This window comes from Azospirillum formosense (assembly GCF_040500525.1).
Lineage (GTDB): Bacteria > Pseudomonadota > Alphaproteobacteria > Azospirillales > Azospirillaceae > Azospirillum > Azospirillum formosense_A.
Map to the genome: position 1 here is coordinate 1 of NZ_CP159402.1, position 223543 is coordinate 223543.

Sequence of the window (223543 nt, forward strand, 5' to 3'; positions counted from 1 at the left end):
ATGTCGGTCGGCGCGTCGTTGGATCAGCAGTGGGCCCGCATCCGGGGTCGCCTCAAGGACGAGGTGGGCGAGATCGCCTTCCGCAGCTGGCTGCAGCCGCTTTCCTTCGCCGGAATCCGCGGCGGGGAGGTGCGCATCGTCGTGCCCACCCGCTTCATGCGCGACTGGGTGCTGACCCATTACGCCGACCGCATCCGCAACCTGTGGGCCGGCGAGAATCCGGACGTCCTGTCGATCGACGTCGTGGTGGCCTCCGCCAACGCCCCGTCCATGCTGACGGCCGACGAGGACGCGGGCGAGGCGCCGCGCGACTCCGATCCGGCCGACGGCGCCGGCGGCGGCCCGGTTCCCCCGGCGCCCGCCCCGCGGGCCGCTGCGCTCAGCCAATCCGCGTCCTATGGGGCCACCTCCTACATCGGGTCCTCCTATTCGGCGGGGCCGCCCTCCTTCGCGTCGGACGAGTCGCCCACGGCGGTCGCCTCGGTGCTGGAGGACCGGACCGACATCTCCGCGCCGCTGGACCCCCGCTTCACCTTCGAGAATTTCGTGGTGGGCAAGCCGAACGAGCTGGCCCACGCCGCCGCCCGGCGCGTCGCCGACGCCACCTCGGTCACCTTCAACCCGCTGTTCCTCTATGGCGGCGTCGGGCTGGGCAAGACCCACCTGATGCACGCCATCGCCTGGCAGATCCGGCGGAACGATCCGAACCGCAAGGTGATCTACCTGTCGGCGGAAAAGTTCATGTACCAGTTCATCCGGGCGCTGCGCTTCAAGGACACCATGGCCTTCAAGCAGCAGTTCCGCTCGGTGGACGTGCTGATGATCGACGACGTGCAGTTCATCAGCGGCAAGGACAGCACCCAGGAGGAGTTCTTCCACACCTTCAACGCGCTGGTGGACCAGAACCGCCAGGTCATCATCTCGGCCGACAAGAGCCCGTCCGACCTCGAAGGCATGGAGGAGCGGCTGCGCTCCCGCCTCGGCTGGGGGCTCGTCGCCGACATCCACCCGACCACCTACGAGCTGCGGCTGGGCATCCTGCAGGCCAAGGCGGACGCGCTGAACGCGGCCATCCCGCTGAAGGTGCTGGAGTTCCTCGCCCACAAGATCACGTCCAACGTGCGCGAGCTGGAAGGGGCGCTGAACCGCATCGTCGCGCACGCCGAGCTGGTCGGCCGGGCCATCTCGCTGGAATCGACGCAGGAGGTGCTGCACGACCTGCTGCGCGCCAACGACCGCCGCGTCACCATCGACGAGATCCAGAAGCGGGTGGCGGAGCATTTCAACATCCGCGTCGCCGACATGCATTCGGCCCGCCGCGCCCGCGCCGTGGCCCGCCCGCGGCAGGTCGCCATGTACCTCGCCAAGCAGCTCACCGCCCGCTCCCTGCCGGAGATCGGACGCAAGTTCGGCGGGCGCGACCACACCACCGTGATGCACGCGGTGAAGAAGGTGGAGGAGCTGCGCACCACCGACCCCGCCTTCGCCGAGGACGTGGAGCTTCTCCGCCGCATGCTGGAGAGCTGAGCCAGTCCGGCTGCCGGGTCCAGAGGACGGGCCCGGAAGACGGCGGGCGGCGGCGAATGCCCCTGCAAAAATGATGGTATTTTATACAAAACCCTTGTAAACACCCCGCGGGTGCCTGCAAGGGGTGGCTGCCATGAATTCCGGCTCAACCGCGGAGACGAACGTCCTCGTCGCCGACGATTCCTCCGTTGTCCGGAACATCCTGAAAAACCATCTTGAGGCGTACGGCTACCGGGTTCTGCTGGCCCGCGACGGGCGCGAGGCGCTGGACCTCTACCATCTCCACGACATCCATATCCTGATCACCGATCTGGAGATGCCGCGGATGGACGGGCTGGAACTGTGCTGGCTGATCCGGGCGGAGGACGACCAGCACCGGACCTTCTCCATCCTGATGACCGCCAACGACGACATCCAGCGCCGGATCGAGGCGTTCGACGCCGGCGCCGACGAGTTCCTGACCAAGCCCATCGACATGCCCATGCTGCGCGCCCGTGTGCGCGCCGGCGAACGCATCACCCGCACCCATCGGGTGATGTCGGAGATGCTGAACACCGATTATCTGACCGGCGTCCTGAACCGCCGCCGCTTCATGGAGCGGCTGGAGCAGCAGCACCGGCTGCTTCAAGGCGGAAACGGAACGGACAAGGCCGTGCCCTTCGCCGTCGCGCTGTTCGACATCGACCATTTCAAGCGCGTCAACGACACCTACGGCCACTCCAACGGCGACCTCGCGCTGACTCTGTTCGCCCAGACCTGCGCGGCCCGCGTGCCGCCCGGCGGCTTCCTCGGCCGCATGGGCGGGGAGGAGTTCTGCATGGTCCTGCCGGCCCCGCAGGTCGAGACGGCCATCGCCAAGGTGGAGGAGATCCGCGTGGCGACGGAGGCGCTGACCGCCCGGACCGCCGAGGGCGCGCTGTTCGCCTTCACCGTCAGCGTCGGCATCTGCCCGGCGGACGGGACGGAGACGGTGGCCGACCTGATCAAGCGGGCCGACGAGTCGCTCTACTTCGCGAAGAACAGCGGGCGCAACCGCACCGTGGTCTGCGGCATCGACGGTGTGGTGGTGAAGGCCCGGTTCTACGTGATGTAGCGTCCGGACGGCCCGGGGGCGTTACAGGCCGATGAAGTTTGCGCCCACGCCCGCTTGAGCCATGGACGGCGCCCGGATATCGCGGCACAGTTGCCGCTGCGGCGGAGTCCGGCCGGACCGGTCCCGCGACCGGCCCCGCGATCGGCGTGGCCGGATGATTTCGGGCCAATAAGAAAAGGGGAGAGCAGGTGCCATGACCAAGGTTCCGGAAACCACCAGCCTGGAACAGCGCTCAAGCGCCGAGACGCAGCGCGCCGCCAAGGGCTTCACCCGCCGCCTGCTGCTCCAGGGTGCGGCCGCCGTGGCGGGCGTCGCCTCGGTCGGCCCCTTCGTCCTGCGCGAGGGCCGGGCCGCGTCGGGCAGCGTCAAGATCTTCTCCTGGGCCGGCTACATCAGCCCGGACATGCTGGCCGACTTCGAGAAGAAGACCGGCATCAAGGCCAGCCTGACCGAATACGGCACCAACGACGAGCTGCTGAACCAGCTCAAGGCCACCGGCGGCGCCGGCTTCGACATCATCCATCCCACGGTGGACCGCGTGCCGAACTATGTGGAGTTCGAGCTGGTCCAGCCGCTGGACGAATCGAAGGTCAAGTGGGACGGCTGCCTGAAGTCGGCGGTCGAGGGCTCCGCCGCCATGGGCGGCGTGGTCGGCGGCAAGCGTTTCTTCGCCCCCGCCGACTGGGGGACGGAGGCCATCGCCTACGATCAGGCCAAGGCGCCTCTGACCTACGGCACCGCCAGCTACGGCGACCTGTGGAAGCCGGAGCACGCCGGCAAGGTGACGGTGCGCGGCCATTCCGGCCTGATCGGCATCGGCCTGTGGCTGGAAGGCCAGGGCAAGCTGCCCCACCCGATCCGCGAGCAGTTCAAGGACGAGGCGAAGGCGCGCGCCAACTTCGACGCGATCCTTCAGGTCGCCGCCGCCCACAAGAAGGCCATCGGCCAGTTCTGGTCGAACGAGAACGAGGCCCAGGGCGCCTTCCGCACCAACGGCTGCGTCATCGGCCAGACCTGGGATTCCTCCGCCGTCGCCCTGCGCAAGGAGGGGCTGCCGGTCCGCTTCCTGGCGCCCAAGGAAGGCGCGCTGGCCTGGATGGAGGGCTTCGCGATCCCGGCCAAGGCGGTGAACCTGGAGCAGGCCTACGCCTGGATCAACTGGTTCTACACGCCGGAGGCGGGCGCCCTCTACACCAACCATTCCGGCATCTCCAGCACGGCGGTCGGGGCGGAGGCGCATCTGTCCGACCTGAACAAGCAGTTCTTCGCCGACGCCTATCCGGGCGACGCGCTGCAGAAGCTGTGGTGGTGGCCGATCCAGGAGGCCTGGTACGTCTCCATCCGCAACGAGTACCAGGACCGCTTCCTGGCCGCGTGATAAATACCCTCTCTTGCCCCCTAGTGTCCCCTCTCCCCTCTGGGGAGAGGGTTAGGGTGAGGGGGGTGCGCCTGCTGGCGCATTCCCGTTTTCCATTCAGGTGCCTATGAGTCAGGACGTCCAGCTCGAGTCCGTCACCATGCGGTTCGGTTCCGTCACCGCCGTCCGCGACGTGTCGCTGACGGTCGGGGCGGGGGAATTCTTCAGTTTCCTCGGCCCGTCGGGCTGCGGGAAGACCACCATCCTGCGCATGGTCTCCGGCTTCATGGAGCCGACGGAGGGCGCCATCCGCATCGGCGGCCGGGACATGCGCGGCATCGGCCCGAACAAGCGCCCGACCGCGCTGATCTTCCAGAACCTCGCCCTGTTCCCGCTGATGACGGTGGCGGAGAACATCGGCTTCGGGCTGGAGGTGCGCGGCGTGCCCTCGGCGGAGCGCCAGGGGCGGGTGCGCAAGCTGCTCGACCTCGTGGCCCTGCCGGACGCCGCGGAGAAGAAGGTGACGGAGCTGTCGGGCGGCCAGCGCCAGCGCATCGCCATCGCCCGCGCGCTGGCCGTGGAGCCCGCCGTCCTGCTGCTGGACGAGCCGCTGTCGGCGCTCGACCTCAAGCTGCGCCAGCACATGCGCGCGGAGCTGCGCGACCTGCAGAAGCGGACCGGCGTGACCTTCATCTACATCACCCACGACCAGGGCGAGGCGCTGACCATGTCCGACCGGATCGGCGTGATGTCCAGGGGCGTTCTGGAGCAGGTGGGCGACGGCCGGGCCATCTACGACCATCCGGAAACCGCCTTCGTCGCCTCCTTCGTGGGGGAGAACAACCGCTTCGCCGGCACCGTCGCCGAGTCGGCGGGGGGCATGGCCGTTCTGGACACGCCCCGCGGCCGTCTGGTCGGGCGCAACCCGCGCCGCCTGTCGCCCGGCGACCGCGCCACCCTGTTCGTCCGGCCGGAGCGCATGGCGGCGGGGGCGGGAGCGGAGAACGCGCTGGAGGCGCGGGTCACCCACCGGGATTTCGAGGGCGCCTTCATCAACGCCTTCCTGGAGGGCGGCATCACCGTCCAGGTTCCGCATCTCGGCGACGAGCCGCCGCTGACCCCCGGCGAGCCCGCCCGCATCGCCTTCCGGGCGGAGGACGCCGTGGTGCTGCCGGACGCGCCGGCGTAACGCCGCTCAGCGATCCACCGGGACAACCGCGCGGAAGGGCACCTTCTCGAAGTCGCTGACCAGCGCGTCCAGCCGCACCGCCCAGGACCCGGCCACCGGCAGCGTCACCCCGTCGGCCGCGTAGACGCCGGGCGCCACCTTGGGCAGGGGGCGGGTGATGCCCTCGATCCCGGCGGCGGGCAGGGCCAGCTCCGCCGACACCTCCAACACGTCGAGCGGCGCGCCGTCCGGCCCCGTCAGGCGCATCTCGACGCGGTTCGCTCCCGGTGTGGCCGGGGTCACCGTCACGATGGCCGTGCGGCCGCGCGCCACGACCGCGGTGCTGAAGCCCGCCGGCTTCTCGGCGAAGACCGGCGGGGCCTGGGTGCGCGGCGGCGGGGTGGTGCCCAGCCCGGCGGTGAACAGGATGACCAGCCCCGCCACCACCATCTCCGTGTGGACGCTGGCGCGCAGCCGGGCCGCGGCCTGTCCGCCCATGACCTCCAGCCGCGGCGTCAGCCGCCACCGGTTGACGGCGGCCAGCGCCAGCAGGGCCAGCGCGCAGACGATCTTGCCGGTCCAGATCTGGCCGTAGGCGGTGGTCAGGATGGCGCGCGGATCGGCGAGCTGCAGCGCGCTCAGCCCCGCCCCGGCCAGCAGCAGGAGGGCCACCGCCGGAACCGCGACGGCCGAGAAGCGGCGGACCAGCCGCAGCGACTCCGCCGGCGGCTCCGTCCGCAGCAGCACGGCCAGCGGCCAGAAGCTGCCGATCCAGAAGGCCACCGCCAGTCCGTGCAAGGCGACCAGCGGCACGCTGAGCCAGCGCGGCTCCGCCGTCGCGGCGTGGCCGGTGGCGGCCAGCGCCAGCGCCGCCCCGACCGCTCCGCCCACCAGCAGGACGCGGCCCGCTGTTCCCCGCTCCTCCAGCGCCAGCCCCAGAGCGGCGGCGATCAGGCTGAGCAGGGCCAGGACGGCGCTCGGCCCCGCCGTGCTGGTCATGCCGGCGACCCAGGGCGGGGCGCTGGCCAGGGCGGACAGCGGCGCCCCTTCCAGAACCGCGCCGGCCAGCCCGGCGTTCAACACCGCCACCAGGGCGGCGCCGCCGACGCCCAGGCACAGGCCGGGGCGCAGGCGGCGGTTCAGCGGACTCCACCGTCCCGCCACCAGCACCAGGAACAGCCCGCCCCCCACCGCCGCGAGCAGGCTTCCGTAATGCAGCGCCCGGACCGCCGCCGCGGCCAGCAGCGTGGCCGGCGGCGTCGCGCCGCCCAGCTCCGCCGGTCGTTCCGGCTCCGCACCGATCCCGAACAGGAGCGACCCCGCGACCGGATGGCCGTCCGCCGAGCTGACGCGGTAGCTGAGGACATGGGTTCCCACCGCCAGCCCGCCGGGCAGGGCGACGCGCAGCGCCCCGTCCCCGGCGGCGGAAGCGGCGGGCAGGGGAAGCTCGACCCCGCCGGGGCCGATCAGCTTCACCGACACCGGCCGCACCGGTTCGTTGAAGCGCAGCATGGCCTCGGCGGGCGGGCTGTCGAGCCGCGCCCCGTCCTCCGGGGCGCTCTCGACCAGCACGGCATGCGCCAGGGCCGGCACGGACAGGGACAGCAGCATCAGGGCGGCGATCCACCCCACGACCAGCCGGCGCATGCGTTTCCCCTTCTCTTACGGCTTGGCGGTCAGGGTGACGCCGGGGGCCGGCTCCTTGTAATCGTGGTCGGTCTTGCCCGGCTCCGGGATCTCGATCCAGCGGTGCACGCCGGTCTCGCACTCCTGCACCACGGGGAAATAGACCACGGTGCCGGGGGCGGCGTCGGGCAGGCGGGCGCGGAAGACGAACTCGTCGTAATGGGCGTCGGGCAGCGAACCGCCGGTCCAGGCGATCTCGGTGACGCCCTTGCTCAGCGATTCGCCGTAGTAATCATAGGCCTTGGCGTATTGGCCTTCCTTGGTCGTCAGGGTCCAGCCGGGCTTGGGCATCGGCTTGACCGCGATGACCCCCTCCGGGATCTGCACGCGCAGGGCGACGGTGGGGGAGGCGCCGCAGCCATGGCCGACGCGCAGCACGCCCTTGTAGGTGCTGGCGGCCGGGGCCTGCTTGGTCTCCAGCGTGGTGTGGGCGAGGGCGGCGGCAACGGGCAGGCAGGTCAGGACAGCAGCAGCCAACAGGGCGCCGCGGGTGTTGCGGATCATGGGTGATCTCCGGTGTGAGCACAGGCGCCGGATTTGGCCGTAGGGCCTGGTTCCGACCGACGGCGTCTCCGTTTCCGCAGCGGCCCCACCCCAGCCCTCCCGCTCTCGGCGGACCGTAGGTCCGCCTGCCGCGTCAGCGCAAACCTTCGGTTTGCGCGAGAGCTTCGCGGGAGAGGGTGCCTTGCGCGAAGCGGGGGCAGTCCCCTCCACCTCGAAGAGGGGGAAGGTTGGGGAGTGGGCACCGTCAGCGACGACGGGAAGAGAAACGGTCGCGTGTCGGAAAAGGCCGTTCAGCCGCAGGTCCGCGCCTGTGAATGCGTGTGTGTCTGCGAGGGAACTCGGTCAGACACCCACCGGAGGCGCCCGGGCGGAGAAGGCGCGCGGGGCGCGCCCGGCGCCGGCCTCGTCGTCCGCCGGCAACGGAACGGCGGCCAGAACGATCCCGGCCGGGGGCAGCGGCGCCGGCGCCATGGCCGGACCCAGCAGTGAGCCGCCGCCCAGCGACAGGCAGATCGGGCAATAGGTGACGTGGCCCGGCGTGCCGTCGGGAACGCGGCCATGGTCGGTGTGCGGCGCGGCGGAGGCGTCGGGTGCTGCGCCGGAATGGCAGATCGAGCCGGCCATGGTGAAGGGCACCGACTCCGCCAGCATCTTGGCCAGCGGCGCCGGGACGTGGGTGGCCATGACCAGGGCGTGGAAGACCAGCACCAGCGCGGCGACCCACGCTGTTGCCTCTCTCATCACGCCGGATGTCCGCCATGCACGCATGACCCCACTATGGGCACAGTCCGGGGACCGAAAAAAGACAATAAAATTGTGGTTATTGGACGGGGCATGGCCCCGCTTGCGCTCCGGCCCGGGGTCGTGAGAGTCTTTCGATCCTGGTATATCGGCGGGTTGGGGGAGTGGTCATGGGCGGCGTGCTGCGCCGGTACGGTCCGGTTCTGACCGCGGCGATCCTGCTGGCGGTGGCCGCGTGGCTTCTGTTGCTGGTCGTGCTGCCGCAATTGCTGATGGTGGATTTCTCCTTCCGACCGTCGCTGCCGCCCAGCAAGGCCGGCGGGCCGGAGGACGTTTACACGCTGCGCAATTACGCGACGCTGTGGACCAACCAGATCCATCTGGCGATCTTCCTGAAGACGATCTGGGCGAGCAGCCTCGTCACCGCCGTCACGCTGGCCGTCTGCTACCCCGTCGCCTTCTACATGGCGCAGGTGGCGCCGCGGCGGCGTCTGCCGCTGCTCGTGTTGATGCTCGTCGTTCCCTTCTGGATCAACGAGCTGCTGCGCACCTTCGCCTGGTACATCATCCTGGCCTTCAACGGGCCGTTGAACGCGCTTCTGGTCGGGCTCGGCATTTTCTCGGAGCCGCAGCGGCTGCTCGGCGGCGACGCCGGGGTGATCATCGGGATGGTCTACGTCTACATCCTCTTCATGGTGTTCCCGATCATGAACGCCATGGAATCGCTGGACCGCAACCAGATCGAGGCGGCGCGCGACCTGGGGGCCGGCTGGCTGCGCATCCACCGCCGCATCGTCATCCCCCACGCCAAGCCGGGAATCGCGGTCGGCTGCATCATGACCTTCATGCTGGCGGCGGGCAGCTACGCCGTGCCGGCCCTGCTGGGCGGACCGCAGAGCCGCTGGTTCACCGAGGTCATCTACAACTGGTTCTTCGAGGGCGGGAACTGGAACCAGGGGGCGGCCTACGCCTTCATCCTGCTGATCCTGTGCATCGCCTTCATCCTGCTGATGATGCGGCTGTTCCGCGTCGGCCTCACGGATATTGCGAAATGATGGGGCCGAAATGACCGCCGCAACCTTCCGCCGCTGGGTCACCGGGGCCTATCTGGTCCTGTTCTTCGGCTATCTGTTCCTGCCGCTGGGGATCATGGCGGCGGCGACCTTCAACAGCAGCCGCTTCCCGACCATCACCCCCTGGATGGGCTTCACGCTGCAATGGTTCGGCGCCCTGTGGGCGGACCAGCGCATGTGGCAGGCGCTGGGCACCAGCCTGCTGGTCGGGGCGGGGGTGATCGCGGTGGCGGTGCCGCTGGGTTTGGCGGCGGCGCTGCTGCTCGACCGGCTGCACAGCCGGGCGCGGACCTTCCTCTACGCCGTGATGGTGTCGCCGCTGCTGACGCCGGGGGTGATCGTCGGCATCTCGACGCTGGTCTTCTGGCGGGAGTGGTTCGGGGTGACCGGCGGCCTGTTCCTGACCATCCTGGCCCAGTCCAGCTTCATCGCGGCCTACGCGATGCTGCTGTTCCTGGCGCGGCTGCAACGGTTCGATGCGACGCTGGAGGAGGCGGCGCTGGATCTGGGCGCCACCCACGGGCAGGTGTTCCGGCGGATCACGCTGCCCTATCTGACGCCGGCCATCCTGTCGGCGTCCTTCCTGGCCTTCCTGCAGAGCTTCGAGAACTACAACACGACGCTGTTCGTCCGCGGGCTGGACACCACGCTGACGGTCTACATCGCCTCGAAGGTGCGCACGGGCCTGACGCCCGCGGTCAACGCGCTGTCGCTGATCCTGATCGCGCTGACCATCCTGGGCGCCGTCGTCTACGAAATCCTGCGCCGGCGCGAAGCGCGCCGGCAGCCGGACCCCGCGTGACGGCGGCAGACCTTATTCTTCGCTTTCGTCCGCATCCGCTTCGATCTGGGCGGCCAGATCGCGCAGCATGTCGATGACGTCCTCGTGGCTGGTCTCGTCCACGGCGGTGTTCACGGCGGCCTCGATCATGGCGACGGCGATGTAGGGGCCGAGGACCCCGCCTTCCTTGATCGCCGCCTCGAGATGCTTCTCGGCGACCGACAGGGCCTTCTCAAAGAGGGCCTCGGCCGTCTGGTTGGTGCTGTCCTTGCTCATCTTGCGGTCCGTTGCGGGTGTTATGGTGCGACTCCTATAACACCGCCCCGCCCGGCTTGGCGCGGCAAATCGGGACGGTGCGGGGAATGACCGTCATGCCCGGGCTTGCCCCGGCCGGCCGCACCGGCCACATTCGGCCCGAACCACCATCCGACAGGCGACCATGACCGATCCGACCCGCCCCGACCTCTACCGTTTCTGGATCGCGGAGCATGTGCGCTTCGCCGACCTCGACGCGCTCGGCCACGTCAACAACAACGCCATCGGCGTGTACTTCGAGCAGCTGCGCGTGTCGCTGGTCCATGAGTGCGGCGGCTTCCGCGGCGAGTCCCCCTGGACCGTGGTGCTGGCGCGCAGCGTCATCGACTACAAGGCGGAACTTCTGTTCCCGGCGAACATCCGCGTCGGCGCGCGGGTCGCGAAGGTCGGCAACACCTCCGTCGTCCTGGGGGCGGCGATCTTCGACGGCGACCGCTGCATCGCCGTGCAGGAGGCCGTCTGCGTCATCGTCGACAAGGACAGCCACCGCCCAACCCCGGTGCCGGCCGACCTGCGCGACGCCCTGGCCCGCTACGTGTGAGGACGCCGTGCCGCCGCTTCTCCCGCTGACCCGCCGCACTCTGTTGACCGGCTCCGCCCTGCTGGCCGGTGCCGGCCTGCTGCCGCGCGCGGCCCGTGCGTCGGCGGGGGAGGGAAAAGCGGTCCGCCTGTCCGCCGGCCCGGCCCGCGTCAATCTGGCGGGGGCGGGCTTTCCCGACACGGCGGTCTGGGCCTATGACGGGCGGATTCCGGGGCCGGAACTGCGCTTCCGCCAGGGCGACACGGCGCGGATCGCCTTCGCCAACGCGCTGCCGGAGCCGACGACCATTCACTGGCACGGCCTGCGCGTCCCCAACGCCATGGACGGGGTGCCCGGCCTGTCGCAGCCGCCGGTGCCGGCGGGCGGCCGCTTCGACTACGAGTTCCCGCTGAAGGACGCCGGCACCTTCTGGTACCACCCCCACGTCAACAGCGGGGTGCAGGTGGCCCACGGCCTGACCGGCGCCTTCATCGTGGAGGAGCGCGAGCCGATCCGCGTCGACCGCGACCTGCTCTGGCTGCTCGGCGACTGGCGGCTGACCAGGGAGGCAGAGCTGGCCGGCGGCTTCGGCCATCCCATGGACGCCACCCACGCCGGGCGCATCGGCAACACCGTCACCATCAACGGCGCGGTGCGGGACAGCGTGCCGGTCCGCGCCGGGGAGCGCGTCCGCCTGCGCCTGATCAACGCGGCGAACGCCCGCGTCTTCGCGCTCGACTTCCAGGGGCACGCGCCGCGGGTGATCGCGCTCGACGGCCAGCCGGTGACTCCGCACGCCCCGCCGGATGGCAAGGTGGTGCTGGCGCCCGGCCAGCGCGCCGACCTCGTGATCGACATGGACGGCAGGCCGGGCGAGGGGTTCGACGTGGTCGACGGTTTCTACCCGCGCATGGCCTACCGGCTGACCCGGCTGACCTACAGCGCCGAGGCCCCCCTGCGCGACTCGCCGCTGGACGCCCCGGTCGCGCTGGCCGCCAACCCGCTGCCCGAACCCGACCTTGCCGGCGCCGTCCGCCAGGACGTGGTGCTGGACGGCGGGATGCACGGCGCCATGCCGCAGAATGCCGGTCCGCGCGGCCCCTTCTGGGCGCTGAACGGCGTGGCTGCGATGGGTCATCACCACCTGGAGCCGCTCATCACCGTCAAACGCGGTCAAACGCAGGTGACGGCCTTCGTCAACGAGACCGGCTGGTGGCACCCCATGCACCTGCACGGCTTTCCCTTCCGCGTCCTCTCGCGCAACGGCCGGCCGGCCGAACACCGCGAGTGGCGCGACACCGTCCTGCTCGGCCCCCGTGAGACGGCCGAGATCGCCTTCGTGGCCGAAGAGGCCGGCGACTGGATGCTCCACTGCCATGTTCTGGAGCATCAGGAGACCGGCATGATGGCCGTCCTGAGAGTGACCGCGTGAAACGACCCGCCCCCAAACACCGCCCGTCCCCCCGCAGCGGCGAACCCCGCACCGCCCCCCGTGTTGCCCCCAGGATCGCCGACGTGACCGTCACCGAGGTCGGCGCCCGCGGCGACGGCATCGCCGTCTTCGACGGCGCCAAGCTCTTCGTGCCGCTTACTGTTCCCGGCGACCGCGTGCGGGTGGCCGTGAAGGAGGCCGCCAATGCCAAAGGGGAGGGGCTGCGCGCCGACCTGCTGGAGATCCTGGAGCCCGGCCCCGGACGCGCCGCGCCGCCCTGTTCCCATTTCGGAACCTGCGGCGGCTGCACGCTCCAGCATATGGAGGACGCCGCCTACGCCGCCTGGAAAGTCGGGCTGGTGCAAGGGGCGCTGGCCCGCGTCGGGCTGGGCGACACGCCCCTGGAGCCGTTGTCGCGGACGCCGCCGGGAGCGCGCCGCCGCGCCCGCTTCGCCGCGCTGAAGCGGGGGCGCCGCGTCTGGCTCGGCTTCAACGAGCGGATGAGCCACCGGCTGACCGACCTGACGGAGTGTCCGGTGCTGCGGTCCGGCCTGTTCGCCCTGGTGGAGCCGCTGCGCGGGCTGCTGCTGTCGGTTCTGCCGGACGGCGGCGGCTGCGACGTGATCGCCACCGATCTGGAGGGCGGGATCGACCTCGTGCTGGTCGGCCCGCGCAGCCTGGACCGCGCGGCGCGGGAGCGGTTGGTGAGCTTTGGAGAGGAATTCGGAGTCGCCCGCATCTCCTGGCAGGCCGACGAGCGGCAGCCGGATGGCCGTGGCGCGCCGGAGCCCATCGCCCACCGCCGCCCGGTCGCGGTGTCCTTCGCCGGCCTGCCGGTGACTCCGCCGCCCGGCGCCTTCCTCCAGGCGAGCGCCGAGGGGGAGGCCGCCCTGGTCGCCGCCGTCCTCGCCAACATCGGGGAGCCGAAGCGGGTGGCCGACCTGTTCGCCGGGCTGGGCACCTTCGCGGTCCCGCTGGCCCAGCGGGCGGCGGTCCATGCGGTGGAGGGGGACGCCCCGGCGCTGGCCGCGCTGAACAAGGCGGCGGGCGCCCTGCGCCTGACCACGGAGCGGCGCGACCTGTTCGAGAACCCTTTGACGGTGAAGGATCTGGCGCGGTTCGACGCGGTGGTCTTCGACCCGCCGCGCGCCGGCGCCGCTGCCCAGGCGCAGGCGCTGGCCGGGTCGAAGGTGCCGCGGGTGGTGGCGGTGTCCTGCAACCCCGCGACCTTCGCCCGCGACGCCCGGACGCTGGTGGACGGCGGGTACGTGTTGAGCCGCGTTTACCCCGTGGACCAGTTCCTGTGGTCCGCCCACGTCGAGGTCGTCGGGGTGTTCAGCCGCCCGTAGCGGCCGCGAGGAGAACGGGGAACCACGAGGGCACGACGATCATCGCCATCGTCGCGCCCTCGTGGCGGTCGCCCTCAGTCCAGCTGCATCACGATGGCCTTGAGATAGGCCGACTCCGGCAGATGCGGGTGCACCGGATGGTCCGGCCCCGCCCCGGCGCTGCGCAGGATGCGCCCGGTCCGCCCGGCGTCGTGCAGGCCGCGGGCGACCTGCTCGGCGAAGGTCGGCGGGTCGACGTTGTGGCTGCACGACGCGCAGAGCAGGAAGCCGCCCGGCGCCGTGATCTTGGCGGCCAGACGGGTCATCTTGCGGTAGGCGCGGCACCCGACGGCGAGGTCCTTCTTGGACTTCACGAAGGCCGGCGGGTCGGCGATGACGACCTCGAACTTTTCGCCCTCGGCGTTCAGCCGCTCCAGCTCGTTGAAGGCGTCGGCGCGGCGCGCCTCGAAGCGGTCGGCCACCCCGTTGGCCTCCGCGGCGCGGGTGGCGTTGTCCAGCGCCCCCTGCGAGCGGTCGACCGACACCACCGACGACGCGCCCTCGACCGCGCAGAGCACGCCGAAGCCGCCGTTGTAGCTGAAGAAGTCGATGGCCCGCTTGCCCTTCGCCAGCTTGGCGATGAAGGCGCGGTTGTCGCGCTGGTCGTAGAACCAGCCGGTCTTCTGCCCGCCCAGCGGATCGGCGAAGAAGGTGGCGCCGTTCTCCTCCAGCCGGATCGGGCCGTCGATCTCGCCCTTCACCAGCCGGCTTTCCTCCGGCAGCCCCTCCAGCGCGCGCTGGGTGCTGTCGTTGCGCAGGATGACCGCGCGCGGGGCCAGCACCTCGTCGATGGCGGCCAGGATGGCGTCGATGCGCTGGTCCATGAAGACGCTGTTGGCCTGCACCGTCACCACGTCGCCGTAGCGGTCCACGATCAGCCCCGGCAGCCCGTCGGCCTCCGCGTGGACGACGCGGTAGTAGGGCCGGTCGAACAGCGCGTCGCGCATCGCCACCGCGCGCTTCAGCCGCCCGGCGAGGAAGGCGTGGTCCACCACCGTCGCCGGGTCGCTGGACAGCATCCGCGCGGCGATCAGGGTGTGCGGGTTGAAGGTGGCGATGCCCAGCGGGGTCCCGCCGGGGTCCAGCAGGCGCACCGGGCTGCCCGGCGGGATGGCCTTGGCCGCCGTGTCCATCTGGACTTCGTTGGAATAGACCCAGGGGTGGCCGTGCAGGACGCGCCGCTGGCGGCCGGCCTGCAGATGGATCGCCCGGTACTTGACGGGGGTGGTGGGGGTGTCGGTCATGATGGCGCATCCTAGCCGCTCGCGCCCGCCGAGCAAACGGTCACGTCGCCGGAGTCGTGGGAAACGGCAGACGGATTCGTTGGACGGGACGGGGCGCCCGCCCGTTCCGGCGCGGCTTACGGGATGCCGAGCGGGCTTTCCGCCTGCGACCGATGCGCGCGGTTGTCGTTGGCGCCGTCCATCGCCTTGCACAGCCGCAAGGTTTCCGTGCGGTGCCCGTCCTGGTGAAAGCAGGTCAGCAGGGACCCGCGCGACCCGGCCGCCCCGGCCAGCAATTCCGGCAGCGAGGTGTGGATCGCCGTGCATCCGTGGCTGCGCGCCAGCCGGTCCATCGCGCGCAGCAAAGTCTCCGCGGGGCCGGTCATGTCGAACAGGTCGAGCACGACGAAATTCTCCACGGCCAGAATTCGGCCATGGCACAGATGCTCCGCAATAGCGTATGAGAAAAGCCCATGGAGGTACCCCCGTGCGTTCTGCACGGTCATGATGCCCGACGGCGTCGCGGGGGTATCAACCGGCCCGATAAGTGCTGCGGCAAATGCGCGCCATTGCTCCACCGGCAAGTCCGGGAAAATGGCCCGCACCAGCGGATAGGCCTGGTCGATCTGACGCTGACCGAGAGGTTTCGCGATGAAGCTTTCGTCCATGCCCGTCCGACCGCGTGAAGGACGGTGAACGATGGCAGGCACCGGTAAGACCGGTCGTTGACGTAGATCAATGTTGCAAGGTCCACCCCTACACATATTGGGATTATTGGAGGCAGGCGCAACCGGCGTCCGCATAAGAAGTGCATCGTATGTGAACCTGCCCCCCTCCTTAACAGTACGTACCCAGCGGTGGTGCAACCTCAGAGGGAGCGGCCCGAGCCGCCCGGGGCAAACGGGAGAGATTGAATGACATCAGCGACTCTGACGCCAGGGGCCGCCCTGGGCAGCCAGCGGGTGTCGGAAAATGTGCGTTACTACGAAGACGCCGTCCGACTCTTCGTCATCGCTGCAGTGTTCTGGGGCGTCGTCGGCTTCCTGGCCGGCGTCTTCATCGCGCTGCAGCTCGCTTTTCCGGCGCTGAACCTCGGCCTTGAGTGGACGAGCTTCGGGCGCCTGCGGCCGGTCCACACGTCGGCCGTGATCTTCGCGTTCGGCGGCAACGTCCTGTTCGCCACCTCGCTCTACTCCGTGCAGCGCACCAGCCGCCAGTTCCTGTTCGGCGGTGAGGGCCTCACGAAGTTCGTCTTCTGGAACTACAACATCTTCATCGTCCTGGCGGCGCTCAGCTACGTGCTCGGCTACACCCAGGGCAAGGAGTATGCGGAGCCGGAGTGGATCCTCGACCTCTACCTGACGGTCATCTGGGTCCTCTACGCCATCCAGTTCATCGGCACGGTGATGACCCGCAAGGAGTCGCACATCTACGTCGCCAACTGGTTCTTCATGGCGTTCATCCTGACCGTCGCGATCCTCCACATCGGCAACAACGTCAACGTCCCGGTGTCGCTGACCGGGATGAAGTCCTACCCGTTCGTCTCGGGCGTGCAGAGCGCCATGGTGCAGTGGTGGTACGGCCACAACGCGGTCGGCTTCTTCCTGACCGCCGGCTTCCTCGGCATCATGTACTACTTCGTTCCGAAGCGTGCGGAGCGGCCGGTCTATTCGTACCGCCTGTCGATCGTGCACTTCTGGACGCTGATCTTCCTCTACATCTGGGCCGGCCCGCACCACCTGCACTACACGGCCCTGCCGGACTGGGCGCAGACGCTGGGCATGACCTTCTCGGTCATGCTGTGGATGCCGTCCTGGGGCGGCATGATCAACGGCATCATGACCCTGTCGGGTGCCTGGGACAAGCTGCGCACCGACCCGGTCCTGCGCTTCCTCGTGACGTCGGTGGCCTTCTACGGCATGTCGACCTTCGAGGGCCCGCTGATGTCGGTGAAGCCGGTCAACGCCCTGTCGCACTACACCGACTGGACGATCGGCCACGTGCACTCCGGTGCGCTCGGCTGGGTGGCCTTCATCTCCTTCGGCGCGATCTACTATCTGGTCCCGGTCCTGTGGAAGCGCTCGCAGCTCTACAGCCTGCGTCTGGTCAGCTACCACTTCTGGACCGCCACCATCGGCATCGTGCTCTACATCACCGCCATGTGGGTGTCGGGCATCATGCAGGGCCTGATGTGGCGCGCCTACGACAACCTCGGCTTCCTCCAGTACTCGTTCGTCGAGACGGTCGCGGCCATGCATCCCTTCTACGTGATCCGTGCTCTGGGCGGCGTCCTGTTCCTGGCTGGTGCCCTGATCATGGTCTACAACCTGTGGCGCACGGCCAAGGGTGACGTCCGCATCGAGAAGCCCTATGCCTCCGCCCCGCACAAGGCGGCGGTCGGTGCGGCCTGACGCCGGAGGAACTGAGAAAATGGCTGAGCAAAAAAAGGGCTTTAGTCACGACACGATCGAGCGGAACACGCTTCTGCTCATCGTCCTGATCCTGATCACCGTGTCGATCGGCGGCCTCGTCCAGATCGTCCCGCTGTTCACGATCGAGTCGACGATCGAGAAGGTGGATGGGGTCCGTCCCTACTCGCCGCTCGAGCTGGCTGGCCAGAACATCTACTTCCGCGAAGGCTGCTACAACTGCCACAGCCAGCAGATCCGTCCGTTCCGCGACGAGGTGGAGCGTTACGGTCACTACTCGCTGGCCGCGGAAAGCATGTACGACCATCCCTTCCAGTGGGGCTCCAAGCGCACCGGTCCGGACCTGGCCCGCGTGGGCGGCAAGTACTCCAACGACTGGCAGGTGGCCCATCTGGTTGATCCGCGCGCCGTGGTGCCGGAGTCGATCATGCCGGGCTACGCCTGGATGAAGGACCGTCCGCTGAAGTACACCGACATCCAGGATCACATGAAGACCCTGCGCATCGTCGGCGTCCCCTACACGGACGAGCAGATCGCCAGCGCCAAGGCCGACCTCGAAGCGCAGAAGAACCCGGACGCCGACACGGCCGGTCTGATGAAGCGCTACCCGAAGGCCGTCGTGGCCAACTTCACGGGCAACAAGGGCGTCACCGAAATGGACGCGCTGGTGGCCTACCTGCAGGTCCTGGGCACCATGGTGGACTTCACCAAGTACCAGTCGCCCAAGCAGCTCCAGCAGTAACCGGGAGGGATCCATGGACTTGGATTCGATCACTGTCGCCCTGCGGTCCTTCTGGACCGTCTGGCTGGCCCTGCTCTTCACCGGCATCGTGGTCTACGCCATGTGGCCAGGCAACCGGGGCAAGTTCGAAGACGCCTCCCGGATCCCGCTCAAGGAAGATGGTCAGGAGTTTTAGGCCATGGCACAGAAAGAAAAGGACGCCCTGTCCGGCGTCGAGACCACCGGCCACGAGTGGGACGGCCTGCGGGAGCTGAACAACCCCCTGCCCAAGTGGTGGCTGTACATCTTCTACGTCTGCATCGCGTGGTCCCTCGTCTACTACGTGCTCTACCCGGCGTGGCCGCTGGGCAAGAGCTACACGAAGGGCCTGCTCGGCTACTCGCAGCGCGAGGAGCTGGTGCAGAAGGTCGCCGACGGCAAGAAGGCCCAGGAAAAGTACCTGACGGCCATCGCGGCGACCTCCGTCGAGGACATCCAGAAGAACAAGGACCTCCTTGCCTTCGCGATGGCCGGCGGCCGCTCCTACTTCAACGAGAACTGCGCGGCCTGCCACGGCGCCGGCGGCCAGGGCGCCAAGGGTTTCCCGACGCTCGCCGACGACGTGTGGCTGTGGGGCGGCACCACCGCCGACATCTACAAGACCATCCAGCACGGCATCCGTGCGGATGACGGCGACACCCGCGGGACGGTCGGCATCGGCATGACCGCCTTCGGCCGGGACGGCATCCTGAACCGCGAGCAGATCGGCCAGGTCGCCGAGTATGTCCTGTCGCTGAACAAGCGCTCGACCGACGCCGCCGCGGCGGAAAAGGGCAAGACCGTCTATGACGAGAACTGCGCCGCCTGCCACGGCGACAGCGCGCAGGGCTCGGTCGCGGTCGGCATGGATGTCGGCGCTCCGCCGCTCGTCACGGCCAACTGGCTGTACGGCGGCGACAAGGCCACGCTGGTGGAGACCATCACGAACGGCCGCGCCGGCGTGATGCCCGCTTGGTCGAAGCGTCTGGACGACGCGACGATCAAGTCGCTGGCCGTCTACGTCCACAATCTGGGCGGCGGCAAGTAAGCCGTCCGGACGGGAGGGACCGGCCGGGGAGGGGGACGCCCCCCCGGCGGGTCCGCCGGACTTCGGTGCCGGGGAGGCGACTCCCCGGCATTTTTCTTGTCCGGACGGCTTGTCTTCCGAACCGCGGCGGGGCCGCGGGAAGGGCGGACGCCGCCGGGCGCCCCCCCCCGAATCCTTTGATCCAGCGCAATGCCCCTGTGACGTTCTGCCGCCATAGTCCCCTCGCCACCGCCGAACCATGTCGGCATGGCCAAGCCGCCCGAGCGGCGGACGCCAGACGAAGAAGGCGAGGTCATGAGCACGACCACCGAACAGCCGCCCCGAAGCGATGCCTCGGAACGCTTGGCCCCGGCCGCCGGGGATGCGCCCGCCGCCGCCCCCCCGAAGGCGCCGCGCCGCGCCGCGCGCTCCATGTACCAGAAGCACGCCAAGGTCTATCCCAAGGCGGTGCACGGCACCTTCCGCAGCATCAAATGGGCGGCGCTGGCGGCCCTCCTGGCGATCTACTACGTGCTGCCCTGGGTCCGCTGGGACCGCGGGCCGAACGCGCCCGACCAGGCGGTGCTGCTCGACCTCGCCAACCGCCGCTTCTACCTGTTCTTCGTCGAGCTGTGGCCGCAGCAGATCTATTACCTGACCGGCGCGCTGATCCTGGCGGCGCTGGGCCTCTTCCTGGCGACCTCGCTGGCGGGCCGCGTCTGGTGCGGCTACGCCTGCCCGCAGACGGTGTGGACCGACCTCTATGTCTGGGTCGAACGGCTGGTCGAGGGCGACCGCGGCGAGCGCATCCGCCTCGACCAGGGTCCCTGGACCGCCCGGAAGGCCGGGCGCAAGGTCCTGAAGAACCTGATCTGGCTGCTGATCGCCCTGGCGACCGGCGGCGCCTGGATCTTCTACTTCACCGACGCGCCGACGCTGCTCGGCGAGATGCTGCGCTTCGAGGTGTCCTCGACCGCGCTCGGCTTCATCGGCCTGTTCACCGCCACCACCTACCTGCTGGCCGGCTTCGCGCGGGAGCAGGTCTGCACCTACATGTGCCCGTGGCCGCGCTTCCAGTCGGCGATGATCGACGAGGACAGCCTGATCGTCACCTACCAGGACTGGCGCGGCGAGGGCCGCAGCCTGATGCGCAAGTCGCAGAGCTGGGAGGAGCGCAGGGCCGAGGGGCTGGGCGACTGCATCGACTGCTTCAACTGCGTCCAGGTCTGCCCCGCCGGCATCGACATCCGCGACGGGCTGCAGATGCAGTGCATCGGCTGCGGCCTGTGCATCGACGCCTGCGACGAGATCATGACCAAGGTCGGGCGCCCGACCGGCCTCATCAAATTCGACACCCAGACCAACCAGGTGGCCGTCGCCACCGGCGGCCGGCCGGTGCCCTTCCGTCTGCTGCGCCCGCGCACGATCCTCTATTCGCTGATGATGCTGGTCATCGCCGGCGGCATCGGCGTCGGGCTGCTGCTGAAGCCGGGTCTGGACATCAGCGTCCTGCGCGACCGCGCCCCGCTGTTCGTGGCCCTGTCGGACGGGTCGGTGCGCAACGCCTACACCTTCAAGATCTCCAACATGACCCGCGACCCGCGCGCCTACACGCTGGCGGTTTCCGGGGTGGCGGGGGCCAGCCTGTCGGTGGCCGGCGACGGCCAGGACGAGCAGGCCGGCACCCAGCGCCTGACCGCCGGTCCGGACATGGTGGCGACCTACAGAATTTTCGTGACCGCGCCGCGCACCGGTTTGCAAGGCGCCTCCCAGCCCCTTACCTTCAGGCTTACCTCGGCCGATGGTGAGGTGGCGACCTATGACTCCGTCTTCATGGGGCCGGCCAACTGATCCGGGCCGGCTCTTCGCGCTGCATTCACCAAAGGTCAAGACGACGATGACGCTGTCCACCGACGCCGGAACCCGCCGCACCCCGCCCCGCCGGACCGGCCGCCAGCCCGGCTGGTACATCCCCTGGATCTTCGTGGCCGGTTTCGCCGTCGTGATCGCGGTCAACGGCGTGATGCTGCACTTCGCCCTGTCGAGCTGGACCGGCGTCCAGACCGAGCAGCATTTCATGAAAGGCCTGAAGTACAACGAGGATCTGGCCGGCGCCCGCGCCCAGGCCGAGCGCGGCTGGAAGGTCACCACCGACTTCACCGCCACCGAGGCGCAGAAGGGCATCCTGGCGCTGACGCTGCACGACAAATACGGCAACCTGCTGAAGGACGCCGAAGTCAAGGTCGCCTTCATCCGCCCGACCAGCGAGGGCCACGACGTCCGCCTCGACCTGCCCTATCTGGGCGAGGGCCGCTTCGCCGCCCCGGTCTCGCTGCCGCTGCCCGGCCAGTGGGACCTGCGCGTGGAGATTCATCACGCCACCGGCGACTACCAGGACGAGCAGCGCCTCTTCGTCAAGTAAGCGCCCCGTCCCCAACGCAACCGCACACCAGCACACGGGTTTCGTGACATGACCGTCTGCCTCCACTGCGGGCAGGAGCATCCCGAGGGCACCGGCACCACCGCCTCCGACGGCGCCGGCCCCTTCTGCTGCACCGGCTGCGCGGCGGCCTACGACCTCGTCCGCGGGCTCGGGCTGGAACGCTATTATGAACGGCGCTGCGTCGATCCCGCCGCCCGGCCCCTGCGCCCGGACGGCGAGGCGCCGCCGCTCGACTACGCCCCCCACGCCAAGCCGGGGGCAGACGGCACCGCCTCGCTGCATCTGATGATCGACGGGCTGCAATGCGCGGCCTGCGTCTGGCTGATCGAGACGGCGCTGGCCCGCCAGCCGGGGGTGACCCACGCGCGGCTGAACATGACGACGCGCCGCCTGTCGGTGACGTGGCGCGCGGCCGAGACCGACGCCAACACGGTCGTCGACACCGTCGCCCGCATCGGCTACCGCGCCGTGCCCTTCGATCCGGAGCGGCTGGGCGACGCGCAGCTGAAGACGGAGAAGGAGCTTCTGCGTTCGCTGGCCGTCGCCGGCTTCGGCGCCAGCAACGTCATGCTGCTGTCAGTGTCGGTGTGGGCCGGCCACGCGACGGGCATGGGCTCCGCCACGCGCGACCTGATGCACTGGCTGTCGGCGCTGATCTGCATGCCGGCCATCGCCTACGCCCTGCGGCCCTTCGCGCGCTCGGCCTTCCAGGCGCTGCGGCGCGGGCGGACGAACATGGACGTGCCGATCACCATCGGCGTCCTGCTCGCCACCAGCATGAGCCTGTTCGAGACGATCAACAGCGGCCAGCACGCCTATTTTGACGGCGCGATGATGCTGCTGTTCTTCCTGCTGATCGGGCGCTATCTCGACCAGCGGGCGCGCGGCCGGGCGCGCTCGGCGGCGGAGCAGCTTCTCGGCCTGCACGCCACCTCGGTGACCGTTCTGAACGAGGACGGGCGCAGCGCCATCGTCCCGCCGGACCAGGTCAGCCCCGGCTCCACGATCCTGGTGGCGGTGGGCGAGCGGGTCGCGGTCGACGGCACGGTGGCCGACGGCGTGTCCGACCTCGACACCGCGCTGATCACCGGCGAGACGGTGCCGGGCAGCGTGCGCCCCGGCGACCGCGTGTTCGCCGGCATGCTCAACCTCACCGCCCCGCTGCGCGTGACCGTCACCGCGGTGGGGGAGGGCACGCTGCTGGCCGAGATCGTCCGGCTGATGGAGGTGGCGGAGCAGGGCCGCGCCAAATACGTCGCCATCGCCGACCGCGTGTCGCGCCATTACGCCCCGGTCGTCCATGTGGCGGCGCTGGGCACCTTCCTGGGCTGGCTGCTGCTCGGCGGGCTGCCCTGGCAGGATTCGCTGATGAACGCCGTCGCCGTGCTGATCATCACCTGCCCCTGCGCGCTGGCGCTCGCCGTGCCGGTGGTGCAGGTGATCGCCAGCGGGCGGCTGATGCGGCAGGGCATCCTGCTGAAGACCGCCACGGCGCTGGAGCGGCTGGCCGTCGTCGACACGGTGGTCTTCGACAAGACCGGCACGCTGACCGAGGGGCGGCCCGTCCCGCAGCTCGACGGCGTGGCCGAGGACGACCTGCGCCTCGCCGCGGCGCTCGCCGGGGCCAGCCGCCACCCGCTGGCCCGCGCCCTGACCCGCGCGCTGCCCAATGTTCCCGTCGCCTCCGGCGTGCGCGAGGTCCCCGGCGCCGGCCTCGCCCTGGATGGTTCTGGCGGGGAGATCCGGCTGGGCAGCCGCGCCTTCACCGGTGCGCCGGACACGGCGGAGGACGCCGCCGGGCCGGAGCTGTGGCTGGCCCGCCCCGGCGTTGCCCCGGTGCGCATCACCTTCCTCGACGCGCCGCGCGCCGACGCGGCGGCGGTGGTGCGCGGGCTGAAGGCGCGGGGCCTGGACGTCCGGCTGCTGTCCGGCGACCGCCGCGGCGCGGTGGCCGCGGTGGCCGCGCAGCTCGGCATCGAGGACTGGCGGGCCGGCCAGACGCCCGCCGACAAGACCGCCGTCCTGGACGCGCTCGCCGCCGAGGGCCGCAAGGTGCTGATGGTCGGCGACGGGCTGAACGACGCCCCGGCGCTGGCCGCGGCCAGCGTGTCGATGTCGCCCTCCACCGCGGTGGACGTCAGCCAGACCGCCGCCGACGTGGTGTTCCAGGGCCGCCGCCTGCGCCCCATCCTGGAGGCCTTCGAGGTGTCCCGCCGCTCCGGGCGGCTGGTGCGCCAGAATTTCGCCATCGCGCTGGTCTACAACCTGTTCGCGGTGCCCATCGCCATGGCGGGCATGCTGACGCCGCTGCTGGCGGCGCTGGCCATGTCCTCCTCCTCCCTGATCGTTATCGCCAACGCCCTGCGGCTCAGCCGCGGCGCGGTGACCAAGGACCTGACCGATGACCGAGCTTCTCTATCTGATCGCGATCGCGCTGAGCCTGGGGCTGATGGGCCTGGGGGCGTTCCTGTGGGCTCTCAAGTCCGGGCAGTTTGACGATCTCGACGGGGCGGCCCACCGCATCCTGTTCGACGACGAGCCGCCGCGCCCGAACGCCGAGCCGCCGAGCCCGCCGAAGGGGCGTTGATCGACGGCTCGGGGCAGCCGCTCTTAAGGCGTGGCTATGGCAATTCGGCCACGGCCCCTGCGAGCACCGTTGCGAAACAGACCGAATATGACGATTATGGGGACGTTGTACGGCTAAGGGCTGGGTCATGCCATGCCACCCTTTGACATGGGACGCGCCCGCGAAAAGGGCGCGGCGAGTGAGATGAATCCCTGTGGGGCCTGTCCCGTGCGCAGTCTGACCGTCTGCGCCGCCCTGGACCCCGAGGAACTGCGCCGTCTCGCCGACATCCTGCAGACCGCCCGCGTCGAAGCCGGACAGACCCTGTTCAGCGAAGGCGACGCGGCCGACGCGCTCTACAACGTCACCGCCGGCACCGTGAAGCTCTACAAGCTGCTCCCGGACGGGCGCCGCCAGATCACCGGATTCCTCGTCACCGGCGACTTCCTGGGGCTGGCCGTCAACGACAGCTACGCCTACACCGCGGAGACGGTCACGGCGGCGACGCTCTGCCGCTTCCCGCGCAAGAAGATCGACGCGCTGATGGACGAGTTCCCGAAGATGCAGCGCCGTCTCTTCTCCATGGCCTCGAACGAGCTGGCGGCGGCGCAGGACCAGATGCTTCTGCTCGGCCGCAAGACGGCGAAGGAGAAGATCTGCTCCTTCCTGCTGATGCTGTCCCAGCGCGCCGCCCGGCGCGGGCACAAGGAAAATCCCGTCTACGTGCCGATGAGCCGGGCCGACATCGCCGATTACCTGGGCCTGACCACCGAGACGGTCAGCCGCACCTTCACCCAGCTGAAGACCGCCGGGGTGATCTCGCTGCAGGAAGGCAACAAGGTCCTGATCAGCGACATGGACGCCATCTACGACATGGCCGAGGGCTGCTGAACCTCTTTCCGGACACGAAACGATGCCTTCGGCCGTCGCTCGTGATCTGATATGTCGTATTCCAGGAAAAATTCGCATCTTTCGTGCGATCCCGCTCTGGCGGGATGCGCCCGCGCGGGCTAACATCCGCCGCCCGACCGGCCGGAACCGAAAACAACAACGACGGCCGGCCCAAAGAAGAACGGCTGCAACAGCCTACGCTCAGGAACCGAACCCCGATGACCGAACCCGATACGAAGCGCGTCACCGACGAAGAAGCCCTTCTGCTGCACTCCTCCGGGCGTCCGGGCAAGCTGGAGATCGCGCCCACCAAGCCGCTGACGACCCAGCGCGACCTGTCGCTGGCCTATTCGCCGGGCGTGGCCGTTCCCTGCCTGCGCATCGCCGAGGACCCCAGCACGGCCTACGACTACACGGCCAAGGGCAACATCGTCGCCGTCATCTCCAACGGCACGGCGGTGCTGGGGCTGGGCGACCTCGGCGCGCTCGCCTCCAAGCCGGTGATGGAAGGCAAGGCGGTGCTCTTCAAGCGCTTCGCCGACGTGGACGGCATCGACCTGGAGGTCGACACCAGGAACGTCGACGAGTTCGTCAACTGCGTCCGCTTCCTCGGGCCGAGCTTCGGCGGCATCAACCTGGAGGACATCAAGGCGCCGGACTGCTTCATCATCGAGGAGCGCCTGCGCGAGCTGCTGGACATCCCCGTTTTCCACGACGACCAGCACGGCACCGCCATCATCGCCGCCGCCGGACTGATCAACGCCTGCGACATCACCGGGCGGAACCTCAAGGACGTGACGATGGTGGTCAACGGCGCCGGGGCGGCGGGCATCGCCTGCGCCGAGCTGTTCACGACCATGGGCGTGCCGCGCGAGAACATCATCCTGTGCGACACCAAGGGCGTCGTCTACCGCGGCCGCACCGACGGCATGAACCAGTGGAAGTCGTCCTTCGCGGTGGAGACGGACAAGCGCACGCTCCAGGAGGCGGTCGCCGGCTCCGACGTCTTCGTCGGCCTGTCGGCCAAGGGCGCCATGACGCCGGAGATGGTCAAGTCGATGGCGGCCAAGCCGATCATCTTCGCGCTGGCCAACCCCGATCCGGAGATCACCCCGGAGGAGGTGAAGGCCGTCCGCTCCGACGCCATCGTGGCGACAGGCCGGTCCGACTACCCGAACCAGGTCAACAACGTCCTGGGCTTCCCCTACCTGTTCCGCGGCGCGCTGGACGTGCGGGCGACCACCATCAACGAGGCGATGAAGGTCGCCGCCGCCAAGGCGCTGGCCGCCCTGGCCCGCGAGGACGTGCCGGACGAGGTGGACGCCGCCTATGCGGGCCGCCGCCTGCGCTACGGGCCGGAATACATCATCCCGGTGCCATTCGACCCGCGGCTGATCGTGACGGTCCCCGCCGCGGTGGCCCAGGCCGCCATGGAAACCGGCGTGGCGCGCAAGCCCATCGTCGATCTGGCGGGCTACCGGAACGCGCTGCGCACGCGGCTCAACCCGACGGCGGACAGCCTCCAGCTCATCCTGGAGAAGGTGAAGGCCAACCCGCGCCGCGTCGTCTTCGCCGAGGGCGAGGAGGAGCGGACGATCCGCGCCGCGCTCGCCTACCGCGCCGCCGGCTTCGGCACGCCCGTGCTGATCGGGCGCGAGGAGGTCATCAAGGAGCAGCTGGCGGCGATGGGCCAGTCGGGCGTCTCGCTGGAGATCCACAACGCCCGCGTCTCCGACGCCAACCGCCGCTACAGCGACTATCTGTACCGCCGGATGCAGCGCCGGGGGGCCCTGCTGCGCGACTGCCAGCGCATGGTGAACCAGGACCGCAACGTCTTCGCCGCGCTGATGGTGGCGCAGGGCGACGCCCACGCCATGGTCACCGGCCTGACCCGCACCTTCGGCGTGGCCTTCGAGGAGATCCGCCGGGTCATCGACGCCAAGGCGAACGAGCCGGTCTTCGGCCTGCACGTCTTCCTGACGCGCAACCGCACGGTGCTGATCGCCGACACCACGGTGCATGTCCGGCCGAACGGCCAGACGCTGGCCGACATCGCCATCGGCGCCGCGGCCAAGGCGCGCCAGATGGGGCACGAGCCGCGGGTGGCTCTGCTGTCCTTCTCCAACTTCGGCCAGCACCCCCACCCGAACACCGACCCGCTGCGCGAGGCCATTTCCATCCTCGACAGCCGCCGCGTCGATTTCGAGTATGACGGGGAGATGTCGGCGGACGTGGCGCTCGACCACCAGCTGATGAAGCGGGTCTACCCGTTCTGCCGGCTGTCCGGCCCGGCCAACGTCCTGATCATGCCCGGCCTGCATTCGGCCAACATCACGGCGAAGCTGCTCAACAAGATGGCCGGCGGCCAGATGATCGGCCCGCTGCTGATCGGCTTGGACAAGCCGGCGCAGATCGTCACCATGGGCGCCTCGGTCAACGATCTGGTCACCGCGGCGGCGCTGGCGGCCCACGACTCGCTGCCCTGGTGAGCGGAGGAGGCTCTTCGAACGACGCGCGGGTCGGGCATTTTCCCCGGCCCGCGCGTTAATCTTTTGTGACGCCCGCTCACCGGCTTGCGGGATGGTGTAAAAGCGGAGTTCCGTCTCCAAGACCGTCCGCATGACGCACGAGAAGCGCCCGTCCATGACTGCCAAGCCGATGCCGCCCCTCCGGTTGATCATCGCCGCCGCGCTGGTGCTGGCGCCGCTGCTGCCGGCCCTGTGGGGGCTGTGGCGGCAGGGGACGATCGGACCGCTGGTGGCGGTTCTGGGGGGCTTGGCCGGGGCTGGCGGGGTGGCGCTGATGATCCAGCTCTATGTCCGCGACCTGCGGACGGTGGCCGCCCACGCCGCGCAGCTCGCCGCCGGCCCGACGGAGGCGGTGCCCTCCCTGCCCGCCACCGCCTCCCGCCCGGTGCGCGCGGCGGCGGCGGCGGCGGTGCGGCTGCACCGGGTGATGAACGCCCGCACCGAACTGGCGCTGGCCCAGCTCGAAGCCAACGAATCCATCATCGAGGCGCTGCACGACCCGCTGGTCCTGGTCGGGGAGGAACGGCAGGTGGCGCGGGCCAACCAGGCGGCGCGCGCCCTGTTCGGCGACCGCATCCTCGACCGCGACCTCGCCGCCTCGCTGCGCAACCCGGCGGTGCTGGAGGCGGTGGACGCCGTGCTGAAGGGCGGCGCCTCGCGCATCCTGGAATTCAGCCTGCCGGTGCCGGTGGAGCGCATGTTCGAGGTGCGGGTGAAGCCCTTCCAGCGGCGCGTCCCCCGCCCGGCCCGCGACGAGGACGGGGTGCCCGCCGGAACCGTGCCGGGGCGGATGGTCATCCTGACGCTGCACGACATCACCGCGCTGCGCCGGTCGGAGCAGATGCGCGCCGACTTCATCGCCAACGCCAGCCACGAATTGCGCACCCCGCTGTCCTCCCTGCTCGGCTTCATCGAGACGCTGCGCGGTCCCGCCCGCGAGGATCTGGAGGCGCACGAGCGCTTCCTGTCGATCATGCAGGACCAGGCCAGCCGCATGGCCCGCCTCGTCAACGACCTGCTGTCGCTGTCGCGGATCGAGCTGGACGAGCACATGCCCCCCGCCGGCACGGTCGACGTGCTGGACCGGCTGGACGGGGTGATGGCGGCGCTGGAGCTGAAGGCGGCCAGCCGCCGCATCCGCCTGACGCTGGAGGCGCCGGACCGCCTGCCCGCGGTGGTCGGCGACGAGGACCAGCTCACCCAGGTCTTCCAGAACCTCGTCAGCAACGCGATCAAATACACGCGCGAGAACACCGACGTGACGGTCGCCGTGTCGCTCGCCGACGGCATGGCGGTCGGGGTGTCCGGCCCGACGGGCCGCGGCGGGCGGGGGATGCCGATGGTCGCCGTCGCCGTGCGCGACCAGGGGGAGGGCATCGCCCGCACCCACCTGCCGCGCCTGACCGAGCGCTTTTACCGCGTCGACGCCGCGCGCTCGCGGGCGATGGGCGGCACCGGGCTGGGGCTGGCCATCGTCAAGCACATCGTGAACCGCCACCGCGGCCGCCTGACCATCGAAAGCGCGGTCGGGGTGGGCAGCACCTTCACGGTCTATCTTCCCGCCGCCTCGGAGGAGTCGGGAGAGGGCCGCGCCGCGGAGCCCGTGCGGCGCCAAGCTTAAAGCTTGCGCGTACTCCATCCGGCGTGACCGAAAGCGGGCGCCGTCATGAAACTGTCATAAAACCGTAATCAGCGCGTCGCGGACCCCGACTAGTGTCCGCCCCGCAAGCCGCCCGCCCCTGGGGGAAGCGGCACGGGGTTGAACCATCGCGTTCCCCGGCAAAGGGGCAACCGGACCATCGGAGGGATACCGTGAATTCCAAGAAGCTCGCCGTCACCGCCGCCGCGGTCGTCGCCATGACCGCCGCCTTCGCGGGTGCTGCGAACGCCCAGTCGCGCGACCAGATCCGCGCCGTCGGCTCCTCGACCGTGTTCCCGTTCACCACGGCGGTTGCCGAGGCCTTCGGCAAGGGCGGCAAGTTCAAGACCCCGGTCGTCGAGTCGACCGGCACCGGTGGCGGCCTGAAGCTGTTCTGCGCGGGCGTCGGCCCGCAGCACCCGGACGTGGCGAACGCCTCGCGCCGCATCAAGAAGTCCGAGGTCGAGCAGTGCGCCGCCAACGGCGTCGCCCAGATCACCGAGCTGAAGGTCGGCTTCGACGGGATCGCTCTCGCCTATTCCAAGCAGGCCCCGCACACCGATCTGACCACCCAGATCCTGTGGAAGGCGCTGGCCAAGGAAGTCCCGGTCGACGGCAAGATGGTCGCCAACCCCTACAAGAAGTGGTCGGACATCGACCCGAAGCTCCCGAACAAGGAGATCGAGGTCCTCGGCCCGCCCCCGACGTCCGGCACCCGTGACACCTTCAACGAGCTGGTGATGCTCGAAGGCTGCAAGAAGGTCGCCGAGGTCAAGACGATCGTCGCCGACGAGAAGGCCCGCGAAAAGGCCTGCATGACCATCCGCGAGGACGGCGGCTACGTCGAGGCCGGCGAGAACGACAACCTGATCGTCCAGAAGCTGACCGCCAACCCGGACGCCTTCGGCGTGTTCGGCTACAGCTTCTACGACCAGAACCGCGACAAGCTGCAGACCGCCAAGATGGACGGCGTCGAGCTGTCGCCGGAAGCGGTCCAGGCCGGCAAGTACGAGCTGTCGCGCCCGCTGTTCATCTACATCAAGAACGCCCACGCCGGCGTCATCCCGGGCATCCGGGAGTTCATCGCCGAGTACACCTCGGAGCGCGCGATGGGCGAGGACGGCTATCTGGGCGACAAGGGCCTGATCTCCATGCCGAAGGCGGAGCGCGACGCCGCCCGCACCTCGGCGACCAACCTGACCCCGCTCCAGCTCTGACCGGCTGACGGAACCGGCGGCTCTCCTCGGAGGGCCGCCGGTTTCCCGTTTGTGCCAGGAGCCCGTTTTCAGCCCATTTCCGGCGGTTTCGCATGCAGCTCACGGTACTGCTCATCGTTCTGGCCCTGCTCACAGTGATCGGTTACCAGATGGGCCGGTCGCGTGCCGTCGCCTCCGTCGGCGGCCGCATCGTCGAGCTTCATTCGGTGCCGTCCTACCACGGCTTCTACGTCGCCCTCTGGGCGGGGCTTCCGGCCCTGCTGCTCTTCGCCTTCTGGGGAGCGTCGGAAGGCTGGCTGGTCATGCAGATGGTCCTGTCCGGCCTGCCGGACCGGCTGGTCACCGGCGACGCCCAGTCGCTCGGCCTGCTGCGCGCCGACATCCTGAACCTCGCCCACGGCGTCACCACGGGCCGGGAGCCGGATCCGGAGGTGGTCGCGGCGGCGGAGCGCTATGTGCGGCTGCACGCGCTCGGCGACTGGAGCCTGCTGGTCATCGGCTGCTGCGTCGCCATCGGCGGCCTGCTCTACGCCCGCGGCCGGATCGACCCCGACCTGCGCGCCCGCAACCGGGTGGAGCGCACGGTCAACATCGCGCTGGTGATCTGCTCGCTGGTCGCCATCCTGACCACCATCGGCATCGTGCTGTCGCTTCTGTTCGAGGCGATCCGCTTCTTCGCGGTGGTCAACCCGCTGGAGTTCCTGTTCGGGACGCACTGGAGCCCGCAGATGGCCATGCGCGCCGACCAGGTGGGCTCCAGCGGCTCCTTCGGCGCGATCCCGCTGTTCGCCGGCACGCTGCTGATCACCGGCATCGCCATGGCGGTGGCGGTTCCGGTCGGGCTGATGGCGGCCATCTTCATGTCGGAATACGCCAGCCCGGGCCTGCGCACCTGGCTGAAGCCGATCCTGGAGGTGCTGGCCGGCATCCCGACCGTGGTCTACGGCTTCTTCGCCGCCCTGACCATGGCGCCCTTCGTCCGCGACGTGGGCAACAGCCTGGGGCTGAGCGTCAGCTCGGAATCGGCGCTGGCCGCCGGCTTCGTGATGGGCGTGATGATCATCCCCTTCGTCAGCTCGCTGTCGGACGACGTCATCAACGCGGTGCCGCAATCCTTGCGCGACGGTTCCTACGGGCTGGGCGCCACCAAGTCGGAGACGATCCGGCTGGTCGTGCTGCCCGCCGCCCTGCCGGGCATCGTCGCCGCCATCATGCTGGCGGTCAGCCGCGCCATCGGCGAGACGATGATCGTCACCATGGCCGCCGGCCTCACCGCCAACCTGACCGCCAACCCGCTGGACGCCGTGACCACGGTGACGACGCAGATCGCCACGCTCCTGGTCGGCGACCAGGAGTTCGACAGCCCCAAGACGCTGTCGGCTTTCGGGCTGGGCCTCGTCCTGTTCGTCGTGACCCTCACCCTCAACATGGTCGCCCTCCGGGTGGTCCAGAAGTATCGAGAGAAATATGACTGACCTCGTGGAACAGGATACGCGGGCCATGTCGGTCGCCGTCACCAAGTCGCGCTACCAGAGCGAGGAGTTCTCCGCCCGGCTGCGCCGCCGCTACGCCGCGGAGCGCCGCTTCCGGATCGCCGGGATGGTCGCCGTGGGGATCGCCACGCTGATGCTGGTGGTTCTGCTCGGCTCCATCGTCAGCAAGGGCTACACCGCCTTCTGGCAGGCGCAGATCCGGCTGGAGGTGACGCTGGACAAGCAGCAGGTCGAGGAGCGGAACTACACCGCCCTTCTCCGGCAGGCGCTCTACGCCCAGGTCCCGGCGGCCACCGACCGCGCCACCCGCCGCTCGCTGAACGACCTGCTGTCGTCCGGCGCGCCGTACGAGCTGGAGGCGATGGTCAACGCCAACCCGTCGCTCATCGGCACCACGCAGACGGTCTGGGTCCGCGCCGACGACGAGATCGACCAGTTCATGAAGGGCTTCATCCGGCGCGACGTGCCGGAGAGCGAGCGCCGGCTGAACGACGTCAAGATCGCCGCCATCGACGCGCTGGTCGCCAACGGCTCGATCCGCAGCACCTTCAACACCACCCTGTTCACCGCCGGCGACAGCCGCGAGCCGGAGCAGGCGGGCATCCTGGGCGCCGTCGTCGGCTCCGCCCTGACGCTTGTGGTGACCATGCTGCTGTCGGTGCCCATCGGCATCGCCGCCGCGGTCTATCTGGAGGAGTTCGCGCCGAAGAACCGCTGGACCGACCTGATCGAGGTGAACATCAACAACCTCGCCGCGGTGCCGTCGATCATCTTCGGCCTGCTCGGCCTCGCGGTGTTCCTCGGCTTCTTCGGGCTGCCGCGCTCCGCGCCGCTGGTCGGCGGCCTGGTGATGGCGCTGATGACCCTGCCGGTCATCATCATCGCCTCGCGCGTCGCGCTGAAGGCGGTGCCGCCGTCGATCCGCGAGGCGGCTCTGGGCGTCGGCGCCTCGCCGCTGCAGACGGTGACGCACCATGTCCTGCCGCTGGCCCTGCCGGGCATCCTGACCGGCACCATCATCGGCATGGCCCGCGCGCTGGGCGAGACGGCGCCGCTGCTGATGATCGGCATGGTCGCCTTCATCGTCGACATCCCGAACAGCTTCACCCACAGCGCCACGGCGATCCCGGTGCAGATCTACATGTGGGCGGACAGCCCCGAGCGGGCCTTCACGGAGCGCACCTCCGCGGCGATCATGATCCTGCTCGCCTTCCTCATCCTGATGAACGGCCTGGCCGTCTTCCTGCGCAAGAAATTCGAGAGGCGTTGGTAATCCCATGAGCGTCCAGACCCACATCCCGGCCACGGCCATGGCGTCGCGTCCCGCCGCCGGCATCCACGGCACCAAGATGGTCGCCCGCGACGTCAAGGTGTTCTACGGGGCCAAGCAGGCGCTCAAGGGCATCAACCTGGAGATCCAGGAAAACCGCGTGATGGCGCTGATCGGCCCGTCCGGCTGCGGCAAGTCGACGTTCCTGCGCTGCCTGAACCGCATGAACGACACCATCGAGAACTGCCGCGTCGAGGGGCTGATCGCGCTCGACGGCGAGGACGTCTACGGCCGGAACATCGACGCCGTGCAGCTCCGCGCCCGCGTCGGCATGGTCTTCCAGAAGCCCAACCCCTTCCCGAAGTCGATCTACGACAACATCGCCTACGGCCCGCGCATCCACGGCATCGCCAGCCACCGCGACGAGATGGACGAGATCGTCCAGACCTCGCTGCAGCGCGCCGGCCTGTGGAACGAGGTGAAGGACCGCCTGCGCGAGCCGGGCACCGGCCTGTCCGGCGGCCAGCAGCAGCGCCTGTGCATCGCCCGCGCCATCGCCGTCAGCCCCGAGGTGATCCTGATGGACGAGCCCTGCTCGGCGCTCGACCCCATCGCGACCGCCCACATCGAGGAGCTGATCGACGAGCTGCGCGAGAACTACACGATCGTCATCGTCACCCACAACATGCAGCAGGCGGCCCGCGTCTCCCAGAAGACCGCCTTCTTCCATCTGGGCGACATGGTGGAGTGCGACGACACGGAGGAAATCTTCACCAACCCGCGGGACGAGCGCACCCAGGGCTACATCACCGGCCGCTACGGCTGATCGCCGTCCTCGGATCCCCGGCCTCATTCTGGGCACCGCCGCGACTCCTCCTCTGCGAAGGACGTGAAGCATGAGCAACGAACACATCGTGCGTTCCTTCGCGCACGAACTTGAACGCCTGTCCAACCTGATCACCCAGATGGGCGGCGTCGCCGAAGCGCAGGTGGACGCCGCCGTGAAGGCGGTGGCCCGCCGCGACGTCGCACTGGCCGCCCAGGTCATGCAGGCCGACCAGCGCATCGACGCCTACGAGCGCGACATCGATGCCGAGGCCGTGCGCCTGCTCGCCCTGCGCCAGCCGCTGGCCCAGGACCTGCGCGAGATCGTGTCGGCGCTGAAGATCGCCTCGGACCTGGAGCGGATCGGCGACTACGCCTCCAACATCGCCAAGCGCTCGCTGGCGCTGGCCCAGGTGCCGGTGGTGCGCCCGGCGGTGGCCATCCCGCGCATGGGGCGGCTGGTCGAGTCGATCATGAAGGACGTGCTGGACGCCTACATCGAGCGCGACGTCCAGCGCGCCATCGCCGCCTGGGAACGCGACGAGGAGCTGGACGACCTCTACACCAGCCTGTTCCGCGAGGTCCTGACCTACATGATGGAGGACCCGCGCAACATCACGCCCTGCACGCACCTGCTGTTCATGGCGAAGAACCTGGAGCGGATCGGCGACCACGCCACCAACATCGCCGAGACCATCCATTACCTGGTGGTCGGAACGACGCTGCGCGCCGCGCGCCCGAAGAACGACGGCAGCAGCTTCGCCGTGGTCGAGCCGGAAGGGCTCGCCATGGCGGCGACGGACGCGGTGGAACGGGGATTGCCGCGGGACGGCGGCCCGGATAACGATGGAGCGGGACATGCCGCGTGACGGCGAGACGCGCAGTGGGAGCGGGACAAGCATGAATTCGGCGCTGAAGCCGCTCGTTCTCATCGTCGAGGACGAAGCCGACATCGTGACGCTGCTGAAGTACAATCTGGAGAAGGAAGGCTTCCGCGTGAACGCCGCCACCGACGGCGAGGAAGCGCTTCTGCTGGCCGGGGAGCAGACGCCGAACATCGTCCTGCTCGACTGGATGCTGCCGCTGATGTCGGGGCTGGAGGTCTGCCGCCAGATGCGCCGCAACAGCAAGATGCGCGACATCCCGATCATCATGCTGACCGCCCGCGGCGAGGAGGCGGACCGCGTGCGCGGCCTGAATTCCGGCGCCGACGACTACATCACCAAGCCCTTCTCCCCGACCGAGCTGGTCGCCCGCATGCGCGCCGTGCTGCGCCGGTCGGCCCCCGGCATGACCGACGAGACGCTGCAGTTCGCCGACGTGACCATGGATCTGGCCGCCCACCGGGTGCGCCGGAATGGGCGCGACGTGCATCTGGGGCCGACCGAGTTCCGCCTGCTGCGCCATTTCATGCAGCATCCCGGCCGCGTCTTCTCGCGCGAGCAGCTTCTCGACGTGGTGTGGGGCCATGACGTCTATGTCGAGCCGCGCACCGTCGACGTGCACATCCGCCGTCTGCGCAAGGCGATGAACGAGGAGACGGAGATGGACCTGATCCGCACCGTCCGCTCGGCCGGCTACGCGCTGGACAGCAAGTCCATCTGAGCGAAATGCGCCAAGCGCCGGCCTTGCCCCCTCCCTAACCCTCCCCCGCTTCGCAGGGGAGGGGACTGATTGTCCCTCTCCTGCGAAGCGGGGGAGGGAAGGGGCTCACGCGCAAGCGTGGGAAGGGTGGGGGCCAGGTGTGCGTTGCGAAAGCTACCCCTCCAGCAGCCCCACCGCCTCGCGCAAAATCGCCACCTTCGGGCCGAAGCGCTTCGCCGGGTCGCTGTCCTCGATGAAGCCGATCATCACGCGCAGGGCGTGCGCCACCCGCGGGGCGAGATCGGGATGCGCCGTGACATGCTGCGCCAGATGGGCCAGCGCGTCCCGGTAGGGCCGGCCCTCGAAGCCCTCCGCGGCGATCGCCTCGAAGCGGTTCGCGTGCTCGATCACCAGGCTGTGGTCCGCCGGGCCGTGGTCCACCGGGCTGTGGTCGTCGGTCATCGCGCTCACACGAACAGGATCGCGCCGGTCTTCGGCGCGTCGTTCAGGAAGGTGACGACGCCGCCGGTCTTCACCGGCACGTCCGGGCGCAGCGGGGTGCCGGCGGGCAGGCCGAGCGCGCGCAGCCCCATCTCGCAGGCCATGACCGTGACCTTGAGCATCACGCAGGCCTCCAGCAGTTCCTCGAAGCCGGCCAGCCCGTTGGCGGTGAAGGCGGCGTCGCGTTCCGCCGGGCGGCTGCCGTCGTCGGCGGGGTCCAGCCGGTGCCAGCCCGGCACACCGTCGGCATCCGCGGCCAACAGCGTGTTGAGCGCGCGGCCGGTGAAGAACAGCGTGACCTTGCGGTTGGTCGCCGCCGCCGCGCTGGCCATCACCAGGGCGTAGTGAACCCGGTCGAAGCCGCCCGCGAACAGGACGATGGACAGGCTTTCAGGACCTTCCATGGGTCAGGACTCTCCCAAGCGCCGCTCAGTGGGCGGACAGGTCGTGGATGGTCGGGTGGGTGCCGCACAAGGGGCAGTCCGGATCGCGGCGCACCGTGATGCGCTGGAAGGAGGCGTGCAGCGTGTCCAGCATCATCAGGCTGCCCGAGAGGCCCTCGCCGATGCCCATGATCTCCTTCAGAACCTCCGTCGTCTGGAGCGAGCCGACGAAGCCGGCCAGCGCTCCCAGAACGCCGCCCTCGGAGCAGGACGGCACCAGACCGCGCGGCGGCGGTTCCGGGAACAGGCAGCGGTAGCAGGGGTGCGGGTCGCCGAGATGCGCCTTGAAGGTCGAGACCTGCCCGTCGAAGCGCAGGATCGCCGCCGACACCAGCGTCTTCTTCGCAAAGAAGCAGGCGTCGTTCAGCAGGAAGCGCGTGGCGAAATTGTCCGACCCGTCGGCCACGATGTCGTAGCGCCCGATCAGGTCCAGCGCGTTGTCCTTCGTCAGCCGGGTCTTGTGAACCTCCACCGCCACGTCGGGGTTCAGCGCGCGGATGCGGGCGGCGGCGCTCTCCACCTTCGGAACGCCGAGCGACGACTCGTCGTGGATGATCTGCCGTTGCAGGTTGGACAGGTCCACCGTGTCGTCGTCGATGACGCCGATGGTGCCCACCCCCGCCGCGGCGAGGTAGAGCAGCAGCGGCGCGCCCAGCCCGCCGGCCCCGACGACCAGGACGCGGGCGCGCAGCAGCGCCTCCTGCCCGACGCCGCCGACCTCCGGCAGGATGATGTGGCGGGAATAGCGGTGAAGCTGGGTGTCGGTGAAATCCATGGTGCCGCAGAATAGCGCGGAACGCCCCATGCCGCGCAAGTCCCCTCGCTCAGGGCCTCGCCTCCGGCGGCGTCAGGCGAGCAGGCTCATCTTGTAGGGGGTGCTCTTCGAGGTGCTGGACGCCTTGTTCGCGTCCTCCGCCGCCCACTGCTTCAGCCGCGCCTCGCGCTCCCGCATGATCTTGTCGAACGGGCGTTCCTCGGTCGACTCGGGCGTCTTGGCGACCTTCTGGATGAAGTTCAGCTGATAAGGGATCTCGCCGACCACGTTCTTCGGCGGGACGATCACGAGCTCGTACTGGCCGGGGTCGATCTTGAAGCTGGGCTTCTTCAGCATGTCCTCGCCCGATTTCGTCGGGTCCATCGTGTCGCCGGAGGCCACGACCTTGCCCTCCTTGCTCATGAGGGCCCAGCGCGTGTAGGGCAGGGACATGTTGCCGACGAACTCGCCGCCCTGGGCGACGGTCAGCGTGTGCTTCTGGACGCCGCTGTCGTTGCCGACGACGGCGCGGGCGATGCCCTTCATCTGGGCACCGGTCCCCACCATCATGATGTTCTGGCGTTCGGTGATGTCGAGCGTGTATTCGCGCTCGTTCACCCCGCGGACGGCCTGCGAGATCACCGCGGTGTAGGTGCCGGGGCCGAGCTTCGCGCTGGTTTCCGCCGCCTCGTTCTTCGCCTTCGCCTCGGCGACGACCTTGTTGTTCTGGTCGACGATCTTGATGTTGGTGTTGATGTCGGCGATCTTGAAATTGAATTCGCCGGTTTTCGACACCGTGAACTGGCGGTAGTCGGTGGACGCGAGGTTGGAGTCCAATTCGTTGGTGATGCCGCGGAACTGGAACCAGTTCATCGTCGAGGCATTCGGAATCGCGACGCCCATGGTGGCCTCCCCCCCGCTGGTCCTGTGCCGTCAGCTCCGCCTCGTCGGGCGGCCCTGCCGCAAGCCGGACCGTCGCCCGCAACGGCGGAGCCGCGCCGGCCGAAACTCCCGGCGCCGACAGGCTAGATTAATAAAATCCAATCTTTTTGTCAAACCGCCGCCCGATTCCAGGGGCGGGCACAAAGACCGGATGCATTCCACTCCACAGCGGCCCACTCTACAACAGGATGCGCGACGATGCAATATTCGCCGCCCGGTTGCGCAGGACGGAGCAACGGGAGGCGGAGCATCGGAGAGCCCTCCCACGCCCGTGAGCGGGCGCAGGAGGAGGCGACCCGGCTTACTCCAGCCCTTCGAACAGGGCGGTGGAGAGATAGCGCTCGGCGAAGGACGGCAGGATCACGACGATCAGCTTGCCCTCGTTCTCCGGGCGGGAACCGATCTCCAGCGCCGCGGCCAGCGCCGCGCCCGAGGAGATGCCGACCGGGATGCCTTCCAGCTTCGCCACCTTGCGGGCCGTCTCGAAGGCGCGCTGGTTGGAGATGCGGACGACCTCGTCGATCAGGTCCTTCTTCAGGACGTCCGGCACGAAACCGGCGCCGATGCCCTGGATCTTGTGCGGGCCGGGCATGCCGCCGGACAGGACGGGGCTGTCCTCCGGCTCCACCGCGATGGTGCGGAAGCCGGGCTTGCGAGCCTTCAGGACCTCCGACACGCCGGTCAGCGTGCCGCCGGTGCCGACGCCGGAAATCAGGAAGTCGGCCTTGCCGTCGGTGTCCTTCCAGATCTCCTCCGCCGTGGTGTTGCGGTGGATCTCCGGGTTGGCGCCGTTCTTGAACTGCTGGAGCATGTAGGCGTTCGGGTCGGTGGCGACGATCTCGTCGGCCCGGCGGATGGCGCCCTTCATGCCCTCCGCCGCCGGGGTCAGCACCAGTTCGGCGCCCAGCAGCTTCAGCATCTTGCGCCGCTCGACCGACATGCTCTCCGGCATGGTCAGGATCAGGCGGTAGCCCTTGGCCGCGGCGACGAAGGCCAGCGCGATGCCGGTGTTGCCCGAGGTCGGCTCGACCAGGGTGGTGCGGCCCGGCTCGATGGCGCCGGCGCGCTCCGCCGCGTCGATCATGGCGAAGCCGATGCGGTCCTTCACGCTGGCCAGCGGGTTGAAGAACTCCAGCTTGCCGACGATCTGGGCCTTGACCCCGGCCTCCTCGGCCAGCCGCTTGACCCGCACCAGCGGCGTGGCGCCGACGGTGTCGAGAATGCTGTCGTAGATCTTACCGCGAAACTCGGAACCCGGCATTTTTCACTCCTCCGGTGTGTGGTATTTTCCCACTTTCTACAGCATGTGTAGAATTTAACCGTTTTCCGGGTGGGATCAAATCGTAAAATCGATGCGGTCTTCGGTCTCGCTCTCGACGCCGGCGGTGCGGGCGCGCAGGCAGAGATCCTCGATGGTGATGTCGTCGAGCTTCTTCATGCATTCCTCCTGAAGCTCGTTCCACAGCGGGCGCACCACCTTGTGCCCCAGGATGGAGCCGGCCGGCTCCTCGATGGGGTCGGTCGCGGTCTCCATGGAGCGGACGACCTTCACGATCTCGCCCAGCGTGATCCGCCGGCGCTCGCGGGCCAGCCGGTAGCCGCCGCGCGGCCCGCGCACGCCGGCCAGGACGCCGTCGCGGACGAGCTGCTGGAGAACCTGCTCCAGATAGCGCTTGGGAATGCCCTGGCGGCGGGTGATCTCGCCGGACTGCACGGGTTCGGTGCCAGCGTTGTAGGCGATGTCCAGCACCGCCTCGATCGCGAACATCAGCTTCTTGGAAATGCGGAGCATCAGTGCGACTCCTGCGCGGGAGAGGGCGGGGCGAACTGGCCGGTGGAGCCGAAGCCCCCGGTGCCGCGGGCGCTGTCGGGCAGCGCCGCCGACTCGGCCCAGGCGGCGCGCTCGTAGCGGGCGATCACGAGCTGGGCGATGCGCTGGCCGCGCTCCACCGTGAAGGGCTGGTCGCCGTGGTTGATCAGGATCACCCCGACCTCGCCGCGGTAGTCGGCGTCGATGGTGCCCGGGCTGTTCAGCACCGTGACCCCGTGCTTCAGCGCCAGGCCGGAGCGCGGGCGCACCTGCGCCTCGTAGCCGTCGGGCAGGGCGAAGGCGACGCCCGTGGGGATCAGCGCGCGGCGGCCCGGCTCCAGGACGACCGGCTCCGCCAGCGCGGCCAGCAGGTCCATGCCGGCCGCGTGTTCGGTCGCGTAGGCCGGCAGGTCCAGCCCCGCGGCGTGGGCGAGCCGGACGATGGGAACGGGAATGGCGGATGCCGTTGCGCTCACGGAATGGTCTCCTGGGGGGCGGGGGTGGAAGGCGGGTTGAAATGCCGGGCGATGGCCTCGGCCAGACGGGCGGCCACGGCGTCCTTGCCCATGGTGGGCCAGTCCTCGGCGCCGTCGGCGCGGATCAGATGGACGGTGTTGTCGGCCCCGCCGAAGGTGGTGGTGCCCGGCGACACGTCGTTGGCGACGATCCAGTCGCAGCCCTTGCGGGCGCGCTTGGCGGTCGCGTAGTCCACCACGTTGCCGGTCTCCGCGGCGAAGCCGACGACCAGCGCCGGACGGCGCGGCCCGGCCTGGGACAGGGTCGCCAGGATGTCGGGATTCTCGGTCAGGGTCAGGCTCGGCGGGCCGCCGCCGTCCTTCTTCAGCTTGCGGTCCGATTCGCCGGCCACGCGCCAGTCGGCGACGGCGGCGGCGCAGACCGCGATGTCCGCGGGCAGGGCCGCCTCGCAGGCCGCCAGCATCTCCCGCGCCGTCTCGATGGGGCGCACGGTGCAGCCGGGCGGGTCGGGCAGGCGGGTGGGGCCGGTGACCAGAGTCACCTCCGCCCCCAGCCGGCGCAGCGCCTCGGCGATGGCGTGGCCCTGCTTGCCGGAGGAGCGGTTGGCGATGTAGCGCACCGGGTCGATGGGCTCCACCGTCGGGCCGCTGGTGACCAAGGCGCGCTTGCCGGCCAGCGGCTTGGGCGCGTCCAGCTCCTCGAAATGGGCGGCGATGGCCTGGACGATCTCCATCGGCTCGGCCATGCGCCCGAACCCGTACTCGCCGCAGGCCATCTCGCCCTTGTTCGGGCCGACCCGGCGCACGCCGCGCTTTTCCAGGAGCGCCAGATTGTCGCGGGTCGCCGGATGCTCCCACATGCGGACGTTCATCGCCGGGGCGACGAGCACCGGCTTGTCGGTGGCCAGCAACACGGTGGCGGCCAGATCGTCGGCCATGCCGGCGGCCATGCGGGACAGCAGGTTGGCGGTGGCCGGGGCGACGACCAGAAGGTCGGCGTCGCGCGACAGCTGGATGTGCCCCATCTCCGATTCGTCGGTCAGGGACCACAGGTCCTGGTAGACGGTGTCCTCGGTCAGCGCCTGCACCGACAGGGGCGTGACGAACTGCGCCCCGGCCCGGGTCAGGACCGCGCGCACGCGCACGCCCCGCTCCTTCAGGCGGCGGATCAGCTCCAGGCTCTTGTAGGCCGCGATGCCGCCCGCGATGACGAGCAGGATGCGCTTGCCGGACAGCACGGATGTTTCGGCCACGGGGGTCCGCCGCTCCTTGCTATGGATTTTGTAGAATTCAGATATTCCATCATGGCGCCCGGTACAAGCGTCCTTCGCTCGTCCTCACAGCAAAACCGGTGTGAAATGCACATCCATGACCGGAATGTGAAACCACGAACGGGATATTTCGTTGCGCGACCGCATTCCAGGTCTTTCGTGCGAAGGCCGTCATCGCGTAGAGTGCATTTTTAAGGATTTGCTGATAACCAAGCAGTCCGAATGCACGTTTTCCGCACTTTCCATTTGAATTCAAACGGTCCATGCCCGTCCGCGCAACGCCGATCCTTCTCGTGGAAGACACGCCGTCGCTGGCCCGCGTCTATGCGGAGTTCCTGAAGAAGGACTGCACCGCCGTCACGACGGTGGAGACGGGGGCCGCGGCGCTGGAGCAGCTGGCCGACGGCGTGCCGCGGATCGTGCTGCTGGACCTCCAGCTTCCCGACATGCACGGCATGGACGTGCTGAAGCGGATCAGCGCCCAGGCGCTGCCCTGCGCGGTCATCATCATCACCGCCCACGGGTCGGTCGGGGTGGCGGTGGAGGCGATGCGCTACGGCGCCTATGATTTCCTGGTGAAGCCCTTCTCGGCGGAGCGGCTGACCGTCACCGTGCGCAACGCCATGGAGCGGCTGCGCCTCGCCCAGCTGGTCGACAGCTTCGAGAAGGACCTGGGGCGCAGCCGCTACCACGGCTTCCTCGGCTCCTCGCTGGCGATGCAGGCGGTCTACCGGATCATCGACAGCGCCGCCTCCTCGCGCGCGACGGTCTTCATCACCGGCGAGTCGGGGACCGGCAAGGAGGTCTGCGCCGAGGCCATCCACCGGCAGAGCCCGCGGGCCGACCGGCCCTTCATCGCCATCAACTGCGGGGCCATTCCCAAGGACCTGATGGAGAGCGAGATCTTCGGCCACATGAAGGGCTCCTTCACCGGGGCGGTGGCCGACCGCGAGGGCGCGGCGGCGCGGGCCAACGGCGGCACCCTGTTCCTCGACGAGATCTGCGAGCTGGCGCCCGACCTGCAGACCAAGCTGCTGCGCTTCATCCAGACCGGCACCTTCACGCCGGTCGGCGGCAGCCGGCTGGAGAAGGTCGACCTGCGCATCATCTGCGCGACCAACCGCGACCCCCTGCGCGAGGTCGAGGAGGGGCGCTTCCGCGAGGATCTCTATTACCGCCTGCACGTCATCCCCATCCACCTGCCGCCGCTGCGCGAGCGCGAGGATGACGTGCTGGAGATCTGCCGCCAGTTCCTGGCCGACTACACCCGGGAGGAGGGCAAGGGCTTCGTCCGCTTCTCCCCGGCGGCGGAGCAGGCGCTGCGCACCTACCACTGGCCGGGCAACGTCCGGCAGGTGCAGAACGTGGTGCGCAACATCGTGGTGCTGCACGACGGCGACACGGTGACGCCGGCCATGCTGCCGGCCCCGCTCGGCACCCCGGCGGGGACCGCGGCGCCGCTTTCCGCGAACGGGGGAAACGGTCATGGCGGCGGCCATTCCCATGCCCATTCCCATGCCCAAGCCCATCCGTCCGCGGCCCAGGCGCCGTCGCCGAAGACGGTGAAGCCGCTGTGGGAGGTGGAGCGCGACGCCATCGAGGAAGCCATCGCCGCCTGCGACGGCAACATCCCGCGCGCCGCGGCCCTGCTGGAGATCAGCGCCTCGACGATCTACCGCAAGCGCCTCGCCTGGCAGGCCGAGGGAAAACTCTGACTTCCGTCCGTTCCGGGACTCCCACGCCTCGTGTACCGGCCCCGCGCCGCTGGTCCTGACGAAGCATAGGCTTCGTGTGCGTTCCATTCACGCAAGACCATCGAAAGTCTTGCCGTGCCGGGACCTGCCGCCATCGGCTTATTTCCAAATGACCATTCTGGCCACATTGGGCATATGCCGTGAAGCCGCCTTGCCGGTTCCGGTGCCATCCGGCTAGCCTCCCCTCGCGTTGCTTTGCTTGCGCTTCCGCGTGGCGCCACACCGGTCCGCTGCACCGGATCGCCGCACATGACCGCCGCACAGCCCATCGTCCTTCGCCGGCCCCTTGCGTCCCGCGGCGCGGACCGGCGGCGGACCCCGACCGAGGAGCAGGAGTTCGCCTTATGACCACCGGCACCGTCAAATGGTTCAACACCACCAAGGGATATGGCTTCATCGCGCCGGAGGCCGGCGCCAAGGACGTGTTCGTGCACATCACGGCCGTGCAGAAGTCGGGTCTTCACGCCTTGTCGGAGGGCCAGCGCGTCCAGTTCGAGGTCGCGCGCGGCAACAACGGCAAGGACGCCGCGGTCAACATCAGCGTCATGGAGTGAAGCGACGTCATGACGTGACGTAGCCGCGGAGCCGGTAGGCCTCCACGGCTTCCCGGGTCAGGCGGGGGATGTCGCGGCACAGCGACGTCACCTCGCTCACCGCGTTGCTCCGGCAGGCCAACTCCAGCGCCCGGGCGGCCGCCGACAGGTCGCGGGCGCCGAATGTCCCCGCGGTGCTCTTCAGCGTGTGGGCCTCCTTCGCCAGCCCGGCGAGATGGGCCGGGCTCCCGTCCGCCGCCGCCGCACCGCCGCTGGCGATGCGTTCAGCCCGTTCCAGCGTCTCCTCCACGAACTGCCGGATGACGTCGGCCAGAAGCTCCGCGTCGAGATCCTGGGCGAGCTGCTGCAGCACCTCCATGTCCAGGACGCCTTTCCCGGTTGCCTCCTCCATCGTTGGGGCGGCGTCCAGCCAGCGGGCCACCGTCTCCAGCAGATGCGGACGGTCGATGGGCTTGGCGACATGGCCGTTCATCCCGGCGGCCAGACAGCGGTCGCGGTCGCTGTCCATGGCGTCGGCGGTCATGGCGATGATCGGGACGCTGCCGGCCGGCGGCGGCAGGGCGCGCAACCGGCGGGTGGCGGTCAGCCCGTCCATCTCGGGCATGGCGAGGTCCATCAGGACCAGGGCGTAGGGCGAGGGACCGGCCGCCGCGGCCTCCACCGCCTCCACCGCCTCCCGCCCGTTGTTGGCGATGTCGACCCGATGGCCGGCGCCGCGCAGCAGCAGGGCGGCGACCATCTGGTTGGTCGGGCTGTCCTCCACCAGGAGGATGCGCCGGCCCGGCCCGGCGGCAGACGGTCCGGCGGCGGATGGTGCGGCCGCGCCGTGCGGGCGCGGCTCCGCGGCGGGCGGCGCCTCGGCAACGCTCCGCCCGGTCACGGCGGCGAGCAGGCGGGAGGGCCGGGCCGGCTTCGTCACCGTGGCGTCGGCACCGTTGCCGTCCCCACCGACGGTGCGGTGCGGCAGGGCGAGCCGGACGATCCGCCCGACGCCCCGCGCGCGCAGCCGGCCGGGCAGCGAGCCGGCGACCGGGGTCTCCACGCTGCCGATCACCGCAATGCCGGCGGCGGGCAGGGTGCCGGCGTCCAGCCCGGCGACCATCGCCGCCACGTCCGGCGCGCTCACCGTCGCCCCCCAGGAGCGGATCTGCTCGGCCAGCGCCCGCCGGGCGACGGGATTGGATTCCAGAAGCAGCACGGTCTGCCCGGCCAGCGGCGGCTCCGCGCCGGCGCGCGCCGTCTCCGGTTCCAGCGGCAGGGTGAACCAGAAGCGGCTGCCCTGGCCGGCGGTGCTGTCGAAGCCGATGCTTCCCCCCATCATCTCGACCAGCCGCTTGGAGATGGCCAGCCCCAGCCCGGCGCCGTCGTGGCGGCGCGACAGGCGGGGATGCACCTGGGAGAACTCCGTGAACAGCTCGGCCTGCGCCTCCTGCGGAATGCCGATGCCGGTGTCGGCCACCTCGAAGCGCAGGAGCGGCGGCGCCTGGCCGTCGCCGTCCTGTTCCGACAGGGTGACGGCGACGCCGCCCTGGTCGGTGAACTTCACGGCGTTGCCGACGAGGTTCAGCAGGACCTGCCGCACCCGGCCCGAGTCGCCGCGCAGCGTCGCCGGCAGGCCGCCGGGGATGCAGACGGCCAGTTCGATCCCCTTGGCGAAGGCGCGGGCGGCCTGCAGCTCGGCCACGCTCTCCACCATCTCGGCGGGGGAGAAGCGGTCCGACTCCAGGGTCAGTTTCCCGGCCTCCATCTTGGAGATGTCCAGGATGTCGTTCAGCATGGACAGCAGCGCCTCCGCCGACTCGCGGGCGGTGTGGGCGTAGGCGCGCTGCTCCTCCCCCAGCGGGCCGTCCAGCAGCAGGCCGAGCATGCCCAGGACGCCGTTCATCGGGGTGCGGATCTCGTGGCTGATGGTGCGCAGGAACTCCGACTTGGCGCGGCTCGCCAGCTCGGCCTGCTCCTTGGCGAGGCGGAGCTGCGCCTCGGTGCGGCGGTGGGCGGTGATGTCGCGGAAGGACACCATCGCCATGGTTCGCCCGCGGTAGGGAACATAGCGGGTCTCGCCCTGCACCGTCAGCCGCTCGCCGTTGCGGCGCAGGCAGACGGTCTCGAAGGGAGTCTCGTCGCAGGCGCGGATGCGTTGCCAGGTGAGGTCGCGGTCCTCCGGCGCCATCAGCGCGGTGATCGACTGCCCGGTCAGCTCGTCCGGCGCGTAGCCCAGGATGGCGGCGGCGGCCCGGTTGGCGTCGGCGATCACCCCCTGCTCGTGCACCAGAATGCCGTCCATGGCGGCGTCCGACAGCTTGCGGAAACGGTCCTCGCTCTCGCGCAGCGCCTGCTCCGCCCGGCGGTGGTCGGTGATGTCGGTGTAGGTCATCAGGACCGAACGGTCGGGCAGGAAGCCGGCGGTGATCTCCAGCACCCGGCCGTCGGGGCGCGTGCGTTCGATGCGGCTGAGGCCCTCGGGGCGCAGGTTGGTCAGGTGGCGGGCGACGATCTCCGCCGTATCGCCGGGACCGAACTCGCCGCGCTCGGCCATGAAGCGCAGGAAGCCGGCCATGCTGAGGCCGGGGTGGAGGGCGTCGTCCGGCAGGTCGAGCATCTCCCGCAGGCGCCGGTTGCAGGTCAGGAAATGGCCGTCCGCGCTCCACACCACGAGGCCCTGCGACATGGCGCTGAAGGTGGCCTCCAGAAGGTCGGACTTGTGGGCCAGCTCCTGCTCGCGCCGTTTCAGCTCGCTGATGTCGGTGCGCAGCCCGACATAGCCGCCGTCGCTGGTCCGCCGCTCCTCGATCTTGAACCAGCGCCCGTCGCCGATCCGCAGCACTTGCGGCCCCTGCGGGTTGCGGTGGCGCTCCATCTCCCGCCCGACCCAGCGGTCGATGTCGCCGGGGCCGCAGTCGGGGTAATGGCCGGCGGCGGCGGCGCGGCGGATCAGCGATTCGAAGGGAATGCCGGGCTCCAGAGGCCCCAGCAGGGCGTAGATTTCGCGGAAACGGGCGTTGCACTGAACCAGCCGGTCGTCGGCGTCGAACAGGGCGAAGCCCTCGTTGACGACCTCGATGGCTTCGGAGAGGCGGCGGTGGGCGTCGGCCGCCCGGCCGTCGGCGGCGCGGGCCTCCGCCTCGGCGCGCCGGGTGGCCTCCCGCTCGCGCAGCACCGCCAGGGCCATCACCGCGCCGGCCAGCCCGATTCCGAAAAAGGGCCAGATCAGCTCGTCGGTCCCATGTTCCAGAAGATGCTGCAGCGTGTGCAGCGCGCTCGCCATCAGAAGGAGGAGCGCGACCAGGGTGAGCCAGCTCCAGCGGCGCAGCCGGCGGTGGGGGAACGGCATTCGGCGCTCCGCATGGGACGAGGCGAAAACGTTACGGCTTTTGCGCCTCCGGAGCAACGAATCTGGGGGCGGCGCGCAGCCGGCCGACGGCGCGGCGCCGGCCCAGCAGGCCGTGGCGCGGCCCGAACAGGACGGCCAGCGCCAGGATCAGGCCGGACGCCACCGCGATCATCCCCGCCGCGTTCAGCGAGTGGGAGACCCCGAGCAGCATCGGCCCGAAGGCCGCGGCGCCGTAGCCCACCAGCGCCGCCAGCACCCCCAGCGCGACGCTGAGCAGGATCTGCGCGGCCAGCCGGTCGGTCAGCAGGCGGGCGGCGGCGGGCGGGGCGATCAGCATGGCGATGACCAGGATGGAGCCCACCGCCTCGAAGGCGGCGATCGCCGTGGCGGCGACCAGAAGCACCACCCCGTAATGGAACAGCCCCGCCGGGATGCCCAGCGTGGAGGCCAGCGCCGGGTCGAAGGTGGTGATCTTCAGCTCCTTGTAGAACAGGCCGACCAGGGCGACGCAGAGCGCGAAGACGGCGGCGAGCGTCAGCACCTCCCGCGGCAGGGCGGCCCACACCGCCGGGTCGGCCAGAGACGCCCAGCCCTTGGGGGCCAGCCACAGGATGGTCTCCAGCTGGCCGTAGAGCACGCAGTCGGCGTCGAGGTCGACGCCGGCGGCCGACGCCTGCTCGATCATCACCACCCCGGCGGCGAACATCACCGTGAAGACCACGCCCATGGCGGCGCCGGACTCCAGCCGGCCCAGCCGCCGCACCACCTCGATCAGCAGGCCGGCCAGCGCCGCAGCGGCCAGCGCGCCGAGCATCATCGGCAGCGTCTCCCGCGTGCCGGCGACCAGGAAGCCGCCGACGATGCCGGGCAGGATGGCGTGGCTGACCGCGTCGCCCATCATCCCCTGGCGCCGCAGCACCAGGAAATTGCCGACCAGCGCGCAGGCGGCGCAGGCCAGAACCGCGGCGAGCAGGGCGGGGGCGTCGATCTGCAGGAATTCCTGGACGTCGGGCATCATGACGGGGCGCTCCGCTCCTCCAGCAGCCGGACCATGTCGCCGGGCAGCACCGAGTCGATGGGGTCCACGCCCCAGTTGGCGTGGGCGGGCAGCAGGGCCGGGTAATCGGCCAGGAACCGCTCCCACAGGCGGCGGTCGCGCGCCGCCGCGCGGGCGGCGGCCTGCCCGGCGGGGGTCAGGGCGCCGTCGCGGGTGTGGCCGCGCAGGCGCAACCAGAGCGCCGGGGCGCCTTCCACCGGCCGACCGTCCAGAAGCTCGGTCAGGGCGCGCCGCTCCGCGAAGCTCAGGCGCAGCCGCCCCTGGCGCAGCGCGGCGGCGACCAGCCCGCGCGCCGGGGCGAAGAGGAAGCTGAGGAGGAAGAAGCCCCCGGCGACCAGGACGATCACCGCCCCGGCCGGCAGCTTGGGCAGCAGGGCGGACAGGGTGGCGCCCAGCCAGCCGGACAGCGCGCCGATCACCGCCGCGATCAACGTCAGGGCGGGCAGGCGGTCGGTCCAGAAGCGCGCCGCGGCGGGCGGGATGATGAGAAGCGCCACCACCAGGATCAGACCCACCGTCTGGAGCCCGATCACCGTCACCAGAGTCGCCAGCCCCATCAGCACGAGGTCGAGCGCCCCCACCGGCCAGCCCTGCACGGCGGCGAAGCCGGGATCGAAGGCCAGCACCCGCAATTCCTTGAACAGCAGGGCGACGGCCAGCGCCGCCCCGGCGGCCAGCAGCCCGATGGCGATGGCCTCGCCCTGCGCCATGGCGGCGGTCTGGCCCAGGATGAAGGTCTTCAGCCCGGCCTGCCCGCCCAGCTCCAGATTCTGGATGACGCTGAGCAGCACGACGCCCAGCCCGAAGAAGACCGACAGCACCGCGCCGATCGCCGAATCCTCGGTCAGACGGGTGAAGCGGGACAGGACCTGCACGGTCAGCAGCCCGACCACCCCGCTGGCCACCGCCCCGGCCAGCAGCAGCGGCAGCGAGCGTTCCGGCAGGCCGAGCGCCGCCCCGACCAGGAAGGCGACGGCGATGCCGGGCAGAGTGGCGTGGCTCAGCGCGTCGCTGACCAGGGCGCGGCGGCGCAGCAGCAGGAAGGTGCCGACCGTCCCGCCGGCCAGCCCCAGCGCGGCGGTCCCGGCGACCACCACGGCGCTGTTGAAGCCGGACTGGAAGGTCAGGATGCGCAGGGCCTCGTCCATCATGACGCCTCCGCCCCCAATGCCGCCGGGGCCGGCATGGGCCGCCCACCGTAGGTGCGGGACAGCAGGTCGGGCGTCATCACCCGCGCGACCGGCCCCTGGGCGACCACCCGTGTGTTGAGCAGCAGGGCGTGGTCGAAATAGTCGCTGACCGTCTGCAGGTCGTGGTGCACGCAGATCACCGTCCGCCCGGCGGCGTCGAGGTCGCGCAGCACCTGGAGCACCGCGCGCTCCGTCGCCGCGTCCACCCCGGCGAAGGGCTCGTCCATGAAATAGAGCTGCGCCTCCTGGGCGAGCGCGCGGGCCAGGAAGACGCGCTGCTGCTGGCCGCCCGACAGCTGGCCGATCTGGCGCTTGGCGAAGTCGGCCATGCCCACCCGCTCCAGTGCGTGCAGAGCCGCCTCCTTGTGGGCACGGGTGACCGGGCGGAACCAGCCGATCTTCCCGTAGCGGCCCATCGCCACCACGTCGAGCGCCGAGACGGGGAAGTCCCAGTCCACGCTCTCCCGCTGCGGCACATAGCCGATCAGGCGGCGCTGCTTGGCGATCGGGCGTCCGAACACCTCGACCGTGCCCGACACCCGCGGGACCAGCCCCAGGCACGCCTTGATGAGGGTCGACTTGCCCGCCCCGTTCGGCCCGACCACGGCGATCAGCCCGCCGGAGGGCGCGGCGTAGTCGACGTTCCACAGCACCGGCCGGCGGTGGTAGGCGACGGTCAGGCCGCGGATCTCCAGGGGCGACGGCCCGATGGGCGAGGCCTCCTCGGGGGCGGTGCGGCTGCCGGGGGTGCGCCAGAGATACTGCATGGTCCGTTCCTCCTCCGCCGCGTCAGCGCTGCGCCAGGGCGAGCTTGCCCTGGAAGCCGTCGGCCGGCGCCTCGCCGCCCAGCGCGCGGGCGATGGTCGTCACATTGTGGTCGATCATGCCGATGTAGGTGCCTTCGTAGCTGCCCGGCGCGCCCATGGCGTCGGAGAACAGGGCGCCGCCCAGCGTCACGCGGTGGCCGCGCGCGCCCGCCCCCTCGACCAGGGCGCGGACGTTGCGGTCCGACACGCTGGTTTCCGGAAAGACCGCCGGCACGCCGCGATCCGCCAGCAACGCGGCCAGTTCCTCGATGATCCGCAGGCCGGCTTCCGATTCCGTGCTGATCCCCTGGATGCCGCGCACCTCGATCCCGTAGGCGCGGCCCAGATAGTTGAACGCGTCGTGGGCGGTGACCAGCACGCGGGCCTTGCCGGGGATCGAGGACAGGATGCGCCGGGCGTACGCGTCGAGCCGCGCCAGTTCCGCCCCGTACGCGTCGGCATTGCGGGCGTACGCCTCCGCCCCCGCCGGGTCGAGCCGGGCCAGCCCGTCGCGGATGGACGGCAGGGTGCTCGCCCAGATTCCCACATCCATCCAGATGTGCGGGTCGTGGGCGCCCTCGAACTCCGGCGGGCTGAGCAGCCGCTCCCTGGGCACCGCTTCGCCCAGCGCCACCACCGGCTTGCCGGACTCGCGCAGCCGGTCGAAGGCGGCGGTCATCTTGCCCTCCAGATGCAGGCCGCTGATGAACACCGCGTCGGCCCGCAGCAGCTTCACCGTGTCGGAGCGGGTGGGCTTGAACAGGTGGGGATCGACGCCTTCGCCCATCAGCGCCTCCACCTCCGCCCGGTCGCCGGCCACCGCCCGCACGAGGTCGGCGACCATCCCGGTGGTGGCGACGATCTTCGGGTGCTCGCCCTGCGGCCGTTCGCCCTCGGCCCGCGCCGCTCCCGGCAGCAGCAAGGCGGCGGCCAAGCCCATGACGGCGATAAACTTCGTCAGGCTCTTCGTCGCGACGGTATTTGAACATATGTTCATATTCACTGCTCTCGACAAAGATCGGCAATGTTAGGGCGGTCGGACCAAGTAAACGGGGCGGAATGCATTTGCGTTCCACGAATATATGAACCGCCTCTCCGGCCTTGCAAGGCGGCTCGTGACGATCCGTGTCTTACCGAATGGGGTGGAGTGCGCTACAGTGGAGGAATGATCGTGCTCTTTACGGATTTCGGGCTGTCCGGTCCCTACACCGGGCAGATGAAGGCGGTGCTGGCGCGGATGGCGCCTGGCCTGCCGGTCATCGACCTGTTCGCCGACGCGCCCGCCTTCGACCCGCAGCTGTCGGCCTATCTGCTGGCCGCCTACGCTCCGGAATTCCCGGCGGACAGCGTCTTTCTCTGCGTGGTGGACCCCGGAGTCGGGACCGACCGCCGCCCGCTGGTGGTGGAGGCCGACGGGCGCCGCTTCGTCGGGCCGGACAACGGCCTGTTCGAGCTGCTGCGGCGCCGCGCCGGGTCGGTGCGCGCCTGGAGCATCGGCTGGCGGCCCGAGCGGCTGTCGGCCAGCTTCCACGGGCGGGACCTGTTCGCCCCGGTGGCGGCCAGCCTCGCCATGGGGAACCCGGTCGCGCTGGAGCCCGTCGATCCGGCCGGCCTCGCGCGGCCCGACTGGCCGGACGACTTGGCGCGGATCGTCTATGTGGATGTCTACGGCAACGCCATGACCGGCCTGCGCGCCGACCGGCTGCCGGAGAACGCGGTGCTGCGGGCCGGCGGGCGCACGGTGCGCCGCGGCCGGACCTTCGCCGACGTCCCGGTGGGGGAGGCGTTGTGGTACGCGAACTCCAGCGGTCTGGCGGAGATCGCCGTCAACCAGGGCCGCGCCGACCGCGATGCCGGACGCGGCTTGGGCGGGCTTGCCGTGGGGATGCCGGTGGAGGTCGTCCTATAGCCCGTCCAGGCAGCGGTCGAGCAGCGCCAGATCCACGGGGCGGGCCAGCACGGTGACCGGGCTGTTGCCCGGCTGGGCGTCCAATTCGGCGTCCGGCGCGCCGGCGGTCAGGATGATCCGGGTGTGCGGGTAGAGCATGCAGGCCAGCGCCGCGGCCCGGTCCCCCTCGTCCTCCGGCCGGCGGCGGTGAAGCAGGGCGACGGCGGGACCCTCCGCCCCGATCAGGCCCAGCGCCTCGAAGCCGCCGGACACCGTGAACACCGCGAAGCCGCGCTCGGCCAGATGGCGGGCCAGCGCGTCCCGCTGGCCGGGATCGTCGTCGGCGATGACGGCGCGGCGGCCCCCCTCGCCGGGCGGGCGGATGTCGGCGTCGATGGAAAAGCCGGTCGTCATGGGGAATCACCACGGGCTTCCCTGAATCTCAGGGGGCTTTCTACGCCACGCGGAAGTCGGTTGCAAATCCCCGTGGGCGGCACGCGTCGTCCGATCATCGGATATCGGCGCCAGTGTATCCTGGCGTCAGCGGATCTTGACCACGGTGGGGCGGTCGACGATCGACAGCATGGGCAGGTCGCTGGGCCGGTTGCCGTAACCCCAGGTCTCCCCGAAGGGGCCGTTGGCGGCGATCCAGCCGCGCACCCGCTCCAGCTTGTCGAGCCGCACGCAATTGCCGGTGCACAGCCGCCCGGTCAGGGCGCCGTCCTCCACCTCCATCCCGGTGGCGAGCAGATCGTCGACCCCGAGTCCGCGCAGCAGGGCGGGCATGTAGATGTCGAGCGCCCCGGTGGCGACGACCACCCGGCGCCCCTCGCGCCGGTGCATCTTCAGGGTTTCGACCAGCGGGGCGTGCCAGCGGATGCGGTGGACCAGCCGTTCCGCGGCGGCCAGCGCGTCGGCCACCGGAACGCCGCGCAGCGTCCGGCGCAGCAGGATGGTCTTGACCGACCCCGGAAAATCCACCCCCGGCCCGCGCCCGCGCGCGTGGCGGTGCAGGCCGGAGCGCAGGGCGTCCAGGAAGGCCAGACGGGCGCGGTTGCGCCCGATGACCTCGCCGATGAACATCAGCAGGCTGTCGCCGTGGATCAGCGTCCCGTCGAAGTCGAAGAAGGCCACCCCCGGCGCGATGGACGCGAGAGGGCCGGGGCCGCCGGTGGAGAGGCCGGTGGCGAGGGCGTCGGGAAGAGGGGTGGCGATGGTCTGCATGCGCCCTTATCCGGCGGAACGCGCCGCGTCACAAGCCAAATGCGTTCCGCGGAGCCCTTGGCGGCAACTGGCTGCGAGCGCTCCCGGCGGATGCCATCCCCATCCGCCGGGAGCCGGCGGGTGAGGCGGTGTGCATCGAAGCGAACGGCGGTTCGCCTCAATGCAGCGACGGGCTGGGGGAATCGTCCGGGTCCTCCGCCTCGATCAGCAGCTCGCCCGCGGCGATCTCTCCGGCGCATTCCTCCAGCCCGGCCTTGACGGCGATCAGGAGGTTGATGATCTCGCCGTTGTCCTGCTCCAGGATGCGCAGGCGCTCCTCCAGCTTGTCCAGACGGCGGGTGACGCTGTCGGTCAGCCGGTCGAGGCGGGCGAGAACCGGGTCGTTGTTCGTGTCGTCCATGGCGGCGGTTGGTCCGTCGATGATTTGTGTGCGTTCCTGAAGCTAGGACCACGCACCGCCTCTGGACAGACCCGCGCCCGGCGCAACCCGCAATTGATGGGATTATCGTCCGGATGGTGCCCGGCGAGTCCCAAAGGACTCACGAACGGGCACGCCCGGGCGTTACTCCTCCTCCGATGTGGTGGTGCGGCGGCTCAGCGGAACACCATACAATTCGAGCCTATGGCCGAGCAGTTCATAGCCCAATTCGCGGGCTATGACTTCCTTCAGCCGTTCGAGATCTTCATTCTGGAACTCCACCACCTTTCCGGATTCGAGGTCGATCAGGTGGTGATGGTGTTCCGACCCGGCTTCCTCGTAGCGGGCGCGGCCGTCGCCGAAGTCCAGCCGGTCGATGACGTTGGCGTCCTCGAACAGGCGCATCGTCCGGTAGACGGTGGCGATGGAGATGCGCGGGTCGATGGTGGACGCCCGGCGGTGCACCTCCTCCACATCGGGATGGTCGGCGGCCTCCGACAGCACGCGCGAGATCACGCGGCGCTGGTCGGTCATCTTCAGCCCTTTCTCGATGCAGAGCTGTTCGAGGCGCGAAGGCATGGAAGTCCCCTTGTTGTCGTCTCATTGGCGCGCGCGGTTCAGCCCTGTACGGCTTGGCACCTGTGGCCCTGGCCGCGCGTTGGCCGCCGTCCCTCCCCGGCACGGCCACCCAAAAGCCCGAGCACCATACTGTGATTCGGAACCATTCACAAACGCCGACGTTTGGTGTCGGCTTACGGAAAGGGCGCGCGCCATGATGACCCTGGACATCCACCACACCACCACCTACCGCTACGCCAACCCGGTGACCTTCGGCGACCATCGCCTGATGTTCCGGCCCCGCGACAGCCACGATCTGCGGTTGATCGAGACGGGTCTGGTGATCAGCCCGCCGCCGGCCTCCGTGCGCTGGCTCCACGATGTCTTCGGCAACTCCATCGCGGTGGCGAGCTTCGACCAGCCGGCGACGGAGCTGCGCTTCGAAAGCCACATCCGGGTCGATCACTACCCGATGGGCGAGCTGGAATTTCCCATCGAGGACTACGCGCGCTCCTATCCCTTCAGCTACTCCGCGGAGGAGGTGCCGGATCTGGCGCTGACCACCCAGCGGCACTACCCGGACCCCGACCATCTGGTGGACGAATGGGCGCGGCAATTCGTGACGCTGGGCGAGGGCGGGCCGCCCGACACGCAGGACATGCTGGTGTCGATGACCCGCGCCATCAAGGACACCTTCACCTATCAGGCCCGGGATCTGGAAGGCACCCAGAGCCCGGTCGACACCCTGACGCTGAAGAGCGGCTCCTGCCGCGACTTCGCGCTCCTGATGATGGAGGCGGTGCGCTCGCTGGGCTTCGCGGCGCGCTTCGTGTCGGGCTACCTCTACGATCCCGCGCGGGATGGGCAGGAGGGGGCGATGACCGGCGGCGGGGCGACCCACGCCTGGGTGGAAATCTATTTGCCGGGCTGCGGCTGGGTGGAGTTCGACCCGACCAACGGCATCATCGGCGGCAAGAACCTGATCCGCGTCGCCGTCGCCCGCGACCCCTCGCAGGCGGTGCCGCTCGGCGGCTCCTGGACCGGGGCGCCGGCCGATTTCCTCGGCATGACGGTGGACGTCCAGGTCACGGCGACCGGTGGAACGGGGGCCGGTGGAACGGGTGCCGGCGGCGCCCCGCAAAATCCGGCGCCGGTGGCCGGGACCGTTTGACGCGGCAACCAATTGCAAACGAACGTCTGACAGAATGGAGGGTCCGGGGCCGTTTCCGTTCCGGACCGACCGTCCCATCCGACAGACGAGGCTGTATCACCCCGTGCTCGATCCCGATCCGACCAGTCCCGCCTCCAGCGGCACGCCGGAAACGGAGGCCGCGCCTGTCCTGGTCGCGGGCCTGCTGGCCGTCCGTGAGCCGTCCGTCGGGCCGGACACGCCCTGCCGCACCCTGCGGGACCGGCTGGCCGCCCAACCCGGTCTGCCGGCGCTCGCCGTGACGGCGGAGGACGGGCGCGTTCTGGGGCTGGTGGACCGCTTGGCGCTGGCGGGGCTGGCCGACCCGGAGGCGCCGGCGCGGACGGCCATGGACCCGGCGCCGCTGCTGGTCGAGGCGGACCTTCCGCTCTGCGAGGTCGCGCGGGGCATCATCCAGGGCAGCCCCGGCGCGCTGGCCTCCGGCTTCGTCGTGCTGGAGAAGGGGCGTTACCTCGGCATCGGATCGGGGGTGGCCCTGCTGGCGCGGACGGACGAGCAGATCATCCAGCGGACCCGCCAGCTCGACGAGGCCCGCCGCGCCGCGGAGCGCGCCAACCGGGCCAAGACCGCCTTCTTCGCCTGCATGAGCCATGAGATCCGCACCCCGCTGAACGCCATGATGGGCTTCGCTGAGCTGCTGGAACAGGAGGTCCTGGGGCCGATCGCCAACCCGCTCTACCGCGACTACGCCCGCGACATCGCGGAAAGCGGCCGTCACCTGATGGATCTCATCAACGACCTGCTCGACCTGTCGAAGGCCGAGGCCGGGCGGCTGGAATTGGCCGAATCCCTGGTGGACGTGCCGCGCGTCGCCATGGGCAGCGCCCGCCTGCTGTCCGACCGCGCCGGTCGGGCCGGGGTCGGCATCGACACGGAGCTGCCGGCCGACCTGCCGCCGCTGCGCGCCGACGAGCGCAAGCTGCGGCAGATGCTGCTGAACCTGCTGTCCAACGCGGTGAAGTTCACGCCGCCCGACGGTGTGGTCACCCTGAACGGGCGCGTGGCGGCGGACGGGACGCTGTGCCTGTCGGTGCACGACACCGGCATCGGCATGACCGCCGACGAGCTGGAAAAGGCGCTGGAGCCCTGGGGCCAAATCGACAGCGCGCTGGGCCGCAACCACATCGGCACCGGCCTCGGCCTGCCCCTGACCAAGCGGCTGGTGGAGCTTCACGGGGGAAGGCTGGACATCGACACCGCCCCCGACCGCGGCACCACCATGACGCTGGTCTTCCCGGCGGAGCGGGTGGGCGGGTAGCGTTGCCCCCACCCCGGCCCTCCCCCGCTTCGCAGGGGAGGGAGAAAAGTCCCCTCCCCTGCGCTAGCGGGGGAGGGTTAGGGAGGGGGCAACGGGGCCTTACGCCAGCCCCTTCTCCATCGCGCTCGCGAGACGGCGGGCGAAGGCGGCGGGGTCGGGCAGGGCTTCGCCTTCCACGATGCGCGCCTGGTCGAGCAGCAGCCACGCCGCGTCGTCCAGCGAGGTCGCCGCGCCGCTCGCCTTGGCGCGCTCGGCGAGGCGCTTGATCAGCGGGTGGGCGGGGTTGACCTCCAGGATGCGCTTGGCCGCCGGGGCGTCCATGCCGAGCTGCTTGTGCTGCTTCAGCAGGCGCTCCAGATGCATGTCCATGTCGTTCTCGTCGGCGACGAGGCAGACGGCGCTGTCGGTCAGGCGCTCCGACGGGCGGACGTCCTTGACGGCGTCCTGGAGCGTCAGCTTCAGCAGGGCCAGCAGGTCGGTCAGCTCGCCTTCGGAGGCCTTCTCCTCGGCGGGCTTCTCCTCGCCGCCCTGGATCTTGCCGAGGTCGGCGCCGCCGCGGGTCACCGACTTGAAGGGCTTATCCTGGAAGCTGCCGACCGACGGCACCCAGAACTCGTCCACCGGGTCGGTCAGCAGAAGCACCTCCACGCCCTTGGCCTTGAAGCCTTCGAGCTGCGGGCTGCGCTTCAGCGTCTCGATGTCGTCGCCGCTGATGGTGAAGATGGCCTCCTGGCCCTCCTTCATGCGACCCAGATACTCCTCCAGCGAGACCAGACCGTCACCGGCGGTGCTGCGGAAGCGCATCAGCTTCAGCAGATCGTCCCGGTGCTCGTAGTCGTCGTAGAGGCCTTCCTTGAGGACGGCGCCGAAATTCTCCCAGAAGGCCGCGTATTCCTCCGCCTTCTCGGTGTCGCGGGCCTTCTTGCCCAGCTCCGACAGGACGCGGCGGGTGATGCCGGCGCGGATCTTGGCCAGCATCGGGTTGTGCTGGAGCATCTCGCGGCTGATGTTCAGCGGCAGGTCCTCGCTGTCCACCACGCCGCGCAGGAAGCGCAGGTAGGGCGGCAGCAGCCCTTCCGCCGAATCGGTGATGAAGACGCGCTTGACGTACAGCTTCACCCGGTGGGCGCGCTTGGGGTCGAACAGGTCGAACGGCTTGGAGGACGGCACGAACAGCAGGTTCGTGTATTCGATGGCGCCCTCGGCCCGCCAGTGCAGGGTCAGCCACGGATCGTCGAAGGCGTGCCCGACATGGTGGTAGAACTCCGTGTACTGCTCCGCCGTGATCTCGTTCTTGGAGCGCATCCACAGGGCCGACGCGCTGTTCAGCGACTTGGCGTCCTCGCCCTCCCCGAAGAGGATCGGGATGGCGATGTGGTCGGAGTATTTGCGGACGATGGCGGAGAGGCGGTGCTCCTCCAGATACTCGTCGTCGCCCTCGCGCAGGTGCAGCCGGATCTGCGTGCCGCGCGGCAGGTCGGCCACGTCGGAGATGGTGAACTCGCCCTTGCCGTCCGACAGCCAGCGCCAGCCCTGAGTCTCGCCCGCTTTGCGGGTCAGCACCTCCACCCGGTCGGCGACCATGAAGGCGGAGTAGAAGCCGACGCCGAACTGGCCGATCAGGTTGACGTCCTTCTTGGCGTCGCCCTCCTTGGCCCCGTCCTTGGCGTTCTCCTTCAGGTTGCGCATGAAGGCGGCGGTGCCGGAGCGCGCGATGGTGCCGAGGTTCTCGACCAGATCCTCGCGGTTCATGCCGATGCCGTTGTCGGCCACGGTGAGGGTCCGCGCCTCCTTGTCCACGATCAGCCGGACCTTCAGGTTCGGGTCGTCGGCGGACAGTTCGGGCTGCGTCAGCGCGGCGTAGCGCAGCCGGTCGCAGGCGTCGGAGGCGTTGGAGACCAGCTCGCGCAGGAAGACTTCCTTCTCGCTGTAGAGCGAGTGCGCGACGATGTCGAGCAGGCGGCTGACCTCGGCCTGGAAGCTGAGCCGTTCCTCGGTCATGGTGTCATCCTTGATCGTTCTTGTTGGTGATGGGCTTGCCGATGGGTCCGAAGGACGGCGCAGATATGTGCGAGCGCGCCGCTCCATGCAAGAGCGATGGGCTGGCGTCGTGCGGGAGTTTCGCAACCGGAGTGGTGGGTTTGGGGGAGTATTGCCCCCTCCCTGACCCTCCCCCGCTAACGCAGGGGAGGGGATGAACTCCCTCTCCTGCGCAGCGGGGGAGGGAAGGGGCCCGCGAAGCGGGAAGGGTGGGGGCAACCCGCCCCCAAAGCCTCAGCGCTTCTTGCCCAGGGTCGGTTCCGGCTCCGGCTCCAGCGCCGGCTGGCCCATGCCCATCAGCGCGCTCATGTCCGCCCCGTTCAGCAGGAACTGGCCGGTGTCGGTCACGTCGATCTTGTAGCTGCGCACGTCGTTGCCGGCGTCGTCCTTGGACGCCTGCCCGAAGGCCTGGAGCATGGCGATCACGCCCAGCGCGTTCTGGGTGCTCTCGTCGGCCTTCTTGCCCGGCTTGGGCTGCATCGCCTTGGTCGCCGCGTCCAGCCCGCGCAGCAGCACGGTGCTGCTGCCCACCGCGCCGAAGGCGGAGTTGGCGGCCATGCGCATGGCGCCCGTCATGGTGCCGGAGGCCGCCGGGGTGTTGACGACGAAGCGGTCGATGCGCAGCTCCGTCCCGACCTCGGCCATGGCGCCCATCAGCCGGTTGCCGATGGCGGCCACCGCCGCCTCGTCGGTCCCGTCGTCGGCCCCTTCGTCCGGCAGGGCGGCTTCCTCCTCGCCCTCACCCTCTTCCTTATCCTCCTCACCGGCGGCGGCCTGGGATTCGGCGAGCGTGGCGAGGTCGGCGAAGGCCCGCCACAGCGAGGCGGTCGGCAGCTTCGCGGTGCTGATCTGGATGTCCAGCTTGTCCGGCATGAAGGCCTTCGGGGCCACCTCCGGCTCCAGCGTCAGGCCGCTGGACTCGATCCCGAAGGTGGTGGAGGCCATCGGCTTGTCCAGGTCCTCGGCGCTGCCGCGCAGGACGAGCTGGCCGAGGGCGAGGCGGGTGCCGTCCTCCGGGTTCAGGGCGGTCAGTCCGGACAGGCGGACGCGCCCGCTGGCGCCGCCCATCAGGTTCTGCATCAGCGGGATCAGCTCCGCCGCCGGCGGCTGGGTGCCGGCCAGGGCGTGGGTCTGGGTCAGCCGCTGCATGGCGTCGGCGCGGGCGAGGTCGACGCGGGTGTAGGTGCCTTCCATCGTCAGGCCGCCGAGGTTCAGCACCTCTTTCTTCGTCTCGTCGAGGAAGCGCAGGTTGCTGACGGACAGGGCGCCCGGGCCGCTCCACAGCGGGGTGCCGGCGGCGGCGGTGCCGTCCGGTTTCAGCTCCCCGGCGACGGTGATGGCGCCGACGGTCAGGGCGCTCTCGTCCTTCTTGCCCTTCTTGCCCTTGCGGTCGCTGGTGACCGACAGGTCGCCAAGCTCCGCGTCCATGGACAGCGCCGTCTCGTAGGCGCCGGACCACAGGGCGCTGATGCGCTGGCGGCCCAGCTTGACGGTGGCCGACGGCTTGCCGTTGTCGAGGATGGCGACGCGGTCGGGCAAGGTGGCGGTGACGGCGTGGGTGTTGCCGTCCTGGGGTTTCACCGTCAGGTGGATGGTGCCGATGTCGGCGGTGGTGCCGTCGTCCGACACCGCAGTCAGGGCGGGAAGCGCCACCTTGTAATGGTCGCCGGCCGGGGTCGCCACCGGCTCGCCGGTCCAGCGCAGCTCGGTCGCGTCCTCCCCGCTCTTGGGGAACCAGCGGGCCAGCCCGTCCTTCAGCGCGGCGGCGAGCGCCCTGGCCCCATCCTCGGTCACCGGGGGCGCTTCCGCGCGGGCGGCGGCGGGCGGCAGCGCCAGGGTTGCGAGCATCAGCGCGGCGGCGAGCGGACGGGCGGGAAGACGGCGCATGAGGAATCCCTTAGGGTGGAGCGCGCCAGGGTAGACGGGATAACCGGCGCCCGTCCATCGGCCCGAGGTTTTATACCGTTTCCGAAAGAGTTCGGTCCCGGATGGGCGTTGCGGCACGGCACGGCCGCCCTGACGCTTGCATTGCCGGTCCCCAGGCCCAAAACTTACGCTTATGACCTCTGTCCTTTCTTCGTCCGGGGGCGGTCTGGGTGCGGGTGGCCGGGTGGTCGCCGTGCTGGGGCCGACCAACACCGGGAAAACCCATCTCGCCATCGAGCGCATGCTCGGCCACCGGACGGGGATGATCGGCTTTCCGCTGCGCCTGCTGGCCCGCGAGAACTACGACCGCATCGTGTCGATCAAGGGCAGGAACGCCGTCGCCCTGGTGACGGGGGAGGAAAAGATCCTGCCGCCCAGCCCGTCCTACTGGGTGTGCACGGTGGAATCCATGCCGCTCGACCGGGCGGTGGACTTCCTGGCGGTGGACGAGGTGCAGCTCTGCGCCGATCCGGAGCGCGGGCACATCTTCACCGACCGGCTGCTCAACGCGCGCGGGCTGGTCGAGACGATGTTCCTCGGCTCCGACACGGTGCAGCCGCTGATCCGCCGGCTGGTGCCGCGCGCCGAGTTCATCAGTCGGCCGCGCTTCTCGCAGCTGACCTACGCCGGCTACCGCAAGCTGACGCGCCTGCCGCCGCGCTCCTGCGTCGTCGCCTTCTCGGCGACCGACGTCTACGCGCTGGCCGAGATGATCCGGCGCCAGCGCGGCGGCACAGCGGTGGTGCTGGGCGCGCTGTCCCCGCGCACCCGCAACGCCCAGGTCGGGCTCTACCAGGCGGGGGAGGTCGACTATCTGGTGGCGACCGACGCCATCGGCATGGGGCTGAACATGGACGTCGACCATGTCGCCTTCGCCCGCATCGTGAAGTTCGACGGCTTCGCCCCGCGCCGCCTGCGCGCGCCGGAGGTGGCGCAGATCGCCGGGCGCGCCGGGCGGCACATGCGCGACGGCACCTTCGGCACCACCGACGAGGTGGGGGAGCTGGAGGCCGATGTGGTCGACCGCGTCGAGAACCACCAGTTCGAGACGATCAAGACGCTGATGTGGCGCAACAGCAAGCTGCGCTTCGACACGCCGGGCTTCCTGCTGAAGTCGCTGGAGGAGCGCCCGCCGATCCCCGAGCTGCTGCGCGCCCGCGACGCCGACGACCATCTGGCGCTCCAGGCGCTGGTCCGCGACCATGAGGTGATGGATCTCGCCAAGGGCCGCGACAACGTGCGCCTGCTCTGGGAGGTCTGCCAAGTCCCCGACTTCCGCAAGGTGCTGTCGGACGCCCACACCCGGCTGCTCGGGCAGATCTTCCGGCAGCTGCGCACCGGCATCGGGCGGCTGGACGAGGATTGGGCGGCCAAGCAGATCGCCCGGCTCGACCGCACCGAGGGCGACATCGACGCGCTGGTCGCCCGCATCGCCCACATCCGCACCTGGACCTACATCTCCAACCGTCCCTCCTGGCTGACCGACCCGGTGCACTGGCAGGCGCGCACCCGCGCCATCGAGGACAAGCTGTCCGACGCCCTGCACGAGCGGCTGACGCAGCGCTTCATCGACCGCCGCTCGGCCACGCTGGTCCGCACGCTGAAGGACGGGCGGGACCTGATCGGCGGCGTGCGCGCCGACGGCGAGGTGGTGGTGGAGGGCCACCCGGTGGGCCGGCTGGAGGGCTTCCGCTTCGTCCCCGACGCCCCGGAGCGCTCGGAGGAGGCCAAGTCCCTGCTGACCGCCGCCCGCCGCGCGCTGCGCGAGGAGGTGGCGTCCCGCCTGCGCGCTTTCGAGCAGGAGCCGGACGACGTGTTCGCCCTGGGACCGGACGGGGTGCTGACGGCCGACGGGCTGCCGGTGGCCCGGCTCGGCCCCGGCCCGTCGGTGCTGACCCCGGCGGTTCTGCCCTTCGACGAGGGGCTGCTCGACCAGGGTCAACTCGACCGCGTGCGCGTCCGCTTGGAGCGCTGGCTGAAGGACCGCGTCGCCGCCCGGCTGCGCCCCCTGCTGGCGCTGCGCGATGCGACCGATCTGACGGGAACGGCGCGTGGTCTGGCCTTCCAGCTCGTCGAGAACATGGGGGCGATGCCCCGCGCGCCGGTCGCCCCGCTCGTGGATGGGCTGGAGAAGGCCGACCGCAAGGCGCTGTCCCGCCACGGTGTGCGGCTTGGCGTGTCGCATCTCTACCTGACCGCGCTCGCCAAGCCGGGGGCGGTGGAACTGCGCGGGCTGCTGTGGGCGGTGAAGAACCGGCTGACCCTGCCGGTGCCGATCCCGCCGCCGGGCCGCGTCTCGGTGGAGGCCACCGGCGCGCCGCCCGCCTTCTGGGAGGCCATCGGCTACCCGGCGGCGGGGCCGCGGGCGCTGCGGGTGGACATGCTCGACCGGCTGGAGACCGAGCTTCTGACCGCCGCCAAGGAGAACCGGACGGTGGCCGAGCCGGCGCTGGCCCAGATGATCGGCGCCAGGCCGGACGAGCTGGGGGCGGTGATGAAGGGGCTTGGCTACACCCGCTCGGTGGCGGAGGATGGAGCGGTTTCCTGGCGCCGCCGCCGCAACCCGCGCCACAAGCCCCGCCGCGAGGCCCCCGTCAACGCCGACCACCCCTTCGCCAAGCTGCGCCAGCTTTCGGGAATTGGATGAAAATATTTGCTGTTGCCCCCTCCCTAACCCTCCCCCGCCTTCGGCGAGGGAGGGGACTTCGCAAATTTTCCCTCTCCCGCGCAGCGCGGGAGGGTGGGGGTCCCGCATGACCGACCTCGACGACGACGACGATCTCCCCGACTCCGGCTCCGACCCCACCCCGGCGGGCCGGCTGCGGATCGACAAGTGGCTGTGGTTCGCGCGCTTCTTCAAGACGCGCAGCCTCGCGGCGAAGCTGTGCAACGGCGGCGGGGTGCGGGTGTCCGGCACGGTGGTCGGCAAGGCGCATTACGCGGTGAAGCCCGGCGACGTGCTGACCTTCGCCCAGGGGCGGCACATCCGCGTCATCAAGGTGATCGCCCTCGGCAGCCGGCGCGGCCCGGCGCCGGAGGCGCAGGCCCTCTACGAGGACCTCGCCCCGCCGGTGCGCGAGGAGGCGATCCAGGACCCCTACCGCGCGCCGCCGGCCCCGCGTGAGCCCGGCGCCGGGCGCCCGACCAAGCGCGACCGCCGGGCGCTCGACCAGTTGTACGGAGAGGAGTAAGCCGGAACAGCCGGGGAAAGCGGCGGCGAAGCGCGGGCGGGGCCATTGTCATTCGGGCGCCGCAACATCATCTGCGCAAAATAATCCCGCAACGGCCGACTTTTTCGGAGCCCGCCGCCCTCATGCTCGAACTGTTCTCCGACCCGCAGGTCTGGGCCAGCCTCCTGACGCTCACCGCGTTGGAGATCGTGCTCGGCATCGACAACATCATCTTCATTTCGATCATGGCGGCCAAGCTGCCGGTCCACCAGCAGCAGAAGGCCCGGCAGCTCGGTCTGGCGCTGGCGCTTCTGATGCGGCTCGCGCTGCTCGCCTCCATCTCCTGGGTGGCGACCCTGACGGAACCGCTGATCACCGTGCTCGGCATGGGCTTCTCGGGCCGCGACCTGATCCTGCTCGGCGGCGGCCTGTTCCTGCTGGCCAAGGGCACCATCGAGATCCACAACACCGTGGAAGGCCACGAGGAGGACAGCGCCGCCCCCAAGCTCGCCAGCTTCGGCGCGGTGGTCGGGCAGATCATCGTGCTGGACATCGTCTTCTCGCTGGACAGCGTGATCACCGCGGTCGGCATGTCCAACGACCTGCCGGTGATGGTCACCGCCGTCGTCATCGCCATGGCGGTGATGCTGTTCGCCGCTCGCCCGGTGGGCGACTTCGTGAACCGCCACGTCACCGTGAAGATGCTGGCCCTGTCCTTCCTGCTGCTGGTCGGCGTGGCGCTGATCGCCGACGGCTTCGGCTTCCACATCCCGAAGGGCTACCTGTACTTCGCCATCGCCTTCTCGACGCTGGTCGAGGCGCTGAACCTGATGGCCGCCGCCCGCCGCAAACGGAAGAAGGCCGAAGCGCACTGACGCTCCGGCCGTCCTGAACCGGTCTTCCGACGGGCCGCCCCTTCGCCGGGGGCGGCCCGTCCGCTTTTGGGGATCAGGTCCGCATCAGACCGTCGCGGAACTCCACCTCCTCCACCAGATGCTCGTAGGCGAGCTTGAAGAGGTCGCGGATGGAGACGATGCCCACCGCGCGCTTGCCCTGGGTGATCGGCAGGTGGCGGTAGTGCTTGGACTGCATCAGGGTCAGCGCGTCGATGGCGTCCGCGTCCGGCGGCAGGGTGTCCGGGTTGCGGGTCATGATCGCCGACACCTCGGTCTCGAGGGCGTCGATCTGGGTGGAGAGCACCTTGTTGTTCAGGTCGCGCTCGGTGACGATCCCGACGAGGTCGCCGTGGTTCACCACCAGCACGGCGCCGATGTTCTTCTCCGCCATCAGCTTCGACACGGTCAGGACGGAGGTGTCCTCCGTCACCAGGATGAGTTCCTGCGACTTCACCACGTCCGGAACCAGCTTCCGCTTCATCATTTCCCCCAATTTGTAATTTGTTTACAAACTTAAGCGCTGCAGGGAAACAATAGCAAATATCGCGGGTGCAAAACTGCGGCAGAAGACCGCACCCCGATCGGGGTGGTCCGAATTACGGGGAGGTCCGAATTGGAGACCGGACGGGGAGGTCAGCGGCGGCGCAGGACGACGGTCAGGTTGTTGGCGGGCATCTCCACCAGCTCGGCGAGGGCGAAGCCGGCGGCGGCGCGCTCCACCGCGTCGGGGTCGCGCACGCCCCAGGCGGGGTTGCGGGCCTTCAGGTCGGCGTCGAAGGCGGCGTTGCTCGGCGCGCTGTGCCGCCCGCCGCGCATGAAGGGGCCGTAGAGCAGCAGCGGCGCCCTCACCGGCAGAAGGCGGGCGGCTCCGGCGAACAGGCCGAGCGCGGCCTCCCACGGGGCGATGTGGATCATGTTGATGCAGACCACCGCGTCGGCCGCCTCGACCGGCCAATCGGCGGCGGCGGCGTCGAGGTCCAGCGGGTCGCGCAGGTTGGGCAGCGCCGCGGCGGCGGCCCAGGAGCGGACGCTGTCGCGCAGGTCCGGGTCGGGGTCGCTCGGCTGCCACGTCACGCCGGGGAGCGCCGCGGCGAAGGCGGCGGCGTGCTGGCCGGTGCCGCTCGCCACCTCCAGAACCAGGCCTCGCGGCGGCAGGACGCGGCGGAGCACCTCCAGGATGGGGGCGCGGTTGCGCTCCGTCGCGGGGGCGTGGCGGCGGGAGTCTTCGGGGTGCAGCGGATCGAACATGACGGGAAGGCTAACCCCGCCCGGCGCCCAGGGCAACCGCGGCGGGGCCGCGCCGCCCGGCCATCCAGGCGCCGGCGGCGAGGAGGAGCGCGCCGGCCAGCACCGCGGCGGCGGCGCCCAGCAGGGCGGAATCGAACTGGCCGGTGCGCGCCACCACCAGACCGGCCGGCACCGGCCCGATGATCTGCCCCAGCCCGTAGACCGCGGTCAGCGCGCCGATGACGCGGGCCGACGCTCCGCCCGACAGGTGGCGGCCCAGCGTGAAGGACAGGGTGACGATGCCGACGAAGGTCCCGCCGAACAGCACCGCCGACAGCAGGGCCGCCGGGGACCCGGTGATGGGCAGCAGGATGCCCACCGCCTGCACCACATGGGCGAGGATCAGCGCCCGCCAGAGGCCGAGCCGCCGCCCCGCCGCCGCCCAGACGATGCCCGACGGCATGGCCGCCAGACCGGTGACCATCCAGGCCGCGGCGCCGAGCGGCGCCGTCTCCGGCATCGTCTTCAGGATGGCGACCAGGAAGGTGCCGGTGACGATGTAGCCGGCGCCCTCCAGGAAGTAGGCCAGCGTCAGCAGGATCATCGGCGCCGAGGGCCGGGCGGACGGGCCGGCGGAGGATCGGGCGGCGGTGTGGCCGGGCTCGCGCGGCGGGTCGCCCACCCACAGCCAGGACAGGGTGCCGAAGCCCAGGCAGGCCAGCCCCAGCCACAGCCAGTCGCCGCGCCAGCCCAGCCGGTCGCCCATGAGGGCGACGAACAGGCCGCTCGACGCGATGCCGAGGCCGACGCCGGTGTAGAGCCAGCCGGTCCAGGCCTCCCGCCCGGCGCGGGCCAGCGCGTCCAGCGTCATGGCGATGCCCAGGATGAACAGGCCGGCGCTGGCCAGTCCCGAGACGAAGCGCAGCGCGGCCCAGGCCGCCATGTCGTCGGTGAAGCCCATGCCGGCGGTGGAGGTGACGCTGGCGATCAGCGCGGTGCGGAAGACGGTGGTGCGCGCCGCGCCCTGCGGCACCAGCCCGGCGCCCAGCGCCCCCAGGAAGTAGCCGAGATAGTTCAGCGAGGCGAGCAGCCCCGCGGCGTCGGCGCCCAGCCCGGTCGCCGCCTGCATCGCCGGCAGGATCGGCGTGAAGGCGAAGCGCCCCACCCCCATGGAGATGACCAGCACCAGCACGCCGCCGATCAGCACCCGGACCATGGCTTCCCCCCGCAGGCTCGTTTTTTCGCGTGCGTCCATCCTCGCGCGGAGGAACCCTCATTTCTAATGATTTGTTTCGATGCTATGCTTCACTGTGAGTGATGGAAGGCGTCCGGATCGGGGAGGGTGACGATGGACCTCGCGGGCCTGCGGGTGGTGAAGGCGGTGGCGGACACCGGCAGCGTCAGCCGTGCGGCGGAGACGCTGAACTGCGTCCAGTCCAACGTGACGGCGCGGCTGAAGCGGCTGGAGGAGGACCTCGGCGTGCCGCTGTTCCTGCGGCTCAGCCGCGGCATGGCGCCGACGCCGGCCGGGCGGGTGCTCGCCGACTACGCCGACCGGGTGCTGCGCCTCGTCGCCCAAGCGCGCGACGCGGTGGCCGACGCGGCGGGGCGGGGCGGGCGGCTGTCCGTGGGCACCATGGAGACGACCGCAGCCGTGCGTCTGCCGCCGATCCTCGCCCGCTTCCACGCGGAGAATCCGGACGTCGACCTGACCATCGTCCCCGGCCCCACCGAAACCATGCTGGGGGAGGTGCTGGCCGGGCGCATCGACGGCGCCTTCGTCTCCGGGGCGGTGGAGCATCCCGAACTGGTCAGCCGGCCCGTCTTCGAGGAGGAGCTGGTGCTGGTCGAGCCGGCCAGCGGCATCACCAGCGAGTCCGGGCGGAACACCCTACTGGCCTTCCGGCGCGGCTGCGCCTACCGGGCGCGGGCGGAGACGGCGATGCGCGAGTCCGGGCGGGTTCCCTACCGGGTGATGGAGTTCGGGGCGCTGGAGGCCATCCTGGGCTGCGTCGGTGCCGGCATGGGCGTCACCGTCCTGCCCCGCGTCGTGGTGGAGCGGGAGCCCTGGCGCGGCCTGTTCACCGCCCGGCCGCTGCCGCCGGAACTGGCCCGCATGCCCACCCGTTTCGTCCGGCGGGTGGATTCCATGGAGACGGTGGCGCTGCGCACCTTCCTGGAGGCGGTCGCGGAGGGGAGCAGGGAGGGTGGGGCTGCGTCGCATGCGCCCACACAACCGGCGGGGTTGATCCCGTCTCGGGCGGCGTGCTAGGCAAGCGCCGCGGTCGGGCCATGGTCCTTTCATGACCTCGAACCGCGCCCACGCGCGAGCACGTCAGTCGAAGCGTCCATCGAAGCGACTCGAACCCCGGCGCGTGAACACCGCCGGAACTGGCGAGAACAGCGGAGAACGAATCATGCCCTACGTCGTGACGGAAGACTGCATCAAGTGCAAGTACACCGATTGCGTCGAGGTCTGCCCCGTGGATTGCTTCTACGAGGGCGAGAACATGCTGGTCATCCACCCGGATGAGTGCATCGACTGCGGCGTGTGCGAGCCGGAATGCCCGGCCGAGGCCATCGTGCCGGACACCGACGGCCGCGCGGAGAAGTGGATGGAGCTGAACCGCGACTACGCGGCGCAGTGGCCCAACCTGACCCGCAAGAAGGACGCGCTGCCCGACGCCGACGCCATGAAGGGCGTGGACGGCAAGTTCGACAAGTTCTTCTCTCCGAAGGCCGGCGGCTAAGCGGAGTCGGGACTATTGCAGTGCATGGCGTGCTTTTGCCGCCATGCAAAAACGACAGGTCGGCCATCGGCGGGCAACGTCAGAATCCGGACGGCTGCCCGCGCGTAGCCTTTGTAACCCGGCCGTAACATCGCTATAATACGCGCCCGGAGCCGGCCTCAGCGTCATTGCCGGATTTCCCATCGACCAAGGGCTCAGTGCAACAGTGCGCGGCGTGGAGGACCCCATCCCCACGGTGTGTCGTTGTCACCGGGCCTTTTTCGCCCCCTCCACCGGGGCGGCAAAATGGCGCGATCGCGAGAAGTGAGAGCCAACCCAAATGTCGAACAAGCTTGACTTCGAGGCCGGTGACTTCGTCGTCTACCCGGCCCATGGCGTCGGTCGGGTCGAGGGAATCGAGACCCACAGCATCGCTGGCATGGATGTTCAGCTCTACGCGATCACGTTCGAAAAAGAGCGCATGACGCTCAAGGTTCCGGTCGGCAAGGCCAAGGCCGCCGGCCTGCGCCGCCTCAGCACGAAGGACCGCATCAAGGTCGCCCTGGAGACGCTGCAGGGCCGTTCGCGCGTCCGCCGCACGATGTGGAGCCGCCGCGCCCAGGAGTATGAGGCCAAGATCAACTCGGGCGACCCGGTGGCCATCGCGGAGGTCGTGCGCGACCTGTACCGCGGCGCCGACCAGTCCGACCAGTCCTACAGCGAGCGCCAGATCTATCAGGCCGCCCTGGAGCGTCTGGCCCGCGAGCTGGCCGCCGTCGAGAAGATCGACGAGACCAAGGCCACCGAGCGGCTGGAGCTGGTCCTCAAGAAGGCCGCCTGACCGGCCGTCCGGGCCCTCTCCGGGAACAGGGGAGGGGAACCGGTTCCGGATTGTGATGTTGATGATGAAGGCGCGGCGCTTTGGCCGCGCCTTTGTCTTAAGTTTTCGTCTTTCGCCGGGTCCGCGCGGCGCCTACACTCCCGCCCCCGGCCTTCCTGTGGCCGGTCCGTGACCGCTGGATGGGGTGAGCGTCTCCGGCATGTCTGAAGCGCAGAAATTCATCGATCTTCGGAACCCGCGGCGCATCTGGGCCGTCGGTTCGATCCACGCCCAGACGGACCATCTCCACGCCGTGCACGAGGTGATCGCCGCGCGTTTCCTGCCCGGTGACCGGCTCGTCTATCTCGGCAACATGGTCGGCTGGGGCGAACGGGTGCTGGAGACGGTGGACGCGCTGCTGGCCTTCCGCACCTGGCTGCTCAGCTGGCGCGGCATGGAGGCCGGCGACATCGTCTATCTGCGCGGCGCGCAGGAGGAGATGTGGCACAAGCTGCTCCAGCTCCAGTTCGCGCCCGACCCGCAGCAGGTGCTCGACTGGATGACCCGCCACGGCGCGGGGACCACTCTGGCCGCCTATGGCGGCACGGTGGAGCAGGGCATGGCGGCGGCCCGCGGCGGCACCATGACGCTCGGCCGCTGGACCCAGGGGCTGCGTCAGGCGATGCACGCGCAGCCCGGTCACGAAAATGTGTTCAACACCCTGCGCCGCGCCGCCTACTGCACCGGACCCGAGCGGGGGGAGGGCGGCGTGCTTCTGGTCAGCGCCGGCGTGGACACCCGCCGCCCGCTCAACCACCAGGGCGACGCCTTCTGGTGGGGGGCGCCCGGTTTCGCCCAGATGTCAGAGCCTTACGGCGGTTTCGCCCGCGTCGTGCGGGGCTACGACCCGGCCCGCAAGGGCGTCGCGGTGACCGATCGCGTGGCCACCCTGGACGGCAATTGCGGGTTGGGTGGGCACCTCGTTTGTGGGTGCCTGTCGCCTTCGGGTGAGATCCTGGACCTGTTCCAGGTCTGACCCATCTCCCTTTTTCCTACCCGTCCTACCCATTCCTTCGGCCTCCGCCACCGAATCCCTTCCGGTGCGGATGATCCGAAACGTCTTGTCCTGCGTAAGACGTGCAACAGGGCGAGGGGAACGGCTGTTGTCCCAACCGTCGGCAATCCGAGGCGAACCGGCCCTGGTGAACCGGCGGACCATTGGACCTGAGGGGGCCTGTCCCTTCGGACTCCGCAGCACAGGGCACAAGCAGCCTGAAACGCGGCCGCCCAGATGGGAAGGAAGGGACGTATGGCTTACATCGACGATCCCGAGACTCAGCGCGCGAATCTGAGTTTCATCAAGGCCTCCATGCGTGAGCCTCTGCTGACGCGCGACCACGAATTCGAACTGGCCCGCAAATGGCGCGAGGGCGGCGACGAACGGGCCCTCCACGAGCTGGTGCGCGCCTACACCCGGCTGGTGGTGGCGACCGCCGCGCGATTCCGCAACTACGGCCTGCCCATGGGCGACCTCGTGCAGGAGGGCAATGTCGGGCTGATGCAGGCGGCCAGCCGCTTCGAGCCCGACCGCGAGGTGCGTTTCTCGACCTACGCGGCCTGGTGGATCCGCTCGGCCATGCAGGACTACATCCTGCGCAACTGGTCCATCGTCCGCACCGGCACCACCGCCGCCCAGAAGTCGCTGTTCTTCAACCTGCGCCGCCTGCGCGCCCGCATCGAGAGCCTCAGCCAGGGCGGCACCGGCTCCGGCAACGGCCTGACCAAGGAAGGCCGGGAGTGGATCGCCGGCGAGCTTCAGGTCGACGTGACCGAGGTCGAGGCGATGGAAATGCGCCTGTCCGCTTCCGACCAGTCGCTCAACTCCCCGGTCGCCGACGGCTCCGACGAGGATTGGCAGGATTTCCTGGCCGACCAGCGCCCCTCGCCGGAGGAGGTGGTGATCGGCATGCGCGACAGCCGCACCCGCTCGCAATGGCTGGCCGAGGCGCTGGGCGAACTCAGCCCGCGCGAACGCACCATCATCCAGGAACGCCGCCTGCGCGAGGAGGGCGCCACCCTGGAGCAGCTGGGCCGCGAACTGGGGGTGAGCAAGGAGCGGGTGCGCCAGCTCGAACACCGCGCCCTGCTGAAGCTGCGCCAGTCGATGCTGAAGCGGGTGGAAGGGTTCGGGGATCTGCTGGCGGACGCGTAGAAGCCACTTGTCCCCACCCTAACCCTCCCCCGCTGGGCGGGGGAGGGGACGACCGCGGCTTCGCATAAGGCACCCTCTCCCGCCCGGCGGGGGAGGGCCGGGGCGGGGGCAAGCCCACGCTACGCCTTCTCCTCCTCGCGGACCGCCCCCGCGCCATCTCCCCCGCCGTCGTCATCCAGCGTGACCCGCCACACCTCCGTCGTGCCGGTGCGGCCGCGGAGCGTGCGGTCACCGACGCAGTCCAGCGGGGCGGCGCCGTCGCCCTGGAAGGCGGTGGCGGCGCTGGACAGGACGATGACCTCCTCGTCCCCCTGAAGGGCGGAGGCCAGCTCCTCGATGCGGGCGGCGACGTTCACGGTGTCGCCGACGATCGTGTAGTTGATCCGGCTTTCCGACCCGATGTTGCCCACCACCACCGGCCCGGAATGCAGGCCGATGCGCACGCGGATCGGCGGCAGCCCCTCCGCCGCGCGGCGGCGGTTGCCCGCGCGTACGGCGCGGGTGATGGCGTGGGCGGCGCGCAGCGCGCGGGCGGCGTGGTCCGGCTGCTCCTCGGGCGCGCCCCAGAAGGCCATGATGGCGTCGCCGATGAACTTGTCCACCGTGCCGCCCTCCGCCTCGATGCAGTTGGCGAGCAGGGTGAAATGCTCGTTCAGCAGGGCGGCGGTGTCGGCGGCCCCCATATGCTCGGCCATGCGGGAGAAGCCGCGGATGTCGGTGAACATCACCGTCACCTCCCGCTCCTCCGACTGGAAGCTGGTCAGGCCGCCGCGGCGGTGCATCAGCCGCAGCACCAGCGCCTTCGGCACATAGGTCTCGAACCAGCGCAGCCCGGCGACCATGGCGTTGAAGGCGCTGTTGGCGCGGGCCAGCTCGCGCAGGCGCGAATCGGGAAGCTCCTCGATCGCGCGGAAGTCGAAGGTCCGGACATGGTCGGCGGCCTCGGCCAGATGGGCCACCTGGGTGCTGATGCGCCGCCCGACGATCAGCGCCACCGCCACCGAGATCAGCAGGATGCCCAGCCCGGCCAGCCCGGTGGTGTAGAGGCGGCGGACCTCGGCGCTGGCCTCGTTGGCGCGGAAGCTGATGCCGATGGTCCAGTCCTGCTGGCCGTAGCCGGCCATGCTGCGCATCAGGAACAGGTAATCCTCGTCCAGCACGTTGACGAGCCGGCCCTCCACCCGCTTCTTCAGGGCGTCCACCGGCTGGCCGGTCTGCCAGAGCGCCGCCAGCGCCGGGTCGGCCACCTGATCGATGCGCGGCAGGGGCGGGCCGTCGGTCTTGGTCGAGAAATCGAACTTCATGCCGGCCAGCGACGGGTGGGCCAGCACGTGCTGCCGGTCGAACAGGACGAAGGCGTTCAGCCCCTGCTCCACGTAGAGCGTGGACAGGAAGCGCGACAGGTCGCCCAGCGACACGCCGACGACCACCTGCCCCAGATAGGTGCCGTTGCGCCGAACCGGCTGGAACAGCGTGACGAAGCTGGTCCCCGCCTCCTTCGACCACAGCGGGTCGGCCCAGACGGCGGTGGTGCGGTCGGCGCCGTTGCGCAGCTCCGGCCCCAGTTCCGGCTCGTGGCGCAGATCCTCCCGCCCGATGTGGAGCTGGTTGCCCAGCCGGTCGGCGCGCAGGCCGGTGCGGTCGGGGTGGAAGAAGGCGATGCCGGTCACGTCCGGCGCCCCGGCCAGCGCGCCGCGCAGCGTGTCCTGGAGCGAGCGGGAATCGGCGGGGTCCAGCTCCCCCCGCTCCATCAGTCCGGCTACGAAACGGGCCATGTCCCGCGCGGGGTTGAGCTGGTTGCGAATGCGCACCTCCACCCCCGACAAGGCGAGGTCGGCGCGGTCGTTCAGCAGCGTGAAGGTGTTCCGGCTCGCGCTGACGAGGCCGAGCACGAGCACGCTCGCCACCGCCAGCAGCATCAGCGAGCCGAAGCCGGCCACCAGCACCGCCGCGATGGGCAGGCGCAGGCGCGGGCGGCCCAGCGCGGGCGGGCGCGTCCGGCGCGGACCACCCTTTTTGCGCACGGCCTCCTTCAGTCCGGAGACGCGCAAGCCGGTTCGCGGAAAACGCCGTTTGGTGGGGTGGTCAGCCATGGCGCGGAGCCTACAGGACGCACGCGGCCATCGGCAATCGGCCATCACGCCGCGTCCTGCAACGGTCACCCCGCCTTCGACCGGGGGCCTTCAACCGGGTGCCGTCAGCCGGTGATGATCTTCACCGGACGCCCGGGCTGGATCGGCGTGCCCGGCGGCAGGTCGTTGATGATCCGGAACAACTCCTCCGCGTAGGGTTCCCGCGGCATCTGGCTGACGAAGCCCTCGACGCTGTCGCCGGGCCGGGCGGTCTGCACGCGGATGCGCCGGGGCTGGTAGGACGCGGCCTCCTGCCGGGTCAGCCGGCGGAAGCTGTTGGCGGTCTGGCGAAAATCGCCGTCGAAGCGGGACAGCGCGCCGCCGGGGGCCAGGAAGGTGAAGCGGTACAGCGTGCCGGAGTCCGCGCGGATGGCGACCAGCCGCACGTCCACCGCCCCGGCGTCGGTCTTGCCCTGGGTCAGCGCGGTGGCCGCCGGCATGCCGTTGACGGTGAAGGATTGCAGGTCCCGCAGCGGCGCCCCCTGCGCCCAGGTGCCGGTCAGATAGGCGGCGGGGTCGCGCACGCCGGGCGCCTTGCCGCCGTCGAAGACGATGGCACCGCCGTTGGGCCCTTTGGCGATCACCTGCTCCGCCCCGTTGAGCAGGCTGTAGCCTTGCGGCACGTCGAAGGCGATGCCCAGCTGCGGGTGGGCGAAGCTGCGGCCGCGGACGAAGCCGTTCTCCGGGCTGTCGCCGTAGATCACCCCGTCCATCGCCGTCATGTAGGGATCGACGGGCCGCGCCCCGCGGGGCAGCTCGCGGGCGATGGCCGCCGCCTCGTCGACGCGCGCCGCGGTCTGCGGGTGGGTGGCGAAGAAATCGAAGCCGCCCTCCGCCGCCCCCTTGCCGGCGCGCAGGCCGTTGTATTGGGTGTCGCGGCGCATGGTCTCCAGGAAGGTCGCCATGGCGAAGGGGTCGTAGCCGGCGCGGTGCAGATACTCGATGCCCAGCCGGTCGGCCTCCGACTCCTGGCCGCGCGAGTAGCGGGCGAGCAGGGCGGTTCCGCCGATGTTGGCGATCTGCGCCAGCTCCGGGCTGCCCAGAACGAGGCCGATGCCGGCGGCGAGCAGCCCGGCGATGGTCTGGTTGGTCTGCCGCTCCTGGCCGTGGTGGGCGATGACGTGGCCGATCTCGTGCCCCAGCACGCTCGCCACCTCCGCCTCGTCCTTGGCGAGCGCCAGCAGGCCGCGGGTGATGTAGACGTAGCCGCCGGGCAGGGCGAAGGCGTTGACCACGTCGCTGTCCAGGACGGTGAAGGTCCAGGGGCCGGAACGGTCGGTCTGGGCGGCCAGCCGGTTGCCGATGCCGGTGATGTAGGCCTGCAGCCTCTGGTCGGGGTAGGCCCCGCCATACTGCGCGAGGATCTTGGGGTGTTCCTGCGCGCCGATCGACTCCTCGCTGCCGCCGAAGATCTGGGCGTCGGCCGGGGCACAGGCCGAGGTGAGCAGCAGGACGGCCAGCCCCGCGGCGGCGATCCGGCGCAGCGGGGACGGGGAAGACGGCTTGCGTTCGGTCGTCGGTTCGGGCGTCATGAGTCGTTATATCGGAAGGGGGTCTGCAGAGATCAAACTCCCCGTCCGGTCCGCCTGTTCCACGGCCTCCCGCCTTTGCCCGCCATGCCGCGCCGCATTCCTTCGCTGCTGCTCTCCGCCCTGCTGCTGATGGCGAACACCGCCGGGCCGCCGGAGCTGCGCGTCGCCGCGGTGAGCGACGGCGCCACCCTGCTGCTGGAGGACGGGCGCAGCCTGCGCCTGGCCGGGATCGAGCCCGCGGCACCGCCCATGGGGGCGGAGCCGGGCGATCCCTGGCCACTGGCCGAGGCGGCGCGGCAGGCGCTGGTGGAACTGGCCGTCGGGCAGCGCCTGACGGTGCGGGGGGAGGCGCGGACCGACCGGCACGGGCGCCTGCTGGCCCAGGTGACGCGCGGCGACGGGCTGTGGCTCCAGGGCGAACTGCTGGCGCGCGGCCTCGCCCGCGTGCACACCCGGCCCGACGCCCGCGCCCTGGCCCGCGAGATGCTGGTGGCGGAGGCCGGCGCGCGGGCGGCGGAGCGCGGCATCTGGCGGACCCGCGCCTACGCCGTGCGGCCCGCCGACCCGGACGCGCTGCGCCGCGACCGCGACAGCTTCCAGATCGTCGAGGGGCGGGTGCTGCGGGTGAGCAAGGCGGGCGGCGACGCCTATCTGGACTTCGGCGAGGACTGGCGGACCGACGTCACGGTGCACATCGGGCGGGCCGCCTTCCCGGCCTTCGTCGCCGCCGGCATCGACCCGCTGTCCTACGAGGGGCGGGTCGTCCGGGTGCGCGGCTGGGTGGGTCTGCGCGCCGGCCCGCTGATCGAGGCGACCCATCCCGAGCAGATCGAGCGGCTGGATGACCCCGCCCCGCCCCTCCGCGCCTCACGACGCACTCCATCCCCGCCGCCGGAACCTTCCGACGACGACGAGGAGTGAGCCTGTGGCGGACGACGGACGGGCGTCCTACACTTGCTTCCATTCGGCCCGGACTGACAGGACCTCTTCATGCCCCGCAGCGAGCTTTTCCCGCCCATCGACCCCTACCAGACCGGCTTTCTGCCCGTGGACGACATCCACACGCTCTATTGGGAGCAATCGGGCAACCCGCGCGGCGTGCCGGTGCTGTTCCTGCACGGGGGGCCGGGGGCGGGCGCCTCGCCGACGCACCGGCGCTTCTTCGACCCCGGCCATTACCGCATCGTCGTGATGGACCAGCGCGGGGCGGGCCGCTCCACCCCGCTGGGCGAGGTCCGGCGCAACACGACCGAGCTGCTGGTGGAGGACGCCGAACGGCTGCGCCGCCATCTGGGCATCGAGCGCTGGCTGCTGTTCGGCGGAAGCTGGGGATCGACGCTGGCGCTGGCCTACGGGCAGACCCACCCGGAACGCTGCCTGGGGCTGATCCTGCGCGGCATCTTCCTGATGCGGAAGGCGGAGATCGACTGGTTCCTCTACTCCATGCGCACGATCTTCCCGGAGGCCTGGGCGGCCTTCGCCGGCCACATCCCGTCGGAGGAGCGCGGCGACCTGCTGGAGTCCTACTGGCGGCGGCTCAACGCGCCGGATGCGGCGACCCGCATGGCCGCGGCGCGGGTGTGGAGCCTGTACGAGGGGTCCTGCTCCTCGCTGCTGCCCTCGCCGGAGCTGATCGCGACGAGCGCGGAGGACACCCACGCGCTGGGCCTCGCCCGCATCGAGGCGCATTACTTCCGCTCCAACCGCTTCACCCCGGAAGACAAGCTGCTGCGCGACGTGCACCGCATCCGGCATCTGCCGGGGGCGATCGTCCAGGGCCGCTACGACATCGTCTGCCCGATCACCAGCGCCGACGAGCTGCGCCGCGCCTGGCCGGAGGCCGACTACCGCGTGGTGCCCGACGCCGGCCATTCCGCCATGGAGCCGGGCATCCGCGCCGCCCTGGTCCAGGCGACCGAGCGCTTCAAGGAATACCGGTAGGGGAGAGGGGGCGCGCCGGGTCCCCTCATACCTCTCCCGCATTCGCTCCCCCTTGCGCTGCGGCGTGGCCGCGCGTATAACCCTGCGCTCCAACGGGCGGCGAGGCCGGGTCCGAGACCCAGGGCATGCCCAACCGTCAGTCGGGAACATCCAACGCAAGGATTGAAAATGCCCAAGCTGAAGACGAAGAGCGGCGCCAAGAAGCGCTTCAAGGTGACCGCGTCCGGTAAGGTGCGCGCCCAGGCGGCTTTCAAGCGCCACTGCCTGGAGCAGAAGAGCCCGAAGATGAAGCGCAACGCGCGCGGCATGATGACCCTGGCCGAGCCGGACCAGAAGATCGTGCTGAAGAACTGGCTGCGCAACGCTTGATATCGTAAGGGAATCTGAACCATGGCTCGTGTTAAGCGCGGCGTCACCACGCACGCCCGTCACCGCAAGATCCTGAAGCTCGCCAAGGGCTACCGGGGCCGCAACTCCAAGAACTTCCGCATCGCGATCGAGAAGGTCGAAAAGGCCCTTCAATACGCGTATCGCGACCGCCGCAACAAGAAGCGCGATTTCCGCGGCCTGTGGATCCAGCGCATCAACGCCGGTGTCCGCCAGTACGGCCTGACCTACTCGCGCTTCATCAACGGCATCAAGCTGGCCGGCATCGAGATCGACCGCAAGGTCCTGTCGGATCTGGCCGCCCGTGAGCCGGAGGCCTTCAAGGCCATCGTCGATCAGGCCCAGGCCGCTCTCGCCTCCAAGGCCGCCGCCTAAAGGGTTCGCCGCGCAAGCGGAAACCCCGGTCCGGCGCCGGACACGAAAGAAGGGAGCCGTGCCTCTGGGCCGGCTCCCTTTTTCTTTACGCTCGCACTTCCTTATGGCTCGCGGGAAATGACATGCTCGATGCGCTGAAAGACGAACTCCTGTCGCAGGTCAACGCCGCTGGCGACCTCGCGGCCCTCGAAGAGGTGCGGGTCACCGCGCTCGGCAAGAAGGGGCGCATCACCGGCTTCATGAAGGAGCTGGGCGGGCTGTCGCCCGACGAACGGCGCGAGCGCGGCCAGCAGCTCAACGCGCTGAAGGACGAGATCGCCGCGGCCATCGACGGCCGCAAGGCCGACCTCGCCCGCGCCCATCTGGAGGCCCGCCTCCAGGCCGAGCGCATCGACGTCACCCTGCCGGTCCGTCCGGAGACCGAGGGGCGCATCCACCCGATCAGCCAGACCATCGACGAGATGGTGGCGATCTTCGCCGAGATGGGCTTCAGCGTCGCCGAGGGGCCGGACGTCGAGGACGACTTCCACAACTTCACCGCCCTGAACTTCCCGCCAGGCCACCCCGCCCGCGACATGCACGACACCTTCTATCTCCCGGACAACGGAGACAAGAAGATGCTGCTGCGCACCCACACCAGCCCGGTGCAGGTCCGCACCATGCTGAACAAGAAGCCGCCGATCCGCATCATCGCGCCGGGCCGCACCTACCGGTCCGACTACGACATGACCCACACCCCGATGTTCCACCAGATCGAGGGGCTGGTCATCGACGAGGCGACCCACATGGGGCACCTCAAGGGCTGCCTGATCGAGTTCTGCCGCGCCTTCTTCGACGTGGACGACCTGCCGCTGCGCTTCCGCCCCAGCTTCTTCCCCTTCACCGAACCCTCGGCGGAGGTGGACATCGGCTGCTCCCGCAAGGGCGGCGAGCTGAAGCTCGGCAACTACGGCGACTGGCTGGAGATCCTGGGCTGCGGCATGGTGCACCCCAACGTGCTGGAGGCCTGCGGCATCGACAGCACCAAGTACCAGGGCTTCGCCTTCGGCATGGGGATCGAGCGCGTGGCGATGCTGAAATACGGCATCCCCGACCTGCGCACCTTCTTCGAAGCCGACCTCCGCTGGCTGAAGCATTACGGCTTCGTGCCGCTCGACGTTCCCAGCATGGCCCAGGGCCTGACGCGCTAAAGGAGCCGGACCCATGAAGTTCACGCTGTCCTGGCTGAAGGACCACCTGGAAACCGACGCCACGCTCGACCAGATCGTGGAGAAGCTGACCGCCCTCGGCCTGGAGGTCGAAGGGGTGGAGGACCGCTCCAAGGAACTGAAGCCCTTCCGCGTCGCCCACGTCGTCTCCGCCGAGAAGCACCCGGACGCCGACAAGCTGCGCGTGCTGGTCGTCGACACCGGCACCGAGACGCTCCAGGTCGTCTGCGGCGCGCCCAACGCGCGCGCCGGGCTGAAGGGCGTCTTCGCGCCGGAGGGGGCCTACATCCCCGGCTCCGACATCACGCTGAAGAAGGGCGTCATCCGCGGCGTCGAGTCGAACGGCATGATGTGCTCCGAGCGCGAGCTGAAGCTGTCGGAGGAGCACAACGGCATCATCGAGCTGCCCGAGGACGCGCCGGTCGGCGTGGCCTACGCCGACTATGCCGGCCTCGGCGACCCGGTCATCGACATCAGCCTGACGCCGGACCGCGCCGACTGCGCCGGTGTGCGCGGCATCGCCCGCGATCTCGCCGCCGCCGGTCTGGGCCGGCTGAAGCCGCTGACGGACGGCCTGCTGAACGCCGAGCCGGTCAAGGGCGCCTTCCCCAGCCCGCTCGGCGTGGCCAACGAGCGCACCGACGCCTGCCCGCTGTTCGTCGGCCGCGTCATCCGCGGCGTGAAGAACGGGCCGTCGCCGAAGTGGCTGCAGGACAAGCTGGTCGCCATCGGCCTGCGCCCGATCTCGGCCCTGGTCGACATCACCAACTACCTGACCTTCGACGCCGCCCGCCCGCTGCACGTCTTCGACGCGGACAAGGTGAAGGGCGGCATCGTCGTGCGCATGGCCCGTCCCGGCGAACGGCTGAAGGCGCTGAACGGCAAGGAGTACGACCTCGACGGCGAGATGACCGTGATCGCCGACCACGAGCGCGCCGAGTCGCTGGCCGGCATCGTCGGCGGCGAGGACACGGGCTGCACCGAGACGACCGTCAACGTTTTCGTCGAGGCGGCCTTCTTCGACCCGGTGCGCACCGCGCAGACCGGCCGGCGCCTGGGCATCGACTCCGACGCGCGCTACCGGTTCGAGCGCGGCGTCGATCCGGCGGCGGTCGTGTCGGGGATGGAGCGGGCCACCCGCCTGATCCTGGAGATCTGCGGCGGCGAGGCCTCCGACCTCGTCATCGCCGGCGAGGAGCCGCAATGGCGCCGCACCCTGACGCTGCGTCCGGGCCGGGTCGCCGCCCTGGGCGGCGTCGCGGTGCCGCGCGACGAGCAGACCCGCATCCTGATCGATCTCGGCTGCGAGATCGCCGGCGAGGATGTGGACGGCACGCTGCGCGTCGTTCCCCCCTCCTGGCGCGCCGACATCCACGGCGAGGCCGATCTGGTGGAGGAGGTGCTGCGCATCCACGGCTTCGACGCCATTCCCGCGACGCCGCTGCCGCGCGAGAGCGTGCTGACCCGCCCGGCGCTCTCCACCAAGCAGCGCCGCGTCGGGTTGGCCAAGCGCACGCTGGCCGTCCGCGGCCTGTCGGAAGCCGTTACCTGGTCCTTCATGGCCGGTCCGGTGGCCGAGCTGTTCGGCGGGGTCGGCGAGGGGCTGACGCTGGTCAACCCGATCAGCGCCGATCTCGACGTGATGCGCCCGTCGATCCTCGGCAACCTGATCCAGGCGGCCGGGCGCAACGCCGACCGCGGCTATGCCGACGCCGGCCTGTTCGAGGTCGGCCCGGCCTTCCGCAAGCCGTCGCCGGACGGGCAGGACATCGTGGCCGCCGGCATCCGCGCCGGCAACGCGGTGCCGCGCCATTGGGCGGAGAAGGCCCGCGGCGTCGACGCCTTCGACGCCAAGGCCGACGCGATGGCCGTGCTGGAGGCCGCCGGCGCCCCGGTGACCAACCTGCAGGTCACCACCGACGCGCCGGGCTGGTACCATCCCGGCCGCTCGGGCGTGCTGCGCCTCGGTCCCACGGTGATGGCCCGCTTCGGCGAGATCCACCCGACCGTCCTCGCCACGCTGGGCGTCAAGGGGCCGGTGGTCGGCTTCGAGGTCTTCCTCGACGCCGTCCCGCTGCCCAAGAAGAAGGGCGGCACGGCGCGTCCGCTGGTCCAGCTCTCGCCCTTCCAGCCGCTGGAGCGCGACTTCGCCTTCGTCGTCGGCAAGGATGTCGAGGCCGACAAGCTGATCCGCGCCGCCAAGGGCGCCGACAAGGCGCTGGTCAAGGACGTGACGGTCTTCGACGTCTACCAGGGCACGAACGTCGACGAGGGCAAGAAGTCCGTCGCGCTCTCCGTCACGCTCCAGCCGACCGAGCGCACCCTGACCGAGCCGGAGATCGAGGCCATCGGCCAGAAGATCGTCGCCGCGGTCGCCAAGGCCACGGGGGGCAGCCTGCGCAGCTGAACCTTGCGCACTCAAAGGCTGTAGACTCGGAAAAGGGTTCAATTTCGTAAGACAAAGTTCGGGCCCCCGTCGCAAGGCGGGGGCCCATTGTTTTTCCATGTCCGAATGGAACGGCTCCCGATGTGGACAGTTCAAAGGATTGTTCCGGAGGCGACACGTCTGGATTGGCAGAGAATGGTGTGGTCCATTGTTTGGGCCGCGTTTGTGCGTCGCATCCGGACGTGCCTCATATGCGCTTTTTCAGAGTTGAATGGAGTTTGTCCATCAGATAAAGCGAATGAACATAAGTTTGCAAATCATGCTTCCGTATTGTCGCGATGCTGCGCATCGCTGCCTATAAATTTCAGAAATGGAATGTTTTCTTTCCACGATACACGGCAGGCATTCCAGAAAATTTGTCCCGCTGATATTTCGATTTTTTTAATATTTTTCGTTCTTTTTTGAAGCGGTCATGTTGGAAACGGCGCGGGGTGCCTTGGCTCCGCCGCCCTCAGACTTGGTGAAGAATCCGATGGTGAGCTTTACGAACGACCACGCCAGACCCGCTTCCATCCTCGCCATGACCGGGGATGCCGGTGGTGGGCCGGGGGGCGGTGGTGGCGGCGCGTTCCGCCGCGAGGATGGCGATGGAGGCACACCGGACGAGGCCAGCCGGCTGGTCATCGTGGTGGATGACGACCGGTCGATCGTGGAAGGCTTGGCGCTGCTTCTGGAGGCCTGGGGGTACGACGTGATGACCGCCCTGTCGCTGACCGAGCTGGCGCAGCGGCTGCCGCAGGCGCCCGGCCGTCCGGGGCTGGTCCTGGCCGATCACTTCCTGCCGGCGGGGGGCACGGGCGCCCAGGCGGTGGAGATGGTGCGCGCCCATGTCGGCGCCGCGGTGCCCGCCCTGATCCTGACCGGCGACACCATGCCGGAGCGTCAGGTCGAAGCCGCCGCCCTGGGCTGCCGGCTGCTGCACAAGCCGGTGCAGATCGGTCCGCTCAAGGACATGGTGGACACCCTGATGAACGGCGCCGGCTGACCGCGCCCACGGGAACGGGGCGTCCGCCTCACGTCCGGCGCAGGTTGCCGGACACCGCCAGGAAGGCGTCCACCACCAGCGGATCGAACCGGCTGCCCGACAGGCGCCGGATCTCCGCCACCGCCACATCATGGTCCAGCGCCTTGCGGTAGGGACGGTCGCGGGTCATGGCGTCGAAGCTGTCGGCCACCGCGACGATGCGGGCGCTCAGCGGGATGGCGTCGCCCTGCAGGCGGTCGGGATAGCCGGTGCCGTCCCAGTTCTCGTGATGCGAGCGGGCGATCTCCGCCCCCAGATGCAGATGCGTCCGTCCCTCGGACCGCCGGCTGGCGCGGTCCAGCAGGTCCCAGCCCATGGTGGTGTGGGCCTGCATGAAGGCCCGCTCCTCCGGGGTCAGCGGCCCGGTCTTGCCGAGGATGGCGGGGTCCAGCGTGGCGTTGCCGACATCGTGGAGGATGGCGGCCAGACCGACCGACTCCAGGAACAGCGTGTCGAGGATGGCGGGATAACGCCCCTCCTCGGCCAGCCGGCGGGCGATGCGGTCGGTCACCAGGGCGATGCGCGGGCCGGCCTCGGCCTCCGCGCCGGGATGGCCGGCGCGCTCGGCCAGATCGGCCATGGCGATGACCGTGTGTTCCTGGCTGCGGCGCAGCTGCTCGTAGAGATGCAGGTTGTCGAAGCCGACGGAGATCTTGCGGCAGAACACCTCGATCAGGTTGCGGTCGAGGTCCGACAGCGGCCGGTCGGAACTCAGATAGACCACGTTCTCCCGGTCGTTCGGCGTGCGGATGTAGAGCGTACAGTGGTCGGCGGCGTAGCGGTTGCCGCGCGATTCCAGGCAGCGCTTCACCTCCGCCAGGACGGCGGGCTCGACATGGTTGGCCGCCGGCTCGTCGATCAGCGTCTCGAAGCGGCCGGAGCCGGCCAGCACATACAGCCCGTCCGCCGCGCCGCTGATGACCGGGCCGCGCTGCACGCACAGGATGGCGTCGGGCCCGACGCCGAGGATGCCGGAGAGCTGGGTCAGCACGCCCGCGGCGAACAGCTTCATCGAGCGCGCCTGGAACAGCGACGACGACGCCTCGATGATCTTCTCCAGTCCGCGCCGGTTCATCTCGATCGCCATGATGTCCTCGTAGGAGCGCAGGGCGGCGACCGTGGTGGTGAACAGCTGCTGGGCGGTGAGCTGCGTCTTGGCCTTGTAGTCGTTGATGTCGTAATCGAGGATCACCGCGCGTTCCGGCGCCTGGCCGGGCTGGCCGGTGCGCAGGATGATGCGGACGTGGCGGTTCTTCAGCTCCTCGCGGATGTGGTGGACGAGCTGCAGCCCGGCGTCGTCGGTCTCCATCACCACGTCCAGCAGGATGATGGCGATGTCCTCCTCGCGCTCCAGGATCGCCCGCGCCTCCGCCGCGGAATAGGCGGAGATGAACTCGGCGGGGCGGCCCTTGTAGGCGAAGTCGGCCAGGACGAGCTTGGTGATGGAGTGCACCTCCGGCTCGTCGTCCACGATCAACATCTTCCATCGGTTCCCGGTGGCCGGCGACCCGGTTTCGCCGTTGCCGTCGCCGTCCTGGTCGTCCAGAAAAAGGAACTCGTCGTCGGAGTCGGTCATGGGCACAGCCTGGGGCGGAGCGGGCGGGGAAGTAAGAAAGATTAACACGGCACGGCCGCGCCCGCCTACCGCCACGATCGATGCATTTTCGACGAAAAAGCTCAGTAATTTAACGGAGGCGGCGCGTCTCTGCCGCATGGTGGAGGGCGCCGCCGGGGGGCAGGCCAGGGTCAGGCCAGCAGTCAGAAGGTGTCCAGCTCGATCACCCAGCAGTCCATGGAACGCTGCGCCAGCGCGCCGCAGACATTGTCGACCTGCGTCCGGGTGAAGGGACCGACGCCCATCTGGTAGGTGGTGCGGGCGCCGCGGAAGACCGGCCAGACCATCGGCGGCAGGTCGCGGTAGGCCGTCCCCGGGCCGTAGGTGAACTCCTGCCAGGCCCGCAGCCCCTCGGCGTGGCTGACATACTCGCCGAGCCGCGCGGCGAACAGCGGCCCCGGCTCGATCGGCGGCATGCCGGGCAGCGGGTAGGGGGCGACCACCCCGATCAGGCCGTCCGTCGTGGCGACCGCCCGCGTCCGGCCGGGCATGCCCAGCGTGACCCGCCCGTTCGCGGAATCGATCAGGCTGACCACGTCGCCCTTGCGCAGGGTGAAGCTGCGCCGCTTCTTGTTGTCGAGGATTTCCGTCGCCTTGATGGCGTCCGCCGCCACGACATAGCCCTGGGCCGGCACCTGCGCGGCGATCTCCCAGGCGCTGCGCGGCACCACGGCGGCGCCCCGGTGGAACACCGGCGGCTTGCCGGACGAGGGCGGCGGGCCGCCGGCGCTGGTCCCGGCGGCGGTGGCGCCCATGGCGGCGGTGATCGAGCGCGACACCATCAGCGCCGGGTCCAGCGAGTCGGAGGGCACATAGCCGATGGGCTGGCCGCCGATGGCGACCTCGGTCCAGCTGGTGCCGCGCGGCGTGCCCAGCGCGTTCAATGCCTTGCCGCGCGGCAGGGTCTGGATGATGCGGGCGTCGGCGTTGGGGCCGATGCGCACCTCGATGTCGCGGTTCAGCACCACCTCGCCGGTCAGCGGCGCGCCGATGGCGACGGGGCTCTGCGCCAGGGCACCGTCCGGGGCGAACCACATCGTCGCCGCGGCCAGGATCAGCCGCAGCGCCAGGGCGCGGGAGGCGGTGGTGGAACGCGTGCGCACGGCGGTGGACCCCTTTGGAGGAAGGCCCATTTTGCCCTGGTCCGCCCCGCCGGGGCAACCCGGCGCGTGCGCGCCGGGGCGAATGTCACGGAGCGGCACGGCCCGTCAGGCCGCGCGATCTCCGCCCCGGCCCCCGCCCACCAGATCGTGGATCGCCTCGGCCAGCAGGCGGACCGGCTTGGCGGCCATGCCGGGGGCGCGGTGCAGCGCGATGTCGATGTCCGGCAGGGCGGGAAAGCCGTCCGCCGCGGTCAGCCGGCGCAGGCTGGGCGGGACGGTGCATTCCTCCATGGCGGTGACGCCCAGCCCGCCCAGAACGGCGCCATGGACCGCCACCACGCTCTTGCTGATGAAGGCGACGCGCCAGCCGCGCCCGATGTCCTCCAGCGCCGCCACGGCGAGGTCGCGCACCACGCAGCCCTTGGGGAACAGGGCCAGCGGCAGCGGGTCCTCGCGCTCGATGGGAGTGGCATCGACGACGGTGGAACGCGGCGGGGCGACCCAGGCCACCGGCTCCCGTCGGACCAGTTCGCCGCTGCGGCTGTCGGGGTGGCGGGTGACCAGGGCAAGGTCGTAGCGGCCCTTGTCGATCTCCGCCACCAGATCGGGGCTGTTGTCGCAGATCACCTCCACCGGCACGTCGGGGTAGGCGGCGGCGAAGCGGGCCAGCACGCCGGGCAGCAGCATGGTGGCGTAGTCGTCCGGCGTGCCGATGCGCACGCTGGCCACCGTGGCGGGCCGGCGCATCAGCGTCAGCACCTCGTCGTTCAGGGTCAGCATCCGCCGGGCGTAGGTCAGCAGAAGCTCACCCTCCCGCGTCAGGTGAACGCTTTTGGTGTCGCGCTGGAAGACGCGGGTGCCCACCACCTCCTCCAGCCGGCGGACCTGCTGGCTGACGGCGGCCTGGGTGCGGCCCAGCGTGTCGCCGGCACGGGTGAAGCTGCGCGCGTCGGCGACGGCGACGAAGGCGCGCAGGAGGTCGGTGTCGAGGTTGGCCGGCATGGTCACGCATTCAAGCAGAGGGGGCACGCGGGTTCAACGCGCGAAAGGACCATCACGATCTGTGATGATCCTCATAAAGCCTATTCGTTTCCAAGATTTTTCGCGCGGGCGCAGAGTGCCCTCCGATCTTCGGGAGGGCTGAGCGATGGGCGTGTTCGACGCGATGACGACGGTGGTGCTGGAGGCCGGACGGCTGGACCGCCGGGAGGAGCGCCGGACCGGCAGGGTGCCGCCGCCGCGCCGCTTCCGCCTGCCGCGGATGCCGGCCCTGCCGGCGTTGCTGCTGGCGATCCTGGTGGTGTGAGGGCGGGATCAGGGGGCGGGCGTGTTGTCGGCGGGCGTTGCGGTGGCGGGTGCCGGCTCGGGAGCGGGCGCCGCAACCGGCGCCGCGGACGGGGTGAGACGGAGCGGGGCGGCGGCGCTGTCCGGAGCCGCGGCCGCCGGAGCCGGGGCGTCCACCGGCGGTTCCGCCGGAGTCGGGGCGGGAAGCTCCTTCGCCTCGATCGCCTCGGCGGGCTTGACCTCGTTCTTGACCTCGTCCTTGGCCGCCTCCCTCACCTCATCCTTTGCGGCGGGGGCCGGCGTCGGGTCCGTGGAGTAGTCGGCGACGATGCGGGCCTGGCTGCCGGCGATGACCAGCACCTTCTGCCCGATCTCGATGGGCTTCTCTTCCCGCTGGGTGACCGACAGAAGCTCGCCGTCCGGTTTGCGGACGATGTATTCCCAGCCCGTGGTGTCGCCGGTCACATGCTCGATCGAGGTGCCGAGCAGCCCGCCGATGGCCGTGCCGCCGACCGCGCCCAGCGCCGCGTTGATGCCGAAGGTGCCGGACTGCGAGCCGAGCACGCCGCCCGCGGCCCCGCCGGTGACCGCGCCGACGGTGCCGTTGGTGCTGATCTTGACCTGACGGAACCCGATGACGACCGCCCGCTCCACCTTGTTCGCCTGCTGCGTCGCGCTGGCGGCGTAGGTGTTCGGGGAGTAGTTCGGGGTGCAGCCTGCGAGGATGCCGGCGACCAGGGCCGCGGCGGGCAGGCCAAACATGACAGTGCGTGTCACGGGACATCATCCGTTTGGAAGCCTGACCGGGTGATAGGCGATTCCGCGCGGCGAGTCATTCGACTTTTTGTGGGCTCCGGGATGCGTGGACAAAAAGAAAGCGGGCCATTCCGGACCCGCTTTCCATCATGCAACCACCGGACCGAGGCTTACTCGTCGCCCATCTTGAGGGCGGCGATGAAGGCGCTCTGCGGGATTTCGACTTGGCCGAACTGGCGCATGCGCTTCTTGCCTTCCTTCTGCTTGTCCAGCAGCTTGCGCTTGCGGCTGATGTCGCCGCCGTAGCACTTGGCCGTCACGTCCTTGCGCAGCGCGCCGATGCTCTCGCGGGCGATGATCTTGCCGCCGATGGCCGCCTGCACGGCGATCTTGAAGAGCTGGCGCGGGATCAGCTCCTTCAGCCGCTCGCAGAGCTGGCGGCCGCGCCGCTCCGACTGGGAGCGGTGGACGATCATCGACAGGGCGTCCACCGGCTCGGCGTTCACCAGGATCGACATCTTCACGAGGTCGCCTTCCTCGTAGCTGTCCATCTGGTAGTCGAAGCTGGCGTAGCCGCGGCTGATCGACTTCAGCCGGTCGTAGAAGTCGAAGACCACCTCGTTCAGCGGCAGGCGGTAGACCAGCATGGCGCGGGCGCCGGCGTAGGTCAGCTCGATCTGCTGGCCGCGCCGCTCGGTGCAGAGCTGGAGGATGCCGCCCAGATACTCGTCGGGCAGCATGATGGTGGCCTTGATCCACGGCTCGTCGATGCGGTCGATCTTCATCACGTCCGGCATGTCCGCCGGGTTGTGCAGATCCATCACCGTGCCGTCGGTCATGTAGAGCTTGTAGACCACCGACGGCGCCGTGGTGATCAGGTCCAGGTTGAACTCGCGCTCCAGCCGCTCCTGGATGATCTCCAGATGCAGCAGGCCGAGGAAGCCGCAGCGGAAGCCGAAGCCCAGCGCCGCCGACGTCTCGGCCTCGTAATGGAAGCTGGCGTCGTTCAGCTTCAGCTTGCCCAGGGAATCGCGCAGCCGTTCGAAGTCGGCGGCGTCCACCGGGAACAGGCCGCACCACACCACGGGGATGGACGGCTTGAAGCCGGCCAGAGGCTCGGCCGCCGGGCGGCGGTCCTCGGTGATGGTGTCGCCGACCTTGGTCAACGTGATGTCCTTGATGGCGGCGGTGATGAAGCCCATCTCGCCCGGCCCCAACTCGCCGGTCAGCAGCGCCTTCGGGGTGAAGACGCCGACGCGGTCGACCTCGTGGGCGCTGCCGGTGGACATGAAGCGGACCTTCTGGCCGACCTTCAGCCGCCCGTCCACCACGCGCACCAGGATGACCACGCCGAGATAGGGGTCGTACCAGGAATCGACCAGCAGGGCCTTCAGCTCGCCGTCGGCGTTGCCCTGGGGCGCCGGAAGGCGCTGCACCACGGCTTCCAGCACGGCGTCGATGTTCAGGCCGGTCTTGGCCGAAATCTCCACGGCGTCGGTGGCGTCCAGGCCGATCACGTCCTCGATCTGCTGCTTCACGCGGTCGGGCTCCGCTGCGGGCAGGTCGATCTTGTTGAGGACCGGAATGATCTCGTGGTTGTTGTCGATCGCCTGATAGACGTTGGCGAGCGTCTGCGCCTCCACACCCTGCGAGGCGTCCACCACCAGGATCGAGCCCTCGCAAGCGGCGAGGCTGCGGCTGACCTCGTAGGCGAAGTCGACGTGGCCCGGCGTGTCCATCAGGTTCAGCGTGTACTGCTGCCCGTCCTTGGCCTTGTAGAGCAGGCGGACGGTCTGCGCCTTGATGGTGATGCCGCGCTCGCGCTCGATGTCCATGCTGTCGAGCACCTGTTCGCGCATCTCGCGCGAATCGAGGCCGCCGCACTGCTGGATCAGACGGTCGGCAAGGGTCGACTTGCCGTGGTCGATGTGCGCGATGATCGAGAAATTGCGGATGTGCGAAAGGTCAGTCATCGGTGCCCGGAGCCCTGGTTTGGGGCGGAACATAGGGCGGACGGACGATGCGCGCAATGGAGAAGGGTGACGGTCCGGCTTTGGCCGACGTCGGCCGCGGCCCGTGGGGCGGCTCCCCTCGCGTCCCATGCCGTGAACCGCCGGGCGACAACCATGCCGCGCGCCGGCCCTGCGCGGCGCCGCCCACAGCACGGTGCGGCGTCCGGCCTTTTCCCTTTACCGTCCCGCGCCGGCCATGGACTATGGCGGCGCGAAGCGTGCCCTTGGGGGATCATTCATGAAATGCGCGGTGATCATCCCGGTCGGGCCGGGGCACGACGGTTTGTCCGAAGAGGCGGCGGCCTCCGTCGAGACGGCGTTCCGCGCCGACCAGGGACCCTTTTCCGACGTGATGATCCTGCGCATCCCCGACCCGGACGGTGCGATCGGCCGCTCACGGTGCCGGAACGTCGGCGTCGAGCACGCCATCCAGCACGGTGCGGAGTGGGTCTTCTTCCTGGACGCCGACGATTTGATGGATCGCGACGGCTTCGCGGCGGTCCGCAGCCATGTGGCGGACGTCGACGCCGTGTTCGGGATGATCGCCGAGCAGTGGTACGGATCGGACGTGGTGACGTTGCGGGAAAAGCAGGTGGGGGCGACCACCCTTTTGTCCGACATCCTCCTGAACGATCCGTATCTGACGTTGCAGATGGGGCATTTCGTCCGCGCGCGCGTCGCGCGATCCATCCCGTTCGACGAGTCCATGGATACCGGCGAGGACTTCAAATACTACCTGGAACTCTGGCGGACGCACCGATGCTGCAAGATCGGGCAGCCGCTCTTCATCAACCGGCGCGGCGCCCACTCCACCGGCCCGCGCTCGGCCGATGGCGGCGGGTGGCGCCAAGCCGTGACGCGGGTGTTCGGCACGTTCTTCCGCAACCACCCGATCGTGATCAACTTCGTGGTGTCCGGCGTGAAGGTCGGCTTCGCCATCGCCAACCCGTTCGACATGATCCATCGCCATTACCTGCGCCGCGTGTTCTTCGAGCAGGAGGAACTGGACTGTCTGCGGGGTCTCGTGCCCGCCGGGTCGTCGATCCTTGAGATCGGCGCCAACGTGGGGAACCACGTCGTCTACTATGGCCTGTTCATGGCGCCGCGCCGCATCATCGCGGTCGAGCCCAACCCGGCGGCCCTGCATTTCCTGAAGAAGAACGTGGAGATCAACCGGCTCGACCCGGCGACGGTCACCGTCCTGGAGTGCGGCGTCGGGGACCGCACCGGTTCCTTCGAGGTGAGTGTCGCCGACGAGGCCAACCTGGGTGCGGCGCGCCTCGTCCCGGCGGAGGACGGGCGCGTCGCCGTCCACCCCATCGACGATCTCGTCCGGGAGGGCGTCGACTTCATCAAGATCGACGTCGCGGGCATGGAGATGGACGCGCTGTCCGGCGCCCGGAACACGATCGCCCTCCACAGGCCCATCCTGTTCATCGAGGTCGGGAGCGCCAACAGGGACGCCTTCTTCGACTGGGCCGGACGGAACGGTTACCGAATCGCCAAGGAATTCCCGTGCGCCGACGCCTCGAACTGCGTGGCCGTGCCGGTGTGAGGCCGTCGGACGGGGTTACGGGATGCCCGGCCCGACCCCCACCGGAATGACGCGGACGCCGTCCTGATCGGTCGGAATGTAGCGCCAGGGATCGAGGACCACCGAGCCCGCCGGAAAGCGCAGACCGGCAAAGGCGCTGTGCTTCGCCCCGATCAGGTAGGTGGCGACGGGCAACGAGTCCTCGACGAGAGGGGTGGAGTCCATGTGGGGGTCGATCAGGGTGACCGGGACGCCCCGCTCCTCCAGGATCGCGCGCAACAGCAGGGCCGGGCTGCCCGTGGCCATGTCGCAATCGGACTTGAACGCCCAGCCCAGGATCACCTTGGGCGGCTCGTGGGCGCACATCAGGTCGGCAAGCCATTCGGTCTGCTTCTCGCGTGACCTCATGACGGCGTCGAAGGTGTCGAAGCTGAGATCCAGTTCGCGCGCCAGCCAGGACATGGCGATGTTGTCGCGGGGGTGGCAGCCGCCGCCGTCGCCCATGCCGCCCTTCATGTAGCTTGGGCTGATCAGCCGCCGGGACGCCAACGCCAGACAGTCCGTCACCGCGTCCACGTCGGTCCCCGGCAACTTGTGGCACACCTCCATCATCGTGTTGGCGAAGGCGATCTTCATGCCGATGAAGGTGTTGTAGGCCACCTTGATCAGTTCGGCGTTCTCGAGGGCGGTGGCGTAGAACGGAGCGTCCGTGATGGTGCGGTAGAACGCTTCGGCGAGCGCGGCGGCCTCCCGGTCGTGGCGACCGAAGAGAACGAACTCCGGTTGGAGAAAATCGCGCATGGTCGTGCCCATGGCGATGAAGAACGGGTTGTAGCAGAGCTTGATGCGGGGCGTCAGGACGGGCAGGACATGGCGGCGGATGGTCCCCGGCAGGACGGTGGAGATGATGACGACCACCGTGTCGCGCGACGCCACCCGCGCCACGTCGCGGCAGGCGGCCACCAGATGCTCGTAATGGAAATCGGTCCGGCTGTCGGGGAGGCGGGTGATCCCCTCGTACAGGGGGTCGTGGGGGGTCTGGACCGCGATGAAAAGAAGGTCGGCGTGGTCGACGACCTCCTCCAGCGTTCCGAACCGCAGGCTGCTCGCTTCGAGATAGGGGTCGAACGGTTCGCAGCCGTCCGGGCCGGTTTCGGTGTAGGAGCGCCGCCCCTTGTTCATCACGTCGGGACGGACGTCGAATCCCATCACGTCATGGCCCTTCAGCGCCATCGCCACCGCGCAGGGCAGGCCCAGCTTGCCCAGGCCGATCACACCGATCCTCATCGGGCGTCTCCCGTTTCGACCGGACGGTCGCCGTTGGAACGGATGATGGCGGCGAGCCGGTCGGCGTCGCGCTGCCGCACCGGCCATGTGCGATCCAGTATCAGCATGTCGCGGGCGATCCTCTCGCGGTTCTCCCCGGAGCGATGGCGCAGGTAGGTTTCGTCGAGTTCCGATTTCCCGACCGAGAAATGACGATGCTCCACCGTCACGTCGCTGATGAAATGCAGCCGCTCGACCCGCTTCGCCACGTCCATGATCCAGGTGTCGTTGGCGATGAACTCGAAGACGCCGGGAGTGAAATAGCCGAGGGTTTCATACCAGCGGCGGCTGACGATGGGAAAGGCGCAATGCTTCTCGCCATTGATGCCGTCCTCGAACCACATGCAGTAGACGTCATCGGGGAACTTGGCGATTTCCTGGTCCAGGCGATGGTCCCATCCTGACTGGACGTAGACCTGATCGTCGTTGGCCATCATCAGGACATCGCCGGTGCAGGCGGCGGCGAGGTCGTTCCAGGAGAGGGAGACGCTTTTCGGGGGGCCGACCAGCGCCGTGAAGCGGCGCAATTCGACCCCGACCTCGGCCAACGCCTCGAACATCCGTTTGTAGTCGTCCAAAGCGGAGTCGTCGGAGTCGACATAGGCCAGGACTTCGACCCGCTCCGCCGACTCCGCGGTCGCAGCGACGCTTTCGATCAGCCGCTGCAGCCCATCCGGCCGCCCGCGGGTGGGACAAAGAAGGGAATAATTCAGAATCCGCATAGGGCCGTCCCAGATGTCGCTGTCGCCGGGGGATGGTTGATTTTCCGGCAACGTTCTATGGCGCCATGCACGGACGGACGCTTGGAGGGAAGGGGGGCTCGCCCGGGGATTGAAGAAAGGCGCGAGTTTCCCGACGACCTCAAGGTGTGGTCCGGCGCAGGTTCCATCGGGCGCACAATAGACCAGGGATGCCCCAACCTGGAAGGGAAAGCGTGGCGGGTTTCATGCCGTTATGGCGATGTCACGCGCTCCGTTGCAGCGTCGGTGTCGATCCTCCATCGAACGGGAAAGCACGCTGGGGCGCTCTCCCCCGCCTCGACCCCTCCGTCACCCTACGAGAACCGGCGCCACCGCGCGGTAAAGCTCCATGTACTCCTCCGCCGGGCCGTGCCAGCCGAAGTCGCGGGTCATCGCGTGCTGCTGCAGGACGTGCCAGCGCTCCGGCTTGCGGTAGAGGGCGGCGGCGCGGCGCAGCGCCCAGGTCAGCTCCTGGGCGGTGGCGTTGACGAACTGGAAGCCCGTCGCGCTGCCGTCGTTCACCGCCGCCGGGTTGGCGTCCACGATGGTGTCGGCCAGGCCGCCGGTGCGGCGGACCAGCGGCAAAGTGCCGTACTTCAGCGCGTACATCTGGGTCAGGCCGCAGGGCTCCGACCGCGACGGCACCAGGAACAGGTCGGCGCCGGCCTGGATGCGGTGGGACAGCGCCTCGTCGTAGCCGATGCGCACGCCGACCGACTTCGGGTACCAGGTGGCGAGGTGGCGGAAGCCGGCCTCCAGCGCCGGTTCGCCGCTGCCGAGAACGGCGAGCTGGCCGCCCCAGGCGATCCATTGCGACGCCGCCTCCAGAACCAGATCCAGCCCCTTGTGGCCGGTCAGGCGGCTGACCACCGCAGCCAGCGGGGCGTCCGCCCGGCGGTCCAGCCCGAAGGTCGCCTGGAGGTCGGCCTTGCACAGGTCCTTGCCGCCGAGGTCCGCGGCGCCGTAGCGGGCGGCGATGTGCGGGTCGGTGGCGGGGTCCCAGATGTCGTAGTCCACGCCGTTGAGGATGCCGGTCAGCGCCTCGGCCCGCGTGGCGAGCAGCCCTTCCAGGCCCGACCCGTGCTCCGCCGTCTGGATCTCGTGGGCGTAGGTCGGGCTGACCGTGGTCAGGCGGTCGGAGTAGAAGCAGCCGGCCTTGAGGAAGCCGACGCCGCCGTAATACTCCACCCCGTCGATCCGGAAGGCGGCGGACGGCAGGCCGAGGTCGCTCATCATCCAGGCGCCGAACAGGCCCTGGTAGGCGATGTTGTGGATCGTCGTCACCGTGCCCGGCCGGAACGGCCCGGCGAAGCGGTCGGGGCGCAGTTCCAGATAGGCCGGGATCAGGCCGGTCTGCCAGTCGTGCCCGTGCAGCACGTCGGGGCGCCACCACGGGTCGAGGCCGTCCTCCGCCGCGAAGCCCGCCGCGCACCAGGACAGGGCGGCGAAGCGCTCCGCGTTGTCGGGCCAGTCCTTGCCGTCCGGACCCAGATAGGGGTTGCCGGGCCGATCGTAGAGCGCCGGCGCGTCCAGCGCATAGGCCAGCACCCCGTCCGGCGTCCGTCCGATGCGCAGCGTCGCCGGGGCGCCGCCGGGCAGGTCGGTGAGGGGCTCGCCGACCGGCTGCAGGTCGGTCAGCCCGTTCAGCACCGCCGGATAGCCGGGCAGCAGCAGGCGGACCTCGGCTCCGGCGCGGTTCAGGGCGGGGGGCAGGGCGGCGGAGACATCGGCCAGCCCGCCGGTCTTCACCAGGGGGTAGCATTCCGGCGTGACGTACAGGACGCGCATGGAGGCGGGGTCTTTCGGTTTCTTCTTGGTCTTGCTCACCGCCCCCTCGCCCCGTGGGAGCGAAGGGGGATGCGAGGGGTCAATCCTTGGGCAGGCGGTCGATCATGTCCTGGGTGATCAGGCAGACGCCGCCCTCGCTGCGGTAGAAGCGCTTGGCGTCCAGCTCCGGGTCCTCGCCGACGACCAGCCCCTCGGGGATCACCACGCCGCGGTCGATCACCACCTTGGTCAGGCGGCAATGGCGGCCGATGTCGCAGTCCGGCAGGACCACCGCCTGGTGCAGCTCGCTGAAGGAATTGACGCGCACCTCGCTGAACAGCAACGAGTTCTTCACCAGCGAACCGGAGATGATGCAGCCGCCCGACACCAGGCTGTCCACCGCCATGCCGCGCCGGTTCTCGTCGTCGAAGACGAACTTCGCCGGGGGAAGCTGCTCCTGGTAGGTGAAGATCGGCCACTCGCGGTCGTACATGTTGAGCTGCGGCGTGACGTGGCAGAGGTCGAGGTTGGCCTCCCAATAGGCGTCGATGGTGCCGACGTCGCGCCAGTAGGGCTCGGACTCGTGGCCGTTCAGAATGGCCGAATCGGCGAAGTCGTGGGCCATCACCCGCGCCCCGCTGGTCACCAGATGGGGGATGATGTCCTTGCCGAAGTCGCGGGACGAGGCGGGGTCGTTGAAGTCGCGCTCCAGCTGGTCGTAGAGGAACTGCGCGTTGAAGACGTAGATGCCCATGCTGGCCAGCGACTTGTCCGGGTTGCCCGGCATCGGCGGCGGGTCGGCGGGCTTCTCGACGAAGTCGATGACGCGCTGCGTCTCGTCCACATGCATCACGCCGAAGCCGGTGGCCTGGGCGCGCGGCACCTGGATGCAGGGGATCGTCACGTCGGCCTTCTTGGCGATGTGGTCGAGCAGCAGCGCGCCGTAATCCATCTTGTAGATGTGGTCGCCGGCCAGGATCAGGATGTATTCCGGCTCGTGGTCGCGCAGGATGTCCAGGTTCTGGTACACCGCGTCGGCGGTGCCCTGGTACCAGGCGGTCTCGCTGATGCGCTGCTGGGCCGGCAGCAGGTCGCAGAACTCGTTCATCTCGCCGCGGAAGAAGTTCCAGCCGCGCTGCAGGTGGCGCAGCAGGCTGTGCGACTTGTACTGCGTCAGCACGCCGATGCGGCGGAAGCCCGAATTGATGCAGTTCGACAGGGCGAAGTCGATGATCCGGAACTTGCCGCCGAAATAGGTGGCCGGCTTGGCGCGACGGTCGGTCAGCTGCTTCAGCCGACTGCCCCGGCCGCCGGCCAGGACGAGGGCCACGGCGCGGCGCGGCGCCAGCCGCAGATCCCGTTTGTCGAGCATGTGTCTCCCCTTTCGGTTCTCTTTTTTGCTGTCGGCCATCCGGAAGCGTCCGGCGGACCAGCGTGGGCGGAGGCCGCTTGTCCCCGGTCCCGTCCGGCTCCGCCGGTTGAGACCTGACCGTGCCACATTTCCCGGGGGCGGGCCAATAGGCCGAGGGGAACAGGCCGGAAATAGAGGGGGGCTGCCCAACGGTCTTGCGGAATTGGGGCGCATGTGTGTGCACAATAAACAGGCAAGCGCGCGGGAAACGGGCGCGCGGCGCCCGAACGGGGGGCAGGCGACCAGCAATCCAGGGGCGAATCACGCCGCGTCTCAAGGCTTTGGGGGGTCCAGTTTTCTGCTCAATTTCTAGGCAATTCCGTCCGGCGACTCGGGTCCTATGCTGCTTTGCGGTCATCCGAAAGGCCGCAACCGCCGCGATTCCTAGCCCTTTCGGGTTGGCACGCTTCTTGAAGACAAATCGGCGTACACGGCCCCCTCCCGCCGCCCCGTCTGTACCGGGGACGGGGCGAAACGGGCCAGAAGCATTCGAATAAAGAGGAGCCTCGATGAGCCGTCTCTTCACCCTCGCCGCGCCGACGATGGCGGCGATTCTGGGCTTGGCCGGTCTGCCTGCCGCCGCCCTCGCCCAGGAAGCGGCCGCCGCCGCGGCCGAGCCCACCCTGAGCAGCGGCGACACGGCTTGGATGCTGGTCGCCACGGCGCTGGTCCTGTTCATGACCATCCCGGGTCTGGCCCTGTTCTACGGCGGCATGGTCCGCAAGATGAACGTGCTGGCCATCGTGATGCAGAGCTTCGCGATCTGCTGCCTGGTCAGCATCCTGTGGTTCTTCGCCGGTTACAGCATCGCCTTCACCGAGGGCACCCCGTATTTCGGCGGCCTGTCGAAGTTCATGCTGGCGGGCATCACCAAGGACGGCCTGTCGGGCGTCATTCCGGAGACGGTCTTCATCGTCTTCCAAATGACCTTCGCCATCATCACCCCGGCCCTGATCACCGGCGCCTTCGCCGACCGCATGAAGTTCTCCTCGATGCTGGTCTTCACGGGCCTGTGGTCGCTGATCGTCTACGCGCCGATCACCCACTGGGTCTGGGGTCCGGGCGGCTATCTGGCGGGTGACGGCGTGCTCGACTACGCCGGCGGCACCGTGGTGCACATCAACGCGGGTGTGGCCGGTCTCGTCGCCGCCATCGTGCTGGGCAAGCGCAAGGGCTACCCGAACGAGAACTTCGCTCCGCACAACCTCGTGCTCAGCCTGATCGGCGCCTCGATGCTGTGGGTCGGCTGGTTCGGCTTCAACGCGGGTTCCGCCGTGGCCGCCGACGGCCGTGCGGGCATGGCCATGCTGGTCACGCAGATCGCCGCCGCCACCGCCGCCATGTCCTGGCTGCTGGTCGAGTGGGCCACCAAGGGCAAGCCCTCGGTCCTCGGCATCATCTCCGGCGCCGTCGCCGGCCTGGTCGCCATCACCCCGGCCTCGGGCTTCGTCGGTCCGACCGGCGCCCTGGTCATCGGTCTGGTCTCCGGCGTGGTCTGCTACTGGGGCGCCACCGGCCTGAAGCGCGCCCTCGGCTACGACGACTCGCTGGACGCCTTCGGCGTGCACGGCGTGGGCGGCATCGTCGGCGCCATCCTGACCGGCGTCTTCGCCCAGGAAGCCATCGGCGGCACCGCCGGCGCCCTGGAAGGCAACGTCGGCCAGATCTGGACGCAGGTCTACGGCATCCTCGCCACCATCGCCTACTCGGCGGTCGGCTCCTTCATCATCCTGAAGGTCATCGACGTGGTGATGGGCCTGCGCGTCGACGAGGACGTCGAGCGCGACGGCCTGGACCTCGCCCTGCACGGCGAGACCATCCACTGAGCACCCTTTGCAGCCTGGTTGTTTCCTCCATGAACTTCCGCCGCCGGGGCCTCCCGGCGGCGGATTTTTCATGTCGGAGCCGCGACGCCGGAAGCCGTGGCGCGTTCAGCGGCGCAGATACATCTTGCCGACGCCGTTCAGCGCCGTGAAAAGCGGAACGAACTGCGCCAGGAAGGCGTCCCAGGCCAGCGGCCCGGCCTTCTCCGCCACCGCCTGGTGGATGGCTCCCAGGCTGGTCCGCCCGTCCACCCGCGCCAGGATCGGCCCGGCCAGACGGGGCAGGGGCAGGGGAACGACGGCCCCCATCAGCTCGGCCTCCAGCACGCCGCCGGGGGGCAGGCCCTTGGCCACCGCGGCGCCGTCGAGGTCGCGCAGCACCGGCACCACCTCCGGCCCGTCCGGGCGGGCGACCGCGCCCTCGGCGTCCTCGGGGCGGACGAGATAGGCGATGTGCTTGGTCATGCTGCCGGTGACCTGCTCGGCCCAGGCGGCGCGCTCCAGCCGGGACAGCCCGTCCAGCCGCTTCAGCAGGCGGGGGTCCTTCACCCAGACGGCGGGGTCGTAGCGGTAGGGGTCCACCAGCGCGGCGATGGCCAGACCGCCCGCCCCCGCCAGCTCCGCCAGCTCCGGCACGGTGAAGGGCCGGTCGCAGGAGTGCAGCAGCAGGTCGTAGAGGTCGGCGTCGGCCTGTTTGTGGTCGTTGATGAAGGGGTTGCGCAGCAGCCAGTTGGACGTCGGCAGGCGCTCGATCAGCCGGCGGGCCAGCGTCACCTGCTCCTTCGGCGGCAGGTCCGCCGCAAGGGTGCGCAGCGCCGCCTGCATGGGATAGACGCCGGTGCGCCCGTACGGCGCGTAGACCATCAGCCCGATCCCGCCGCCCGGCTTCAGCGCCCCGGCCAGCGAGCGGACGCCCGCCGCCGGCTCGTCCAGATGGTGCAGCACGCCGCAGCAGTCGATGTAGTCGAACGGTCCCCCCTCCTCCAACAGCCGGCCGAGGTCGAGCAGCGAGCCGCGGCGGAAGTCGATGTTGGTCAGCCCGCGCGCCTTGGCCCGCGCCTCGGCGATGTCGCGCGCGGCGTCGGAGAGGTCGAGGTAGGTGACGCGCCCCGGATTGCCGGCGTCGGCCATCTGCTGGGCGATCATGATCGTCCCGTCGCCGGTCCCGCCGCCGGCCACCAGCACCCTGAGGGGCTTGGCGTGGTCGAGGCGCCCGCCGAAGACGTTGTGGTTCACCTCGTCCAGATGGCTGGGCGATCCGGTGATCAGGCGCTTTTTCTCGTCGGCGGGGTTGCGCGCGGGATAGGGGAAGGCTTCGTACTGGGCGCGCAGAGTGTCGATGCTCATGGATCGGGCAACCGGTCAGGTGGACGGGTGCCGGACCATAGCATCAATGGAACGGGGTTGGGGGATGGGGAGGGGAGGAGGCCCTCCCCTCCGCCTTCTCACGCCAAAGGCAGACGGATCTCGGTCAGCCACGCCTCGGGGGGCAGCTTGCGGCAGTCGTTCAGATACTCCTCGACGCAGGGGCGGTCGGCCGGCGTGTGGCCGCTCGCCGGCAGCCAGTCGCGGTAGAGCCAGCGGTAGGGGCGTTCCAGTTCCGCGTAGGGGCCCTTGTGGATCAGAACGGCGTGCCGGCCGCCGGGAATGTCGAGCGCGCGGACCGGACCGTCCCCGGGGAGCGGTCCGTCGACCAGCAACGCCGCCTCGGAGCGGAGGCGGTCCGCCGGAACCGATTCCGGGTCGTCGTAGTAGAGGGCGAAGGACCGCGTGTCCGGTTTCACGAGGCCGCGCCCCGCGGCCCAGGCGTACAGCCGCTCGAAGGTCGTGCCGATGTCCATGTAGGGGCCCTGGTGGGCCATGGCGGCCACGCGCAGCGGCGGCAGATCGCGGATGGTGACGTCGTGCATGACTTGCTCCTCGTCCGGTGGTTGGTCGGGTGGAGGAACCAGACGGCCCTGCCGCCGGTAGGCGCCGGGGCTCAGCCCATAGACCTGCCCGAAGGCGCGGGTGAACGCCTCGACGCTGCCGTAGCCGGCCCGCCGGGCGATCCGCGCCATGCCATCCCCGCCCTTCACGAGGTCGCCCGCGGCCCGGTGCAGGCGCAGCCGCCGCAGCGTGTCCGCCACCGTCTCCCCCGTCATGGCGCGGTAGATGCGGTGGAAGTGGTGGGGCGAGAAGCAGGCGACGGCGGCCAGCCGCTCCAGCTCCAGCGGCTCGTCCGGATGGGCGGCGATGTGGTCGACGACGCGCGCGATGCGGCGGCCATAGTCCAGCAGGGTGTCGGGCTTGGTCATGGGTCCTCCATGCCCGGCACCCTAGCCGAGGGCGGCTTGATCGCGCTTGCGGACCTTCAGCCCTCCGCCGGGCGGACCACGCCGACCTCCAGGCCGTTGCGGTTGGTCACCGGCTGGTGGATGAGCTGGCCGGCCCGCGCCCACTGCTCGTCCGACAGGACCTTGGTGGCGCGGATCAGGGCGGCCAGGGCGACCTCGCGCGCGCGCGGGGTGCCGTCGTCGATCTTTAGGGCGATGCCCAGGCCCTGCTTGGGCAGGACGGCGCAGCCGACGCCCTCGGCCCCGCCCTTGACCAGCACCAGACCGCCCGCCGCCTGCATCATGCCGGTGTCGAAGCTGTTCGTGCCGGCGATCAGGTGCGGGTGCGCCCGCCAGGCGCGGCGGATGCGGGTCACCGCCTCGGCGCGGGAGTCGGGCAGGTCCTTGGGGTCGCCGATGCGGGCCATGGCGTAGGCGATGGCGCCCAGCGGGATGCCGATGGTCGGGATGGCGCAGCCGTCGACGCCCCAGGGGGCCTGCGACAGGTCCTGGCCGGTCATCTGCTCCATCACCCCCAGGATGCGCTGCTGCACCGGGTGGTCGAAGCGGACGTAGCCCTTGGTCGGCTCGCCCTTGTGCAGGGCGGTGGTCAGGAAACCGGCGTGCTTGCCGGAGCAGTTGTTGTGGAGGGCGGTCGGCGCCTCGCCGTGGCGGATCATCTCGTGGGCGGTCTCGGTGTCGGTCGGCAGATGCGCCCCGCACTCGTAGTCGTCCACGGTCAGGCCGATGCGCTTGATCCAGGCCTCGGCGATGCGGGTGTGGCGGATCTCCCCGTGGTGGGAGGAGCAGGCCAGCGCCAGCTCCTGGTCGCCCAGCTCGTAGGCGTCGAGCGCGCCCGTCTCGACCAGCGGGATCGCCTGGATCGACTTGACGGCGGAGCGCGGGTAGACCGGCGCCTGGATGTCGCCCCACTGGGCCAGCACACGACCGTCGGAATCGACGATGCAGGCGCGCCCGCGATGGACGGATTCCACCATGCCGCCGCGCGTCACCTCGACGAGGATCGGCGCCTCCGGCGGTCCGGACAGGTCGGCGTGCCCCTCGGCGGGGTGGTGCCCCTCGGCAGGATTGCAATGGTCGGCGTGGCCGTGGTGGTCACCGTGGCCGCCGCAGCAGGAGGAATGGTCGTGGCTCATGGGTGGAGAGCTTGCCTCTCTCCGGGGCGCGAGGCAAGGTGTCGCACCGTCGGACCCGCCGGATCATGGCCGTTTCGCGGCCGATCCACGGTAATTGCGGGCCGAAACTACGAGTGATTGTGCAAGCCATGCGTGGATATTTCGCCATCGGGGTCGAGCGGATCAGCAAGCCGGGCAATGTCGGCAACCTGATGCGCTCCGCCCACGCCTTCGGCGCCTCCTTCTTCTTCGCCATCGACCCGGAGCCCGACCTGAACGAGGCCCGCTTCGTCGACACCTCGGGCGCGGCGGAGCATCTGCCGCTCTACGTCTACGACCGGGTGGCCGATCTGGCCCTGCCCAAGGATTGCCAGCTCGTCGGGGTGGAGCTGACCGAGGACGCGGTGGAGCTGCCCAGCTTCCGCCATCCGACGCGCGCCGCCTATGTGCTGGGGCCGGAGCGCGGCAGCCTGTCCGAACCGCTGCTGGAGCGCTGCGACTTCACGGTGAAGATCCCGATGAAGTTCTGCATCAACGTCGGGGTGGCCGGCGCGCTGGTGATGTACGACCGGATGATCAGCCTGGGCCGCTTCGCCGAACGCCCGGTGCGCGTCGGCGGACCGACCGAGCCGCTGCGCGACCACCAGCACGGCCGCCAGATCATGCGCAACCCGGAGCGCCGCCGCCGCATGCGCGGCATCCAGAAGCCGGTGGTCGTCCGCGACGACGAGTGATCCGGTCAAGGCCCCGCAGCCAGGAACCGCCCCGCCCCGTCCCCGAAGGAGACGTCCGATGTCCGATCCGCTCTACGACGACCGCTTCTACGACATCCAGGAGGAAGGGTCGCTCCGCTCCGCGCGGGTCATCGCGCCGCTGGTGCTGGGCTGGGTGGGGGCGGACTCGGTCCTGGATGTCGGGTGCGGGGTCGGCACCTTCCTGCGGGCCTTCGCGGAGACGGGGATCGCCGACGTCCAGGGGCTGGACGGCGACTATGTGCGCCGCGACCGCCTGCGCATCGATCCGTCCCGCTTCCGCGCCCAGGACCTCTCGCAGCCCTTCGAGCTGGGGCGGCGGTTCGGCCTCGTGCTGTCGCTGGAGGTGGCCGAGCATCTGCCGGAGGAGCGGGCCGACGGCTTCGTCGACGATCTCTGCCGCCACGGCGACGTGGTGCTGTTCGGGGCCGCCATCCCCGGACAAGGGGGCAGCGGCCACATCAACGAGCAATGGCAGAGCCATTGGGCGGGGAAGTTCCTTTCGCGCGGCTACGAGGCCTTCGACATCCTGCGGCCACTCCTGTGGGCCGATCCGTCCGTCGAATTCTGGTACCGCCAGAACACGGTGATCTTCGCCAGCCCCGACGGCGTCGCCGCCAACCCGGGTCTGGCCGCCATGCGGGGGAAGGGGCTGCCGCTGTCCTGCATGGGGCTGGTCCATCCGGAACTGCTGGCCCTCCACGCCCGTCAGGCGGCCCGGTCGCGGCGGGTGGTCGACGTCTTCAACCAGATGGCCGCGCAGGGCGGCAGCTACCGCTTCGACAAGGGGCCGGACGGGTCGGTGAACATCGTGCGCATCGACTGACGCGGTGTGCGCCTCGACCGGCGCGGTTGGACGATGATCGCGTCCTTCGCTTTGCTGCCGTCGGTCCAGGCCCCGGGGCTCAGAACTTCACGAAGGGGTTGAGGATCAGCCCCAGCGCGCCGGTGAAATGAAGCGGCGCGTCGGTCACCGCCAGACACAGGCAGCCCTCCTCGTCGGCCACCGGGCGGTGGCGCACGGAGTCGTCGGCGACGGACAGGTCGCCGCGGGCGAATTGGCCCAGATCGTCGGTGAATCCGCCGTCCAGAACCAGCGTCAGCTCGATCCCGCGGTGGGTGTGGTGGGGCGGCCCGACGCCGCTCGCCAGCCGCATCAGCCGGGCCTTGCCGCGGCGTGCGGAGTCGTAGCCGGAGCCGGACCCCAGCGGAATGTCGCAGCAGTCCATGCCGCGCATCAGCCGCTTCCAGGGCAGGCGCGACAGGTCGCTGCCGACGTAGCGGCGCAGCGGCTCGGGCAGCAGCGGCACCTCGGCCGGCTGGCAGACCGGCTTCGGGCGGGGCGCGCGGGGCAGGGGCGGCAGGTCGTCCAGCCGGGCCAGCACCCGCTCCAGGCAGGCGGGATCGACCTCCTCCGGCTCGATGCTCTCCAGCAGGGCGCCGCCGACCGCCTCCATCTCGGCGACGTTCAGGCGGCAGCAGGGGCACAGCGCCAGATGGGTCGCCACGATCAGCGCCGCCGCCTCGCCCAGGGCGCCGCCGGCATAGTCGATCAGCAGGGTGTCGCCGGGATGGTGGGTGGGCACGGTCATTGGGAGTCCCTCATGGCCTTGCGCAGCCGTTCCATGGCCAGCCGCAGGCGCGACTTGACGGTGCCCAGCGGAATGCCCTGTTCGGCGGAGATCAGGCTGTGCGGCTTGTCCTCGAAATAGGCCAGACGCAGCAGGTCGGCCTGCTCCGGGGGCAGGGTCCTCAGCGCGGCCTGCAGGCGTCCGGCGGTCTCCCGCGCCGCCACCCCGTCGTCGGCGCTTTCCACCGGGTCGGGCACCAGCGTGGGGTCGGCGGGATCGATCTCGGGCCGCTGTTCCCGCCGCAGCGCGTCGATCCGCTTGTTGCGGGCGATGGTGAACAACCAGGTGGCGGCGGACGCCTGGCTCGGGTCGTAGGTCTCCGCGCGGCGCCACACCAACAGCATCACGTCCTGCACCAACTCCTCCGCACCACCCGCGTCACAGCCCTGGCGGCGCAGATAGGCCTTCAGCCGCGGGGCGAAATGGCCGAACAGGGCCGCGAAGGCCGTGCGGTCGCGGTCCCGCCCGACCGCGGTCAGCAGCTCTTCGAAGGTCCGGTCGGCACCGGCGGCTGGGGAACCGAGATCCTGCATCCACGTCTTCGGGCACGTCTTCGGGGGCGCCGTCTGCGCGCTCAGGGGCTGCGCGCGCAAAGGCAGGCCCCGCAACACATGGTGCGCGGAGCGCCCCGCTGCAAAGCGTGTTTGGCGCTCCTCCGCGTCCTGTGCACCATCGTGGGGTCGGGCGGCCAAGGGGGTCATGGTCGGGCTGTGGGTTCGGTCCGGCGGTGGATCACGCGTTCGATGGGCCTTCTACGCGCCCCGCCGGCCAACGGATCACCGGCTTTCGATACGAAATCGAGCGATCGATTGCAGGACCGGCCTGTGGAACAACCCGTGACTTCGCCGCCGGGACGGGGCGGCGGCCCTGGAAAGCCTCACCGAATTGGGGTAGGGTCCGACCCACTCCCGAACCCGTCCGCGAAACCATTCGAGCCTTCGCCAACCGATGTTGCCCATCCGCACCATCCGTCGCACCGCCGGCGCCGCTCTGCTTCTGGCCGGTCCGATTCTCGCCGCCACCCTCACCATGACCACGGTCACCACGGCGTCCGCCGCCGACCCGCGCCTGCTGGGGACCTTCAAGGACTGGAACGCCTTCGCCTTCGACGAGGGCGGGCACAAGGTCTGCTACCTGTCCAGCCAGCCCAAGAAGAAGGAACCCGCTGCGGCCAAGCGCGGGGACATCTATGTGCTGGTGACCCACCGCCCGGCGGAAAAGGCGCTGGACGTCGTCAGCGTCGTCGTCGGCTATCCCCTGAAGAAGGACAGCGAGTCCACGGTGGACGTGGGCGGCAAGTCCTTCAAGCTGTTCACCGACGGCGAGACCGCCTGGGCGCGCGACGCCGACACCGACAAGGCCGTCACCGCCGCGATGCGCGACGCCAAGGGCAAGCCCATGGTGGTGAAGGGTGTTTCGGCCCGCGGCACGAAGACCACCGACACCTACGGCACCGACGGCTTCGCCCAGGCTTACGACGCGATCAACCAGGCCTGCGGCGTGAAGCGCTGAGCAGCGCTGCTCTTTTCACTTGGTCGTTCTCCGTTTCGTCTTTTGACTCCGGACGCTCGTGGCCCTATTTAGGGGGCCATGAGCGCCTCCAACCATGCTGCTGCCTTTGCCCTGCCGGCTGTTGACGCCGACGGGCGCAAGAACCTTGTCGGCCTGTCCCGCGACGAGCTGGAAGCCGAAATGCTGTCCGTCGGCCTGGAGAAGTTCCGGGCCCGCCAGCTCTGGCACTGGATCTACCACCGCGGAGCGACCGATTTCGCGGTGATGACCACGCTCGCCAAGCCGGTGCGCGAGAAGCTGGCGGAGAGCTACGCCGTGGCCCGCCCGACGGTCGTGCGCGACCTGAAGTCGGTGGACGGCACGCGCAAGTGGCTGCTGCGGATGCCCGACGGGCAGGAGGTGGAGAGCGTCCACATCCCCGAGGAGGACCGCGGCACGCTCTGCGTCTCCTCGCAGGTCGGCTGCACGCTGACCTGCCGCTTCTGCCACACCGGCACACAGCGTCTGGTGCGCAACCTCGACGCCTCGGAAATCGTGGCGCAGGTCATGCTGGCCCGCGACGCGCTCGGCGAATGGCCGGCGCCGCCGGACGGGCGGATGATCTCCAACATCGTCATGATGGGGATGGGGGAGCCGCTCTTTAACTACGAGAACGTCGCCAAGGCTCTGAAGATCGTCATGGACGGCGACGGGATCTCGATCTCGAAGCGCCGCATCACGCTCTCGACCTCCGGCGTCGTCCCGGCCATGAAGCGCTGCGGCGAGGAGCTGAACGTCAACCTCGCCGTCAGCCTGCACGCCGTGACCGACGAGCTGCGCGACCTCATCATGCCCATCAACCGGAAATACCCGCTCCGGGAGCTGATGGACGCCTGCCGCAACTACCCCGGCCTGAACAACGCGCGGCGCATCACCTTCGAATATGTGATGCTGAAGGGCGTGAACGACAGCCCGGCGGACGCCCGCGCCCTGGTCAAGTTGCTGGAGGGCATCCCGTCGAAGATCAACCTGATCCCCTTCAACCCCTGGCCGGGCGCCCCCTACGAGCGTTCGACCGACCGGGCGATCCAGGTCTTCGGCGACATCGTCAACAACGCCGGCTACGCCAGCCCCGTCCGCACCACCCGCGGCGAGGACATCATGGCCGCCTGCGGCCAGTTGAAGAGCGCGTCCGTCCGCCTGTCCGCCGCCGACCGCGCCGCCATCGAGAAGGTGCTGGCCGAGAAGGACGCGGCGCTGGCCGGATAAGGCCGGACCTATCCCTGGGAGTGCTCCGTGCCTGAGTTCGCCGTCGATCCCGGCCTGATCCTGTTCCTGTTCAACGCCGCGGCGGTCTGGCCGCTGATGCGCATCTTCCGCCGGGCGGGCTTCTCGCCCTGGTGGGCGCTGGTGATCTTCGTGCCGGTGATCGGGCTGGTCGGCGTGCTGGGCCTGCTGACGATGCGGCGCTGGCCGGCGCGTGTCCTGGTCGACGGGCCGGCGCGGCCGCGCAAGGCGCGGAGGGCCGCGTGATGGAGATGCTCGAGTCCGTCGTCGCCCTGCTCAACGCCGTCTACTGGCAGCCCTGGGCGGCGATCATGTCCAGCGACCCGTGGACGGCCAACCTCGTCATGGCGATCCTGCTGATGCTGAAGCTGATCTTCGGCGGCTGGGTGCTGGCCAAGGGCGGGCGCAGCCCGCTGTGGGCGCTGGTCCTGCTGATCAACGGGGCGGACATCCTGGCGATGTGGCTCTACGCCTACATCCGCTGGCCCTTCGTGGACCGGGCGCCCGCCCGCCCCGCCGCGGAGAGCACCGTTGCGGCCGACGCCGGGACGGATTGAGCGCCCCGGCCCTTCCCCCGGAGGGGAGAGAGGACCTATGAGCGGGACCGATTGATTCGCATCGGTCGTAGGGCTACTGTCCGGCACCGATATTTTTCCCCACCCGCGTGAGTAGTCCCATGAGCGGTGCGTCCGGCAAACAGATCAAGAAAGTGGTGCTCGCCTATTCGGGCGGCCTCGACACCTCGGTGATCCTGAAGTGGCTTCAGGAAACCTATCAATGCGAGGTGGTGACCTTCACCGCCGACCTCGGCCAGGGCGAGGAGCTGGAGCCGGCGCGCAAGAAGGCCGAGCTTCTGGGCATCAAGCCGGAAAACATCTTCATCGACGACCTGCGCGAGGAGTTCGTGCGGGACTTCGTGTTCCCGATGTTCCGCGCCAACACCCTCTATGAGGGCACCTACCTGCTCGGCACCTCGATCGCGCGCCCGCTGATCGCCAAGCGCCAGATCGAGATCGCCAACCAGGTCGGCGCCGACGCCGTGGCCCACGGCGCCACCGGCAAGGGCAACGACCAGGTCCGCTTCGAGCTGGGCTACTACGCGCTCCGCCCGGACATCAAGATCATCGCCCCGTGGCGCGAGTGGGATCTGAACAGCCGCACCCGGCTGATCGACTACGCCGAGAAGAACCAGATCCCGATCGCCAAGGACAAGCGCGGCGAGGCCCCGTACTCCACCGACGCCAACCTCCTGCACATCTCCTACGAGGGGAAGGCGCTGGAGGACCCGTGGGTCGAGCCGTTCGAGGACATGTACACCCGCTCCGTCGCCCCGGAGAAGGCCCCGGACACCCCGACCTACGTCGAGGTCGAGTTCAAGCGCGGCGACGCCGTGGCGATCGACGGCAAGGCCCTGTCCCCGGCGGCCCTGCTGACCGAGCTCAACCGTCTGGGCGGCGAGAACGGCATCGGCCGTCTCGACCTCGTCGAGAACCGCTACGTCGGCATGAAGTCGCGCGGCGTGTACGAGACGCCGGGCGGCACCATCCTGCTGGCCGCCCACCGCGCGATGGAGAGCATCACGCTCGACCGCGGCGCCGGCCATCTGAAGGATGAGCTGATGCCGCGCTACGCCGAGCTGATCTACTGCGGCTACTGGTTCAGCCCGGAGCGTCTGGCGCTCCAGGCTCTGATCGACCAGACCCAGGAGACGGTGAACGGCGTGGTCCGCCTGAAGCTGTTCAAGGGCAACGTCACGGTCGTCGGCCGCAAGTCGCCGAACAGCCTCTACCGCATGGATTATGTGACGTTCGAGGAAGACAGCGTCTACAACCAGAAGGACGCGGAAGGCTTCATCAAGCTGAACGCGCTCCGCCTGCGTCTGGGCGCCATGGCCCGCGCCAACGTCAAGTAAGCGCGAGACCTGTTTCGGATGTGGAACGAGGGGGCTTCGGCCCCCTCGTTTCGTTTCTGCAATGGTCGTGGGCCGTCCGCTCACGCCGCCCGGATGTTGACGAGGAAGCGCTCGACCTCCAGGCGGAGCGTTTCCGCCTGCCGGCTCAGCTCCTCGGCCGACGACAGCACCTGGGAGGCCGCCGACCCGGTCTCCACCGCGGCCTGATGGACCTGGACGATGCTGCCGGACACCTCCGTCGTGCCGTGGGCGGCCTGCTGGACGTTGCGGGCGATCTCGCCGGTGGCGGCACCCTGCTCCTCCACCGCGGCGGCGATGGTGGTGGCGATGCCGTTGATCTCGCCGATCGTCCCGCCGATGGTCTTGATGGCGCGGACGGTTTCGGTGGTCACCCCCTGGATCGTCTGGATCTGGGTGGCGATCTCCTCGGTCGCCTTGGCCGTCTGGTTGGCCAGCGACTTCACCTCCGATGCCACCACGGCGAAGCCCTTGCCGGCCTCGCCGGCGCGGGCGGCCTCGATGGTGGCGTTGAGCGCCAGCAGGTTGGTCTGGTCGGCGATGGCCTTGATGAGCCCGACCACCTCGCCGATCTTCTGACCGGCCTCGGCCAGCCCCTGGACCGTCCGGTCGGTGCGGGCCGCCTCCTCCACGGCGTTGCCGGCGATGGTGGTGGAGGTCGCGACGTGGCGCCCGATCTCGGTGATGGAGGCGGACAACTCCTCGGTGGCGCCGGCGACCGCCTGGACGTTGGTGGTGGCCTGCTCCGACGCGGCGGCGACCGTCGACGCCTGCCGGCTGGTCTCCTCGGCGGTGGACGACATGGACTCCGCGGTGGCGCGCATCTCGGTGGCCGCGGAGGCCAGCATCTTCAGCGTCGCGTGCACCGTGCTGTCGAAGCCGACGATGTAGGTCTCGACAAGCGCCTGCCGGGCCTCCTTGCGGGCCTGCTCCTGGCGCTGCTCCTCCTCCATCCGGCGGTTCGCGACGGCGGAGTCCTTGAACACGGCCAGCGAGCGGGCGAGGGTGCCGACCTCGTCCATCCGGTCCGTGCCGTCGACGGTGATGCCGAGATCGCCCTTGGCGAGGCGCTGCATCAGTTCGGCCATGGCGCGCAACGGGCCGACCACGCGGAACAGCGTCGTCGTCACCGCGAAGGCGGCGGCCAGCACGCCGAGCAGCACCGCGATCCCCAGGATCCAGCGGGAGGTGTCATAGGCGGCGTTGGTCCGATCATACTCGGCCTCGGCCTCCTTCAGTTGAAGGTCGACCAGCTTGCCGACGGCCGCGGCCACCGGGTCGATGCTGGGGTAGAGGGTGGACACCGCGAAGGCGTCCAGCGCGGCCTGATCCCTGGCCTGCATCAGCGCGCGGGCGGTCGTGGCGGCGGCGCGCGCCTTGCCCATGTGGCGCTCGGCCTCGTTCGCCAGTTCCTTTTCGCGGGCGTTCATCGAGGTGGCCGTGAAGGCCGACCAGCGCGCCGTGATCTCGCCGAGCGCGGCGTCGATGGACTTGAGGCCGCCTTCCCACGTCTCGGCACCGCCGCGCACCTTGTGCGTGGTGTCGACGATGTTGACGGCGAACATGTCGGAGACGACCTTCAGGTCGCGCAACGGGACGACGCGGTCCTTGAACACCGTCTCCATGCCCCGGTGTGCCTGCCCCAGGGCCAGCCAGCCGGTGGCCGCAATCGCGAGAAGAAAGAAGCATAGAACAGAGAGGGCAACCAAAAGGCGTGCTTTGACCGTAGACATCGGCTTATTCCACGATGCGTTGACGTTGCAGGTCACCGCATCGTGGATGAAACATATTAATATTAAGCTACATTTTAACGAAAATATATTTCGCCAAAAAGTGACATTTCTCGTTATCGAGCGACACCGTCATGACTGCCATGACGGTGTCCTGCTCTGAACGGCGCCAGATGCCTTCACCACATCTTCGAGCAAAGATTGCAGGTGGGCAGCGTGCCGCTCACCCCTCCAGCCGGAAGCTCCCGTCCTCGCCCAGCGCGGCGAAGGGGTTCCAGGCGACCTCCCAGGGATGGCCGTCCGGGTCGGCGAAATAGCCGCTGTAGCCGCCCCAGAAAACGTCCTGCGCCGGCTTCAGAATGCGCCCGCCGGCCCGCTCGGCCTGGGCCATGACGGCGTCCACCTCGGCCTTGCTGCGAAGGTTGTGGGCGAGCGTGATGCCGCCGAAGCCCGAGATCGGGCCGGCCTCCGCGAGATGCGCGTCCTCGGCCAGCGCCTCCCGCCCGAACAGGGCGAGCGCCACGCCGCCCAGCTGGTAGAAGGTGATGGCGTCCTGGCTGACCGGCGAGGGGGTCCAGCCCAGCCCCTCCTCGTAGAAGCGGCGGCTGCGCGTGAGGTCGGCGACGCCCAGCGTGATCAGGCTGACTCTCTGTTCCATTCAGCTGTCCTTCCGTTCCGTGGCGGGCGGCATGGCGACGGGCAGCCCGGCCTCCTTCCAGCCCTTGAAGCCGCCCTCCAGGTGGCAGACGTTCTCCAGCCCCATCGACTGCACGGTGTCGGTGGCGAGCGCCGAGCGCCAGCCGCTGGCGCAATAGAAGACGAAGCGCTTGCCCGACGCGAAGACCGGCTTGTGATAGGGGCTGTCCGGGTCCACCCAGAATTCCAGCATGCCGCGGGTGGCCGGGAAGGCGCCGGGGATCATGCCGTCGCGCGTCAGTTCGCGCGGGTCGCGGATGTCCACGAAGACCACGTCGGGGTTGCCGTGCAGGGACAGCGCCTCCTGCGGCGTGATCGCCTGGATGCGGGCGTTCGCGTCGGCCAGCAGTTCCTTGTAGCCCTTCTTCATCGGCATGGCGGTTTCCTCCTTTTGACCCTTTGGCCGCTTCCGACCCTTTGGCCGTAATCGAACCCTTGGCGGGACCGTTGGCGCGTCTGCGCTGTTGTCACTCCACGCAACTGTGCAACAGGCCGCCCCGCCCGGTCCACCGGGAAGGCCGGCCGGTGCAGGGGGAGCCCAGGGAAAGCCATGCCGATCGCCACCGACGGACCCGCCGAAGCCGCCGCCGCCTTGCCCACCGTCATCGACCCGGTCCGGGTGGAGCGGAACGAGCGCTACGTCCGCCGCCGCTTCTGGAACACGCTGCGCGCCAACCTGCACCGCATTCCCTTCCTGGAACAGGCGCTGGCCGCCTTCTTCTGCGCGACCGACCCGCAGACGCCCTTCAAGGCGAAGGCGATCCTGATGGCGGCGCTGGCCTATTTCGTGCTGCCCGCGGATTCGATCCCGGACTGGCTGATCGCGGTCGGCTTCGTGGACGATGCGGCGGTGCTGGCCACGGCCGTCCATGCGGTGCGCAGCAACCTGAAACCCGAGCATGAGGACCGCGCCCGCGCCGCCCTGCGCAAGGAACAGGGGATGAAGCCCCCGGACGAAGCCTCCGGCATGAAGCCCGCCGGGAACGGCTGACCGCTCACGCCTTGGCGGACGCCGTCCGCTCGGCCCGTGACTGCGCCGCGTCGCGGTGCGCGGTGTAGAGGGCGGAGGCCGCGATCACCCCGGCGCCGACCCAGCCCCACAGGTCCATGGCCTCGCCGAACAGCGGCCAGGCGAGCAGGGCGGTGAAGGGCAGGCGGGCGTAGTCGTAGGGCATCATCGCCGAGGCCGGCGCCAGCTTGAAGGCGCGGGTCATCGCCAGCTGCCCCAGCGTCAGCACGCCGCCCAGCAGGACGAGCCAGCCGAGCGCCGTCCAGCTCGGCCATTCCCACACGAACAGGGCCGGCACCAGGGCCATCGGGGTCAGGAACAGCCCCATGTAGGCCACCACCACCATCACCCCGTCGGACGTCGCCAGCGCCCGCACCTGGAGGGTGGTGGCGGCGGCGGCGACGCAATGCAGGACCATGACGAGGATTGTCGGGTCCAGGGTGGCGTCGTCGGGGCGGATGACGATCATCACCCCGGCCAGCCCGACCAGGACGGCGGCCCAGCGCCGCGCCCGCACCGTCTCGTTCAGGAACAGCGCCGCCCCGGCGGTGACGAACAGGGGAATGGTGAAGCTGAGCGCCGTGGCGTCCGGCAGCGGCATGTGGGTGACGCTGTAGAACCAGCACAGCATCGCCACCAGACTGGTCGCCGAGCGCGAGGCGTAGAGCCCCACCCGGCCGGTGCGCAGCCGCCCCAGCCCGACCGCCGCGAGCCAGGGCAGCATGAACATCAGGCTGAACAGATTGCGGAAGAAGACGATCTCGAAGGGGTGAAGCTCGCCGCTGACATGGCGGATCATCGCGTTGCCGATGGCGATGAACAGGGCGGCCCCCAGCATCCAGAAGGCCGCCTCAAGCGGCTTCCCCGCCATGCCGGGGCCGGTGGCGGGACCTTTGGCGGTGAGCGCGGGGTTGGGCAATCGGTCGCGTCCCTGGCGGATCGGCCTGCGGGTGGCGCCCCGTTCGCGGCAACGCCACCCCAGCGTGCATGGCTATCCTGCTCTTCGGACCGCTCCGGCTGCAAGGGACATTCGGGAGAGGATCAGCCGCCGGCCTTCAACGAATCGAGGCGGGCGCGAATCAGCGTGTACTCCGGCTCCTCCGGCTTGAACTGGGCCAGCAGGCGGGTCCACAGGTCGGTGGCCTCGGCGGTCCGGCCGATGCCCGCGGCGTTCAGGCCGAGCAGCCAGAGCGCGTCGCGGTTGTCGGGCTCGGCCGCCAGAGCCTGACGGAGCGAGGCGACGGCCTCCTCCGGCATCGGGCCGGGCTTGCTGCTCCGCGGTTCCGCCGACAGCAGGGCGGAGGCGTAGGCGACCAGCACGTCGGGCCGCTGGGGCGCCCGTTCCCGCGCCTTGCGGGCGGCGTCGATGGCCTTCGCCGACTCGCCCATCACGCCGTAGGAGCGCGACAGCCGCAGCCAGCCGTCGACGTCGTCCGGGTTGGCCTCCAGCCGGGCGGCCAGCCCGTCGACCATGCCGCGGATCATCTGCTGCTGGTCCTCGCCCCCGGCCTGGCCCTGCGCCTGACCCTGGTTCTGTCCCTGGTCCTGGGCCACCGGCGGCGGTTGCTGGGCGGGCAGGGGCTGCGGCGTCACCTTGGCCGGATCGAGGTTCAGCGCCTTGGCGGCCTCCGCGATCTGCGTCCGGACGACCGGCACCCAGGGCGCGTCGGCGTGGGACTCGGCGAGCAGGGCGCTCCAGCGCTCCAGCGCGTCCTTGGTGTCGCCGGCCTGGAAGCGGGCCAGCGCGGCGTAGAAGCGGGCGCGCGGCTCCGTCGGATCCTTCGCCAGAACGCGGTCGAAGGTCTTGCGCGCCTCCTCCGGGACGGTGCCGCCGTTGGCTGAGATCAGGACCTCGCCATAGCTGCCGAGAAGCTCCAGATCGTCGCCGGCCAGGGCGACCGCCTTGCCCAGGGCGTCGGCGGCCTCGGGCAGGCGGCCCATCTTGGCGTAGGCCTGGCCGAGGATGGCCCAGCCCTGCGGGTCGTCGGGGGTCTCGGCGAGCTGCGCCTTCAGCTTGTCCATCGCCGCCAGCACGGTCTTCGGCGGCCCGCCGCGCTCATGGTCGAGGTTGCGGGAGGCCAGCGGCTGGGCCGGCAACTCCGGACGGCCCAGCTTGCCGTAGACGGCCAGGGTGCCGAGCGGCAGCAAGACGGCCAGCAGGGCGGCCAGGGCCATCGCGCTGCGCGGCGCGCGGGCGGTGGCCTTGCCCTTCGCCCCATCCTTCGCGGAGCCCTTGCCGTGGTCGGCGATGGCCAGCATGCGGCGGCCGATCTCGGCGCGGGCGGCGGCGGCCTGGGCCTCGCTGATCAGGCCGCGGCCCTGGTCGCGCTCCAGCTCGCCCAGTTGGTCGCGGTAGACCTCCAGGTCGTAGGCGGCACGCTCCTCGGCGGCACCCTCGGTCTTCCTCAGCAGCGGCGGCACGATCAGCAGCACCACGGCCGCCGTCAGCGCGGCGGCGACGATCCAGAACAGCATCAGGCTTTGTCCTTGCGGAGCAGGGCGTCCAGGCGCCGCCGCTCGTCCTCGGTCAGCGGGGCGGTGTCGCCGCCCGCGGCCACCAGGCCATCGGCGGCGCCCTTGCGCCCGCGCAGGTACAGGGCCGTCACGACGCCGCCGATGGCCAGGATCACGAAGGGGCCGATCCACAGGAACAGCGTCGTCGCCTTGAAGGGCGGGCGCAGCAGCACGTAGTCGCCGTAACGGTCGGTGACGAAGCTCAGCACCTGCTGGTTGGTGTCGCCGGCGGTCAGCCGCTCGCGGACCAGCACGCGCAGGTCGCGGGCCAGCGGCGCGTTGGAGTCGTCGATCGACTGGTTCTGGCAGACGAGGCAGCGCAGGTCCTTGCTGATCTCGCGCGCGCGGCCCTCCAGCGCCGGGTCCTTCAGCACCTCGTCGGGCTGGACGGCGGAGGCGGCGAGCGGCGCCAGGACGAGCAGGGCGGCGAGCAGAAGGGCTTTCACGACGCGCTCCGCAGATGCTTGACCATGGGCAGGATCTGCTCCTCGACCACCTGCGGGGTCAGGGGGCCGACATGCTTGAAGCGGATGCGGCCCTGGCGGTCGAGCAGGAAGGTCTCCGGCACGCCGTAGACGCCCCAGTCGATGGACACGCGGCCGTCCAGGTCGACGCCGATGCTGGCGTAGGGATCGCCGTTGCGGTTCAGCCAGGCGATGGCGTCCTCGGCCTTGTCCTTGTGGTTGATGCCGCGCACCGTCACGCCCTGCTCGCGGGCGAGCCGGGTGATGATCGGGTGCTCGGCCTTGCAGGGGATGCACCAGGAGGCGAAGACGTTCACCAGCGTGACGTCGCCCTTCAGCGTCGCGTTGGACAGCCCTTCCTTGTGGCCCGGCAGCGGCGGCAGGGAGAATTCCGGCGCCGGCTTGTCGATCAGGGCGGACGGGATGTCGCGCGGGTCGCGGTCGAACCCGCGCAGGAAGGCCACGCCGACACCGACGAACAGCAGCAGCGGCAACAGGTAGATCAGGCGGCGCATCGGAGGCGTGTCCTTACTCGGCGGGCTGAAGGGTGCCCTTGGCGGCGCGGCGGCGCTCCGGGGCGCCGACGCGGAAGCGGCGGTCGGACAGGCTGACCAGCCCGCCCAGCATCATCCCCAGCGAGCCGATCCAGATCCACGGCACCAGCGGGTGATGGTAGAGCCGCACGGTCCAGGCCGTGCCGTTCTGCGTCGGGTCGCCCAGCGCCACATAGACGTCGGACAGCCAGGTGGTGTGGATCGCCGCCTCGGTCGTCGTCATGCGGGTGACCGGGTAGCTGCGGCGCTGCGGCGTCAGGGTGGCGATGGTCCGGCCGTCGCGGGTGACGGTGAAGACGCCCTGCTCGGCGCTGTAGTTCGGTCCCTGCACCGTGCCGACGCTGTCGAAATGCACGGCGTAGGCGCCGACCATGGCGTCGTCGCCCGGCTTCATCGCCTTGATCGTCTCGCTCTGCCAGGCCGAGGTGCCGGTCATGCCGGCGATGGCGATGCCCATGGAGGCGTGGGCGATCGTCATGCCCCAGGCGCTGCGCGGCAGGTTGACCGCGCGGTTCCAGCTGTCCTTCGCCGGGATGCGGAACAGCCGGATGCGCTCGGCGAACTCGGCGATCGAGCCGAAGAAGGCCCAGGCGGCCAGCGCGACGCCGACCAGAGCCAGCAGCGGGCCGCCGCCGTTGGTGACGTAGGCGGCGATGGCGACGCAGGCCACGGTGGCCACGCCGGCCGTCCACAGCCGGGTCAGGGCGCCCAGCAGGTCGCCGCGCTTCCAGGCCAGGAAGGGGCCGACCACCATGGCGATCACCATCGGGATGGCGACCGGGATGAAGGTGGCGTTGAAGAAGGGCGGGCCGACCGACACCTTGCCGAGGTCGAGCACGTCGAGGAACAGCGGGTAGAGCGTGCCGATGAAGACCGTCGCCGTCGCGGTGGACAGCAGCAGGTTGTTCAGCACCAGCGAGCCTTCGCGGCTGACCGGGGCGAACAGGCCGCCGGTCTTCAGGCTGGGCGCCCGCACGGAGTAGAGCAGCAGCGAGCCGCCGGTGGCGATGGCCAGCAGGACCAGGATGAAGACGCCGCGGGCCGGGTCCACTGCGAAGGCGTGGACCGAGGTCAGGATGCCCGACCGCACCAGGAAGGTGCCCATCAGCGACAGCGAGAAGGTGATGATCGCCAGCAGGATGGTCCAGGTCTTCAGCGCGTCGCGCTTCTCCACCACGATGGCGGAGTGCAGCAGCGCGGTGCCGGCCAGCCAGGGCATGAAAGAGGCGTTCTCGACCGGATCCCAGTACCACCAGCCGCCCCAGCCCAGCTCGTAATAGGCCCACCAGGAGCCGAGCGCGATGCCGGCGGTCAGGGTCGACCAGGCGGCCAGCGTCCAGGGACGCACCCAGCGCGCCCAGGCCGGGTCCACGCGCCCTTCGATGAGCGCGGCGACCGCGAAGGAGAAGGCGACGGAGAAGCCGACATAGCCCGCGTAGAGGAAGGGCGGGTGGAAGGCCAGGCCGGGGTCCTGCAGCAGCGGGTTCAGGTCGTTGCCGTCGAGCGGCGCCGGGACCACGCGCAGGAAGGGGTTCGAGGTGATCAGGATGAACAGCAGGAAGCCGACGCCGATCATGCCCTGGACGGAGATGACGCGGGCCTTCAGCGAGGGCGGCAGGTTGCGCCCGAAGATGCCGACCGCCGCGCCGAACACCGTCAGCATGACGACCCACAGCATCATCGAGCCCTCGTGGTTCCCCCACACGCCCGACACCTTGTAGAGCATCGGCTTCATCGAGTGGCTGTTGGCGACCACGTTCGACACGCTGAAGTCCGACACCACATGCGCCCAGGTCAGGGCGCCGTAGGCGACCAGGACCAGCAGCATCTGGGCGATGGCGGCGGGGCGGGCGACGCCCATCCAGGCGGCGTTGCCGGTGGCGGCGCCGACCAGGGGGACGCCGGACTGCACCAGCGCCACGAACAGCGCCAGCACCAGCGCGTAATGGCCGAGTTCGGGAATCACGGGCCCGATGCTCCCTAAAAGAACGGAATGGAGAGGAGTGGAGAAGCCGCCGGCGTCACGAGCTGGGCTTCTGCTCCTTCGAGTTCGCCTTGAAGTGCTCCGCCTCCTTCAGCGCGGCGGCGACCTCCGGCGGCATGTAGTTCTCGTCGTGCTTGGCCAGCACCTCGCGCGCCTGGAAGACGCCGTTGATCATGCGGCCTTCCGTGATGACGCCCTGCCCCTCGCGGAACAGGTCGGGAAGCTGGCCGCGGTAGCTGACGGCGACGGTGTGCACCGTGTCGGTGACGCGGAACTGGGTGGTCACCCCGTCGGGCATCTTGCTGACGCTGCCTTCCTCGACGAGGCCGCCCAGGCGGAAGTTGCGGTCGCCGATGTCCTGGGTCTGCAACTGCGTCGGGCTGAAGAAGAAGACGATGTTGTCCTCGAACGCCGTCAGCGTCAGGGCGGTGGCCGCGCCAAGGCCCAGCAGGGCGAGGCCCAGCATGTAGAGGCGCCGTTTCTTGCGGGTCATCCTTCACCAACCTCCGCCGCGGGCGACGCCGCGGCTCCGTTGCGCGTCCGGCGCCGCCGCGGCGGGCGGCTGCCTTCCAGCGCCTTCAGGGTCGTCTCGGCGCCGCGCAGCGCCTTCAGCGTGGCGACCAGCAGGCCGACCATCACCAGCGCCGCCACCGCGTAGGACGACCAGACATACGCGGCGTAGCCGCCCATCGCGAAAAATTCAGCCATCCTTGCCTCCGGCCCCGCCTGTTCCCGTGCCTCAGCCCTGCGCCTCGGTCAGGCGCATCGTCTGGATCTTGCGTTGCACGATCTCCGCCCGCAGGCGCAGCAGGACCACCGTGATGAAGTAGGCGGTGAAGCCCAGCGCCATGACCAGCAGCGGGACCAGCATGGACCCGTCGATGGTCGGCCCGCCCATGCGGATGACGCTGGCCGGCTGGTGCAGGGTGTTCCACCAGTCCACCGAGAATTTGATGATCGGCACGTTCACGATGCCGACGAGAAGCAGCACGTTGCCCGCCCGCGTCCCGCGCTGCGGGTCGTCGAAGGCGTTCACCAGCGCCATGTAGCCGAGATAGAGGAAGAACAGGATCAGCACGCTGGTCAGCCGCGCGTCCCACACCCACCACGTCCCCCACATCGGCGCGCCCCACAGCGAGCCGGTGACGAGACAGATGAGGGTGAAGCCGGCGCCGACCGGGGCGGCCGCCTTGGCGAACAGGTCGGCCAGCGGATGCTTCCACACCAGCCCGCAGGCCGCGGCGATGGCCATGTTGACGTAGACGAACAGGCTCATCCAGGCGGCGGGGACATGGATGTACATGATCCGCACGGTGTCGCCCTGCTGATAGTCGCGGGGCGAGCCGATCAGCGCGATGTAGAGCCCGACGATCAGCAGGATCACGGTCGCCCCCGCCGTCCAGGGCAGGATCGCCGCCGACAGGCGCTGGAAGCGGGCAGGATTTGCAAATCGATGCATAGGACCTATGGGCCTCTGGTCGTGCTGCGGACGATATAAGCTCAGTGATGCCCCAGCGCGAGGGGTTTCGCCTTGATCTTGGTCAGGAAACATGGCCGCACACCGTGGTGTTTTCAGGACGGTGCGGCGGCCTGTCGCACTGACGGTACGACGGGTTGACGCGGCCTTTCCATGCTACGTTGGTGCAGGGCGGGTGAAAAAGTCCGTCCGGCCCCGGAGAGGGGGGGCGCCGCGCTCAGTGCCGGTGCGCGTGGTGGGCGTCGGGAAAGTGGGCGTGCCGGTGCCGCAGGCGCCCGTGATGGTGCCGGTGGCTGTGCGGTTCGGTCACCGGGCCGTCGTGATGGTGCCGGTGATGCTCGTCGTGGATGTGCGGGTGGTCGTGCTCCATCTCGTCATGGTCGTGCTCGTGGTCGTGATCCTCCGTCAGGTGCAGCCAGACGCCGGCCCCCATCAGGACCGCCGCTACCGCCAGCCCGAGCGTCACGGGCTCCCCGAAGATCGCCAGGGAGGCGATGCCGCCCACGAAAGGAGCCGTCGAGAAATAGGCCCCGGTGCGGGCGGCGCCGATGTGGCGCAGGGCGACCACGAACAGGACGAGGCTGACGCCGTAGCCGAGCAGCCCGACCAGCATCGCCGCCGCCGCGGTCGGCAGGGCGGGCGGGCCGTCGCCGAGCGCCAGGGCGATCCCGACATTGACGCTGCCGGCCACCAGCCCCTTGATCGTGGCGATGTCCGCCGGGTCGGCCAGGGACACCTTGCGGGTCAGGTTGTTGTCCACCGCCCACATCAGGCAGGCGGCGGCGACCGCGGCCGGTCCCCACCCGCCGGCAAGGCTCACCGGGCCGCCCCAGGACAGCACGGCCGCCCCCGCCACGATGGCGGCCATGCCGGCGACGAGGCGCCGGTCGGCGCCCTCGCGGAAGACGAACCACGCCAGCAGGGCGGTGAACACCCCTTCGAGATTGAGTAGCAGCGAGGCGGTGGAGGCCGGCGTCGCGGTCAGCCCGGCCATCAGCAGCACCGGCCCGGCGACGCCCCCGGCCGCGACGGCGCCCAGCAGCCAGAGCCACTCGGCGCCGCGGAGGCCGCGTTCGCCGCGCTTCGCCGAAGCCGTCAGCCCGCGGACCAGACGGAGCAGCCCCAGCCCGATCCCGGAGCCGAGATACAGCAGGCCCGCCAGCATCCAGGGGGACAGGTCATGGACCAGCAGCTTCGCCAGCGGCGTGCCGATGCCGAAAAGGACCGCGGCCAGGATGGCGGTCGTCGCGCCGGTTCGGGGCATGAGCGCCTCGCACGCCTGTTGGGTGAGGGAAGACCTCTTGCCCCCACCCTAACCCTCCCCCGCTTCGCAGGGGAGGGGATGAAGGCTAACCCCGCGCCCGCAGGTAGGGGGTCATGCGCCATTCCGCGTAGCGGATCAGGCGCGAGGCGATGAAGTTCAGCAGCAGATAGATGCTGCCCGCCACGATGAACACCTCGAACACCGCGAAGCTCTGCGCGATGATCTTGCGGGCGATGCCGGTGATCTCCAGCAGCGTGATGGTGCTGGCGAGCGAGCTGGCCTTGACCATCAGGATCACCTCGTTGCCGTAGGCCGGCAGCATCTGGCGGATCGCCACCGGCATCACGATCCGGCGGAACAGCAGCGTGCGGGACATGCCGCAGGCCCGTGCCGCCTCGATCTGCCCCTGCGGCACCGACAGGATGGCGCCGCGCAGGATCTCGCTGGTGTAGGCGCCGGTGTTCAGCGTCAGCGCCAGGATCGCGCACCAGAAGGGCTCGCGCAGGTAGATCCACAGGAAGCTGCTGCGCACCAGCTCGAACTGGCCCATGCCGTAATAGATCAGGAAGATCTGCACCAGCAGCGGCGTGCCGCGGAAGACGAAGACATAGGCGGCCATCAACCGCTCGGTGACGCGGTTGCCGTACAGCCGCAGCAGAGCCACCGCGAAGGCCACGCCCGCGCCGAACAGCAGCGCCAGCCCGACCAGTTGCAAGGTCACCGGAACGCCGCGCAGGAGGGTGGGCACGCTGTCCCACATCAGTTCCCAGTTCATGGGTCAGGCCCTCCGCACGCCGCGATTGGCGTAGCGCTCCGCCCGCTCGAACGCCACCGTGGAGACGGTGGTGAGCAGGAGGTAGAGCACCGCCGCGGTGGTGTAGAACAGGAACGGCTGGCGGGTCGACCCCGCCGCCACATGCGACACGCGCATGATCTCGGCCAGCGCCGTCACGGAGATCAGCGCCGTGTCCTTCAGGGTGAGCTGCCAGACGTTGCCCAGCCCCGGCAGGGCGTAGCGCAGGGTCTGCGGCACCAGGATGCGGCGCAGGATCAGCCAGCGCGACATGCCGCAGGCGCGCGCCGCCTCGATCTGGCCGTGGGGCACCGCCTGGACCGCGCCGCGGATCACCTCCGTCGAATAGGCGCCGGAGATCAGACCGACCGCCAGCACGCCGATGGAGAAGGCGTTCAGCTCGATGTAGCCCTCGTAGCCGAAAACCCGGCCGACGGCCATGACCGCGCCGCTGCCGCCGAAGAACAGCAGGTAGATGACCAGCAATTCGGGGACGCCGCGGACGACGGTGGTGTAGACCTCCGCGACGCCGGTGAGGGCGAGGTTGCGGCTGAGCTTCGCCGACGCGCCGAGCGAGCCGAAAACGAGACCGAGGACGAAGGCCGACACCGACACGGCGACCGTCATCGCGGCCCCGCCGAGAAGCTGGCCGCCCCACCCGTTCGGGCCGAAGGAGAGAAGTTCGAACATGCGCTCCGAAAGGGCTCCGAACCGGGTTCCCCTCCCCCCGCGACGGAGGAGAGGGGGACGTCCCTTGCTGCGATAGGGCTTTACTTGATCGAGATGTCGTAGCCGAAGTGCTGGGTGCTCAGCTTCGTGATGGTGCCGTCCTGGTTGGCCTCGGCGATGGCCTTGTTGAACAGCTCCTTCAGGTCGCCGTCGGCCTTGCGCAGACCCACGCCCACGCCCTTGCCCAGCACGCCGCGCGCGAAGGCCGGGCCGAACAGGGTCATGCCGTTGCCGGCGTCCGCCTTGAGGATGGCGTCCACCGCCGAACGGTCGCCGAAGATGGCGTCAACGCGGCCGGCGGCCATGTCGATGCCGGCGTTGTCCAGCTTGTCGTAGGTGCGGACGGCGACCTGCGGCAGAAGCTTCTCCATGAAGTTCGCCTGGATGGTCGAGGTCTGAACGCCGACCGTCTTGCCCTTCAGCGCGTCGGCCAGGGCGGCGATGGCGGCCTTCGGGTCGTCCTTGGACAGGTCGTAGCGCTCACCGGGGAAGGTCGCCTTGGCGAGCGGCGACGTCTTCATGGTGCCGAACATCGACGGCTCGGTGCCGTAGGGGCCGGCGAAGGTGATGACCTTCTCACGCTCGTCGGTGATCGACATCGCCGCCATGATGGCGTCGTACTTGCCCTGCTGGATGGCCGGGATCATGCCGTCCCAATCCTGGGCGACGATCTCGCACTCGGCCTTCATCTTCTTGCAGAGTTCCAGGGCGAGGTCCGGCTCGAAGCCGATCAGCTTGCCCGACGGGTCCGTCGCGTTCCACGGGGCGTAGGCGCCCTCGGTGGCGATGCGGATTTTCTTCCAGTCCTTGGCCTCGGCGGCGGCGCCGGCGACCGCAACGATGGCGCCGAGCGCCAGGGCCGCAACGATCTTCTTCACGGGAAAACCTCCTCTGTTCTGATGCCCTTATGGATGGCTCTTATGCTCGGGCAGGCTCTGAGGTTTACGGTTTTACAGCGTCAGTCAAGGGAATTGAGCGGGCCGACTTCGCGCGACCGATTCAGCCGCCGCCGGACAGGTGGCGCGACAGGAACTGTCGCACGCGGTCCGATTCCGGATTGACCAGAACCCGGTCGGGCGGCCCCCGCTCCTCGATCCGGCCCTGATGGAGGAACACCACCTCCGACGCGACCTCGCGGGCGAAGCCCATCTCGTGCGTCACCAGAATCATGGTGTTGCCCTCCTCGGCGAGCTGGCGGATGACCAGCAGCACCTCGCCCACCAGCTCGGGGTCGAGCGCGGAGGTCGGCTCGTCGAACAGCATCACCTTGGGCTGCATGGCCAGCGCGCGGGCGATGGCGGCGCGCTGCTGCTGCCCGCCGGACAGCTGCACCGGGTAGGACTCGGCCTTGGCCAGGATGCCCACCTTGTCCAGCAGCTTGCGGGCGCGGTCCACCGCCTCCGCCTTCGGGACGCCCAGCACATGGACCGGCGCCTCGATGACGTTCTCCAGGATGGTCATGTGGGTCCAGAGGTTGAAGCTCTGGAACACCATGCCGAGCCGGGTGCGGATGCGGTCCACCTGCCGGGAGTCGGCGGGAACGGTCTGGCCGCCGCGCGCCTTCTTCAGGCCGATGGCCTCGCCGCCGATGACGATCCGCCCCTCGTCCGGCACCTCCAGCATGTTGATGCAGCGCAGGAGCGTGCTCTTGCCGGAGCCGGATGAGCCGATCAGCGTGATGACGTCGCCTTCGCGCGCGGTCAGGGAGACGCCCTTCAGCACCTCCAGCGGGCCGAAGCGCTTGTGGACATTCTCGACGAGGACGGCTTCGGGGGCGTTGGGATTCGTGGGCGGGTGTCGGTGCATGCGGGGCTTGTCGGCGGGGTACGGGGGCGGGAAACGGTCTGGACCGCCCAACCCTGGACGGTGCCGCTAGGCTAGACCGCCGGACACTCTCCCGCAACGCGGATTTTGCGAGCCCCGGGGCAACCGCGCGGCGGGGGAAGCCGGCGGGTTTTTCACCACAGCATCAGCACCAGAAGCTGCGGCGCCAGGATGCGCAGGCACATGGCCAGCGGGTAGACGGTGGCGTAGGCCAGCGCCGGCGCCTCCGACGCGACCACCGCGTTGGCGTAGGCGAGGCCCGGCGGGTTGGTCTGCGCCCCGGCCAGGACGCCGCAGACGCTGAGGAAGTTCAGCTTCATCACGCCGCGCGCCAGCAGCCCGGTCAGCAGCAGCGGCACGAGGGTCACCAAGACGCCCCAGGCCATCCAGGGCAGCCCGGCGCCGCTCGCCATCGTCTCGACGAAGCGGTCGCCCGACGCGATGCCCAGCACGGCGAGGAACAGGACGATGCCGATCTCGCGCAGGGCGAGGTTGGCGGCGGGCGGCATGAACCAGACCAGCGGCCCGATGTGGCCGATGCGCGCCAGCACGATGGCGGCGATCAGCGGCCCGCCGGCCATGCCCAGCCGCAAGGGCGCCGGCATGCCCGGCAGGAACAGCGGGACGGCGCCCAGCAGCGCGCCCAGCGTGATGCCGACGAAGACCGGGATCATCTCCACGGTCTGCAGCCGCCGTTCGGAATTGCCGATGATGCGGGCCGCCGCCTTGAGGTCGCCGGGCTTGCCGATCACCGTCAGGATGTCGCCGAACTGCAGCTTCAGCGCGGCGTTGGGCACCAGCTCCACGCCGGCGCGGTTGACGCGGCTGACCACCACGTCGCACGCCCCCTTCAGGTTCAGCGCGGCGATGGATTTGCCCAGCGCCGGGTTGGCGGTGACGACGATGCGCTCCCACCTCAGGTCGCTGCCCTTGGTGGTCAGTCGGACGTCGGCCTCCCGCCCCATCAGCAGGCGGACCTGCTCCAGCTTCGGGCGCGGGCCGACCATGTGCAGCACGTCGCCCTCCTCCAGCCGGGTGTCCTCGCCGGGCACGCGGAGCTGGCCGCCGCGCAGCAGCCGCGACGCGCAGACCCCCAGGCTCGGCAGCAGGGTCAGGTCGCCCAGCCGCACCCCGCGGAGGGCCGGGTTGGTGACGGCGATGTCCATGGTGTCGAGCGCCGCAACCTCGGCGCGCCGGGCGGCCTCGAAGGCCCTGGCCTCCTCCTGCGGGTCGATGCGGAAGGCGATCCGCACCACCGCCATGGCCAGCAGGTTTCCGGCGATGCCGAAGGGGTAGGTGACGGCGAAGGCCAGACCGGGCAGGGCCATCACCGCGGCGTCGGCCCCGACCTCCTTCAGCACCTGCTGCGAGGCGGCCAGCGCCGGGGCGTTGGTCACCCCACCCGCGAAGACGCCGAGGCCGGAGCCCAGCGGCACGAGGTCGAACAGCACCAGGAGGGCGGTCAGCAGAATGCTCGACCCCACCATCAGCAGCGCCAGCCCGTTGAGCGCCAGCCCGGACTTCTTCAGCGCCGCGAAGAAGCCGGGGCCGACCTGGATGCCGATGGTGTAGACGAACAGGATCAGGCCGAAGTCGCGGATGAACTCCATCATCTCGGCGTTCAGCGTCACCCCGGCCTGCTTGGCGACGTGGCCGACCGCGATTCCCGCGAACAGCACGCCGCCGATGCCCAGCCCGACCCCGCGCAGCCTTATGTGCCCGAGCGCCAGCCCCAGGGCGGAGGTGACGCCCAGCATGAACACCACGCGCGCGATCGGCGGCATGGCCAGGAAGAGATCGATGAGCGCGTGCATGGCCGCGTCTCCCCACGCGAGGACAGACCGCCCGCCGATCCCGTGGGAAGCGCTCCCGCCGGGTTGCCCTCCTACCAGAGGAACAGGACGATCAACTGCGGCGCAAGGATACGCAGAAACATAACCATAGGGTAAACAGTGGCATAGGCGAGGGCGGGAGCCTCCGATGCGCTCATTGCGTTTGCAAAGGCGAGCGCGGGCGGGTCCGTCATGCTCCCGGACAGGAGGCCGCAGATCGTCAGGTAGTTCTGCCGGGCGAAGGCCCGCGCGATGAAGCCGACGACGAGAAGCGGGATCAGCGTCACCAGCACGCCGCAGCCGATCCACAGCAGCCCGTCGCCATGCACCAGCGTCTCCACGAAGCGGTCGCCGGACATCAGCCCGACCACCGCCAGGAACAGGACGATGCCGATCTCGCGCAGCGCCATGTTGGCGGCCGGCGGCATGAACCAGACCAACGGCCCGATGTGGCCGATGCGCGCCAGCAGGATCGCCGCCACCAGCGGCCCGCCGGCCAGACCCAGCTTCAGCGGCGCCGGCATGCCCGGAATGTAGAAGGGGATGGAGCCGAGCAGCACGCCGAGCAGGATGCCGATGAAGACCGGCACGAACTCCACCTGCTGCAGCCGCCGCGCCGAGTTGCCCATCAGCGCCGCCACCCGCTGCAGGTCGGACGGCTTGCCGATGGCGGTCACGATGTCGCCGAACTGCAGGTGCAGGGCCGGGCTCGGCACCAGCTCCACGCCCGCCCGATTGACCCGGCTGACCACCACGTCGTAGGCGTCGGCGAGGTCGAGCTGGCCGATGGCCTTGCCCAGCACATGCTCGTTGGTGACGACCAGCCGGTCCCAGCGCATGTCGGTGCCCTTGGTGGTCAGGGTGACCTCCGCCGCCTCGCCGAGCAGCCGCTTCGCCGCCTCCAGCTTCACCCGCGGCCCGACCAGATGCACGACGTCGCCGGCGCGCAGGCAGGTGTCCGGGTGCGGCACCTGGAGCCGCCCCTCGCGCAGCAGGCGGGACACCATCACCCCCTGGTCGCCGAACAGCGCCATCTCGCGCAGCGGCAGTCCCATCGCCGACCGGTTGCGCACGGCGACGTCCAGCGTCTCCAGGGTTTCCACCTGGGCGCGGCGCCTGCGCTCGAAGGCCTCGGCCTCCGCCGCCGGGTCGATGCGGAAGACGACGCGGATCAGCCCCATGGTGATGAGGATGCCGACGATGCCGAAGGGATAGGCGACGGCGTAGCCGAGGCTCGGCGTGTTGATCTCCGCCGCCGTGGCACCGACCTCGCGCAGCATCTCCTGAGCGGCCCCCAGCGACGGCGTGTTGGTGACGGCGCCGGAGAAGATGCCGAGCACCGCCGGCAGCGGCACCCCGCCGATCTCGTGGATCGCCACCGCCACCAGGACCCCCAGCCCGACCAGCGAGGCGGCCAGCAGGTTCAGCGTCAGGCCCGATTTCTTCAGGGCGGCGAAGAAGCCGGGGCCGACCTGCACGCCGATGGTGTAGACGAACAGGATCAGCCCGAACTCCCGCATGAAATGCAGGACGTGATGGTCGAAGGTCAGGCCCAGCGCCTTGGCGACGTGCCCCGCGGCGATTCCGGCGAACAGCACCCCGCCGATGCCCAGCCCCACCCCGCGCACCTTGATCTGCCCGAGCGCCAGCCCCGACGCCGCCACCACGCTGAGCATCAGCATGATGCGGGCAATGTCGGGAAGGCCGTTGAACAGGTCGATCAGCAGGGTCATGGCGGGCACCCGGTCCGGTTGAGCCGCGAAGGGCAAGGGCGCCTATGAATGCCCGCTCCGCTCCGCCCGGGCAATGCCCTGGAATGGAAAGGGACAATCCCCGGATCAAAATTTCGCCACTTTCTGGCCCTAAACCGGAGGGAGCCTTAGGGCATGAAGTGGCTGGCCGGATCTGTGAACCCCTGCGGTCCGGCCCCTAAGCGACGATCAGGGCTCCGGTTTTCCGGCGCCCCCAGCCAGGCCCCGGCTGGATCGGCGGCCATCGCAAGAACCCCCTTGCGATGGCCGTTTCTTTTTGGGGCCGTTTCTTTTTTGGCCCGACCTCTTGTGCGGCCGTTTCTTTTTGGCACCCGGACGGGCTGTGCTATAGCTCCCCCGCCCCGTCCACCGCAAGAGCCCGCCCGCCGCCATGCCCGTTTTCGCCGGTTCCGCGCTGACCTGCCTTCGTGGCGACCGGCTGGTCTTCACCGGGCTGGACTTCCGGATCGCGCCGGGCGAGGCGCTGTTCCTGCTCGGCCCCAACGGCAGCGGCAAGTCCAGCCTGCTGCGCGTCATGGCCGGGCTGCTCAAGCCGATTCGCGGCCGGCTGTCCTGGGACGACGTTCCGGTGACCGACGATCCCGACGCCCACCGCGGCCGCATCCATTACGTCGGCCATCTCGACGCGGTGAAGCCGGTGCTGAGCGCGGTGGAGAACCTGTCCTTCTGGGCCACGCTGGGCGGCGCCGCCGACCCGCGGGGCAACGCGCTGAAGGCGCTCGACCGCCTGGGCGTGCCGCACATCGCCAACGTGCCGGGGCGCTACCTGTCGGCGGGGCAGAAGCGGCGCCTGAACCTCGCCCGCATCATCGCCGCCCCCGCCGCCCTCTGGCTGCTCGACGAGCCGACCGTGGCGCTCGACCGCGCGGCGATCGCCCTGTTCGAGGAGATCATCGCGGAGCACCGGGCCGGCGGCGGCATGGTCGCCGTCTCCACCCATGTGGACATCGCCATGCCCGGCGCCGGAGAGCTGCATCTCGACGACTTCACCCCCGTCCCCCATGACGGGGACGACGACGTTCTGGAAGAGGAGGACGCGGCGTGACCCGCTTCCTGCGCCTGATCGGGCGCGACCTGCGGCTGGCGCTGCGCCAAGGGTCGGACGCCAGCATCGCCGTGATGTTCTTCGTTCTGTGCGTGGTGCTGTTCCCCTTCGGCGTCGGGCCGGAGCCGAACATCCTGGCCCGCATCGCCGCCGGGGTGATCTGGGTGGCGGCCCTGCTCGCCTCGCTGCTGTCGCTGGAGCGGCTGTTCCAGAACGACTACGAGGACGGCTCGCTGGAGCTGCTGTCGCTGTCCACCCTGCCGATGGAGGCGGTGGTGCTGGCCAAGACGCTGGCCCACTGGCTGGTGACCGGCCTGCCGCTGATCGCCGCCGCCCCGCTGCTGGCGCTGCTGCTGAACATGGACGCGGAGGGATTCGGGGTTCTGGTGCTGACCCTGCTGGTCGGCACGCCGATCCTCAGCCTGATCGGCAGCATCGGGGCGGCGCTGACCCTGGGCGCCCGGCGCGGCGGCGTGCTGCTGTCGCTGCTGATCCTGCCGCTCTACATCCCCGTGCTGATCTTCGGCGCCGGGGCCATCGACGCCGCGCTGAACGGCCTGACCCCGCGCCCGCATCTGCTTCTTCTGGGCGGCCTTCTGGCCGGCGCCCTGCCGCTCGCCCCGTGGGCGAGCGCCGCCGCGCTGCGCCAGGCGGTGGAATAGGGACGGGCCTTCCGGCCCGCCGCGATCAGGCGGGGAGGCGGACGGTGCAGAGCCTGTCGGGGCTTTCCTTGGCGATGGCCTTGTGGCCGGCGATGGCGGTGTTGATCGCGTCGGGGGTCAGGCGGTGCGGCCCCGGAGCCAGCACCACGGCGACGCCGCTCACCGACAGCAGAGGGAAATGCCGCACCGCGCCGTAACGGTCCTTGCCCTCGAAGCAGCCGGCCTCCCGCGCCTCCCGATCGTAGAGGCTCTCGGCGTCGGAGCGGAACTGCGCGACGAGGTCCGCCACCCGGGCGAGCGCATCCTCCTCCCCGGTGCCGCTGAGGGCGACGAAGAAGTCGTCGCCGCCGATGTGGCCGGCGAAGCCGCCGTTGCCCGACGCCCAGGCCTTCAGCCGCTCGCTGAACATCAGGATGGCGCGGTCGCCCTGGCGGAAGCCGAAGCGGTCGTTGAAGGGCTTGAAGTTGTCGAAGTCGAGATAGGTCAGGACATGCCCACGGTCCTGCTCCTGCAGGGCGCGCTCGATGTGGCGCACGATGGCGGCGTTGCCGGGCAGGCGGGTCAGCGGGTTCTGGTCCGCGGCCATGGCGAGGTTGCGCTCGTGGACCAGCCGGATCAGCGCGCCGCTGGACAGGAAGCCGGCATACTCGCCGCCTTCGATGATGATGATGCCGTCGCTGGCCGCCTCCGCCGAGAAGGCCTCGATCACCTGGTCGAGCGGGGTGGAGATGTCGCAGACCGGGCTTTTCACCACCAGTTCCAGCAATGTGTCGCCGAGCCCCTTGTTGCGCAGCAGCTCGCTGCCGAAGCGGGAATAGACGTAGCGCTTCAGGTCGCGTTCGCGGATCAGCCCCAGGGGACGCTGCTGGCGGTCCACGATGGGGGCGATGGACGGGCTGTTGTCGCCGCGGAAATACTCCAGAAGCTCGGTCTTCGGGGAGGTGACGGCCAGCGGCGGCTGCCGCTCGATCACCTCGGACAGGCGCAGGCGGGCCTCGTTCGGCTTGCGGCGGTCGCGGCGGTTCAACGCCTCGACGATGCCGTAGCGCTCGGGCACGGCGCGCAGATCCAGGCTCGGCCGGGCGATCAGGTAGCCCTGGGCGAAGTCGCAGCCGAGATCGCGGCAGGTGTGGAACTCCTTCTCCGTCTCCACCCCCTCGGCGATGATGAGGATGCCGAGCGCGTGGGCGTAGCCGACCAGCGCGTGGGCGATGGCCCGCTTGCGCGTGTCCTGGTCGATGCCGTCGATGAAGTAGCGGTCGATCTTGAGATAGTCGGGCTTGGATTCGTAGAGCAGCCGCAGCCCGGCGAAGCCGACGCCGAAATCGTCCAGCGCCACCCCGATGCCGGCCTGCCGGTAGCGGTCGATGGCCTGCTCAATGCTGTGGTCGGGGCGCAGCTCGCGACGTTCCGAAATTTCCAGGCTGACGGTCAGGCGCGGGTCGGCCGCGCCGCCGTTCAGCGCGCCGCCGTCAAGCGCGAAGGGGGCCAGCCAGGGCGAGCCGGCGACCCCGACCACCCGCGCATCGATGTTCAGGAACAGCTTGGCGCTCGGCCAGTTGTCCAGCGCGCGGAAGGCCGCCACCGCCTTGGCGTGCAGGGCGCATTCGACCTCGGCCAGCAGGCCCTGCATGCAGGCGGCGTCCAGCAGGTCGTTGGGGCTGGCGAAGGGGCTGCGCTCCAGGCCGCGCAGCAGCGCCTCCATGCCGTGGCAGCGCCCGGTGCGCATCTGCACGATGGGCTGGAAGGCGACCGACAGCCCGGCCAGCAGGGTGGTCCATTCCGCCGGCAACGGGACCTTGCGGACGCTCCCCGCCGGGGCGCCGCAGCGATCGTCCCATTCTTCTGCTGGCACCGAGGCCATGGTTTCGTCCACCGCCGGCTGTCCATGTTCATCACGGGCTAACCCGATCTTGTAGCGGATGATCTTTTCGGTTTCGTGACAAATCCGGTCTTTGTCCGGAGAAGGCGATCCAAAATGCCCTTCGCACCGCGGCCCCGCTTTGCGCTATAGGGGTGCGCTTCAACGCAGACGATGATGGATCTGGGGGGCGGCGGGGCATGAAGGTCGGCATCGACATGGGGACGGCCATGACGGCTGGCGCGGCAGAGGCGTCGGCGATGCTGGATCTCGAGGAGCTGCTGGCGACCCGCCTGCTGGTGCAGGGCAACTCCGGCTCCGGCAAGTCGCACCTGCTGCGCCGCCTGATCGAGCAGAGCGCGCGCTGGGTGCAGCAGGCGGTGATCGACCCCGAGGGCGACTTCGTGACCCTGGCCGAGCGCTTCGGCCACATCGTGGTCAACGCCGACGAGCACAGCGAGGCCGCCCTGCAGAGCGTCGCCGCCCGCGTGCGCCAGCACCGCGTCTCCGTCGTCCTGAACCTGGAGGGGCTGGACGCGGACATGCAGATGCGCCACGCCGCGGCCTTCCTGGGCGGGCTGTTCGACGCCGACCGCGACCACTGGTACCCCATGCTGGTGGTGGTGGACGAGGCGCAGCTCTTCGCCCCGTCGGCCGCCGGCGAGGTGTCGGACGAGGCGCGCAAGGTTTCGCTGGGCGCCATGACCAACCTGATGTGCCGCGGCCGCAAGCGCGGTCTGGCCGGGGTGATCGCGACGCAGCGCCTCGCCAAGCTGGCCAAGAACGTGGCGGCGGAGGCCTCCAACTTCCTGATGGGCCGCACCTTCCTCGACATCGACATGGCCCGCGCCGCCGATCTGCTGGGCATGGAGCGCCGCACCGCGGAGATGTTCCGCGATCTGGAGCGCGGCCATTTCATCGCGCTCGGCCCGGCCGTCTCGCGCCGCCCGCTGCCGCTGCGCATCGGCGCCGTCGAGACGCAGGGGCGGGCCGGCAGCCCGAAGCTGATGCCGCTGCCCGACACCCCGCTGGAGGACGCGCGGGAGCTGATCTTCAAGCCGGGCGAGCCGGAACCGCCGCGCCTGCCGGTGCGCCGCCCCTCGACCAGCGCCAGCGCCGACCTGCTGGCCCAGCTCGCCCGCCCGCGCCCCCTGCCGGCGGAGCCGGAAAGCGAGGACGCCGCCCCCGCGCTGCCCCTGGAGGAGCCGGAAACCCCGGAGCAGGCGGCGGAGCGCAAAGCCGCCTACGAGGCGATCCTGCGCGAGGTGCTGGCCGATCCCGAGGCGCCCTACCGCTCCATCGCCGTGCTCTATCAGGACTTCCTGGTGCGCTGCCGGACGCAGGGGGTGCGGGGCGAGCTTCTGGAACTGCCGGCCTTCCGGCGCAAGCTGGCGGCGGCCCGCGCCGGGGCCGGGGACGGCACCGAGGAGAATCCCGCCTGGGAGAAGGCGACCCAGGTCGCGGCCACCCTGCCGGAGGACATCCAGGTCGTCTTCCTGCTGCTGGCCCGCGCGGCGCTGGACCATCTGCCCTGCCCGTCGGACGCCGAGGTGGCGCGCGCCTGCGGCAGCCGGTCGCGCGGGCGGGCGCGGCGGCTGCTGACCTACATGGAGCAGCGCGGCTTCATCGCCACGCGCAGCGGGCTGGGCAACACGCGCAGCATCGCGCTGCCGACGCTGGGCTGGGAGACGGCGCTGGGCGACCCGAACGCCGATGACGGAACGGACGGGCCGGAGGACGGCGGGTTGTTCGCCACCGCCTGATGTTTCCTTACTCGTCGTCCGGCTCGATCCCGGCGGCCAGGGCGTGGGCCAGCCGGCCGGCGGCGGCCACCGTGGCCATGGCCGCCTGCGCCCTGGCGGCGATGCGCGCGGTGCCCTCCGGCGTCGGCTGGTAAAGCGACGGGTCGGGCAGGCGTTCGACGAAACCCCAGGCGCCGCCGACGGGCTCCCAGACCTCGAACACGTCGGGGTTGGGGCGGCGGGCGACCCAGGCGCCGGCGGCGTTGCCCTCGGCGCGGAAGCGCACCCCGAAGAAGCGGCTGGCCGCCATGGCCCCGATGGCCGCGGTCAGATCGCCGTCGGCGTCCGGACAGCGCCGCGTCAGAGCGGCGCGCAGGGCTTCCGCCAGGGCGCGGCGGTCGTCATGATGGGGAAGGCCGTCGGGATCGGTTCTCATGCCCCGCGATGGTAGAGGGACGGCGCGCCTGCGCAAGCGGGCGTCATGTCGCAAGCGCAGCCCGGAGTCGTCATGGTCAGCCTGTCCGAAGCCTACGCCATCGCCATCGGCCACCACCGGGCCGGACGTCTGGGCGAGGCCGCCGGGGTCTACCGGGCGATCCTCGACGCCGACCCGCGGCAGGCCGACGCGCTGCATCTGCTGGGCGTGCTGGCGGGCCAGACCGGGCGGGTGGAGGACGCGCTGCCGCTGATCGCCCAGGCCATCGCGCTCGCCCCGGAGGCGGCGGACTATCACGACAATCTGGGCAGCCTGCGCCGCACCGCCGGGGACGCGGCGCGGGCGGCCGGGCAGCACGCGCGCGCCCTGGCGCTGGAGCCGGCGCGGGCCAAGGCGGCCTTCAACCGGGGGCTGGCCCTCGGCGATCTCGGCCGGATGAGGGAGGCCGTGGGCTGCTTCCGCGCGGCCCTGCGGATCGATCCCGGCTATGGGGCGGCGGCGCTGGCGGCGGGGCGGTTGCTGGCCGGAGGGGCGGAGCCGGGGGCGACCCGTGGGGCGGCGCGCTGGCTGGCCCACGCCCTGGCCCTGGCGCCGGACAGCGCCGACGCCTGGGCGGTGGTGGGGCGCACACGGCTGGTGGCGGGGGAGGCCGATGGGGCGGTGACGGGCTACGGCCGGGCGGCGCGGCTGCGACCGGACGACGGGGCGGCGCTGAGCAACCTCGCCATGGCAACGTTGCAGGCCAGCGGCGCCCTGCCGGAGTTTCCCCGCGCCGACCGCCCTGAGGCGAGCTGGGGCGAACCGCTCGCCCGCGCGCTCGACCTGTTCCTGGCGGCGCTGGAGCGCGGGGCGGGGGAGATCGCGGAGGCTGCGCTGTTCCGCACCGCCGTGCTGACCATCCACCGCGGCATGCTGGACGACGCCCGGCTGGAGCGGGTCGCGCAGCGGGCGCGGGACCGGCTGCGGCGCGCGCCGGGGGACGGCGCGGCGGCGGCCTGCATCGCCCATGGCCTCTACCGCCGGGGGCGGCTGGTGACCGCCTCGCGCCTCGCCCGGCGCTGTCTGCGCGGCTGGTCGGAGGAGGCCATCCGCGCCGACCCGCAGGCGGCGAAATGGCGGCAGGTCGATGCGCGCCCGGTCTTCCTCGCCGCGCTGGCCGCGTACCGGCCGCGCATCGCCGAGGCGGGGGAGCGGTCGATGCCGGTTCCGCCCGCGGCCGAAGGCGGGGCGGTCCTGCTGGTCAGCGTCGATTCCGGCTACTGGCGGCGCTTCGGCGGCTGGTTCCTGTCCCATGCCCTCAAGGACCCGGCGGGCGACCGCGTGCATGTCCATATCGTCAACCCCGGCGCGGAGGATCGCGCCGACCTGGACCGCCGCTGCGCCGCTCAGCCGGGGCGGCTGTCCTGGTCCCTGGAGCGCATCGACCTGTCCGTCCACGCGCCGGGGGCGGAGACGACCTATTACGCCTGCGCGCGTTTTTTCGTGGCCCGGGACCTGCTGGAGCGGACGGGGACGCCGGTCTTCATCACCGACATCGACGCCCGTTGCACGGCGCCGCTTTCGCCGGACCTGCGCGAGGGGGCGGGCTGGGACCTCGCGATCATGCGCGACCGCCGCGCCCGCGGGCCGTTCGACGACATCATCGTCAGCTTCCTCGGCGTCGCGCCGACCGCGGCGGGACGGGAGTTCCTCGGCCTCGTCCGCGCCTACATCGGCTGGTTCTTCGACCGGGGCCGGGCTGCCTGGACGCTCGACCAGGCGGCGCCCTACGCGGTCCTCCACGACTGGGCGCGGCGCGGGCGGACGCCACGGCTGCGGGAGCACGAGTTCCTGCGCCTGCCCTGGTTCGATTTTCCGGTGAAGGGGGAGGGGTGACGGGGGGCTACGCGGCCTGGACGCTGTTGTCCTTGCGCCGGGACAGCTGCAACTGGCCGTCCAGGCACTTCACGTAGGTGGTCTTGCCGGCCTTCAGGTTGTCGCAGACGGTGACCAGCGCGCGCGGGATCGCCGCGAATTCCTTCGAGCCGCGCGACTGCGTGTTGTAGGCCGCGAGATGCTGGCGCAGCCCCTCCTTGGACACCGGCTTTCCGTCGTTTCCGATCGTGGTCGTTCCCGCGCGTGTGGTCGTCGGTGGACGAGGCTACGCGGGCACGGCCCCGGACACAACGTTCGCTGCCTCGATGTTCGCCGACTCAATGTTCGCTGTCGTCCGCGGGCTTGCCGTCCGGCTTTCCCCCGTCGCCGGTCCAGTCGTCGGTGATGTAGCGCTGCGCGTCGCTGATCTTCTCCACCTCGTCGCGGCTCGGCGGCTTGGGCACGCGCGACTGGCCGTTCTCGCGGTCCTGGTCCATGGGTCCTCCATCGATTTGCCAGTGATGTGGACGGGAGGGCGGGATCGGCAAGCCCATCCCGGACACATCCCGGACACATCCTGGACAGGGGCGCGGACCGGGTTAAGGCATTCGCGTTCGATCACGCAGGCCGCTATGACCGCCGCCCGCTTGACAGGGGAACCCGCGCCGCCGGATCATCCGGCCGTTAACCGCTAAGAATTCCAAAGAGAATTCGCCCCGTCCGGGGTCGTTCCGGGATCACGCAGGGAGTATGGGAACCATGAACACGCTCGCGCGCCGTCTGGCCGGCGCCGCCATTCTGTCCGCCGGTCTTTCCTTCGGCCTCGCGGCCACGCCGGTCCTGGCCGACACGCCGAAGGACACGCTGGTCATGGCGTGGCAGTTCGACGACATCGTGACGCTCGATCCCGGCGAGATTTTCGAGCTGTCGGGAGCCGAATACGGCGCCCAGGTCTATGACCGGCTGATCCGATTCGACGTCAACGACGTCAGCAAGATCCACGGGCAGGTCGCGGAAAGCTGGACCGTCTCCGACGACGGCAAGACCTTCACCTTCACCATCCGCGACGGGATCAAGTTCCACTCCGGCAACCCGCTGACGGCGGAGGACGTGGCCTACTCGCTCCAGCGCGCCGTGAAGATGAACAAGGGTCCGGCCTTCATCCTGACCCAGTTCGGCCTGACGCCGGAGAACGTCGACCAGAAGGTCCGCGCGACCAACCCGCGCACCCTGGTGTTCGAGACGGACAAGACCTACGCCCCGACCTTCGTGCTCTATTGCCTGACCGCCGACGTGTCCGGCGTGGTCGATTCGAAGCTGGTCAAGAGCAAGGAGGTCAACGGCGACTTCGGCGCCGCCTTCCTGAAGTCCAACTCCGCCGGGTCCGGCCCCTTCATCCTGCGCCAGTGGAAGGCCAGCGAGCTTCTGTCGCTGGAGGCCAACGCCAATTACTGGGACGGCGCCCCCGCCGTGAAGCGCGTGCTGATCCGCCACATCGCGGAGCCGGCGACCCAGCGCCTGCTGCTGGAGAAGGGCGACGTCGACGTGGCCCGCAACCTGAAGCCGGAGCAGTTCGAGCCGCTGCGCGGCAACGACAAGATCCGCATCGTCCAGGCGCCCAAGGGCACGCTCTATTATTTCGGCCTGAACCAGAAGAACGAGGTTCTCGCCAAGCCCGACGTGCGCAAGGCCTTCAAGTACGCCGTGGACTACGACGGCATGGCGAAGACCATCATGAACGGCCTCGGCACCGTCCATCAGGCCTTCCTGCCCAAGGGCTTCCTCGGCGCGCTGGAGGAAAACCCGTACACGTACGATCCGGCCAAGGCGAAGGAGCTGCTCCGCCAAGCCGGCTATCCGGACGGCATCACGGTGACCATGGACGTCCGCAACACCTCGCCCAGCATGGACATGGCCCAGGCCATCCAGGGCAGCGCGGCGGCGGCGGGCATCAAGATCAACCTGCTGCCGGCGGACGGCAAGCAGGTGGTCACCAAGTACCGCGCCCGCAACCACGAGGCGCTGCTCTACCAGTGGGGCGCCGACTACCAGGACCCGAACACCAACGCCGACACCTTCGCCGCCAACCCGGACAACGCCGACGACGCGAAGGCCAAGCCGCTGTCCTGGCGCAACGCCTGGGACATCCCCGAGCTGACCAAGAAGACCGCCGCCGCGGTCGAGGAGCGCGACACCGCCAAGCGCGCCGCCATGTACCAGGAGCTTCAGCGTGAGGTGCTGGAGACGTCGCCCTTCGTCATCATGTTCCAGCAGACCGAGGTGATCGCGGAGCGCAGCAACGTCGAGGGGCTGGTCTGGGGGCCGAGCTTCGACAGCAACTATTACTGGAAGGTCAGCAAGAAGTAAGGCGCGTGTTCTTCCCCAGCGCCTCGTTCCCTCTCCCCTCCGCTCACGCGCAAACGAAGTTTGCGCTGACGCGACAGGCGGACCTTTGGTCCGCCGAAAGCGGGGAGAGGGTTGGGGCGAGGGGGATGGGCTTTTGCCGGACGTACGGGAGTCGCGAGACCCCCTCACCCTCCCCTCTCCCCAGAGGGGAGAGGTTTTTTGACGCTGCGTTAGGGTGAAATTTGGCCGCTATCTTGAAACGACCGGGGATGCCGGGGCGGCGTCATGCGATTCGCGGGGCGGGTCTGCTCGTCTCGGTGGCGCTGACCGTCCTCGGCCTCCTGCTCGTCACCTTCCTGATCGGGCGCGTGGTGCCGATCGATCCGGTGATCGCCGTGGTCGGCGACCGCGTGTCCGCCGACACCTACGCCCGCGTCCGCCAGGAGCTGGGGCTGGACCTGCCGCTGTGGCAGCAGTTCCTGCGCTATGTCGGCGACGTGCTCCAGGGCGATTTCGGCACCTCGGTGCTGACCTCCCGCCCGGTGCTGGAGGACATCCTGCGCGTCTTCCCGGCGACGCTGGAGCTGGCGACCGCCGCGCTGATCATCGGCGTGCTGCTGGGCATTCCGGCGGGGGTGATGGCCGCCGTCCATCGCGGGCGCTGGCCGGACCATCTGATCCGGGTGATCGGGCTGATCGGCCATTCCATCCCGGTCTTCTGGCTGGGGCTGATGGCGCTGCTGGTCTTCTACGCGCGGCTCGATTGGGCGCCGGGGCCGGGCCGGGTGGATGTCTTCTACGAGGGGCTGGTCGATCCGGTGACCGGGGTCATCACGGCGGACGCGCTGCTGGCCGGCGAGACCGACGTGTTCTGGAACGCGCTGCACCATCTGGTGCTGCCGGCGGGCATCCTCGGCCTCTACAGCGTGGCCTACATCGCCCGCATGACGCGCAGCTTCATGCTGGACCAGCTGCGCCAGGAATACATCACGACGGCCCGCGTCAAGGGCATGTCCGAGGCGCGGGTGATCTGGCGCCACGCGCTGGGCAACATCGCGGTGCCGCTGACCACGGTGGTGGCGCTGTCCTACGCCTCGCTGCTGGAGGGGTCGGTGCTGACGGAGACGGTGTTCGCCTGGCCGGGGCTGGGGCTCTACATCACGAACTCCCTGCTGTCGGCGGACATGAACGCGGTGCTGGGCGGCACGCTGGTGGTGGGGGCGGTCTTCATCGGCCTGAACCTGCTGTCCGACCTGCTGTACCGCCTTCTCGATCCCCGTGCGCGATGAGGGGCGCGATGACCGCACAAACTCACACCACCGAAAGCGGAATGCGGGCGTGGCTGACGGCGGAGACGCCGCGGTCCCGCGGGCAGGCCCGGCTGGGCCGGGTCTATCTGGGCTGGCTGGCCTTCTCGCGCAACCGGCTGGCCATGATCGGGCTGGGCATCGTGCTGCTGCTGGTGCTCATGGCGGCGCTGGCCCCCCTGCTCGCCCCCTACGATCCCTACGCCCAGGACCTGTCGCAGCGGCTGCTGCCGCCCGGCGCGGCGCACTGGCTGGGCACCGACGCCTTCGGGCGGGACATCCTGTCGCGCATCCTCTACGGCTCCCGCCTGACGCTGATGATCGTGGCTCTGGTCGCGGTGACCGCGCCGGTCGCCGGGCTGCTGATCGGGACGGTGGCGGGCTATCTCGGCGGCTGGGTGGACGGGGCGCTGATGCGCGTCACCGACATCTTCCTGGCCTTCCCCAAGCTGATCCTGGCGCTGGCCTTCGTCTCGGCGCTGGGGCCGGGCATCGAGAACGCCATCATCGCCATCGCGATCACCAGCTGGCCGCCCTACGCCCGCATCGCGCGGGCCGAGACGATCACCATCCGCAAGAGCGACTTCATCAGCGCCGCAAGGCTCCAGGGCGCCTCGACGCCGCGGATCATCCTCGGCCACGTCGTGCCGCTCTGCTCCTCCTCGCTGATCGTGCGGGTGACGCTGGACATGGCGGGGATCATCCTGACGGCGGCGGGGCTGGGCTTCCTCGGCCTCGGCGCGCAGCCGCCGGCGCCGGAGTGGGGCGCGATGATCGCCACCGGGCGCCAGTATGTGCTGGAGCAGTGGTGGGTCGCCACCATGCCCGGCATCGCCATCTTCGTGGTCAGCCTGGGCTTCAACCTGCTGGGCGACGGCCTGCGCGACGTTCTGGACCCGAAAGGCCAATGAGCGAAACACCTTTGCTGGAGGTCGAGAACCTCCGCATCTCCTTCCCCACCCGGACGGGCGTGACGCAGGCGGTGCGCGGCGTCTCCTTCACCGTCGGGCGGGAAAAGCTGGGCATCGTCGGCGAGTCCGGCTCCGGCAAGTCGATGACCGGGCGGGCCATCCTGCGGCTGGTCCCGGCGCCCGGCGTCGTCACCGCCGACCGGCTGCGCTTCCAGGGCGAGGACCTGCTGACCCTGCCGGAGAAGCGGCTGCGCGGCATCCGCGGGCGGCGCATCTCCATGGTCATGCAGGACCCGAAATTCTCGCTGAACCCGGTGATGACCATCGGCGCCCAGATCGCCGAGGCCTACCGCGTCCATTCCAGCGCCGGCACGGCGGAGGCGAAGCGGCGCGCGCTGGAGATGCTGGAGGCCGTGCGCATTCGCAACCCGGAGCGCGTCTACGGCCTCTACCCGCACGAGGTGTCGGGCGGCATGGGCCAGCGCATCATGATCGCCATGATGCTGATCCCCAACCCCGACCTGCTGATCGCCGACGAGCCGACCTCGGCGCTCGACGTGACGGTGCAGATGCAGGTGCTGGCGATCATGGACGAGCTGTGCTCCAGCCGCGGCATGGGGATGATCTTCGTCAGCCACGACCTGAACCTCGTGGCGTCCTTCTGCGACCGCATCCTCATCATGTACGCCGGCCGTGTGGTCGAGACCTGCCGCGCGTCGGAGCTGCACGCGGCGACGCATCCCTACACCCGCGGCCTGCTCGACAGCCTGCCGCGCCTGGACGACACGCGGGCGGAGCTGCCGGTTCTGACCCGCGACCCGTCCTGGCTGGAGGGCTGAGGCATGATCGACGTCAAGGACCTGCGCGTCACCTTCGGCCATGGCGCCGACGCCGTGGCCGCCGTGCAGGGGGTGTCCTTCACCGTGCGGGAGGGCGAGAGCTTCGGGCTGGTCGGCGAATCGGGCTCGGGCAAGTCCACCGTGCTGCGCGCCGTCGTCGGGCTGAACCACGACTGGACCGGGTCCATCGCCGTGGCCGGCGCCGCGCAAAGCCGCCGCCGCGAGAAGGGCTTCTTCAAGTCCTGCCAGATGGTCTTCCAGGACCCCTACGGCTCGCTGCACCCGCGCCACACCATCGACCGCATCCTGGCCGAACCCATCGCCATCCATGGCTTGCGCGACGCCGACGCGCGGATCGACCGGGTGCTGCGCGACGTCGGGCTGGGACCGCAGTTCCGCTTCCGCTACCCGCACCAGCTCTCCGGCGGCCAGCGCCAGCGCGTCGCCATCGCCCGCGCGCTGGTGCTGGAGCCGCGCGTGCTGCTGCTGGACGAGCCGACCTCGGCGCTCGACGTGTCGGTGCAGGCGGAGATCCTCAACCTGCTGAAGCGGCTGCGGGCGGAGCACGCGCTGACCTACGTGCTGGTCAGCCACAATCTGGCGGTCGTCGCCACCATGTGCGACCGGCTGGCCGTGATGAACCGGGGCCGCATCGTCGAGGAGATGGACGTGGACTCCCTGCGCCGGGGGGCGGCGCGGGAGGACTACACGCGCCAGCTCCTGCGCGCCAGCCAGGGCTACGACCGCGCGGCGGCGGACAGCTTCAAGGACTTCGCGTAGGCGGCCCGCCCGCGTCCGCGTCCGCGTCCGGGGCCTGGGCGGCGGGGCGGGCGGCCAGCGCGTCGGCCTGGGCCTGGAGCTTGGCCAGCAGGCCGTCGAGCTGGGCCATCTCCTCCTCCGTCAGCGCGCCGGTCAGCTCCCGCTCGTAGGCGAGCGCGAGGGGGACGATCTCCGTGTAGATCGCCAGCGCCTTGGGCGTCAGGGTCAGCTGCGCCTTGCGGCGGTCGGTGGCGCCCGATTCGCGAAGGATCAGCGCCGAATCGAGCATCCGGCTGATCGCCCGGCTGACCTGCACCTTGTCCATGGCGGTGCGCTGGGCGATCTCCCCGGCGCTCAGCGTCTCGCCACCGCCCAGCACGGCGATGACCCGCCATTCCGGGATGGTGATGCCGAATCGCTTCTCGTACAGCTTCGCCACCGTGTGGCTGACCGTGTTGGACAGCACCGACAGGCGGTAGGGCAGGAAGCGGGTCAGATGCAGCACCGGCGCGGCGGGGTCGGCGCCGGTGCGCTTGCGGCGGGGGGAGGCCATGGAGTGACGCGCCTTATCGGAATGCGGGAACCGGGTGCCGGTTTCTCCATCCTGCCCCGGAAATTGGCGGACGCAACCGTTTCAGATAAAAATTTCCAAACCGCGGATGCCGCCCCGGCAGGATCAGCGGTTGACGATCAGCGCCACCCCCAGCACCGCGACGATGGCGCCCGCCCAGGCGCCGGCCCCCGGCCGCTGGCGGGTCCACACCCACAGCATCGGCAGGATCAGCACCGGGCTGGTGGCCGACAGGGTGGCGACCACGCCGGCGTTGCCGTGGGCCAGCCCGATCAGCAGCAGCGTCATTCCCAGCCCCAGCCCGATGAAGCCGTTCACCACCACCTGGGCGAAGATGCGCGGCGTCAGGCCGGGGCCGAAGCCGAGGCGCTGGCCGGGCAGCAGCCCGCCGGCGAACAGCAGCAGCCCCGACATGCCGACGCGCACCGCCGCCGCCGCGATGGGGTCGGCGCCCGCCGCCATCACCGGCCGGGCGATGACCGAGCCGGCGGCCTGGCAGACGGCGGCGATCAGGCAGGCGCCGACGCCGATCAGCAGGCGCCCGCGCACCGACTCCCAGTCATGGAGGGCGGGGCTGGTGCCGTTCGGGACCGGGCTGGCGCGGAAGAAGATCGCCAGCATCACCCCGGCGGTGACCAGCGCGATGCCGACCGCCGTCCACGGCCCCAGCGCCTCCCCCAGAACGGCCCAGGCGAGAAGCGCGGTGATCGGCGCGTTGGTGGCGTAGATGACCGAGTTGCGGCGCGGCCCGATGCGCCCCAGCGCCCAGAACAGCGCGGTGTCGCCCATCACGATGCCGACCGCGCCGGACAGCGCCAGGATCGCCGCACCCTGCAGGTCGAGCGTCTGCCAGCCGCCGAGCAGCGTCGTGGCCAGCGCCGTGCCGACGAAGACGATGCTCATGCGCAGGCGGTTGAAGGCGACCGAACCGATGGCCCGCACCGGGCCGATGGCGATCAGTCCGCTGGCCGCCCAGCAGAGCGCGGCCCCCAGGGCGGCGAGGTTGGCGGTCAGCATGGCGGGAGCTTCGCGGGGGCAGGGTGGAGGACGGGGTGGGGCGCGGGGTCGGGCGCAGAGTGGGACATCGTGCCCGCACCCTATCCGGAACCCGGCCGCGGCGGTAGTGCGGCGGTGTCATGGCCGGGGTGTGGGCGGGCATGTGGGCGGAAGCTCGCCTACGGCACCACGATCCGCCGCACCGCGGCCCTGGTGGCGCGGGCCAGATCCGCCGGGGCCAGGGCGATCTGCAGGCCGCGCCGCCCGCCGTTGACGACCATCTCCGGCAGGCTCTCGGCGCTGGAATCGATGAAGGTGGGCAGGGCCTTGCGCTGGCCCAGCGGGCTGATGCCGCCGACCATGTAGCCGGTGGTGCGCTCCGCCAGCGCGGGGTCGGCGAGATCGGCCTTCTTCGCCCCGGCGGCGGCGGCCAGCGCCTTCAGGTCCAGCTTCGCCGCGACGGGGATGACGACGCAGGCCAGCGCCTTCGGCTCCAGCTGCACGATCAGCGTCTTGTAGACCACCGCCGGGTCCAGCCCCAGGGCCGCCGCGGCGTGCAGGCCGATGGCGTCCGCCGAGGGGTCGTACTCATACTCCATCAGGCGGTGGGCAATCCCCGCCGCCTTCGCCGCGTTCACCGCCGGTGTGACCTTCGCCGCCATGATGACCTGCTCCCCCGGGCGCGGATTCGCCCTTGTGCGGCGGGAGCTTAGCAGACCATCCGGGCGAGGGGGAGAGGGTGGCGGGCGGGCAGGCATCCCGCCGCGGTGCACCCCTTTCGACAACGCAATTTTGCCCAAATTGCGCCGGTGTTCATGCCAACGCGCCTTGGACAGACGGGCCGCCTGCCGCGATTCTGACCGCCGGCCCGTTTCCCGGTCGGAGAGTTGGAGAATCATGGTCCCACGCACGCTGCTTGTCGTCGATGACGATCCCACCCTGGAAGGCCGGGTGCAGGACGCCCTGCCGGTGTGCCGGATCGTCGCCGCGGGCGGCGTGGCGGACGCGCTGGAGGCGGTGCGGGCGCACCGTCCCCCGGTGGTGGCTTTGTCGGTCGATCTGGCGCAACTGGCGGAGTCGCCGAACGGAGGCGGCGACGGCCTGGACGCCCTGTCGCTGATCCTGGGCGAGGCGCCGTCGATCAAGGTGATCGCGCTCGCCCCGCGCGACCAGCGGGTGCTGGCGGTGCGCGCGGTGGCCCGCGGCGCCCACGAGGTGTGCGGCAAGCCGATCGACGCGCAGGAGCTGGCCGGGGTGGTGCAGCGCGCCTTCCAGCGCGCCGACCTGGAACTGGAAGGGCGCCGCCTGGCCATTGGCGACGCCCCGCCGACGCTGCGCGTCCTGCGCGACGAGACGGAGCGGCGCGCCCTGCTCGACACGCTGGCCCGCTCCGGCGGCAACCTGTCGGCGACGGCGCGCCTGCTCGGGGTCAGCCGCCCGACGCTCTACAGCCTGCTGCGCCAGCACGGCATCCGCGCGGACTGACGCGGCAGCGGCTCACTCGGCGCGGGAGCCGGGATTGCCGATCATCGACAGGAACTCGCGCCGCGTCGACGGATCGCTGCGGAAGGCGCCCAGCATCCGGCTCGTCACCATGGTGACGCCGGTCTTGTGCACGCCGCGGGTGGTCATGCACTGGTGCTGCGCCTCGATCACCACGGCCACGCCTTCGGGCTGGAGCACCTGATCGATGGTGTTGGCGATCTGCGCCGTCATCTTCTCCTGGATCTGCAGGCGCTTGGCGTAGGCCTCGACGAGGCGCGCCAGCTTGGAGATGCCGACGACGCGCTGGCGGGGCAGATAGGCGACGTGCGCCTTGCCGATGATCGGCACCATGTGGTGCTCGCAATAGGACTCCAGCCGGATGTCGCGCAGGACGACCATCTCGTCGTAGCCGTCGGTCTCCTCGAAGGTGCGCGCGAGGATCTCCTCCGGCTCGATGGCGTAGCCGGCGAAGAACTCCTCGTAGGAGCGGACCACCCGATCCGGCGTGCCGACCAGCCCCTCGCGCGCCGGATCGTCGCCGGCCCAGCGGATCAGCGTGCGGACGGCCTCCTCGGCCTCGGCGCGGGTCGGGCGCGCGGTCTCGCCACGGTCGGTGTCGGCGGGATGGCCGGGGCCGCGGAGGACGTTGTCGGCGTGCGGAGTCTTGGAAGCCGTCACGGGGCGTAGCCTTTCGATTCCTGGTCGAGTCTCGGTCGGATGGGTCCTGGCGACAAGCGGCCCGGCCGCGCGGCGCGCCCATGCCGGAGTTGGCGTGTCGGGTATAGATACGACCCGCCGCCCGCCCGGATCACTGCGATCTTCCGAGGGCAGGCAGCGGAGCGGAGTATGGCGCAAGTGGGGGCGCAGGCCCCACAGTCAAGGAGCCGGCCCCGGCCGTCCGGCCCCGTCCTGAGGCGATCGGTTGCGGGCGCCGGGGGTTCCTCGGCGTCTAGCGCGGCGCGGGCGGCGTCAGTTCAGCTGGCGGGGCTGGTGCGGGCTGTCCAGCGAGAAGGCGGGAACCGCCACGTCGAAGGCCTCGCCGCCGCCCGTTTCGAAGCGGTAGGAGCCGACCATGATGCCGGAGGGCGTGGGAAGCGGTGTCCCGCTGGTGTATTCGAAGCTGCCGCCGGGCTCCAGCACCGGCTGCTCGCCCACCACGCCCGGCCCGCGAACCTCCTGCACGCGCCCCAGCGCGTCGGTGATGTGCCAATAGCGTGTGCGCAGCCGGACGGTTTCCTGGCCTTCGTTCTCGATCCGGACGTGATAGGCCCAGACATAGCGGCTTTCGGCGGGCATCGACTGCTCGTCGAGAAAGACCGGCTGGACGGTGACGCGGATCGCGCGGGTGACTTTCGTGTACATGGCGGCACTCCCGGCCCTGAGAATAGGGGTGGGGGAAAGCGCCTGTCCAGTGGTGGAGCGGGGGACACCCCCTCCGGATGGCCGGAAGCGATGGGACGGGCCCCCGGCGATGCATGCAGGACACACCGGGAAGCCATGCGCAACGGGCCGGTTCCGGCCCTTTCACGATCGCTTGAACCCCCTGTCCGCTGGTGTTATATGCGAGGTCCCTGCAACGGCCGAAGAGCCTTGCCCATGTCTCGTCCGCACAGCATCAGCATCCGACGACGACGCCACGCCGCGCTGCGCGCGGTTGCGGCCGTCCTTGGGTCGCGTGCGGACGCTTCGGGTCTCCGCCGGCACTGATCCGGCGCTCCCCCGGCGCGGCGGCGCGGTCCGCCTCCGACCACAGTTCTTTTGCCGGGAAGCCCCTTGACATGATGATCTCCCTGGAAGAGCCGCGGCACGACGCGGCGATCGAAGCCCTGCTCGACCGGTCCTTCGGCCCGGATCGTTTCAAGAAGACCGCCTACAAGCTGCGGGAGGGCGTCGCCCCGATCCCGGAACTCGGCTTCGTCGCCATCGAGCATGACGAGTTGGGCAACGAGATCCTGGAGGGCACGATCCGCTACTGGCCGGTGACCATCGGCGGCACCGTGCCGGCGCTCCTGCTCGGCCCGATCGCCGTGTCGGACCGGCTGCAGGGCGGTGGGCTCGGCAGCAAGCTGATCCGGATGAGCCTGAACAAGGCGGCGGCGCTGGGCCACCGGGCGGTGATCCTGGTCGGCGACGCGCCCTACTACGCGCGGTTCGGCTTCACGCGGGAGCTGACGCTGGACATGGCCCTGCCGGGTCCGGTGGACCTCGACCGCTTCCTGGGACTGGAACTGGTCCCCGGCGCCCTGGCCGGCGCCGCCGGCATGGTGACCGTCCCGGCAACGGACGAGGGCTATGGCGTGCCCGCGAACGAGGACGTGCGGCCGGCGGCCGGCGGCACCGCCTTGTTTCCGCGGCTGATCTCGCCGCTGGTGTCGGTTTTCGCCTCTTCCCCGCGGGAACTTACCGAATCCCGCTTGTGGCATGCTCGAACCGCTTGAAAGCGGCGAAAGCGTCGCCTATAAACATGCGGCGCGCGGGTGTAGCTCAATGGTAGAGCAGAAGCTTCCCAAGCTTACGACGAGGGTTCGATTCCCTTCACCCGCTCCAACACCTTCCCTAAGAAATCAACAAGTTAGCGCCAAACCGGGATGCCCGGTGGTGCTTCGTTGTGCCTGATTCTGCCCCATGCTAGCTTACATCGGTGCTTACACAGGGCGTGTAAGCGGGCTGTAAGCCGATGGCAGGCGAATCAACGCCCCCACGCAAAAAGCCCGCCCAGCGGCCTTGTAAGTGCCTCTCGTGTAAGCAGGGGGGTGACTAGCCATGGCCCGCGTCCGCCTTACCAAGACCCTCGTGGACGAGCTACAGCCGCCCGAGAAGGGGCAAGCCTTCGTCTGGGACAGCGAGGTGCCCGGCTTCGCCGTCCGTGCCACGGCCAGCGGTGCGAAAGCCTGGATCGTTCAGATGCGGGTGCGCGGCGGCAAGGAACGCCGGATGACCATCGGGTTCTGCAACAAGGTGCCGCTCGACAAAGCGCGCCAGGAGGCCCGGAAGGTTCTCGCCACCGCCGACCTTGGCCGCGATCCCGCCCAGGAGCGCAAGGAAGCGCGCGAGGTCAAGCCGGACCTGAACCCGACACTGACCGAGTTCGCGACTCGTTGGCTGGAGGAGGTTGCCGGACGGCGCAACCGCGCGGGCACCCTGAAGAACCGCCGTCTGCTGCTGAAGAACCACATTCTGCCGGTCCTTGGCGAAAAGCGCATTACGGACATCCGCCGCAAGGACATCGAGGACATGCACCACGGGATTTCCAAGCGCTTCCCCGTGGCCGCGAATCGGGCGGTGTCGCTGTGCTCCGCCATCTTCTCCACCGCCGAGCGCTGGGGAATGCTGACCGAGAACCCCGCCAACAAGATCGAGCGCAACGCCGAGGAAGGGCGCGAGCGGTATCTGACGCCAGAGGAGATCGCTCGCCTACAGACCGCTCTGGACCAGAGCCAGGCGCAGGACTCCGCCGATGTGGTCCGCTTGCTGCTGCTGACCGGCGCGCGGGTTGGCGAGGTGCTGGCGATGCAATGGGAGCATGTCGACCTGACTGTCGGCCTGTGGGTGAAACCGGCCGCCACGACGAAGCAGAAGCGTATCCACCGCGTCCCCCTCTCGCCCGCCGCCGTCGAGGTTCTGGCGAAGCGTCAGAGCGCCCAGAAGGCGAAGCAGCGCAAGGGCGAGCTGCCGCCGTGGGTCTTCTCCGGCGACGGCGCCAACGGTCACATGACGACCATCCGCACCTTCTGGGCGGCGGTCTGCCGCCGCGCCGGCATCGAAGGAGTTCGGGTGCATGACGTGCGCCACACCTTCGCCAGCTTGCTCGTGTCGTCGGGGGAGAGCCTGCCCGTGGTTGGGGCATTGCTGGAGCACACCCAGGCCAAGACGACCAGCCGTTATGCTCATCTTCAGGATGATGCATTGAGAATTGCCACGAACCGTGTTGCGGGAATTACCGTATCTCTTCAGAAACAATAATCCTGAAAATTGTGATAGTCGGGAGGGAATATGGAGCGGGGACTTCCTTATGAAGACTTCCTTTGTAATAATCTTGGATCAATAATTGCTAATACAATAAATATTGGAAAGGGTTTAGGTGAAGAAGAAGGGATGGAGTACGTTCACGATTTTATAGATATGTTTATTAATGGAGCAGTGGTTGCGTATGGGCGTCCTCGTGATGGCGATTTGCACAGCCAAATAACAAGGGAATTTTGGATTTACTTTAAGGCGCATGCCAAGATGAGAGATTTTTCATTTGATATCCGTGATGACCATTGGGGTGTTGTAGGCCCTACGTTTGGAAAGTGTTTTGTGGATGTCATTGTTAAGGAAACTAAAGAGATGACGGCACTTCCTCGTAAGGGACGGGCTCCGAAATCTGGATGGAAGATTGTTGCAGCTATTGCATGCAGAGTAATAGGAAAAGAAAGCTATCCAGAAACCCAGGCAAAAATGATAGAAAAAATCGACGAAGAAATAAATAAACTTGGAATTAATCTCGACTACAGCCATGAAACCATAAAAGATTTCGTGTCTACTATATATAAATTTAAGCCAAGATAATTAGGTGAGGTTGGGGAAAGCCATTTTTCCCCTTTCTTACCCTACTTACGTCGACAAGTACGCATCCGTGGGAAAAATGAGGGCCTCTTGACCGCTGAGAGGCACCTCGATGAGCAAACGTTCCATTCTACGCAAGTCTGCGGCAAACCCCCTCGAGAGGCTTTGCACGCCGGAGGAGGCGGGTGAAACTTTTGGAATTGCACCGCAGACGCTGGCCCATTGGCGCGTCCGTGGATGCGGTCCCCGCTATCTCACCCTGTCGGCGCGTTGCGTTCGATATCGGGTTTCAGACATACAGGAGTGGCTTGATAGCCGAACAAAGGAGTCGACAGCGGAAAACGATAAATCGTGACCGCCATGAAATTTCCCAGCGCGGCGGGTCAAGTTGCCTTTCGTCCAAACCATTTGATCGAACAACAAAGTGGTAATTCGCACTCTCAACGGGTATCGCAAGAAACACCGATTGAGAATATTAATGACGTGGGAAAACATCTAAAATCACGCAAGCCGATTGTGGAGCGAATTACCAATGCGGGAGCCGAAATTCGATCGTCAAAACCAAGTTCCATAAACTTTCTGCATTCAGTGTTGTGTCAAGTTGGATTGCCTCGTAGCTGCACCAAGGATGATAGCTTCGAGCGAACAAACGGAAATGTATCATTGTTATTGAGGGCAGGTTCGCTTTGGACAGGACGCGGGTGGGAAAAACAACCGCTTCCTTATGGGGCTATGCCCAGGCTGGTGCTGATTCACCTGTGTTCTGAGGCGGTCCGAACAAACTCACCGGTTATGCAACTCGGCGACAGCATACGCAGTTTTCTGCTGACGATCGGTGTTGATACCGGAGGACACGAATACAAGCGCTTCCAGGCACAGATGAAGGCTCTGGCGGCCTGCGAAATGCGGCTGGGCATCGGACAGACCACGGTACAAGCTCAGCCTATCGAACGTTTCGAGGCATGGCTACATGAGACAGGGAAGCAGGGAACGCTATGGCCGGGCACGTTAGAGCTTTCACTGCGCTTCTACGACACGTTGCGTCAATTCGCAGTTCCTTTGGACCCGCGCGCCCTGGGCGCCTTGCGGCACTCGGCGTTGGCCTTGGACACCTACACATGGTTGGCTCACCGGCTGCACCGTGTTCGGGCAGCAGCCGGCGCCAAGGTATCGTGGGCGAACCTTCGCGACCAGTTCGGACAGGAGTACAGCGACAAGAAGAACTTCAAGCGTGAAATGTGGAAAGCGTTGATAATGGCTATGGCGGTCTATCCCGAGGCCAGGGTCGAGCCCGTTGAGGGCGGCATACTTTTGCGACAGTCGCCCCCACCCATCGCGAAGGAGGCGTTCCCCGTCAAAACCCTTTGGTCGTGATGGTTCGGGACATCACCACCCCCTCGCAGGTGTGCGTATCGCGCGGGAAACTGCAAGGTTATCCACGGGACATTACCACCCCTTCGTTCGGGACTATGCCACCCCCGGCATTCGAGTCGGATACGGGAGATCACCACCCCATAATACCGGTAATATTATTCCTCTAAATTTCTTACCGGTGGTTGGATGCTCACCATCGGGGGATAATGCGCGGCGACCATGCTCCGCGGCGCGACCCCCGCGCTGACCGCGGAGGTCATGGACCACAGCCTCACCCATCCTACTCCATGGACAGTCCGGTAGGCAGAATGGCATCAAGCTGCCGATACAGCTCGTTGCGCATCAACGTCAGCCGTTGACGCGTCATGATCCGAGTGTCGGCGTCGGCAATAACCTCCGCAAAGGTCCTTCGCTTCTCCAACATCTGGCGTAAATCTGTGCCAAAGGTCGCGGGATCTTTGTTCGGGATTTGAACGAGGCCGGCGTATCGGTGAAGGTTGCTGGTATAAACCTTCATCTCTTTGAACGAGTGTCTGTCAGGGGCGATGATCGGGCCGAAAAATTCATTCAGCCACACGACGATTGGAACGCCGGGCGGCAGCGAGTGAATGGTCCGGCCCAAGCCCTCCAGCGTCTCAAGTTGGGCCGAGCCGCCCGCGACAACGGAGTGAACCATCACGTTCCACCCCTGGCTTTCCAACGGGCGCACGATTGAGCCATCGGCGAGACGATTGGCCAACGGGATGAACAGCGCTGGACCGATGTCGATCACCACGTCGCCGCAGTGGCCAAGCGCGGCGTCGATCATCTGGTTCACATCGGAAAGGTTCACGGTGCCGTCGGGCAGCATGTCGAGCGTCTGGGCGCGAAAGCGCCGATAGGTCGAGAAGGCGCTGTTCACCGGATCGGCGTCGAAGGCCAGCAGCCGACCGTCGTTTTTGTGGCTGTCCTGAATGTATTGGGCGAGAACGGTGGCGACCAGGGTCTTTCCCACGCCGCCTTTGCCCTGAAGCACGATATGGACGAACGCCATGTTTGCACCTTTCAGTAAAGATCGCTGGAGGTCGGCTTGCTGATCCGGAGAAAGCCCTGCGGCGTCGGTTCGGAACCATGGGATGCCCGTTGCGGCGCGGGGATCGACGAGGGCGGCGGGGTGGCGGGAGCTGCGGCGCTGGACACCTCGGCCAGGGCGACGAAGCGCGGCAGTGATTTCTCGACGAGGTAGCGCTTCACGTAAAACTGGAACTGGCGAAGGCCGATGGGCACCTCGGCCGCGAACTGACGGTGGACCGAAGACACCGACCAGCCCTTGACCAGCTCCGCCCAGATCGCTTCCCGTCGCGCCAGAAACGCCACCCGTCCCGCTGTCGCCTGTCGTCGTGACATCATCAGCCTTCCCGTCTGTGTATGCGAAGCTCTTAGTCATTACATAAATGAGAAATGCAGTGTTGAAAAAAATTTTGCACCAACGCGAAGTGAATCGCGGTGTTTAGTGCTGTATGGCATAATAAAGAACCAAGTGGCATAACGCGTCGATATTTGTATTCGCTGCGCGGTGTTTTTCATTTGCGTTGTAAGGCAGGATGGGTGATGTACCGGTACACTGGTCCATCACGTCCTTATTCGCCTGCGGCTCAACGGACACCTCCTCTGCGAGGCCGGCAGGCTCCGCCTGCATGAAAGGGATACGTCATGAAGAGATCGCTAAAGGGCGACGGCACCCGTCGAACAACATCGCCCATCAACGTCTGGTGCTTGCCGGCCGAACGCGCGGAGATCGAGGCGAACGCCAAGACCGCCGGGCTGTCCCTATCGGCCTATCTGAGGGAGGTGGCGCTCGGGACCCAGCCCAGGAACGTCGTCGACTACCAGCAAGTGGACGTGCTGGCACGGACCCACGCCGACATCAATCGACTCGGGGGCCTTCTCAAGATGTGGCTGACCAACGAAGAGAGGGGAGGCCATCGAGAGGTGTCCGAGCTGCTCGGGCAAATCGCCGAAGCAAGCCGTGCGCTCACCGATACGGCGAAAAAGATCCTGCGGTCCCCGTAGGGCCTCTCGGCGCCGCGGACGGAGAGCCCTCCCGGCCGCAGGGGCATTTTGTGTCGGACGACATGAAAAACTGATCCAAACGCCTTCCCGGTGCAGCTGAAGCCCAGGTGTCGGAAAATCGTACAGCGATAGTGGAGGAAGTTTGGAGACCGCGCTCACGCCTATGTGTGTGCGGTAAACGCCCCGTCCCGTCGTCTTCGCCGAATGCGATCGCACTCGGGTACCATCCGCAGGCGGTAAGCCGATCCGCTGCAAGAGCAGAACGGTCGGCGGTATTGCACAGTCTCCAGAGAAGGTGGTACCACTTTAGTAGACGGCGGACAACTCTTTTTTTTGAATGAGGTTAAGAAGATCGACATGGTCCCACTGCACGAACCAAGGGCGTCCTTCTATCTCTGAAACGATTGCGTCGCGCTCTGCGGCTGGAATTGCCGCTAGACCACATTGTTGGCGCAACATATCCAAAATGGTCCCTCTAAGGGACTGCGGTAAAAACGGACATGAGATCACATCCAGAGCGAGGTGTGCCTGCTGGGAATGTAAATTGGAGTCTTTTTCACTTACAAGTTCCTTGACCCTTATAGCGATCTTACTCCTTATGTCGTCATACTGATGCAAATCTCTTATATAGTAAAGACATGAGACGAGTGAGAAGTAATCAGAATTCTCTATGCAGAACACCTCGTTTGCTAAAAATGCAGATTCCATGCTATGAACATTTGAGAGCTCCCTTGATGCTACCACAATATTTAGAAGTTCTACCGGTATCCAACGTGTTGTTGATATCTCATCACCTCGGGCGACACCACGAATAGCTTGAATGCACCATTTATGAATTAGTAGCTCAACCTCCTCCAGGTGTTCAGGAAGCTTCTCTCTGAAAAATCGCACACCGATTATTACGCCACGAGCGACTTTGAAGGACGACGCCACAGTAGGATGCACAGTATATAGGAAGAATACTATTTCTATGTACGTCAAAAACAAAGATACATATAGTTTACTTTCAATTTCGTTTTTTGATTTAACTTTGGCATAGTCTTCGCTTAGAACTTCAATTCGCTTAACAATGCTTGATATTTTATAGTTTACGATTGAGTCATAACCGACGCCAGCATCTGCACATATAGCCTTCACAGATGAGATGAAGGATCTGACCAATGCCGGACGATTTCCAATTTTTTTCGGTGCTAGAAGCTTGTCTCCAGTCTCCTCTATAGTGCTTTCGAACATAATTTTAAGCGTTTCTTTAGCTCTATGGATAATAAAAGACTTCTTTGTGATAAAGGGCCGACCATATCTGTCGAGTTTGCCTTCGTTGATGTGGAGATTGTATTCTGAAAGAGAGTCAGAGATGATTTTGAAGATGATCCCGGCTGTTTTTTCGTCCTTTGAAAACAATATGTAATCATCAACATACCTACGGCATTCAAAGTCCTTGCCGACCCAAAACCCTGCCGTTTTGGCTCTTTCTACAACTAGCTTGTCTACATCTTGTAGTATAATCTCAGCAAATATACGACTCACCTCTGGGCCGATACAAATTCCGTTCGTTTCATTGATGTTCATCTTCTGCATGAGTTTGTCGAACTCGTTGCCAAACGTAATGGCGGAAACATTGCTCTTTGAGTGGTCTGAATTTTTTACAGCCCAGGCTATAGTGTGTGTGTATATGCTAGAAAAGCACTTTGATACGTCGATAAGCCACATGGAGGCAAACTTTTTCTCCAGCCTCATAAAATCGTTCGAATCGAAAAATTGATAGATCCGCTGGTATCCTGCATATGCGAAGTATGAAGATGGATTCCGCAAAAATTTTTCTTTAGGAGCCAAATCTATAAGGGAAGATTTGTACTTGTTTTGGTCAGAAGAAGAGCCTTTGTATGAGTACGATCCTCCAATTTTTACAGGTCGCCGGATAGAGAATGTTCCGTTACTGCAAAAGTAGCTGATGACTGACGAATATTCTTTATAAAACTTTACCACGTTGTATTGAGATGAAGGGTGAGGCAAGCTAAGCTGACGCATGGAAATTGCGTCTTTCGTAATTTTATATCGGTAGGGCGTAGTGTACTTTCTGTCATTTTCGACGATGAGCGTGCGGACCAGTTCGCTCAAGCCGGCCGATGCCTTGGCGATGTGCCTTAGATTATCGTAGAAACCATCATTTGACACTATGATAGGCACTTCATAGGGAGCGGTGTCTGACAGAACCGCACGAACAATGTCTGATTTACGAAGATTTCCCTTCACATATTTCTTACGCATAGTTCCAGCACCTCACTAGGTCTTGCATTCTTTCGCCGCTAAAATGGTAGTATATATTGTTTGAGAAGCCTCTGCTGAATGTAAGTGAGAGGAGATTGTCCCTTTGCTCCCTGGATATAGAGGAGTATAACTTGCCAAGTTTTCCATTTCTATTGAGAACGATACGCCTCCAAAATGCATCGAGATCGGAAATGGCGACGGAGCTAGATATATTTATCATGCTGTAGCTGTACCTCAAGCCAAGTTTCCGAACTATGCTCTTCTCGTAATCGTACATCTTGTATGAGCCAGTGATAAACTTCATCCTGTCTTCTAGATCTTTGAAACTGTTATCTTTTAAGAACTTCAGAACAGACAATGCTATTCTGGACTTTATCTTCTTTACCTTGTAGCCGGCTATATCAACGTCCACCTTTCTTGCAATTCTGTTGGCGCTATCCTTCTGTCTCTCAAATATTTTAAAACAGTATCCAAGAAATTCGACTCTGCCAACCATGTTCGGGGTAGCAGATTTTTTAATTGGTGGGTTTTGTGCTTCTGTTATTCTTGTCTTGCTCTGGTTTAGATTAAGTCCCTTGGGTAAGTACCGCTTTATGCATTTAACAAAGTCCTTTCGCGTTTCTTTACGATCAGTGATAATGACGATATCATCTACAAATCTGGCATAGAAAAAAATACCCTTCCCCGACCGAACATTGCGATCAAAGGTCCGCATAACGTATTCAGAAAGCGTAGCGCTTAATGGCACGCCTCTTGGAAGTCCTGGAATGCCCTGGCTTTCAAGGGAAGCGAAAAAGATTTTTATTGCAAGCAATGAATCCCTTGGAAATCCAACGTCAGAAGTGAGCTCAGCAAGCAGATCGTCCCTGTTGATAGACTCGTAGAAGCTTTTTATGTCAAACCTATACACCCGATAATCCACGCCCTCGGCTAGGAATGATCGAAGGCAATTTACAATGTTCTCTCTATTAGCTTGCTTTACTCGGGTAATCCTCCTTAGATTGTTGTTTAACTTTCGTATAACAAGAGTGTGGCAAAATTCACTTGCTTGGAATACCTTCTTCCCGCGTCTTTCATGCGATGAAAATGATATGGTTCCAGTGCTATTCTTGGCAAAATCGACAGCCGTCGCGACGGCTTGATCCAAAACACTTTTGTTTCTTATTGCCGTATTGGTTTCAAAATCGGAAGTACGCACTTCCTTTCTGATCGACCGTACGTCAAATGCCATGGTTGCCATAGCTCTCCCTCTTGGCAAATCCGACGGGTGGTGTGTCTCAGTGAACTTCTGGCAGTTGTACATCCATTCAAATATGATGGCAACTTAGGATGCATATGCCTTCAGCTACCGAAAAAAGTTCTGCCGTATAGCGGTAAGGTGTCATCGCGTGCGCCAAACGCCTCATTTGATCGCATTTTCGCGATAGGTGATTGCGCATATTCACGTCGCGGCCGATCTGAGAGGCGGCGACGGTAGATACCGGCGCTTCGACCGTTCCGTTAGCTACTGCCCTGCGACACTTACACAAGAGCTTACAACGCCCACTTGGATTCATTATGTGCGATAAAATTCAATGTATTAGAGGAGCGTATTGCGAGCTTCCCAAGCTTACGACGAGGGTTCGATTCCCTTCACCCGCTCCAACAACTCCTTTAAAAAATCAGAGGTCTGCCGAAGCCTGAACGTTCCAGGCGCGCGGGCTTGCGGGGTGGCCGCGGACGTTGTCCGGCGGCCCAATCCCCGTTGTAGACCGGCGCTTACCGGCGCTTGCCGTTGTTGGACGTCAGCGCGCCGACCGCCGCACCCGCCGCGCCGCCGATCACGCCGCCCATCACGGCGCTGCCCCCCGTCAGGGCGCCGACCGCAGCACCACCCGCGGCGCCGATGGCGCCCCCCGACAGCGTGCGCTGTTCGCGGTGGCTGAGGTTCGAGCAGCCCGTCAGAACAAGGCCACCAACCACGATCACTGCCAGTTTCTTTATCATGATCCTACCCGTTTTCTTCCCTGCATTCCTGGGTGCCGCCGGCCTCGAAAGCCAGCGGTCAAGCCTGCGCTTGTCTCGCATGCTTACGGAACGAACACACTTTTGCGTGTGACTATTCCGGGGCAGAAAGCCATCGCCACCATCCCTAAGAGAGTGGGCTTTGCCCGTTACCCTGCCTCGAAATAGGGATTCGCGAACGCTGTGCAAAGCCGGGAGGGCCGTGCTTGGCGAATGGCCGACAACGGTGGAATTAAACTGGTTATTGCTTATTTACCATTTTTCCGCGTCGAAACGTTGCACGCGTTCGGGCTCGTTTCCTCTTTACTTCATTCGGGGCGCGTGGAACGTTCAGTGTCCTAACAACCTGCGCGACATCAAAGGCGCAGGCTCATCGGAAACGTCCCAGGATGCCCACCATGCTGCATCTTCCCAGACCGCAGGCGCTTACCGCTCTCCCGGCGAGCCGCCCGAGTGACCGGCGCGAACGGCACCCGTTGCAGCCGGTCAGCGCCCATCCCTGCGCGCCGGCCTTCGAGCGCTCGGATGCGGCGATCCATCCCGCGGTTCCGGCAACCGTCCCGGCGGCGGCCCAGCCCCTGTCTCCGGGTGGTCCAGGCGTCAGCAGGGAAGCGCTGGCCCGTGTCATCCATTTGGCGACCACCGGCGTGTGGGTCCTGAAGCGCCATGGCCGGATGCTCGACATCGACGGACGGCTGCACTGGAACTGCCCGCGCACGCTCGCGTCGGACGCCGAGCGCGCCGGCGTCGTCCTGTCCGATCTGGTCGTGAACACCGGGCGCCAGCTCTGATCCGGTGGTTAAAAAAAGAAGGAGCGGCGCCCGAAAGCGCCGCTCCTTCGCGTTGTCGGGTCTGGAGGGGAGCGCCGGTCAGCGCTCCATGGTCACGGCCTTGATGGTCTCGACGCGGATCTCCTCGGTCAGCCGCTCCTTGTAGGCGGCGAACTCCGGGGTGGTCTTGACCTTGTAGGAGCGGGGGTGCGGCAGATCGATGGCGATGTCGCACTTGATGCGGCCCGGCCGCGCCGACATCACCACCACGCGGCTGGCCATGAAGATGGCCTCGTCGATGTCGTGGGTGACGAACATCACCGTCTTGCGGTCGGCCTCCCAGATGCCCAGGAGCAGTTCCTGCATCAACTCGCGCGTCTGGTGGTCCAGCGCCCCGAAGGGCTCGTCGAGCAGCAGCATCTTCGGGTCGTTGGCCAGCGCGCGGGCCAGCGCCGTGCGCTGCTGCATGCCGCCGGACAGTTGGGCGGGGTGGTGGTTTTCGAAGCCCTTCAGCCCGACCTGGGCCAGGAAGCGGTCGGCGATCGCCAACTGCTCCGCCCGCGGCAGGCCGCGTTCGCGCAGGCCGAAGCAGACGTTGTCGCGCACGGTCAGCCAGGGGAACAGCGTGTAGGACTGGAACACCATGCCGCGGTCCGGGCCGGGGCCGGACACCGCCTTGCCCTCCAGAAGCACCTCGCCGGTGGTTGGGGTTTCCAGACCGGCGACGATGCGCAGCAGCGTGGACTTGCCGCAGCCCGACGGCCCCAGGATGGTGATGAAGTCGTTGTCGGCGACCTCCAGGCTCGTCGGCATCAGCGCGCGGGTGGGCGCCGTGTTGTTGCGGCCGGGGAAGGTCTTCTCGACGTTGCGGATGGACAGCTTGCTCATGGCCGGCGCTTATCGTCCTTTGGCCCACGGGAAGAGGCGGGCGTTGAGCGCCCGGAACAGCAGGTCGGTGATCAGGCCGATCACGCCGATGACGAAGATGCCGAAGATCATCTGCCCGGTGTCGAGGAAGCGCTGGGCGTCGATGATCATGTGGCCGATGCCGCGCGACGCGCCGACCAGTTCCGCCACGATCACGTAGGTCCAGGCCCAGCCGAGCACGAGGCGCAGCGCCTCGAAGATCTGCGGCGAGGCCGCGGGCAGCAGGACTCGCAGCACCACGCCGTCGCGCTTGGCGCCCAGCGTGTAGGCGGCCTCGACCAGATCGGTGCGGATGCCCGACACGATGACCGTCACCATGATGACGAGCTGGAAGACCGAGCCGATGAAGATGACCAGGACCTTCTGCAACTCGCCCACACCCGCCCACAGGATCAGCAGCGGGATGAAGGCCGAGGCCGGCAGGTAGCGGGCGAAGGACACGAAGGCCTCGAAGAAGGCCTCCACCGGCTTGAAGGCCCCCATCAGGATGCCCAGCGGCACCGCCAGGGCGGCGGCCATGGCGAAGCCGGCGAAGACGCGCCAGACGGTGACGGCGATGTCCTCGGCGAAGCCGAACTCCCGGAACAGCGCGATGCCCGCCGTCAGCGTGTCGCCGGGCGAGGCCAGGAACAGAGGCTTCACGAAGCCGCCGTAGGTGGCGATGCCCCAGCCCAGGAAGAACAGCACGAAGCAGGAGATGCCCAGCACCGTGCGCAGCGCCGGAGCGACCGGCTTCAGCGGAGTGAAGAGGGGGGACATGGGATTGGTGGACCGTTGTCGATGTATTGGAGGCGCTTGCCCCACCCCGGCCCCCCCGCTGTCGCAGGGGAGGGGGCCAGATTCCCTCCCCTGCGCAGCTCTCGCACGAACCAAAGGTTTGTGCTGACGCGGCAGGCGGACCTTCGGTCCGCCGTGAGCGGGGGAGGGTTAGGGAGGGGGCAACGGCAGCAGAAACGTACCGTCTTACTTCACGAAGGACGCGTCGGTCATGCTGTCCAGGCTCGGCGGCGCCTTGCGGATCAGCTTGGCCTCCAGCATCACGTCCTGGACCTCCTTGATGAAGGTCGGCATGGTCTTGGTCAGGTACTCGACGTTGCCCGCCTTGTCGTACCAGCGCACGAACTTGGCGGAGTCGGCGAACTGCTCCGGCGTCTGGTTGACGTCGCGGCCCATGATCTCGAAGGCCTTCTTCTCGTCCTTCTTGATCTCGTCCAGCGCCTCGAACCAGCTGTCGACGAAGGCCTTCACGACCTTCGGGTTCTTCTGGATGTAGTCGGGCTGGAAGGCCAGCGTGTCGATGATGACGCCCGGCGTCTGGTCGGACGTGACGATGATCTTGCCCTTGGCCTCGCGCACCTTGGACAGGTAGGGCTCGTAGGTCACGGCGGCGTCGAACTGGCCGGCGACGAAGGCGTTGGCGGCGTCCGACGGCTGGAGGTTGACGGTCTGCACGTCGCCGATCGACAGGCCGTTCTTCTTCAGCACATAGGCCAGCCAGAACTGCGGCACGCCGCCATACTGCACCGCCACCTGCTTGCCCTTCAGGTCGGCGAGGCTGTTGACCGCGTCGCGCACGACGATGCCGTCGCCGCCGTGCGAGCTGTCGAGCACCAGCACCTGCGTCACGTCCACGCCGGAGGAGGCGTAGAGGAGGTGCGTGTCCACCGTGGTGGTGATCGCCTGCACCTCGCCCGCCGCCATCGCCTGGTGGCGGTTGGAGGTCGGCATCTTCTTGATCTCGACCTCGATGCCGTTCTTCTTGAAGATGCCGCTTTCCTTGGCCAGCGTGATCGGCGCGAAGCCGGTCCAGCCGCTCATCGCCACGGTCACCTTGGTCTGCGCCGAGGCCGAAACCGCGCACAGCCCGGCGACGGCCGCCGCCAGGGCTCCCGCCATCCACGACGTCTTCCTCATGATCCCCCGCTCCCGGTTCTGAAGGTGTCTTTTGATCGCGCCGGGCGGCGGCCCGCCGCCCACGCATCCGTGTGCCGCATTGTGCACGCCCGCGGGGCAGGTGGGAAGGGACGGGCGGCCGCGACCGCGCAAGACTGACCTTCGTTGGAAGGGGCGGGGGAAGCTCTTGCAACCAAAGGCTTATTGGGATGCTTGCGTGCCCAATCCATATACCAACTGAACAAACCGCGACGGGTGTATGCCGTTCTTTTGGGCACCACAGAGGGGAGGCCGGACAGGATGCGCTCCATGGACCCGATGAACCCGCCGATGAACGCGATGGACCGCCAGCGCACGCTGGACTATTTCGAACGACTCGGCCGGGACAAGGTGCGGCTGTACAGCGCCATCGACTGCGACCGCTACCTGGGCGGCTGGCAGGTGCGCGAACTGGCCGACCAGTGGCTGGCCGAGAAGGCCGAGGAGGAGCGCCCGGTGCCGTTGTGGCGGCGGATCGTGCGGCGGCGCTGACGCCGCCGCACGCGCTTCCGCCGTATCACGCCGCCCCGGCGCTGGCCATCATCTTGCGCAGGTCGTTGGGGAAGACCGGCTTGTGCAGGATGCTGAAACCGTTGCGGCGGGCCTCGTCCAGCCGCTCCGGGGCGGTGTCGCCGGTCAGGATGATGCCCGGCACGTCCTTGCCGACCAGACCCTGCACCGCGGCCAGAGCCTCCGGCCCGGTCCGCCCCTGCTGGAGCTGATAGTCGGCCAGCACGATCTGCGGACGCCGACCGTCGGCGCGCAGCCGCTCCAGCGCCTGGTCGCCCGACCGCGCGGTCAGCACGCTGTAGCCCCAGCCCTCCAGCATCGCCTTCAGGCCGAGCAGAATGATCGCCTCGTCGTCGATGACCAGCACCATCCCCTTGGTCGCGCAGTCGTTGGCGGCCTGCCGGAAGAGGTCCATGGCGGGCGGCGGGACGGCGGCGCGGGGCCTCTCCACGACGACGCGCGGCATCTCCACCGAGAAGACGGAGCCGATGCCCTCCTTCGAGCGCACGCGCACGCGGTGGTCGAGCAGCTTCGACAGGCGCTTGACGATGGCGAGGCCGAGGCCCAGCCCGCGGTCGCCGTTGCCCTGGATCTGGGTGAACTCCTCGAAGATGTCCTCCAGCCGGTCGGCGGGGATGCCGACGCCGCTGTCCCACACCTCGACGCGCAGACGGTCGGGGCCGCTGCGGCGGCAGCCGATCAGGATGCGGCCCTGGCGGGTGTAGCGCAGCGCGTTCTCGATCAGGTTGCGCAGGATGCGCTCCAGATGCGACGGGTCGGTGCTCACCCAGGCCCGCGTCGGGACGGCGCGCAGCTCAAGCCCCTTCTGGGCGGCGCGCGGCGCGTATTCGGCGACCAGACGGCCCAGCACCTGGCCCAACCGGACCTCCGCCGGGTTGGCGGCGATCTTGCCGGATTCCAGCCGCGACATGTCGAGCAGCCCGTCCAGCAGGCCCTTCAGCGTGTCCAGCGCCTGACGCATGTTGTCGAGCAGCGGCAGGCTGGGATGGCCCTGCAGGCGGTCGCCCAGCGCGGCGGCGAAGAGGTAGAGCGACTGCACGGGCTGGCGCAGGTCGTGGCTGGCGACGGCCAGGAACTTGGACTTGCCGGCGGCGGCGTGCTCCGCCGCCTCCCGCGCCCGGCGCAGGTCGGCCTCGGCCTGCTTGCGGCCGGTCACGTCGACGGCGGCGCAGGTGATGCCGGCCAGCGCGCCGTCCGGGCCGCGCAGCGGGTCGATGGTCATGTCGTAGAAATGGTCCTGCCCGGCGTGGCGGATGCGGACCTCCTCGCGCGCGCCCTCGCCGGTCTCCAGCGCGCGGCGCTTGATGGCGGTCAGGGCCTCGGCGTCGGCGGCGTCCTCGAACACCTCCAGATCGGTCTTGCCGATCACCCGATCCGCTGTGTAGCCGAGGGCCGGGTTGTGCATCCAGGTGTAGCGCAGGGCGCAGTCCTGGTTGAACACCACGACGCCGGAGTTGCGCAGCGCCGTGCGGAAGCGCTCGTTGGCGACGCGCAGCGCCTCCTCGGTGGACTTGCGCTCGGTGATGTCGATGCCCGAGACGATCAGGTGGGTGATCCGCCCGTCGGGGCCGCGCATCGGGGTGACCCGCATCTCCATGATCGCCGCGTGGTCGCCGGCGATGCGCACCGGCGCGTCGAAGCGCGCGGAGTCGCCGTGGGCGGCGCGCTCCACCGCGGTGCGCAGGCGGTCGCCCGCGGCCCCGGCGAAGGCGCGCCGGCAGGCCTCGTGGAAGGGATGCCCGACGATCTGCTCGACCGGCAGGCCGGACGCCTGGACGGCGGTCTGGTTGACCTGCAGCACGTCGCCGCCCGGGCTCAGCACGCCGACGAAGGTCGGCAGGGCGTCCAGCACGGCGCGCAGATGCTCCTCCGAGCCGCGCAGCGCGCGCTCGCGGGCCTCCAGGGTTTCGGCCATGGCGTCGAAGGCGCGGCCGAGCTGGCCGATCTCCGACTTGCGGTCGACCAGACCGGCCCGCGCGCTGGAGTTGCCGGCGCTCCACCCCTGGGTGGCGCGGATCAGCGCCTCGACCGGGCGGCGGATGAACAGGGTGCCGCCGATCCAAGCGGCCAGGATGGCCACCAGCAGACCGGTCAGCGTCATCAGCAGGCCCTGACGGGTGGCGCGGTCGATGGTGCCGGCCACGGCGGTGTGGTCGAGCCCGACGCTGATGAAGAGATCGCGCGCGCCCTGGCGGGACGGCGAATAGGCCAGCACCCGTGCCACCCCGTCCATCCCCGGCAGGGTGGTGATTCCGCCGCGGTTCTCGTTCAGCAGGTCCAGATAGGGCCGCGGCACGCGCTCGCCGCGCTGGGCGATGCCGTTGGGCAGCTTGACCAGGATGGTGCCGTTGCGGTCGGTGACCAGCAGGCTGGCGTTCTCGGGCAGGGGGCGCGCGGCGAAGTTGGTGGCCAGCCAGGGCAGGTCGAGGCCGAGCGTCACCACCCCGGCGATCGCGCCGGTCTCGTCGCGGAAGGGGACCGCGAAGGGCAGCATGGCGGTGCCGGGCTCGGCCGCCGGGCCGGGGGTCGTCCATTCGCCGACGACGAAGCGGCCCTCCTCCAGCGCGCGGCGGACATAGGGACGCTGGGCGTTGGCGCCGGAGGCGGCCGGCGCGCGGTCGGGCGTGGCGCTGCACAGGAGATTGCCGTCGCGGTCGAGGACGGACAGGTTGCGGTATTCGGGAGCGCGCTGGGCGAGACGGATCAGATGGGCCTGGCACTGGGCGTAGTCGCCGGCGCGCAGGGTGGCCGATTCCGCGATGGAGGTGACCATCAGGCGCGCGCCGTCGACGATCCGGGCCTGCTCCCCCTCGACCAGATGCAGCAGCCGCTCGGCCTGGGCGGCGACTTCCTCGGCACGCTCCGCACGGAACTGGAACACGCTGTAGGCCTGGATGCCCAGGGCCGGCAGGACGGCCAGAAGCACCAGCAGAAAAAGGCGGGCCAGCAAGGTCATCGTGTCACAGGCTCCCATCGGGCGGGAAAGCAGCCGGAACCAAAAGTCCGCTATCGTTTCGCCTGTGTTCCGAATAACCTTTGCATGGTTAAATCGCAGTTAATGAGCGGGATTTATTTTCCTGAAGACCGGCAACCTGTAGGATCTCTGATGGAAATAAAGAGGTAGGCAGGGCGGTGACGGCGAAGATTTACTTCTGGATTTCTCCTAAAATTTTTGAATTTTCAGTATCGAAGGAGGTAATCATCACCTCTTTTGACGGTTGATTGTTGACGGCGGGCGATCCGGGCGATCCGGCCCCGGGCGCCGCGCCCCATCGCCGTGGGGAACGGGCGCCCAGGTCCGGCGAATCGGGACGGCGAATCAGGCCAGCAGGTCGACGCCCTGCGAGCCGCGCGGCGCCAGGGACGAAAAGGTCTTCTGCGCCCCCGTCAGGTCGCCCGACTGCAGCGACTGCGACAGGCTGCCCATGGCGTCCTTCATCGCGTCCGGCGGACCACCGGCACCGCCCGGCGGCGGGCCGGGAGGCGGGCCGTCCGCGCCGCCCACGCCGCCGGGGCCGCCCTGTCCACCGGCTCCCTTCGGGCCGTTCGCCGCGAAGGCCTGCTGGACCTTTGAGACGTCGCCGGACTGCAGGGCCTCGCCCACGACGCTCAGCATCTTGGTGAGGGGGGAGTCGGCGTCGGACGCCGAACCGCTCCGGCTTTGCAGCTTGGACAGGGAATCGTAGGCGTCCTGGATCGATTTCAGGTCGCCGGCTGTGACGGCGTCCTTCAACTGGTGCACGCCGTCGCGGATCTCCTTGCCCGGTCCGGCGGGCCGCGGCTGGGCGATGCCGGACGCGGCCGATGACGTCACGCTCGATATGGACATGGCGGTCTCCTTCGTCCCGCGCCGTCCTCCGCCGTGCGGACGGAGTTCGGCTTGTACGGGTCGGGTTGCGGATGCCGGATTGGACGCGCCCCGGCGGCGACTCCTGCGCGGTGTGCGGGAAATATTTCTCCACAACCCTTTCGGGAGAAGATAGCTTGGGTCGATGGACCCGTTCGCCACAACCCATGGTAAATGCGGGTGCGTGGCCCTTCCGAACCGGATCACCCGCTTCCCGCGGAGGGGGAGCGTGCTACAGTGCAGGCCCCGCCGTTCCGGAAGACCCGTTTGCCGTCGAAGACCCACCACCGCCCGCTGGTCCTTCTCGTGCTGGCCGCGCTGCTGCCGCTGGTTGTCCTGTCCGCAGGTCTGGGCGGCGCGTGGCTGCGGGGGCAGCAGAGCGCGATGGAGGCCAACGCCGTCGCGCTGGTGGACCGGCTGTCGGCGCTGGTGGACCGCGAACTGTCCGCGCAGATGGACGCGCTGAAGGCGGTGGCGGCGTCGCCCCTGCTGGACGCTCTGGCCGCAGGCCACGAACTCGACGCCGTCACCTTCTTCGAATACGCCGAGCGGGTGCAGAGCGCGCTTCCCCTGTGGACGACGATCGTCCTCAGCGACCTCGAGGGGAACCGGCTGGTCGACGCCCCCTTGCTGGTGGGCGGCGTCCGGGGCAGGGTGCTTGACATGGACAGCCACCGGCGCGTGGTGGAGACGGGCAAGCCGGCGGTCGGCACGATCCTGCGCGGCCCGCGCGGCGGTTACGCCTTCCCCATCCGCGTTCCGGTGACGCGCAACGGCGCGCCGGTCGCCGTCCTGTCGGCGGTGGTGATGCCGGAGGGATTCCAGACCCTGCTGTTCGGCAACAGCCTGCCGCCGGGCTGGATTGCCGCGGTCGTCGACGCCGAGGGACGTCTGGTGGCGCGCGCCGGCAGAGAGCCGGACATGATCGGGCGCCAGGCCAGCGAAAACGCGCTCCGTGCTCGCCGCGCCGCCGCCAGCGGCGTCTATGACGGAATCAGCCTGGAGGGCGCGCCGACGGTGGTCGCCTTCCGCACGCTGCCCGATTACGGGTGGTCGGTTCACTTCGCCATCCCGCAGGACGCCTATCGGGCGCCGGTCTCCAACGCGGTGTGGCTGGCCGGGGTGGGGGCGTTGGCCAGCCTGGTGATGGCCGGCGCCTTCCTGTGGCTCCTCAGCCGCGAATTGCGGCTGCGCCGCCGCCAGGAGGCGGCACGGGAGGAAAGCCTGCGGCTGGAGGCCCTGGGCCGCATGACCGGCGGCGTCGCCCACGACATCGCCAATCTGCTGACCGTGGTGATGAGCGGCATCGCCGCCATCCGCAGCCGCCCCGACGATCCGGCGCGCATCGCCCGCGTGCTGCCCGAGATCGAGGGGGCGGTGGGGCGCGGGCAGGCGCTGATGCGGCAGATGGCCGCCTTCGGCCGGCGCAGCGTCTACGAGCCGGTGCCCTTCCGCCTGCAGGACCGCAAGGCGTCGCTGGAGGCCCTGCTGGCGCGCTCCGCCGGCAGCGCGGTGGACACCGCCCTGATCGTTCCGGACGATCTCTGGCCCATCCTGGCCGATCCGGACGCCATGGAGGTGGCGCTGCTCAATCTGGCGGTGAACGCCCGCGACGCCATGCCGGAGGGCGGCACGCTGACCGTGCTGGCGGAGAACCGCGGCCTGCCGGGGCGGCGGGGCGACGACACCGGGCTGAGCGGCGCCTTCGTGGCGCTGGCCGTCCGCGACACCGGAACCGGCATCCCGCCGGAGCATCTGCGCCGGATCTTCGAACCCTTCTTCACCACCAAGCCGGACGGCAAGGGAACCGGTCTGGGGCTGAGCCAGGTCTTCGGCTTCGCCCGTCAGTCGGGCGGGACGGTCACGGTGACCAGCACGGTCGGGGCCGGCACCACCGTGACGCTCTATCTTCCGCGGGCGCCGGCGGGCGGCTCCCCCGGCTGAGCCGGTCGGGGACACCGGATGCGGACGCGCGGGAACCGCCGTGGCGCGCGCCGTGTTGAACGGGCGCCATGGACACCGCATTCCGCACGCCCCCCCATTCCACCACGACGGACGGCGCCCCGCGCACCGTCGGCGTGGAGGTCGAGTTCGCCAACCTCGATGCCCCTTCCGCGGCGGCGGTGGTGCACCGCCTGTACGGCGGTGCGCTGGAACCGGAGGACCCGCACCGCTGCCGGGTGACCGGCACGCGGCTGGGCGACTTCGCGGTGGAGCTGGACATGCGCTCCGCCCATCCCGGCAAGGGCGAGTCCGGGGAGTCCGGGGCGCTGGGCAAGGCGGTCGGCAAGGCGGTGGACGGCGTGGTGGAGGCGCTGCGGCCCTTGTGGGGCAACATCGGCAGCCTCGTCATGCCCTTCGAGATCGCCGCCCCGCCCATCCCCATCGCCCGGCTGGCCGAGCTGGAGCCGCTGTTTTCCGCCTTGAGCGACCAGGGCGCCGCCGGCACGGACGCCAGCCCGCTGTTCGCCTTCGGCCTGCACCTGAACCCGCAGGTGGCGCGCACCGACGGGGAGTATGTGCTCGACCATCTGAAGGCTTTCCTGCTGCTGGCGCCCTGGCTGCGCCGCGAGATCCGCGTGGACCCGACACGGCGCCTGACCGGCTTCATCGCCGCCTTTCCCGCGGACTACGCGGTGAAGGTCGTCGATCCCGCCTACCGCCCCGACCTCGACGGGCTGATCGGCGATTATCTGGAGGCCAACCCGACCCGCAACCGCGAGCTGGACCTGTTCCCGCTGTTTGCCCATCTCGCCCCGGAGACGATGGCGGCCAAGCTGGCCGACCCGCATGTGCGGCCCCGCCCGACCTTCCATTACCGCCTGCCCAACGCCCGGCTGGGCGACCCGGACTGGAGCCTGGCCCAGGACTGGAACCGCTGGGTGGCGGTGGAGGAGCTGGCGGCCGACCGCGACCGGCTCGACGCCCTGGGGGCGGACTTCCGCGCCTTCGCCGCGCGCAAGGCGCTGGACGACTGGGCCGCCGAGGCGGGCCGGCGGCTCGCCGTCTGAGGGGGCGACATGGCCGCCTTCATCGCGAGGGGACGCCCTCTGATCGGAGTCACCGCGTCGGTACACGGCAGCCGCATCGCCTGGTGGGCGAACCGTCTGGCGCTGCGCCGCGCCGGGGCGCGGGCGGTGCGCATCACGGCGCGCGACCCCTTTCCCATCGAGCGGCTCGACGGTCTGGTGGTCGGCGGGGGCGACGACATCGACGCCGCCCTCTACGGCGAGACCGCCCGCCCGAAGATGCGCATCGACCCGGAGCGCGACCGGCTGGAGCTGCGCGCTCTCGACGGCGCGGCGGCGCGGCGGCTGCCCGTGCTCGGCATCTGCCGGGGCTCGCAGATGATCAACGTGCACCGCGGCGGCTCGCTGCTCACCGACATCCACGAGGTCTACGAGGAAGCGCCGCGGCTGCGCACCGTCCTGCCGCGCAAGCGCATCCGCATCGATCCGCGCAGCCATCTCTACCGCATCCTGGGCATCGCCGAATGCCGGGTGAACGCGCTGCACCATCAGGCGGTGGACCGGCTGGGCGACGGCCTGCGCGTGGTGGCGCGCGAGACGCTGGGGATCGTCCAGGGAATCGAGGCGGTCCATCACCCTTTCCTGATCGGGGTGCAGTGGCATCCCGAGTATCTGGTCGCCGACCCGCGCCAGCAGGCGCTGTTCCACACGCTGGCCGCCACCGCCGCCGGAACCGCCAGCCTGGAGGACGCCGCCGCCTTGTGATCGCTCCTTAAATGGGTGATCGCTCCTTAACTGTTCGTTGTGCCACCATTTCCCTCGCGCGCGGAAGCGGCTATCCTAACGATCGGGCCTGGCGATCGGGCCGCCGCAACGGCGGAGGGGCAGCGGGTGACGGAGAGACAGGCGGGCCGGCGGCTTCGGCTGCACACGGTGACGATGCTCACCGCGCTGGCCACGGCGTTTCTGATGGCCGGGCTGACCCTCGGGGTGGGCGGCGCCTTCGTCCGGGTGCTCGACCTCGCGGAGGAGGCGGACCGCGCCATCGTTCCCCAGATCACCCGCCAGCACCAGTACGCCGTCTTCGCCGCCCGCATGGGCCAGCTCGCCGAAGCGGTCCTGCGCTCCCGCTCGCCGGAGGAGCGCGCCGGCGCCCTGGCCGAGGTGGAGGGCGTGTCGCAACGCTTCGCGGCGGACGCGGCGGCCCCGGAACTGCTGCAGCGGCTCGAACAGGCCATCCAGGCGGTGCGCCGCACGGCGGAGCGGGCCGACGCCATCGACGCCCTGGCGGCCCGGGCCGTCGCCCTGCAGCGCAAGGGGGACGATGCGTTCCTGAGCCTGCTGCGCTCGGGCGCCCCGCTGACGGTGCAGGAGCCCTACCACCGCGCGCTGGAGGCGCTGGCCGCCGGGCAGGCCGCGACGGACACGGAGCAGCTCGCCGTCAAAGCCGCCCGCTTCCACGAGCACGCCGCCGCGGTGGTGAACGCCCTGATCCCGCTGGAGCCGGGAGAACAGGCGCCGCTGGCCCGCACGGCGCGCGACCTCGACGGGCTGGGCGCGCTGTTCACGCTGCGTCGGTCCATCCTGTCGGAAGCGGGACTGATGGGGCTGGAGACGGAGATCGCCCACGGCGTGCTGAACGACCTCAGCGGCAGCCTGACCGACGCCGCCGCGACCAACACGCGGCGCATCGCCGACACCCTGACCGATCAGGCGCGCAGCGGCCTGTGGATCGTTCTGGTGGGGCTGGGCGTCGCCTCGGCGGTGCAGACGCTGCTCTACGTGCTGCTGCGGGTCCATGTGGTCCGCCCGATCCGCCGCGCCTCGCAGGCGCTGGCCATGGTGCAGAAGGAGCGCCGCGCCGTCCGCCTGCCGCCCGCCCTCTTCGCGGAGCTTCAGGCGATCTCCACCAGCGTCGAGCGGTTCGGCACGGCCCTGGTGGAGACTCACGCCTACGCCGAGGCGCTGAAGGCGGGGGAGGAGCGGATGCGGGCGATCCTGGCGGCCTCGCCCTTTCCCATCGTGATCGCCCGGCGGTCGGACGACGCCGTCCTGTTCGCCAACCCGCAGGCCGAGGCGCTGTTCGGCACCGAGGGGTCGCGGTTGGCGCTGACGCGCAACGCGCGCTTCTTCATGCACCCGTCCGACGCCGCCCGGCTGTCCCGCCTGGTGGCCGAGCAGGGGTCGGCGAGCGACCTGGAGATGGAGATGCGCACCGCCGGGGGTCGGCCCTTCTGGGCGATGATTTCCGCGGTGGAGATCCACGACGTGGACGAGCCGGCCATCCTCATCGCCGTCAACGACATCACCCTGCGCAAGCGGTCGGAGGAGGAGACGGAGGCCGCCAAGCAGCGCGCCGAGGGCGCCCTAGCCGACCTGCGCGACACCCAGGCCAACCTGATCCAGGCGGAGAAGATGGCCTCGCTCGGCGGGATGGTGGCGGGGGTGGCGCACGAGGTGAACACGCCGGTGGGCATCGCCCTGACCGGCATCACCCATCTGGCCGACCAGACCCGCAAGCTGGTCCGCGGGGTCGAGGCCAACACGCTGCGCCGCGCCGACTTCACCGGCTATCTGACCACCGCGGGGGAGGCGTGCCGGCTGATCGAGAGCAACCTGAACCGCGCCGCCGAGCTGATCCAGAGCTTCAAGCAGACCGCCGTGGACCAGACCAGCGAGGAACGGCGCCGCGTCGATCTGGCCGCCTATCTGGACGACGTGCTGACCAGCCTGCGCCCGCGGCTGAAGCAGACTCCCCACCGGGTGGTGGTGGATTGTCCGGCCGGGCTGTGGGTGGACAGCTACCCCGGCGCGCTGTTCCAGGTGCTGACCAACCTGACGATGAACGCGGTGGTCCACGCCTATCCGGACGGGCGGGCCGGCACGCTGACCGTCGCCGTGACCCGCCCCAACCCGCAGGAGGTCGAGCTGCGCTTCGCCGACGACGGCTGCGGCATCCCCGCCGCGCATCTCGGGCGCGTCTTCGATCCCTTCTTCACGACGCGGCGCGGCGAGGGGGGGAGCGGGCTCGGCCTGCACATCGTCTACAACATCGTGACCACCCGCCTGCGCGGCAGCATCCGCGTGGACAGCCGCGACAATGGCCGGGAGGGTGGCCAGGGGAAGGGGGGCACCTGCTTCGTCCTGCGCTTCCCCGCCAAGGCTCCCTCCGCGGTGGATGGCGGCGAACCGGCTGCGATCCGGCCGGAACCCGCGGTCTGAAACGAAAAAGGCGCGCCGGAGACTCCGGCGCGCCCTTCGCTGCAAAGCTTGAAGGCCTTACTTGCTGCCGTCCGGGCCGCAGTTCGGGGTGCCCGGCGGGCAGTGGGTGCCGGTCGCGGTCTGGTTGTCGCGGGCCGGGTTGCTGCTGGTGGCGCTGCCCATGCCCGACGGTACCGTGGTCTGGCCCTGCCAGGTGCCGCCCGACGAACCGCTGCCCATGGTGCCGTTGCCCATGGTGCTGCCCGACGAACCGGGCATGGTGGTCCCCGGCATGGTGTTCATGGTGCCGGACGAGCCGGCGGTGCCCGGGGTGGTGACGCTGCCCGGAGTGGAGCCCGGGCCGGAGGTGCTCAGGCCGGTCGACGGCGAGGTCGTGGTGCTGGGAACGGTCGGGCTCACGGAGGTGCCGCCCGACTGGGCGACGGCGGAGCCGGCCATCAGCGCGAGGGCCGACGCGGCGGCGATCAAAAGGGTACGCATCCTCATCTCTCCATCTGGTGGCGGCGCCCTTTGGCCGGGCGCCCTCCTGGCGGGGGTTCGCGGTCCGGCGCCCTGCGGCGCGCCCGGCCCCCATTCGTCCATCCCCAACAGGAGGCCCGGCGCATCGTTGCGACAAAACCGGAAGGATCATTTCGATCTTTTGGCGAACCGTCCGCCGTCCGGGCTTTCCGCCCGCCCCCATCCAGATGCGGGTGCCGGGCGATTCCGGAGCAGTCCGGCGTCCCGCGGAACAGCCCGCCGCCGGAAGAGTTGACGCAAGCACCGTTACGGCACGTCGAGGCAGGAATGAACGATCATCGGGATGCGGCGGACCTTGCCGGGGGGCGGCCCATCCTGCGCCCCGGCGCCACCTGCTGGCGGACCGAGCGGGCGGACCGGGTGGCCGTGCTGGTCGACGGCGCCGCCTTCTTCGCGGCGGTGCGCGCCGCCCTGCTGCGGGCGCGGCGCTCGGTGATCCTGCTCGGCTGGGACATCGATCCGCGGATGCGCCTCGACCCCCACGACCCGGAGACGCTGGGCGACTTCCTTGCCCGTCTGATCCATCGCCGCCCCTCCCTGCAGATCCACGCGCTGAAGTGGGACATGCCGTTCCCGATCTCGCTGGAGCACCCCCACGGCCCGCTGGAGCGGCTGAACCGCCGCACCGGCCCGCGGCTGACGCTGGAGCTGGACGACGCCCTGCCGGTGGGAGCCGCGCAGCACCAGAAGCTGGTGGTGGTCGACGACGCGCTGGCCTTCTGCGGCGGCATCGATCTGGCCGGCGACCGCTGGGATACCCCCGAACATCTGGACAACGACCCGCGCCGCCGCTGGCCCAGCGGGGAGCTTCACGCGCCGCGCCACGACGTGATGATGGCGGTGGACGGCCCCGCCGCCCGCGCGCTGGGGGTGATGGCGCGCGAGCGTTGGAGCCACGCCACGGGGCAGGCCCTGCCGCCTCCGCCTCCGGATGACTTTGCCGCGGCCGGCGCCGATCCCTGGCCGGAGGGGCTGCACCCGCTGATCACCGACGCGGCGGTGGGCATCGCCCGCACGCTTCCCGACTGTCTGGTCGGCCGTCCGGTTCGCGAGAACGAGGCCCTGACCTTCGCGGCCATCGCCGAGGCGCGCCACAGCATCTATCTGGAGAACCAGTATTTCGCCTCCTTCCGGGTGGCCGAGGCGCTGGCCCGGCGGCTGCGCGAGCCGGACGGGCCGGAGGTGGTGGTGGTCGTCCCCATGGAAAGCCCGAGCTGGTTCGACCGCATGGCGATGGACACGCCGCGCGGCGTGGTGCTTCAGGAACTGCGCGCCGCCGACCGCCATGGGCGCCTGCGCGCCATGACCCCGCTGACCGAGGGCGGCAACGGCATCGTCGTGCATTCCAAGCTGATGGTGGTGGACGACCGGCTGCTGCGCATCGGGTCGAGCAACCTGAACAACCGCTCCATGGGCTACGACACGGAATGCGATCTGGCGGTGGAGGCGCCGCCGGGCGACCGCAGCGACGCCAACCGCAGCACCGGCAACGCCATCGCCGCGGTGCGCAACCGCCTGCTGGCCGAGCATATGGGGGTGGACCCGTCGGAGATGACCGCCGCCGTCCGCGCCACCGGCAGCCTGGTGGCCGCCATCGACCGGCTGAACAGGCCGTCCGGACGCCGCCTGGCGCCGCTTCCCGACACCGATCCCGGCCTGACCGAGCAGGCCTTCGCCGCCCTGCGCATCGCGGACCCCGACCGTCCGGAGGAGGCCTGGGCCGTGTGGAAACGCATGCCCCCGGCCCCCGCGCCGGCCCGCTCCCTGACTCGCGCGGTGGGGGCGGCGCTGTTCACCGCCGGGGCGATCGCCGGGGTTTACGCCGTGGCGCTGGCGATGGTCGAGACGGACCGCGGCGGCCCCTGACCGGCGCGCCGCGAAGGACGGTCAGGCGGCGCGCTTCCGGACGCCCGACAGGCCGCGCAGGTCCTCCTCCAGCCCGTTCAGCCGCGCCAGCCCGCCGCTGATCGCGTCCAGCTCACGCCGCAGGCCCTCGGGCACCCGCAGGTCGCCGGCGAAACCGGCCAGGGAGCCGGCCAGCGTGTCGCCCAGCCGGTCCAGCTCGCCCATCAGATGCCGTTCGTGCCCGGCAACGTCCTGCTGGCCGGCGCTGAGGCTTTGCAGGCGGTCGGCCAGATCGGACAGCAGGGCGTGCTCGGCAGCCACCTTGGCCTGGGCGTCCTGCCCGGCGATCTGCTGGGCGATCGCCTGCTGCATGCGGTCGATGCCCTTCTGGATCACCTGGATGGCCTCGTTCGACTGGCGGGCCAGATCGCGCACCTCGTTCGCCACCACGCGGAAGCCGTGGCCGTACTCCCCGGCCCGCGTCGCCTCGATGGCGGCGTTCAGCGCCAGCATGTTGGTGGCGGACATGATGCGGGTGATGGCGTTGACCGAATCCTCAAGGGCGCGGGACTCCGCGACGATCTGCTCGAACCGCGTCAGGTCGGAGGTCGCCTCCGCCCGCCGACGGTCGAGATGCTCCTGGAGGCTGGCGAGAAGCGCGCGGTTCTCCGTTGCGCAGCGCTGGGCGTCGTCGTGGCGGCCGGCGATCTGCACCCCGCTGTCGCGGATGCAGCCGACCAGGGCGGCCACCACGTCCTGCGTGTCGGACAGGCGGGCGCGCAGGGTCTGCACCTCCCGCTCCGCCTGGTCGAGCGCCGCGCCGACGCGGGCCTTGGCCGCGTCGACCGCCTGCGGCACCTCGGCGATGGCGCGCTCCGCCTCCGGCGGGATGCCCTGGGGGCGGCGCGCGAAGGCCAGACGGGCGGCGCACAGGCTGCCGAACTCGTCCAGCGGCCCGTCCATGCCGTTGTCGCGCAGCAGGCGCCGCCACTCCTCGGAATCCCGGTGCAGGGTGACGAACAGGCGGTTGGCCTCGTCCGTCGTCAGCGTCTCGCCGTCGAAGGTCAGATGCTCGTGCGGGATGAAGTTGAACAGCGAGGTGACCATGGTCCGCCGCGTTTCCAGGACCCAATACTGCACGACCATCACCACCATGATGGTGACGATCATGCCGAGCGCCGCCGCCGGCCCCTCCGGCACGCCGAACCGGTGAAGCGTGGCGTTCCACAGCGGGTTGAGGAGAACCACCACCACGATCACCGGAAGGCCGATGATGAGGAGAAGCAGAGCCTGCGCCTTCAAAAATCCCCTGCTGAGCATTGCCCCCTCGTCACCCTGTCCAGTGGTCATTCCGAATCCCCGCGCAATCAAAAGGACACCAGGGTCCCTCCTGTTCGCGCATGGTAAAACCACACACCGCGAAAGGTAAAGAAGCATCGATTTTGCTTTGCATTCGAGACAATTTTTCCGGAGAGCCAGGGGGCCGCCGCAACGGCGGCGCGGGAAGGGCGCGTCGAAGCGGCATGGCGAAGCCGGAAAATCGCCTGAAAATCGGGCTGGAATCGAAGCGGGCGGGCCGTTTCCGGCCCGCCCGTTCCTGGTCACGCGCGATGTGCGTCAAATCGCAGCATGGCCCGTCAGGAGCGCGTCTCCGCCACCGAGCCCGGCTCGGAAATCACGATGTCGACGCGGCGGTTCTGCTGGCGTCCCGACTCCGTGCTGTTGGAGGCGACCGGCTGGGCCGACCCCAGACCCTGGGCGGCGATGCGGCTGGGGTTGACGCCGCGCGCGGTCAGCGCGTCGCGCACCGCCATGGCCCGCTCCTCGGACAGGCGCAGGTTGGTGGCCGACGAGCCGGTGGAGTCGGTGTAGCCCTCGATCCGCACGGTGCGGTCCGGGTAGCGCTGGAGGAAGTTGGCCAGTTCCCCCAGCCGCGCGTCGGCGCCGGAGGTCAGCCGGGCGCTGCCGGTGGCGAACAGCACGTCGCCCAGCGACATCACCAGGCCGCGCTCCGTCCGTTCCGCTTGGAGGGCGCGGATCTGGTCCTGGAGGCGGTAGGTCTCGGCGTTGGCGACGACCTGCTGCGCGCCCTTCATCGCCGCCACGTCCTGGGCGATCTGGAGCTGCCGGTTGGCGAGATAGGCCTGATGGTCCATCTCCGCCGTGTTGCCGTCGCTGCGCGCCCGCTCGCCGCGCTGCAGCGCCTCTTCGGCGCGGCGCAGCTCCAGCGTGGCGTTGCTCGCCAGCTGGGGATTGGCGGCGGCGCTGGAATAGGACTGGCGCGCCTGGGCCAGGGCCGGGGTGTCGTCCGGGGTGGCGCAGGCGCCGAGCGACAGGGCGACGACGCCCAGCGAGGCCAGGGCCAGGCTTTTCCTCACTGTCCAGGTCTTCTTGTCGGTGGCGTGCATCACGGCGTGCCCTCCAGCGTGCGCGGGGAATCCCAGGTCGAGGTCCCGCTCATGCCCGACGGGGCCAGGGGAGCCGCGGCGGACGCGGCGGGCGCCCGGCCCGCGGCGCCCGGCATACCGGTGTTGGGCATACCGGTGTTGGGCAGACCGGCGTTGGGGTTCGCGAGCGTGCGGACCGCGCTGGCGGCCTGCTGCGCGGTCGCGCGCTGCGAGCGCACGGTGGCGAGTTCGGCGTCGGCCTGCGCCTGCTCGGCGAGGCGGCGGGCCTTGGTCCGCTCGTCCTCGCGCATGGCGGCGTCGGCGGCGGCCAGCTTCTCGCGTGCGGACTGGAACTCCGCGGGGGAATGTTCGAGGGCGCCGGCCCGTTCGGCCTGCTGGATGGCTTGCGCCGACGCGCCGAGCTGGGCGGTCGGGGGCGGCACGCTGCCGGCGCAGGCGGCCAGCCCGAGTGACGCCGACAGGATGACAACGGCCCTCCAACCCACCCTGGGCCATCCCAATGTCGAATTGCTGTCGCGGTTCATGCTGCGGCTTCCCGAATGACCGCGGCGCATGGCCGCGGATGAGTGATCGCCGCTCCAACGCGCCGCCGGGTGGAAGGTTCCTTTGCCGCACATCCGCACCGGGAACCGGCCCGCTTGCGCACAAAAAGACGGCCGGGGGAGCGCCCCGGCCGCAAGGTCTGCCTGGATGGGAGGGGGAAAGGGGAGGGGGTTACTTCTGGATGCCGGTGACCTGCTGCTGGGCCTTGTTGCCGATGCCGGCGGCGAGGTTGGAGACGGTGCCGAGGTTCTGGTTGAACAGGGCACCCGGCGCGCCGAACTGCATGGCCTTGACCTGCTGCTGGGCGGTGTTGCCGATGCCGACCGCGCTGTTGCTGACGGTGCCGGCGTTGCTGTTGAAGCCGCCCAGGGCGAAGGGCGCCTTCGCCCCGCCGCCGCCCGCCTGCATGCCGAAGACCTGCTGCTTGGCGGTGTTGCCGACGCCGGCGGCGAGGTTGGAGACGGTGCCCAGGTTGGAGGCGGTGCCGAAGGGCCCGGCCAGCCCGCCACCCGCCTGGACGCCCATCACCTGCTGCTGCGCCTTGTTCTGGATGCCGGCGGCGGTGTTGGAGATGACGCCCAGGTTGCTGGCGTTGCCCAGCGGGATGCCGCCGGTCATCAGGTCGCCGGCGAAGGCCGGGCCAAAGGAGGCGGCGGAGCACAGGACGGCGACGGCGGCGGCGATCAGGGTGGTGCGGCGCATGGTGTGGTTTCCTTCCGGTGTCTGGGGAGTTGGTGTCTGGGGGAGTTGGCTGCCGGTTCCGTCTGCGTCGGCGCCCGGCCTGTCCGATGACCAGACCCTACGCCCCGCCGCCCATCCCCGCTGTGGCCTGCGCCACACCCGGATGCGGTTTGCTTTCGCGGCTCAAAGTTTGACGTTCATCAAGACTCCGTCCGGCAAAGCGGTGTTTCCTCGCATCCCATGACCACCGATCTTCTTCTTGCCGCCCTGTTCCTGTTCGCCACCCACGCCGTGCCGTCCTGGCCAGGGGTGCGGCCGTGGCTGATCGCCCGGCTGGGGCGGGGCGGGTTCGTCGCCCTGCATTCGCTGGGCTCGCTGCTGGCGCTTGGGCTGTTCGTCTGGGCCTACCGCGAGGCCGGGGGCGGGGAGCCGCTGTTCGTTCCCGCCGGCTGGGCGGCGCCGCTCGTCGTCGCGCTGATGCCACTGTCCTTCCTGCTGATCGCCGCCCGAGTCACCAGCAAGGCCGGCGAGCCCGGCGCGCCCAACCCGCCGCGGGGCATCTACCGGATCACCCGTTTTCCCGGTTCCATGGGGTTGCTGCTGTGGGCGCTGCTGCACCTGCAAGCGACCGGGGACGGGCGGCGGGTCGTGCTGTTCGTCGCGATGGCGGCCATCGCCCTGTTCGCCATGGTCAAGAACGACTGGCTGCTGCGCCGGAGTGCTGCCGGGCGGGCCTACCGGGCGGAGACCTCGGCGCTGCCCTTCGCCGCCATCCTGGCCGGGCGCCAGCGCTTCCGTCCCGGAGAGATCGGCTGGGGCCGCGTGCTGGGCGCGCTCGCCGCCTACGCCGCGATGATCGCGGTGCATCCCTGGCTGTTCGGCGTCAGCCCGCTCTATTGGCTGTAGCGGGACGGTTCGCGGCACACGGCGCCGCTCCGCCTGTTGATGGTCGTGGGAACAGACCGCGCAGGAAGGACAGCGCCATGGAGCATCACACCGGCCCCGACGACCCCCGCGTCCGCGAGCGCGCCCACGCCATCTGGGAACGGGAGGGCCGCCCCGAGGGGCGTCACATCGAGCATTGGCGGCAGGCCGCCCGCGAGATCGCCGAGGAGGACGCCGTCCCCGGCCCGGAGGCCGGGCTGCAGACTCCCGACAGCGCCAGCGAGCGGGCCCTGCACGAGGCCGCCGAGCATCTGCGCGGGGTGGACGCGCACAGCCACCGTCGCCAGTCATCGACGGCGGAAAGCTGACGGCCGACCGTCAGTCCTCGTCGTCGAGGGACAGCTGACGGACTTCCAGCCGGGGATCGGGCCGTTGGGAATGGGGCTGCGGCAGCGGGCGCGGCTCCGCCGCCCGGCCCGCGGCGGGAGGCGGCGCGGCGCGCGGCGGGCGCAGCGGCTTGTTCACCGTCCCGCGCGGCCCGATGCTCGGCTCGTCGCCGAAGTCGGGCAGGGGCGGGCAGCGGTCCATCACCGCGCGCATCAGGACGGCGACGCGGTCCGTCTGCTTGCGCAGGCTCTGCCCGCGCTCCCCGTCGTAGAGCGGGTCGTCGAGGAACTTGCGGATCTCCATCAGCGCGCGGAACTCCACCCCCACCGTCTCGTGGGTGCCGATGGGCAGCGCCTTGACCCGCGCGAAGGTGTTGAAGAAGCCGAGGCTCTCCTCCACGAACAGGATCACCATGCGGGCGTGCAGGCGTTCCAGCGCGGTGGTCATCGGGCCGATCAGCTCCTCCATCTCCGACGGGGCGGCGTCCAGCCGTTCCTGGGTCACCGCCGCCAGCGAGAAGAAATCGCGCACCTTGCGGGAGAATTTGCGGTAACGGCCCATCCCGCCGACCGACACGCGCTCCCGCGCCGCCGCCGCCAGATCCGCGCATTTTTTCAGCATGTCGTCGAGCCGCATCAGCATGCGGGCGACTTCGCGCTGGCGCTGGGCCGCGCTGACCATGGGGGCGGGCGGGGCCTGCCGACGGGGAGGGGAGGGGCGGCCGATCATCGGACCATGGTTATCGCGATCCGGTCCACCGGGTCTAGTTCGCCGTTCGGACGTTCAGCACCCGTTCGCTGCCGCCGCGCAGCACGGTCACCTGCAGGGGCGTGCCGACCCGCACCAAGCCCATGCGGTTGCGGAAGTCGGTGGCGCTGCGCACCGGGCGCCCGTTCACCGCGGTCACCACGTCGCCGCTGCGGAAACCGGCGCGCTCGGCGGCCGACCCGCGCTCCACCTGGGCGATGACCGCCCCGGCGTCGCCGGTCAGGTTCATGCTGTCCGCCAGATCGGGGGTCAGGTCCTGGATGGCGACGCCCAGCCGGCCGCGCCGCACCTCGCCATACTCGACCAGCTGCTCCATCACCGAGCGGACGATGCTGACCGGGACGGCGAAGCCGATGCCGACCGACCCGCCGGCCGGGCCGATGATCGCGGTGTTGATGCCGACCAGCTCCCCGTTGAAATTCACCAGCGCGCCGCCGGAGTTGCCGGGGTTGATGGACGCGTCGGTCTGGATGAAGTCCTCATACCCCTCGATCTTCAGCCCGCTGCGGCCGAGCGCCGAGACGATGCCGGAGGTCACCGTCTGGCCCAGCCCGAAGGGGTTGCCGATGGCGACCAGGAAGTCGCCGACCTTGAGCTGGTCCGAATCACCCCAGGGCAGGGCGGTCAGATTCTCCGCCTCGATCTTCAGCAGGGCGATGTCGGTCGCCGCATCCCGGCCGACCAGCTTGGCGCGCAGGCGGCGGCGGTCCTTCAGGGTGACGGCGATTTCCTGGGCGTTCTCCACCACATGGGCGTTGGTGATGACGTAGCCGCGCCGCGCGTCCACGATGACGCCCGATCCGGCGCTGACCTGCGGACGGGCCTGCTGCTCGGGGACGTTGAAGAAACGGCGGAAGAACGGGTCGCGCAGCAGCGGGTTCTCGGCCTGCGGCGCCCGCGACAGGACGGCGATGTTGACGACGGCGGGGGTCACCTGCTCCAGCATCGGCGCGATGGTCGTCACCCCGGTGACCCCGGCGGGCAGCGCCGCCGCGGCGGGGGCCGGTCCGGCGCCCGGGACGCCGATCCCCAAAAGCCCGGCCACGCACGCCGCCCCGACAAACCGAAGCGCCGCAAACCGAAGCGCCGCGAACCGAAGCGTCGTCCTCATCGGCATCTTGTCCCCGTTCCCTTTGTTCCGTACCGCGTTGGCGCGGCTGATGTGGGCGAGCGGCGCCCGTGGGTCAAGCCTGCGCACCCTTTGCCCCACCGCCCGGCCAGCGCCGGGGCGATGGAGTATAGGGCAGCGGCGGCGGTGGGAGAATCCTCCATGCCGCAGCCCGCCGTCTTTCCCGGTTCCGCTTTGGCGATCGGTTTCCATGTCTGGTTGCATGACGAGGGGGTGCGTCATCGCGCACCGTCCATGACTTCATTAAGACTTTGTTCAGCGGGATCTGCGACGACCTGTTGCGAAGGATTTGCCTGAAATCCAGGCCATGTCTGGTGTAACCTCAGTTTTCCTAAGACGTGCTTTCCTCCATGGCGGATACTCAACAGCGGCCCGCCGACGGTGACGACGATGAGCGACGTTCCTCTGATGGAACTGACCGAGCATGATTACCTCCAGATGGAGGAGGCGCTGTCGCAGACCGCGCGCGGCCGCGCGTTCCTGCGCATGCGCGACCGACGATCCCGTGTCGTCGCCGTGGACGAGTTCCAACGGCTGACCGGCGCGCTGGAACAGCAGGTCAACCGGCTGCGCGGGGTGGACCCCGGCGCCCTGCCCCGCCTGACGCCGGGCGGCGGCGTGGGGAGCGGCCTGGGGGACAATCTGCAGCTCCAGCAGGAGCTGATGTCGATCACCCAGGTGGTGCGCGAGACGCGCAGCGACATCGCGGCGCTGCGCCCCGCCGACACCGGGTCGAACCGCATCGAGGCGGCGACCGGCGAACTGGACGAGATCGTCGCGGCGACCGAGCGGGCGACCACCGACATCCTGAACGCCACCGAGAAGATCCAGGAGATCACCCAGGGCATCCCGCGCACCGATCCCGACATCGCGGAGATGGTCGACGCCATCGACGCCTGGAGCATCGAGATCATGACCGCCTGCGCCTTCCAGGACATCACCGGTCAGCGCACCACCAAGGTGGTCAACACGCTGCGCTACATCGAGCAGCGCGTGAACACGATGATCGAGATCTGGGGCGTCGACCGCATCGCCACCGCCTCGGAAACCGCGTCGATGGGCGAGGGGGCGTCCCACCGCAAGCTGGGCGACACCCGGCCCGACGCGCATCTGCTGAACGGCCCGCAGCTCGGCGGGCCGGAGGTCAGCCAGGACGACATCGACGCCCTGTTCGATACGCTGGCCACCCAGATCCCCCAGGTGCTGGAACGGGTGGAGCCGGCCGAGACGCCCGCGCCGCCTCCGCCCCCGCCTCCGCCTCCCGCCGCTGCGAAGCCGGCCCCGCGACCCGCCGCCCCGGCGCCCGAACCGTCGGGCGGCGGCAGCGAGATTTCGCAGGCCGACATCGACGCGCTGTTCGCCTGAGGCGCCGATGGCGAACGACGGCTCCCACAAGTCCCGGATACGCTTGAGCCAGGAGCAGCTGGACCGGGTGTGCGAGCGCCATGTCCGCTTCACCGAGGGGCGGCCGAACGGCGCCCGCGCCAACCTTCCCTTCTTCGATCTGACCGGGCTCGACCTGTCGGGCCGCAACCTGACCGGCGCGCATCTGTCCGGCGCCATCCTGCGCGAGGCCCGGATGCAGGGAACGATCCTGGACCACGCCGACCTCTACGGCGCGGACCTGCGCGGCGCCGACCTGACGGAGGCGCGGCTCTACCGCACCGACATGCGCGGCGCCAACGTGCGCGGTGCCATCCTGGACGGCGCGGTGATGGTGGAGGTCGACCTGCGCGACGGCAGCGTCGCCAACCGCAGCGCGTCCGGCGAGCTGAAGGTGGTCGGCTTCGAACCGGGGCCGGCGGACATGGCCTCGGCCAAGTTGACCAACGCCGACATGGCGCGGGCCAAGCTGTCGGGCAGTTTCGCGCGGGCGGCCGACTTCACCAACTCCCGCCTGTCGGGGGCGCGGCTCCAGCGCACCGACCTGCGCGACTGCAACTTTTCCGGCGCCGACCTCCAGGGGGCGGACCTGAACGGCGCCGACCTGCGCGGCGCCATTCTGGACGGCGCCAAGGTGTCGGAGCTGGACCTCGTCACCTCCATCCGCACCGACGAGGAGGCCGCCGTCGCCGCCCAGGCGCCGCAGCCCCTGTCCGAGCCGGACGAGGACCCGGCGGCGGAGCCCGCCCGCCCGGCCATGGCGGCGGCGGACATCGAGGCTCTGCTGCACCAGCATCTGCTGTGGCTCGGCACCAGCGGCCAGCAGGGACGCCAGCTCGACCTGACCGGCCTGAACCTGGACGGGGTGGACCTGTCGGGCAAGGTGCTGACGCTCGCCAAGGGTTCGGGCGTGCGTCTGCGCCACGCCCGGCTGAACGGCGCGCAGCTCCAGGCGGCCCAGTTCGACGGGGCCGACCTGCGCTCCGCCGACCTGCGCGGCGCCGACCTGCGCGGCGCGAAGCTCGACCGCGCGATCCTCATCGACGGCTGCCTGGACGGGGCCAATCTCGGGATGCTGCTGATCAGCGCCGGGGCCAAGATGATGCGGGCCTCGCTGGTGCGCGCCCGCATGGCCGGCGCCTCGCTCAGCGCCACCAACATGAAGGGCTGCGACCTGACTTTGGCCGATCTGACCGGCTGCGACCGCAGCGGCGCGATCTTCGACGAGGCCATCCTGGACGGCGCCCGGCTGGGCAGCGCGTAAGGGTTCGGAGCCGATCCACCGCAAAGAAAAAGCCCCTCCCCGGCGGACCGGGAAGGGGCTTTTTTTCCGTGCTGCGACCGGCGTGGGGCTAGGTCGCTCCCTGGGGGGCGATCTGGCCTCCGGGGGCGACGCCCGGCTGACCGGTGACCGGCTCCGTCGCGTGGTGGGCGATGGCCGCCGGCGCCGACTCCGGGCTCATCAGCGACATGCTGACGGTCGGGGTCTTCCATTCCAGGCTGTCGAAGGCGCCGCAATGGCCGCACAGGCCGCCCCAGCTCGGGCTGACCGCGTTGCAGGCGGTGCAGGTCCAAGCCGCGTCCGCCGGGGCGTTCGCCGCCTGGGCCAGCCAGGCGCGCGCCGCCTCCTCGTCCTGCCGCTCCGCCCGCTCCAGCTCGGCCAGGAGCTGGAAGACGCGGCGGGACGGCCGCATCTCCAGCGCCTTGGTCAGATGGGCGCGGGCCTCGCCCCACAGCTGGGCGTCGAGGGCGGCGCGGGCCACGGCGAGCAGCGACTCGACGTCGTTGGGGGCGTGGTTGCGCAGCTTCTCGAACATCTTGACCCGGGTCATCGGGTCGTAGCTGGAGACCACCTCGCGGTAGGCCGAGGTCAGGTCCGGGTGCGGGTTGACGCGCCAGCAGCGCTCGAGGGTCTTGGCGGCGTTCTTGTGCTTGCCGATGGCCATCTGCAGCCGGGCCGCGCGGGCCGCCGCCGGGACGAAGCCGGACAGCAGGTCGTGCGCCGCCTGGGCGTGCGAGAGGGCCGAATCGGACCGGCCGCGGCGCTCCGCCTCGAAGCTGCGCTCCAGAAGCAGGGTGGCGCGGTGGCGGCGGCCGTCGTCGGGGTTGATGGCGCCGGCCTGGACGGCCTGCTGCAGCGTGCCTTCCGCCGCCGCCCATTCGCCCGAACGGGCTTCCAGGTCGTACAGCGTGCCGAGCAGCCAGGGCGTGTTGGGCTGGAGCGACTGGGCGCGGCGGGCGAGCTGCAGCGCCTCCACCCGGTCGCCGGCCTTCAGCGACTGCGTCAGCAGGCCGCGCAGCCCGAGGAAGGCGGTCTCCGGCCGGTCGAGCATGGCGGTGAAGTATTCCTTCGCCGCGCGGTCGTCGCCCTGGAGCTGGGCGGCCTGGGCCGACAGCAGCATGGTCAGCGGCGGCTCGTTCAGCAGACCGTCGGCCTTGCGGGCCATCTTGCGGGCGGTCGTGGCGTCGCCGGCGGCGACGGCGACCATGCCGCGGGTCAGCGCCTGATAGCCGCGCTCGCGCCGGCGCGACCGGCGGTAGCGGCCGAAGTTGCGCGGCGCACCCAGGATGGCGCGGGCCAGCCGGTAGAGGACGATGCCCGCCGCCAGGGCCGCCACGCCGATCAGGATGGCGATGCCGATGCCGGTCTCGACGACGTAGCCCTGCCAGTTGATGGCGAGGGTTCCGGGGTGGTTGGCCAGCCAGACCGCGATCGCGACGACGATGGCGACCTTGATGATGAACCAGATGGCGCGTGTCATTGGGCCGCTCCCTTGACCCCGGCGGACTGCGACAGCAGGCCGATGGCGCGGTTGGTGAGCTGCTGGCCGGCCTCGTTGGCGGCCAGACGGGCCTTGGCGTCGGCGATCCACGGGGCGGCGACCTGCGCCGCCGGACCCTTCAGGGCGCCCAGTTCCTTGACCGCGCCGCCGAGGTTGCCGGCCTGCAGGGCGGCTTCGGCGCGGGCGACCACCGCCGAGGCGCCGTCGCCGACCGCGTCGCCGCCCGAGCGGCGGACGGTGACCAGCGTGGCGATCTTGCCGGTGACCTGCTCGACCCAGTCGTTGCCCTCGCCCTGGTTGTCGGCGCGCACGATGTCGGAGGCCATGGCGGAGAAGCGGTCGGTGAGCTGCGGCTGCGTCGGCACGCCCTTGGCGGCGTAGCCGGCCACGGCCTCCAGCGGCTGCGTCACCTGGGCGTCGCCCGACGCCACGGCGCGGACGGCCTGGAGTTCCTGCTGGAAGGGCTGCCCGGCGGCCAGGGCGGAGCGGAGCTGCCCGGCGGCGAGCACCAGCGCCTGGGCGGCGGCGGCGGCGTCGCGGCGGGTTTCCACCGCCTGGTTGACGGCGGCCAGCTCCTGCTTCAGCGCGTCCACCTCCTGGCGGATCTGCCCGGCGGCCTGGGCCTCGTTGCCCACCGCGTCGACGCGCTGCCGGATCTGGCCGAGCTGCTCGGTCAGCTGGGCGACGCGCGGGTCGGGCTCGGCCGGAGCGGCATCGGCGGCGGCCTGCGGGCGCTGCTCGAGCTGCTGGATGCGGGCGGCGAGCTGGCCGACGGCGTTGTCCAGCGTCTGCTGGTCGATGCCGGCGGCGGCGTTGCCCTCGGCCGGGGCGGCGGGGCGCTGCTCCAGCTTGGCGAGGCGCTCGGACAGCTGCTGGACCTGGTTGCGCAGGGCCGGGTCGGGCTGCGGCGCGGGCGCCGCGGCGGACGGGGCGGCGGGGCCGCCGGCGGTGGGCCAGCCGGGGACGCGCGGGCCCCACCAGGGCTGCGACAGGGCGGCGGCGCCGACCAGCAGGGCGATCAGCGACACGGCGGTGGCGAAGCCGGCCCCGGACTTGCGCTCCTCGCGCGGCGCCTCGATGCGCGGCGGCTCGTAGGAGGAGGCGGTGTAGGCGGGGGCGGGGGGCTCCACCGGCGGCGGCGTCTCGCTCTTGATCGCGTCGGACGTGAAGGGACCGGACTTGATGGAATCGGATGCGACCGGGTCGGCCTTGGCCTCCTCGATCCGGGTCTCCTCGACCTTGATCTCTTCGGAGCGGATCTCCTCGCCCTTGATCGTGTCGGCCTTCCCGTCGCCGCCGGGCAGCGTGTCGGCGGCGCCCGGCAGGGTGGAGGGCGACAGGGTGTCCGCGGCGGGCGGCAGGGTGGAGGGCGGCAGGTCCGTGGCCGGCACCGGGCCACCGCCCGGCAGCGTGTCGGCGCCCGGCAGGGTGTTCTCGGCCTTGGCGGGCTCGGTCTTGAACGGATCGGCGGCCCCGGGGAGGGAGACGGCCGGCGGAACGACGGCGGCGTCCGGCGGCAGCGGCATCACCGAGCCGGCGGCGTCGGGAGCGTTGCGGTCCTCGCTCGGCGTGGCGGCTTCCAGGTCGGCTTCGCTCAGCTTGATGCGGTGCTTGGCGGCGGAGGCGCGGAGGTCGGCGTGGCGGGCCAGCGGAATGGCGCCGCGCTTCTTCCAGCCCTGCACCGTGGTGACCGGGATGTCCAGCTTGTGGGCCATGGGGCGGATGCCGCCGAAGCGTTCGATGATGCGTTCGACGGCGGGGCCGCCGGCCACCTGATTCTGATCGGGCGTCTGGTTCTGGTCGGACGGCGTGTGGCCGTTCGGGTCAGCCTCGTGTTCGGAGCCTGGGCGAGAGGTCATTGGGTGCCTTCTGGTCGCAGTTGTTCTCAACGAACGCCACACAAACCCCCAAGCGGATGCGCTCAAGCCCGGCCCGTGCCGCCGGATGGTTCCGGCAGCAGGCCGAGCAGCGAGTCCTGCTCCGGCCGTGGCGCCACCCGTACGTTCTGCCACGGTGTCACTCCCAGCTCACCGTACGCGCGGGCGGCCTCCGCGACCGCGGGGCTGAGGCAGAGCGCGTCCACTGTACGACAGCGGTCGATGAGCCCGGCCTCGGCGACAAGCCTAACAAACGAACGGGCGGTACGGGGAGAGAAAAACAACACGGCGTCCAGTGTTCCCGTACGCAACTGCGCCGCCGTGCCGTCCGACAGCCGCGCGCTTGGAACGGCGTCGTACAGCGTTTCCCGCAGGATGGAAAATCCGGACTCGCCCAGCATGGCCGACAGGTCGCCGGCGAGCTTGGTTCCTGCGACATGAAGTAGCGGACCCGCCGCCGCGCTGCAGCGCCGGCGCACCAGATCGGCCAGCGCGTACACGTCGCCGGACGCGCTTTCGACCTGTGTGAAACCCGCCTCCCGGGCGGCGGTCGCGGTGGCGTCGCCGACCGCATAGACCGGACGGTCGCGCCGGCTCGTACGTCTGGTGTAGCCGCGTACGCCGTTTGCGCTGGTGAAGATGAGGGCCTGTACGTTCGCGACGTCCGGCTCCGGCCCCTCCAGCCAGCGGATCGCCAGCATCGGTTCCACCGACACGGCGAATCCGAGCGCGCGCAGACGGGCCGCCAGCGGCTCGGAATCCTCCGCCGGACGGGTGACCAGGATGCGGGGTCCCGCCATGGCGACCGCGCCTCAGCTCTTGAAGAAGTCGGGGGGCAGGACCGCCTTGATCTCCGCCCCGGCGTCGGCGCCGATCGCCGCGGCGTCGGCGGCGCTGCCGCTGCGCTCGGCCCGGAAGACCTGCCGCCCGTCGTTGGACAGCACCTTGGCCTTCAGGTGCAGCCGGTCGCCGTCCAGCGTGGCCAGCCCGGCGATGGGGGTGCGGCAGGAGCCGTCGAGCATGGCGAGCAGCGCGCGCTCCGCGGTCACGCGGGCCGTGGTGGCGGCGCAGTTCAGCGGGGCCAGCAGGGCGCGGGTGGCGTCGTCGGCGCTGCGGATTTCGATGCCGATGGCGCCCTGGGCGACGGCGGGCAGCATCTCCTCATGCTCCAGCACGGCGGTGATGCGGTCGGTCAGGCCGAGACGGCGCAGCCCGGCGAGCGCCAGCAGGGTGGCGTCCACCACCCCGGCCTCCAGCTTGGCGAGGCGGCTCTGCACGTTGCCGCGGAAGGGCACGACGGTCAGGTCGGGCCGCCGCTCCAGGATCTGGGCCTGACGGCGCAAGCCCGCGGTGCCGACGACGGAGCCGGCGGGCAGCGTGTCCACCGTGTGGCCGCCGCGCGAGAAGAAGGCGTCGCGCGTGTCCTCGCGCGGCAGGAGCGTGGAAATCTCCAGCCCGTCCGGCATCCAGGTCGGCACGTCCTTCATCGAATGGACGGCGAGGTCGGCGCGGCCCTCGAGCAGCGCGTCCTCCAGTTCCTTGGTGAACAGGCCCTTGCCGCCGGCCTCGGCCAGCGTGCGGTCCAGGATGCGGTCGCCGGTCGTCTTGAAGACGACGATCTCAATGGCGCCGGGGGCGGCCAGATGCGGGTGCGCCGCGATCAGCCGGTCGCGGGTCTCGTGGGCCTGCGCCAGCGCCAGCGGGCTGCCGCGCGTGCCGATGCGGAGCGGTTGGGTCATGGGGGCAGTGTTCTAGGCGATCCACCGCGGTTTGCAAGCCCTGGTGACGGGCATGCTACTCTTTGGTGAAAGACTTTGCCGCGCATCTCACGGCGCGCATCTCATCGCGCGCGCCGCGCCGTGACCACCATGCGGCGGCTGTCGACCGTCCAGGGTGCGTCCTCGAAATCGCCGGCCAGCCGTTCCACGGCGAATCCGGCGGTCTCCAGCATCAGCTCCAGCTCGTAGCGGAAGATCATCCGCCAGATGAAACCGTATTCGGTCACCGCGATCCTGCCGTCCGACAGCAGCTCGTCGTACCAGCCGTGGATGCGCTGGCACTGCCGCTCGTCCAGCCGGGTGGCCAGGCTGTTGCGGATGTAGCAATTGCCGCTGTGCGGGTTGCGCCGCGGCTCCGACGGGCTGGGCTTCGTCTCGGCGTCCATTGGCATGGTCAGCGGATTCATCACGTCCAGCGCCAGCGCGCCGCCCGGCGCCAGATGGGCGGCGGCGGCGGCCAGCACGCGGCGCTCCGCCGTCAGGTCGGGGATCAGCATCAGCAGGTTGAAGGGGAGGGCGGCCAGCCGGAAATCCCGCACCGGCAGGTCGAGCGCCGCGGCGTCCTGCCGCACCACATGGACGCGCTCCCGCACCTCCGGCGCCTCGCGCGCCAGCTTGGCGCGGAGCTGGTCGAGCATGGCGGCGGAGACGTCCACCGCCCACACCGTGTGCCCGGCGCGGGCCAGCGGGATGGTCAGGCGGCCGGTGCCGCAGCCGATCTCCAGAACCGGGCCGCCGGACTCCGCCGCGCGCTCCTTGTAGAAGGGCACGTCGCCGAGGATGCCGAGGCGGGCCAGAGTGGCCGCGTGCTCGGCCCGCGGCTCGCCGATCTCCAGCGACGGGTAATCGCCGTCGTAATAGACGATGCTGGCGTCGTCGTCGGGGACATCCTTGTTCATGGGCGCCTGGACAGCCTTAAAAATCCGGGCCAAGACCCTATACCAGAGCGGTGGAGACGGCTAGTTTGACGGCCATCATGATCGTTCTTGGAATCGAAACGAGCTGCGACGAGACGGCGGCGGCCATCGTGACCGACGCGCGGGAGATCCGCGCCGACGTGGTGCTGTCGCAGCTGGACGACCACACGCCCTACGGCGGGGTGGTGCCGGAAATCGCCGCGCGCGCCCATCTGGAGCATCTGGACGGGCTGATCCGCCGCGCCATGGCGGAGTCCGGGCTGGGCTTCGCCGACCTCGACGCCGTAGCGGCGACCGGCGGGCCGGGACTGATCGGCGGGGTGATCGTCGGGGTGATGACCGCCAAGGCCATCGCCGCGGCGCGCGGGCTGCCCTTCGTCGCGGTGAACCATCTGGAAGGCCACGCGCTGACCGCCCGGCTGACCGACGACGTGCCCTTCCCCTACCTGCTGCTGCTGGTGTCCGGCGGGCATTGCCAGCTCCTGGTGGTGGAGGGGGTGGGGCGATACCGGCGGCTCGGCACCACCATCGACGACGCGGTGGGCGAGGCGTTCGACAAGACGGCCAAGCTGCTCGGCCTCGGCTATCCCGGCGGGCCGCTGCTGGAAAAGGCGGCGGCGCTGGCGACCAACCCAGGCCGCTTCGACCTGCCGCGCCCGATGGTCGGGCGTCCCGGCTGCGATTTCTCCTTCTCCGGCCTGAAGACCGCGGTGCGGCGCCACGTCGAGGAGCTGGGGACACCCCTGTCGGCCGCGGACCAGGCCGACCTCGCCGCCGCCTTCCAGACCACGGTGGCCGAGGTGATGGCCGACCGCTGCGCCCGCGCCATGCGCCAGTTCAAGGAGATGCACCCGCAGGGCGGTGCGCTGGTGGTGGCCGGCGGCGTGGCGGCCAACAAGACGCTGCGCGCCCGCCTGCAAAGGCTGGCCGACCGCGAGGGCATGCCCTTCGTGGCGCCGCCGCTGCAGCTGTGCACCGACAACGCGGCGATGATCGCCTGGGCGGGGATCGAGCGCTTGCGGCTGGGCCAGAGCGATCCGCTGGACTTCGCGCCGCGCCCGCGCTGGCCGCTCGACCCCAGCGCGAAGCCGGCCATCGGCAAGGCCGGGGTCGGCTCCGGCGTGAAGGCGTGAGGATGATGCCGCCGTGACCCTGACCTTCCGCACGGCCGGGCGCGACGACGTCCCGGCGATCATCCGTCTGACCGCCGACGACGCCCTGTCCACGGCCGGCGACGTCTATGCTGAGCCGCTCGACCCGCTCTATTGGAACGCCTTCGACCGCATGGCGGCCCAGCCGGGCAACTCCATCGTGCTGGCGGAGTTGGACGGGCGGATCGTCGGCTGCTTCCAGTTCACCGTAACCCACGGGCTGGTCCGCCGGGGTGCGGCGCGGGCGACGGTGGAGGCGGTGAAGGTGGACAGCGCGGTGCGCGGCCAGGGCATCGGCAGCGCCATGATGCGGCACGCCATCGCGCTGGCCCGCGCCGAGGGCTGCGCGATGGTGCAGCTGACCAGCCAGACCCGGCGCACCGACGCCCACCGCTTCTACGAGCGGCTGGGCTTCCGGGCCAGCCATGTCGGGATGAAGCTCATGCTGACGCCGGAGGCGTGACCGTCCGGCTTGCGGACCGGGAACGCTCCGCCTAAACAGGCGGGCAATTCCTTCAGGACAGTCTTGAAAATCGGGCTTGAAAATCGGGGGGCATCCATGGCGGCAACGGACTTCCGGCGCATCGGCGTGATCGGCGGCGGGGCCTGGGGCACGGCGCTGGCCCTGGCCGCCCTGCGCGCCGGACGGGAGGCCCTGCTGTGGGCGCGCGAGCCGGCCGTGGTCGAGTCGGTCAACGCCGCGCGGGAGAACCGTGACTATCTGCCGGGCGTGGCCTTGCCCGCCGAGCTGCGCGCGACCGGCGACCTGGCCGAAGCCGCCGCCTGCGACGCCATCCTGCTCGTCACCCCGGCCCAGCATCTGCGCAGCGCCTGCGCCGGCCTTGCCGCCCATCTGCGGCCGGGCACCCCGCTGGTCATCTGCGCCAAGGGGATCGAGCTGGACAGCCACGCCCTGATGAGCGAGGCCGCGGCCGCCGCGCTGCCGGCGGGGACGCCGCTGGCCGTGCTGTCCGGTCCGACCTTCGCGGCGGAGGTGGCGCGCGGCCTGCCGACCGCGGTGACGCTGGCCTGCGCCGACGCCGCGCTGGGCGGCCGGCTGGTCGAGGCGCTGGGCAGCCGCACCTTCCGCCCCTACCTGTCGGACGACGTGGTCGGCTCGCAGATCGGCGGGGCGGTGAAGAACGTGCTGGCCATCGCCTGCGGCGTGGTGGAGGGCCGCAGGCTGGGCGACAACGCGCGGGCGGCGCTGATCACCCGCGGGCTGGCGGAGATCACCCGGCTGGCCCTGGCGCTCGGCGGCCGGCCGGAGACGCTGATGGGGCTGTCCGGGCTGGGCGACCTGACGCTGACCTGCTCCAGCCTGCAATCGCGCAACATGTCGCTGGGCGCCGCCCTCGGCGCCGGCCGGACGCTGGCCGAGGTGCTGGCGGAGCGCCGCTCCGTCGCCGAGGGCGTCTACACCGCCGCCGCGGTGGTCGGGCTGGCCGGGAGGAAAGGCGTGGACATGCCGCTGTGCGCCGCCGTGGACGCGATCCTGAACCGCGGCGCCGGGCTGGACGCGACGATCGACGGGCTGCTGTCGCGGCCCTTCCGCGGAGAGGGACGCTGAGGGGCGGAGAGGCCCCGCCAGCACAGAAAGGCCGTCACGAAGAGGTTCGGCACCTTCCGCGGCGGCCGCGGCTGCGCTAGGCTCCCGCCCGACCGAACGGAAGGGGTTTCCCAATGCTCTACATGTTCCATTGCACCGACAAGGCCGGCGCCGCCCAGGTGCGGGCCGACAACCGCCCCGCCCATCTGGCCTATCTGGAAGCGCACGCCGACCGCCTGTTCGCCGCCGGCCCGCTGCTGTCCGACGACGGCCAGGGCATGGCCGGCAGCCTGCTGATCGTGGAGTGCGCTGACGAGGCCGACGCCAAGGCGTTCGCCGCCAACGACCCCTACGCCCAGGCCGGGCTGTTCGAGAGCGTGGAGATCCGGGCGTGGCGCCGGGTCTACCCGAAGTCCTGACCGGGGGCGGACGGCGATGGCCCGCTGGCTTCTGAAGTCGGAGCCCTTCAAATATTCGTGGGAGCGCATGGTCGCCGACGGCACCACCCATTGGGACGGCGTGCGCAACCATCAGGCGTCGAACAACCTGAAGGCCATGAAGGTCGGCGACCGCGCCTTCTTCTACCACTCGAACGAGGGGCTGGAGGTGGTCGGCGTCGTCGAGATCGCGCGAGAATACTACCCGGACCCGAGCGACGAGGCGGGGCGCTTCGGCATGGTCGACGTGCGGGCGCTGCTGCCCGTGAAGACGCCGGTCACGCTGAAGACGATGAAGGCCGACCCGCTGCTCCAGGGCATGGCCCTGGTCAAGCAATCCCGCCTGTCGGTCTGCCCGGTGACGGACGCCGAATGGGCGCACGTCTGCGCGCTGGCCGGGATCGAGGCGTGACGGTTCTTCGGAACTGGTGAGAAAGCGGCCGTCCGCGGCGGCGGATCAGTCCGCCGGTTCGCAGATGGCCGCCTGGAAATCCTGCGTGGCCTGAAGCATCCGGCGGGCCAGCGCCTGCATCTCCGCCGCGGCCCCGGCGAAGCCGGTCTCCGTTCCGAAGGGTGCCAGGGCGGCCGAGCCGGAGGTTTCCAGTTCGGCCATCGAGGCCGTGCGCAGGGCGGCGTCGATCACCATCAGGCTGGTGCGGCTTCCCATCTCCGACAGGCGCCCGGCCAGCTCGATGCCCTGCCCGGTGGTGCCGTCTCCGGTGGTGCCGTCCGCGTTGGTCGTGCTGGCCATGCCGGTGCCCTGCTGTTGGGGGAACGCCATGCACGCTAACGATGCGCCGGTTAAGGCCGGGTTAAGCGGCCCCCCGGAGGGCGTCATCATGCTTTCGTATTATGCGCGACAAATAGTCGCGCGGTCGCGCCGGCCTGGATGCTGGTGAAGTCAAAAGAACGGGCGGTGCGCTGCAACAAAGTGGGGCCGAAAGCCCCGATGGAGGAGGCGGACAATCAGCCGTTCTGCTTGTGGTGACGGGAACTTGTGTGGATAATGTCCCGCAACAGGAGCGGTCGGAAGCCGCTCCCCAACAGCCCTTCAGGGCGTAACCAGAAGCACTACGGGGGAATCGCGAGCCAATGTCCGACAATTCGTTTTTTCCTGTTAAGCCGGAAATCGCCAAGACCGCTTACGTGGACGAAGCCGCCTACGCCCGCCTGTACGAGCAATCGATCAACGATCCGGAAGCCTTCTGGGGTGAGCAGGGCAAGCGCATCGACTGGATCAAGCCCTACAGCAAGGTGAAGGACGTCAGCTACACCGGCGACGTCCACATCAAGTGGTTCTACGACGGCACGCTGAACGTCTCCGCCAACTGCGTCGACCGCCACCTCGCGACGCGCGGCGACCAGACCGCCATCATCTTCGAAGGCGACGATCCGGGCGTTTCCAGGCACATCACCTACAAGGAACTGCACGAGCAGGTCTGCCGCCTCGCCAACGTTCTGAAGAAGAACGGCGTCAAGAAGGGCGACCGCGTCACCATCTACCTGCCGATGATCCCCGAGGCCGCCTACGCCATGCTGGCCTGCGCGCGCGTCGGCGCCATCCATTCCATCGTGTTCGGCGGCTTCTCGCCGGACAGCCTGAAGGACCGCATCGTCGACTGCGACAGCCACTTTGTCATCACCTCCGACGAAGGCCTGCGCGGCGGCCGCAAGGTTCCGCTGAAGGCGAACGCCGACAAGGCCGTCGCCGGGGCGCCCGGCGTCCGTCACGTCCTGGTCGTCAAGCACACCGGCGGCGACGTCGCCTGGACCGAGGGCCGCGACCTCTGGTACCACGAGGAGATCGCGTCGGTCTCCGCCGACTGCCCGCCGGAGGAGATGAGCGCGGAGGACCCGCTGTTCATCCTCTACACCTCGGGCTCGACCGGCAAGCCGAAGGGCGTGCTGCACACCACCGGCGGCTATCTCGTCTACGCGTCGATGACCCACCAGTACGTCTTCGACTACAAGGACGGCGAGGTCTATTGGTGCACCGCCGACGTGGGCTGGGTCACCGGCCACAGCTACATCGTCTACGGCCCGCTGGCCAACGGCGCCACCACGCTGATGTTCGAAGGCGTCCCGACCTATCCGGACATCTCCCGCTTCTGGCAGGTGGTGGACAAGCACAAGGTCAACATCTTCTACACCGCCCCGACCGCCATCCGCTCGCTGATGCGCGAGGGTGAGGGTCCGGTGAAGAAGACCTCCCGGTCCTCGCTGCGCATCCTGGGGTCGGTGGGCGAGCCGATCAACCCGGAAGCCTGGCTGTGGTACTACAACGTGGTCGGCGAGGGCCGTTGCCCGATCGTCGACACCTGGTGGCAGACCGAGACCGGCGGCATCCTGATCACCCCGCTGCCGGGCGCCATCGGCCAGAAGCCGGGCTCGGCGACCAAGCCCTTCTTCGGCGTCAAGCCGGTCGTCGTGGACAACGACGGCAAGGAGCTGGAGGGCGAGACGGAAGGCAACCTCTGCATCGCCGACAGCTGGCCGGGCCAGATGCGCACGGTGTTCGGCGATCACGAGCGCTTCGTCCAGACCTACTTCTCGACCTTCGCGGGCTACTACTTCACCGGTGACGGCTGCCGCCGCGACGCGGACGGCTACTACTGGATCACCGGCCGCGTGGACGACGTGATCAACGTGTCCGGCCACCGCATGGGCACAGCGGAAGTGGAGAGCGCGCTGGTCGCCCACCCGAAGGTGGCCGAGGCCGCGGTCGTCGGCTACCCGCACGACCTCAAGGGCCAGGGCATCTACGCCTACGTCACGCTCAACGCCGGCGAGACCCCGTCGGAGGAGCTGCGCAAGGAACTGGTGGCCTGGGTGCGCAAGGAGATCGGCCCGATCGCCTCGCCGGACCTGATCCAGTGGTCGCCGGGCCTGCCGAAGACCCGTTCGGGCAAGATCATGCGCCGCATCCTGCGCAAGATCGCCGCGAACGAGCACGACAGCCTGGGCGACACCTCGACGCTGGCCGATCCGACCGTCGTGACCGACCTGATCGAGAACCGCATGAACAACGCCTGATCGCGGCGTTCATCGGGGTTTGTCTGCGGACCGGGGGCCTTCGCGGCCCCCGGTTTCGTTTTTATCGGCCGTTATTTGGGAGCGGTGTCCGATCCGTCGGAGGCGCCGCTGCCGGACTGGTTCTTGACGGCTTCGGCGGTGCCGGGCTTCAGGCCGGACTCGCCGCTCGCCGCGTCGGGGACGGCGCCGATGCGCCCCTGCGCGCGGGTTTCCGCGGCGTTCTTCTGCTTGTCGGTGCGGCGCTCGCCCAGCGTCGGGTCCTGGGCGCCGGTCGATTCCATCCAGGCTTCGCCCTGGGACGGCGGGGCGGCGCCGAGACCGCCCTCCATCGTCTTGGCGTCCTGCGCCACGGCGGCACCGGTCAGGGCGAGGCTGGCGGCCAGCAAGGCGATGGCGCCGGGGACGTAAGACGAGGCCTGGGTCGTCATGGTTCGCTCTCCTCCTTGGTGGGAGGGGCAACAGCGGAGCGAGACGGCGGGTTCCCAAATCATCCTTTGGTGGAGCCGGGTTAGCCCATGCCCGTCCCGTCGCACCAGGGCTGGCGCCGTTCGCCGTGGTAGGGGCGGGCGAGTCCCGCCGCGATCAGCGCGGCCGACAGATCGTCACCCCCGCCGGTCAGCACGCGGGCGCGCACCCGTCCGCCATACTTGTCGGGCTGGATGTCGAGCAGCCGCACCGGGGCGGCCCCGATCAGGCGGCGCGCGTGGTCGCGGGCGGTCTCGGCCAGTTCCCGCTCGTGGGGGCAGCGGGCGCGCATCTCCGGCGCGTCCAGCCCGTCCACCCGGACGTGGGTTTCCACCACCTGACCCAGCCAGATGGTGGCGCGCACCAGCAGCGTGTCGCCGTCCAGAACCTCCAGCACCTCCGCCGGGATCGGGCCGGGCAGAGCGGCGGGAGGCGCGGCCCGGACGGTGCCGGACAGCGCCAGGCACAGAAGGGCGAGCCATAGGCCGGTCCGCATCCCGGCGGAGCGGCGCGGGCATGGGCGGGCGGGCCTGAACGATCCCATGGCGCGAACTCCCCGGGCACCGGTTCGCGAGTGGGGCGAACCGGGCACAGAGTAGCGCGCGAACCAGATCGCATCAAGCACAACCTAGGCATTGTGTCCTGAATGCGTATGTATTCACTTCATGAGCGGAAACGCGAAGGTAAGTCGTCCTAGAAGTGTCGGCTTAGAAGTCGGAGCAGCGACCCTTGAACTCCCAATCGCCGAAGCGGGTCGGCTCCGGTCCCTGCGGACCGCCGATTTCGCCGGGCATCTGCTCGGGTCCCTTGGCGCCGGTCCCGGCGGTCGTTTCGGCGGTCGTTTCGGCGTCGGGCTTCGCGGCGTCCTGCGGTGCCGGGCCGGTGGTCTTCGTCTCGGTCATGGCCGTCCTCTGGGGTCGGGTGCGGTGCTTGGCCATCTTGAACGATGCCTTCCGCCAAGCCCATATCACCAGACAAGCCCGGCGGAAAGCCCCGCCGGGGCCGTCCTGTCCAACCAACAGCGAAACCGTCCAGAAGATCGCCCGGAACATCGCCAAGAGAACATCACCATGACCAGCTATGTGAAGACCACCATCCTCCTCGCTGGCCTGACCGCCCTGTTCATGGGCATCGGCTATCTGATCGGCGGCAAGGGCGGCATGATGATCGCCTTCGTCATGGCGCTGGGCATGAACCTGTTCAGCTACTGGAATTCCGGCGACATGGTGCTGTCCATGTACGGCGCGCGGGAGGTCGACGCCTACACCGCCCCCGAATATTACGGCATCGTCCAGCAGCTGGCCGAGCGCGCCGGCCTGCCGATGCCGCGCGTCTACATCATGGAGAACGACCAGCCCAACGCCTTCGCCACCGGCCGCAACCCGGAGAACGCCGCGGTCGCCGCCACCACCGGCCTGCTGCGCCTGCTCAGCCCGGAGGAGATCGCCGGCGTCATGGCGCATGAGCTGGCCCATGTGAAGAACCGCGACACGCTGATCATGACGATCACCGCGACCATCGCTGGCGCCATCTCCATGCTCGCCAACTTCGGCATGTTCTTCGGCGCGTCGCAGGGCAACAGCCAGAACGGGCAGGGCGGCAACCCGCTCGGCCTGATCGGCGGCATCCTGATCGCCGTCCTGGCCCCCTTCGCCGCGATGATCGTGCAGATGGCGATCAGCCGCACCCGCGAGTACGAGGCCGACCGCATCGGCGCGGAGATCTGCGGGCGCCCGCTGTGGCTGGCCGACGCGCTGACCCGCATCCACAACTACGCCCACCAGATCCCGAACTACGCGGCGGAGTCCAACCCGGCCACGGCGCATCTGTTCATCGCCAACCCGCTGCACGGGCGCAGCCTCGACAGCCTGTTCTCCACCCACCCGAACATGGAGGAGCGGGTGCGCCGCCTGCGCGGCATGGCTGGCCCCTCCTTCATGCCGCGCAGCCCCTGGGGGTGAGCGAAGGCGGTTCGCGGTTGCGTGGCGAAGGGCGTAAGACTACTTTCCCTCGGCTTGCCGATTGTGGGGCGATCAGGGGGAACCGCATGTCCGACGTCACGAAATACCGCCTCGTCACCCGGTCCGACTTCGACGGGCTGGTCTGCGCCGTGCTCCTGAAGGAGCTTGGCATCCTCGACGAGATCAAGTTCGTGCATCCCAAGGACATGCAGGACGGCAAGGTCGAGATCTCCGACCGCGACATCACCACCAACCTGCCCTATGTGCCCGGCGTCCATCTCGCCTTCGACCATCACCTGTCGGAGACGATCCGCGTCGGCAAGCGCGACAACCACATCATCGAGGCCGACGCCCCCTCCGCCGCCCGCGTCGTCTACAACTACTACGGCGGCAAGGAGCGCTTCCCGACCATCTCCGACGCGATGATGGCCGCGGTCGATCAGGCCGACTCCGCCCAGTACGGCATCGAGGACATCCTGAAGCCGCAGGGCTGGACCCTGCTGAATTTCATCATGGACGCGCGCACCGGCCTCGGCCGCTTCCGTGACTTCCGGATCTCCAACTACCAGCTCATGATGGAGCTGATCGACTGCTGCCGGAATCACGGCATCGACGAGATCCTCGCCCTGCCCGACGTGAAGGAGCGGGTGGACCTCTACACCGAGCATGAGGCGAAGTTCTCCGACCAGCTCGCCCGCTGCAGCACGATCCGCGGCAACGTCGTGGTCATCGACCTGCGGCGGGAGGAGACCATCTACGCCGGCAACCGCTTCATGATCTACGCGATGTACCCGGAATCGAACGTGTCGATCCACGTCCTGTGGGGGCTGAAGCAGCAGAACACGGTGCTGGCCTGCGGCAAGTCGATCATCAACCGCAGCTCCAAGACCAACATCGGCCCGCTCATGCTGGAATACGGCGGCGGCGGGCACGAGGCGGCGGGCACCTGCCAGGTGGACAACGACAAGGCCGAAGCGGTGCTGGAGGAGATCGTCGGGCGCATGCGCGCCGACGGCTGACGGGAATCGTGCCGGACCTGTTCCTCGACAAGACCCTGCTGTTCGACGCGGGGTGGCTGACCGTTTCGGCCGCCACCAGCCGGGATGACGTGCTCCTCCGGATCGCCGAAGCCGAACGCCGCGCCGAGGCGGCGCTGGAGCAGCTCGCGCAAACGCTGACCCAGGGCATCGCGGCGGCGGAGCGCGACCGGCGCATCGACGCCTTGCTGGCGCTGGAGACGCGCGGCATCCCGGCTTCCCGCACCGCGGCGGACGGGGCGGTGGAGCGCGTCATGATGGAGGTCGGCTTCCGCAAGCGCGACCTGATGCCCCGCTTCCACGAGCTGGCCGAGCATTGCCGTGCCATCCACCGCCGCGCCCTGGCGATGGCGCGGGACGCCCGCTGGGCGCTGATGCTGGAGCGCGCCGCCGCCGACCCCGGCGGGCCGTCCAGCCCCATCCAGGGGACGGGGACCCGCTACGTCAAGAGCGACCGCTACGACGCCCGCGCCGCGCGCAGCCTGCCGCCGGACGACCGTGTGCGCGCCGACCGTTTCCTCAAGCGGCTGGGCGAGGACCCGGTGCCGCCGGAGCTGGAGTTGAGCGCGCTGGAGGGGACGGCGCTGTGGGCGATGAAGGCCGGCAACGGCAACCGCTTCATCCTGCGCCGGGGCGAATTGCGCGGCGTCGCCTGCTTCTTCGTCGAGGATGTCGGCCCCTACCCCGACCACGAGGGCGGACGGCGGGGCGTGCTGGCCCGCTGAGAGGGGAGGGAATCCGTTCGGCCCCGCGCTGCGGCTACTCGACACCCGCGGCCCGGCGCGCTACATCCAGCGGCATGTCCGACGCCTCCCTTGCCGCGCGCTCCGCCGCGCTCGACCTGCTGCGCGATGTGCTGCGCAAGTCCATCCCCTTCGACGACGCGTTCGACGCGCATCCGGAGTTGCGCGGGCTCGACCCGCGCGACCGCGGCTTCGTGCGGCTGCTGACCGCCACCGTGCTGCGCCGGCTCGGCCAGATCGACGCGCTGATCCAGGGCAGCCTCGCCAAGCCGGGCCTGCCCAAGGCCACCGTGCACGACATCCTGCGGCTGGGCGCGGCCCAGCTCGTCTTCCTCGGCACGCCCGCCCACGCCGCCGTCGACACGGCGGTGGAGCTGGCCGCGGCCAAGGGGGCGGAGCCCTACAAGGGCCTGATCAACGCCGTCCTGCGCCGAATCGGCCGCGAGGGGGCGGAACTGGCCGCCCAGCAGGACGCCGGGCGCCTGAACACGCCGGACTGGCTGTGGCTGGCCTGGCGGCAGGCCTACGGCATCGGCCGCACCCGCGGCATCGTCGAGGCGCACCTGCACGAGGCGCCGCTGGACATCACCGTCAAGGCCGATCCCGCGGTCTGGGCCGAGCGGCTGGAGGCCAGGCTGCTGCCCACGGGCACGCTGCGCCGCGCCGCCGGCGGCAACCTGACGGAGCTGCCGGGCTTCGCCGAGGGCGCCTGGTGGGTGCAGGACCTCGCCGCCTCGCTGCCGGCCAAGCTGTTCGGCGATCTGGCGGGCAAGCGCGTCTACGACCTGTGCGCCGCCCCCGGCGGCAAGACCGCCCAGCTCGTCGCGCAGGGCGCGCAGGTGACGGCGGTCGACCGTTCCGCCAAGCGGCTGGAGCGGGTGCGGGAGAACCTGACCCGGCTGAACCTCTCGGCGGAGGTGCTGGCCACCGACGCCGCCACCTGGACCCCGGAGCAGCCCGCCGACGCGGTGCTGCTCGACGCTCCCTGCTCGGCCACCGGGGCGATCCGCCGCCATCCCGACATCCTGCGGGTCAAGACGCCGGAGGACATCGCCAAGCTGGCCAAGGCCCAGAGCCGCCTGCTGGCCCACGCCGTCGATCTGGTGAAGCCGGGCGGAACGCTGGTCTACTGCACCTGTTCCATCCAGCCGGAGGAGGGCGAGGCGCAGATCGACCGCATCCTGGCCCGCGACAAGCGGGTCGAGCGGCTGCCCATCACACCGGTTGATCTGGGTGCCGATCCGGGTGGCGGGCATGCGGGGGATGGCAATTTGGCCGAGTTGATCAACGAGCGCGGTGAGGTACGATCCCTGCCGGGCATGCTCGGGGACCTCGGCGGGATCGACGGGTTCTTCGTGGCAAGGCTGCGACGGCTGCACGATTAGGGCACCACCGGCTTGCGGGGGTCGAGGCGAATTTGATACGACAACAGGATGCATCCCCCCGATCGCCCGAATGCCTTCAGCGAAGCGCCGGCCATCGCCTCCCCCTGCCGTGTGACGGGGTGAGCCGATGAGCGCCGGGCGTGGGAAAATGGGCCGCTTGCGGGACGGCGTCGCGCAGATCGCCTTCGGCAACCCGATCTACAAGCTGACCTTGGGCGGCCGCGCGCCGACCGCCCTGTCCGCCGTGCCGCCGGACCCCTGGCCGGGCGACGCCGGGGACGGCTCGGCGATCCTGGCCGGCGTCTTCCGCTTCGGCGGGCAGGCGGCGGCGGCCGACGCCCACGGCGCGCCGAACTGGCGGGCCGGCAGCATCGTCTGGCAGGACGCCCTGCACGGCTTCGACTGGCTGCGCGACCTGCGGGCGGTCGGCGGCGACACGGCGCGGCGGCGCGCCCGCGCGCTGGTGCTGTCCTGGCTGGACCACAACGGGAGCTGGAACGCCCAGACCTGGGCGCCGGAGGTGCTGGGCGCCCGCATCGCCGCCTGGATCGGCCTGCACGACTTCTACTGCGCCTCCGCCGACGACGAGTTCCGCGCCGCGGTCTTCGACAGCCTCGCCCGGCAGGTCAAGCATCTGACCCGCGTGGTGCCCGGCGCGCTGGACGGCAAGGCGCTGGTCACCGCGGCCAAGGGCCTCGTCTATGGCGGCTTCTGCCTGCCGGAGCACGAGCGCGTCGGCCAGGACGCGCTGAAGCTGCTGGAGCGGGAGCTGCCGCGCCAGATCCTGCCGGACGGCGGCCATGTCGAGCGCTGCCCCTCGGTGCAGCTGCGCATCCTGCGCGACCTGATCGACATGCGGTCGGTCTTGCGCACCGCCCGCGCCGATGTGCCGGAGGCGCTGCAGCACGCCATCGACCGCATGACCCCGGCCCTGCGCTTCTTCCGCCACGGCGACGGCGGCCTCGCCCTGTTCAACGGCGGCCGGGAGGAGGACGCGGCGCTGGTCGACACGGTGCTGGCCCAGGCCGACGCCCGCGGGCGCCCGCTGAAGAGCGCGCCGCACACCGGCTTCGAGCGGCTGATCGCCGGGCGCACCATGGTGCTGATGGACACCGGCGTGCCGCCGGTCACCGGGCTGGACGCCACCGCCCACGCCGGCACGCTGTCGCTGGAGATGTCGGTCGGCAAGGAGCGCCTGATCGTCAATTGCGGCGCCCATCCGGTGAAGACCGGCCCCTGGCGCGCCGCCCTGGCCGGAACCGCCGCCCACTCCACCGTCGTGCTGGCCGAGACCAACTCGTCGGAGGTGATGGAGCAGGGCGGGCTGGGCCGCCGCCCTTCCCATGTCGGCTGCGAGCGGCAGGAGAACGACGGGGCGGTGCTGGTCGTCGCCACCCACAACGGCTACAGCCGCAACTTCGGCTATCTGCACCGCCGCCGCGTCTATCTGGCGGAGAACGGCGAGGATCTGCGCGGCGAGGACATGCTGGAGCCGGTGATCGGCGCCACGCCGGAACCGCGGCCCTTCACCATCCGCTTCCACCTGCACCCGGCGGTCCAGGCGACCCTCGTCCAGGGCGGGCAGGTCCAGCTGAAGCTGCCGAGCGGGGCCGCCTGGCGGCTGCGCGCGTCGGGCGCCACGCTGGAGCTGGAGGAGAGCATTTATCTGGGCAGCGGCGACGAACCGCGGCGGACCACCCAGATCGCCGTCTCCGGACATACCGGCCCCGCCATCAAGACGGTGAAATGGGCCTTGCGCCGCGAGCGCAAGGGGGGGTAAACCGCGCCCATCCGCGGCGGACAGGCCGTGGGAACACGGATCGGTGCCTGTTTCGAGAGTCTGTGGAGTGTTCGCCCTGCGACCGTGATCCCCGCCCGGGCGGGGGTGACGAGGCGGGGTGTTTCGCTTTTCCGTCTTTCCGGGTCCCGTCTCCCCAAGCCCCGTCTTCCCATGCCCGGTCCGCCGCAGCCGGTTCCATGACAGCCAGGATGCCCCGATGAGCCCGCCGAACGTCGCCCACTCGCCCGCCCCCGATCTCGTCCGCATCACGCGCGCGCTGATCTCCGTGTCCGACAAGACGGGCCTCGTCGCGCTCGGCCAGGCGCTGGCGGCCAAGGGGGTGGAGATCCTGTCCACCGGCGGCTCCGCCCAGCGGCTGGCCGAGGCCGGCATCCCGGTGAAGGAGGTCTCCGACCACACCGGCTTCCCGGAGATCATGGACGGGCGCGTCAAGACGCTGCACCCGCGCGTGCACGGCGGCATCCTGGCCCGCCGCGACATCCACGCCGAGGCGATGACCACCCACGACATTCCGCCGATCGACCTCGTGGTGGTGAACCTCTATCCGTTCGAGGCGACGGTGTCGAAGGGCGCCGACTACGCCAACTGCGTGGAGAACATCGACATCGGCGGCCCGGCGATGATCCGCGCCGCGGCCAAGAACCACGACTTCGTCACCGTCGTCACCGACCCCGAGGATTACGAGGCGGTTCTGGACGAGCTGGCGACCCATGACGGCGCCGTCACGCTGAAGCTCCGCCGCACCCTGGCCCAGCGCGCCTACGCCCGCACGGCCTCCTACGACGCGGCCATCTCCTCCTGGCTGGCCGGCCAGCTCGGCGAGACCTTCCCGCCGCGCACCACCCTGTCGGGCACGCTCAGCCAGACCCTGCGCTACGGCGAGAACCCGCACCAGCAGGCGGCCTTCTACGTCACCGGCGAGCAGCGTCCGGGTGTGGCGACGGCGATCCAGCTCCAGGGCAAGGAGCTGTCCTACAACAACCTGAACGACACCGACGCCGCCTTCGAGCTGGTCGCCGAGTTCGAGCGCCCGGCCGTCGCCATCATCAAGCACGCCAACCCCTGCGGCGTGGCCGAGGGGACGAACCTGCTCGACGCTTACAAGCAGGCCCTGCTGTGCGACCCGGTCAGCGCCTTCGGCGGCATCATCGCGGTCAACCGCCCGCTGGACGCCGCCACGGCGGAGGAGATCGCCAAGCTGTTCGCCGAGGTGGTGATCGCCCCGGACGCCGACGACGCGGCCCGCGCCCTGCTCGCCACCAAGAAGAACCTGCGCGTCCTGCTGACCAAGGACGTGCCGAACCCGGCCGAGCCGGGGATGATGGTGAAGCAGCTCTCCGGCGGCTTCCTGCTGCAGAACCGCGACAACGGCCGCATCACCCTTGGTGACCTGAAGGTGGTGACCAAGCGCGCCCCGACCGAGCAGGAGCTGGCCGACCTGCTCTTCGCCTTCCGCGTCGCCAAGCATGTGAAGTCGAACGCCATCGTCTACGCGAAGAACGGCGCCACGGTGGGCGTCGGCGCCGGCCAGATGAGCCGCGTCGACTCGGCCCGCATCGCCGCCATCAAGTCGGCGGAGGCCGCCAAGGCCGCCGGCCTGAGCGAGCCGCTGACCAAGGGGTCGGTGGTTGCCTCGGACGCCTTCTTCCCCTTCGCGGACGGCCTGCTGGCCGCGGCGGAAGCCGGCGTGACGGCGGTGATCCAGCCGGGCGGCTCGATCCGCGACAACGACGTCATCGCCGCCGCCGATGAGAAGGGGCTGGCGATGGTGCTGACCGGGATGCGCCACTTCCGGCACTGAGGACTCACTTGCCCCCTCCCTGACCCTCCCCCGCTAACGCAGGGGAGGGGACCATTCTCCCTCTCCTGCGAAGCGGGGGAGGGAAGGGGCCCGCGGCGAAGCCGTGGGAAGGGTGGGGGCTTTACCCCCGCCGCGCCCCCATCAGCCGCGCCAGCAGGGCGGCGGCTTCGGTCTGCGGCGTTTTCCCGTCCGCACCGTCGTCCGGCTTCAGGCGCCCGGTCGCCGCCATGGCGATCAGCATCGCCGGATGCAGCGCGGGGTGATGCCCCGGCTGGTGTCCCGCCGAATCGTCGTCCCCACGCGCCGCGGCGTGGTCGCTGGCCAGCGCCTCGTTGATGTGCGCGAAGGCCTCGATGTCCTTGATGTGCAACATGTCCGTTCCGCCCTCCGCGCCAAGTTCGTTGTGCGTCGCAGCAAAAGGCAAGTTAGCAGCTTCCGCCGGTTGAATCCGCCGTCATGCCGCGGCGGACTGTCGCACCGTATTCGCGTCGCCCGGTGCCGGCTCCCGAACCGTCAGCATAAGCCCAAAACCGATCACGAAGAAAGCCACAACGCTCGCCATGCCGGCCCGCTGGCTGTCGAACAGCGTGGTCGCCAGCCCGAAGGCGAGCGGCCCGACGAAGCCGGCCATGCGGCCGGTCAGGCTGTAGAGACCGAACATCTCGCCCACCATGCCCGGCGGGGCCAGCCGCGCCATCATCGACCGCCCGGCCGCCTGCGCCGGCCCGAAGAAGGCGCCCAGCCCCAGGGCCAGCACCCAGAACCACGCCTTCTCCGTCGCCAGCAGCAGCGGAACGCCGAAGGCGGTCAGGCCGATCAGGCTGACCAGGATGGTCGGCTTGGCCCCCATGCGGTCGTCCACCCAGGCGAAGCCGATGGCCCCGACGCCGGCCACCACGTTCAGCGCAATGGCGAAGAGCAGGATCTCCTCGAACGTCATGCCGAAGGCGTGGGCGGCGAAGATGCCGCCGAAGGCGGTGATGGTGTTGATGCCGTCGCGGTAGATCGCGCTGGCGATCAGGAAACGCAGCGTGTTGCGGTACTTGCGCGTTTCCGTCAGCGTCCGGCGCAGCGTCGCCACGCCCTCCCTCGCGGCCTGCCGGATGCCGAGGCCGGTCGCCGGCGCGTCCGGAACGAACAGGAAGAAGGGCAGGGCGAACAGCCCGTACCAGGCGGCGGCGAGAAGGGCGGTGGCGCGCACCGGCGCCTGCTCCGCGGTGTCGAGCAGGCCGAACAGCGGGGTGGGCGACTTCACGAAGACGAACAGGGCGACCACCAGACAGGCCAGCCCGCCGAAATAGCCGATGCCCCAGCCCCAGCCGGAAATCCGCCCGAGCATCCGCGGCGGCGCCAGCGCGGTCAGGCTGGCGTTGTAGAAGACGTTCGCCAGCTCGAAGGCGACGGTGCCGATGACCACGCAGACCAGGGCGAACAGCGCGTGGGAGGGGTCGGGCTTCACCCACCAGAGCGCGGCGCAGAAGACCACGGTCAGGCCGGTGAACAGCGCCATCCACGGCTTGCGCCGCCCCGTCCGGTCGGCCACCGCGCCCAGCACGGGGCTGAGCAGGGCGATCAGCAGCCCGGCGACGGTCAGCGCGGCGCTCCAGCGCGAGGCGCCCGCCACCTCGTCCCCGACCACGCCGCGGGCGAAGTAGACGGAGAAGATGAAGGTCGTGATGATGGTGTTGTACGACGAGTTCGCCCAGTCGTAGAGGCACCAGGACGCGATGGCGCGGCGGCTCGGCGCCTCGGCGGTGTGGGGCATGCTGCAGGATCGGCCGTCTGTTGTCCGGGATGGCCCACTCTAGGCAAACCGGCCCGGAATGCCAACCCGGGGGCGGAGTTACGCCGGTTTGGCGGAGTCCGCCGCCGGCGTGGAGGCTTTCGCCAGCGCGATGCCCTGGGCGATGCCTTGCGCCACGTTTTGGGCGACGGTGGCGTCCAGTTGGGGTTCAAAGCCCTTGAACCAGGCCTGTGTTTTCAACTCGTCCGGTGTCTTGGGGATGTGCCGCAGCGGGTCGGACTGCGAACGGTCCATCGCCTGCTTGATCAGGGTCGCGAGCGGGTTGTCGCTTTCGAGCTTCTCCGGTTCATCGCCCTTCTCCCTCGTGTGGATTTCGTAGGACACCTGCGCCGACGCCCGGCGTGTCGCCCATTCGGTCGAGGTCTTCTCCTCGGGGCCGACGGCGTCCAGGAAGGTGAGGTTCGCCTTCATCCTTGCGGCCTCGTCGCCGCGGAACGGATCGGTGAAGCTGGCCTCCTGGCTGATCGGGCCGCTGTAGAGTCCCATGGCCAGCCCCTCCTGCTGCGCCATGATCGATTGGGCGATGTCCTGCTCCTGCTTGGAGAAGTGGCCGCCGGCGTTGCTGCGGACCGCCTCCAGCGAGCGGCGGTCGAGATCGCCCATCAGGGAGTACCAGTCGCGGCCCTCGAAGCTGTCGAAGTCGAAGGGCTTGCCGCTCGCCTTCATGGCCTCGTACTGCGCGTCCATGCGGGCGCGGGCGTCCTTGGCGATGGCCGGCCCGCTCAGGCCCGCCGAACTGGACACCGCCCCCGGATCGCTGACGGCCTTCGCCAGCGCCGTGGCGGGCTTGCCGTCGCGCGTCGGGAAATAGGCGGCGTAGGGACCGGCCGGCCCACCGTTTCCGGTCTTTCCGGCCTTGGTCGCGGTGGCCATGAAGGCCTGGGCCTCGACGGACAGGGTGACGAAGACGGCCGAACCGCCGGAAGCCGACGCCGCTTGGCTGGCGGCGGTCTTCGCAGAGGCGCCCTTGTCGGTTCCCAACACTGTCAAGGCCGCCTTGAGACTGAAGCCGGACGCCTGCGCGTTCGTCGCCGTGATCGACATCGAGGACCCTCCCGGCCGTCCAGGCGGCGTCGTGCCGCTGCCGCCAATCGTTGACGGAAGCCTACAGCGTTCAGGTTCGGGTTGTCAAAAGCCGGTGATCGCGTCCCCTGCGGCGAAGGAGTGCCGCCTCAACCGCCCACGCCGAACGAAATCTGGTTGTTGTCGTAGCGGGCGACGATGGTCAGCCGGTCGCCGGGGCGCACGCGGATCGGCGTCTCCAGATAGGTCATCGCCTGCTTCCAGTGGTTCGTCCGCGCCCGGCTTTCGGACCGGTAGGTGACCTCCTCGTCCATCTGCAGGTCGAACCAGAAGGCGACGCCGTGGCAGGTGCCCTCCGCCGTGATCTCGACGGCGATCTCGCGGCCGCCCTCCTCGGGCATGTTGCGGGTGAAGTCGAAATCGAGCGCGGTGAAGGCGGCCGACAGCGGCGTGTGGGTGTCGGCGCCGAGGTCGATCTGCTGGTAGCCGGGGGAGCGGAACACGTCGAAGGTCGACATGTCGAAGCCGCCGATGCGCTTCACCGGGTTGATGCGGGCCAGCTCCGGAGTCTCCACCAGCATGGCGTAGACGGTGGAGGCGCGCGGGATGATCGCGCCGCCGGGCTTCACCAGATGGGTGCGCGCGTGCTGCAGCACCGACAGCATGCGCGGCGCCAGCATGCCGATGTTGATAAGCTCCGACACGAAGACGTCGGCCTTCTCCGGCAGGTCGCCGCCCTCGCCCACCGACAGGCGGGTGGACAGCTTCGGCACCACGTCGATGCGGTCGGCGTAGCCGTTGTTGGCGACGGTCTCGCGGGCGATGCGGGCAAGGATCGGGTTCACCTCGCAGGTCACCACCTTCCGCGCCCCGGCGCGCGCCGCCATCATGGCGACGATGCCCGAGCCGGTGCCGATCTCCAGGACCAGCGAGTCTGGGGTCACCGCGCGCTTCAGCGCCGCCTCGTAGGCGTCGTTGCGCTCGAAGTCGTTGATCATCGGCAGATGCCAGCCGGGGACGGCGTTGGAATAGATCAGCCGGCGGGTGAACTGCACCAGCGGGTGGTCCGGCGCGATGGCGCGGGCGGCCTCGATGGCCTCCACCGCCTCGTTGGCGCGGTCCAGGCTCTGCAGCGTGTGGGCGAGGCCGACATGGGCGGGGACGAAGCGGGGCGCCGCCGCGATCACCGCGCGGAACGCCTCCTCCGCCTCCTCCAGGGCGCCGCGGGTGCTCAGCGCCTCGGCGAGGTTGTAGCGGGCCTCCAGATACTCCGGCGCCCGTTCCAGGGCGGCGCGGAAGGCGGCCTCCGCCTCGTCCAGCCGGCCCAGCTCGCGCAGCGTGGTGCCGAGGAAATTGTGCATCTCCGGCGCGTCGCCGCGCAGGGCCAGGGCGGCGCGGAAGGCGCCCTCGGCGTCCTCCAGCCGGCCCAGCGCCTTCAGCGCGTTGCCCAGGTTGCCGTGAAGCTCCGGCAGGCGGTCGTTGAGGGCGATGCCGGCGCGGAACGCCTCCTCCGCCTCCGCGGCGCGGCCGAGCTGGAAGAGCAGGCTGCCGCGGCTGTTGTGGAAGGACGGGTCCTTGCCGTCCTCGGCGATGGCCAGCGCGAAGAGGTCGAGCGCGCCGTCGGGATGGCCGGTGTGGGCGGCGACGACGCCCAGCAGGTGCAGGGCCTGCGCGTTGTGCGGGTCGGTCGCCAGGATCGCCCGGCAGGCCGCCTCCGCCCCGCCCAGATCGTTCGTCCGCAGCAGGCGGATGGCGTCGTTCAGGGTCGGCTGGGGGTCGGTCATCGCGGCGGCTCCGGTTGGGCGGACATTCCTTGGAATGGCCGCACCATAGCCGGAAAGCGGGGCGGACGCATGGGAAACCCTCGTCCGGACCCGCCCGAAGGGGGCCGGACGAGGGGTTTTCAAGCCCTTTACCCCGCCGTCAGGCCGCGAAGCTGCCGGTTCGCCACCGCCAGCATCGACAGGTCGACGTTGGGCTGGGTGCGCAGCTCGGACAGCAGCTGCTCCACCCGCTCCACCACCGGGCGGCGGTTGGCGATCCAGGCCTCCACGGGGGCTTCCGCGGGAAGCTGGTCCACCGACTCCAGGACGCGGGTGGTCAGCACGGTCTGGTGGGCGAACAGGTCGTCCACCAGGGCGGCCACCGCCTGCTTCTGCCAATGGTTCTCCGCCTTCGCCGCGGCGGCCTTGTCGCGCAGCCACTCCAGGCCGAAGCGGCGGCCCAGCATGAAATAGACCGCGGCGACGTCCGCGACCCCGCGCCCGGTGCGCCCGGCGATGCGGACGAGGTCGGGGGCGGCGGCCAGCACGGGCAGGGCCGCCATGCGGCGGGCCAGCTCGGCGGGGACGCCCTGCTCCTGGTAGGAGGCGACGCGGGCGGTCAGGCGGGCCGTCTCCTCGGCGTCCAGCACGTTGTCCAGACCGGCCAGGAGCGTCTCGATGCCGGGCCGGAAGGCCTCCGTCTCGCGGGCGATGTCCAGCGGCTGCTGGCAGCTCGCCAGGAACCAGGCGGCGGCCCGCTCCATGTGGCGGACCGTCTCCAGGATCATGCTGGTCTGGAGCGCGGCCGGGACGACGGTGTCGAGGTCCTCGATCCCCGTCCACAGCGAGCGCAGGCCGAAGGCATCCCGCACGATGGTGTAGGCGCGGGCCACGTCCGCCGGCCCCATGCCCGTCTTCTCCATCATCTCCTTGACGAAGGTCGGGCCGGTGCGGTTGACGAGGCTGTTGGTGACGCTGGTCGCGATGATCTCCCGCCGCAGCCGGTGCCGCCCCACCGCCTCCGCGTGGGCCTTGCGCAGCGGCTTGGGGAAGTAGCGGGTGAGGTCGTCGGCCATGAAGGGGTCGTCCGGCAGGTCCGACGCCAGCAGATCGTCGTAGAGCGTGATCTTGGCGTAGGCCAGCAGCACCGCCAGCTCGGGCCGGGTCAGCCCCTCGCGGTTGGCCATGCGGGCGGACAGCTCCTCCTCGTCGGGCAGATACTCGATGGCGCGGTTCAGCCGGCCCGCCTTCTCCAGCGAGCGGATCAGCCGGGCCTGCGCCTCCAGCGCGTCGGGCCCCTGGGCGCGGGCGACGGTCAGCGCCTGGCTCTGCAGATAGTTGTCGGCCAGCACCAGACCGGCCACCTCGTCGGTCATGGCGGCGAGCAGCTGGTCGCGCTGCTTCACGGTCATGTCGCCGCGGACGACCACGTCGTTCAGCAGGATCTTGATGTTCACCTCATGGTCGGAGGTGTCGACGCCCGCCGAATTGTCGATGGCGTCGGTGTTCAGCCGCACCCCGTGCTGCGCCGCCTCGATGCGGCCGCGCTGGGTGACGCCCAGGTTGGCGCCTTCGCCGATGACCTTGGCCCGCACGTCGCGCCCGTCGATGCGCAGCGCGTCGTTGGCCTTGTCGCCGACCTCGGCGTTGGTCTCCTCCGCCGCCTTCAGGTAGGTGCCGATGCCGCCGAACCACAGCAGGTCCACCTCGGCCTTCAGCAGGGTCTGCATCAGCTCCAGCGGGGTGATGTGGTCCTTGGCGATGCCGAAGCGCTGGCGGATCTCCGGCGTCAGCTCCAGCGACTTGGCCGAGCGGTCGAAGACGCGGCCGCCCGCGGACAGCAGCGACTCGTCGTAGTCCGCCCAGGAGGAGCGCGGCAGGTCGAACAGGCGCTGCCGCTCCTCCCAGCTCCGCGCGGCGTCGGGGTCGGGATCGACGAAGATGTGCCGGTGGTCGAAGGCGGCGAGCAGGCGGATGTGCTTCGACAGCAGCATGCCGTTGCCGAACACGTCGCCCGACATGTCGCCGACGCCGACGACGGTGAAGTCCTGCGTCTGGGTGTCGTGCCCCAGCTCGCGGAAATGGCGCTTCACCGACTCCCAGGCGCCGCGGGCGGTGATGCCCATCTTCTTGTGGTCGTAGCCGGCGGAGCCGCCCGACGCGAAGGCGTCGCCCAGCCAGAAGCCGTGGTCCACCGACACCGCGTTGGCGATGTCGGAGAAGGTGGCCGTGCCCTTGTCGGCGGCGACCACCAGATAGGGATCGTTCCCGTCGTGGCGGACCACCTCGGGCGGCGGCACCACCGCGCCCTGGGCGTCCAGGTTGTCGGTGATGTCCAGCAGGCCGCGCATCAGCGTCTTGTAGCACTCGATGCCTTCGGCCAGCGCCGCCTCGCGCCCGGCGGACGGCGGGGGCGGCCGCTTCACCACGAAGCCGCCCTTGGAGCCGACCGGCACGATGACGGTGTTCTTGACCATTTGCGCCTTCATCAGCCCGAGAATCTCCGTGCGGAAATCCTCGCGCCGGTCGGACCAGCGGATGCCGCCGCGCGCCACCTTGCCGCCGCGCAGATGGACGCCCTCCATCCGCGGGCTGTAGACGAACACCTCGACCATCGGGCGGGGAAGCGGCAGGTCGTCGATGTTGCGGCTGTCGATCTTGAAGGAGATGTAGGTCTTGGGCCGCCCGTCCGCACCGTTCTGGTAGGCGTTGGTGCGCAGCGTGTTGCACAGCAGGTTGAGGAAGCGCCGCAGGATGCGGTCCTCGTCCAGGTTCCTCACCCCGTCGAGGGCGCGCTCGATCTCGGCCGCCAGCCCCGGATCGTTCTGCGGGCGGCGGGCCGGGTCGAAGCGGCTGTGGAACAGGGCGACCAGCTTGCGCGCGATGGCCGGATGGCCGGCCAGCGTGCTTTCCACCACGTCCTGCCCGTAGGGGATGCGGGCCTGGCGCAGATACTTGGCGTAGGCGCGCAGCACCGTCACCTCCCGCGCGGTCAGGCCGGCGCGGAGCACGAGGCGGTTGAAGCCGTCATCCTCCATCCGGCCGTCCCAGACGGCGGCGAAGGCGTCCTGGAACTTCTCCTTGACCATCGCGCAATCGATAGGCAGCCCGTTCTGCGAGCGCGCGGTGAAGTCGTGGATCCACACCGGGGCGGCGTGGCCGGCGATGGCGATCTCGAAGGGCGCCTCGGTGATCACCTTCAGGTCCATGTGCTCCAGCATGGGAAGCACGTCGGACAGCGGCACCGGGCGGCCTTCGTGGTAGATCTTGACGTGCAGCTCGTCCCCTTCGGCCTCCAGCGGGCGGTAGAGGTTGATGCCCAGCGTGCCCTGGGCCGTCGCCTTCTCGATCCGCTCGATGTCGAAGACGGCGGCCTCCGCGTTGAACTCCTCGCGGTAGGCGGTGGGGAAGGCGTCGGCGTAGCGGCGGAACAGGGTGCGCCCCTGCTCCTCGCCGTGGGCCTCGACCAGCGCGTCGCGCAGATGGTCGTCCCAGCCGCGCGCCGCCTGGACCAGCCGCGCCTCCAGATCGGCGGCGTCGACGGCGGGCACGCGGCCCGGCTCGGTCTTGATGATGAAATGCAGGCGGGCCAGCACGCTTTCGGTCAGCTGCGTGGTGAAGCCGGTGCAGGTGCCGTCGTAGGCGGCCTCCAGGATGGACTGGATGCGCCGGCGCAGCGTGGTGTCGTAGCGGTCGCGCGGCACGTAGACGAGGCAGGAGGCGAAGCGCTCGAACGGGTCCTTGCGCACGAACAGGGCCAGCCGCTGCCGTTCCTGCAGGTGCAGGATGCCGACCGCGATGTCGAGCAGCTCCGGAACCTGGATCTGGAACAGCTCGTCGCGCGGGTAGGTCTCCAGGATGTGCAGCAGCGCCTTGCCGTCATGGCCCTGCGGGTCGAAGCCGGCCAGCTCCATCACCTCCGCGACCTTGCGGCGGAGATAGGGGATCTCGCGCGGGCTGCGGTTGTAGGCGACCGAGGTGAAGAGGCCGGCGACCAGCCGCTCGCCGATGATCCGCCCCTCGGCGTCGAAGCGCTTGATGAGGAAGGCGTCCATCGGCACCGCGCGGTGCACGGGGGAGGGGCGGTTGCCCTTGGTCACCATCAGGACGCGCGGGTTGCGCAGGAAGTCGCGCACGTCGGGCGGCAGGGTGGCGTAGTTGCGCAGCCCGTCGAAGACGGTGACCGAGTCGTCGCGCAGGATGCCCAGACCGCTGCCGGCGACCAGCCCCAGCGAGGAGTCCGCGCCGTCGGCGCCGCTCTCGAAGCGGTATTCGCGGTAGCCGAGGAAGGTGAAATGGTCGTCGTCCGCCCAGGATAGGAAGGCCTTGGCCTCGTCCACCTCGTCGTCGGGGATGATGGCCGGGACGGCGGCACGGGCGCAGTCGGCCTCGGCGATGGCGGCGCGCACCTGCTGGCGCATGGCCCGCCAGTCGGCGACGGCGGCGCGCACGTCGGCCAGCACGCGCTCCAGCCCCTCGCGGGCCTGGTCGAGCGCCGCGGCGCCGGTGACCGCGCCGACCTCGACATGCATGAAGGATTCGGGGGCGGCGTCGGTGGGGGCCGCCGCCGGCTCGTACAGCTCGGCGAGCTGGCCGTCGGCGTCGCGCTTGACCCGCACCACGGGGTGGATGACCAGATGGACGGTCAGCCCCTGGCGGTTCAGCTCCGCGGTCACCGAGTCGACGAGGAAGGGCATGTCGTCGTTGACGATCTCCACCACCGTGCGGTGGGACTGCCAGCCATGCTCCTCGACGCGGGGGTTGTAGACGCGGACCTTGGCGCGGTCGGTCGCCTCGCGCTGCTGGCCCCATTGCCACATGGCGAGCGCGGCGCCGTAGAGCTGCTCGGCCGGAGCCTGGATGATGTCGTCGGGCGGGACGTTGTCGTAGAACTGCCGTACGAAGCGCTCCGCCGGTGCCGCGCGGCTGCGGCCCAGCCGCTCGCGAACCTGCCGCACGACCTCTTCGGTCAGCTCGTCCTTGAGCTGTTCGGCCCTGAGAGCCATCGCTCCAATCCTTCCCTGATTTTTTGCGGCGGTTTGCCGCCGTTGTAGGCAGAGGGTAGCCGATTTGCCGCGACAGGCAACAGGCGGAGGGGCGTAACCGGAAGAGGCGGTTATTACGGAGCGGCCCTTTGTGTCCGAACCGATGAAAGTTGAATGAGTCCGGAAGTGGGCGTATTTTTCGCATCGTCGCGCCTCCTGAGCGCAACCATCGAGACGATCATGCCCAGCGACGACGCCCGCCCGCCGGAGGCCACCCCGGTTCCGCCCGCCAAGCCCCGCCTGCACGTCCTCGTGGTCGATCCCGACCCGGCGCTGGCCGGGCTGACGCGCGCCGCGCTCGACGGCTTCGCGCTGGACGGGGCGCCGGTGACGGTGCTGACCGCCGCCACCGCCGCCGAGGCGCGCGAGGCGCTGTACCGCAACCCCGGCACCGCCGCCGTCCTGCTGGAGCCGGTGCTGGACCCCGCGGCGGATGGGGTGCCGGAAGGGCTCGGCCTCATCGACCACATCCGCAAGGATCTTGGGAACAGCCGCGTCCGCATCCTGGTCTGCACCGCCCATCCCGAGCGGGCGCCGGAGGAGGAGGTGGTGGAGGCCCACGACGTCAGCGACTACCGCCTGAAGGACGGGCTGACGGCGCGCACGCTGCGCACCGCGGTCGTCCCGAGGCTGCGCGCCTTCACCAACCTGCAGACCCAGGCGGCCGGGCGCAAGGCGCTGGCCCGCATGCTGGTGGCGACCACCGGCCTGCTGGAGATGCGCACCCCGGACGTGCTGTTCCCGAACATCCTGCCGCGCGTCGTCGGGCTGCTGGGCATCGGGCGGCACGCCCTGCTGTGCATCCAGGGCGACACGCTGCCGCGCGACCGCCGCATCCGCGTGCGCGCCTCCACCGGGCGCTTCGCCAAATGGAAGGACGTGGACGTCGCCGAGCTGGGCGAGCCCAACGTGGCCGCCGCGCTGGAACGGCTGAGCCCGAGTTCCGAGACCATCGTGGAGCCGGGCTACTGCGCCCTGCGGCTGCGCGCCCATGGCGGGATCATCGGCATGATCTACGTCGAGGGCCACAACAACGAGGGCACCGCGCGCGAGTGGCAGCTGCTGGAGCTGTTCCGCAACAAATGCTCCATCGCCTTCGAGAACGCCCTGCTGTTCGAGGAGCTGAACACCGCCCAGAAGGCCACCGTGCTGGCCATGGGATCGCTCGCCGAATACAAGGACAACGCCGCCGCCGGCCATCTCCAGCGCATCGAGCGGCTGGTCGGCGACATCGCGCGCGAGCTGCGCGTCCACGGCCGCTTCGCCGACGAGCTGGACGAGGAGCTGGTGGAGAAGGTCGGGCTCGCCGCCCTGCTGCACGACGTCGGCATGCTGAGCGTGTCGGACGAGACGCTGGGCATCCCCGGCGAGCTGGCCAACAACGACATGGCCGCCATCCAGCGCCACACCCTGATCGGCCACCGCATCCTCAGCGAGGCGGCGCTGCCCCTGCGCGGGCGCAGCCTGCTGTCCATCGCCGCGGAGATCGCCCGCTACCACCACGAGCGCTACGACGGGTCGGGCTACATGGAAGGGCTGCGCGGCGGCGCCATCCCGGTGTCGGCGCGGATCATGGCGGTGGCCGACGTGTTCGACGCCCTCATCACCGACCGCCAGTACCGCAAGGCCTGGGGCGTGGAGCACGCCATCGCCTGGATCGCCGAGCGGGCGGGCAAGGACTTCGACCCGCTGGTGGTCGAGGCGTTCCTGACGGTGGTCCGCCGCATCCAGGCCGAGGAGCCGGACTGGTTCCCCAAGCCGGAGGGCGGCAACCAGGGCCTGCTGGTGGCGGCCATCGGGCGCAAGCTGCGCGCCCTGTTCGGCAACCGCGCCGAGCCGATCAACTGATGCTGCCGGGCGCGCATCCCGACACATCGGGATGCACGCTTTGGAATGCACGCTGGGCCCACAGACGGCGGGCGCGGACATCCGGCCGCTTGCCTTCGCCGGCATGGGCCTGCGGGTCCGCCGTCGCGGCCCTTGCCGTCCGCGTTTGATGCGCGTTGGATGGAATGGCCATTCCCAAGTGGAAAGGCCGTTTCGTCCGCGTCTTCCGCTGATGCCGAGCGGTGCGACGCTGTGTCCGCCCCTCTCATCGGGGTTGCGCCATAAATAATATGGTGTACAAAAAATAGTGTTACTATGAGTTGTGCAACCGATCCCACAGCCGCGCTTCGTTGCGGTGCTCCGCTGTGGTGATCCTGCGGCAGCATTTGGCGGAGCCGACCATGAAAGCCAGACGTTTCATTTCCAGCCTGCTGACCTCCTGTGCCCTGTTGCTGGGCGCGACGGCGGCCCAGGCCGCCTATCCGGAGAAGCCGATCACCATGATCGTCGCCTACGGGGCGGGCGGATCGACCGACGTGACCGCGCGCATGCTGGCGCCCTTCATCGAGAAATATCTGGGCGGCGGCGCGCGGATCGTGGTGATGAACCGCGGCGGCGCCGGGGGGGAGATCGGCTTCGCGGCCATCGCCGACGCCACGCCGGACGGCTACACCATCGGCTTCATCAACACGCCGAACGTCGTCACCATCCCGATCGAGCGCAATGCCCGCTTCACGCTCGACCGGCTGGACCCGCTGGTCAACGTCGTCGACGACCCGGGGATCATGACGGTCCACGGCGACAGCCCCTACAAGACGGTGGGGGATCTGGTCGCCCAGGCCAAGGCCAACCCGAACACCATCACGCTGGGCTCCACCGGCGTCGGGTCGGACGACCATCTGGCCATGCTGCTGCTCCAGCGGCAGGCCAACGTCCGCTTCACCCATGTGCCCTTTCCGGGCAGCGCGGAGAACTACCGTTCCATGCTCGGCCGCCACACCCAGATCTGCGGCCAGAATCTCGGCGAGGGTCTGCGCGGCAAGGCCGGCGGCGACAACATCCGCATCCTCGGCGTGATGAGCACGCAGCGCTGGGACATGGCGCCCGACCTGCCGACCTTCAAGGAACTGGGCTACAACATCACCATGGCGTCGCTGCGCGGCATCGGCGCGCCGAAGGGCCTGCCGCCGGAGATCCGCGCCAAGCTGGTCGATGCGGTGACCAAGGCCGCCAACGACCCGGACTTCCAGAGCAAGGCCCGCGACACCTACCAGCCGCTGCGCATTCTCGACTCCGAGGCCTTCGCCGCGGAGCTGAAGGAGCTGGACGGCGACTTCCGCAACCTCTGGCGCGAGTTCCCCTGGTTGAAATGACCGGGTGAGGCGGACGGGACAGGCCGCATGGAAAAGGCCCCTCCTCCACAGGGAAGAGGGGCCTTTTTGATGGGCGGTGCGGGTCAGGCCGCGGTGATGCGGGTGATAAAGGCTTCGATCTCGTTGTCCAGCCGGTTGAAGCTGCGCGACAGCTCCTCCGTCGTGGTCTGGACGGCGCCGGCGGAATGGCCGGTGGTTTCCGCCGCCTGCTGCACCAGCCGCATCTCCTGGAGCACGGCCACCGTGTCGGTGGCGGCGCGCTGCGAGCGCTCGCTGATGTCGCGGGTGGCGGCGTCCTGCTCCTCCACCGCCGCGGCGACGGTGCTGAGCGATTCGTCCACCTGCCGGATGGTGTTGACGATGGCGCGGATGGCGTTGACCGCCGCGGTGGTCGCCGCCTGCACCGCCGCGATCTCCGCGCCGATCTCGTCGGTCGCCTTGGCGGTCTGGTTGGCGAGGCTCTTGACCTCCTGCGCCACCACGGCGAAGCCCTTGCCGGCCTCGCCCGCGCGGGCCGCCTCGATGGTGGCGTTCAGCGCCAGCAGGTTGGTCTGGCCGGCGATGTTGTTGATGAGGCCCACCACCTCCTCGATCTTCCGGCTGGCCTCGCTGAGGCCCTGGACGATGGAGTCGGTCCGCCCGGCCTCGTCCACCGCGCCGCGGGCGAGCTGGGTCGACTGGGTGATGGAGCGGGTGATCTCGTCGATGGAGGCGCGGAGCTGCTCGGCCCCGGCGGCGACGCTCTCCACCTCGCTGGTCGCCTCCTGCACGGCGTGGGCGACCGAGTCGCTGTGGTGGCTGGTCTGACGGGCGTTCTCCAGCATGACGTTGGCTTCGCCGCGCATGGAGTTGGCGGAGCGCACCACCTCGCCCATCATCGCCTTGACGGACGCCTCCAGGTCGGCGGCGAGGCTGTTCATGGCCCGGCGCTGCTCCTCGGTGGCGCGGGTGCGCATGGCCTCCTGCTCGCGGGCCATCTCCTGGACGCGCAGCGCGTTCTCCTTGAAGACGCGGACGGTGCGGGCCATCTGGCCGATCTCGTCGCCGCGCTCGGCGGCGGGCACCTCGTCCTCCAGCCGGCCCTGGGCGAGCCGTTCCATCACCGTGGTCAGGCGGACCACCGGGCGGGCGATGTTGAAGCCGATGAACAGCGCCACGCCCACCGTGATCAGCAGGGCGACGATCGCCGAGGCGATGAAGGCCTGGGTGGTCGCGTCGACCGACGCGTTCACGTTGGCGTAGGCGTCGGCCGATTGCTGACGCTGGTAGGTCAGGTAATCGCGCGAGGTGCCGTTCAGGCGCCCGTAGGCCGCCTGGACCTCCTGCAGGAAGTCGAGCGGATCGACGCCCATCTTCAGCAGGTCGAGGAAGCTGGTCACCTTCGCCTGGTAGGCGGCGGTGTCGGAACCGAAGCGCTGGAGGATCTGCCCCTCCTCCTCGGTCGCGGCCGACTGGCCCTTCATCTTGTCCGCCTGGACCTTCAGCTTGGAGAGCTGTTCGGTCAGGGCCTTCGCCTCATCCTCGACCGCCTTGGGGGAGGCGTTGGCGGTGCTGAGGATCACCGTCCGGTAGAGGCCGGCGTGGGCGACGGTCAGCGTGTCGGTCAACGCCTGGACATCCGCTTCCCGCGTGAAGGAGCGGTTGAACAGCGTGTCCAGCAGGCGTGACTGTTCCGTGATGGCGGAGCCGCCGAGCAACGCGATGGCAAGCATGCCCAGGATCGCTGTCGCCGCCGGGATTCCCATTTTGGTGGGAATGTGGAGGTGATTGAGGAAAGTCATGGAGCACCTGCTTCAGCCATTGGCCGGTCCGTTGGCGCCGGATGGTCAGCCGGATGGTCATGGGGGCTGGAACCGCACCCGGCACCGGCCGGCGGCCGGCGGCGGGCGGTTTCGGGGATGGGCGGCACCCGGACGGACCAATCCGCCCGGGTCGCTTCAGCCCCGGATCACTTCAGCCAGGGCGACGACTGCCACAGAGACTTCAGCTCGGTGTCGAGCTGCTTCAGCTCCGCCGCGAAGGCGTCGGGGCTGAGGACGCGCAGCGGCTGGAAGGTTTCCTTGGCCTCGGCCTTCGCGATGAACTCCGGATCGGTCGCGGCCTTGGTGACGGCGTCCACCAGCTTGGCGCGGACATCGGCGGGCAGGCCCTTCGGCGCGCAGACGCCGCGCAGCGAGGCCATCAGCACCGGGTAGCCCTGCTCGGCGAAGGTCGGGATGTCCGGGGCGGCCTTCCAGCGCTCCTTGCTCATCACGCCGAGCACGCGGATCTGGTCGGAGGCCTGGCCGCGCAGCCCTTCGCCGAGATTCTGGCCGCTGATCTGGATCTTCTTGGCGAGCATCGCCTTGTAGTTGGCGGCGGAGCCGGAGAAGGGCACATGGGTGAACTGCACGCCCGCCTGGCGCTGCACCAGCAGCATGGCGAGCTGGTCGTCCGAGCCCACGCCGGTGGTGCCGACGGTGACGGTGTTCGGGTTGGCCTTGGCGTGCTCCACGACGTCCTTCAGCGTCTTGAAGGCGCTGTCGCCGGGAACGCTCCACACGCCGGGATCGTCGACGACGTTGACCAGCGGGTCCAGCCGGTCCGCCGAGAAGCGGGCCTGACGCTCGATCGGGATCGACACCATGTTCGGCGTGTTGCAGAAGCCGATGGAATAGCCGTCGGGCGCGGCGTCGGCGATGGCCGCGAAGCCGATCTCGCCGCCGGCGCCAGGCTTGTTCACCACTTCGATCCGGGCGCCGCCCAGATGCTTCTCGATGAAGGGAGCCAGCAGGCGCGCGGTCACGTCGGTCGACCCGCCGGCGTCGTAGGCGACGACCACGGTGATCGGCTTCTCCGGATAGGCGGCCCGGGCCGTCGACAGAGCGGTCGTCGACATGGCCAGCGCCAGGGTCCCGGTCGCCAGCGCCAGGAACTTGCTGCGAATGATCATCTGGATGCCCTTCTTTCCTGCGGTATTGCGGAAGTCCCCCTTGCCCGCGGGCGCGGTGGGGTCCCGGGAGTTCCCGCCCGTCCCGATGCGGACACAGGCTGGAACTCCTTTCCTGAAATTCTCGTAAAGATGGATCGGCGGGTATTTGTCGTCATCGAAGCTTGTCGGTCAAAAACGACACGAAATCCCGTCTCGTCCTGCGACGAGAGGGGCGCATACTTCAGTATGTCTTTTATCGCGGATGACCGATCCCTTCGCCGGCGCTGCGGCGGGCTCCGATCGTGAGTCTCGGACAAAGGAGCGGTTCATAGACAAAACGCCATCAAATCGATCCAGCGAGGCGTTTTTGTCGCCTCGTGGTGGAAGATACAACGTAGTTGTTCGTGCATCAATCGTGATGGCCGCTGCGATTTCTCCGAAGTTTCGGTGATTTTCGGATAATGCCGTCCGTTTGGCCCGGCTCTGCGGACTTCGGCGCGACCGGGATCGGAAGGGAAGCGTCAAATGGACGCATAATGAAACAGCCCTGCGGCGAAATGACCGAGTCAGCCCATCGCCACCATGAAGGCGACGGAAATCGAGATCGGCGACATCAGGGTGGACAGCAGGAGCGACATGGACACCAGCTCCCGCCCCGTCTGGTAGCGCTCGGCGAAGGCGTAGACGTTGACGCCGATGGGCAGCGCCGCCGCGGTCACGGCCGGGGCCAGCCAGTCCGGCGGCAGGTGGAACACCTCCACCGCCAGCACCCAGGTCAGCAGCGGGTGCAGGACCGTCTTCATCACCGCCAGGACCAGCGCCTGGCCGAACTTGCCGGACAGCCTCCCGAAGGACAGGGAGGTGCCCAGCGTGAAGCAGGCGCAGGGCAGGACGGTGGCCGCGGCGTAGTCCGCCGCCTTCATGACCGCGTCCGGCACATGGACGCCGCTCAGGTTGAAGCCCATGCCGACGACGATCGACAGGATCATCGGGCTGAGCAGGGTTGCCTTGACGGCGTTGACCGCGGCGGCGACCGGCCGCCCGCCCGCCGTCCGCTGCGCCTCGGCGATCATCGTCGCCGTGGTGAAGAGCAGCGGCGACTGGAACAGGATCAGCAGCATCACCGGGATGGCCACCGACGATCCGTAGGCGTCCATCAGGATCGGCGCGCCGAGCAGGCCGATGGAGGAGAAGGAGGGGGCGAAGCCACCGATCGCCGCCTCGTCCCGCCGCCGGATGGACAGCATCCAGGCGGCGCCCAGCGCGAAGATGATGAAGGCCGCGACGAAGAAGGACGCCACGAAGCCCCATTCGATGGGATCGGGGATCTTCGCCTTGGCCATCGCCGCGAACAGCAGCGCCGGCAGGGCGTAGATGCCGAGAAAGCGCGACAGCCCCTGAGCCGCCGTGTTGCTGAAATTGCCCGATTTACCGGCGTAGAAGCCGAGCGCGACCAGGACGAACATCGGCAGCACGATTTGAAAGATCAGCGTCATGGCGACGGAAACCGGTCGTTGGGGCGGCTCGAAGGGCTGTGCGGTTCGCCGGCGCGCGTGGTCCGGCGAAGGCCGGGGGTCAGCGCAGGCTGGGCGTCTCGACGATTTCCGGCTCCGGCACCCCCAGCACCTCCATCAGCGACTTGCCGGCGTCGAGCTGCTGCGACCACACCTTCTCCTTGGCCATCAGCTCCAGGCAGCGGCGCAGCACCTCGTCCATCACGGCCAGCGGCACCACGGTCACGCCGTCGTCGTCGCCGATGATCAGGTCGCCCGGGTTGACCACCATGCCGCCGACGCCGGCCGGAACGTCCATCTTGCCGCCGAAGGCCTTGTGCGGGCCGCGCGGCACCGAGCCCTTGGCGAAGACCGGGAAGCCGATGGTCCGGATTTCCTGGAGGTCGCGGACGGAGCCGTCGATCACCAGACCGCCCAGGCCGCGCGACTTGCAGCCGCGGACCACCCATTCGCCGGCCAGCGCCACCTCCTCCAGGCCGGCGCCGGCGACCACCACCACCTCGCCCGGCTCGGCCAGGCTGCAGGCGGTCAGCAGCATGCTGTTGTCGCCCGGCATCGACACGGCGGTGCGGGCCTGCCCGCAGATGCGCATCCCCGGGGCGCAGGGCTTGATCCGGGCGTCCATGCTCTGGCAGCGGTTCTGCACGTCGGACGCGATGCTGCTGGGGACCGTCTTCCAAATCTCCAGCATGTCCGGGGACAGGCGCGGAAAATTCACGATGTAGCGTTGCATGGCCATGGGAGGGACCTCGTCGTCTGGATGGGTTGCCGTCTGGGCTGGCTTATCGTCTGGGCTGTACGAAGCAGGGCTTGGAAGCGCGACCAGCGGCACCGCCGGTCGCAGCGCGACGGCAGCGGAGCCGGTGACGATCAGGCGGGGGAGGGCCGGTGTTGCCGAAGCGGCGGACGCCGACCGGACAGGAGCGTCCTGTCCGGGAAAATCACGGGCTCGGCCCGTCCGACGCCACCGGACCATCCATGGTGCATACAACCCTAATCGGATAGAAGTTCTATTTGTTTCGCATTTGAAGCATAGTCTTTCGGACGGTCATACGCAAGTAGGTTGCCAAGGCGTAAATTAATTCACGTTATCATATGGGGTATGTGCGCAAGGAATGACCTACGAAGGCATGCTGTTTCTGGTCTTTGACGCCTTGAGGTTGCGGTTTCTGGCTCCGCCCGCCCTGTATGGCTGCGTTGGGACGGGGGTGGGAGCGTCGATGGCCAGGGCATCGGTTGCCGCCGGCGGCGTGCCGCGGCGCAGACTCGGCTTTGGAAGCCCGGGCGTCGGCTGCGGAATCGCAACGCGCGGGCAAGGGGAGCGGCCCGGAGGGAAAAACGAAAAAGGCCGGCACCCGAAGGTCCAGCCTTTCCATCAACCGTCCTGTTTCCCTCCGAAGGACCACCGCCTCCGTCGGGAGAATGGAGCGGGCGAAGGGATTCGAACCCTCGACCCCAACCTTGGCAAGGTTGTGCTCTACCCCTGAGCTACGCCCGCGCTCCGTTTCGCTGCCGTTCGGACCCGTGTGTCGGTGCCGTCCGGCGGCGTGCGGCGGACTATACTCATGGATCGGCGCAATGCAAGCGTCATGTTTCACTTTTCTCGGGCGCCTCGACAGATTTTCCCCGCACCGCTAAAGATGGCGCCATGGACACCCGCGACACCCCCGAGGGCAGGGCCGAGGAGCCGCTGCCGACGAGCCCGGAGCAGCTCCTGGAGCATCTCGCGGCGCTCGGCATCCGCACCGTGACCCACCGCCATCCGCCGCTGCACACGGTGGAGGAGAGCAAGGCGCTGCGCGGCGCGCTGCCCGGCGGGCATTGCAAGAACCTGTTCCTGAAGGACAAGAAGGAGCAGCACTGGCTGGTCGTCGCGCTGGAGGACGCGCGGGTCGAGCTGAACCGCTTCGACAAGGTGATCGGGTCGGCGCGGCTGTCCTTCGCCTCCGCCGACCGGCTGTGGCGGCATCTCGGCGTGCGGCCCGGCTCGGTCACGCCTTTCGCCGTGGTCAACGACCGCGAGCGGCGGGTGAGGGTGGTGCTGCAGGAGCAGATGCTGGCCCACGACCCGCTGAACTACCATCCGCTGCTGAACGACCGCACCACGGCCATCGCCGCCGCGGACCTGCTGCGCTTCCTGCGGGCCGGCGGGCACGAGCCGCTGATCGTGCCCTTCGGCGAGGACCCGCCGGACTCTCAGCCGACGCTTGCTTA

The 223543-nt window shown here is 69.4% G+C and carries 204 protein-coding genes and 2 tRNA genes (1 of these 206 cut by a window edge); 99 read left to right on the top strand and 107 right to left on the bottom strand.

The window, feature by feature from the left end:
• From dnaA to ABVN73_RS00020, 4 genes are all read left to right on the top strand, one after another.
• Complete coding sequence (dnaA, locus tag ABVN73_RS00005; protein WP_353858376.1) at window positions 1-1527, top strand: chromosomal replication initiator protein DnaA; 1527 nt, start codon at window positions 1-3, stop codon at window positions 1525-1527.
• Between the two features lie 133 nt (window positions 1528-1660).
• On the top strand, window positions 1661-2620 hold the full coding sequence (locus ABVN73_RS00010; RefSeq protein WP_353858377.1) for a diguanylate cyclase: 960 nt from the start codon (window positions 1661-1663) through the stop codon (window positions 2618-2620).
• Between the two features lie 193 nt (window positions 2621-2813).
• Window positions 2814-3998 carry an extracellular solute-binding protein gene (locus tag ABVN73_RS00015; protein ID WP_353858378.1) on the top strand — a complete coding sequence of 395 codons (1185 nt, stop codon included), beginning with the start codon at window positions 2814-2816 and terminating at the stop codon, window positions 3996-3998.
• Between the two features lie 106 nt (window positions 3999-4104).
• Window positions 4105-5166, top strand: a complete 1062-nt coding sequence (locus tag ABVN73_RS00020) for an ABC transporter ATP-binding protein (RefSeq protein ID WP_353858379.1) — start codon at window positions 4105-4107, stop codon at window positions 5164-5166.
• A 6-nt stretch (window positions 5167-5172) separates the two neighbouring features.
• Here ABVN73_RS00020 and ABVN73_RS00025 read toward each other — a convergent pair whose 3' ends face one another.
• The 3 genes from ABVN73_RS00025 to ABVN73_RS00035 form a co-directional block, all read right to left on the bottom strand.
• Window positions 5173-6792: a CopD family protein gene (locus tag ABVN73_RS00025; protein ID WP_353858380.1), complete on the bottom strand. Its 1620-nt coding sequence runs from the start codon at window positions 6790-6792 to the stop codon at window positions 5173-5175.
• 15 nt (window positions 6793-6807) lie between these two features.
• Window positions 6808-7335, bottom strand: a complete 528-nt coding sequence (locus ABVN73_RS00030; RefSeq protein ID WP_353858381.1) for a DUF1775 domain-containing protein — start codon at window positions 7333-7335, stop codon at window positions 6808-6810.
• Window positions 7336-7677: 342 nt separating this feature from the next.
• Window positions 7678-8076: a DUF2946 family protein gene (locus tag ABVN73_RS00035; protein ID WP_353858382.1), complete on the bottom strand. Its 399-nt coding sequence runs from the start codon at window positions 8074-8076 to the stop codon at window positions 7678-7680.
• 170 nt (window positions 8077-8246) lie between these two features.
• Between ABVN73_RS00035 and ABVN73_RS00040 the strand changes: the two genes are divergently transcribed.
• Entirely contained in the window at window positions 8247-9131 is an 885-nt protein-coding gene (locus tag ABVN73_RS00040) for an ABC transporter permease (RefSeq protein WP_353858383.1), read from the top strand.
• Window positions 9132-9141: 10 nt separating this feature from the next.
• On the top strand, window positions 9142-9951 hold the full coding sequence (locus tag ABVN73_RS00045; RefSeq protein WP_353858384.1) for an ABC transporter permease: 810 nt from the start codon (window positions 9142-9144) through the stop codon (window positions 9949-9951).
• 12 nt (window positions 9952-9963) lie between these two features.
• Here the strand turns inward: ABVN73_RS00045 and ABVN73_RS00050 are convergent, their stop codons facing one another.
• Complete coding sequence (locus tag ABVN73_RS00050) at window positions 9964-10206, bottom strand: hypothetical protein (protein WP_035670021.1); 243 nt, start codon at window positions 10204-10206, stop codon at window positions 9964-9966.
• 163 nt (window positions 10207-10369) lie between these two features.
• On the opposite strand from ABVN73_RS00050, the gene ABVN73_RS00055 reads away from it, so the two are divergent.
• The 3 genes from ABVN73_RS00055 (at window position 10370) to ABVN73_RS00065 (ending at window position 13546) form a co-directional block, all read left to right on the top strand.
• Entirely contained in the window at window positions 10370-10786 is a 417-nt protein-coding gene (locus tag ABVN73_RS00055; RefSeq protein WP_353858385.1) for a thioesterase family protein, read from the top strand.
• 7 nt (window positions 10787-10793) lie between these two features.
• Complete coding sequence (locus ABVN73_RS00060) at window positions 10794-12197, top strand: multicopper oxidase family protein (RefSeq protein WP_353858386.1); 1404 nt, start codon at window positions 10794-10796, stop codon at window positions 12195-12197.
• An 83-nt stretch (window positions 12198-12280) separates the two neighbouring features.
• Entirely contained in the window at window positions 12281-13546 is a 1266-nt protein-coding gene (locus ABVN73_RS00065; protein ID WP_353858387.1) for a class I SAM-dependent RNA methyltransferase, read from the top strand.
• A 74-nt stretch (window positions 13547-13620) separates the two neighbouring features.
• Here the strand turns inward: ABVN73_RS00065 and ABVN73_RS00070 are convergent, their stop codons facing one another.
• Window positions 13621-14829, bottom strand: coding sequence for a class I SAM-dependent rRNA methyltransferase (locus tag ABVN73_RS00070; RefSeq protein ID WP_353858388.1), 1209 nt, complete (start codon window positions 14827-14829; stop codon window positions 13621-13623).
• A gap of 116 nt (window positions 14830-14945) precedes the next feature.
• Window positions 14946-15476: a hypothetical protein gene (locus ABVN73_RS00075; protein ID WP_353858389.1), complete on the bottom strand. Its 531-nt coding sequence runs from the start codon at window positions 15474-15476 to the stop codon at window positions 14946-14948.
• Between the two features lie 246 nt (window positions 15477-15722).
• Between ABVN73_RS00075 and ccoN the strand changes: the two genes are divergently transcribed.
• The 17 genes from ccoN (at window position 15723) to phoB (ending at window position 35501) form a co-directional block, all read left to right on the top strand.
• Window positions 15723-17219, top strand: coding sequence for a cytochrome-c oxidase, cbb3-type subunit I (gene ccoN / locus ABVN73_RS00080; RefSeq protein WP_109069277.1), 1497 nt, complete (start codon window positions 15723-15725; stop codon window positions 17217-17219).
• Between the two features lie 19 nt (window positions 17220-17238).
• Entirely contained in the window at window positions 17239-17979 is a 741-nt protein-coding gene (gene ccoO, locus ABVN73_RS00085) for a cytochrome-c oxidase, cbb3-type subunit II (RefSeq protein ID WP_114861498.1), read from the top strand.
• A gap of 13 nt (window positions 17980-17992) precedes the next feature.
• Window positions 17993-18154, top strand: a complete 162-nt coding sequence (locus ABVN73_RS00090) for a cbb3-type cytochrome c oxidase subunit 3 (protein WP_014238792.1) — start codon at window positions 17993-17995, stop codon at window positions 18152-18154.
• A gap of 3 nt (window positions 18155-18157) precedes the next feature.
• Window positions 18158-19045 carry a cytochrome-c oxidase, cbb3-type subunit III gene (gene ccoP / locus ABVN73_RS00095; RefSeq protein ID WP_353858390.1) on the top strand — a complete coding sequence of 296 codons (888 nt, stop codon included), beginning with the start codon at window positions 18158-18160 and terminating at the stop codon, window positions 19043-19045.
• A 294-nt stretch (window positions 19046-19339) separates the two neighbouring features.
• Complete coding sequence (gene ccoG / locus ABVN73_RS00100; RefSeq protein WP_353858391.1) at window positions 19340-20875, top strand: cytochrome c oxidase accessory protein CcoG; 1536 nt, start codon at window positions 19340-19342, stop codon at window positions 20873-20875.
• 46 nt (window positions 20876-20921) lie between these two features.
• The gene (locus ABVN73_RS00105) at window positions 20922-21446 is read left to right on the top strand and encodes a FixH family protein (RefSeq protein WP_353858392.1); all 525 of its coding nucleotides are present in this window, start codon (window positions 20922-20924) and stop codon (window positions 21444-21446) included.
• A gap of 48 nt (window positions 21447-21494) precedes the next feature.
• Window positions 21495-23963, top strand: coding sequence for a heavy metal translocating P-type ATPase metal-binding domain-containing protein (locus ABVN73_RS00110; RefSeq protein ID WP_353858393.1), 2469 nt, complete (start codon window positions 21495-21497; stop codon window positions 23961-23963).
• Window positions 23917-24054, top strand: a complete 138-nt coding sequence (gene ccoS / locus ABVN73_RS00115; protein ID WP_236778217.1) for a cbb3-type cytochrome oxidase assembly protein CcoS — start codon at window positions 23917-23919, stop codon at window positions 24052-24054. The genes ABVN73_RS00110 and ccoS overlap by 47 nt, the downstream gene beginning before the upstream one ends.
• A 207-nt stretch (window positions 24055-24261) precedes the next feature.
• Window positions 24262-24924 (top strand): cyclic nucleotide-binding domain-containing protein, encoded by a 663-nt coding sequence (locus tag ABVN73_RS00120; RefSeq protein WP_247895594.1) that lies wholly within the window; start codon window positions 24262-24264, stop codon window positions 24922-24924.
• 218 nt (window positions 24925-25142) lie between these two features.
• On the top strand, window positions 25143-27413 hold the full coding sequence (locus ABVN73_RS00125; RefSeq protein WP_353858394.1) for an NADP-dependent malic enzyme: 2271 nt from the start codon (window positions 25143-25145) through the stop codon (window positions 27411-27413).
• Between the two features lie 130 nt (window positions 27414-27543).
• Window positions 27544-29073, top strand: coding sequence for an ATP-binding protein (locus ABVN73_RS00130; protein ID WP_353858395.1), 1530 nt, complete (start codon window positions 27544-27546; stop codon window positions 29071-29073).
• A 191-nt stretch (window positions 29074-29264) separates the two neighbouring features.
• Window positions 29265-30308, top strand: a complete 1044-nt coding sequence (locus tag ABVN73_RS00135) for a PstS family phosphate ABC transporter substrate-binding protein (protein ID WP_200477879.1) — start codon at window positions 29265-29267, stop codon at window positions 30306-30308.
• Window positions 30309-30400: 92 nt separating this feature from the next.
• Window positions 30401-31783, top strand: coding sequence for a phosphate ABC transporter permease subunit PstC (gene pstC / locus ABVN73_RS00140; protein WP_353858396.1), 1383 nt, complete (start codon window positions 30401-30403; stop codon window positions 31781-31783).
• A 25-nt stretch (window positions 31784-31808) separates the two neighbouring features.
• The gene (pstA, locus tag ABVN73_RS00145) at window positions 31809-33074 is read left to right on the top strand and encodes a phosphate ABC transporter permease PstA (RefSeq protein WP_353859486.1); all 1266 of its coding nucleotides are present in this window, start codon (window positions 31809-31811) and stop codon (window positions 33072-33074) included.
• A 37-nt stretch (window positions 33075-33111) separates the two neighbouring features.
• Window positions 33112-33897, top strand: coding sequence for a phosphate ABC transporter ATP-binding protein PstB (gene pstB, locus ABVN73_RS00150; protein WP_353859487.1), 786 nt, complete (start codon window positions 33112-33114; stop codon window positions 33895-33897).
• A gap of 70 nt (window positions 33898-33967) precedes the next feature.
• Complete coding sequence (gene phoU, locus ABVN73_RS00155; protein ID WP_353858397.1) at window positions 33968-34765, top strand: phosphate signaling complex protein PhoU; 798 nt, start codon at window positions 33968-33970, stop codon at window positions 34763-34765.
• 31 nt (window positions 34766-34796) lie between these two features.
• Window positions 34797-35501 (top strand): phosphate regulon transcriptional regulator PhoB, encoded by a 705-nt coding sequence (gene phoB, locus ABVN73_RS00160; RefSeq protein WP_014238776.1) that lies wholly within the window; start codon window positions 34797-34799, stop codon window positions 35499-35501.
• 153 nt (window positions 35502-35654) lie between these two features.
• On the opposite strand, the gene ABVN73_RS00165 is transcribed toward phoB, so the two are convergent.
• The 8 genes from ABVN73_RS00165 to coaBC form a co-directional block, all read right to left on the bottom strand.
• Window positions 35655-35942, bottom strand: a complete 288-nt coding sequence (locus tag ABVN73_RS00165) for a hypothetical protein (RefSeq protein ID WP_353858398.1) — start codon at window positions 35940-35942, stop codon at window positions 35655-35657.
• 5 nt (window positions 35943-35947) lie between these two features.
• Window positions 35948-36385 carry a DsrE family protein gene (locus ABVN73_RS00170; RefSeq protein WP_353858399.1) on the bottom strand — a complete coding sequence of 146 codons (438 nt, stop codon included), beginning with the start codon at window positions 36383-36385 and terminating at the stop codon, window positions 35948-35950.
• A 25-nt stretch (window positions 36386-36410) separates the two neighbouring features.
• Window positions 36411-37199, bottom strand: a complete 789-nt coding sequence (moeB, locus tag ABVN73_RS00175) for a molybdopterin-synthase adenylyltransferase MoeB (protein ID WP_353859488.1) — start codon at window positions 37197-37199, stop codon at window positions 36411-36413.
• 72 nt (window positions 37200-37271) lie between these two features.
• Window positions 37272-38081, bottom strand: coding sequence for a hypothetical protein (locus ABVN73_RS00180; protein WP_353858400.1), 810 nt, complete (start codon window positions 38079-38081; stop codon window positions 37272-37274).
• A gap of 340 nt (window positions 38082-38421) precedes the next feature.
• A complete protein-coding gene (cysK, locus tag ABVN73_RS00185) occupies window positions 38422-39381 on the bottom strand; it encodes a cysteine synthase A (RefSeq protein WP_353858401.1) in 960 nt (319 codons plus the stop codon).
• Window positions 39382-39456: 75 nt separating this feature from the next.
• Window positions 39457-39912 (bottom strand): Rrf2 family transcriptional regulator, encoded by a 456-nt coding sequence (locus ABVN73_RS00190; RefSeq protein WP_014238770.1) that lies wholly within the window; start codon window positions 39910-39912, stop codon window positions 39457-39459.
• Window positions 39912-40406, bottom strand: a complete 495-nt coding sequence (dut, locus tag ABVN73_RS00195; protein ID WP_353858402.1) for a dUTP diphosphatase — start codon at window positions 40404-40406, stop codon at window positions 39912-39914. Before dut ends, ABVN73_RS00190 begins: the two co-directional genes overlap by 1 nt.
• Complete coding sequence (gene coaBC, locus ABVN73_RS00200; protein WP_353858403.1) at window positions 40403-41659, bottom strand: bifunctional phosphopantothenoylcysteine decarboxylase/phosphopantothenate--cysteine ligase CoaBC; 1257 nt, start codon at window positions 41657-41659, stop codon at window positions 40403-40405. The genes dut and coaBC overlap by 4 nt, the downstream gene beginning before the upstream one ends.
• Window positions 41660-41940: 281 nt before the next feature.
• Here coaBC and ABVN73_RS00205 point away from each other — a divergent pair, with 281 nt between their 5' ends.
• On the top strand, window positions 41941-43392 hold the full coding sequence (locus ABVN73_RS00205; RefSeq protein WP_353858404.1) for a sigma-54 dependent transcriptional regulator: 1452 nt from the start codon (window positions 41941-41943) through the stop codon (window positions 43390-43392).
• 383 nt (window positions 43393-43775) lie between these two features.
• Window positions 43776-43985, top strand: coding sequence for a cold-shock protein (locus tag ABVN73_RS00210; RefSeq protein ID WP_094301501.1), 210 nt, complete (start codon window positions 43776-43778; stop codon window positions 43983-43985).
• A gap of 7 nt (window positions 43986-43992) precedes the next feature.
• Here ABVN73_RS00210 and ABVN73_RS00215 read toward each other — a convergent pair whose 3' ends face one another.
• The 5 genes from ABVN73_RS00215 to ABVN73_RS00235 are packed head-to-tail and all read right to left on the bottom strand — an operon-like array spanning window position 43993 to window position 51309.
• Entirely contained in the window at window positions 43993-47316 is a 3324-nt protein-coding gene (locus tag ABVN73_RS00215) for a PAS-domain containing protein (protein ID WP_353858405.1), read from the bottom strand.
• 31 nt (window positions 47317-47347) lie between these two features.
• Window positions 47348-48334: a metal ABC transporter permease gene (locus ABVN73_RS00220; protein WP_353858406.1), complete on the bottom strand. Its 987-nt coding sequence runs from the start codon at window positions 48332-48334 to the stop codon at window positions 47348-47350.
• A complete protein-coding gene (locus ABVN73_RS00225; RefSeq protein WP_353858407.1) occupies window positions 48331-49524 on the bottom strand; it encodes a metal ABC transporter permease in 1194 nt (397 codons plus the stop codon). Before ABVN73_RS00225 ends, ABVN73_RS00220 begins: the two co-directional genes overlap by 4 nt.
• A complete protein-coding gene (locus ABVN73_RS00230; protein WP_353858408.1) occupies window positions 49521-50330 on the bottom strand; it encodes an ABC transporter ATP-binding protein in 810 nt (269 codons plus the stop codon). The genes ABVN73_RS00225 and ABVN73_RS00230 overlap by 4 nt, the downstream gene beginning before the upstream one ends.
• Before the next feature lie 22 nt (window positions 50331-50352).
• Window positions 50353-51309: a zinc ABC transporter substrate-binding protein gene (locus ABVN73_RS00235; protein WP_353858409.1), complete on the bottom strand. Its 957-nt coding sequence runs from the start codon at window positions 51307-51309 to the stop codon at window positions 50353-50355.
• 225 nt (window positions 51310-51534) lie between these two features.
• Between ABVN73_RS00235 and ABVN73_RS00240 the strand changes: the two genes are divergently transcribed.
• Window positions 51535-52278 carry an SAM-dependent chlorinase/fluorinase gene (locus ABVN73_RS00240; protein WP_353858410.1) on the top strand — a complete coding sequence of 248 codons (744 nt, stop codon included), beginning with the start codon at window positions 51535-51537 and terminating at the stop codon, window positions 52276-52278.
• Here ABVN73_RS00240 and ABVN73_RS00245 read toward each other — a convergent pair.
• The 4 genes from ABVN73_RS00245 to ABVN73_RS00260 all read right to left on the bottom strand — a co-directional run bounded on the left by ABVN73_RS00245 (window position 52273) and on the right by ABVN73_RS00260 (window position 54478).
• A complete protein-coding gene (locus ABVN73_RS00245) occupies window positions 52273-52671 on the bottom strand; it encodes a response regulator (RefSeq protein WP_353858411.1) in 399 nt (132 codons plus the stop codon). The genes ABVN73_RS00240 and ABVN73_RS00245 overlap by 6 nt on opposite strands.
• Before the next feature lie 126 nt (window positions 52672-52797).
• Window positions 52798-53481 (bottom strand): HAD family hydrolase, encoded by a 684-nt coding sequence (locus tag ABVN73_RS00250; RefSeq protein WP_353858412.1) that lies wholly within the window; start codon window positions 53479-53481, stop codon window positions 52798-52800.
• Between the two features lie 157 nt (window positions 53482-53638).
• Window positions 53639-53881: a hypothetical protein gene (locus ABVN73_RS00255; protein ID WP_353858413.1), complete on the bottom strand. Its 243-nt coding sequence runs from the start codon at window positions 53879-53881 to the stop codon at window positions 53639-53641.
• A gap of 162 nt (window positions 53882-54043) precedes the next feature.
• Window positions 54044-54478, bottom strand: a complete 435-nt coding sequence (locus tag ABVN73_RS00260; RefSeq protein ID WP_353858414.1) for a Fur family transcriptional regulator — start codon at window positions 54476-54478, stop codon at window positions 54044-54046.
• 193 nt (window positions 54479-54671) lie between these two features.
• Between ABVN73_RS00260 and ABVN73_RS00265 the strand changes: the two genes are divergently transcribed.
• Together ABVN73_RS00265 and ABVN73_RS00270 are read left to right on the top strand one after the other, a co-directional pair.
• On the top strand, window positions 54672-55628 hold the full coding sequence (locus ABVN73_RS00265) for a transglutaminase family protein (protein WP_353858415.1): 957 nt from the start codon (window positions 54672-54674) through the stop codon (window positions 55626-55628).
• A gap of 103 nt (window positions 55629-55731) precedes the next feature.
• On the top strand, window positions 55732-56925 hold the full coding sequence (locus ABVN73_RS00270) for an ATP-binding protein (RefSeq protein WP_353858416.1): 1194 nt from the start codon (window positions 55732-55734) through the stop codon (window positions 56923-56925).
• Between the two features lie 99 nt (window positions 56926-57024).
• Here the strand turns inward: ABVN73_RS00270 and htpG are convergent, their stop codons facing one another.
• Entirely contained in the window at window positions 57025-58926 is a 1902-nt protein-coding gene (gene htpG, locus ABVN73_RS00275) for a molecular chaperone HtpG (RefSeq protein ID WP_353858417.1), read from the bottom strand.
• 273 nt (window positions 58927-59199) lie between these two features.
• Window positions 59200-60852: a hypothetical protein gene (locus ABVN73_RS00280; RefSeq protein ID WP_353858418.1), complete on the bottom strand. Its 1653-nt coding sequence runs from the start codon at window positions 60850-60852 to the stop codon at window positions 59200-59202.
• Window positions 60853-61024: 172 nt separating this feature from the next.
• Between ABVN73_RS00280 and ABVN73_RS00285 the strand changes: the two genes are divergently transcribed.
• The 3 genes from ABVN73_RS00285 (at window position 61025) to ABVN73_RS00295 (ending at window position 64936) form a co-directional block, all read left to right on the top strand.
• Complete coding sequence (locus ABVN73_RS00285) at window positions 61025-63538, top strand: helicase-related protein (protein WP_353858419.1); 2514 nt, start codon at window positions 61025-61027, stop codon at window positions 63536-63538.
• A gap of 106 nt (window positions 63539-63644) precedes the next feature.
• A complete protein-coding gene (locus tag ABVN73_RS00290) occupies window positions 63645-64082 on the top strand; it encodes an RNA-binding S4 domain-containing protein (RefSeq protein WP_353858420.1) in 438 nt (145 codons plus the stop codon).
• Between the two features lie 122 nt (window positions 64083-64204).
• Window positions 64205-64936: a TerC family protein gene (locus ABVN73_RS00295; RefSeq protein ID WP_145701400.1), complete on the top strand. Its 732-nt coding sequence runs from the start codon at window positions 64205-64207 to the stop codon at window positions 64934-64936.
• Between the two features lie 73 nt (window positions 64937-65009).
• Here ABVN73_RS00295 and ABVN73_RS00300 read toward each other — a convergent pair whose 3' ends face one another.
• The 3 genes from ABVN73_RS00300 to ABVN73_RS00310 form a co-directional block, all read right to left on the bottom strand.
• A complete protein-coding gene (locus tag ABVN73_RS00300; RefSeq protein WP_353858421.1) occupies window positions 65010-65441 on the bottom strand; it encodes a CBS domain-containing protein in 432 nt (143 codons plus the stop codon).
• A gap of 149 nt (window positions 65442-65590) precedes the next feature.
• Entirely contained in the window at window positions 65591-66205 is a 615-nt protein-coding gene (locus tag ABVN73_RS00305; RefSeq protein ID WP_353858422.1) for a DUF938 domain-containing protein, read from the bottom strand.
• 10 nt (window positions 66206-66215) lie between these two features.
• A complete protein-coding gene (locus ABVN73_RS00310) occupies window positions 66216-67400 on the bottom strand; it encodes a YbfB/YjiJ family MFS transporter (RefSeq protein ID WP_353858423.1) in 1185 nt (394 codons plus the stop codon).
• A gap of 132 nt (window positions 67401-67532) precedes the next feature.
• Between ABVN73_RS00310 and ABVN73_RS00315 the strand changes: the two genes are divergently transcribed.
• The 5 genes from ABVN73_RS00315 (at window position 67533) to ABVN73_RS00335 (ending at window position 71945) form a co-directional block, all read left to right on the top strand.
• Complete coding sequence (locus ABVN73_RS00315; protein WP_353858424.1) at window positions 67533-68456, top strand: LysR substrate-binding domain-containing protein; 924 nt, start codon at window positions 67533-67535, stop codon at window positions 68454-68456.
• 145 nt (window positions 68457-68601) lie between these two features.
• Entirely contained in the window at window positions 68602-68934 is a 333-nt protein-coding gene (fdxA, locus tag ABVN73_RS00320) for a ferredoxin FdxA (protein ID WP_014238741.1), read from the top strand.
• A 319-nt stretch (window positions 68935-69253) separates the two neighbouring features.
• Window positions 69254-69754, top strand: a complete 501-nt coding sequence (locus ABVN73_RS00325; RefSeq protein ID WP_014238739.1) for a CarD family transcriptional regulator — start codon at window positions 69254-69256, stop codon at window positions 69752-69754.
• 199 nt (window positions 69755-69953) lie between these two features.
• Window positions 69954-70769, top strand: coding sequence for a hypothetical protein (locus tag ABVN73_RS00330; protein WP_353858425.1), 816 nt, complete (start codon window positions 69954-69956; stop codon window positions 70767-70769).
• Between the two features lie 273 nt (window positions 70770-71042).
• Entirely contained in the window at window positions 71043-71945 is a 903-nt protein-coding gene (locus ABVN73_RS00335; RefSeq protein WP_353858426.1) for an RNA polymerase factor sigma-32, read from the top strand.
• A 119-nt stretch (window positions 71946-72064) separates the two neighbouring features.
• Here the strand turns inward: ABVN73_RS00335 and ABVN73_RS00340 are convergent, their stop codons facing one another.
• Together ABVN73_RS00340 and ABVN73_RS00345 are read right to left on the bottom strand one after the other, a co-directional pair.
• Complete coding sequence (locus ABVN73_RS00340; protein ID WP_353858427.1) at window positions 72065-73969, bottom strand: adenylate/guanylate cyclase domain-containing protein; 1905 nt, start codon at window positions 73967-73969, stop codon at window positions 72065-72067.
• A 173-nt stretch (window positions 73970-74142) separates the two neighbouring features.
• Window positions 74143-75609, bottom strand: coding sequence for a M48 family metalloprotease (locus tag ABVN73_RS00345; RefSeq protein ID WP_353858428.1), 1467 nt, complete (start codon window positions 75607-75609; stop codon window positions 74143-74145).
• Window positions 75610-75693: 84 nt separating this feature from the next.
• Between ABVN73_RS00345 and ABVN73_RS00350 the strand changes: the two genes are divergently transcribed.
• From ABVN73_RS00350 to ABVN73_RS00380, 7 genes are all read left to right on the top strand, one after another.
• Window positions 75694-76530: a thermonuclease family protein gene (locus tag ABVN73_RS00350; RefSeq protein ID WP_353858429.1), complete on the top strand. Its 837-nt coding sequence runs from the start codon at window positions 75694-75696 to the stop codon at window positions 76528-76530.
• A 69-nt stretch (window positions 76531-76599) separates the two neighbouring features.
• Complete coding sequence (gene pip / locus ABVN73_RS00355) at window positions 76600-77550, top strand: prolyl aminopeptidase (RefSeq protein ID WP_353858430.1); 951 nt, start codon at window positions 76600-76602, stop codon at window positions 77548-77550.
• A 168-nt stretch (window positions 77551-77718) separates the two neighbouring features.
• Entirely contained in the window at window positions 77719-77919 is a 201-nt protein-coding gene (rpmI, locus tag ABVN73_RS00360) for a 50S ribosomal protein L35 (protein ID WP_094301526.1), read from the top strand.
• Between the two features lie 21 nt (window positions 77920-77940).
• Window positions 77941-78312: a 50S ribosomal protein L20 gene (gene rplT / locus ABVN73_RS00365; protein WP_014238729.1), complete on the top strand. Its 372-nt coding sequence runs from the start codon at window positions 77941-77943 to the stop codon at window positions 78310-78312.
• Window positions 78313-78434: 122 nt separating this feature from the next.
• Complete coding sequence (gene pheS, locus ABVN73_RS00370; protein WP_353858431.1) at window positions 78435-79502, top strand: phenylalanine--tRNA ligase subunit alpha; 1068 nt, start codon at window positions 78435-78437, stop codon at window positions 79500-79502.
• 13 nt (window positions 79503-79515) lie between these two features.
• Window positions 79516-81927, top strand: coding sequence for a phenylalanine--tRNA ligase subunit beta (gene pheT, locus ABVN73_RS00375; protein ID WP_353858432.1), 2412 nt, complete (start codon window positions 79516-79518; stop codon window positions 81925-81927).
• A gap of 511 nt (window positions 81928-82438) precedes the next feature.
• Window positions 82439-82951 (top strand): response regulator, encoded by a 513-nt coding sequence (locus tag ABVN73_RS00380; protein WP_353858433.1) that lies wholly within the window; start codon window positions 82439-82441, stop codon window positions 82949-82951.
• 28 nt (window positions 82952-82979) lie between these two features.
• Here ABVN73_RS00380 and ABVN73_RS00385 read toward each other — a convergent pair whose 3' ends face one another.
• The 3 genes from ABVN73_RS00385 to ABVN73_RS00395 form a co-directional block, all read right to left on the bottom strand.
• Window positions 82980-84566, bottom strand: a complete 1587-nt coding sequence (locus ABVN73_RS00385) for a DUF3369 domain-containing protein (protein WP_353858434.1) — start codon at window positions 84564-84566, stop codon at window positions 82980-82982.
• Window positions 84567-84748: 182 nt separating this feature from the next.
• Window positions 84749-85708, bottom strand: a complete 960-nt coding sequence (locus ABVN73_RS00390) for an SH3 domain-containing protein (RefSeq protein ID WP_353858435.1) — start codon at window positions 85706-85708, stop codon at window positions 84749-84751.
• Between the two features lie 105 nt (window positions 85709-85813).
• The gene (locus ABVN73_RS00395; RefSeq protein WP_353858436.1) at window positions 85814-86710 is read right to left on the bottom strand and encodes a LysR substrate-binding domain-containing protein; all 897 of its coding nucleotides are present in this window, start codon (window positions 86708-86710) and stop codon (window positions 85814-85816) included.
• 145 nt (window positions 86711-86855) lie between these two features.
• Here ABVN73_RS00395 and ABVN73_RS00400 point away from each other — a divergent pair, with 145 nt between their 5' ends.
• Window positions 86856-87014, top strand: a complete 159-nt coding sequence (locus ABVN73_RS00400; protein WP_353858437.1) for a hypothetical protein — start codon at window positions 86856-86858, stop codon at window positions 87012-87014.
• A gap of 8 nt (window positions 87015-87022) precedes the next feature.
• On the opposite strand, the gene ABVN73_RS00405 is transcribed toward ABVN73_RS00400, so the two are convergent.
• Window positions 87023-87769 (bottom strand): hypothetical protein, encoded by a 747-nt coding sequence (locus ABVN73_RS00405; protein WP_353858438.1) that lies wholly within the window; start codon window positions 87767-87769, stop codon window positions 87023-87025.
• 149 nt (window positions 87770-87918) lie between these two features.
• Window positions 87919-89721: a translation elongation factor 4 gene (gene lepA / locus ABVN73_RS00410; protein ID WP_353858439.1), complete on the bottom strand. Its 1803-nt coding sequence runs from the start codon at window positions 89719-89721 to the stop codon at window positions 87919-87921.
• Between the two features lie 277 nt (window positions 89722-89998).
• On the opposite strand from lepA, the gene ABVN73_RS00415 reads away from it, so the two are divergent.
• On the top strand, window positions 89999-91315 hold the full coding sequence (locus ABVN73_RS00415) for an FkbM family methyltransferase (protein WP_353858440.1): 1317 nt from the start codon (window positions 89999-90001) through the stop codon (window positions 91313-91315).
• Between the two features lie 15 nt (window positions 91316-91330).
• On the opposite strand, the gene ABVN73_RS00420 is transcribed toward ABVN73_RS00415, so the two are convergent.
• The 4 genes from ABVN73_RS00420 to glgC form a co-directional block, all read right to left on the bottom strand.
• Window positions 91331-92581 carry a nucleotide sugar dehydrogenase gene (locus ABVN73_RS00420; protein WP_353858441.1) on the bottom strand — a complete coding sequence of 417 codons (1251 nt, stop codon included), beginning with the start codon at window positions 92579-92581 and terminating at the stop codon, window positions 91331-91333.
• Window positions 92578-93342, bottom strand: coding sequence for a glycosyltransferase (locus ABVN73_RS00425; protein ID WP_353858442.1), 765 nt, complete (start codon window positions 93340-93342; stop codon window positions 92578-92580). Before ABVN73_RS00425 ends, ABVN73_RS00420 begins: the two co-directional genes overlap by 4 nt.
• A 327-nt stretch (window positions 93343-93669) precedes the next feature.
• Complete coding sequence (glgA, locus tag ABVN73_RS00430) at window positions 93670-95148, bottom strand: glycogen synthase GlgA (RefSeq protein ID WP_353858443.1); 1479 nt, start codon at window positions 95146-95148, stop codon at window positions 93670-93672.
• Between the two features lie 79 nt (window positions 95149-95227).
• Window positions 95228-96499 (bottom strand): glucose-1-phosphate adenylyltransferase, encoded by a 1272-nt coding sequence (gene glgC / locus ABVN73_RS00435; RefSeq protein WP_353858444.1) that lies wholly within the window; start codon window positions 96497-96499, stop codon window positions 95228-95230.
• Between the two features lie 548 nt (window positions 96500-97047).
• Between glgC and ABVN73_RS00440 the strand changes: the two genes are divergently transcribed.
• On the top strand, window positions 97048-98364 hold the full coding sequence (locus ABVN73_RS00440) for an ammonium transporter (RefSeq protein ID WP_353858445.1): 1317 nt from the start codon (window positions 97048-97050) through the stop codon (window positions 98362-98364).
• A gap of 105 nt (window positions 98365-98469) precedes the next feature.
• On the opposite strand, the gene ABVN73_RS00445 is transcribed toward ABVN73_RS00440, so the two are convergent.
• From ABVN73_RS00445 to ABVN73_RS00455, 3 genes are all read right to left on the bottom strand, one after another.
• The gene (locus ABVN73_RS00445) at window positions 98470-99708 is read right to left on the bottom strand and encodes a class I SAM-dependent methyltransferase (protein WP_353858446.1); all 1239 of its coding nucleotides are present in this window, start codon (window positions 99706-99708) and stop codon (window positions 98470-98472) included.
• Between the two features lie 98 nt (window positions 99709-99806).
• Window positions 99807-100658: an AraC family transcriptional regulator gene (locus ABVN73_RS00450; protein WP_353858447.1), complete on the bottom strand. Its 852-nt coding sequence runs from the start codon at window positions 100656-100658 to the stop codon at window positions 99807-99809.
• 56 nt (window positions 100659-100714) lie between these two features.
• Window positions 100715-101833 carry an asparaginase gene (locus ABVN73_RS00455; RefSeq protein WP_353858448.1) on the bottom strand — a complete coding sequence of 373 codons (1119 nt, stop codon included), beginning with the start codon at window positions 101831-101833 and terminating at the stop codon, window positions 100715-100717.
• Window positions 101834-101961: 128 nt separating this feature from the next.
• On the opposite strand from ABVN73_RS00455, the gene ABVN73_RS00460 reads away from it, so the two are divergent.
• Window positions 101962-102546 (top strand): RNA methyltransferase, encoded by a 585-nt coding sequence (locus ABVN73_RS00460; protein WP_353858449.1) that lies wholly within the window; start codon window positions 101962-101964, stop codon window positions 102544-102546.
• 58 nt (window positions 102547-102604) lie between these two features.
• Window positions 102605-103390, top strand: coding sequence for a methyltransferase domain-containing protein (locus ABVN73_RS00465; protein ID WP_353858450.1), 786 nt, complete (start codon window positions 102605-102607; stop codon window positions 103388-103390).
• Window positions 103391-103469: 79 nt separating this feature from the next.
• Here ABVN73_RS00465 and ABVN73_RS00470 read toward each other — a convergent pair whose 3' ends face one another.
• On the bottom strand, window positions 103470-104156 hold the full coding sequence (locus ABVN73_RS00470) for a ChrR family anti-sigma-E factor (RefSeq protein ID WP_353858451.1): 687 nt from the start codon (window positions 104154-104156) through the stop codon (window positions 103470-103472).
• Window positions 104153-104728: a sigma-70 family RNA polymerase sigma factor gene (locus tag ABVN73_RS00475; protein WP_353858452.1), complete on the bottom strand. Its 576-nt coding sequence runs from the start codon at window positions 104726-104728 to the stop codon at window positions 104153-104155. The genes ABVN73_RS00470 and ABVN73_RS00475 overlap by 4 nt, the downstream gene beginning before the upstream one ends.
• A gap of 415 nt (window positions 104729-105143) precedes the next feature.
• Between ABVN73_RS00475 and ABVN73_RS00480 the strand changes: the two genes are divergently transcribed.
• The 5 genes from ABVN73_RS00480 to ABVN73_RS00500 all read left to right on the top strand — a co-directional run bounded on the left by ABVN73_RS00480 (window position 105144) and on the right by ABVN73_RS00500 (window position 108885).
• A complete protein-coding gene (locus ABVN73_RS00480; RefSeq protein ID WP_353858453.1) occupies window positions 105144-105707 on the top strand; it encodes an invasion associated locus B family protein in 564 nt (187 codons plus the stop codon).
• A gap of 78 nt (window positions 105708-105785) precedes the next feature.
• A complete protein-coding gene (gene rlmN / locus ABVN73_RS00485; RefSeq protein WP_353858454.1) occupies window positions 105786-106955 on the top strand; it encodes a 23S rRNA (adenine(2503)-C(2))-methyltransferase RlmN in 1170 nt (389 codons plus the stop codon).
• Window positions 106956-106982: 27 nt separating this feature from the next.
• Complete coding sequence (locus tag ABVN73_RS00490; RefSeq protein ID WP_094301545.1) at window positions 106983-107219, top strand: hypothetical protein; 237 nt, start codon at window positions 106983-106985, stop codon at window positions 107217-107219.
• Window positions 107219-107530 carry a hypothetical protein gene (locus tag ABVN73_RS00495; protein ID WP_353858455.1) on the top strand — a complete coding sequence of 104 codons (312 nt, stop codon included), beginning with the start codon at window positions 107219-107221 and terminating at the stop codon, window positions 107528-107530. The genes ABVN73_RS00490 and ABVN73_RS00495 overlap by 1 nt, the downstream gene beginning before the upstream one ends.
• 119 nt (window positions 107531-107649) lie before the next feature.
• A complete protein-coding gene (locus ABVN73_RS00500; RefSeq protein WP_188258823.1) occupies window positions 107650-108885 on the top strand; it encodes an argininosuccinate synthase in 1236 nt (411 codons plus the stop codon).
• Window positions 108886-108965: 80 nt separating this feature from the next.
• Here ABVN73_RS00500 and ABVN73_RS00505 read toward each other — a convergent pair whose 3' ends face one another.
• From ABVN73_RS00505 to ABVN73_RS00515, 3 genes are all read right to left on the bottom strand, one after another.
• Window positions 108966-110636 (bottom strand): methyl-accepting chemotaxis protein, encoded by a 1671-nt coding sequence (locus tag ABVN73_RS00505; protein ID WP_353858456.1) that lies wholly within the window; start codon window positions 110634-110636, stop codon window positions 108966-108968.
• Window positions 110637-110856: 220 nt separating this feature from the next.
• Window positions 110857-111291 (bottom strand): VOC family protein, encoded by a 435-nt coding sequence (locus tag ABVN73_RS00510; RefSeq protein ID WP_353858457.1) that lies wholly within the window; start codon window positions 111289-111291, stop codon window positions 110857-110859.
• Entirely contained in the window at window positions 111292-111705 is a 414-nt protein-coding gene (locus ABVN73_RS00515) for a rhodanese-like domain-containing protein (protein WP_353858458.1), read from the bottom strand.
• A gap of 174 nt (window positions 111706-111879) precedes the next feature.
• On the opposite strand from ABVN73_RS00515, the gene ABVN73_RS00520 reads away from it, so the two are divergent.
• A complete protein-coding gene (locus ABVN73_RS00520; protein WP_353858459.1) occupies window positions 111880-112320 on the top strand; it encodes a YkvA family protein in 441 nt (146 codons plus the stop codon).
• A gap of 4 nt (window positions 112321-112324) precedes the next feature.
• On the opposite strand, the gene ABVN73_RS00525 is transcribed toward ABVN73_RS00520, so the two are convergent.
• From ABVN73_RS00525 to ABVN73_RS00595, 15 genes are all read right to left on the bottom strand, one after another.
• A complete protein-coding gene (locus ABVN73_RS00525) occupies window positions 112325-113257 on the bottom strand; it encodes a DMT family transporter (protein WP_353858460.1) in 933 nt (310 codons plus the stop codon).
• Between the two features lie 122 nt (window positions 113258-113379).
• Complete coding sequence (ccmI, locus tag ABVN73_RS00530; protein ID WP_353858461.1) at window positions 113380-114813, bottom strand: c-type cytochrome biogenesis protein CcmI; 1434 nt, start codon at window positions 114811-114813, stop codon at window positions 113380-113382.
• Window positions 114813-115298, bottom strand: coding sequence for a cytochrome c-type biogenesis protein (locus ABVN73_RS00535; protein WP_353858462.1), 486 nt, complete (start codon window positions 115296-115298; stop codon window positions 114813-114815). The genes ccmI and ABVN73_RS00535 overlap by 1 nt, the downstream gene beginning before the upstream one ends.
• Window positions 115295-115831 (bottom strand): DsbE family thiol:disulfide interchange protein, encoded by a 537-nt coding sequence (locus tag ABVN73_RS00540; protein WP_014238694.1) that lies wholly within the window; start codon window positions 115829-115831, stop codon window positions 115295-115297. The genes ABVN73_RS00535 and ABVN73_RS00540 overlap by 4 nt, the downstream gene beginning before the upstream one ends.
• Before the next feature lie 13 nt (window positions 115832-115844).
• A complete protein-coding gene (locus ABVN73_RS00545) occupies window positions 115845-117836 on the bottom strand; it encodes a heme lyase CcmF/NrfE family subunit (protein WP_353858463.1) in 1992 nt (663 codons plus the stop codon).
• Window positions 117837-117891: 55 nt separating this feature from the next.
• Window positions 117892-118347, bottom strand: coding sequence for a cytochrome c maturation protein CcmE (gene ccmE, locus ABVN73_RS00550; RefSeq protein ID WP_038525715.1), 456 nt, complete (start codon window positions 118345-118347; stop codon window positions 117892-117894).
• A complete protein-coding gene (ccmD, locus tag ABVN73_RS00555) occupies window positions 118344-118562 on the bottom strand; it encodes a heme exporter protein CcmD (protein ID WP_353858464.1) in 219 nt (72 codons plus the stop codon). Before ccmD ends, ccmE begins: the two co-directional genes overlap by 4 nt.
• A 31-nt stretch (window positions 118563-118593) precedes the next feature.
• A complete protein-coding gene (locus ABVN73_RS00560; RefSeq protein ID WP_137139735.1) occupies window positions 118594-119313 on the bottom strand; it encodes a heme ABC transporter permease in 720 nt (239 codons plus the stop codon).
• Window positions 119314-119548: 235 nt separating this feature from the next.
• Complete coding sequence (locus ABVN73_RS00565) at window positions 119549-120595, bottom strand: DMT family transporter (protein WP_353858465.1); 1047 nt, start codon at window positions 120593-120595, stop codon at window positions 119549-119551.
• A gap of 85 nt (window positions 120596-120680) precedes the next feature.
• Window positions 120681-121370 carry an ABC transporter permease gene (locus ABVN73_RS00570; protein WP_035669708.1) on the bottom strand — a complete coding sequence of 230 codons (690 nt, stop codon included), beginning with the start codon at window positions 121368-121370 and terminating at the stop codon, window positions 120681-120683.
• Between the two features lie 3 nt (window positions 121371-121373).
• On the bottom strand, window positions 121374-122078 hold the full coding sequence (locus tag ABVN73_RS00575; protein ID WP_014238679.1) for an ABC transporter permease: 705 nt from the start codon (window positions 122076-122078) through the stop codon (window positions 121374-121376).
• 80 nt (window positions 122079-122158) lie between these two features.
• Entirely contained in the window at window positions 122159-122995 is an 837-nt protein-coding gene (locus ABVN73_RS00580) for a transporter substrate-binding domain-containing protein (RefSeq protein ID WP_353858466.1), read from the bottom strand.
• Window positions 122996-123116: 121 nt separating this feature from the next.
• Window positions 123117-123923: an ATP-binding cassette domain-containing protein gene (locus ABVN73_RS00585; RefSeq protein ID WP_014238681.1), complete on the bottom strand. Its 807-nt coding sequence runs from the start codon at window positions 123921-123923 to the stop codon at window positions 123117-123119.
• 152 nt (window positions 123924-124075) lie between these two features.
• On the bottom strand, window positions 124076-125755 hold the full coding sequence (locus ABVN73_RS00590) for a putative transporter (RefSeq protein ID WP_353858467.1): 1680 nt from the start codon (window positions 125753-125755) through the stop codon (window positions 124076-124078).
• A 71-nt stretch (window positions 125756-125826) separates the two neighbouring features.
• Entirely contained in the window at window positions 125827-127506 is a 1680-nt protein-coding gene (locus ABVN73_RS00595; protein WP_353858468.1) for a putative transporter, read from the bottom strand.
• A gap of 409 nt (window positions 127507-127915) precedes the next feature.
• Between ABVN73_RS00595 and ccmA the strand changes: the two genes are divergently transcribed.
• Both ccmA and ccmB read left to right on the top strand, forming a co-directional pair.
• Window positions 127916-128590: a heme ABC exporter ATP-binding protein CcmA gene (ccmA, locus tag ABVN73_RS00600; protein ID WP_353858469.1), complete on the top strand. Its 675-nt coding sequence runs from the start codon at window positions 127916-127918 to the stop codon at window positions 128588-128590.
• Window positions 128587-129252 carry a heme exporter protein CcmB gene (ccmB, locus tag ABVN73_RS00605; protein WP_014238686.1) on the top strand — a complete coding sequence of 222 codons (666 nt, stop codon included), beginning with the start codon at window positions 128587-128589 and terminating at the stop codon, window positions 129250-129252. Before ccmA ends, ccmB begins: the two co-directional genes overlap by 4 nt.
• Before the next feature lie 25 nt (window positions 129253-129277).
• Here ccmB and ABVN73_RS00610 read toward each other — a convergent pair whose 3' ends face one another.
• Window positions 129278-131116, bottom strand: a complete 1839-nt coding sequence (locus tag ABVN73_RS00610; RefSeq protein ID WP_353858470.1) for a bifunctional diguanylate cyclase/phosphodiesterase — start codon at window positions 131114-131116, stop codon at window positions 129278-129280.
• 197 nt (window positions 131117-131313) lie between these two features.
• Here ABVN73_RS00610 and ABVN73_RS00615 point away from each other — a divergent pair, with 197 nt between their 5' ends.
• Entirely contained in the window at window positions 131314-132876 is a 1563-nt protein-coding gene (locus ABVN73_RS00615) for an ATP-binding protein (protein WP_353858471.1), read from the top strand.
• Window positions 132877-132883: 7 nt separating this feature from the next.
• Here ABVN73_RS00615 and ABVN73_RS00620 read toward each other — a convergent pair whose 3' ends face one another.
• Complete coding sequence (locus ABVN73_RS00620; protein WP_353858472.1) at window positions 132884-133291, bottom strand: hypothetical protein; 408 nt, start codon at window positions 133289-133291, stop codon at window positions 132884-132886.
• Between the two features lie 45 nt (window positions 133292-133336).
• On the opposite strand from ABVN73_RS00620, the gene ABVN73_RS00625 reads away from it, so the two are divergent.
• The gene (locus ABVN73_RS00625) at window positions 133337-135166 is read left to right on the top strand and encodes a tetratricopeptide repeat protein (protein WP_353858473.1); all 1830 of its coding nucleotides are present in this window, start codon (window positions 133337-133339) and stop codon (window positions 135164-135166) included.
• Window positions 135167-135173: 7 nt separating this feature from the next.
• Here the strand turns inward: ABVN73_RS00625 and ABVN73_RS00630 are convergent, their stop codons facing one another.
• Together ABVN73_RS00630 and ABVN73_RS00635 are read right to left on the bottom strand one after the other, a co-directional pair.
• Entirely contained in the window at window positions 135174-135371 is a 198-nt protein-coding gene (locus tag ABVN73_RS00630) for a hypothetical protein (RefSeq protein WP_353858474.1), read from the bottom strand.
• Between the two features lie 112 nt (window positions 135372-135483).
• The gene (locus tag ABVN73_RS00635; RefSeq protein WP_353858475.1) at window positions 135484-135642 is read right to left on the bottom strand and encodes a hypothetical protein; all 159 of its coding nucleotides are present in this window, start codon (window positions 135640-135642) and stop codon (window positions 135484-135486) included.
• A 262-nt stretch (window positions 135643-135904) separates the two neighbouring features.
• Between ABVN73_RS00635 and ABVN73_RS00640 the strand changes: the two genes are divergently transcribed.
• The 5 genes from ABVN73_RS00640 (at window position 135905) to ABVN73_RS00660 (ending at window position 141328) form a co-directional block, all read left to right on the top strand.
• Window positions 135905-137512 (top strand): ABC transporter substrate-binding protein, encoded by a 1608-nt coding sequence (locus ABVN73_RS00640; RefSeq protein WP_353858476.1) that lies wholly within the window; start codon window positions 135905-135907, stop codon window positions 137510-137512.
• A 248-nt stretch (window positions 137513-137760) separates the two neighbouring features.
• The gene (locus ABVN73_RS00645) at window positions 137761-138780 is read left to right on the top strand and encodes an ABC transporter permease (protein ID WP_353858477.1); all 1020 of its coding nucleotides are present in this window, start codon (window positions 137761-137763) and stop codon (window positions 138778-138780) included.
• An 8-nt stretch (window positions 138781-138788) separates the two neighbouring features.
• Window positions 138789-139709, top strand: coding sequence for a nickel transporter permease (gene nikC, locus ABVN73_RS00650; protein WP_353858478.1), 921 nt, complete (start codon window positions 138789-138791; stop codon window positions 139707-139709).
• Window positions 139706-140548 carry an ABC transporter ATP-binding protein gene (locus ABVN73_RS00655; RefSeq protein WP_353858479.1) on the top strand — a complete coding sequence of 281 codons (843 nt, stop codon included), beginning with the start codon at window positions 139706-139708 and terminating at the stop codon, window positions 140546-140548. Before nikC ends, ABVN73_RS00655 begins: the two co-directional genes overlap by 4 nt.
• Window positions 140549-140551: 3 nt before the next feature.
• Window positions 140552-141328, top strand: coding sequence for an ABC transporter ATP-binding protein (locus ABVN73_RS00660; protein ID WP_353858480.1), 777 nt, complete (start codon window positions 140552-140554; stop codon window positions 141326-141328).
• On the opposite strand, the gene ABVN73_RS00665 is transcribed toward ABVN73_RS00660, so the two are convergent.
• The 3 genes from ABVN73_RS00665 to ybaK all read right to left on the bottom strand — a co-directional run bounded on the left by ABVN73_RS00665 (window position 141312) and on the right by ybaK (window position 143536).
• Window positions 141312-141860, bottom strand: a complete 549-nt coding sequence (locus ABVN73_RS00665; RefSeq protein ID WP_353858481.1) for a MarR family winged helix-turn-helix transcriptional regulator — start codon at window positions 141858-141860, stop codon at window positions 141312-141314. The two genes, ABVN73_RS00660 and ABVN73_RS00665, sit on opposite strands and share 17 nt — an antisense overlap.
• 123 nt (window positions 141861-141983) lie before the next feature.
• On the bottom strand, window positions 141984-142895 hold the full coding sequence (locus ABVN73_RS00670; protein ID WP_353858482.1) for a DMT family transporter: 912 nt from the start codon (window positions 142893-142895) through the stop codon (window positions 141984-141986).
• A 158-nt stretch (window positions 142896-143053) separates the two neighbouring features.
• Complete coding sequence (gene ybaK, locus ABVN73_RS00675; protein WP_353858483.1) at window positions 143054-143536, bottom strand: Cys-tRNA(Pro) deacylase; 483 nt, start codon at window positions 143534-143536, stop codon at window positions 143054-143056.
• Window positions 143537-143771: 235 nt separating this feature from the next.
• Here ybaK and ABVN73_RS00680 point away from each other — a divergent pair, with 235 nt between their 5' ends.
• Window positions 143772-144359, top strand: a complete 588-nt coding sequence (locus tag ABVN73_RS00680; RefSeq protein ID WP_353858484.1) for a helix-turn-helix domain-containing protein — start codon at window positions 143772-143774, stop codon at window positions 144357-144359.
• A gap of 12 nt (window positions 144360-144371) precedes the next feature.
• On the opposite strand, the gene folE is transcribed toward ABVN73_RS00680, so the two are convergent.
• Entirely contained in the window at window positions 144372-145037 is a 666-nt protein-coding gene (folE, locus tag ABVN73_RS00685; protein WP_353858485.1) for a GTP cyclohydrolase I FolE, read from the bottom strand.
• A 291-nt stretch (window positions 145038-145328) separates the two neighbouring features.
• On the bottom strand, window positions 145329-145721 hold the full coding sequence (gene apaG / locus ABVN73_RS00690; RefSeq protein ID WP_014238636.1) for a Co2+/Mg2+ efflux protein ApaG: 393 nt from the start codon (window positions 145719-145721) through the stop codon (window positions 145329-145331).
• A gap of 416 nt (window positions 145722-146137) precedes the next feature.
• Here apaG and ABVN73_RS00695 point away from each other — a divergent pair, with 416 nt between their 5' ends.
• The 5 genes from ABVN73_RS00695 to ABVN73_RS00715 all read left to right on the top strand — a co-directional run bounded on the left by ABVN73_RS00695 (window position 146138) and on the right by ABVN73_RS00715 (window position 150281).
• The gene (locus tag ABVN73_RS00695) at window positions 146138-146797 is read left to right on the top strand and encodes an N-acetyltransferase (protein WP_353858486.1); all 660 of its coding nucleotides are present in this window, start codon (window positions 146138-146140) and stop codon (window positions 146795-146797) included.
• Between the two features lie 35 nt (window positions 146798-146832).
• Window positions 146833-146906, top strand: a tRNA-Gly gene (locus ABVN73_RS00700).
• 216 nt (window positions 146907-147122) lie between these two features.
• A complete protein-coding gene (locus ABVN73_RS00705) occupies window positions 147123-148322 on the top strand; it encodes a tyrosine-type recombinase/integrase (RefSeq protein ID WP_353858487.1) in 1200 nt (399 codons plus the stop codon).
• Between the two features lie 30 nt (window positions 148323-148352).
• Window positions 148353-148910, top strand: a complete 558-nt coding sequence (locus tag ABVN73_RS00710) for a hypothetical protein (protein WP_353858488.1) — start codon at window positions 148353-148355, stop codon at window positions 148908-148910.
• A 357-nt stretch (window positions 148911-149267) separates the two neighbouring features.
• Window positions 149268-150281 carry a replication protein RepA gene (locus ABVN73_RS00715; protein WP_353859489.1) on the top strand — a complete coding sequence of 338 codons (1014 nt, stop codon included), beginning with the start codon at window positions 149268-149270 and terminating at the stop codon, window positions 150279-150281.
• Window positions 150282-150561: 280 nt separating this feature from the next.
• On the opposite strand, the gene ABVN73_RS00720 is transcribed toward ABVN73_RS00715, so the two are convergent.
• Together ABVN73_RS00720 and ABVN73_RS00725 are read right to left on the bottom strand one after the other, a co-directional pair.
• The gene (locus ABVN73_RS00720) at window positions 150562-151314 is read right to left on the bottom strand and encodes a hypothetical protein (RefSeq protein ID WP_353858489.1); all 753 of its coding nucleotides are present in this window, start codon (window positions 151312-151314) and stop codon (window positions 150562-150564) included.
• 11 nt (window positions 151315-151325) lie between these two features.
• On the bottom strand, window positions 151326-151670 hold the full coding sequence (locus ABVN73_RS00725) for a hypothetical protein (protein WP_353858490.1): 345 nt from the start codon (window positions 151668-151670) through the stop codon (window positions 151326-151328).
• A gap of 303 nt (window positions 151671-151973) precedes the next feature.
• Between ABVN73_RS00725 and ABVN73_RS00730 the strand changes: the two genes are divergently transcribed.
• Complete coding sequence (locus tag ABVN73_RS00730) at window positions 151974-152333, top strand: conjugal transfer protein TraJ (RefSeq protein WP_353858491.1); 360 nt, start codon at window positions 151974-151976, stop codon at window positions 152331-152333.
• A gap of 306 nt (window positions 152334-152639) precedes the next feature.
• Here ABVN73_RS00730 and drt3b read toward each other — a convergent pair whose 3' ends face one another.
• The 3 genes from drt3b to ABVN73_RS00745 all read right to left on the bottom strand — a co-directional run bounded on the left by drt3b (window position 152640) and on the right by ABVN73_RS00745 (window position 156587).
• Window positions 152640-154601 carry an antiviral reverse transcriptase Drt3b gene (gene drt3b, locus ABVN73_RS00735; protein ID WP_353858492.1) on the bottom strand — a complete coding sequence of 654 codons (1962 nt, stop codon included), beginning with the start codon at window positions 154599-154601 and terminating at the stop codon, window positions 152640-152642.
• On the bottom strand, window positions 154594-155841 hold the full coding sequence (gene drt3a / locus ABVN73_RS00740) for an antiviral reverse transcriptase Drt3a (RefSeq protein ID WP_353858493.1): 1248 nt from the start codon (window positions 155839-155841) through the stop codon (window positions 154594-154596). Before drt3a ends, drt3b begins: the two co-directional genes overlap by 8 nt.
• A gap of 518 nt (window positions 155842-156359) precedes the next feature.
• A complete protein-coding gene (locus tag ABVN73_RS00745) occupies window positions 156360-156587 on the bottom strand; it encodes a YMGG-like glycine zipper-containing protein (RefSeq protein ID WP_353858494.1) in 228 nt (75 codons plus the stop codon).
• Between the two features lie 494 nt (window positions 156588-157081).
• Between ABVN73_RS00745 and ABVN73_RS00750 the strand changes: the two genes are divergently transcribed.
• The gene (locus tag ABVN73_RS00750; RefSeq protein ID WP_353858495.1) at window positions 157082-157396 is read left to right on the top strand and encodes a hypothetical protein; all 315 of its coding nucleotides are present in this window, start codon (window positions 157082-157084) and stop codon (window positions 157394-157396) included.
• 78 nt (window positions 157397-157474) lie between these two features.
• Here the strand turns inward: ABVN73_RS00750 and ABVN73_RS00755 are convergent, their stop codons facing one another.
• From ABVN73_RS00755 to ABVN73_RS00765, 3 genes are all read right to left on the bottom strand, one after another.
• Window positions 157475-158263 carry an ABC transporter ATP-binding protein gene (locus tag ABVN73_RS00755; protein ID WP_353858496.1) on the bottom strand — a complete coding sequence of 263 codons (789 nt, stop codon included), beginning with the start codon at window positions 158261-158263 and terminating at the stop codon, window positions 157475-157477.
• A 9-nt stretch (window positions 158264-158272) separates the two neighbouring features.
• Window positions 158273-159061 (bottom strand): ABC transporter permease, encoded by a 789-nt coding sequence (locus ABVN73_RS00760; protein WP_353858497.1) that lies wholly within the window; start codon window positions 159059-159061, stop codon window positions 158273-158275.
• Between the two features lie 204 nt (window positions 159062-159265).
• A complete protein-coding gene (locus ABVN73_RS00765; RefSeq protein WP_353858498.1) occupies window positions 159266-160198 on the bottom strand; it encodes an ABC transporter substrate-binding protein in 933 nt (310 codons plus the stop codon).
• 297 nt (window positions 160199-160495) lie between these two features.
• Between ABVN73_RS00765 and ABVN73_RS00770 the strand changes: the two genes are divergently transcribed.
• Complete coding sequence (locus ABVN73_RS00770; protein ID WP_353858499.1) at window positions 160496-160726, top strand: hypothetical protein; 231 nt, start codon at window positions 160496-160498, stop codon at window positions 160724-160726.
• Window positions 160727-160751: 25 nt separating this feature from the next.
• On the opposite strand, the gene ABVN73_RS00775 is transcribed toward ABVN73_RS00770, so the two are convergent.
• Window positions 160752-163721 (bottom strand): PAS domain-containing protein, encoded by a 2970-nt coding sequence (locus tag ABVN73_RS00775; protein WP_353858500.1) that lies wholly within the window; start codon window positions 163719-163721, stop codon window positions 160752-160754.
• A gap of 363 nt (window positions 163722-164084) precedes the next feature.
• A complete protein-coding gene (locus tag ABVN73_RS00780) occupies window positions 164085-164594 on the bottom strand; it encodes a hypothetical protein (protein WP_353858501.1) in 510 nt (169 codons plus the stop codon).
• A gap of 285 nt (window positions 164595-164879) precedes the next feature.
• Here ABVN73_RS00780 and ABVN73_RS00785 point away from each other — a divergent pair, with 285 nt between their 5' ends.
• The 4 genes from ABVN73_RS00785 to ABVN73_RS00800 all read left to right on the top strand — a co-directional run bounded on the left by ABVN73_RS00785 (window position 164880) and on the right by ABVN73_RS00800 (window position 170803).
• Entirely contained in the window at window positions 164880-166556 is a 1677-nt protein-coding gene (locus ABVN73_RS00785; RefSeq protein WP_353858502.1) for an ATP-binding protein, read from the top strand.
• Window positions 166557-166624: 68 nt separating this feature from the next.
• Entirely contained in the window at window positions 166625-167623 is a 999-nt protein-coding gene (locus ABVN73_RS00790) for an amidoligase family protein (protein WP_353858503.1), read from the top strand.
• Window positions 167624-167632: 9 nt separating this feature from the next.
• Window positions 167633-168346 carry a type 1 glutamine amidotransferase gene (locus ABVN73_RS00795; RefSeq protein ID WP_353858504.1) on the top strand — a complete coding sequence of 238 codons (714 nt, stop codon included), beginning with the start codon at window positions 167633-167635 and terminating at the stop codon, window positions 168344-168346.
• 126 nt (window positions 168347-168472) lie between these two features.
• Complete coding sequence (locus ABVN73_RS00800; protein ID WP_353858505.1) at window positions 168473-170803, top strand: ATP-binding protein; 2331 nt, start codon at window positions 168473-168475, stop codon at window positions 170801-170803.
• Window positions 170804-170860: 57 nt separating this feature from the next.
• Here ABVN73_RS00800 and ABVN73_RS00805 read toward each other — a convergent pair whose 3' ends face one another.
• A complete protein-coding gene (locus ABVN73_RS00805) occupies window positions 170861-171283 on the bottom strand; it encodes a hypothetical protein (protein WP_145682462.1) in 423 nt (140 codons plus the stop codon).
• Between the two features lie 306 nt (window positions 171284-171589).
• On the opposite strand from ABVN73_RS00805, the gene ABVN73_RS00810 reads away from it, so the two are divergent.
• Window positions 171590-173188: a phospholipase D-like domain-containing protein gene (locus ABVN73_RS00810; RefSeq protein ID WP_353858506.1), complete on the top strand. Its 1599-nt coding sequence runs from the start codon at window positions 171590-171592 to the stop codon at window positions 173186-173188.
• 21 nt (window positions 173189-173209) lie between these two features.
• On the opposite strand, the gene ABVN73_RS00815 is transcribed toward ABVN73_RS00810, so the two are convergent.
• The 4 genes from ABVN73_RS00815 to ABVN73_RS00830 form a co-directional block, all read right to left on the bottom strand.
• The gene (locus ABVN73_RS00815) at window positions 173210-174517 is read right to left on the bottom strand and encodes a methyl-accepting chemotaxis protein (protein WP_353858507.1); all 1308 of its coding nucleotides are present in this window, start codon (window positions 174515-174517) and stop codon (window positions 173210-173212) included.
• A gap of 287 nt (window positions 174518-174804) precedes the next feature.
• Entirely contained in the window at window positions 174805-175575 is a 771-nt protein-coding gene (locus ABVN73_RS00820) for an OmpA family protein (protein WP_353859490.1), read from the bottom strand.
• Window positions 175575-176060 carry a DUF4398 domain-containing protein gene (locus ABVN73_RS00825; protein WP_353858508.1) on the bottom strand — a complete coding sequence of 162 codons (486 nt, stop codon included), beginning with the start codon at window positions 176058-176060 and terminating at the stop codon, window positions 175575-175577. The genes ABVN73_RS00820 and ABVN73_RS00825 overlap by 1 nt, the downstream gene beginning before the upstream one ends.
• Before the next feature lie 229 nt (window positions 176061-176289).
• On the bottom strand, window positions 176290-176820 hold the full coding sequence (locus ABVN73_RS00830; protein WP_353858509.1) for a hypothetical protein: 531 nt from the start codon (window positions 176818-176820) through the stop codon (window positions 176290-176292).
• 219 nt (window positions 176821-177039) lie between these two features.
• Here ABVN73_RS00830 and ABVN73_RS00835 point away from each other — a divergent pair, with 219 nt between their 5' ends.
• Window positions 177040-177705, top strand: a complete 666-nt coding sequence (locus ABVN73_RS00835) for an NnrU family protein (protein ID WP_353858510.1) — start codon at window positions 177040-177042, stop codon at window positions 177703-177705.
• Window positions 177706-177782: 77 nt separating this feature from the next.
• A complete protein-coding gene (locus ABVN73_RS00840) occupies window positions 177783-178052 on the top strand; it encodes a DUF2934 domain-containing protein (RefSeq protein WP_353858511.1) in 270 nt (89 codons plus the stop codon).
• A gap of 10 nt (window positions 178053-178062) precedes the next feature.
• Here the strand turns inward: ABVN73_RS00840 and ABVN73_RS00845 are convergent, their stop codons facing one another.
• Both ABVN73_RS00845 and ABVN73_RS00850 read right to left on the bottom strand, forming a co-directional pair.
• Window positions 178063-178752: a hypothetical protein gene (locus ABVN73_RS00845; RefSeq protein WP_353858512.1), complete on the bottom strand. Its 690-nt coding sequence runs from the start codon at window positions 178750-178752 to the stop codon at window positions 178063-178065.
• An 82-nt stretch (window positions 178753-178834) separates the two neighbouring features.
• Complete coding sequence (locus ABVN73_RS00850) at window positions 178835-179884, bottom strand: Do family serine endopeptidase (RefSeq protein ID WP_353858513.1); 1050 nt, start codon at window positions 179882-179884, stop codon at window positions 178835-178837.
• Between the two features lie 474 nt (window positions 179885-180358).
• Between ABVN73_RS00850 and ABVN73_RS00855 the strand changes: the two genes are divergently transcribed.
• Entirely contained in the window at window positions 180359-181333 is a 975-nt protein-coding gene (locus ABVN73_RS00855; protein WP_353858514.1) for a hypothetical protein, read from the top strand.
• A 43-nt stretch (window positions 181334-181376) separates the two neighbouring features.
• Window positions 181377-182615: a pentapeptide repeat-containing protein gene (locus tag ABVN73_RS00860; RefSeq protein ID WP_353858515.1), complete on the top strand. Its 1239-nt coding sequence runs from the start codon at window positions 181377-181379 to the stop codon at window positions 182613-182615.
• Window positions 182616-182703: 88 nt separating this feature from the next.
• Here ABVN73_RS00860 and ABVN73_RS00865 read toward each other — a convergent pair whose 3' ends face one another.
• From ABVN73_RS00865 to ABVN73_RS00885, 5 genes are all read right to left on the bottom strand, one after another.
• Window positions 182704-184113, bottom strand: coding sequence for a heme biosynthesis HemY N-terminal domain-containing protein (locus ABVN73_RS00865; RefSeq protein ID WP_353858516.1), 1410 nt, complete (start codon window positions 184111-184113; stop codon window positions 182704-182706).
• A complete protein-coding gene (locus tag ABVN73_RS00870) occupies window positions 184110-185993 on the bottom strand; it encodes a mitofilin family membrane protein (protein WP_353858517.1) in 1884 nt (627 codons plus the stop codon). The genes ABVN73_RS00865 and ABVN73_RS00870 overlap by 4 nt, the downstream gene beginning before the upstream one ends.
• A 62-nt stretch (window positions 185994-186055) precedes the next feature.
• A complete protein-coding gene (locus tag ABVN73_RS00875) occupies window positions 186056-186811 on the bottom strand; it encodes a uroporphyrinogen-III synthase (RefSeq protein WP_353858518.1) in 756 nt (251 codons plus the stop codon).
• Between the two features lie 12 nt (window positions 186812-186823).
• Window positions 186824-187750: a hydroxymethylbilane synthase gene (hemC, locus tag ABVN73_RS00880; RefSeq protein ID WP_353858519.1), complete on the bottom strand. Its 927-nt coding sequence runs from the start codon at window positions 187748-187750 to the stop codon at window positions 186824-186826.
• A gap of 101 nt (window positions 187751-187851) precedes the next feature.
• Window positions 187852-188688, bottom strand: coding sequence for a class I SAM-dependent methyltransferase (locus ABVN73_RS00885; protein WP_353858520.1), 837 nt, complete (start codon window positions 188686-188688; stop codon window positions 187852-187854).
• 77 nt (window positions 188689-188765) lie between these two features.
• On the opposite strand from ABVN73_RS00885, the gene tsaD reads away from it, so the two are divergent.
• The 5 genes from tsaD (at window position 188766) to ABVN73_RS00910 (ending at window position 192255) form a co-directional block, all read left to right on the top strand.
• Complete coding sequence (tsaD, locus tag ABVN73_RS00890; RefSeq protein ID WP_353858521.1) at window positions 188766-189839, top strand: tRNA (adenosine(37)-N6)-threonylcarbamoyltransferase complex transferase subunit TsaD; 1074 nt, start codon at window positions 188766-188768, stop codon at window positions 189837-189839.
• 13 nt (window positions 189840-189852) lie between these two features.
• On the top strand, window positions 189853-190320 hold the full coding sequence (locus ABVN73_RS00895) for a GNAT family N-acetyltransferase (protein WP_353858522.1): 468 nt from the start codon (window positions 189853-189855) through the stop codon (window positions 190318-190320).
• Between the two features lie 96 nt (window positions 190321-190416).
• Window positions 190417-191427, top strand: a complete 1011-nt coding sequence (locus tag ABVN73_RS00900; protein ID WP_353858523.1) for an NAD(P)H-dependent glycerol-3-phosphate dehydrogenase — start codon at window positions 190417-190419, stop codon at window positions 191425-191427.
• 113 nt (window positions 191428-191540) lie between these two features.
• Window positions 191541-191825, top strand: coding sequence for a YciI family protein (locus ABVN73_RS00905; RefSeq protein WP_119510076.1), 285 nt, complete (start codon window positions 191541-191543; stop codon window positions 191823-191825).
• 16 nt (window positions 191826-191841) lie between these two features.
• The gene (locus ABVN73_RS00910; protein ID WP_353858524.1) at window positions 191842-192255 is read left to right on the top strand and encodes an EVE domain-containing protein; all 414 of its coding nucleotides are present in this window, start codon (window positions 191842-191844) and stop codon (window positions 192253-192255) included.
• Between the two features lie 45 nt (window positions 192256-192300).
• On the opposite strand, the gene ABVN73_RS00915 is transcribed toward ABVN73_RS00910, so the two are convergent.
• Window positions 192301-192594 (bottom strand): hypothetical protein, encoded by a 294-nt coding sequence (locus tag ABVN73_RS00915; RefSeq protein ID WP_353858525.1) that lies wholly within the window; start codon window positions 192592-192594, stop codon window positions 192301-192303.
• Window positions 192595-192935: 341 nt separating this feature from the next.
• On the opposite strand from ABVN73_RS00915, the gene acs reads away from it, so the two are divergent.
• On the top strand, window positions 192936-194876 hold the full coding sequence (gene acs / locus ABVN73_RS00920; RefSeq protein ID WP_353858526.1) for an acetate--CoA ligase: 1941 nt from the start codon (window positions 192936-192938) through the stop codon (window positions 194874-194876).
• Window positions 194877-194947: 71 nt separating this feature from the next.
• On the opposite strand, the gene ABVN73_RS00925 is transcribed toward acs, so the two are convergent.
• The 3 genes from ABVN73_RS00925 to ABVN73_RS00935 all read right to left on the bottom strand — a co-directional run bounded on the left by ABVN73_RS00925 (window position 194948) and on the right by ABVN73_RS00935 (window position 196243).
• Window positions 194948-195304 (bottom strand): hypothetical protein, encoded by a 357-nt coding sequence (locus tag ABVN73_RS00925; RefSeq protein ID WP_353858527.1) that lies wholly within the window; start codon window positions 195302-195304, stop codon window positions 194948-194950.
• 80 nt (window positions 195305-195384) lie between these two features.
• On the bottom strand, window positions 195385-195885 hold the full coding sequence (locus ABVN73_RS00930) for a thermonuclease family protein (RefSeq protein WP_353858528.1): 501 nt from the start codon (window positions 195883-195885) through the stop codon (window positions 195385-195387).
• Between the two features lie 163 nt (window positions 195886-196048).
• The gene (locus ABVN73_RS00935; RefSeq protein ID WP_353858529.1) at window positions 196049-196243 is read right to left on the bottom strand and encodes a succinate dehydrogenase assembly factor 4; all 195 of its coding nucleotides are present in this window, start codon (window positions 196241-196243) and stop codon (window positions 196049-196051) included.
• Window positions 196244-196411: 168 nt separating this feature from the next.
• Between ABVN73_RS00935 and htpX the strand changes: the two genes are divergently transcribed.
• The 6 genes from htpX (at window position 196412) to purH (ending at window position 204069) form a co-directional block, all read left to right on the top strand.
• Complete coding sequence (htpX, locus tag ABVN73_RS00940; protein WP_137139790.1) at window positions 196412-197302, top strand: zinc metalloprotease HtpX; 891 nt, start codon at window positions 196412-196414, stop codon at window positions 197300-197302.
• Window positions 197303-197388: 86 nt separating this feature from the next.
• Window positions 197389-198321: an exopolyphosphatase gene (locus tag ABVN73_RS00945; protein WP_137139791.1), complete on the top strand. Its 933-nt coding sequence runs from the start codon at window positions 197389-197391 to the stop codon at window positions 198319-198321.
• Window positions 198322-198329: 8 nt separating this feature from the next.
• Window positions 198330-199064, top strand: a complete 735-nt coding sequence (locus ABVN73_RS00950) for a hypothetical protein (protein ID WP_353858530.1) — start codon at window positions 198330-198332, stop codon at window positions 199062-199064.
• A gap of 74 nt (window positions 199065-199138) precedes the next feature.
• Window positions 199139-200467, top strand: coding sequence for a transcription antitermination factor NusB (locus ABVN73_RS00955; protein WP_353858531.1), 1329 nt, complete (start codon window positions 199139-199141; stop codon window positions 200465-200467).
• Between the two features lie 148 nt (window positions 200468-200615).
• Complete coding sequence (locus tag ABVN73_RS00960; protein WP_353858532.1) at window positions 200616-202247, top strand: heparinase II/III family protein; 1632 nt, start codon at window positions 200616-200618, stop codon at window positions 202245-202247.
• A gap of 217 nt (window positions 202248-202464) precedes the next feature.
• The gene (gene purH, locus ABVN73_RS00965; protein ID WP_353858533.1) at window positions 202465-204069 is read left to right on the top strand and encodes a bifunctional phosphoribosylaminoimidazolecarboxamide formyltransferase/IMP cyclohydrolase; all 1605 of its coding nucleotides are present in this window, start codon (window positions 202465-202467) and stop codon (window positions 204067-204069) included.
• 121 nt (window positions 204070-204190) lie between these two features.
• Here purH and ABVN73_RS00970 read toward each other — a convergent pair whose 3' ends face one another.
• The 5 genes from ABVN73_RS00970 to ABVN73_RS00990 all read right to left on the bottom strand — a co-directional run bounded on the left by ABVN73_RS00970 (window position 204191) and on the right by ABVN73_RS00990 (window position 213665).
• Window positions 204191-204442, bottom strand: a complete 252-nt coding sequence (locus ABVN73_RS00970; RefSeq protein ID WP_353858534.1) for a hypothetical protein — start codon at window positions 204440-204442, stop codon at window positions 204191-204193.
• Window positions 204443-204523: 81 nt separating this feature from the next.
• Complete coding sequence (locus ABVN73_RS00975; RefSeq protein ID WP_353858535.1) at window positions 204524-205834, bottom strand: MFS transporter; 1311 nt, start codon at window positions 205832-205834, stop codon at window positions 204524-204526.
• 78 nt (window positions 205835-205912) lie between these two features.
• A complete protein-coding gene (locus ABVN73_RS00980; protein WP_353858536.1) occupies window positions 205913-206917 on the bottom strand; it encodes a hypothetical protein in 1005 nt (334 codons plus the stop codon).
• 128 nt (window positions 206918-207045) lie between these two features.
• Entirely contained in the window at window positions 207046-208680 is a 1635-nt protein-coding gene (locus ABVN73_RS00985) for a tetratricopeptide repeat protein (RefSeq protein WP_353858537.1), read from the bottom strand.
• A 128-nt stretch (window positions 208681-208808) separates the two neighbouring features.
• Window positions 208809-213665 (bottom strand): NAD-glutamate dehydrogenase, encoded by a 4857-nt coding sequence (locus ABVN73_RS00990; protein ID WP_353858538.1) that lies wholly within the window; start codon window positions 213663-213665, stop codon window positions 208809-208811.
• Window positions 213666-213884: 219 nt separating this feature from the next.
• On the opposite strand from ABVN73_RS00990, the gene ABVN73_RS00995 reads away from it, so the two are divergent.
• Both ABVN73_RS00995 and ABVN73_RS01000 read left to right on the top strand, forming a co-directional pair.
• Entirely contained in the window at window positions 213885-215552 is a 1668-nt protein-coding gene (locus tag ABVN73_RS00995; RefSeq protein ID WP_353858539.1) for a DUF3369 domain-containing protein, read from the top strand.
• 380 nt (window positions 215553-215932) lie between these two features.
• Window positions 215933-216904 (top strand): tripartite tricarboxylate transporter substrate binding protein, encoded by a 972-nt coding sequence (locus tag ABVN73_RS01000; protein WP_353858540.1) that lies wholly within the window; start codon window positions 215933-215935, stop codon window positions 216902-216904.
• 83 nt (window positions 216905-216987) lie between these two features.
• On the opposite strand, the gene ABVN73_RS01005 is transcribed toward ABVN73_RS01000, so the two are convergent.
• The 5 genes from ABVN73_RS01005 to ABVN73_RS01025 form a co-directional block, all read right to left on the bottom strand.
• A complete protein-coding gene (locus ABVN73_RS01005) occupies window positions 216988-218685 on the bottom strand; it encodes a methyl-accepting chemotaxis protein (RefSeq protein ID WP_353858541.1) in 1698 nt (565 codons plus the stop codon).
• 167 nt (window positions 218686-218852) lie between these two features.
• Complete coding sequence (locus ABVN73_RS01010) at window positions 218853-219836, bottom strand: tripartite tricarboxylate transporter substrate binding protein (protein ID WP_353858542.1); 984 nt, start codon at window positions 219834-219836, stop codon at window positions 218853-218855.
• A gap of 545 nt (window positions 219837-220381) precedes the next feature.
• Window positions 220382-221311 (bottom strand): AEC family transporter, encoded by a 930-nt coding sequence (locus tag ABVN73_RS01015; RefSeq protein WP_353858543.1) that lies wholly within the window; start codon window positions 221309-221311, stop codon window positions 220382-220384.
• A 79-nt stretch (window positions 221312-221390) separates the two neighbouring features.
• A complete protein-coding gene (locus ABVN73_RS01020) occupies window positions 221391-222068 on the bottom strand; it encodes an RraA family protein (RefSeq protein WP_353858544.1) in 678 nt (225 codons plus the stop codon).
• A gap of 684 nt (window positions 222069-222752) precedes the next feature.
• Window positions 222753-222827, bottom strand: a tRNA-Gly gene (locus tag ABVN73_RS01025).
• Window positions 222828-222977: 150 nt separating this feature from the next.
• Between ABVN73_RS01025 and ABVN73_RS01030 the strand changes: the two genes are divergently transcribed.
• Window positions 222978-223543: the 5' portion of a prolyl-tRNA synthetase associated domain-containing protein gene (locus ABVN73_RS01030; RefSeq protein WP_353858545.1), read on the top strand. The gene runs 1 nt beyond the window's last position; the window shows 566 of its 567 coding nt (coding positions 1-566); it begins with the start codon at window positions 222978-222980; the stop codon is cut by the window's right edge — 2 of its three bases fall inside, at window positions 223542-223543.

Bases quoted from the DNA above. Each gene is read 5' to 3' on its own strand.
- ABVN73_RS00070 (WP_353858388.1), bottom strand. From the start codon at position 14,829: ATGACCGACACCCCCACCACCCCCGTCAAGTACCGGGCGATCCATCTG.
- ABVN73_RS01020 (WP_353858544.1), bottom strand. From the start codon at position 222,068: ATGGCCATGCAACGCTACATCGTGAATTTTCCGCGCCTGTCCCCGGAC.
- ABVN73_RS00900 (WP_353858523.1), top strand. From the start codon at position 190,417: ATGGCGGCAACGGACTTCCGGCGCATCGGCGTGATCGGCGGCGGGGCC.
- ABVN73_RS00425 (WP_353858442.1), bottom strand. From the start codon at position 93,342: ATGCGGATTCTGAATTATTCCCTTCTTTGTCCCACCCGCGGGCGGCCG.
- ABVN73_RS00295 (WP_145701400.1), top strand. From the start codon at position 64,205: ATGCTCGAACTGTTCTCCGACCCGCAGGTCTGGGCCAGCCTCCTGACG.
- phoB (WP_014238776.1), top strand. From the start codon at position 34,797: ATGAATTCGGCGCTGAAGCCGCTCGTTCTCATCGTCGAGGACGAAGCC.
- ABVN73_RS00170 (WP_353858399.1), bottom strand. From the start codon at position 36,385: ATGGAAGGTCCTGAAAGCCTGTCCATCGTCCTGTTCGCGGGCGGCTTC.
- ABVN73_RS00980 (WP_353858536.1), bottom strand. From the start codon at position 206,917: ATGTCGATCACGGCGACGAACGCGCAGGCGTCCGGCTTCAGTCTCAAG.
- ABVN73_RS00660 (WP_353858480.1), top strand. From the start codon at position 140,552: ATGATCGACGTCAAGGACCTGCGCGTCACCTTCGGCCATGGCGCCGAC.
- ABVN73_RS00960 (WP_353858532.1), top strand. From the start codon at position 200,616: ATGGGCCGCTTGCGGGACGGCGTCGCGCAGATCGCCTTCGGCAACCCG.
- ABVN73_RS00990 (WP_353858538.1), bottom strand. From the start codon at position 213,665: ATGGCTCTCAGGGCCGAACAGCTCAAGGACGAGCTGACCGAAGAGGTC.
- ccmI (WP_353858461.1), bottom strand. From the start codon at position 114,813: ATGCTGTTCTGGATCGTCGCCGCCGCGCTGACGGCGGCCGTGGTGCTG.
- ABVN73_RS00325 (WP_014238739.1), top strand. From the start codon at position 69,254: ATGTCGAACAAGCTTGACTTCGAGGCCGGTGACTTCGTCGTCTACCCG.
- drt3b (WP_353858492.1), bottom strand. From the start codon at position 154,601: ATGCGTAAGAAATATGTGAAGGGAAATCTTCGTAAATCAGACATTGTT.
- ABVN73_RS00995 (WP_353858539.1), top strand. From the start codon at position 213,885: ATGCCCAGCGACGACGCCCGCCCGCCGGAGGCCACCCCGGTTCCGCCC.
- ABVN73_RS00955 (WP_353858531.1), top strand. From the start codon at position 199,139: ATGTCCGACGCCTCCCTTGCCGCGCGCTCCGCCGCGCTCGACCTGCTG.
- ABVN73_RS00035 (WP_353858382.1), bottom strand. From the start codon at position 8,076: ATGAGAGAGGCAACAGCGTGGGTCGCCGCGCTGGTGCTGGTCTTCCAC.
- ybaK (WP_353858483.1), bottom strand. From the start codon at position 143,536: ATGGCGGCGAAGGTCACACCGGCGGTGAACGCGGCGAAGGCGGCGGGG.
- ccmA (WP_353858469.1), top strand. From the start codon at position 127,916: ATGCCCGTTTTCGCCGGTTCCGCGCTGACCTGCCTTCGTGGCGACCGG.
- ABVN73_RS00805 (WP_145682462.1), bottom strand. From the start codon at position 171,283: ATGCGTACCCTTTTGATCGCCGCCGCGTCGGCCCTCGCGCTGATGGCC.
- nikC (WP_353858478.1), top strand. From the start codon at position 138,789: ATGACCGCACAAACTCACACCACCGAAAGCGGAATGCGGGCGTGGCTG.
- ABVN73_RS00510 (WP_353858457.1), bottom strand. From the start codon at position 111,291: ATGGAACAGAGAGTCAGCCTGATCACGCTGGGCGTCGCCGACCTCACG.
- ABVN73_RS00315 (WP_353858424.1), top strand. From the start codon at position 67,533: ATGGACCTCGCGGGCCTGCGGGTGGTGAAGGCGGTGGCGGACACCGGC.
- ABVN73_RS00930 (WP_353858528.1), bottom strand. From the start codon at position 195,885: ATGGGATCGTTCAGGCCCGCCCGCCCATGCCCGCGCCGCTCCGCCGGG.
- ABVN73_RS01000 (WP_353858540.1), top strand. From the start codon at position 215,933: ATGAAAGCCAGACGTTTCATTTCCAGCCTGCTGACCTCCTGTGCCCTG.
- ccmE (WP_038525715.1), bottom strand. From the start codon at position 118,347: ATGACCCGCAAGAAACGGCGCCTCTACATGCTGGGCCTCGCCCTGCTG.
- ABVN73_RS00640 (WP_353858476.1), top strand. From the start codon at position 135,905: ATGAACACGCTCGCGCGCCGTCTGGCCGGCGCCGCCATTCTGTCCGCC.
- ABVN73_RS00250 (WP_353858412.1), bottom strand. From the start codon at position 53,481: ATGCAGACCATCGCCACCCCTCTTCCCGACGCCCTCGCCACCGGCCTC.
- ABVN73_RS00395 (WP_353858436.1), bottom strand. From the start codon at position 86,710: ATGCCGGCCAACCTCGACACCGACCTCCTGCGCGCCTTCGTCGCCGTC.
- pstB (WP_353859487.1), top strand. From the start codon at position 33,112: ATGGCGTCGCGTCCCGCCGCCGGCATCCACGGCACCAAGATGGTCGCC.
- ABVN73_RS00020 (WP_353858379.1), top strand. From the start codon at position 4,105: ATGAGTCAGGACGTCCAGCTCGAGTCCGTCACCATGCGGTTCGGTTCC.
- ABVN73_RS00665 (WP_353858481.1), bottom strand. From the start codon at position 141,860: ATGGCCTCCCCCCGCCGCAAGCGCACCGGCGCCGACCCCGCCGCGCCG.
- fdxA (WP_014238741.1), top strand. From the start codon at position 68,602: ATGCCCTACGTCGTGACGGAAGACTGCATCAAGTGCAAGTACACCGAT.
- ABVN73_RS00725 (WP_353858490.1), bottom strand. From the start codon at position 151,670: ATGATGTCACGACGACAGGCGACAGCGGGACGGGTGGCGTTTCTGGCG.
- ABVN73_RS00840 (WP_353858511.1), top strand. From the start codon at position 177,783: ATGGAGCATCACACCGGCCCCGACGACCCCCGCGTCCGCGAGCGCGCC.
- ABVN73_RS00015 (WP_353858378.1), top strand. From the start codon at position 2,814: ATGACCAAGGTTCCGGAAACCACCAGCCTGGAACAGCGCTCAAGCGCC.
- ABVN73_RS00575 (WP_014238679.1), bottom strand. From the start codon at position 122,078: ATGTTCGAACTTCTCTCCTTCGGCCCGAACGGGTGGGGCGGCCAGCTT.
- ABVN73_RS01015 (WP_353858543.1), bottom strand. From the start codon at position 221,311: ATGACGCTGATCTTTCAAATCGTGCTGCCGATGTTCGTCCTGGTCGCG.
- ABVN73_RS00130 (WP_353858395.1), top strand. From the start codon at position 27,544: ATGACGCACGAGAAGCGCCCGTCCATGACTGCCAAGCCGATGCCGCCC.
- ABVN73_RS00595 (WP_353858468.1), bottom strand. From the start codon at position 127,506: ATGACCCTGCTGATCGACCTGTTCAACGGCCTTCCCGACATTGCCCGC.
- ABVN73_RS00925 (WP_353858527.1), bottom strand. From the start codon at position 195,304: ATGACGACCCAGGCCTCGTCTTACGTCCCCGGCGCCATCGCCTTGCTG.
- rplT (WP_014238729.1), top strand. From the start codon at position 77,941: ATGGCTCGTGTTAAGCGCGGCGTCACCACGCACGCCCGTCACCGCAAG.
- ABVN73_RS00715 (WP_353859489.1), top strand. From the start codon at position 149,268: ATGAAATTTCCCAGCGCGGCGGGTCAAGTTGCCTTTCGTCCAAACCAT.
- ABVN73_RS00560 (WP_137139735.1), bottom strand. From the start codon at position 119,313: ATGCATCGATTTGCAAATCCTGCCCGCTTCCAGCGCCTGTCGGCGGCG.
- ABVN73_RS00235 (WP_353858409.1), bottom strand. From the start codon at position 51,309: ATGGGCTTGGCCGCCGCCTTGCTGCTGCCGGGAGCGGCGCGGGCCGAG.
- ABVN73_RS00590 (WP_353858467.1), bottom strand. From the start codon at position 125,755: ATGCACGCGCTCATCGATCTCTTCCTGGCCATGCCGCCGATCGCGCGC.
- ABVN73_RS00040 (WP_353858383.1), top strand. From the start codon at position 8,247: ATGGGCGGCGTGCTGCGCCGGTACGGTCCGGTTCTGACCGCGGCGATC.
- ABVN73_RS00670 (WP_353858482.1), bottom strand. From the start codon at position 142,895: ATGCTGACCGCCAACCTCGCCGCCCTGGGGGCCGCGCTCTGCTGGGCG.
- ABVN73_RS00625 (WP_353858473.1), top strand. From the start codon at position 133,337: ATGTCGCAAGCGCAGCCCGGAGTCGTCATGGTCAGCCTGTCCGAAGCC.
- ccoP (WP_353858390.1), top strand. From the start codon at position 18,158: ATGGCACAGAAAGAAAAGGACGCCCTGTCCGGCGTCGAGACCACCGGC.
- ABVN73_RS00760 (WP_353858497.1), bottom strand. From the start codon at position 159,061: ATGTCCCCCCTCTTCACTCCGCTGAAGCCGGTCGCTCCGGCGCTGCGC.
- drt3a (WP_353858493.1), bottom strand. From the start codon at position 155,841: ATGGCAACCATGGCATTTGACGTACGGTCGATCAGAAAGGAAGTGCGT.
- ABVN73_RS00470 (WP_353858451.1), bottom strand. From the start codon at position 104,156: ATGACCGTGCCCACCCACCATCCCGGCGACACCCTGCTGATCGACTAT.
- pip (WP_353858430.1), top strand. From the start codon at position 76,600: ATGCCCCGCAGCGAGCTTTTCCCGCCCATCGACCCCTACCAGACCGGC.
- ABVN73_RS00565 (WP_353858465.1), bottom strand. From the start codon at position 120,595: ATGCCCCGAACCGGCGCGACGACCGCCATCCTGGCCGCGGTCCTTTTC.
- ABVN73_RS00255 (WP_353858413.1), bottom strand. From the start codon at position 53,881: ATGGACGACACGAACAACGACCCGGTTCTCGCCCGCCTCGACCGGCTG.
- ABVN73_RS00420 (WP_353858441.1), bottom strand. From the start codon at position 92,581: ATGAGGATCGGTGTGATCGGCCTGGGCAAGCTGGGCCTGCCCTGCGCG.
- ABVN73_RS00765 (WP_353858498.1), bottom strand. From the start codon at position 160,198: ATGGCGGGAGCCCTGGCGGCGGCCGTCGCCGGGCTGTGCGCGGTTTCG.
- ccoS (WP_236778217.1), top strand. From the start codon at position 23,917: ATGGGCCTGGGGGCGTTCCTGTGGGCTCTCAAGTCCGGGCAGTTTGAC.
- ABVN73_RS00730 (WP_353858491.1), top strand. From the start codon at position 151,974: ATGAAGAGATCGCTAAAGGGCGACGGCACCCGTCGAACAACATCGCCC.
- ABVN73_RS00010 (WP_353858377.1), top strand. From the start codon at position 1,661: ATGAATTCCGGCTCAACCGCGGAGACGAACGTCCTCGTCGCCGACGAT.
- ABVN73_RS00025 (WP_353858380.1), bottom strand. From the start codon at position 6,792: ATGCGCCGGCTGGTCGTGGGGTGGATCGCCGCCCTGATGCTGCTGTCC.
- moeB (WP_353859488.1), bottom strand. From the start codon at position 37,199: ATGGATTTCACCGACACCCAGCTTCACCGCTATTCCCGCCACATCATC.
- rlmN (WP_353858454.1), top strand. From the start codon at position 105,786: ATGAGCGCCTCCAACCATGCTGCTGCCTTTGCCCTGCCGGCTGTTGAC.
- ABVN73_RS00305 (WP_353858422.1), bottom strand. From the start codon at position 66,205: ATGTTCGATCCGCTGCACCCCGAAGACTCCCGCCGCCACGCCCCCGCG.
- cysK (WP_353858401.1), bottom strand. From the start codon at position 39,381: ATGCCGGGTTCCGAGTTTCGCGGTAAGATCTACGACAGCATTCTCGAC.
- ABVN73_RS00350 (WP_353858429.1), top strand. From the start codon at position 75,694: ATGCCGCGCCGCATTCCTTCGCTGCTGCTCTCCGCCCTGCTGCTGATG.
- ABVN73_RS00505 (WP_353858456.1), bottom strand. From the start codon at position 110,636: ATGTCTACGGTCAAAGCACGCCTTTTGGTTGCCCTCTCTGTTCTATGC.
- ABVN73_RS00260 (WP_353858414.1), bottom strand. From the start codon at position 54,478: ATGCCTTCGCGCCTCGAACAGCTCTGCATCGAGAAAGGGCTGAAGATG.
- lepA (WP_353858439.1), bottom strand. From the start codon at position 89,721: ATGACTGACCTTTCGCACATCCGCAATTTCTCGATCATCGCGCACATC.
- ABVN73_RS00400 (WP_353858437.1), top strand. From the start codon at position 86,856: ATGGGCGTGTTCGACGCGATGACGACGGTGGTGCTGGAGGCCGGACGG.
- ccoO (WP_114861498.1), top strand. From the start codon at position 17,239: ATGGCTGAGCAAAAAAAGGGCTTTAGTCACGACACGATCGAGCGGAAC.
- ABVN73_RS00815 (WP_353858507.1), bottom strand. From the start codon at position 174,517: ATGACCACTGGACAGGGTGACGAGGGGGCAATGCTCAGCAGGGGATTT.
- ABVN73_RS00810 (WP_353858506.1), top strand. From the start codon at position 171,590: ATGAACGATCATCGGGATGCGGCGGACCTTGCCGGGGGGCGGCCCATC.
- ABVN73_RS00680 (WP_353858484.1), top strand. From the start codon at position 143,772: ATGGTCCCACGCACGCTGCTTGTCGTCGATGACGATCCCACCCTGGAA.
- ABVN73_RS00830 (WP_353858509.1), bottom strand. From the start codon at position 176,820: ATGCGCCGCACCACCCTGATCGCCGCCGCCGTCGCCGTCCTGTGCTCC.
- htpX (WP_137139790.1), top strand. From the start codon at position 196,412: ATGACCAGCTATGTGAAGACCACCATCCTCCTCGCTGGCCTGACCGCC.
- ABVN73_RS00710 (WP_353858488.1), top strand. From the start codon at position 148,353: ATGGAGCGGGGACTTCCTTATGAAGACTTCCTTTGTAATAATCTTGGA.
- ABVN73_RS00905 (WP_119510076.1), top strand. From the start codon at position 191,541: ATGCTCTACATGTTCCATTGCACCGACAAGGCCGGCGCCGCCCAGGTG.
- ABVN73_RS00515 (WP_353858458.1), bottom strand. From the start codon at position 111,705: ATGCCGATGAAGAAGGGCTACAAGGAACTGCTGGCCGACGCGAACGCC.
- ABVN73_RS00795 (WP_353858504.1), top strand. From the start codon at position 167,633: ATGGCCGCCTTCATCGCGAGGGGACGCCCTCTGATCGGAGTCACCGCG.
- ABVN73_RS00870 (WP_353858517.1), bottom strand. From the start codon at position 185,993: ATGACCTCTCGCCCAGGCTCCGAACACGAGGCTGACCCGAACGGCCAC.
- ABVN73_RS00105 (WP_353858392.1), top strand. From the start codon at position 20,922: ATGACGCTGTCCACCGACGCCGGAACCCGCCGCACCCCGCCCCGCCGG.
- ABVN73_RS00775 (WP_353858500.1), bottom strand. From the start codon at position 163,721: ATGACCTTGCTGGCCCGCCTTTTTCTGCTGGTGCTTCTGGCCGTCCTG.
- glgA (WP_353858443.1), bottom strand. From the start codon at position 95,148: ATGCGCGTCCTGTACGTCACGCCGGAATGCTACCCCCTGGTGAAGACC.
- ABVN73_RS00445 (WP_353858446.1), bottom strand. From the start codon at position 99,708: ATGAGCATCGACACTCTGCGCGCCCAGTACGAAGCCTTCCCCTATCCC.
- ABVN73_RS00190 (WP_014238770.1), bottom strand. From the start codon at position 39,912: ATGCTCCGCATTTCCAAGAAGCTGATGTTCGCGATCGAGGCGGTGCTG.
- ABVN73_RS00935 (WP_353858529.1), bottom strand. From the start codon at position 196,243: ATGACCGAGACGAAGACCACCGGCCCGGCACCGCAGGACGCCGCGAAG.
- ABVN73_RS00215 (WP_353858405.1), bottom strand. From the start codon at position 47,316: ATGCCGTTCCCCCACCGCCGGCTGCGCCGCTGGAGCTGGCTCACCCTG.
- ABVN73_RS00915 (WP_353858525.1), bottom strand. From the start codon at position 192,594: ATGGCCAGCACGACCAACGCGGACGGCACCACCGGAGACGGCACCACC.
- ABVN73_RS00945 (WP_137139791.1), top strand. From the start codon at position 197,389: ATGTCCGACGTCACGAAATACCGCCTCGTCACCCGGTCCGACTTCGAC.
- ABVN73_RS01010 (WP_353858542.1), bottom strand. From the start codon at position 219,836: ATGATCATTCGCAGCAAGTTCCTGGCGCTGGCGACCGGGACCCTGGCG.
- ABVN73_RS00585 (WP_014238681.1), bottom strand. From the start codon at position 123,923: ATGCACCGACACCCGCCCACGAATCCCAACGCCCCCGAAGCCGTCCTC.
- ABVN73_RS00975 (WP_353858535.1), bottom strand. From the start codon at position 205,834: ATGCCCCACACCGCCGAGGCGCCGAGCCGCCGCGCCATCGCGTCCTGG.
- ABVN73_RS00635 (WP_353858475.1), bottom strand. From the start codon at position 135,642: ATGGACCAGGACCGCGAGAACGGCCAGTCGCGCGTGCCCAAGCCGCCG.
- ABVN73_RS00475 (WP_353858452.1), bottom strand. From the start codon at position 104,728: ATGCAGGATCTCGGTTCCCCAGCCGCCGGTGCCGACCGGACCTTCGAA.
- hemC (WP_353858519.1), bottom strand. From the start codon at position 187,750: ATGACCCAACCGCTCCGCATCGGCACGCGCGGCAGCCCGCTGGCGCTG.
- ABVN73_RS00885 (WP_353858520.1), bottom strand. From the start codon at position 188,688: ATGAACAAGGATGTCCCCGACGACGACGCCAGCATCGTCTATTACGAC.
- ABVN73_RS00225 (WP_353858407.1), bottom strand. From the start codon at position 49,524: ATGATGGACGAGGCCCTGCGCATCCTGACCTTCCAGTCCGGCTTCAAC.
- ABVN73_RS00265 (WP_353858415.1), top strand. From the start codon at position 54,672: ATGATGACCCTGGACATCCACCACACCACCACCTACCGCTACGCCAAC.
- ABVN73_RS00450 (WP_353858447.1), bottom strand. From the start codon at position 100,658: ATGACCAAGCCCGACACCCTGCTGGACTATGGCCGCCGCATCGCGCGC.
- ABVN73_RS00745 (WP_353858494.1), bottom strand. From the start codon at position 156,587: ATGATAAAGAAACTGGCAGTGATCGTGGTTGGTGGCCTTGTTCTGACG.
- ABVN73_RS00790 (WP_353858503.1), top strand. From the start codon at position 166,625: ATGGACACCGCATTCCGCACGCCCCCCCATTCCACCACGACGGACGGC.
- ABVN73_RS00205 (WP_353858404.1), top strand. From the start codon at position 41,941: ATGCCCGTCCGCGCAACGCCGATCCTTCTCGTGGAAGACACGCCGTCG.
- ABVN73_RS00335 (WP_353858426.1), top strand. From the start codon at position 71,043: ATGGCTTACATCGACGATCCCGAGACTCAGCGCGCGAATCTGAGTTTC.
- apaG (WP_014238636.1), bottom strand. From the start codon at position 145,721: ATGTACACGAAAGTCACCCGCGCGATCCGCGTCACCGTCCAGCCGGTC.
- ABVN73_RS00245 (WP_353858411.1), bottom strand. From the start codon at position 52,671: ATGACGACCGGCTTTTCCATCGACGCCGACATCCGCCCGCCCGGCGAG.
- ABVN73_RS00280 (WP_353858418.1), bottom strand. From the start codon at position 60,852: ATGCGCCGTCTTCCCGCCCGTCCGCTCGCCGCCGCGCTGATGCTCGCA.
- ABVN73_RS00480 (WP_353858453.1), top strand. From the start codon at position 105,144: ATGTTGCCCATCCGCACCATCCGTCGCACCGCCGGCGCCGCTCTGCTT.
- ABVN73_RS00030 (WP_353858381.1), bottom strand. From the start codon at position 7,335: ATGATCCGCAACACCCGCGGCGCCCTGTTGGCTGCTGCTGTCCTGACC.
- ABVN73_RS00465 (WP_353858450.1), top strand. From the start codon at position 102,605: ATGTCCGATCCGCTCTACGACGACCGCTTCTACGACATCCAGGAGGAA.
- ABVN73_RS00285 (WP_353858419.1), top strand. From the start codon at position 61,025: ATGACCTCTGTCCTTTCTTCGTCCGGGGGCGGTCTGGGTGCGGGTGGC.
- ABVN73_RS00460 (WP_353858449.1), top strand. From the start codon at position 101,962: ATGCGTGGATATTTCGCCATCGGGGTCGAGCGGATCAGCAAGCCGGGC.
- ABVN73_RS00385 (WP_353858434.1), bottom strand. From the start codon at position 84,566: ATGACCGACTCCGACGACGAGTTCCTTTTTCTGGACGACCAGGACGGC.
- ABVN73_RS00310 (WP_353858423.1), bottom strand. From the start codon at position 67,400: ATGGTCCGGGTGCTGATCGGCGGCGTGCTGGTGCTGGTCATCTCCATG.
- ABVN73_RS00845 (WP_353858512.1), bottom strand. From the start codon at position 178,752: ATGGTCAGCGCGGCCCAGCGCCAGCGCGAAGTCGCCCGCATGCTGATG.
- ABVN73_RS00290 (WP_353858420.1), top strand. From the start codon at position 63,645: ATGACCGACCTCGACGACGACGACGATCTCCCCGACTCCGGCTCCGAC.
- ABVN73_RS00210 (WP_094301501.1), top strand. From the start codon at position 43,776: ATGACCACCGGCACCGTCAAATGGTTCAACACCACCAAGGGATATGGC.
- ABVN73_RS00075 (WP_353858389.1), bottom strand. From the start codon at position 15,476: ATGGACGAAAGCTTCATCGCGAAACCTCTCGGTCAGCGTCAGATCGAC.
- ABVN73_RS00125 (WP_353858394.1), top strand. From the start codon at position 25,143: ATGACCGAACCCGATACGAAGCGCGTCACCGACGAAGAAGCCCTTCTG.
- pstC (WP_353858396.1), top strand. From the start codon at position 30,401: ATGCAGCTCACGGTACTGCTCATCGTTCTGGCCCTGCTCACAGTGATC.
- ABVN73_RS00705 (WP_353858487.1), top strand. From the start codon at position 147,123: ATGGCCCGCGTCCGCCTTACCAAGACCCTCGTGGACGAGCTACAGCCG.
- pheT (WP_353858432.1), top strand. From the start codon at position 79,516: ATGAAGTTCACGCTGTCCTGGCTGAAGGACCACCTGGAAACCGACGCC.
- ABVN73_RS00220 (WP_353858406.1), bottom strand. From the start codon at position 48,334: ATGATGCCCGACGTCCAGGAATTCCTGCAGATCGACGCCCCCGCCCTG.
- ABVN73_RS00345 (WP_353858428.1), bottom strand. From the start codon at position 75,609: ATGACGCCCGAACCGACGACCGAACGCAAGCCGTCTTCCCCGTCCCCG.
- ABVN73_RS00500 (WP_188258823.1), top strand. From the start codon at position 107,650: ATGAGCGGTGCGTCCGGCAAACAGATCAAGAAAGTGGTGCTCGCCTAT.
- ccoN (WP_109069277.1), top strand. From the start codon at position 15,723: ATGACATCAGCGACTCTGACGCCAGGGGCCGCCCTGGGCAGCCAGCGG.
- ABVN73_RS00770 (WP_353858499.1), top strand. From the start codon at position 160,496: ATGCGCTCCATGGACCCGATGAACCCGCCGATGAACGCGATGGACCGC.
- tsaD (WP_353858521.1), top strand. From the start codon at position 188,766: ATGATCGTTCTTGGAATCGAAACGAGCTGCGACGAGACGGCGGCGGCC.
- pheS (WP_353858431.1), top strand. From the start codon at position 78,435: ATGCTCGATGCGCTGAAAGACGAACTCCTGTCGCAGGTCAACGCCGCT.
- ABVN73_RS00230 (WP_353858408.1), bottom strand. From the start codon at position 50,330: ATGCAGTATCTCTGGCGCACCCCCGGCAGCCGCACCGCCCCCGAGGAG.
- ABVN73_RS00110 (WP_353858393.1), top strand. From the start codon at position 21,495: ATGACCGTCTGCCTCCACTGCGGGCAGGAGCATCCCGAGGGCACCGGC.
- dnaA (WP_353858376.1), top strand. From the start codon at position 1: ATGTCGGTCGGCGCGTCGTTGGATCAGCAGTGGGCCCGCATCCGGGGT.
- ABVN73_RS00090 (WP_014238792.1), top strand. From the start codon at position 17,993: ATGGACTTGGATTCGATCACTGTCGCCCTGCGGTCCTTCTGGACCGTC.
- ABVN73_RS00755 (WP_353858496.1), bottom strand. From the start codon at position 158,263: ATGAGCAAGCTGTCCATCCGCAACGTCGAGAAGACCTTCCCCGGCCGC.
- ABVN73_RS00380 (WP_353858433.1), top strand. From the start codon at position 82,439: ATGGTGAGCTTTACGAACGACCACGCCAGACCCGCTTCCATCCTCGCC.
- ABVN73_RS00415 (WP_353858440.1), top strand. From the start codon at position 89,999: ATGAAATGCGCGGTGATCATCCCGGTCGGGCCGGGGCACGACGGTTTG.
- ABVN73_RS00610 (WP_353858470.1), bottom strand. From the start codon at position 131,116: ATGGCCTCGGTGCCAGCAGAAGAATGGGACGATCGCTGCGGCGCCCCG.
- rpmI (WP_094301526.1), top strand. From the start codon at position 77,719: ATGCCCAAGCTGAAGACGAAGAGCGGCGCCAAGAAGCGCTTCAAGGTG.
- ABVN73_RS00440 (WP_353858445.1), top strand. From the start codon at position 97,048: ATGAGCCGTCTCTTCACCCTCGCCGCGCCGACGATGGCGGCGATTCTG.
- ABVN73_RS00645 (WP_353858477.1), top strand. From the start codon at position 137,761: ATGCCGGGGCGGCGTCATGCGATTCGCGGGGCGGGTCTGCTCGTCTCG.
- ABVN73_RS00240 (WP_353858410.1), top strand. From the start codon at position 51,535: ATGATCGTGCTCTTTACGGATTTCGGGCTGTCCGGTCCCTACACCGGG.
- ccoG (WP_353858391.1), top strand. From the start codon at position 19,340: ATGAGCACGACCACCGAACAGCCGCCCCGAAGCGATGCCTCGGAACGC.
- ABVN73_RS00055 (WP_353858385.1), top strand. From the start codon at position 10,370: ATGACCGATCCGACCCGCCCCGACCTCTACCGTTTCTGGATCGCGGAG.
- ABVN73_RS00615 (WP_353858471.1), top strand. From the start codon at position 131,314: ATGAAGGTCGGCATCGACATGGGGACGGCCATGACGGCTGGCGCGGCA.
- ABVN73_RS00970 (WP_353858534.1), bottom strand. From the start codon at position 204,442: ATGTTGCACATCAAGGACATCGAGGCCTTCGCGCACATCAACGAGGCG.
- ABVN73_RS00540 (WP_014238694.1), bottom strand. From the start codon at position 115,831: ATGCGCCGCCTGATCTACCTGTTGCCGCTGCTGCTGTTCGTCGGTGTC.
- ABVN73_RS00045 (WP_353858384.1), top strand. From the start codon at position 9,142: ATGACCGCCGCAACCTTCCGCCGCTGGGTCACCGGGGCCTATCTGGTC.
- ABVN73_RS00910 (WP_353858524.1), top strand. From the start codon at position 191,842: ATGGCCCGCTGGCTTCTGAAGTCGGAGCCCTTCAAATATTCGTGGGAG.
- ABVN73_RS00050 (WP_035670021.1), bottom strand. From the start codon at position 10,206: ATGAGCAAGGACAGCACCAACCAGACGGCCGAGGCCCTCTTTGAGAAG.
- ABVN73_RS00520 (WP_353858459.1), top strand. From the start codon at position 111,880: ATGCCGATCGCCACCGACGGACCCGCCGAAGCCGCCGCCGCCTTGCCC.
- htpG (WP_353858417.1), bottom strand. From the start codon at position 58,926: ATGACCGAGGAACGGCTCAGCTTCCAGGCCGAGGTCAGCCGCCTGCTC.
- ABVN73_RS00865 (WP_353858516.1), bottom strand. From the start codon at position 184,113: ATGACACGCGCCATCTGGTTCATCATCAAGGTCGCCATCGTCGTCGCG.
- ABVN73_RS01005 (WP_353858541.1), bottom strand. From the start codon at position 218,685: ATGACTTTCCTCAATCACCTCCACATTCCCACCAAAATGGGAATCCCG.
- ABVN73_RS00165 (WP_353858398.1), bottom strand. From the start codon at position 35,942: ATGACCGACGACCACAGCCCGGTGGACCACGGCCCGGCGGACCACAGC.
- ABVN73_RS00570 (WP_035669708.1), bottom strand. From the start codon at position 121,370: ATGAACTGGGAACTGATGTGGGACAGCGTGCCCACCCTCCTGCGCGGC.
- ABVN73_RS00985 (WP_353858537.1), bottom strand. From the start codon at position 208,680: ATGACCGACCCCCAGCCGACCCTGAACGACGCCATCCGCCTGCTGCGG.
- ABVN73_RS00820 (WP_353859490.1), bottom strand. From the start codon at position 175,575: ATGCACGCCACCGACAAGAAGACCTGGACAGTGAGGAAAAGCCTGGCC.
- ABVN73_RS00455 (WP_353858448.1), bottom strand. From the start codon at position 101,833: ATGAGCCACGACCATTCCTCCTGCTGCGGCGGCCACGGTGACCACCAC.
- ABVN73_RS00720 (WP_353858489.1), bottom strand. From the start codon at position 151,314: ATGGCGTTCGTCCATATCGTGCTTCAGGGCAAAGGCGGCGTGGGAAAG.
- ABVN73_RS00780 (WP_353858501.1), bottom strand. From the start codon at position 164,594: ATGTCCATATCGAGCGTGACGTCATCGGCCGCGTCCGGCATCGCCCAG.
- ABVN73_RS00835 (WP_353858510.1), top strand. From the start codon at position 177,040: ATGACCACCGATCTTCTTCTTGCCGCCCTGTTCCTGTTCGCCACCCAC.
- ABVN73_RS00180 (WP_353858400.1), bottom strand. From the start codon at position 38,081: ATGGGCGTCGCGATTCCGAATGCCTCGACGATGAACTGGTTCCAGTTC.
- ABVN73_RS00695 (WP_353858486.1), top strand. From the start codon at position 146,138: ATGATGATCTCCCTGGAAGAGCCGCGGCACGACGCGGCGATCGAAGCC.
- ABVN73_RS00495 (WP_353858455.1), top strand. From the start codon at position 107,219: ATGGAGATGCTCGAGTCCGTCGTCGCCCTGCTCAACGCCGTCTACTGG.
- ABVN73_RS00620 (WP_353858472.1), bottom strand. From the start codon at position 133,291: ATGAGAACCGATCCCGACGGCCTTCCCCATCATGACGACCGCCGCGCC.
- purH (WP_353858533.1), top strand. From the start codon at position 202,465: ATGAGCCCGCCGAACGTCGCCCACTCGCCCGCCCCCGATCTCGTCCGC.
- phoU (WP_353858397.1), top strand. From the start codon at position 33,968: ATGAGCAACGAACACATCGTGCGTTCCTTCGCGCACGAACTTGAACGC.
- ABVN73_RS00855 (WP_353858514.1), top strand. From the start codon at position 180,359: ATGAGCGACGTTCCTCTGATGGAACTGACCGAGCATGATTACCTCCAG.
- ABVN73_RS00875 (WP_353858518.1), bottom strand. From the start codon at position 186,811: ATGGCGGGACCCCGCATCCTGGTCACCCGTCCGGCGGAGGATTCCGAG.
- ABVN73_RS00655 (WP_353858479.1), top strand. From the start codon at position 139,706: ATGAGCGAAACACCTTTGCTGGAGGTCGAGAACCTCCGCATCTCCTTC.
- ABVN73_RS00300 (WP_353858421.1), bottom strand. From the start codon at position 65,441: ATGATGAAGCGGAAGCTGGTTCCGGACGTGGTGAAGTCGCAGGAACTC.
- pstA (WP_353859486.1), top strand. From the start codon at position 31,809: ATGTCGGTCGCCGTCACCAAGTCGCGCTACCAGAGCGAGGAGTTCTCC.
- ccmD (WP_353858464.1), bottom strand. From the start codon at position 118,562: ATGGCTGAATTTTTCGCGATGGGCGGCTACGCCGCGTATGTCTGGTCG.
- glgC (WP_353858444.1), bottom strand. From the start codon at position 96,499: ATGCTCGACAAACGGGATCTGCGGCTGGCGCCGCGCCGCGCCGTGGCC.
- acs (WP_353858526.1), top strand. From the start codon at position 192,936: ATGTCCGACAATTCGTTTTTTCCTGTTAAGCCGGAAATCGCCAAGACC.
- ABVN73_RS00330 (WP_353858425.1), top strand. From the start codon at position 69,954: ATGTCTGAAGCGCAGAAATTCATCGATCTTCGGAACCCGCGGCGCATC.